Raw genomic sequence first — 220,860 nt, 5'->3', positions numbered from 1 at the left:
TATCCTGCGCGGCGAGATGTCCTTCATCGGGCCACGGCCGCATGCCCCTGGCACCCGCGCCGGCGGGCGCCCCTTCGAGGAGGTTGTGGCGCATTACGCCGCCCGGCACCGGGTGAAGCCCGGCCTCACCGGCCTCGCGCAGGTGCGCGGCTGGCGCGGCCCGACCCAGACGGAGGAGAAGCTCATCCGTCGCGTCGAGAGCGATCTGGAGTATATCGAGAATTGGTCGCTCTGGCTTGACGTGGTGATCCTGGTCCGCACCCTGGTGGCCGTGGCCCGCATGCGCAACGCCTGCTGAGCCGCCGGCCACCATCGCCCAGACCGGTCGGAGCACGCCCGATGTCCCATACCCTTCTTCCGGCCCGCCCGGGCGCCGGTTCCGCAGCCACGGGTCCCGCACCGGAGAGCCGTGCCGCGGCCCCGCGCATCGCCGTGCTGATCCCCTGCTACAACGAGGAAGTCGCGATTCCCGGCGTCGTCGCCGCCTTCCGGGCCGCGCTGCCGCTGGCCACCATCCACGTCTACGACAATAACTCGGGGGACCGGACGCGGCAGGTGGCGGCCGCGGCCGGTGCCGTGGTGCGGACCGAGACGCTGCAGGGCAAGGGCCATGTGGTCAGGCGCATGTTCGCCGATATCGAGGCGGATGTTTACCTGCTGGTCGATGGCGACGGCACCTATGATGCGGCCGTGGCGCCGGAACTGGTGCGGCTGCTGCTGGAACAGCAGCTCGACATGGTGACCGGGGTGCGCGTCACCGACGCCACCGCCGCCTATCGCCCCGGCCACCGCTTCGGCAATGCGCTGCTCACCGGCATGGTGCGGCAGATCTTCGGCAACCGCATCACCGACATGCTGTCGGGCTACCGCGCCTTCTCCCGTCGCTTCGTGAAGAGCTTCCCGGCGCTCGCCGAGGGGTTCGAGACCGAGACCGAGTTCACCGTCCACGCGCTGGAGTTGATGCTGCCGGTCGGCGAGTTGCTGACGCCCTATCGCGAGCGGCCGCAGGGCTCGGTCAGCAAGCTGCGCACCTATAGCGACGGGTTCCGCATCCTTCGCACCATCCTCCTGCTGGTGCAGCGCGAGCGGCCGCTGGCCTTCTTCGCGAGCGCCGGCGCGCTGCTGCTGCTGCTGGGGGTCGGGCTCTCGGTGCCGGTGGTGCTGGAATTCCTGCGCAGCGGGCTGGTACCGCGGCTGCCGACGGCGGTGCTCTCGACCGGCCTGGTGCTGCTCTCCTTCCTCGCCTTCGCCTGCGGGCTGATCCTGGATACCGTGACGCGCGGCCGGAAGGAGGCGAAGCGGATCGCCTATCTCGCCATCCCGGCCCCGGATTTCAGCACGGCGGGGCTGGAAGGCGGGACGCCGGCGTGAACTGGCCCGCCTACCCGCAGCCCCGCCACCTGGCCGGCGCCGAGGCGCCGCCCGCGCCGGGCTATGCCGCCGATGTCATCATCCTGGCGCTCGACCGGGCCGAGGATACCATCGCCGCCATCGCCTCCGCCCGGGCGCAGGCCGGGGTGGCGAAGCATGTCTGGATCGCCGATCAGGGCAGCCGGCCGGAGAACCTCGCCATGCTGGCCGCCGCCGTGGAGGGCGCGGCGGATGCGACACTGGTGCAGCTCGACCGCAATTGGGGCGTGGCCGGCGGCCGCAACCGCGCAACCGCGCTAGGGCAAGGGCGGGTGGTCTTCGCCCTCGACAATGATGCGGAATTCGCCACCCCGGACACGCTCGCCCGCGCCGTGCAGGCGCTCGAGGCGGAGCCGGATCTCGCCGCCATCGGCTGCCGCATCCTGGTGCATGCGACCGGCGCCGAGGATCTCTCCTCCTGGGGCTACCCGGCCTCGCTGCTGCCACGCGCGGCGGAGAGCTTCGACACCGTAACCTTCGTAGGTGCCGGCCATGCCATCCGCCGCGCCGATTTCGCGGCGGCGGGCGGCTATGACGACGCGCTGTTCTTCGCCTGGGAGGAGTTCGACTTCGCGCTTCGCGCCATCAATCTCGGCCGCCGCATCCGCTATCGCGGCGACATCGCGGTGCGGCACAAGGTCAGCGGCGAGCGGCGCTTTGCCTGGTCCGGCACGCGCTGGTTCCACTTCGTCCGCAACCGGCTCTACATCGCGCTGAAATCCGGCACCCCTGCGGCGACGCTGCTGCCGCGCTTCCTGGCCTATCAGGTGAAGGGTGCACGGAACGGGGTGCTGTGGCAGGGGCTGCGGGCCGGCGCGGCGGCGCTCCGCCTCGCCCGCGAATTCCACCCGGACCCGGGGCAGGAGGCGCTGTACCGGCTGACGCCGGCGGCGCGGGAATACCTGGCGCGGAACGACGCCGCGCATCGTGGTAGCTGGCTCAGCCGGGCCAGGGCGGAGGTGCTGGCGGCGTTGCCGGGCGTGCCGGCCGCCCGCTGACCAGGGGGCACAAGGCCCGGATCAGCCATCGCGGCTCAGGTGCCGCGCCGCTGCCTTGCCTCCCGCCACAACAGGCCGAGGATCGCCGGGTCGTCCACGAGGTAGCGCCGGGCCAGGCGGCGCGGGTCCTGCGCCAGCCGCCAGGCCCATTCCAGCCCGGCCCGCTGCACCGGAAGCGGTGCACGGCGCTCCGCCCCGGTCAGGAACAGCAGGCTCGCACCAATGCAAAGCCCGATGCCGCGTGCCCGACCGCGTTCCACCAGGGCCCGCGCCACCACCTCCTGCCGCGGCGAGCCGACGGCAAGGAAGGTGAAGCGGGCGGGATTGGCCTCCAGGAAGCCGATCGCCGCCTCCAGCGCCGCCGGGTCCCGGTCGAATCCCATCGGCGGGTCGTGATGGGCAAGGCGCCGGAGGCCGAACCGCGCCGCCAGCGCCGCCGCCGTCCCGATGGAGCCGCCCAGGATCGCCACCGGGTCCTCGGGCCGGATCACCCTTTCGAAGAGCGCCGCCGTCAGGTCGCTGCCCGGCACCACGGCGGGTGCCGGCAGGCCGAGCAGTCGCGCCAGCCGCGCGACCACCCGGCTGTCCAGCAGCCGCATGGCGGCCCCGGCATAGAGCGGCGCGAGCCCCGGCTCCCGCGCCAGCCGGATCAGGTGGTCGGCATTGGGCGTGACCAGGAAGGCGAAAGGCGCCTCCGCCGGCCGCGCCGCCAGCCGCCCCAGCACGGCCTCCAGCGTCAGGTCGGCGAAATCGAGGCCAAGCAGGCGGATTGCGGGGGCGGGTCCGATCAGAGGGCGATCCGCAGCCGGAGCTGGAGCAGGTTGCGGTCATATTCGGGGACGCCGCCGCTCGACTCCAGGCGCTTGTAGAAGGAATAGGAGCCCAACACCGCCATGTTGCGGTTCAGCAGGTAACGGGCGCTGAGCGTGGCGACGCCGTCGGTCGCGGTCTGGTTCGGGCTGCTGTATTCGCGGCGATCGGCCCGCAATCGGCGCCGAGGATGACATTGCGGAGATATTCGTGGTCCACCCGGGCCGCTGCCGTGGTGCGCTGGTAGCTCACCGCATCGAGCCGGATGGATTCCTCGATGGTGCGCGCCACATTGAAGCTGACGGTGGTGAGCAGGCTCGGCGACCAGGTGAGCTGCCCTTCCACCGCCGGCCCTTCCAGCGTCTTGATGGTTGGGCTGCGGTAGTCGCGCTGGCGCCAGCCAAAGGCAAGCCGCCCCTGCCATACCCCGTCGAAATCATACTGGAAGCCGACCAGCGCCTCCCAGGTGAAGCTGTCCCGGCCGTTCGAGACGCTTTTGGTGTAGTTGATATCCTGCACCCGGACGACGCCGGTGATGTGGCGGCCGGGCGCGAAGGCATAGGTGGTGCCCACCGCGCCGATGACGGTGTCGAAATCATTGTTCGAAACCGGCTGCGGAACACCGGCCAGGGTCGTGTCCTGGAAGCGGTAGGTGCGGTAGGTTCCGGTGCCGAGCAGGCCGACCCGGTTGAACCGGGTGACGCCGGTGACCTGCACCTCATCGGAATCATAGGGCACGGGCTGCGAGATGCCGGCGGTCTGCACGTCGAAGTTGTAGACGTCCAGGTGCTGCCTGTAGTGCCGGTAGCGGGCATCGACATTGGTATCGGCCGAGAAGTCGTAGCGGCCGAAGCCGCCTACATTCCAATCCGTCCAATCCAGGCTGCTTTCGCGGAAATATTGCCGGGCATCGACATTGCCGGAGACACCGACCGCATGCGTGCTCCAGTCGCTATCCAGCGAAAGGCTGCCACTTTGGGTCGCGAAGCCATCGGACCTGATGTTGCGCTCACGGCCGAACAGGTTGCTGTCCCAGCCGAGTCCCGCCTCCGCCGCAGCATCCAGCCGGAAGCCGCCGAGTCGCACGCCCAGGGGGTCGTAGTCGCGCCGCGGCCGCGATTCGACCGTGACCCCCCGTTCGACGTCACGTGGCACGACGCTCTGCGCCGATGCCCCCACCACCGGCACCCAACCAAGAACCAGTGCCCAGGCAACATGTCCCGGCAACCGCATCGCCATGTTTCACCCGCTATTCACCCGCCCGGGGTTTGCTACCACGGGCCAGGATGGGTCGGTCAATGTGCAACATTCACGATCCGTCATTTCCGCGGCGATATGCCGGCAGGTGTGTTGCATGCCGCTCGCGATAATGTTTCGGGCGCGAAAGACTCTTGATGGATGACGGCTGGAGGTACTTAGGAACAAGATGTCGGTTGAGTATCGATTTCTGCGACTTGTCGAAAGAGCTTGCAATTGAGTGCCATGCGAGGACGTATTCCAACCATAGGGTGCATCTGCGCCGCTCGCACAGCCTCGGGCGCCCCGGGGTGCGGCAGCAGGGCCCATTCCTTGCAGCGGATCACCGGCCGCGACGGTTCGGCGGGCGGCGGGCGGAAGCGTCGCTGGCCGGCCATCCAGGCGGCGGCGCAGCCCTGAGTTCGAAACCGGAGCCAAAGAATGGCAACCATCGAGACGATCAGACCAGACCTTGGCCGACCAGAGCTTGGCAAAACGGAAGCCGGCAGCCCCCGTACGATGACCGATAGCCCACTCGACTTCGCAGCCTTCCGGCAGGGCCGCGGCGAGGCGGAGCGGACGACCGACCTGCTGGCCTTCGGCCTTGCTGCCGAGCGGCAGGAGCCCGTGACGCCGGAGGCAATCGCCCGGCTCCGGCAGGAAGCCACGGCCGCGCTGAGCGATTTCTCGTTCCGCTACCTGCACAATACGGTGGAGCAGGTGCGGCGCGACGCGGTTACGGAACATCTCGGCCGTCTGCGGCCCCCGCCGGGCTTCCTGCGGCTGGTCCTGGCCAATCTGGTCGCCCTGGCGCTGGCCGCGGCGGCCGGCTGGTGGCTGATGCAGCACCCCGAAACCCTGGCCGGAATTTCCGGCCTCTTGGCAGGCTGACGCATGTCCGGAACCCGCCTTGCCCTTTCGGGCCTCGATCCCGCAACGGAAACCCCGCTGCGCCGGGCATTGCGCGCCTGCCGCAAGCAGTTCCTGTTGGTGGGCGTGTTCAGCGGGGTGGTGAACCTGCTGCAACTGACCACCTCGATCTACATGATGCAGGTCTTCGACCGGGTGCTGGCCACCCGTGTCCTGGATACCCTGCTCTATCTCTCCCTCATCGCCGGCGCCGCGGTCTTCGTGCTGGCGCTGCTCGAAGCGGTGCGCGGCCAAGTCATGCAGCGGCTCGGCACCTGGGTCGAGCATCGGGTGGCGCCGGAGAGCTTCGTCCGGGCCATCGAGAGCACGCTGCGCGGCCGGCCCTACCGGATGGAGGCGCTGCGCGACCTGGCGGTCTGCCGCGGCTATCTCGGCTCGCCCGGGGCGCTCTCGCTCTATGACGTGCCCTGGGTGCCGATCTATATCGCCGTGATCTTCCTGCTGCACCCGGTGATGGGCTGGATCGCCCTGGGCGGTGCCTTCCTCCTGTTCGGGCTGACCCTCACCAGCGAGCTTTCGACCTCGAAGCTGCTGAAGGAAGCGAATACCGCGGCGATGTCCTCGCAGCGCCGGGCCGATGCCATCTCCCGCAATGCCGAGGTGATCGACAGCATGGGCATGCTGCCCTCGGTCATCGGCCGCTGGCGGGAATCCGTCGCCGCGATGACCGAGCCGCAGCAGCGCGCCGCGGACCGCGCCGCCATGCTGGTCGCCGCCACCAAATTCTTCCGCCTCGCCGTCCAGATCGCGATCCTGGGCGTCGGCGCCTATCTGGTGCTGCTGCAGGAGCTGACCTCGGGCGCCTCCATCGCCGGCTCCATCATCATGGGCCGGGCGCTGGCGCCGGTGGAGCAGATGATCGGCGGCTGGAAGCAGTTGGTGCAGGCGCGCCAGTCCTTCCGCCGCCTGCAGTCCTTCCTGGCCCTGCCCCGGCTGCGGCCGCCCGGCCTGCCACTGCCCGAACCCACTGGCCAGCTTTCGGTGGAGCGCGTCTCCTATGCCTTCCCGGGCCAGGGCGTGGCGATGATCAAGGGGGTGAATTTCAGCCTCTCCGCCGGCGAGAGCCTGGCGATCATCGGTCCTTCCGCCGCCGGCAAGACCACGCTGATCCGGCTGCTGATCGGCACCCTGCCGGCCTCGGCGGGCACGGTCCGGCTGGACGGCGCCGATGTCTACCAGTGGCTGCGCGAGGATTTCGGCCGCCATGTCGGCTACCTGCCGCAGGACGTGGAACTCTTCGACGGCACCGTCTTCGGCAATATCGCCCGCATGGCCGAGGCGACGCCGGACAATGTCTATGAGGCCGCCATGCTCGCCGGCTGCCATGAGATGATCCTGCGCCTGCCGAATGGTTACGAGACCGAGATCGGCGATGGCGGCCAGTATCTCTCGGGCGGCCAGCGGCAGTTGATCGGCCTGGCCCGCGCCATGTTCGGCCGGCCGAAATTCGTGGTGCTGGACGAGCCGAACAGCAACCTGGACGGCGATTCCGAGGCGCAATTGCTGCGTGCCCTGGAACGGCTGAAGGAACAGGGCACCACCGTCGTGCTGGTGTCCCACCGGCCGACCCTGGTGCAGGGCGTGGACAAGATCCTGCTACTGAAGGACGGCGCCATGGAAATGTTCGGCCCGCGCGCCGAGGTGCTGAAGCGCCTGATGACCCAATCGCGCCCGGCGGAGGTGCCAGCGGCCCCCGCCAGCGTTCGCCTGGAAGGAGCCGGCGCCGCCCGATGAGCACCGAATCCCCCACCCTCGTTCCCGTCGCCAGGACCTCCGCTGTGGTCCCGGCGCCCTCCTCCCGGGCGCTCGTGCCACTTGGCCGGAGGGAGCTTGGCTCCGTCCTGCCGCCCTATCCGCCCAACCTGCTGCTGGATGCGCCGGCGCCCCGCACCCGCATGCCGCTGATCTTCGGCCTGGTTGTCTTCCTCATCTTCGTCGTGGGTTTCGGCGCCTGGGCCGTGCTGGCTCCTCTGGCCGAGGCCGCCATCGCCCCTGGCGTCATCAAGGTGGAGGGCAATCGCCGCACCATCCAGCACCTGGAAGGCGGCATCGTCCGCGAGATCCTGGTCCGCGATGGCACCAGGGTCGAGGCCGGCCAGGTGCTGATGCGGCTCGATGACATCCAGTCCGATGCCACTCTGGAGACTCAGCGGGCACAGCGCTGGGCCCTGCTGGCGCAGGATGCGCGGCTTTCCGCCGAGATGGCGCGGGCGCAGGAGATCAGCTTCCCCGCCGACCTGCTGGGCAGCCCGTTGCCGCGGGCGATGGATGCCGTGACCGGCCAGCGGGCGCTGTTCGAGGCGCGGACCGCCAGCCTGAACAGCCAGGTGCAGGTGCTCCAGGCGCGGATCGACCAGCAGCAGGCGGTGATCGCCGGCGCCCGCGGCCAATTGGCCGCCACGCGCCAGCAACTCACATTCATCCGGCAGGAGGAGACCATGCGGCGCGGCCTGGTGCAGCAGGGCCTCGGCCGGCTGCCGGAATTGCTGGCGGTGCAGCGTGCCCGGGCCGGGCTGGAGGGCTCCATCGAGGACCTGAACGGCCAGGTGGAGCGCGCCAACGCCAGCATCGCGGAAGCCGAGAAGCAGATACAGCAACTGGTCGACCAGCGGATGCAGGAAGTCTCGACCGAGTTGCGGGACGTCCGCGGCAAACTGGCTGAAACCGAGGAGCGGCTGCGGGCCGCGAGCGACGTGCAGTCCCGGCGGGATATCCTGGCGCCGGAGGCCGGCACCGTGCTCAACCTCCGCATCTTCACCTTGGGTGCGGTGTTGAAGCCCGGCGACCCCGTCATGGATCTGGTGCCGGAGAATGACCGCCTGGTCGCCGAGGTGAATGTCCAGCCCATGGACATCGACGTGGTCTATCCCGGCCTGCGGACCGAGATCCGGCTCCCCGCCTTCAAGCAGCGCCTGGTGCCCTTCCTGCACGGGCATGTGACCTGGGTCGCCGCCGATGTGACCACCAATGACCAGACGCGGCAGCAATACTATCGGGCCTATGTCCTGATCGATCGGGACCAGCTGGAGCGCCTGCCCAATATCTTCCTCACCCCCGGCATGCCGGTGGAGGCGCATGTCCAGATCGGCGAGCGGACCTTCTTCCGCTACATAACCCAGCCGATCCGCGACAGCTTCCATCGCGCCTTCCGCGAGCAATAGGCGGCCGGACAGCCGGAGCGGCCGCCTTCGAGGGGGGGCGGTCGCCTCCGGAGGGTGGTAGGCTCCGTTCCGTTCAACCGGACAGATCAGGAGAGAATCATACCATGGCCGATGCGCGCACGATCTTCGCCGATGGCATCCTCGATGCCAGCGTCACCCACGGCGTCGCCCGCCTGACCCTGGCCCAGACCGGGCCGGACGGAAAGCCGGTCGCCGCCGGCCAGCTCGTCATGCCGCTGGTGCAGCTGCCGGCGCTGGCCAATGGCATCATGGGCCTGCTCAAGCAGATCGAGAGCCGGATGAAGGAGGCGCAGGCACAGGCGCAGCAGCCCGGCAATGCCGCCGCGGAGGCTCCGGCTTCGATCCCCGGCGCCTTCCGCTTCGGCTGAGCCGCGCATGCCGGCGCCAAACCTTGTCCCATCGGCGGCGCCGGTGCTCAGCGTGATCCTCTGCACCCATGCGCGGCCGGATTACCTCGGCGCCTGCCTGGCCGGCCTCGCCGCCCAGTCCCGCCGCGATTTCGAGCTGCTGGTGGTGGACAGCGCCTCGCCACCCGCTGCCGCGACGGCGATCGCCGGCCTCGCCGCCCGGCATGGGGCGCGGCTGCTGCGGGCGGAGGCGCCGGGGCTCAGTCTCGCCCGCAACCTCGGCCTCGCCGCCGCCCGCGCGCCCTGGGTGGCCTATCTGGATGACGATGCGGTGGCGGAGCCCGGCTGGGCCGCCGCCCTGCTCGCCCGCATCGCCATCCTGCCCGAAGCGGGAGCCGCGCTGGGGGGGGCGTATCCTGCCGGCCTGGGAAGCGCCGCTGCCGGACTGGTGGCCGCCGGCGCTGCGCGGCGTGCTCACCATCGTGGAATGGGCAGGCTTCGGGGAGGTCGGGCAGGACCTGCCGGCGGGGGTGGATATCTACGGCGCCAATATGGCTTTCGCCGCGGCACCGCTGCGCGAGATCGGCGGCTTCCCGGAGGCGCTTGGCCGCATCGGCAACCGGCTGCTCTCGGGCGAGGAGGTGGAGGTGGTGGGCCAACTCCGCGCCCGCGGCCACCGCGCCTTCTATGATGGTGCCGCCACGGTGCGGCACAGCATCCAGCGGGAGCGGCTGCGGCCGGCCTGGCTGCTCAGCCGCCTGCTCTGGCAAGGCGCGACCGATGCATTGCGCGACCGCCGCGGCGGCGGGCTCGGCCGGGCGCCGGGCGCCGCGCTGCGGCTGGCGGTGCAGGCGCCGCTGCTGCTCTGGCCCAGCGGCTCGCCGGCCCTGCTGCGGGCGCGCTGCGGCGCCGCCTATAACCTCGGCTACCTGCGGGGCCGGCTCTCGCCCGGCCTGCTCGGAAGCGCAACATGACCCTGCCGCGCCGCGCCCTGCTGGCCAGCCCCCTGCTCCTGCCCGGCCTTGCCGCGGCGCAGCCGGCTGATCTTCGCAGCCGGCTCGCCGGGCTGCGGCTCGGCGCCAATCTGGAGCGTTGGTTCACCATCGCCCGCGACAGCCAGCCACGCCGGCTTGGCCCCGCCTGGTGGCGAGGCTTCCGCGCGGCCGGCTTCGACCATGCCCGCATGTTCCTGCCGGAGGCGGCGCAGACCGGCGATTCGCGCGGGATTCTGGCCATGTATCGCCAGGCGGTGCAGGACGCGGTGGCGGCGGGTTTGCCGGTGCTGCTCGGCCTGGCCGACAGCTTCCACCACAGCAATCCCTGGGGGGGAGCGGGACTGGGCGGCACTCGCCACCCGCGCGGCCTATTTCGGCGCCGAGACCGACCCGGCGCAGGTGGTGCTGGCCCCGCTGAACGAACCCGCCTTCCCCGATACCGCCACCTGGCTGCCGATGCGCGACCGGCTGCTGGCCGCGCTCCGCCGCGCCGCGCCGCGCCACACGCTGATGTGGGGCGGTCACGAATGGTGCAGCGCCGCCTCCCTGCTGGAGGCCACGCCACCCGCCGACCGCAATACCATTGCCGAAGTGCATGACTATGCCGGCGGCGATGCGGGTGCGGTGCAGGCCCGCTTCGCCGATATGGCGGCGTGGCGGGACCGGCACCGGCTGCCGGTGCTGGTGACCGAACTCGGCGGCCCGCAGGCGCATGCCGAGGACCGCGCCGCCCTGGCCGCCGATCTCCGCGCCAGCCTGCCGGTGCTGCGTCGGCTCCGGCTGCCGGCGACGCTCTGGACCTATACGCATGGCGGCTGGTGGCGGCTGCAGCCGGGTGAGGATTCGGCGCCCTATCCCGAACTGCGCGCCGCGCTGGGCTGACCGCGGCGCTATTCCGCCGCGCTACGTGCCAGCCTGCCGCTTGGCGCCGGTGCCGCCCGCTGCAGGATCCAGCGATGCGCCGGCGTTTCCACGAAGCGGCAGGCCAGCCAGCCGGCCAGGAGATTCGCCAGGAAGCCGCCTGCCATCAGCAGAATGCGACCGGCGAGGCCCGGGTCGATCTGCCGCAGCAGCCCGACCAGCGCCGCCTCGATGAAGACCCAGCAGAGATAGACCCCGAAGGAGGCGTCGCCGAGCCGCAGCAGCAGGTCCGGCCGCGCCGGCTCCGCCTGCCAGGCGGCATGCTGCCAGATCCCCAGCATCAGCGCGGCAAGCCCCGCCACGGTCAGCGCGTCCTGGCGGAGCGCCAGCCCCAAGGGCAGCGCCAGCCCCGCGGCCAATACCAGGCTTGGCCGAAGCCGCCCCTCGGTCGCGAGCCGCCCCAGTGCGAGTCCACCACAGAATTCCAGACCGAAGCGCAACAGGCCAAGATGCACGGTGTGGTTCAGCCCGATCTGCGGCACCGCATTGGCCAGGGCCCAGAGGCCCGCAAACGCCAGCAGCGGCACCGCCGGCACCAGCCGCCGCGGCAGCCGCAGCAGCGCCGCAAGCACCAGCGGAAAGGCCAGGTATCCGGCCCATTCCACCGATAGCGCCCAGGACGGGTAATTCCAGGAATGCCGGCTGGTGGTTTCCCAGGCATTCACCAGCAGGAGTTGCAGCAGGAAGTCGCCGAGTCCGAACCGTTCCGGGTCGCGGATCGCCACCCCCAAGGCCATGGCCAACCCGACCAGCGCCGCCAGGGCCACCAGCGCCAGCAGGTGCAGCGGCAGGATCTTGGCCATGCGCCGCAGCAGGAAGCGCCGGGTCCCCGCCAGGCCCACAGGCGGCCGCGCCCCATAGCCCAGCCAGAGCGCGAAGCCGGAGAGCAGGAAGAAGCCATCCACCCCAAGATAGCCCACCCCCAGCACCGGCCGCAGCCAGGGCAGGCCCTGCGTCACGCCCAATGTCAGGTCCAGGTGATACAGGATCACCCAGCCGATCAGCAGCAGCCGCAGCCGGGTCAATCCGGCATGGCGCGGTGCGACGGCCGGCGCGGCCCCCCCTCGCCGCGTGGCTCCCTGACCCCAATCCCATTCCCCCTCCTGACAAATCGCTGATTTGGTTGTCCCGCAGCCCTGTGGGACAACGTGGCCGCATGAACATTGTTGCGTCACCAGCCGCCCAGCGGATCGCCGCACTCTCTGGCGCCACGCTACTGTTGCTTACCGCAGTGCTGCTGCCTGAATACATGATGGTGGCGATGCCGCTACTGGTCATGCTTCTGGCGGTGCTCGCGCTGTATCAATTCCCCATCGCCTTCGTGGCGGCGATGGTCCTGGTCTATGGGCTGGGCCTCGATATCCAATTGGATGTGCTGACTGCAACCGGTGGTGGCGGTGCCAGCGCGGCCCTGGGCGCGGCGGTGGTAAAGGTGGTTCCCTTTGCGCTCATGGGTTCGCTGATACTCCGCTACGGGTTGAACAGCGTGATCAATTGGCCGTTCCTGGCCTTCACCGCCATCGCAGCGCTCAGCATCGCGATCCTGCCGATCGGGCGCGTGGTGGGCATGGGCGAGATGATCCGCAGCCTGATCGGCTCCACCGCGCCCTTCGCGCTCGGCCTGGCGCTGGCGCCGCGCCGGGTCTGGACCGCGCTGATCCGCGGCGCGGCGCTGGTGCCGGTGATCAGCGCGCTGGCTGGGCTGCTCTCCGGTGTGGTCGGCTTCTATCCGCCGCTCGACCAGTTCGGTCGCTTCCAGGGGCTGCATTCCCCGCCCTTCCTGGCAGGGTTCTGCGTCACCGCCATCTTCGCCGCCATGCTGGAATACCTGCGCGGCTTCCGGCTGCGCTGGCTGCTGGTCGGCGGGGTCGACCTCGCCATCCTGCTGGCGACCCAGGCGCGGGCGCCGCTGGCCGCGGTTGTGCTGTTCCTGGCCCTGGTCTTCCTGTTCTCCGGCCCGCGCACCTTCCCGCTGAAACGCAAGGTGGACCTGGTGATGGGCGGGATGGTGCCGGGGCTGCTGCTGCTCGGCCCGATGGTGCTCTATGCGATGCAGCGCTTCACCGGGGATGGCGAATTCAACTATTCCGGGCGCGATATCATATGGCCCTATTTCCTTGAGGCGATCGAGGCCCGGCCCCTGTTCGGCTTCGGGCTCGGCGCCGGCAAGCTGATCGTCAATCCGGAAGACCCGATGATCCGGCTGCTCGGCAGCAGCGCCGCGCACAACGAATACCTGCGGCTTTCGGTGGATGCCGGCGTCATCGGCTGCGCGGCGATCTTCTGCGCCATCATCGCCTGGATCTGGGGCGGCACCCGCAACGCCCAGCTGACCGACCGGCTGGTGCTGCGCTGCGCCCTGGCTGCGGCGCTGCTGCATAGCGGCTTCGACAACACGCTCATCGCCAGCACGGCGGTGATGCAGTTCACCTTCTTCGCCGCCGCGCTCGCCCGGGTGCGGCAGGAAGCGCCAGCGCCACGCCACCGGCTCCGCCGCGCCGTCGCCTGACCATGCCCGAAGCACCCCTCTCCCCCGTGGCCAGCCGTGCCCGGCGGCTCGATCTCGACCGCGCCAAGGGCCTGGCCATCCTGCTGGTGGTCTTCGGCCATATCGTGGCGCGGGAGGTGCCGCCGGGGGTGGAGTGGTACGAGCCCCTGCGCTTCGCGATCTACCGCTTCCACATGCCCTTCTTCCTCTATCTCAGCGGCACGGTCGTGGTGCTGAGCGGCCTGCCCGCGGCAGTGCCCGCCGCCTGGCCTCGGCTGCTGCGGCGCCGCGCCGCCCGGCTACTGGTGCCCTTCTTCGGGATCGGCCTGCTGATCCTGGCCGCCAAGCTCCTGGCGGCACAGGTTGTGCACGTGGACAACCGGCCGGATGGCCTGCTGGGCGGGCTGGAGGATCTGTTCTGGACCACGGCGCATAGCCCTGCGACCTCGGTCTGGTACCTATTGGTGCTGTTCCTTTCCACCGTGGTGGCGCTGCCGCTGCTGCGGGCGGGGCTTGGCACCACCGGCCTGGTGCTGCTGGGCCTCGCGCTGCAATTCGCCGACCTGCCAGCGATCGCCTATCTCGACCGTTTCGCCAGCCACTTCCTGTTCTTCGCGGCCGGCATCTGGGTGGCGGCGCGGCAGGACCGGCTGCTGCCGGCCTTCGAACGCTGGCAATTCCTCTGGTGGCCGGTCTTCGGCGCGGCGATCGGCCTAGCGCTCGCGGGATGGCTGGATGAGCGCTGGTCCATGCTGGTCTGTGGCCTGCTCGCCGTCCCGGCCCTGCACGGCGCGGTGCGTTTGCCGCCGCTCTCGGGCCTGTCCTGGCCGCTGTTCTTCGGCCGCTACGCCATGGCGATCTACCTGTTCAACACCCTGGCGATCGGCTTGGCCAAGGCGCTGCTGATCGCCGTCGGCATCGGCTGGACAGCGCAGCACTTCCCGATTCATGCCATGGTGCTGATGCTGGCCGGGGTGGTGCTGCCGATCCTGCTGAAGGCGCTGCTGCTGCGCCGGGTCCCGGCATTGGATCGGATGACGGATTAGAGCGTGATCGCTTGAGGTGCTCGCACCGAAAAGCGTGAATCACGCGATCAAACAAAGGCATGGAGCATGATGCGTGAACGAAGGTGAACGCATCATGCTCTAGGATACGACCGCAGCCGCCTGCCTCAGGCCCCTGATGCGGCGCCGCGCCGCGATGCCACCGCCGCCCGAGCCACCTCCGACGAGGCCAGCACCGCCGCCGGGGTGAAGGCAAAGAGCCAGGCCAGCCGCGCCTGGTAACGATGCGCCGGGCCGGACAACCCGCCGGTGATCGCCGCATTGCCCAGCGCCGCCGCCAGAACGAAGAGACCGAGCGCGAGCCCGGGCAGGCCGATCCCGAGCCGTCGGCGGAGCAGCGGCAGCGCCAGCAGGGCCAGCAATCCCAGGAAATCAACCGTCCGGTAGAGCGGGGTGATGGTCCGGGCATCCTGCAGCAGCAGTCCCCTGTGCTGCCGGCTGGACTGGAACCGCGGGAGTTCATGCGCGAAGAATTGCGCAATCACCGGCTCCGGTCCCGGCGTGCCCACCCAAGGCTCCAGCCCATCCCCGGTATCGATCATCCGCAGCTGCTCGGCGGTATTGCCGAGCAACGCCAGCGCCACGCCCAGCGGCGCCGTCCGCAAGGTCTCGGCAATGATCGCATTGGCCTCCGGCGTCCAGGCCTTGGGGCCACCGAGATAGCCATAGAGGGTGCCGTCCGGCTCCCAGAGGAAGTGGTTGTGCCAGGGGCTCAGCCGGTCGAGCAGCGGGCAGATCCGATAGCCTGCCTCCGGGCAGGCTTGCCGCAGCATCGCCAGCCCGGGCCCATCATAGATCAGCCGCGTCGCGACGAAGACAGCGCCATAGGGCGAGAGCGCAGCACGTCCATGCCCGGCCAGGTTCACCGCAACCAGCGCCACCGCGGCGAGCAGCGGCGGCACCGCCATCCGCACCATGCCGCTGAGCGCCGGCCGCCAGCCCCGCCATACCAGCAGCACCGCACCTCCCAGTAGCGCAAGGCCAAGCGTCAGCGGCAGATGGCTCTGATGGACCACGACCGTAATGGTGGTCAGCAGCAGCAGCCACAGCCGCTCCGGCACCGAAAGCACGGTCATCCGGAAGCCCAGCAGCCAGAGACAGAGCACGAGCATGCCGGTGAAGAGATCCGGGATCAGCTGCGCCGCCACCCAGGGCAGCCCGGTCAGCAGCGCCAGCCCAAGGGCGGCCAGCACCAGCGCCAGCGGCTCCGGCCGCCCCAGCGCCCGGAGCGTCAGGCCAAGCAGATGCGCCAGGATCAGCCCCTGGACCAGCATCGGCAGCCAAAGGGTCAGGCGCCAATGTGTCGCCAGCAGGAATACGCTGTAGAAGGGCGGCCGATCCCAGCCGACGTAACGCTGCAGCGCCTGGCCGAGATAGGTCCCGGTATCGGCGAAGACCAGCGGATAGCCGTTCCAGAAGCCGGGCCAGACCAGCAGCAGCGCCGCCACCGCCAGGGCAAGCAGGCGCTGCACCGGATGCGGCCGCGCCGCCCGGTCCGCCGCGCCGTCGCCCGGAGATCCGCCGGTGTCGCGGGGAAGCAGCGTCTTCGGTGCCTCGACAACCTGCGCCAGCCCCGTATCCATCTCAGTTCGGGCGGCGATCATCGAAGCCGCGGGGATGCGCGGCGTGCCAGGCCCAGGCGGTGCGGACGATGTCGTCCAGGGCGCCGAGCCGGGGCGACCAGCCGGTATCCCGCCGCAACGCTTCGGAGGAGGCGACCAGTACCGCCGGGTCGCCGGCCCGGCGGGGGCCGAAGCCGTGCGGCACCGGCCGGCCGCCGATCCGCTCCACGGATTCGATCACCTGCTTCACGGAATAGCCGGTGCCGCTGCCGACATTGTACCGGCAACTGCCCGCTTCCAGCCGCTCCAGCACGCGGATATGCGCGTCCGCGAGATCGGCCACGTGCACATAGTCGCGGATGCAGGTGCCGTCCGGCGTCGGGTAGTCGGTGCCGAAGACCGTCAGCGGCGGCCTGGTGCCGAGCGCCGCGCCGATGGCCAGCGGAATGAGATGCGTCTCCGGCTCGTGGTCCTCGCCGATCCGGCCCGCGGGGTCGGCGCCGGCGGCGTTGAAGTAGCGCAGGCAGGCCGAGCGCAGCCCATGCACCTGGTCGGCCCAGTGCAGTCCGCGCTCCACCATCAGCTTGCTCTCGCCATAGGCGGAGGCGGGCGCCACCTCCGCCGCCTCGTCGATCGGCGTGTGCTTGGGGAAGCCGAAAAGCGCCGCGGTGGAGGAGAGCACGAAGCGCCGGCAGCCGGCCTGCACCGCGGCTTCCGCCAGGGTGAGGCTGTTCGAGAGGTTCTCCACGCAGTAGCGCAGCGGCTCCCGCATGCTCTCGCCGACCAGGGAAAGGGCGGCGAAGTGGAAGACCGCATCGAAGCGGCGGCTGGCGAAGACCTCCGCCAGCCGGGCACGGTCCGAGAGGCTGGCTACCACGAGCTCGGCCTCCGACGGCACGGCGGCGCGATGGCCCTGGCGCAAGTCGTCGAAGACCACCACCTGGTCGCCCCGCGCCAGCAGCGCCTGGACCAGGTGACTGCCGACATAGCCGGCGCCGCCAGTGACAAGAAAGCAGGCTCCGCTCATTCGCTCCCGCACCTATTCCCGGAAATAGCCACCGTAGCGCGGATGGTAGACTTCCGCATCGGCATAGCCGGAACGACCATGGACCTTGGCATCCACCTGGGTGAGCGCGGCACCGACCACGCGGGCATGCGCCTCCTCCAGCAGGCCGAGCGAGTTGCGCACCACGGAACGCGGCGTATCCCGCCACTTCACGCAGAGCAGCGTGGCATCGGCCAGCCGCGCCACGACCCGCGCATCCGCCATCGCGAGGGCCGGCGGCGCATCCAGCACGATCAGGTCGTAGTCGCGCCGCACCCGGTCGAGCAGCCCGGCCATCGCCTCCGACATGAAGAGTCCGAGGGAATGGATCTCCGCCGCCCCGGCCGGAATGTAGTCCAGGCTGGAGAGGTGGTCGCGGCGGATGATCCGCTCCAGCACCGCCTGGCCCAGCAGCAGGTCGGTGACGCCTGCCGCGCCCTCCGCCCGGAAGATCCGGCCGAGCGAGGGCTGCCGCACGTCGCAATCGATCAGCAGCACCCGCTCGCCATTCATGGCGGCGGAACGGGCCAGGGCGACCGAGGTGGTGGTCTTGCCCTCGCCCGGCCGCGCCGCGGTGATCACCACCACCCGCGGCGGCTCCGCCCCCAGCCAGAGCGCGGCACGGAGCGTCCGCATGCTCTCGGAGAAGGGGCTGAGCGGCTTCCGGACCACGTAGTCCTCGACCCGGTGCCGCCCGAGCAGGCCGCGCCGCAGCATCGGCACCAGCGCCAGGCAGGGCAGGCCGAGCGAGGCGCGCACCTCGTCGCCCGAGCGCATCGTGCTGTCCGCCTGTTCCAGGAACCAGATGACCAGCAGGCCAAACAGCACGCCCAGGATCACCGCGGCGGCAACGAAGAGCGTCACTTTCGGGAAGCTCGGCGAGCCCGGGACGGTGGCCGGCGACAGCACCCGCGCATCCGCCTTCTCGATCGCGGTCTGCGACACGGTCTGCTGCGAGCGTTCCAGCACCGCGCGCAGCAGGCTGCGCGACGCCTCGGCATCGCGTTCCAGCGCCGCCACCTGGATCTCGGAGGTCTGGCTCTGGTTGACCTTGGCTTCCTGTTGCCGGAGCGCATCCTCCAGGCTGCGGACCCGGGCGCGGGCGGCCCGCGCCTCGGCATCCAGCGCCTGCACCACGCGGCCGGTCTCGGAACCCACCGCGCGCTGCGCGTCATTGACCTTGGACCGGGCGGCGCGGACATCGGGATGGTTCGAGCCGAGCGTCGCCGACAGCCGCTCAAGCTCCGCCCGCGCGGCATCCAGCGCCGCGCGCTGGGAGATGAGGTTGGAGGCGCCGAGCGCCGTCAGGTCGGCGCCGCCGCCGCCGCGTGCCGCGGCCAACCGGGCGTCGGCGGTCGCCATCAGGTTGCGCGCCTCGATCAGGTCGGTGTTGATGCGGCTGACCTGTTCGGTGGCCAGCCCTGCGTTCACGCCACGGGTCAGGCCGGAGGAGGCGCGCAGCGTGGCGATGCGGCTCTCGGTCTGCTGCAGCTCCTGGCGGAGCTGCGCGACCCGGCTGTCGAGCCAGTCATTGGCCCGCCGCACCGCGTTGAACTTGGCTTCGAGCTGGTCGGCGATATAGAGGTCGGCGGCCTGGTTCGCGATATCCGTCGCCAGCCTGCGGTCCTCGGAGGTGAACTGGATCTGCAGCACGCGCGAATTCCGCACCACCTGCACCAGCAGCCGGTCGCGGACCGCCTCGGCGGCGGAAATCTCCGCCGTCTCCTCGGGTGGGACGGCTGCCGGCGGTTCCGGCGCCACCAGCGCGGCGAGATCCGGCGAGATCGTGGTGATTCGCTGCGCCAGCCCGTCCCGCAGCCGGTACCAGGGGGTGGCCTCGCGCTTCGCATCCTCCAGCCACCAGGCGAATTCCGGGCGGTCCGTCAGGCTGAATTGCCGCACGATTCGGCGCGCGAGCGACAGGCTGCGGATCACCTCGATCTGGCTGGCCAGCACCGCATCGGTGGTGTTCTCGTCGCGCAGGATGCTCTGGAGCTCCCGCGCCGCGTATTCGGTCGGCTCGAACATCACCGTGGTCACGGCGGTGTAGCGAGGCGTCAATTGCTTCGCCGCGATGAAGGCGGCTATGGGGAACAGGGCCGCGCACAGAATGAGCACCCAGCGCCGCCGGCGCAGCGCCGCAAGCAGCGCCGTGACAGTTACGCCCTCCGGCTCTATCTGCGCGGCCATGGGCACGGGGGTCCTGAGCGGCGGCCGGCGTTCGGCCGGCTCGCGGGACTCAACCGGTCTGTCGAGCATTCGCGGCTAATCTTCCCTTCACTGCTGCACTGCGGTAGCGGTGCGAGGTTGGATTACGCATCGCCTCCCGCACCGGTCAATGAAAGGCCGAGAGAACCGCGCCGATCCGCGCAAACATCAGCGTGATGAACCACATCTGCAAGGAAACGCGAATGCACAGCCGGGGCTTGCTCTGGCAAAGAGGTCATACGGCACTGCTCTCCGCGACGCGGCCGAAACGCGCACCTGATAGGGAATGTTCGACGATGCCAGGACGCCGACTGCTCAGCCTCATGCTGCTCACCGCACTTGCCGCCTGCGCGGTGCCCGGCGCCAACCTGCCGCCGCTGCCGGATGCGACCCGCACCGCCTATCGCCTGGGTTCCGACGATCAGATCCGCGTGACAGCATTCAATGATCCGCGACTGACCGGTGAGTTCCGCGTCTCGGATGCCGGCACCATTGCGCTGCCGCTGGTCGGCACCGTCCGCGCCGCCGGCCTCACCACCGACGAGGCGGAGCGCGCAATCGAGGCGGAGATGCGGCGGAAGAACCTGTTCCGCGACCCGAGCGTCGCCGTGCAGGTGCTCACCTACCGGCCGGTCTTCGTGCTGGGCATGGTGGAACGTGGCGGCCAGTTCCCCTACCAGCCCGGCATGACCGCGCTGACCGCGGTGGCGGTGGCCGGCGGCTTCAACTACCGCGCGATCCGCGACTATGTCTCCATCACCCGCATCGGGACTGATGGCCGGCCTGTGGAATATCGCGCGCCGCGCGAAGCGCTGGTCGAGCCTGGTGATGTGGTGACCGTCTTCGAGCGGCGCTTCTGATCCGGGCGGCTGCCCTTCTGCTGCTGCTCGCCGCCGGCCCGCTGCCGGCGGCGGCGCAACCGGCAAGGACCTGGGCCGCCGTTCCCGGCCCGGCACCGGGTCCGGCCCGCATCATCGGCGGCACCGGGCTCGGTTGCATCGGCGGCGCGCAGGCCTTGCCGCCGGATGGGCCTGGCTGGCAGGCGGTGCGGCTCTCCCGCAACCGCAACTGGGGACACCCGCTCCTCATCAGCACGCTCCGCGATTTCACGGCGCGGGCGCAGGCCCAGGGTTTCCCCCTGCTCTGGATCGGCGACATGGCGCAACCGCGCGGCGGGCCGATGCCCTTCGGGCATGCCAGCCACCAGACCGGAATCGATGCCGATATCTGGCTGGATCTCTCACCGAAGCCGAAGCTCTCCGCCGCCGCCCGGGAAAGCGTGGAGGTCGCCTCCCTGGTGCTGCCGAATGAAAGCGGCGTCGACCCGGGCCGCTGGCGGCCGCAGCACGCGGCGCTGATCCGGCTGGCGGTGGAACTGCCGGGGGTTGATCGCGTCCTCGTGAACCACGCCATCAAGCGGGAGCTTTGCCGCAGCCATGCCGGCGAAACCTGGCTACGCCGGGTGCGGCCCTGGCGCGGCCATGACCAGCACATGCATCTCAGGCTGCGCTGCCCGCCAGGCCAGGCGGAATGCCGAGACCAGCCGCCGCCACCGGCCGGCGATGGCTGCGACGCCTCGCTCGACTGGTGGCTGACGCCCGAGGCGCGCCGGCCGCCGCCCCGCCCGCCGGGACCGCCGCCATCCTTGCCGGCGGCCTGCGCCGCGATCCTCTCCGCGCGATAGGCCGGCCTACCAGCGCCGCGCCGGCCCGCAATCCAGGTGCACGAAGCCATCGCGCCGGTAGAGCCCGACGCCGCCGATCTGCATCTCCGCCGCCAGCCGCGCCATACCCATGGAATCCCGCCCGGGCAGCCGCACATCCGCCGCCATGCCCGACATGTGCAGGCTGACGCGGGAGACGCGGCGGGAGGTCTGGGCCCGCGCCGCATTGGTCTCCGGCGCCCGGTAGCCGCTGATGACCTGGAAGGATTCGCTGGCGTCGAGCCGCTGCGCCACGCTGTGCAGCAGGTCGAAGAGCCGCGGGTCCATGGGCGTCGCCTCCTCCATGGAGGGATCGCGGAACAGCCAGTCGAGCTGGCGCAGCGCCTCCCGGTCGTAGCGGCCTTCGTTCCAGTAGGTGCCGTTAAAGCTCTCGCCGGTCTGCACCCGCTGGATGAAGAGCCGACGGGCGGCGCCGCCATTGGCCTGGGCCAGGGCGGCGGGCGAGGCCGCCAGGCAGGCGAGGCCGCCGGCCGCCAGGCCCAGCGCCGCCCGGATCACCTCCCGCCGTCCCGATGTCGCGCCATCGCAGCAGGGGCAGACCAGCCGTGCCCGCCGCATCTCAGCGGCCCCCGGCCGCGAGCTGGGCACGCGGGGCCTCGGCGGCGACCCGGTTGCGCGGCGCGTCAAGCGCCCGCGCATAGGCCTCGTCCAGCCCATAGATATCGGGCCGGATGCGGAGCTGCCCGTCCTCGACCGTCACGGTTGTATAGTGCAGCCGCACCGGAATGGATCGGGCGACGCTCATGCTGCTGGTGGCGCGGCTTTCGAGGACGCGCGAAACCCGGGGCCGGTCCCAGCCACCCACACCCTCCAATGCGATGTCCAGCAGCTCCATCGGCTTCTCCAGGCGGATGCACCCGGAGGAGAAGGCGCGGTCGGGGCGGCGGAACAAATGCCGGTCGGGCGTGTCGTGCATGAATATGTCCTCGGAATTCGGAATGATGAATTTGATCCGGCCGAGCGCATTCGCCTCGCCGGCGTCCTGGCGGATAAGGTAGGGAAAGCGCTCCGGGTTCACGCCGCGCCAGTCGATCGTAGTGGGGTCGATCTCCACCCGCTGTCCCTCCGCGAAGCCATAGACGCGGAAGCCCTTCTCCATCATGGCGCGCGGGTCTCGTCGGAAGCGGGGCAGCAGGTCCTCCCGGGCATTGCGTTCGGGCACGCCCCAGGGCGGGTTGAATTGCACCGCGGCCAGCCGCACGCGCAGCGTCGGCGTGGGCCGCGCCGGCTTGCCGACGATCACCGCCATCTCCAGCAGCGCCCGGCCACGGTCGGCCACGACCAGCCGCTGATGCGGGATGTTCACCTCGATATGCCGCTCGGCCGGCGGCGGCGCGGCGGCGCGGCGCATGTCGAGCGCGACCCGCAATTGCCGCACCAGGGCCTCGGCCGGCCGGTTCAGGGCGGCAAGGGTCAGGCGGCCGACGCGGCCATCCGCCTCCAGCCCTTCCTCCGCCTGGAAGCGGCGGAGCACCGCGACCAGCGTTTCGTCATAGACATCGCCAACGCCAGGGGCGGCCGCCAGGATGCGGTCGGTCGCCGCGAGCCGGGCGCGCAACGCCGGCACCCGGACCGGATCGGCCATGCCGGGCTCCAGCGTCTCCGCCCCGCTGCCCGGCACGGTCGGGAAACCGCCGGCCGCCACCCGGGCGCGGGCCGCCGCCAGCGCCGATTTCAGCGCCGCGGCGCCAGCCGGAAGCAGGGCCGCCCGGTCCAGCACGGTGGCGGGGTCCGGGGCGGTGGAAAGCTCGGCCAGCCAGGGGCCGAGGGGAATCGCGGCAGTGTCGCGGCGGAGATCGGCCCGCCCGGGCAGGTCCCGCACCCGGCCATGCAGCAGGTCGGTCAGGGCCAGCACCGCGGCGCGCAGGGTCGCAGCCTGGAATGCGGCGGGGTCGGCCTCCGCCAGGGCGGCGGGCGGGATCGCATAGGCGCGGGGATCGAGCCCATCCTCCCCCAGTCGCCGCAGCCTTTCGGCCAGGCGCTGCGCTGCCATGGCGGGCGCGGCCCGTGTCGCGGCCGGAGCCTCCCTTTGGGCTTCCCTTTGGGGTTCCCCTTGGACGAGGTTCGGCGGAGTGGCGCCAGCGTGGCCCGGCAGGGCGGCGAGGGCACCAAGGAGGGTCAGGGAAAGGATCGGGCGCACGGTCCGGTGATACAGCCCCTCCCGGGATGCCGCCAAGGATTTGTGCCGAAGCCGGTCCCGATTTCGGCGGGATTCGCGGCGAGCCGGGCCTCCCTGCCCGGAGATGCAGTTGACGCGGCCGGCCGGCGCGCGCGAGCCTCGCCGCAACCATCCGGGAGGTTGCGCCATGAGCCTGCTTGAAGCCACGGAGTCCCCACCGCGCAACAGCGATCTCGACACCGCCCTGGCGGAAGCGCGGGAGGCCTATGCCGCGCGCCGGCCACGCAGCGCCGCCATCCATGCCAGGGCGCGGGAGGTGATGCCGGGCGGCAATACCCGCAGCGTGCTGTTCTACACCCCCTTCCCTACCGCCATGCTGCGCGGCGAGGGCTGCTCCCTCTGGGATGCGGATGGCAACCGCTATCTCGACCTGCTCGGCGAATATACCGCCGGCCTCTTCGGCCATTCCGAGCGGCGCATCCTGGACGCCGTGCAGGCGGCGATGGCGCATGGCGTCAATCTCGCCGCGGTGGGCGAGAACGAGCAGAAGCTCGCCGCGCTGCTCTGCGGCCGCTTTCCCTCGATCGAGCTGGTGCGCTTTACCAATAGCGGCACCGAGGCCAATCTCATGGCCCTGGCCGCGGCGCGCGGCTTCACCGGCCGCACCACGACGATGGTGATGCGCGGCGGCTACCATGGCGGCGTGCTAACCTTCGCCAGCGAGCGCAACCCGGTGAACGTGCCGATCCCGCTGGCCTTCACCGACTACAACGACCTGGAAGCCGCGCGGCGCGACATCCTGGCGGCCGGCGACAGCCTGGCGGCGGTGCTGGTGGAACCGATGCTCGGCTCCGGCGGCTGCATCCCGGCGACGCGCGAATTCCTGATGGCGCTGCGCGAGGCGACGCAGCAGGTGGGCGCGGTGCTGATCTTCGACGAGGTGATGACCAGCCGCCATTCCGCCGGCGGCTTGCAGGCGCGGCTCGGGATCACGCCGGACCTCACGACCCTGGGCAAATACATGGCCGGCGGCATGAGCTTCGGCGCCTTCGGCGGGCGGCGCGAGGTAATGGAGGTCTTCGACGGCCACCGCCCCGGCACCCTGGCGCATGCCGGCACCTTCAACAACAACGTGCTCTCCATGGCGGCGGGCTGCGTCGCCATGGGGGAGATCTTCGACGGCGCGGCGGCCGAGGCGCTGTTCGACCGCGGCGAGGCGCTGCGCCTGGCGCTGAATGGCGCCTGCACGCGGGCCGGCGTGGCGATGCAGTTCACCGGCGCCGGCTCGATGGTGAACGTGCATTTCCGCGGCGGCGCCATCACCGGCCCCTATGCCGCGACGGATGCCGAGAATAAGCTGAGGGAACTGTTCTTCTTCGACATGCTGGCCGCCGGCATCTACCTCGCCCGTCGTGGCATGGCGGCCCTCAGCCTGCCGGTGACGGGGGCGGATTGCGCCCGCTACGTGGCGGCAGTGGAGGAGTTCATCAGCGCGAGGCGGCCGCTGCTTGGCGCGGCTTAGCGCCCACCCCCAACCGGCAGGCAGGCGCCGCTGACATAGGCGGCGGCGTCGGAGAGCAGCCAGAGCACCGCCTCCGCCACCTCTTCCGCGGTGCCGCCGCGGCCCATCGGCACGCCGGCGGCGCCGCGCTGCACCCGGTCCGGCATGCCGGCGGCGGCGTGGATCTCGGTGTCGATCAGGCCGGGGTTCACGGCATTCACCCGGATGCCCTCGGCCCCCACCTCCTTCGCCAGGCCGATGGTGAGCGTATCCACCGCGCCCTTGCTGGCGGCGTAATGGACCCACTCGCCGGGCCCGCCAAGCTGCGAGGCGCGCGAGGAGATGTTCACGATGACTCCGCCCTTGTGCTCCCCGGGTCCACCAAGCGCCGTGGACATCCGCCGCACCGCCTCGCGCGAACAGGCGGCCAGCCCCACCACATTGGTCCGCAGCACCTGTTCCCAGACCGCGTCGGGCGTCTCCGCCAGGCGGCCGGCGGGGCCGGTGATGCCGGCATTGTTCACCAGCGCATCCAGCCGGCCGAAGCGCGCATCCAGCGCGGCGAAGCAGCGGGCGCGCGCCCCGGCCTCCGCCACATCGGCCTGCAGCGCCAGCACCGTGGCGCCCGCTTCCCGCGCCGCCGCGGCGGTTGCCTCGGCCCGCGCCACATCGCCCCGGAAGGTGAGGCAGATGTCGTAGCCGCGCGCCGCGGCCAGCCGCACCACGGCGGCGCCGATGCCCCGGCCGCCGCCCGTCACCAGCATCACCGGCCTCGCCGCCGCATTGGCCATGTCCATCCGTCCCCGCCTGCCGCACCCAGCCTGCCCGCCCGGCGCGCTGCTGTCATCCTGCTGGCGCGCGGCGCGCCGCGGGAGCACCATTCTCCACAACAGCGAGGCGGAGGGGAGGAACCATGTTCAGGGACGATCTTTTCGCCGGCAGCCGGGTGCTGGTCACCGGCGGCGGCACCGGCCTCGGCCGGATGATGGCGGAACGGCTGCTCGGCCTCGGCGCCGCGGTGGAGATTTGGGGTCGGCGGGGGCCGGTGGTGGAGGAAACCGCGGCCGCCATGAACGCGGCGCATCCCGGCATGGCCAGCGGGCGTGCCGTGGATATCAAGGATGCAGCGGCGGTGGAGGCGGCCATCGGCGCCGCCTGGGACGAAGGGAAGCCCTTCACCCATCTCATCAACAACGCCGCCGGCAATTTCGTGAGCCGCACGGAGGATCTGTCGCCCCGCGCCTTCCGTGCCATCGCCGATATCGTCTTCCACGGCACCTTCCACGTGACCCAGGCAATGGGCAAGCAATGGATCAAATCCGGCAGCGGCGGCGCGGTGGTCTCCATCGTCGTCACCTGGGTCCGCACCGGCAGCCCCTTCGTGGTGCCCTCCGCCATGTCGAAGGCGGGGATCGATGCCATGACCAAGTCGCTGGCGGTGGAATGGGGCCGCTATGGCATCCGGCTCAACGCCATCGCCCCCGGCACCATCCCGACCGAGGGGATGTATGCGCGGCTGCGGCCAGGCGATACCGATCCCACGGCCAAGGCTGCCGCCGCCAATCCGCTCGGCCGCGTCGGCAATGCCGAGGATATCGGCAACCTGGCCGCCTTCCTGCTGGCGCCGGGCTGGGTGAATGGCGAGACCATCGCACTGGATGGCGGCGGCTGGATGGCCTCGGCGAATTTCCGCGACCTCTTCGCCTGGGGCGATGCCGAATGGCAGGAGGCGCGCGACGCCATCCGCGCCCGCAACAAGGCGGACCAGGCGCAGCGCGGCTGAGCCGCCCGATCGTCTGGAGGCGACGCCGGAGGACGTGAATCGGCCGGCAGGACAATGAGCGCGCATGGACACAGCGGCGCACCGGGCGTTACTCCTGGCCCGAAGCGCGCCATGCGCCAAAAACCGGGGAAACGCCAATATGACCATGACCCGCCGCAGCATCCTCGGCGCCGCCGGCGCGCTTGCCGTAGCTGCGCCGGCGCTGGCCCAGACCGCCTGGCCCGCGGCGCGGCCGATCCGCCTGGTGGTGGGCTTCCCGCCTGGCGGCTCCGGCGATTTCCTCGCGCGCGCCCTGGGCGAGCCGCTGGGGCGGGAACTCGGCCAGACGGTGGTGATCGACAACCGGCCGGGCGCGGGATCGAACATCGCCAGCGAGAATGTCGCGCGCTCGGAGCCGGATGGCTACACGGTGCTGCTGGGCGGTAATTTCAGTCATGCGGTGAACCCGGCCATGTATCGCCGCATCCCCTTCGACCCGATCGCCGACTTCACCCCTATCACCCGGCTCACCGACCTGCCGACCATCATCGCCGTCGCGCCGCAATCGGGCATCACCAGCCTGGCGCAGTTGCTGGCGCGCATCCGAGCGGAGCCGGGGCGCTGGAACTACGCCACCCCCGGCAATGGCACCCCCTCGCATCTCGCCGGCGCCATGCTGGCGAAGGTGGCGGGGCTGGAGCTGACGCATGTTCCCTTCCGCGGCGGCGCGCCCTCGCTGCAAGCCGTGCTGGCGGGAGATGTGCAGATCATCATCGGCACGCCGCCGGTGGTGTTGCCGCAGTCGCGCGCCGGGCGGCTCACGGCGCTGTCGCTGACCACGCGGCTGCCCTCGCCCGTCATCCCGGAGGTGCCAGGAGCAGAGGCGGCGGGGCTGCCGGAGCTGGATATCGGCGGCTGGTGGGGGCTCTGGGGGCCAGCCAGGCTGCCGGCACCGATCCGGGCGCGGCTCATGGAGGCAATGCTGCGAGTGATGGCGCAGCCCGCCCTTCAGGAAAAACTGGCGACCGAGGGGCTGCAAGTCACGACCTCCGCCTCGCCCGAGGAATTCGAAGCCTTCATCCGCCGCGAGATTCCCTTCTGGGCGGAAGTGGTGCGGCAGGCCGGAGCGGTGATCGATTGACGCTGGCGTGATCTCCCTCCCGCGAGGCTTGCGCCGGACCCGCAACCGGCGCGAGCATGGCAGCAAGCGCGGCAGAAGCCCGCGCATCGGAGGACGCCATGGAATTCGGCTATTTCGCCATGCCCTCGCACCCGCCGGAGCGCGGCCTCAAAGCCGGGCATGACTGGGATCTCCAGGTCCTGCGCTGGCTCGATGAGCTTGGTTACACGGAAGCCTGGATCGGCGAGCACCACACCGCGCCCTGGGAGCCGCACCCTTCGCCCGACCTGCTGATCGCCCAGGCGCTGCTGCAGACCAGCCGCATCCGGCTTGGCCCCGGCGGCTTCCTGCTGCCCTACCACCACCCGGCGGAGCTGGCGAACCGGGTGGCGATGCTGGACCACCTCTCCGGCGGGCGGCTGAATTTCGGCGTCGCGGCGAGCGGGCTGCCGAGCGACTGGGCGATGTTCAATGTGGACGGCATGTCCGGCGCCAATCGCGACATGACGCGGGAGGCGCTGGAGATCATCCTCCGCCTCTGGACCGAGGACGCGCCCTTCCACCATGAGGGCAAATTCTGGAAGGTGGACAAGCCGGAGACGATGTTCGGCTTCCTCAAGCCGCACATCAAGCCCGTGCAGGCGCCGCATCCGCCGATCGGCGTCGCCGGGCTTTCGAAGAATTCCGACACGCTGAAACTGGCGGGCGAGCGCGGCTTCCTGCCGATGAGCCTGAACCTCAACCCGGGCTATGTCACCAGCCATTGGGACAGCGTGGAGGCCGGCGCCCGCCGCACCGGCCGCACGCCGAGCCGCCGCGACTGGCGCCTGGTGCGCGAGGTCTTCGTGGCCGATACGGATGAGGAAGCCTGGCGGCTTTCCGTCGGCTCCATGATGGGCCGGATGATGGGCGAGTATTTCCTGCCGCTGCTGGCGAATTTCGGCTTCAAGGACTACCTGAAGCACAGCCCGGAGGTGCCGGACAGCGACGTGACGGTGGAATACTGCGCGCGGCACAATTGGCTGATCGGCTCCCCCACAACGGTGGCCGAGAAGCTGGAGCGCATCTACAACGAGGTCGGCGGCTTCGGCCAGCTTCTGGTCTTCGGCTTTGACTATGCCGAGAACCCCGGCGCCTGGCACAACTCGCTGCGCCTGTTACAGCAGGAGGTCCTGCCGCGAATCCGGCACCTGACGCCCGCCGACCCCGCGGCGCTGGCGGCGCAATAGCGAGATTGAGGGAGAGACCCCGATGGTGATCGTGCAGATCAACTACCGCCGCCCGGAGATGCCCAAGGCGGAATGGGAAGCGCGCTACACGGATGCCCGCGCCGCGCAATTCCTGGAGGTCCCCGGCCTGCTCTGGAAGATCTGGCTCGATGGCGCGGAGGAACGCCGCGCCGGCGGTATCTACCTGTTCGAAAGCCGCGCGGCGGCGGAAGCCTACGCCAATGGCCCCATCGCCGCGCGGATGCGCGCCAACCCGGATATCAGCGAACTCGACATCCGGATCTTCGATGTGCGGGAGCGCATGAGCGAGATCACCCGCGCGCCGCTGCCGCATCTCCGCGCCGCGGCCGAATAGCGCTCAGCCGAAGCGCTCCACCGCGAAAGGCGCCAGGTCGAGGTTGGGCTGCGGCCCCAGCATCGCACGCGCCAGCACCGCCCCGGTGGGGGCGGAGCCGGTGAGGCCGAGATGCCCGTGGCCGAAGGCGCACCACAGCCCGGGCCAGCGCGCCACCGGGCCGATCACCGGCAGGCTGTCCGGCAGGCAGGGGCGATGGCCCATCCAGAAACCCTCGGCGCCCCCGGTCCGCGCCTGGGGGAAGGCGCGGCGGAGATCCTCCAGCAGCAATTCGGCGCGCCGCGGCGTCGGCGGCGCCTCCAACCCGCCGAATTCCACCGTGCCGGCGATGCGCAAGCCGCCCTCCATGGGCGAGATGAAAGCCTTGCGATCGGCCGGCACCACCGGGCGTTGCAGGCTGATTCCGGCATCCGGCAGCATCACGTGGTAGCCGCGCTGCGTCTCCAGCGGCACCTGGATGCCGAGCGGTTGCAGCAGCCGCGCCGACCAGGCGCCGGCCGCCAGCACCACCTGGTCCGCAGGGAGCACGCCCGAGGCGGTGGCAACGCCGGTCACACGCCCGGCCTCGGTGGTGAGCGCCCGCACCGCCTCCTGCCGGATCGTGCCGCCCAGCCGCTCCACCCCGCGCGCCACCACCTGCGCCAGCCGCAGCGGGTTCACGCAACTGCCCTGTTCCGGGACGAAGAGGCCGAGCTGATAGTCGCCCTGCATATCCGGCTCCAGCGCCCGGATCGCCTCGGCGCCTTCCAGGAATTCCAGCCGCATGCCGTGTTGCTGGCGCAGCGCCCAACCACCCGCATCCTTCGCGTAATGCGCGCGGTCGCGATAGAGGTAGAGTTGCCCGGTCTCGCGGATGAGGTCGAGCGCGCCTTCCTCGGCCAGGATCTCCCGGTGCCGCTCCATGGCGCCAAACAGCAGGCCGGACAGCGCCTCGGCGATGGCGGCGACGCGGGCCGGCCGGGCGCTGGCCACGAAGCGCAACAGCCAGGGGGCGGCGCGCGGCCAGTACCGCGCCGGCACATGCAGCGCGCCATCGCGGTCCAGCAGCATCCCCGGCACCTGGCGCAGCACGCCGGGCATGGCCAGGGGCGCGACCGAGCCGGCGCTGATCGCCCCGGCATTGCCAGCGGAGGCGCCGCTGCCTGGCGCCTCGCCATCCAGCACCGTGACCTGTGCGCCGCCCCGCGCCAGGTGCCAGGCCACGCAGAGCCCGACAATGCCGGCGCCCGCCACGATGATGCCTGGCCGGCCCTCCACCTGGCCGCTCATGCCGCTGGTGTTCCGGCCAGTCGCCGCTGCCTGATTTCGCCCCTGATTCCCATGCTGCCCTCCCCTGTCCCGCCGATGCTTCCCCGCCGACCGCATTGACGCAAGCCGCCGCTTGGCGGAGTTTCCGGCAGGCGGGGCCTGGACGGGAGGAAGACGCCATGCGCATCACGCCGAACAATGCCGGGCTTGGCGCGCGGGTCGAGGGGATCAATCTTGCCCGGCCGCTGTCGCAGCCGGATTTCCGCACCATCCTGCGGGCGCTCGGGCAGTATGGCGTGCTGTGCTTCCCCGGCCAGGACCTGGATGCGCCGCAGCTTGCCGCCTATGGCAGCCGCTTCGGCGACCTGGAGGTGAATGTCGCCAACCTCTTCCATGCCCCCGGACACCCGGAGGTGATGATCCTCTCGAACCGGAAGGATGCGGAGGGGAAGCCGCTCGGCCTGCATGATGCGGGCCAGGGCTGGCACACCGACATGTCCTATTCGCGGGAAATTGCCCTGGCCAATGCGCTGCACGCGAAAGAGGTGCCGATGCGCGACGGCAGGCCGCTCGGCGATACCCAGTTCCGCAACATGCACGCCGCCTGTGACGACCTGCCGGCCGAGGTGGTGCAGCGGCTGGAGGGCCGCGTGGCGATCCATGACTTCGAGAAATCTGGGATGTCATGCGCATGCGCCCCGGCAGCATCCGCGGCCCGCTGACCCCGGAGCAGCGCGCCAAGAAGCCGCCGGTGCCGCAGCCGATCTTCCGCACCCATCCGATCACCGGCCGCCGCGTGCTCTATTGCAATCCTGGCTACGCCATGCGGATCGAGGGGCTGGAGCCGGCGGAGTCGGATGCCATGCTGGAATACCTGTTCCGCCACCAGGCCCAGGAAAAATACCTCTACAGCCATGGCTGGACGCCGGGGGACCTGCTGATGTGGGACAATATCGGCACAGTCCACAATGCGTTGGCGGATTACGGGCCAGGGGAGCACCGTTACATACTGCGGGTGCAGGTGATGGCGACACTCGACTACGCCGCGCTGGCCGCCTGAGATGAAGCTTGCCACGTTCCACGCCGAGGACGCGGACCAGATCGGCGCCGTGCTGGGCGATTCGATGGTGCCGCTGCGCCCGGCCCTGGCCGCCGCGCAGCGCGCCGCGGGCGAGGCCGAGGCCCCCGCCATTCCCGCCGACATGGTCGCGCTTCTGGCGGCGGGCGATGCCGCGCTGGTGGCGGCGGCCCGTGCCCTCGCCTTCGCGGCACGGCCTGAGAATGCGGCGCTGCGGCGGCCGCTGGCCTCGGTGCGGCTGCTGGCGCCGCTTCGGCCCGGCAAGATCCTCGGCGTCGGCCGCAATTATGGGGAGCATGCGAAGGAGGTCGGCGGACCGAAACCGACGGCGCCGCGCATCTTCCTGAAACCTGCCTCCTCGGTCTGCGGCCCAGGCAGCACCGTGCGCATTCCGGCCACCGTGACCAAGCCGGATTGGGAGGTCGAGCTTGCGGTGGTGATCGGCAAGCCGGCCTGGCAGGTGGCGGAGGGCACGGCGCTCGACCATGTCGCGGGCTATGCCGTACTGAACGATATCAGCGCACGCGAATTCCAGTTCGACCAGCCGCTGCCCATGACCAGCTTCGCCAAGAGTATGGACGGGTTCTGCCCGCTCGGCCCCTTCCTGGTCACCGCGGATGAGGTGGGGGAGCCCTGGCGGCTTGACCTCCGCTGCTGGTTGAATGGGGAACTGGTGCAGCAGGGCAATACGCAGGACCTGATCTTCAGCGTCGCCGCGCTCATCAGCCATCTCAGCCGCTACCTGGAATTGCAGCCGGGCGATGTGATCGCCACCGGCACGCCCGCCGGATGCGGCCATTTCCGCGACCCGCCGCGCTACCTGCAATCCGGTGACCAGCTCCGGCTGGAGGTGGAGCGGGTCGGCGTGCTGGAACATTCGATCGGCTGAAATGCGAGGCGGGGAGGAAGGCAATGAACAGGATCGCAGGGCTGGGGGTAGCGCTGCTCGCCCTTGCCGGCGTGGCCCAGGCGCAGCCGCGCGCGCCGGGCACGGACTACCCGAACCGGCCGGTGCGGGTGGTGGTGGCGCTGGCGCCAGGCGGCAACGCGGACCTCAATGCGCGGCTGGTGGCAGGCGCGCTCTCCAGCCAGCTTGGCCAGCAATTCGTGGTGGAGAACCGGCCGAGCGGCGGCGGCACCGTGGCCTTCGAGACCGTGGCGCAGACCGCGCCGGATGGCTACACGCTGCTGGTCGGCGCGCTCGGCTCGCATACGCTGAATGTAGGGCTCTATGGCGAGCGGCTGCGGGTGCATCCGCTGACCGGCGTGGACCACATCACCATCAGCAGCCATTCGGCGATCGCGCTGGCGGTGCATCCCTCGCTGAATGTCCACACCCTGGCGGAGTTCCGCGAGCTGCTGCTGCGCAACCCCGGCAAATACGATTACGGCTCCTCCGGCAATGGCACCACCGGGCATATCGCCGGCGCCATGCTGGTGCAGTTGCTCGGCGTGCAGGCGCAGCATGTGCCCTATCGCGGCTCGGCGGCGGCCTTCGCCGACCTTTCCGCCGGGCGCACCGCCTTCCAGGCCGATACCATCTCCTTCCTGAGCGAGCATTTCCGCGCCGGCACGGTGCGCGGCCTGATCATCGCCACGCCGGAACGCTCGCCCATGGCGCCGGATGTGCCGACCAGCGCCGAGGCTGGGCTGCCCGCCTACCAGGCCACCACCTGGACGCCCTGGTCCGCCACGCTTGGCACGCCGCTGCCGATCCGGCAGTTCCTTTATGAGCAGATCGCCGAAGCCCTGAAGACGCCGGCGGTGCACGACCGGCTGATCCAGCTCGGCAATACCATCCCGGAAGGCATGACGCCGGAGCGCACCCGCGCCTTCATTGCATCCGAGATCGAGAAATGGGTGCCCATCGTACGCGCCACGGGCGCGCGCGTGGACTGAACCCTGCGCGCCGCAGGCGCATGCGGGGACTGGGATGTTGCGGATGACTGGAGCAAGAGTGGACTGATCATGGCGAATATCACACAGGGCGCGCTTGTTGCCGCCGACAGCATCCGCGCCCAGATCCTGGCCATCCTGCGCGCCTGGGGCATGCCGGAGGACACCGCCGCCACCACCGCGCAGATCATGGTGGAAACCGATCTGCTCGGCGTCGATTCCCACGGCGTCTCGATGCTGATGTCCTATGAGGAAATGATCGGCAAGGGCCAGATCGAGGTGGCCGCGCGGCCGCGTGTGGTGCGGGACAGCGGCCCCACCGCGCTGCTGGATGGTGGCGCCGGGCTTGGCCACCCCGTCTCCGTCCAGGGTATGGAAATGGCCGTGGAGAAGGCGTTGCAGTACGGCGTCGGCGTGGTGGGCGTGGTGAACAGCCACCATTTCGGCGCGGCCGGCGCCTATGCGCGCATCGCCTCCGAGCGCGGCGTGATCGGCATGGTGACCAGTTCCACCCGCGGCGTGCTGATGCTGCCGACGCGCGGCTCGGTGCCCGTGCTCGGCACCAACCCGATCGCCTTTGCCGCACCGGCGCAGCGCAACAAGCCCTTCGTGCTGGACATGGCGACCACCACCGTCGCCGGCAACAAGGTGAAGGTCTATCACCTGAACGACAAGGAGATGCCGGCCGGCTGGATGATGGATGACAAGGGCCAAACCTTCACCGATCCGCATCTCGGCATGGACACCATGGCGAAGCGCAAGCCCGGCGGGATAACGCCGCTCGGCGGCACGCCTGACATGGGCAGCCACAAGGGCTATGGGCTGGCGATGCTGGCGCATATCCTGGGCGGCACCCTGGTCGGCGCCAGCTTCTCGCCGATCCGCAACCGCAGCCAGAAGCCGGATGAGCCGAACAATATCGGGCATTACTTCATGGCGCTGGACCCGAAGGCCTTCCGCGAGGAAGGCGCCTTCGAGGCCGATCTCGACGACGCCATCGATGTGCTGCACGCGACCCCGCGCGCCAATCCGGATGAACCGGTGCTGGTCGCCGGCGAGCCGGAGGAGGCGATGCGCGAGGCGAGGCTGCGGGACGGCGTGCCGATCCCGACGATGCTCGACCGCCATATCCGCGACCTCGCCGAACGCTGCGGCGCGCCCTACCTGCTGCGCCCGAATGCCTGAGTCGTCCGATGGCCGGAGGGCGCTTGCGCCCGGAGGGCTGAATCAGCCGGCGCTAGATCCAAGCCCAAGGGCTGTGATGGAGCAGCGGGTCAGCCTCATCACGCTTGGTGTTGCCGATCTCGACCGCAGCCGGACCTTCTATGAGCGGCTCGGCTGGCGGCGGTCGATGCCGCAGGCCGAGGGCGTGGTCTTCTTCCAGGCCGGCGGCATGGTCGTGGCGCTGTTCCCGCGGGCCGATCTGGCACGGAGCGCCGGCCTCGCACCGGAAGGCCAGGGATTCGGCGGGATCATGCTCGCCCACAACACGCGCAGCCGCGAGGCCGTTGACACGGTGCTGGCCGAGGCGGTGACGGCCGGTGCCACCTTGCTGCAGCCGGGGCAGGTTGCGGCCTGGGGCGGGTACTGCGGCTATTTCGCCGATCCCGATGGGCATCCCTGGGAGGTCGCCTGGAACCCGGACTTCCCTATCGCCGAGGACGGCGGCATCCGGGTTCCAGACTGACAGGGGTAGCGGGGTCAGCCCTCGCGGTGGTCCGCGCGATAGACCTTGCTGACGATCCGCCACCCCTCGCCGGTGCGGTTCAGCACGAGGTAGTCGGTGAAGTAGCGCGGCGGGATCTGGCAGGCGACCTTCACGAAAGCGGTCTCCGGCCCGCTGATATCGAGCATCAGGATGCGGTCATCGCGCCTGAGGCCCCTGGAGGCCGCCGAAGGCCGGTTCCGCACCATCTCGAACCAGGCTTCGCGCGGCACATCCGCCACGCCACCGTCCTTTTCGGAATAGAGATGGCTGACGGGGTGGAAGGCGGCGGCGAGCTTCTCGACATTGCCTTCATGGAGGCCGTCGAAATAGGTCTGGATCACCGCTTCGATCTCGGCCACCGCGCTGGCGGTGCTGGGCTTGCCGCTGGCATCGGGCATGGGACTCTCCTCCTCTCCTGGGGTTCCGGGCATCCTGGCACGGATCGGGCAGGTGGCGCATCCGCCCCCTTTCGGGCCGGCGGGCAGCGGCCGATACTCCGGCGCAATTCACGGAAGGGATGATCCATGCACCTTGGTCGCCGCCTCCTGCTGGCCATGTCCGCGGCCGCCATTGCCGGCCCGAGCCGCGCCCAGACGCTGGCGCCCCCCCTGGCCGACGCGCCCGGTCCGCATCATGGTCCCCTACCCCGCCGGCGGTGGCACCGACATCCTGGCCCGCGCGGTGGTGGAGGCGGTGCGCCCCTCGCTCGACCAGCCAATCGTGGTGGAGAACCGGCCGGGCGCGCAGGGCGCCATCGGCTCCGAACAGGTGGCGCGGGCCGAGCCGGACGGGCACACCCTGCTGGTCGTGACCTCCACCCACAATCTCAACAAATACCAGTTGCAGCAGATCTCCTACGACCCGCTGCGCGACTTCACGCCCGTTGCGGTGATGTCACGGCAGATCCTGGTGCTGGTCGCCGGCACCACCCAACCCTTCCATGACGTGCCCGGCCTGGTGGCGCATGCCCGCGCCAATCCGGGCGCGGTCGGCTTCGGCGCGACCGAGGCCGTTACCGCCTGGGCCGGCCATGAGTTCAACCGCCGCGCCGGCGTGCGGACGGAGGAGGTGCAGTATCGCGGCGGCGGGCTGCTGATGAACGACATCGTCGCCGGCCACCTGCCGATCGGCTGGACCAGCACCGCCAGCGCCATCCCGCATCTGCAGACCGGGCGGGTGCGCATCCTGGCGGTCTCCACCTCGCAGCGCACGCCGCTGCTGCCGGATGTGCCGACGGTGCAGGAAGGCGGCGTCGCGGGCTATGATGTCTCCGGTTGGGTCGCCATGCTCGGCCCCGCCGGGCTGCCGCCGGCGCTGGCGGGGCGCATCCATGCGGTGCTCGCCGCCGCCTATGCCGAGCCGGCGCTGCGGCAGCGCTTCCAGACCCTGGGGCTGGAGCCCGACCTGCGCGACCCCGCCGCCAGCGCCGAATTCCTGAAAGCCGACGATGCCCGCTGGGCCGCCGCCGCGGCGGCCGGGCAGATCGTCAAGGCGCAATAGAGAAGGAACCCGCCATGGCCGACCCCTCCCTCCGCCGCGCGCTCGCCGAGCGGCGTTTCATCGTCGCCCCCGGCATCTTCGACATGATCAGCGCCAAGGTGGCGGATGGCATGGGCTTCACCGCCCTCTACGTCACCGGCTTCGGCACCGTGGCGAGCCATCTCGGCGTGCCGGATGCCGGCATCGCCACCTATACCGACATGGTCGGCCGGGTCGGGCGCTTCGCCCGGGGCTGCCGCACGCCGGTGATCGCCGATGCCGATACCGGCTATGGCGGGCTGCTGAACGTGCGCCACACCGTCATGGGCTATGAGGCGGCGGGGGTCTCGGGCATCCAGCTCGAAGACCAGGAGATGCCGAAGAAATGCGGCCATACCCCCGGCCGTCGCGTCATCCCGGCCGAGGAGATGGTGCTGAAGATCCGCGTCGCTGCCGAGGCGCGGCGCGACCCGGACTTCCTCATCGTCGCCCGCACCGATGCCCGCACCACCCTCGGGTTGGAGGAGGCGATCCGCCGCGGCCGGATGTATGGGGAGGCCGGCGCCGATATCGTCTTCATCGAGAGCCCGGAATCCGAGGCCGAGATGGCGGAGATCGGCCGCTCCATCGGCAAGCCCCTGCTGGCCAACAACGTGGAGGGCGGCCGCACGCCGATCCTGCCGGCGAAGCGCCTGGAGGAACTCGGCTATGCGATCGCGATCTATCCCGCGGTCGGCTTCCTCGCCGCCGCTGCCGCGCTGGAACGTGCCTTCGCGCATCTGAAGCAGCATGGCGACAGCAATGGCCTGCCCGCCGCGGAAAGCTATGGCTTCGGCCGTATCTGCGAGTTGATGGGATTCCCCGAGGTCTGGGAATTCGAGAAGCAATGGGCCCAAGGGGAGAAAGGCTGATGGCATCCTTCGATGCGGTGCGCGCACTGGTCTTCGACGTCTTCGGCACGGTGGTGGACTGGCGCGAGGGCATCGCCCGCGACGCCGCCCCCTTCCTCGCCCGTCATGGCCGCGGCGAGATCGACCCGCGCGGCTTCGCCGATGCCTGGCGGAAACGCTACCAGCCGGCGATGGAGGAATGCCGCACCGGCCGCCGCGGCTTCACCCGCCTCGACGTGCTGCACCGGGAGAATCTGGAACTCATCCTCCGCGACCACGGCATGGACCCGGCCGCGATCGGCGAGGCGGAACTGGAGGCGCTGAACCGCGCCTGGCACCGGCTCGATCCCTGGCCGGAGGCGGTGGCGGGGCTGACGCGCCTCAAGCGCCGTTTCATCATCGCGCCGCTGTCCAATGGCAATATCGCGCTGATGCTGAACATGGCGAAGCGCGCCGGCATCCCCTGGGACGCCATTCTCGGCGCCGAGGTGGCGCAGGCCTACAAGCCGCAGCCGGAAGCCTATCTCCGCACCGCCGAAGTGCTCGGCATCCGCCCGGCCGAGCTCTGCCTGGTGGCGGCGCATAACGGCGACCTCCGGGCGGCCCGGTCATGCGGCCTGGCCACCGCCTTCGTCACCCGCCCGACGGAGCACGGGCCGAGCCAGGCTACCGATCTCAGGGCCGAAGATCCTTGGGATATCGTCGCGCGGGACTTCCAGGACCTGGCTGAAAAGCTCGGCTGCTAGCCCCGCCGCTTCCGCTCCCTGAGCGCCGCCCAGCGTTCCAGGCGCTCCCTGACCGCCGCCTCCGCCCCGCGATCCGTGGGGCGGTAGAACTGGCGGCGGCGCATGCCTTCGGGGAAGTAGTCCTGGCCGGAGAAACCCTCCTCGGCGTCATGGTCATAGGCGTAGTCGCGGCCATAGCCGAGGTCCCGCATCAGCCCGGTCGGTGCGTTCAGGATGTGCTTCGGCGGCATCAGGCTGCCGGTCTCCCGCGCCGCCCGCTGCGCCTCGCCCCAGGCGACATAAACGGCATTCGATTTCGGCGCGGTGCCGAGATGCACCACGAGTTGCGCCAGCGCCAGCTCCCCTTCCGGCGAGCCGAGGCGTTCATAGGTTTCCCAGGCGGCAATCGCCAGCGGCAGGGCGCGGGGGTCGGCCATGCCGACATCCTCGGCGGCGAAGCGGGTCAGGCGGCGGGCGATGTAGCGCGGGTCCTCGCCGCCGCCGAGCATCCGCGCAAACCAATAGAGCGCCGCATCCGGGTCCGAGCCGCGCAGCGATTTGTGCAGGGCGGAGATGAGGTTGTAGTGCTCCTCCCGGTCCTTGTCGTAGAGTGCCGCCCGCCGCGCCAGCAGCGCCGCCAGCCCCGGCGGGTCGAGTGCCGACTGCTCTTCCGGCAGCGCCAGCAATTGCTCCGCCAGGTTCAGCAGGTAGCGCCCATCGCCATCCGCCATGGCCCGCAGGGTGGCACGCGCCGCCTCATCGAGTGGCAGAGCGCGGCCGGCCTCCGCCTCGGCGCGCGTCAGCAGCAATTCCAGCGCGGCATCCTCGAGCCGGCGCAGCACCATCACCTGGCAGCGCGACAGCAACGCGCCGACCAGGGCGAAGGAGGGGTTTTCCGTTGTCGCGCCGATAAGCGTGACGGTGCCGTCCTCCACCACCGGCAGGAATCCGTCCTGCTGGGCACGGTTGAAACGGTGGATCTCGTCCACGAAAAGCAGCGTGCCCTGGCCTGCGCGGCGGCGCTGCCGCGCCTCATCGAAGACCCGCTTGAGGTCGGCGACCCCCGAGAACACCGCGGAAAGCGAGACGAAGACCAGCCCCGCCCGCTCCGCCAGCAGCCGCGCGATGGTGGTCTTCCCCACCCCCGGCGGCCCCCAAAGTATCAGGGAGGCAAGCCGGCCCCGTGCCAGCATGCCGCTCAGCGCGCCCTCCGGCCCCAGCAGGTGGTCCTGGCCCACCACCTCCTCCAGCGCCCGCGGGCGCAGCCGGTCGGCGAGTGGACGCGGCCCCTCCGGCACGGTGGTGGGCAGGGGTTCGGGCGGGGCCGTATTGCCGAACAGGTCGGAGGGGGCGGCGGGATCATCCCGCTGGCGACGTGAAGCCATCCTGGCACTATATCGCGGAACCGCGGGAGATGACGCATGACACGGCAACCAGGACTCTTCCGGCGGGGCCTGCTCGCCGCGCTGACCGCGCCGGCCCTGGCTAAAGCCCAAAGCCCGGCCCCCGCCTGGCCGAGCCGGCCGGTGCGGATCGTCGTGGCCTGGACGCCGGGCGGCGGCGTCGATGTGCCGGTGCGGCTGCTGCTGCCGAAGATGCAGGAAGTGCTGGGCCAGCCGGTGGTGGTCGAGAACCGTGGCGGCGCCAGCGGCTCGATCGGTGCCGCGGCGGTCGCCCAGGCGGCGCCGGATGGCTATACCGTGCTGGCCGATGCCGCGGCGCATGCCAGCAATCCCAGCCTGATGCACAGCCTGCCCTTCGACTACGCCACGGCTTTCGCGCCGGTGACGCAGATCTCGGTGCTGCCGCATCTCCTGGTGGTGCGGCCGGACCATCCGGCGCGCAGCCTGGCCGATCTGATCGCCATGGCCAAGGCGCGGCCCGGCGAACTCACCTATGCCTCCTCCGGCATCGCCGCCGGGCCGCATCTCGCCTCGGCGCTGCTGCTGCGCCAGGCGGGCGTCACGGCAACGCATGTGCCCTATCGCGGCAGCGCCGCCGCCATGGCGGATGTGCTGGCGGGCAATGTCGGCTTCACCTTCTCCACCATCCCCCAGGCCTCGCCGCTGGTGCGCGAGGGCAGGCTGCGGGCGCTGGCGGTCTCGACCGCGGCGCGGCTGCCGGCGCTGCCCGATGTGCCGACGGTGGCGGAACAGGGCTTCCCGGGCTTCGAGCTGAATGAATGGGTGGCGCTCTGGGTGCCCGCCGGCACCCCCTCCCCCATCATCGCCCGGCTGCATGAGGCGGCCGCAGCGGCACTGGCCGAGCCCGCGGTGCGCGCCCGCTATGCCGAGATCGGCATCATCCCGGTAGGCAGCAGCCCGGCCGAACTCGGCGCCTTCGAGGCGCAGCAGCGCACCCGCCTGACCGAGCTGATCCGGGCGGAGAATATCCGGCTGGAGTGAGGCGTGCGGCAGTGCGGTGCTCCCATCGCGACAACAAGGCGTTGCGGTACGGCGCCGTTCGGGGGAGCATCGGCCGGCGGAACGCCAAAGCCTGAGACAAGGCGGATACGGGAGGAGCGGAAGATGCGACGTCGTCACCTGCTGGCCGGCAGCGCGGCCCTTGCCGCGGCTCATGCGACACTGGCCCGGCCGGCCCTCGGCAACCAGGCAAAGACCCTCATCCATGTGCCGCAGGCCAACCTGACCAGCCTGGACCCGGTCTGGACCACCGCGGTCGTCACGCGCAATTCGGCGCATCTGCTCTTCGAGACTCTCTACGGGCGCGACGAGAACCTCAACCCGAAGCCGCAGATGGTCGAGGGCCATCTGGTGGAGGATGGCGGCAAGCGCTGGACCATGCGGCTCCGCGAAGGGCTGCTGTTCCACGACGGGGAGCGGGTGCTGGCGCGCGATTGCGTCGCCTCGCTCCGCCGCTGGATGGTGCGCGACCCGATCGGCCAGACCATCGCGGCGCGGCTGGATGCACTGGAAGCACCGGATGACCGCACCATCGTCTTCCGGCTGAACAAGCCCTTCGCCTCGCTGCCCTATGCCCTGGCCAAGACCCAGCCAAGCCCGGTCATCATGCCGGAGCGGCTGGCCACGACGGACCCCTACAAGCAGGTGCAGGAGATCGTCGGCAGCGGCCCCTTCCAGTGGGTGGCCAATGAATATGTGCCCGGCAGCCGCGCCGTTTATGCGAAATTCGAGCGCTACAGCCCGCGCGACGAACCCGCGAGCTATGCCGCCGGCGGCTACCGCGTGCTGGTGGACCGGGTGGAGTGGAACATCATCCCCGATGCCGCCACCGCGGCCAGCGCGCTGATCAATGGCGAGGTGGACTGGGTGGACCAGCCGCTGCCGGACCTCCTGCCGCGGCTGCGCCGGGCGCGCGGCGTCACGGTCGGGCAGATCGATCTCTTCGGCACCTTCGGCGCGCTGCGGCCGAACCAGTTGCACGGCCCGACCGCCAATCCCGGCATCCGCCGCGCCATGATGGCCGCCATCGACCAGGTGGAGGTGATGACCGCGGTGATGGGCGAGGACCGTTCGCTATGGCGCGCCCCGGTCGGCTATTTCCTGCCCGGCACGCCCTCGGCCAACGACGCTGGCATGGAGAACCTCCGCCGCCGCAGCACGGACGAGATCAAGGCGATGCTCGCCGAGGCCGGCTACAATGGCGAGCGCGTGGTCTTCATGCACCCGACCGACCAGACCTTCTACGATGCCATGGCAAGCGTCGCGACCGCGGCCTTCCGCAAGGTCGGCATCAATGTGGACGACCAGTCCATGGATTGGGGCACGGTGGTGCAGCGGCGGACCAGCATGGAGCCCCTGGAGAAGGGTGGCTGGTCCATCTTCCCGGCCGGCTACCCGGCAGCGGAATACCGCGATCCCGTCTTCGCCTCCAACCTCCGCGGCAACGGCAGGCGCGCCTGGTTCGGTTGGCCGGAGGACCCGGAGATGGAGGCGATGCGCGACCGCTGGATGGAGAGCACCGACGAAGCGGAGTTGCAACGGCTGAACCGACAGGTCCAGGCCCGCGCCTTCGAGACGGTGCCGTTCATCCCGCTCGGCCAGTACCTGCCTTCCGCCGCCTGGCGGAGCAACCTGGACGGCATCCTGAAGGGGCCGGTTCCGGTCTTCTGGAACGTGACCAAGGGCTGAAGGCGGCAGGCACTCGAGGGAGAAAGCGACATGGCGCTGAAGCGCATGGTGCTGCAGATCGGCATGGGCACCGATATCCGCGGCACGGACTATACCAAGGCGGCGGTCAGGGCGCTGCGCGACGCGCTGTGGCACAACTCGCTGACCGTCACCCATGCGCTCGGCATCGATGTCGATGCAATGCAGGTGGAGGTCACCATCGGCGTCCCTCGGCCGGAGCAGGTGGACCGCGAGGCGGTGCTGGCGGTGCTGCCGCATGGCACCGGCACGGTGGAGGTAGTCGAGGGCGGGCTGGAAATCCCGAACGAGGCGGGCACCGGCTCCACCGTCATCGCCAATGCGGCGGCGGTGGTCCGGCTTGATATCGGCGAGCGGCGGGGGGGCGTCGGCATGACCGCGCGGCGCGTCATCCTGGAGATGGGCAGCGGCAACGACCTGCATGGCGCGGATTATACCAAGGCCGCGATCCGCGCCGTGCAGGATGCGCTGCACCACTCTTCCCTCTCGATGCTGCGCTCCCTGGCGATCGACCCCGCCACCATGCTGGTCGATGTCACGATCGGCGTGCAGCAGCCCGGCAAGGTGGATGCCGACAGGGTGAAGGCCACCCTGCCGCATGGGAAGGTCACAGTGACCGTGGTGAAGGGCGGGCTCGATGTTCCGGACCCGGAGCGCGACGACGTGGCGGTGATCGCCAGCGCCGCCGTTGCGGTGCGGCTCGACCTGCCCTGAGGCGATCCGATGATCGCAGGGCGGCGGCGCTGGTGATAGGCGCCTTCCCCTGGCAGGGTCATCGCCATTCCGCCCGAACCGGCCCTGTGGCGACGCAAACATAGCGGCAACAAAGCGGCCAGGAGGCGCACGGCAAAGGCCCGGAATGCCAAACCGGGCCTTGCCTTCCTGCTCCAAGCCGCCCTGCGGTGGTTCGGAACTCCGGTTGCGGCTTGTTCTGTATACGATCAGGCGTCGAGCCGCTCCCGCCAGGTGGAGGGCGTCAGTTCCTTCACCTGCCGCGCCCGCTTCTCCAGCCAATAGGCCTGGGGCGGCGGTACCAGCGCGAATTGCGGGTCGACGCCGAGTTTCTGCGCCGCATCCATCGGCCAATTCGGGTTGTAGAGCAGCTCCCGCGCCAGGGCGATGAGGTCCGCCTCGCCGCGCTGCAGGATGCCCTCCGCCTGGTCGGCATGCACGATCAGCCCGACCGCCATGGTCATGATGTCGGCCTCGCGGCGGATCTTGGTGGCATAGGGCACCTGGTAGCTATAGGTGATCGGCCCGGCGCTCACCACCGGCGCGCCGCGCATGCCGCCGGAGGAGCAGTCGATCACATCGACGCCCTTCGGCCGCACCAGCGCCGCGAGGCGCGAGGACTGGTCGGGATCCCAACCCGCGTCGTCATCCACCGAAAGCCGCAGGAATAGCGGCTTCCCTGCCGGCCAATGGGCGCGCACGCTCTCCACCACTTCCATGCAGAAGCGCATGCGGTTCAGCTCGGAACCGCCATAGTCGTCGTTGCGGCGATTGGAGAAGGGCGAGAGGAATTCATGCATGAGGTAGCCATGCGCGCCATGGATCTCCAGCACCTCGAACCCCGCCTCATGCGCCCGCCGTGCCGCCTGGCCCCAGCGTTCCACCAGCGCCGGGATCTCCTCGCGTGAGAGGGCGCGCGGCAGCGGGTCACTCTCGGGCGCCGCGAGGGCGGAGGGCGCCACCAACTCCCAGGCATCCCAGTCCTCGATCTCGGGGGTGCGCTGCAGCGGCGCGCCGCCTTCCCAGGGGCGGAAGCGCCGCGCCTTGCGGCCGGAATGGCCAAGCTGGATGCCGGCCACCGCGCCATGCTGGCGGATGAACTCGACGCAGCGCGCCAGGCCCGGGATGAAGGCGTCATCCCAGAGGCCGAGATCACCCAGCGTGCCGCAGCCGCGCCGCTCCACCTTGGTGCTTTCCATGATGACCAGGCCGGCGCCGCCGGCGGCATAGCGGCCGGCATTCATCAGGTGCCAGTCGGTGGCGAAGCCCCGCACCGCGGAATACTGGTGCATCGGCGCCACCACCGCGCGGTTCTTCAGCGTGACCTCGCGCAGCCGGATCGGCGTGAACAGCAGTGGTGCGGGCATCCGCATTCCTCCCTCTTTCGCCCCCATGCTACAGGGGATGGCGCGGCCGGGAACCCCGCCCCGGCGTCAGGGCTTTGGCCCGGCAGGCAGTGCAAGGGACCAGCCGCATGACCGAACAGCGCCGCGTGGCCCTGGTAACCGGCGCCGCGCGCGGCATCGGCCAGGCCATCGCCACCCGCCTGGCCGGGGATGGCTGGCGGGTGGTGATCGCCGACCGCGACCATTCCCCTGCCCTTGGGCCGCCCGGCTCCGGCCTCCGCCGCGTCCAGGCCGATGTGGCGGAGGAAGCCGTGGTCGAGGCCCTGCTGGCTGGGGTGCAGGCCGAGGAGGGCCGGCTGGACGCGCTGGTCTGCAATGCCGGCTTCATGGTGCGGAAGCCGCTGCGGGAGTTGACCTTGGCGGAATGGCAGGCGGTGCTCGGCACCAATCTCACCAGCACCTTCCTGCTGGCCCGGGCCTCCGAGGCGCTGCTGCGCGCCTCCGGCGGCGCCATCGTCACCATCGCCTCCACCCGCGCCCGGCAGTCGGAGCCGGATACCGAGAGCTATGCCGCCTCCAAGGGCGGGCTGGTGGCGCTGACCCATGCCCTTGCGATGAGCCTGGGACCGGAGGTGCGGGTGAATTGCGTGAGCCCCGGCTGGATTGACACCAAGGGCGAGGCTCTTCGCCCGGAGGACCATGCCCAGCATCCGGCAGGCCGGGTCGGGCGGCCGGAGGATGTGGCGGCGCTGGTCGCCTGGCTGGTCGGGCCGGAGAGCGGCTTCGTCACCGGGGCCGAGTTCGTCACCGATGGCGGCATGACGCGGAAGATGATCTACGCCGAGTAGCTTGGCGCCTCCCTCCCGCCGCGCGACACTCGCGGCAACCGCCAGGGAGGCGCCGCCATGCTCGACAATCCACCGCTGCTCACCGTCCATCGCGGCTTCCGCCGCGCCCCGCCGGCGCTGCTGGAACGCTTCCGCGGCGCCCAGACCTCGCATCTGGTGGATGCCATGGAGGGGCGCGGCGGGCTCGACTGGCGGATCAAGCCACTCGATCCGGCGCGGGCGGAATTCGTCGGCCCGGCGCTGACCGCCTTCGCCTACCCGGCCGATGTGGTGGGGGTGATGGGCGCGCTGGCCGAGGCGCAGCCGGGCGATGTGATCCTGGTGGCCAATGACGGCTACATGGGCACCGCGGTGGTGGGCGACCTGGTCATCGGCATGATGCGGAACAAGGGCGTCGCCGCTTTCGTCACGGAAGGGCTGGCGCGCGACAAGGCCGGCATCCTCGCCACCGGCCTGCCGGTCTTCTGCGCCGGCATCGTGCCGACCTCGCCGGCCAGCAACGGCCCCGGCACGGTGGGCGCGCCGATCACTTGCGGCGGCATCCATGTGCGCCCCGGCGATATCGTGGTGGGCGATGCGGATGGCGTGGTGGTGGTGCCGCTGGACCGGGCGGAGGCGGTGCTGGAAAGCCTCGCTGCCGTCCGCACCGCCGAGGCGAAGGCGGTGGCGGCGGTGGAGGGTGGCGCCACGGAATCCGAGAAGGTGCGGCGCCTCATGGCCAGCGCCCGGATCGTGACGTCAGGCTGAGGCCGCGCCTCAGGCCCGGCGCAGGATGAAGAGGGCGCCGGCCACCGGGGCGCCCCGTTCCTGCCGCAGCACCGCATCCTGCCGCGCGAGTGGGGCAAGCCCGGCACCGGCGGCCAGCGCCGCCACATGTCCGGGGGCATGGCGGTAGCGCATGGCCTCGCCCAGCGCGAAGGGTGCCCCCTCCCCGGCCTCCACCGAGAAGGCGGCCACCCCGCCAGGCGCCAGCGCCGCATGGATGGCGGCCAGGGCCGGGCCGAGGTCGCCGAGGTAATTCAGCACATCCACCGCAGCGATGAGATCGAAAGCGGCATCATGGCCGGGCAGCCAGTCCAGCAGATCGGCCTCGTGCAGCGCGTGATACAGGCCGCGCCGACGCGCCTCGCCCAGCATGCGGGGCGAGAGGTCCAGCCCCTCTAGCCGCCGCGCGAAGGGCGCCAGGGCGACGCCGGAGAGCCCGGTGCCGCAGCCGAGATCGAGCACCCGCAATCCCCACGCTGCCGGCACCCCCGCCTGCCGCAACAGCGCTGCCAGCAGCTCGGGGGTGCGGTAGTCCAGCCGGCCGGTCAGCTCCGCCTCGAAACGGGGGGGGCGAATTGGTCGAAGAGGCTGCGCACATAGGCGGCCGGGGCGCGGTCCGGCGCCGCCGCGCGGCCGAGCGCCGCCAGCAGGAATCGGGCCTGCGCCGCCAATTCCGGCTCTGTCCCGGCACGCTCCAGCGCCGCCGCCGCGGCGCCCGTCGCCCCCACCGCATCCCCCGCCTCCCGCCGGGCATGCGCCAGGGCCAGCAGCGGTTCCGCGGCCTCTGGCAGCAGGGCGGCGGCGCGTTCCAGCGGTTCCAGCGCCCCCTTGGCGTCGCCCAGCCCGCAGAGGGCCTGGCCGAGATTGCGGAGCGTCACCGGGTCCGCCGGCCGCCGGACCAGCGCGGCGCGAAGGGTCAGCACTGCATCGGTGAGCCGGCCGGCCTCGGCCAGGGCGCCGCCATGATTGGCCAGGAAGACCGGCGCCTCCGGCTGCAGGGCCAGCGCCCGGCCGGTATGCCGCAGCGCCTCCGTGGCATCGCCGCGCTGCCGTGCCAGCACACCCAGCAGGTTATGGGCATTCGCCTCCCGCGGATCGAGCTTGAGGGTCTGGCGATAGAGGCGCTCGGCGGCGGCAAGGTCGCCCGCCGCGTGCAGTGCAGCGCCCTGGCGCAGCAGCGCGGGCGGATCGTGAGGAGGCATGGGCGCAATCTGCTTGGGCCGGCCATGCGGCGCAACGGCCACGAATCAGCCGGCATCACGAAATTGTGCTTGCAGTTGTGAAACGCTTTACCTAGTATTAAACATGCTCATGCATGGACTTCCGGCGGCAGGACTCTCCGGACCCCTGCGAGCATCCTTGTCGCAGCCATCTTCCGGAACCGATATGCCGAGCCAATCCGAGCCCGACTTGCCGGAAGCGGTGGAACCACGGGGCAGCCGGGACATTGGAACGGCAATGCAGACCGCAATCCATTCCCTACCGCTGTCGGCGGGTCCTGCCCCGCCGGACAACCGGGATTTCGACCGCTGGCTGCGGCGGGAGTTGGGGCGCTTGCACAACGATGTCCTGCACGAACCGATCCCGGATCGGCTGCTCCGCATCATCGAAGCCAGCGACTCCGCGCGCCGGGGCTAGGACCTTGCCCGGCAGCCGAGGGTCGAGCAGCCCGCCAGTCTGAATTGGGCGGTGCAGAAGATCTGGCGCCTGTGCTGGGAAACCTGTCGCGATGGCTCACTTCCCCTCATCCGCAGTGCCGGCCGATGTCCCCTGGGATTGCGTGGGGAGCATCGGCTCCATCCCGATGCTCAGCCGCAGCGCCTCCCTTGCCCGCGAGAGCCGGGATCGCAGGGTGCCGGGGGGGGACGCCCAGGATGCGTGAGGCGGCCGCATAATCGAGCCCCTCCACCACCACCAGCCATAGTGCCTCGCGCTGGATCGCGGGCAGGCGGCGGAAGGCGACGGAGAGGTCGCGCATCGCCTGGCGTTCCTCCTGCCCGCCCGAGACGGCAGCTTCCGGCATGGTATCCTGCACGAGGAAGGGGCTGCGCGCGTCGCGCCGCACCGCAGCAGCGCGGGCATGGCGTAGGATGGTGAAGAGCCAGGCGCGAAGATTGGTCCCTTCCGTGAATTGCTCCCGCGCCGCTATGGCGCGCAGCAATGTCTCCTGCACCAGGTCGTCAGCACCATCGGTGTATTTCGCCAAGACGCGCGCGAACCTCCGCAGCCGGGGAATCTCGGCCGAAAGGGCGGTTGCGAAGGCGTCCGCCTTGGGCGCCCTGTCCTGCTCCATGCGCTGTCAGCAACCTTCTGGATATGTGCCGTCCGATGCGGCGAACACTATCCGAAGCGCGGCATGCGGTGAGGCGCAAGCCGGACACCCTTGCGTGTATGTCGGGTGCGCTGCCTGCACGCTTGCGTGCAAATCGGCGGTGGCATCCATTCGCACCACCGCGGCATGTATTTCGCGTTATGCAGGCTGGCCGGTCCACGCTTCCGGCCCGTCCGCCAGGCCGATCAGAACAGGCCTTCGATATTCCCTTCGGCATCCAACCCGATCGTCTCCGCCGCCGGGCGGCGCGGCAGGCCGGGCATCGTCATGATCTCACCGCAGACCGCAACGACGAAGCCGGCGCCTGCGGAAAGCCGCACCTCGCGCACCGGCAGGACATGCCCCTCCGGCGCGCCGAGCAGGCTCGGGTCGGCGCTGAAACTGTACTGAGTCTTGGCGATGCAGACCGGGACATGGCCGAATCCCTGGTCTTCGAAGCGCTTGAGCCGGGCCATGACCGATGCCGGGATCGCCACATCGGCGGCGCGATAGATCTCGCGCGCGATGCTGCGAAGCTTCTCCGCCAATGGCAGCGCATCGGGATAGAGCGGGTGGAAACGCGCCTCGCCCGCCGCCAGCCGTGCCAGCACGGCGCGTGCGAGATCGGCGGCGCCGGCCGCGCCATCCGCCCAATGCGTGCAGAGCACCGCCTCGGTGCCGAGCCTTGCCATCGCAGCTTGCACCGCATCGAATTCCTCTGCGGTGTCAGTTGCAAAACGATTTATCGCCACAACCACCGGCAGTCCGAATTTCTGCATGTTCTCGACATGCCGCGCGAGGTTCACCACGCCGCGCCGCACCGCCGCCGCATCCTCCCGCCCGAGATCGGCCTTCGCGACGCCGCCATGCATCTTCAACGCGCGGATGGTCGCCACCACAACGCAGGCGGCGGGGGCAAGGCCGGCGCTGCGGCATTTGATGTCGAGGAATTTCTCGGCCCCGAGATCGGCGCCGAACCCGGCTTCCGTCACCACCACATCGGCCAGCGACAGGCCAAGCCTGGTCGCGATGACGCTGTTGCAGCCATGCGCGATATTGGCGAAGGGCCCGCCATGCACCAGCGCCGGGGAGCCCTCCAGGGTCTGCACCAGGTTCGGGGCAAGCGCGTCGCGCAGCAGCGCCGCCATGGCGCCATCCGCCTTGAGGTCGCGCGCGGTCACGGCGCGACCCTCCCGTGTCGCGCCCACAATGATCCGCCCGAGCCGGTCCTGGAGGTCGGCGAGGTCCCGCGCCAGGCAGAAGATCGCCATGACCTCGGAGGCCACGGTGATGTCGAAGCCATCCTCGCGCGGGAAGCCGTTGGCGACGCCGCCGAGCCCCGCGACGATGCCGCGCAGCGCCCGGTCGTTCATGTCCATGGCGCGCTGCCAGGTGATGCGCCGCGCATCGAGGCCGAGTTCGTTGCCCCAGTACATGTGGTTGTCGAGCATCGCCGCCAGCAGGTTGTTGGCACTGGTGATGGCGTGGAAATCGCCGGTGAAATGGAGGTTGATGTCCTCCATCGGTGCCACCTGCGCCCGGCCGCCGCCGGTGGCGCCCCCCTTCATTCCGAAACAGGGGCCGAGCGAGGGCTCCCGCAGGCAGATCATGGTGCGCGTCCCCAGCGCGTTCAGCGCGTCGCCGAGACCGACGGTGGTGGTGGTCTTGCCCTCTCCGGCCGGGGTCGGGCTGATGCCGGTGACCAGCACCAGCCGACCCGGCGGGCGCGCCGCCTGGGCGTTCAGGAAGCCGAAATCGACCTTGGCCTTGTGGCGCCCAAAGGGGATCAGCGCCGCGTCGGGGATGCCGGCGCGGGCGGCGATCTCCGCAATGGGCCACAGCCTGGCGGCGCGCGCGATGTCGAGGTCGGTGGCCATGCGGCGGAATCCTCCCGGGGAATGCCCCCGCGCTTATCGCCCCGGCCGGCTGCCGGCAAGCGCCGCCGGGAATACCCGCCGGAACCCACTGCCGCGCTGGCGCTTCGGGTTGCATGGCAAGTCCCTGCATCGATGTCTGCCGCTACGACCCGGAGACCGGCTGGTGCTTCGGCTGCGGCATGACCAGGCCGGAGAAGAAGGGCTGGAAGAAGGCCAAGGACAAGGATGCCCGGAAGGCGATCCGGGCGGCCTTGCCCGCCCGCCTGGCCGCGCTGGAGGCGGCCGGGCACCGGGTCGGCAAGGCGGCGAAGCGGAAGGCGTAGCCGCGCCTTCCAGGCGGAGATCGCGCGCTGACACCGCGTGGCGCAGGCAGCGGGGATCAAGCCGGAATGATGCGGCGGGCCGTATCGATGCCGCCGCAGCCCCGTCAGGCCGCCTCGCGCCGCCTGACGCCCAATGCATCGAGAGCCTCGCCCATTGCCCGGACGGCGCGGCGCATATCCTCCGGCGTGACCGCACCGATGCAGCCCACCCGGAAGGTGGGTGCCTTGGTGTTGTGGAAATTGCTGATCAGCACGCCGCGGGCCTTCAGCGCATCCACGAAGCGCTGCAATTCGAAACCCGCATCGGCAGGCTGGTGGACGGTGACGATCACCGGCCCCTGGTGCCGCGCCTCCAGATAGGGCGTGAGGCCGAGGGCCTGCACACCCTCATACAGCACGCGCATGTTCTCGGTGTAGCGCGCCAGCCGCGCCGGCTGCCCGCCCTCCGCCGCATGCAGGTCGAGCGCGACGGCGAAGGCGGCCAGCGCCTGCACCGGCGGGGTGAAGCGGAAGCTGCCCCAGCCAGCCCGCAGCGCATGCCGGTAGACATCCGCCAGGTCGAAGGCCCAGGAGCCGGCATTGCCCGCAGCCGCCTCCACCCGGTCGATCCGCGCCACGGCGAAGCCGATGCCGGGCATCCCCTCCAGGCATTTGCCTGACGTGAAGACCACCGCATCGCATTCCGGATGGTCGGCCAGGGAGAAGGGCAGCGCGCCGAAGCCGGAGACGGAATCCAGGATCAGCCGCCGCCCCGCCGCCCGCACCACCGGCCCGATCGCCGCCGGGTCGTTGACGATGCCGCTGCCCGTCTCGTTGTGGATCATCGCGACATGGGAGATGCCGGGGTCGGCGGCCAGCGCCGCGGCCACTTCCACAGGCGTTACCGGCCGCGTGTCGGGGCCGCGCAAGGCCACCACCTGGCGCCCCGCCTCGCGCGCCAGCCGCGCCGCGCGTTCCGCATAGCTGCCGTTCAGCGGGATCAGCACTTTGCCACCTGCCGGGATGAAGCTGCGGAGCGTCGCCTCCATGATGAAATGCCCGCAGCCCTGCAGCGGCAGGGTGGCATGGACACCCTCGTCACCGCCGGCGAGGTCCCGGACCCTTTCGCGGATGCCGGAATAGACCGGGCGGAAATCATGGTCCCAGGGGGCGATATCCGCGGCCATGGCGGCGCGGGTCTCTGGGCGGGTCTGCACCGGGCCGGGAATGAGCAGCAGCATGGGGGTTCGGCACACCTTCAGGAGGACAGCGCAGATAGCCCATCCCGGCGCGCAAGGAGAAGGCCGGTGATCTCGCGCCGCAGCTTCTCGCGGATGGCGTCGGCGAAGGCCGCATAGTCCGGGCAGGCCATGGCGAAACTGCCGGGGCCGCCGATCACCTCCGCCCGGTAGTGCTCCAGCAGGTCCGGCTCCTCGTTCAGCACCGCCAGCGCGTTGAGGGTGACGCCGGCGGCGACGCCGATATCCCGCACCGGGCCGGGCGGGCGGCCCTGGTTGTGCCGGCCATCGCCGGAGACATCCAGCACCAGCCGCGTGGCCTCGGCCGGGCAGCGGGCCAGCAGGGCGAGGCCGGCGGCCATCCCCTCCCCCAGCGCCGTGGCGCCGGGCAGCGGCTGGCGCGGAGCGGCATCGATGGCATCGGCAAAGCCGGCGGCGGTGGCCGGGCCGTCCAGCCGCAGCCAGGGCACGGCGAGTTCCGGGCCCGGCGTCATGCCCGACCAGAACAGCATCGCCACGGCCACGGCCCCATGCGGCCCGGCGGCGCAGAGGGCGCCGATCCCGGTATCCCGGAAGGCGGCGGCATAGCCGCCGGCCATCAGGCCGAATTCGTCGAAATCCACGCTGGCCGAAACATCGACGGCCAGGCAGAGGGCAAGATCGACAGGGTCCATGCGGCGGCGGGATAGCGCATTTCGGGGGCGGCGTGCGCGTCCTGCGGCAGATCAAGGCCGGGCGCTGCGGCCGCAAGCTTGCGGCCCCGGCCATGCAGCCGCCACACTCGGAGGCGCTGCCAGGGCTTCCCCCTGAACCGGAGGAAACACCATGCCGAAGCGGAACATCGTCTCCGACCGCCTGCCGAAGCCCAGCGGCCATTTCGCCCAGGCCACCATGGTGGAGGCGAAGGGGCGGCTGGTCTTCATCTCCGGCATGCTGGCCAAGGGGCCGGATGGCCGCATGGTGGGGCCGGGCGATATCGAGGCGCAGACCCGCCAGGTCTGCGAGAACCTCAAATCCGCGGTGGAGGCGGCCGGCGGCACGCTCGACGACATCTGCCGGGTCGATGTCTATATCCGCAACATGGAGCACTTCCCGGAGATCCATAAGGTGCGGCGGGAATACTTCACCGGCGAGGCACCGGCCTCCACCATGGTGGAGGTGAGCAAATTCACCACCCCCGATGCGCTGATCGAGATCAACGCCATCGCCGTCCTGGCCTGAGCCAAGGCGCATGGGCCGGGCCAGTTCCGGTCGCGGAGCGGTGATCGCACCGCCCTCCCCGCCTGGTCCAGTCTGCCCGCGCCAGGATCGCGGGACCGCCGTGCCGGCGCAACCCGTGTCGCCCGTCCGGCGGCCTGCCCGGGACATCCCTGCCCGGCCCCTTGCCGCCACAGGCCTGGCAAGTCGAGGGAGAGCCGATGTCCATGCTGCACCGCCGTTCATTCCTGGCTGGAACCGCCTTCGCCACCCTGGCAAGGCCGGCCATCCTGCGCGCCGCCGAGACGCCGGGCGTCACCGCCGATGAGATCAAGATCGGCAATACCATGCCCTATAGCGGCCCCGCCTCCGCCTATGGGGTGATCGGCCGCTGCGAGCAGGCCTTCTTCAGGATGGTCAACGAGCAGGGCGGCGTCGCCGGGCGGCGCATCAATTTCATCAGCTACGATGATGGCTACAGCCCACCCAAGACCGTGGAGCAGGTGCGCCGCCTGATCGAGCAGGACCGCGTCGCCTTCCTGTTCAACACGCTCGGCACGCCGAGCAACTCGGCGATCGTGCGCTATGTCAACCAGCGCAAGGTGCCGCATCTGTTCCTGGCGACCGGCGCCGACAAATGGGGTGACTACCAGGAGCATCCCTGGACCATCGGCTATCAGCCGAGCTACCGGACCGAGGCGCGGATCTACGCCCGCCACATGCTGGAGCAGCGGCCGGGCGCCAGGATCGCGGTGCTCTATCAGAACGACGATTTCGGCAAGGACTACCTGGCCGGCCTCCGCGACGTGCTGGGTGAGCGCTTCGACAGCCTGGCCACCACCGCTTCCTTCGAAGTCACCGATCCGACCATCGATTCCCAGATCGTGACGCTTAAGGCGAGCGGGGCGGAGGTTCTGGTCACCGCGGCCACGCCCAAGTCCGCCGCCCAGTCCATCCGGAAGGTGCATGATGTCGGCTGGCAGCCACTGCACTACCTGACCAACGTCTCGATCTCGATCGGCAGCGTCATCAATCCGGCCGGGCCGGAGAAGGCGCTCGGCATCATCACCTCGGCCTATCTCAAGGTGGCCAATGACGCCGCCTGGCGCGAGGACCCCGGCATGCAGCAATGGCATGCCTTCCTGGACAAGTACCTGCCGGATGCCGACCGCGAGGATTCCAGCTATGTCACCGCCTATGGCGTCAGCACCGCGATGCTCCATGTGCTGAAGCAATGCGGTGGCGATTTCTCGCGCGAGAACGTCATGAAGCAGGCGACGAACATCCGGGATCTGGAGGTTCCGGTCCTGCTGCCCGGCATTCGGGTCAATACCAGCCCGACCAACTACCACCCGATCCGCCAGATGCAGTTGCAGAAATGGACGGGGCAGACCTGGCAGCGCTTCGGCAGCATCCTTGAAGGAGCGGCAAGCGCCTGAGGGTCTCCTGCGGCCCCGCCGGCTGGCGACTCGGCCCCGAGGAAAAACGCCTTTACGAACAACCTGCTAGAGCGGGACCCCTGAGCAAGGGCCAGACGGAACCGCTCTAGCCCTCCGGGCGGGCCCGCCCTAGTCTGCGGCCCGACGGAGGATTGTCCGATGCCAGAAAGCCCCACCGACCCGAAACTCATGCAGGAGGCGCGCCTGCCGCTCGCGGGCCTGCGCGTGCTCGACCTGACCCTCGCCCGCGCCGGCCCCACCTGCGTGCGGCACCTGGCGGATTGGGGCGCCGACATCATCCGGGTGGAGCCGCCGGGCACCAATGACGGCCTCGGCGGCCCGCGCGATGGCTTCGACAGCGTCAACCTGCACCGCAACAAGCGCGCCATCGCGCTCGACCTGAAGAATCCGGACGGCCACGCCGCCTTCCTAAAGCTGGCCGCGACCGCCGATATCCTGGTCGAGAACATGCGGATGCAGGTGAAGCACCGCCTGAAGATCGCCTATGACGACCTGAAGGAACTCAACCCGCGGCTCATCTACGCCTCGATCTCCGGCTTCGGCCAGACCGGGCCCTATTCCAAGCGCGGCGGCGTCGACCAGATCGCCCAGGGCATGGGCGGCCTGATGAGCATCACCGGTGAGCCCGGCCGCGGCCCGATGCGCGTCGGCATCCCGATCGACGACCTCACCGCCGGCAACCTGCTGGCGCTCGGCGTCATGATGAAGCTCTATGACCGCGAGCGGACCGGCAAGGGCGGCTATGTCCATACCTCCCTGCTGGAGGCCCAGGTCTTCATGCTGGACTTCCAGGCCAGCCGCTACCTGATGGATGGCGAGGTCGCGGGCCAGGCGGGCAACGACCACCCCGTGAACATCCCGATGGGCGTCTTCCCGACCGCCGACAAGCCGATCAACATCGCCGCCTCCTCCGCGAAATTGTGGGAAATCTTCTGCAAGGCGGCGGGCAAGGAGGAATGGTTGCAGGTGCCGGAGTGGAAGACCGCTTCCGGCCGCAGCAAGGACCGCGCCCGGGTCAATGCCGCGGTGGCGGAAGTGACGCGGACACAGCCCTCCGAATGGTGGATCGCCAAGCTGGAGGAGGTGGGCATCCCCTGCGGCCCGGTGAACAACATCGCCGAGGTCTTCGCCGATCCGCAGGTGCAGCACCTCGGGATGGCGATGCCGATGCGGCACCGGAAGCGGGGCGACATCAAGGTGGTCGCCAGCCCGCTGAACATCGAGGGGTTGGAGACCGGCGTCTATCGCGACGTGCCGGAACTCGGCGAGCACGGCGCGGAGATCCTGGCGGAAGCCGGGCTGTCCGAGGGTGAGATCAGGAACCTCAAGGCCAAGGGAGCGCTCGGCTGACCATGAGCAGGATGGGATTCGCAGCCGGCAAGATCCTGGCGAGCATCGAGGGCGGCGTCGGCCGGGTGGTGTTCAACCAGCCGGAAAAGCGCAACGCCATGTCGGTGGACATGTGGGGCGGCATGGGCAGCGCGCTCGACCTCTTCGCCGAGGACCCCTCCGTGCGCTGCGTGGTGCTGCAGGGCGCGGGCGACAAGGCCTTCGTCTCCGGCGCCGATATCAGCCAGTTCGAGAAGAACCGCGCCAATGCCGACGCGCAGGCCGAATACGACCGCCTCACCAGCGCCGGTCGCGCCAAGCTCGCCGCCTTCCGCAAGCCGGTGATCGCCCAGATCCGCGGCTTCTGCATGGGTGGCGGGCTTGGCATCGCGATGTCGACCGATATCCGCATCGCCTCCGATGACAGCCAATTCGGCATCCCGGCAGCCAGGCTCGGCATCGCCTATGGCTTCGACATGGTGCGCGCGCTGGTCGATCTGGTCGGGCCCGCGCATGCCAACATGATCCTGATGACCGGCGACCGCTTCGCCGCCGCCGAGGCCGAGCGCTTCGGCCTGGTCAACAAGGTGGTGCCGGTGGCCGAGCTCGATGCCGTGGTGGCGAAGCTGGCCGCCACCATGGCGGCCAATGCGCCGCTCTCCCTCACCACCAACAAGCTCACGGTGAAATCCGTGCTGCAGGACCGGGCGGACCGCGACATGGGTGCGCTCCGCGCCGCCATGGCCGCCTGCTTCGATAGCGCCGATTACCGGGAGGGCCGCCGTGCCTTCATGGAAAAGCGCAAGCCTGCCTTCACCGGCGGTTGAGGCCCGGGGCCGGCCGGCGATTTGCCCGGCCGGCCACCCTTGCCAGCGCCAGAATTGCAGTGCATCGACAGCCGCTTCCGCATAATCTCTGGCCCGCCGTCTCGATCCCGGAAAGAGGTTGCGGGCGGCAAGGCTTACGCGGTGGCCTCCTTGTCCGGGGCGCCACCCTCTGGGACGAAGGGTCAGAAACCGGGAATGGACGGAAACGTCGAGGCCCCACTCGTCGTGGCGTTGCCGCAGGGCTGCCATGACGGTGAAGGAGCGCCAATTTCGCGCATCGTGGCGGAGGTGGCGGCTCGTTGCCCGGGCGAGCGCATCACGCTAGGCGAGATGGCGGAGGCTTTCGGCGACCGTGCCTTCGGCCTGCTGATCCTGCTGCTCTGCCTGCCCTCGCTGCTGCCCGGCATGGCCTCGGTCTTCGGCCTGCCGATGCTGGTGCTCGGCGTGCAGATGGGGTTCGGCCGGCGGACGCCGAAGCTGCCACGCTTCATCGCGAAGCAGAGCATCAAGCGGGCGGATCTGCTGCGACTCACCGGCGCCTCCACCAAGTGGCTGCGCAAGGTGGAGCAGTATGTGAAGCCGCGGCCGGGCATCTTCACCTCGCCGCTGGGCGACCGGTTCTTCGGCTGGCTCACCGCCTATGTGGCGATCATGCTGATCCTGCCGGGGCCGGGCACCAATGGCCCGCCGGCCTTCGGCAATATCATCATGGCGCTTGGCCTCGTGGAGCACGACAACCGCACCACCGGCTGGGGCATGGCGATCACCCTGGCGGGCTGCGCCTTCGCCACCGCGGTGCTGGGCACGCTCTGCTTCTTCGGCGTGAAGGCCCTGGGCTGGCTCTTCTGACTCTGCTAAAGCCGCCGCATGCGCCGGTGGCCCGCAAGGGCTGAAACGGGAACGCGGAACGGCACGGCGGAAGCCGGGTCCAGGCCGCGGCTGCCCCCGCAACTGTAGGCGGTGAGCGGGTTCCAGCATGCCATTGCGCGCCCAGGGGCTTCACCTGGGGCGTGAGAAGGCGGAACCCCCCTTCGCCGCTGCGACCACCCAATCGCCCTCCGGGGCGAGGCCAGGCCGCAGCGGCAACACCGCGAGCCAGGAGACCGGCCGGCGCAGAGCCGTCTCGCGCGTGCCGGGCGGGGTAGACCGGCGCAACGGAAGGGCCATGCGGCTGCGGCGCGCTCCACAGGGGCTCGCCGCATCGCATCGCCAAGGGACCGCATCGCCCCCTGGCGATGCGTCCTCCGCATGCGGGAACGACGTTCCTTGTCCCGTTCCGGGTTCCCGGGACGGGGCGTGTCGTCATGTCCGCACGGAGGAACCGATGCGACGCCTTCTGCCCCTCGCCCTCGCCCTGGGCTTCACCCCCCCTGCCCATGCGCAGCAGGCCATCCCCGATACCATCGTCACCGCCACCCGCGTGCCGACGCCGCAGGAACGGGTGCCGGCCGCGATCACCGTCATCACCCGCCAGCAGATCGAGGAACGTGGCTACCAGAGCCTGCCGGAGGCGCTGGCTGCGGTGCCGGGCTTCCGCATTGCCCAGACCGGCGGGCTGGGGCAGCAGGCCAGCGGCTTCCTGCGTGGCAACAGCAGCCGCAGCGTCCTGGTGCTGCTGGATGGCGTGCCGGTCAACGACCCCGCGGAGCCGAACGGCGCCTTCAATTTCGGCAATGACCTGCTTTTCGACGTGGAGCGGATCGAGGTGGTGCGCGGCCCCGCCTCGGCCCTCTATGGCTCCGCCGCGATCGGCGGCGTGGTCAATCTGGTGACGCGGCGCGCTCCGCCCGACCGCGCCTTCGCCCCCTATGGCGAGCTGGCCGGCGGCACGCAGCGGACGCTGCGCGGCGGGCTCGGCGCCACCGGCACGCTGGGCGCCTTCGACTACCTGCTTTCGGGCCAATCCGTCAGCACCCAGGGCTTCAACACCATCGCGCCGCGCCTGCCGAACATCGGCGAGCGCGACGGCTTCCGCGGCGCCGCCAGCACCGCCCGGCTCGGCTGGACGCCGCAGCCCGGCACCCGCGTCGAGGGGTTGCTGCGCTGGCGGCAGAACAACCTCGGCCTCGACAGCGTGCCGCGCGACGATCCGAACTATTCCGGCGAGGACCGCCGGTATTTCGGCCAGATCCGCGGCGAGACCCGGCTTTTCGACGGCGCCTGGACCACCGGGCTGCGCCTGGCCGCCACCGAGGACCGCCGCCGCTACACGAACCTGCCGGACAGCGTGAGCAGCTCGACCGCAGATGACCTCTATCGCGGCAGCCGCACCACCCTCGACTGGGGCAATACGCTGCGGCTGCCGGGCCTTGGCGCGCTGCGCGATGGTACGCTCGGCTTCGGCATCACCCATGCGCTGGAATCCGCCCGCAGCGCCAATGGCACCCCCCTTCCGCACCACGGTGGATGCGCAGCAGCACAGCACCGGCGGCTATGCGACGCTGCAATACCGCCTCTTCGAGCGGCTGGACCTGACGGCGGGGCTGCGGCACGACGCCACCACCGGCTTCACCGATGCCACCACCTGGCGGCTCGGCGCCGTGCTGGCCGTGCCGGAACTGGCGTCGCGGTTGCGTGCCTCGGCCGGCACTGGCTTCGCCGCGCCCTCCCTGTTCCAGCGCTTCGGCGTGATCCCGGGCTTTTTCCAGGGCAATCCGGATCTGCGCCCGGAACGCTCCTTCGGCTGGGAGGTGGGGGCGGAGACCGATATCGCGGCATTCGGCCGGCCCGATTTCGCCATGCCCTCCTTCACCTTCTTCCAGAGCCGGGTGCGCGACCTCATCAACTTCAATGCCGGCTTCGATACCCTCGCCAATGTCGACCGGGCCAATATCCACGGCGCCGAGCTTGGCCTGACCTTGCGCCCCGCCGCCTGGCTGGAGGCCACGGCCACCTGGACCATCACCGAGGCTTTCGACGCCAATACCGACCAGCGCCTGCCGCGCCGCCCGGAACATGTGGTGAGCCTCACCGCGCGGCTGGCGCCGCTGCCGCGGGTGGTGATCGCGCCGACCCTGCTCTTCACCGGCCCCAGCCCGGAGGGCGCCTTCGCCAGCTACGACAATACCGGGCAGGCCAATCCCACGCCTCGCAACAACCCGGCCGGCACGGTGCTGCACCTCACCGCCACCTGGCAGGCCTGGGACCAGGTCGGCTTGTTCCTGGAGGCGCGCAACCTCGGCAACAGCCGCTTCGAGCCGGTGAACGGCTTCGTCACCCCGGGCCGCAGCGTGCTGGTCGGCACGCGTTTCGCGCTGTGACGAAGGCAGGCTACGGGCAGGGATGAGCGCCCTGCCTGCCTATGCCGGCGCGGCTTTGGCCGAGATCGCCGGCTGCTTCGCCTTCTGGGCCTGGCTGCGGCAGGGTGCCTCGGCCTGGTGGCTGCTGCCGGGCCTGGCCTGCCTCGCCGGTTTCGCCTGGCTGCTGACACTGGTGGAGAGCGATGCGGCGGGCCGGGCCTATGCCGCCTATGGCGGGGTCTATATCGCCGCCTCGCTGCTCTGGCTCTGGGCAGTGGAGCGGCAGGTGCCCACCGCCTGGGATCTCGCCGGGGCGGCGGTCTGCCTGCTCGGCGCCGGCATCATCCTGCTCGGGGCGGCCCGCTGATGCCTGCCATCTCCGCCGGGGCATCCTCGGGCACGAAGACCTGCACCGCGCCGCGCAGCAGGCGGAAGCGGACCGGGGTGCGGGTGGTGATCTCGCCATCGGTATTGACGGCGCGGCGGCGCCGGGTGCGGATTTCCAGCTCCTGCCCCGCGGCGGTCATCACCTCCTGCCAGCGCCCATGGTCGCCGCGGCGGAGCGAGGGCAGCAGCAGCAGCAGGCGCCAGAAGCTGGCGACCTCCAGGCTGAAGACCTGCAGCCTGCCGTCATCGATCCGCGCATCCTCGCCGACCGTCATGCCGCCGCCATAGTGGCGGCCATTGCCGACCGCGATATGCACGGTGCGGCTGCGCAGCACCCGCCCGCCACAACTGACCTCGGCGGTGAAGGGCCTGAGCCGTGCCAGCACGCGCAGCGCCGCCACCAGGTAGCCGAGCTTGCCCCAGCGCCGCTTGGCATCCCGCGTCAGCGCCTGTGTCAGGTCGACGCCGAAGCCGATGCTGGCCACGTTGAAGAAGGGCACGTCATTGGCCAGGCCGAGATCGATGGCATGCAGCCGCCCGCCCGCGGCGATCCGCGCCGCCGCCGCCGGGTCTTCCGGAATCCCCAGGGTGCGCGCCAGGTCGTTGGCGGTGCCCATCGGGATGATGCCAAAGGGCAGGCCGCTCTCCAGCAGGGCGGGGGCGGCGGCATTCATGGTGCCGTCGCCGCCGGCCAGCACCACCCGGTCCACCTGGCCGGCATGGGCGCGGATCAGCGCGACGGCCCCCCTGGCCCGCCACCTCCGCCGGGCAGATCGGGTCGAGCCCGGCATCGCGCAGCAGGCCAAGGAGCATGGCCGCATCGCCGCCCTTCCGGCTCCGCGGATTGGCGAGGAGCAGGGTGCGCGGGCCCGGCGGCATCCCGGCTAGCGCGAGCCGCCCGGCACCCAGAGCACATCCCCCGCGCCATTGCCGTTCAGCCGGCGCGACAGGACGAAGAGATGGTCGGAAAGCCGGTTGAGGTAGCGCACCGCATCCGGGTTCAGCGCCTCCGCCGCCGCGAGGCGCACCACCAGGCGCTCGGCCCGGCGGGTGACGGTGCGGGCGAGATGCGCCGCCGCCGCCCCCGGCGTGCCGCCCGGCAGGACGAAGCTGGTGAGCGCCGGCAGCGAGGCATTCATGGCGGCGATCTCCGCCTCCAGCCGGGCGCATTGCGCGGCGGCGACGCGCAGGCGGTCGCCGCCCAGGCCTGGCACGCAGAGATCGGCGCCGAGGTCGAAGAGGTCATGCGCGATGCGGACCAGCATCGCATCCTCCTCGCCGGCCACATGCAGGCGGAGCAGGCCGATCGTGGCATTGGCCTCGTCCACCGCGCCGATCGCCTCGATCCGGAGCGCGTCCTTGCGCAGCCGCGTGCCGTCGCCGAGCGAGGTCTCCCCGCCATCGCCGCCGCGGGTGGTAATCACGTTGAGCTTGACCATGCTGCGCGCCCTATTGCCGCAAGCGGAAATGGATCGCGGTGCGGATACTGCCAGGGACCGGCGTGCCGTCCCGCTGCGCCGGGCGGAAGCGCCAGCGCAGCGCGGCGCGTTGCGCCGCCTCGTCCAGCGCCGGATGGCCGGAGGTCTGCACCACCTCGACCCCCGTGACCTGGCCGGCCTCCGAGATGCGCAGCAGCACCGTGACCACGCCCTGCTCGCCGCGGCTGCGGCTGGCGAAGGGGTATTCGGGTTCCGGGTTGCGGAATCCCGGAATCTGCGAAGGCGGCGTGACCGCGCCGACCACCCGGCTGCCACCCAGCGCCACGGGCGGCGGGCCTGCCCCCCAGGGCGAGGGTGCCGCCTGCTGGGGCGGGGGTTGGGCCTGAGGCGGCGCCTGCCGGGCCGGCGCAGGGCGCGGCGGCGGCGGCATGGGTGGTGGTGGCAGGGGCAGTGGCGGCTCCTGCAGTGCCTCCTCCTCGGGCGGCGGAGTTTCCGGCATGGCCGGCGCCGGTGGGGGCGGCAGCGTCACCGCGGGGATGGGCGCTGGCAGCGGGGGTGGCAAGAGGGCGGCCAAGGCCGGCGGCGGAACGGCTGGCGCTTCCGGGGGTGGCGGTGCCTGGACTGGATCAGGGGCGGTGGCCTGTGCCGGGGGCGGCAGCGGCGGCGGTGGTGCCATGGCGGCAGGCGCTGGCGGCGGCACGCTGGGGGGCGGGCCCGGCTCGGGCGGGGCCGCCGCCTCCGCCGGTGCGGGCGGCGCAGGGACTTCGCCCGTCACCAGCGAATCCTCGGCCGCCTCCTGCTGCCAGATGATCTCCACTGCCTGCTCCGGCGCCGGCGCCTGGGGGGGCGGCCGGTGCAGCAGCAGCAGGATCGCGGCCAGCGCCGCGCCATGCAGCAGCAGCGAGAACGCCGGGGCCCAGGCCGATAGCCGCGCGGCGGGCCGCTCGGTTGGGCCAGGCAGGGGCCGGTCCGCCTCCTGCAACCGCCATCCTGCCGCCCCGCCCGCCAGCACGTTCACAGCACCAGCACGCCGTGATGCTTCGCCTTGCCCTCCGGCTCAACATGGATGGTGATGATGGCGTCCTCGACCTCGGCCTTCAGCGCCGCCTCGATCCGGTCGCAGATGGCATGAGCCTCCTCGACCCGCATCTCGCCGGGGACGACGAGGTGGAATTCGATGAAGGTCAGCCGCCCGGCATGGCGGGTGCGGAGGTCATGCGCCTCGATCGCCCCCTCCGCATTGGTCGAGACGCCGTTGCGGATGCGGGCCATCAGGCCGGGCTCCACCGCCTCATCCATCAAGCCGCCGACCGATTCCCGCACCAGCCGCCCGCCCGACCACAGGATATTCGCCGCGGTCAGCGCTGCCAGCAATGGGTCGAGCCAGAGCAGCCCCGTCAGCGCCACCATGCCGACCCCCACCAGCACGCCGGCCGAGGTGACGACATCCGCCACCAGATGCCGCGCATCGGCCAGCAGCGCCGGCGACCGGGCGGCGCGGCCGCGGCGGAACAGCACCGCGGCCCAGGCGGCATTGATGGCGGTGGCAATACCGGAAACCAGCAGGCCCAGCGCCGGCTGGTCCGGGGCGTGCGGCACGAAGAAGGCGCCCAAGGCCTGGTGCAGGATGGCGACCGCGGCGATGACGATCAGCGCCCCCTCCAGCACGGCTGAGAAATATTCCGCCTTGGTATGCCCGTAGGGGTGGTTGGCATCCGGCGGCATCGCCGCGTAGCGCACCGCCGCCAACGCGGCGAGCGCGGCGGCCACATTCACCACGCTCTCCATCGCATCGGCCAGCAGCGCGACGCTGCCGGTCAGCGCCCAGGCGCCAAGCTTGAGCGCCAGCACGAGGCAGGCAATGAGGACGCTGCCGGCCGCGGTTCGAACGGCCCGGCTCATGCGCGGCAAGGGGCCCGGCCGTGCGGGGCGGGTGGGGAGGCTGCGGCTTGCACCTGGCGAAACGGCTCCGGAGGGCGGGGTGGTTCATGCCCCGAGCGGCTCCCCGGGGGCAACCCCCGGCGGGACGGAACGCAAGGGGCTGCGGCCCGTTCGGGGCGGAGTGGCAGATGGGAGGCCAGCATGGAAGAGGATTCCGGAGCCGATGGGGCCGGGCCAGCCGCATCCACCGACCGCCGCAACCCCGGCGACCAAGCCAGGCCGGGCTCGAAACAGACCGGGATGGTGTCCTGCCCGGAGTGCCATGGCAGCGGCAGGCAGGCGAACCGGCCCTGCCCGAATTGCGGCGGCACCGGCGAGGTGGTTCAGATCGTCGGCGACGCCTGAACCGGCACCCAAGCCGGGCCCGCCCGGTCAGACCGAGAAGTATTTCGCCCTGGGGTGGTGCAGGACGATGGCGCTGGTGGATTGCTCCGGGTGCAATTGCCATTCATCCGAGAGCGACACGCCGATCCGCTCGGCCTGGAGCAGGCGCATCAGGGGCTCCTGGTCCTCAAGCCGCGGGCAGGCCGGGTAGCCGAAGGAATAGCGACCGCCGCGGTAGCCCTGGCTCAGCATCCTGTCCATGTCGCGGTCGTCCTCGGCCGCGAAGCCCCATTCGGCGCGGATGCGCTTGTGGACGTATTCGGCCATCGCCTCCGCCATCTCCACCGACAGCCCGTGCAGGTAGAGGTAGTCCTGGTAGCGGTTCTCCTCGAACCAAGCCCGCGCTACTTCGCTCGCCTTCTGGCCCACCGTGACCACCTGCAGGCCAATCACGTCGCGCGCCAGCGGGCCATCGCCGATGTCGCGCACAAGATCGGCGATGCATTCGCCATCCGGCTTCGGCTGGCGCGGCAGGGTGAAGCGCGCGGCTTCGGTGATGCCATCCTGCTCGAACAGGACCAGGTCGTTGCCCTGGCCGGCGCATTTCCAGTAGCCGTAGATCGCCTGCGGCCGGAGGATGTTGTCCGCCTCGGCGATCGCCAGCATGCGTTTCAGCACCGGGCGCAGTTCCTGCTTCGCCCAGCCGAGGAAATCATCCAGCGACCGCCCCTGCTTCCGGAAACCCCATTGGGATTGATAGAGGCTGCGCTCATTGATGAAGGGGATCACCGCCTTGGGCGAGGCCTCTATCGCGCGCGGCCCCCAGAAGGGCGGGTCGGGCACCGGCTCGCCGGCGGTGAGGCGGCGGCGGCGCTCCTGCGCATAGCCGATCTCGACCGGGGCGAAGCCGCGCGGATCGGCTGTGCCGAGCACGCGCTTCTCGTTCTTCGGCTTGCCGACACGCTTCGCCTGCAAGGCGGCCAGGTAGTCGTCGAAGCCATTGCCCATCACCCGGTCCATCAGGTGCAGGCCGTCGAAGGCGTCGCGCGCATAGGCGACGCGGCCCAGCCGGTCGCTCTGGGCATAGGCGCGGACGCAATCATCCTCGACATAGTTGCGGGTCAACGCGGCGCCACCGAGCATCACCGGGATGTTGAGGCCCTGGCGCGACATCTCCTCCAGGTTCTCGCGCATCACCACGGTGGATTTCACCAGCAGGCCGGACATGCCGATGGCATGCGCGCGGTGCTCCTTGGCCGCCGTGAGGATATCGGCCAGCGGCACCTTGATGCCGAGATTGACCACCTTGTAGCCGTTGTTGGTCAGGATGATGTCGACCAGGTTCTTGCCGATGTCGTGCACGTCGCCCTTGACGGTGCCGAGCACGATGGTGCCCTTCTCCTGGCCCTCGACCCGCTCCATATGCGGCTCCAGCCAGGCGACGGCGGCCTTCATCGTCTCGGCGGATTGCAGCACGAAGGGAAGCTGCATCTTGCCGGCGCCGAAGAGCTCGCCCACCACCTTCATGCCGTCCAGCAGGATGTCGTTGATGATGGCGAGCGGCGTATGGCCCTGCGCCATCGCATCCGCCAGCTCCTGCTCCAACCCCTTGCGGTCGCCATCCACGATGCGGTCCTTGAGGCGGCCCTCCACCGTCTCGGACTTCTGGCGCACCGCCGTATCCGCGGCCTTGCGCCCGGAGAACATCTCCAGAAGCCGCTGCAAGGGGTCGTAGCCCTCGCGGCGGCGGTCGAAGATCAGGTCCTCGACCACCTGCACCTCTTCCGCGGGGATCAGGTGCAGCGGCTTGATCTTGCTGACATGCACGATGGCGCCGGTCATGCCGGCGCGCACGGCATGGTCCAGGAAGACGCTGTTCAGCACGTGCCGCGCCGCCGGGTTGAGGCCGAAGGAGATGTTCGACAGGCCAAGGATGATCTGGATGTCCGGGAATTCCTCCCGGATCATGCGGATCCCCTCCAGCGTCCACTGGCCGAGCTTGCGGTCGTCCTCGTTGCCGGTGGCGATGGTGAAGGTCAGCGGGTCGATCAGCAGGTCGCTCTGCGGCAGGCCATGCTTCGTGCAGGCGAATTCCACCAGGCGGCGGGCGATGCGGAGCTTGTCCTCTGCGGTCTTCGCCATGCCCACCTCATCGATGGTCAGGGCGATGACGGCGGTGCCGAATTTCTTGGCCAGCACCAGCCGGTCCGTGGCTGCCTTCTCGCCATCCTCGAAATTGATCGAGTTGATGATCGGCTTGCCGCCATGCAGCTTCAGCGCGGATTCGATCACCGGCGTCTCGGTGCTGTCGATCACCAGCGGGCTGTTGACGCTGCTGGTGAAGCGCCGGATCACCTCGTTCATCTCGGCCACCTCGTCGCGGCCGACGAAGGCGGTGCAGATGTCGAGGCTGTTGGACCCCTCCCCTACCTGCTCGCGCCCGATCGCGACGCAGCCATCCCAGTCATGCGACGCCTGGCGTTCCCGCCAGGCCTTGCTGCCATTGGCGTTGCAGCGCTCGCCGATGGAGAAATAGGCGTTCTCCTGCCTGAGCGCTGTCGCACCATAGAGGCTGGCGACCGAGGGCACCCAGTAGGATTTCCGCGCCACCGGCGCCGGCCGGGGCTCGCCGATGCGGCGCAGCATCGCGTCCAGCGCCTGGATATGCGGCACCGAGGTGCCGCAGCAGCCGCCGATCAGGTTCAGCCCGTCCTCGCGGACGAAGCGCTCCATCCAGCCGGCCATGTCCTCGGCGCCGAGCGGGTAATGGGTCTGGCCGTCCACCAGTTCCGGCAGCCCGGCATTGGGCTGGGCGGAGAGCAGGCCGGGCCAGTTCTGGCTGAGCCAGCGGATATGCTCGGCCATCTCCTGCGGCCCGGTGGCGCAGTTGAGGCCGATCAGCGGCACGTCCAGCGCATGCACCACCGTGGCCGCGGCGGCGATGTCGGGGCCGACCAGCAGGGTGCCGGTGGTCTCGACCGTCACCTGCACGAAGATCGGCGTATCGGTGCCCGCCGCGTGCCGCGCCGCCTTGGCGCCGTTCACCGCGGCCTTGATCTGCAGGGTGTCCTGGCAGGTCTCGATCAGGATGCAATCGACGCCGCCGGCGATCAGCCCGCGACACTGTTCCGTCAGCGCCGCCTCCAGCGGGTCATAGGCGATGTTGCCGAGGCTCGGCAGCTTGGTGCCGGGGCCCACCGAGCCCACCACCCAGCGGTGGCGGCCATCGGCGAAGCTCTCCGCCGCTTCGCGCGCCAATTCGGCGGCAACCTTGTTGATCTCGAAGGCGCGCTCGCCCAGCTCGAATTCACCTAAGGTCACGGCGCTGCCGCCGAAACTGTTGGTCTCCACCATATCGGCACCGGCGGCGAAATAGCCGCGGTGGATGTCCCGCACCAGATCGGGGCGGGAGAGGTTCAGCACCTCGGTGCAATTCTCCTTGCCCCAGTAGTCGCGGTCGATATCCAGCGTCAGCGCCTGGACGCGGCTGCCCATGCCGCCGTCGCAGAGCAACACGCGGTCCTTCAGGGCGTCGAGCAGATGCGGTCGGGCCATGGGGCGTTCTTTCAAAGATCAGGTGTCAAAAAGTCAGGGCGGGAGCCGGCGCGGCGGCCATGCCGGGAACGCGCCGTGCCGGCCAGAGCCGCACAGCGAGCGGCCCCGGCACCGTCACCGGCGGTAGCGCGGCGCAGCCGGCGGCGCCGAGCCAGCCGGCCAGCGCCGCATCGTCGAAGCCGGGCCAGCGATGTGCCTGGCGCTCCAGCAGCCCGGCGCGGTCATGCGGCGCGAGATCGGCCACCAGCAGCAGCCCGTCCGGGCGCAGCACCCGGGCCGCCTCGGCCAGCGCGGCGGCGGGGTCCTCGGCGTAGTGCAGCACCATCTGGAGGGCCACCACGTCGAAGGAGGCATCGGGCAGCGGCAGGCGGTACATATCGGCCTGGCGCACGGCACAGCGGCCGGCGAGGCCATGCTCCGCCAGCCGCGCCCGGGCCAGGGCCAGCATGTCGCGGCTGGCATCGATGCCTAGTGCCCGCCCGGCCCGCTCCGCCACCAGTTCCAGCAGCCTTCCGGTGCCGGTGCCGATATCGAGGAAGGCGGGGATGGCGGGCGGCAGCAGGGCCAGCAGCGCCGCCTCGATCGCCGCGGCGGGCAGGCCGAGGGCGCGTAACTCATCCCAGTCGGCGCCATCGCGGCGGAAGGCGGCGGAGGCCTCGCGCGCCCTTTCGGCGGCAAGGCGGGCGGCCTGGCGGCGGTCGGCGGCAAGCTGCGGGTCGTCCTCCGGCAGGTGGGCCAGGATCAGCCGGGCAAGCTCGGCCCCGGCGGGCAGGTGGAAATAGACATTGGCGCCCTCCGGCACCCGCTCCAGCAACCCCGCCTCGACCAGCAGCTTCAGGTGGCGCGAGAGGCGCGGCTGGGACTGGCCCAGCAGCTCGCAGAGATCCGAGACGCAGAAGGCGCCGCGGGCACAGAGCGCGAGCAGCCTGAGCCGGGTGGGCTCGGCGGCGGCGCGCAATTGGAGCAGGAGGTCGTCCATGGGCTTGTCAATGACATAAAGATATCCTTATGTCTAGCTCACAAGACGGAGCGCCCCTTGGCCTGGACCCTCGATGCCCGCCTGCCGGTGGTAGTGGTGACGAATCCGGCGGCGCTGGCGGCGGCACTGGCGGCCGGGCCGCCGGCCGCGATCCTGGCCGAGATGCCGGTCCCTCCCCTGCCCAGCGGGTTTCCGCCAAGGGAGGATTTCGAGCCCTCGCTGCCCCATGCCGCCGCCTGCGGTTGCTGCAGCGGCCGCCCGCCGGCCGCCGTGGCGCTGGATCGGCTGTTCCAGGCCCGGGTGCGCGGGCAGTGCCCCTGGTTCGAGCGGGTGGTGGCACTGGCCCCGACGCCGGCGGGGCGAACCGCGGTCGAGGCGGCGCTGACCTGTGATGCGGTGACGGAAGCACGCTTCCGCGCCGCCGCCTGATCTTCCGCTACTCCACGATGGCCGAATGCACGAGTTGCTGGATCAGCCGCCGATAGGCGGCCCGGTCCACGCTCGGCGCCGCGGTCATGTAGACCGCGACGAGTTCCGCCCGCGGGTCCACCCAGAAATGCGTGCCGCCATAGCCCGCCCACATGTATTGCCCGGCATTGCCATGCACGCCGGCGATGCCGTCCTGCAGCCGCACCGCGAAGCCAAGGCCGAACCCGTAGCCCGGCGTGCCGAGCACCCCCACCGGCGTCGGCTGCGCCATGCCGGCCAGGTGGTCGGCGGTCATCAGCCGCACGGATTCCGGCGACAGGATGCGCACCCCGTCCAGCACCCCGCCATTCGCCAGCATCTGGGCGAAGCGGAGATAATCCGCCGCAGTGGCAAGTCCGCCGCCGCCCCCAGAGGCGTTGCCCGGTGGCCACGCGGGATCGAACATCGAGATCGGCCGGTTGCCCTGCGCCGGATCGACGCCGAGATGCCTGGCCAGCCGCCCGATCTGCTCCGGCGGCGACCAGAAGCCGCTATCGGTCATGCGCAGCGGCCGGAACAGGCGCTCCTCCAGGAAGGCTTCCAGCCGCTGGCCGGAGACAACCTCCACCACCCGGCCGAGCACATCGGTGGAGAGGCCGTATTCGAAGGTGGTACCGGGCTGGTGCACCAGCGGTGCCTGGGTGACACGGCGGGTGAACTCTTCCGGGCTGTGCTTCATGTATTCATTGAGGCCGAGATTGGCATAGGCCTCCCGGACCGGCTGGTTCTGAGTCCTTGTGCCATAGGTCAGGCCCGAGGTGTGGCGCAGCAGGTCCTGCAGCGTCATCTGCCGGGCCTGCGGCACCAGGGCATAGCCCATGCGGGCAAGGGTCGCGTTCGGCTGCGCCACGCTCACCTGCAACCGATCGAAGCCAGGCAGGTGGCGACTGACCGGGTCGGTGAGCTGCAGCCGCCCCTCCTCCGCCAGCATCAGGGCGGCAACCGAGGTCATGGGCTTGGTCATGGAGTAGATACGGAACACCGCATCCAGCGGCATGGGCGCGCCTTCCGCCTTGTCGCGGAAGCCGATCGCCTCGGCATAGGCCAGCCGGCCGCGGCGCGCGATCATAATCACGGCGCCGGGCAGGCGGCTTTCCGCCACCTCGCGCTCGATGAAGGGGCGGATGCGGGCCAGGCGCTGCGGGTCGAGCCCCACCTCCTCGGGCTTCGCGCCGGGCAGCGGCTGGGCAGCAAGCGGCAGGGCGAGGGCAAGGGCCAGCAGCCCCGGCATGGCCAGGACGGCACGTCTCAACATGGTGTTTCCTCCAGTTTGGGGCGGCGCTCGGCCACCGCCAAGGAGGAATGTAGCGGCAGCGGCGCCATCCGCGCGGGAAATCCGCCTGCTGATCGCCTCAGCCAGGGCGGACTCAGCCCGGCTTCGCAGGCGCCTGCGGCACGTCGCGATCCCCACCGCCGATCGCCCGCTGCATGAACACCACGTCGAGCCAGCGGCCGAATTTCACCCCCGCTGCCCGCAGCACCCCGGCCTGCCGGAAGCCGAGCGAGACATGCAGGCCGATCGAGCCGACATTGTCGGAATCCCCGATCACCGCGAAGATCTGCCGGAAGCCCGCTGCCTCGGCGCGTTCCAGCAGCGCCGCCACCAGCGCCTTGCCGACGCCCTGGCCGCGGATGTCATCGCGGACATAGACGGAATCCTCGCCGGCGAAGCGATAGGCGGAGCGCGGCCGGAACTGGGCGAAATAGGCGAAGCCGAGGATCTCCCCCGCCTCCTCGGCCACCAGCCAGGCCCAGCCCTGCCGCTGCACATTGGCGATGCGCCCCGCCATCTCGGCCTCGGGCGGCGGCTCCTCCTCGAAGGTGCCGGTGCCATGCAGCACATGATGCGCGTAGATGGCAGTGATCGCCGGAAGGTCGGCCGGCAGGGCGTCGCGGATCTGCATCCCTTGTGCCTAGCGTTCCATGTCCAGTCGGACAAGGTGGCGCGGCAGCATCTAGACCGGCAACCCGATCTCGCCCGCCAGCGCCTCGGCCAATGCCAGCAGTGCCCGGTCGCGGCCCGGCGCGGCCACGAGGGAAAACCCTACCGGCGCGCCCTCCGTCCGCCCGGCCGGCAGCGTCACCTCGCATAGCCCGGCCAGGCCGGCGATGGCGGTCACGCCCATGCTGCGCTCCCGCACCGCATTCTGGTCCGCGAGCGGGATGCCGAGGCGTGGTGCCGGCACCGGCGAGGTCGGATAGGCCAGGACAGCGCCGCCAGCCAGCAGCGCTAGCATCCGGGCCTGGAAATGCCGGCGGAAGGCGCGGCCGGCGGCGGCCTTGGCCGGATCCATCGTGCGGGCGGCGGCGAATCGCTCGGCCACGCCCGGGCCGAAGGCTGGCCGCGTCGCCTCGATCCAACTGCCGAGCGTGGCCCAGGCCTCCTCCGCCTGGGCGCAGCGGAAATGCTCATAGAGGGCATCGAGCCCCTCCGGCGCCACCTCCACCCGCAGCGCCGGGCCGAGCAGCCGCTCGGCGCCCCGCAGCGCCTCGGCCAGCGCCGCGGCGGTGGCGGGTTCGGCATTCATCCAGGCCTGGTCCAGCTTCAGCAGCGGGCCGAGCCCGCCCGTCCCGGCCGACTCCGGCAGCAACACCTCGCCCACCCGCGCCAGCACGCCAGCACGGGCGGCGAACCAGCCGGCGGTGTCGAAGCTCGGGCCAAGGCCGCAGGCGCCGGTGAGATTCACTGCACCCCAGCTCGGCCGGATGCCGAAGGTGCCGCAATAGCTGGCCGGGATGCGGACCGAGCCGCCGGTATCCGAGCCCAGCGCGAAATCCACCAGCCCCGCCGCCACTGCCGCCGCCGAGCCGCAGGAGGAGCCGCCGGGGAAGCGGCCCGGCGCCGCCGGGTTCAGCGGCGTGCCGTGCCAGACATTCTCGCCGGTGAGGCCATAGGCAAGTTCGACCGTTCTGGTCTTGCCACGCAGGGTCGCGCCCGCCATCAGTAGCGCGGTGATGCAGGGCGCGGTGGCGGCGGCGGGCGGATGGGTGCGGCCCCAGTCCGGGTTGCCATAGGTGGTGGGGTGGCCGGCGACGTCGTAGAGGTCCTTCACCGCGAAGCCGAGCCCGGCCAGACCCCCTGCCGGCGCGCCGGGCACCTCCACCCGTGGCCCAGGCACGAAGGCTCCGACGCTGTCGGCCACGGCATCCGCCATCCCAGCTACTCCACCAGGGTTCCAGGGCAGGAAGGTGGCGTATCCGGCCCGGCGCCGCAACAGGACGCCCGCCGTCGCCGTTCCATCATGGGTCGCGGGCTCTGCGAGCCTCCCGGCACACAGCAGGCCTGGCCTGCAAGGCAGGAAAAGCCCGTGCCGATGCCGTTTTCGGTCAACCCCCGGATGTGGCGGACTGGAAGGCCGAAGCCTGGCGGCACAGCCGCGGAAAGCGGCTGGAATGTCGTGGCCGAGGGGATTGCGGTGAATGGTCGGCAAGCACCGGTCGAATCACCGCTTCGGCTGGTCCAGACCAGGGTAGTCGCGGCCAGGCCGCAGAACTGCGCGACGCGTCGCGTCCTCTGGAAGGGCCAAGCGCCCGTGTCGTGATGGGCGCTTGGCGGCTCCATGTCGTTCCGGCGATGTCGCGCGCCTGGCCTGCCTTGGATTCGGCGCCTGTCAGGTGAGGCCCAACAGGGCCGTCTTGGTGGCCACTGCGGCCAACCCCGCCGCCACTGCTGCGATCGAGGCGCCGCGAGATGCCAGCGCGCCATAGGCAATCGCACCGATGATCAGTGCCCAGGCCGCAATTTCAGTCGCTTCGAGAACGAGCATCCGGGCCTCCCTGGGTTTGGATTACCTGAACGCAATGTAGGATTTAATTTTCTTTCATGAAAGGGCCTCGCGAAAGATTTCGCCGAGGGATCGCTTTGCCTGCCCATCCGGCCCGAAATTCGCATCATCCAGCCATGATGCGAGGGCGGCGCCCCGCGCCGGCCATTCCTCCGCCAGGATGGAGAACATGGCGGTGTCGCGCCGCCTGCCCTTGACCACCATATGCGCCCGGAGCGTACCCTCATAGGTGAAGCCCAGCCGTTCCGCGGCCCGGCGGGATGGTGCGTTCAAGGCGTTGCATTTCCAGAGCAGGCGCCGGTAGCCGAGATCGTCCATGGCATGGCGCATCAGCAGGGCCATCGCCTCGGTCGCCGCGCGGCTGCGCTGCATCCTTGGCCCGAACCAGATATTCCCGATCTCGATGGCGGCATTGCCGGGCTGGATGTCCATCAGCGTCAGCCAGCCATCGGCGGTGCCGCTGCGGTGCGGCCGCACCGCCCAGGCCATGGGGTCATGGGCGGTGGCGAAACCGCCGACGAAGCCGCGCAGCGCCGCCTCGGAGGCGAAGGGGCCGTAACCCAGATAGGCCCAGCTTGGATCGCCCGCCGGCGTCCCTGCCGCCGTCGCCTGCCAGAGTTCCGGCACATGGCGCGGATGCAGCGGTTCCAGATCCACCGACCGGCCGCGATGCGGCACCCGGGCCGGCAATGGGCGGGGGGTCGGATCGACCACCGGACCCAGCGGGAGGGTCTCGGCGGAGGCGGGATCGGGCATCATTCTGCTCCTGGCGCTGAAACGGCGGGGGCATCCTGCCCGGCCCCGGCGCCAGCGCAAACCGGGGTTGCGCAGAGTGATATTGCACTTTCCGCCGCGCCGCAGCATGTAGCCGGGCGCATGGACACCCTCGCCCCCGCTGCCGCCCCTGGCCCCGCCGGACCTGGCACCAGGCCCGCCATCCCCGCCGCCTTCTTTGGCGAGACGGTGACCTGGGTGCATCACTGGACCGAGTACCTGTTCTCCTTCCGCTGCACCCGGAGCGAGCAGTTCCGCTTCGTGGCCGGGCAATTTGCCATGATCGGGCTGATGGTCGAGGGCAAGCCGCTGGTCCGGGCCTATTCCCTGGTCAGCGCGCCCTGGGAGGAGGAACTGGAATTCCTCTCCATCAAGGTGCAGCACGGCCCCCCTCACCTCCCGGCTGCAGCATATCCGGCCGGGCGACACGGTGCTGATCGGCCGCAAGCCCACCGGCACGCTGCTGATCGAGAACCTGCTGCCGGGCAAGACCTTGTGGCTGCTGGCCACCGGCACCGGCCTCGCCCCCTTCATGAGCCTGATCCGCGAACCCGAGGTCTATGACCGCTTCGAGCGGGTGGTGGTGGCGCATACGGTGCGCGAGGCGCGGGAATTGGCCTACCGGGAGGTGATCTCGAAGGACCTGCCGGCGCATGAATTCCTGGGCGAGATGGTCGCGGGCAAGCTGCTCTACTACCCCAGCGTGACGCGCGAGCCCTTCCCGACCCAGGGTCGCATCACGACGCTGATCGAGAGCGGCCGCATCTTCGCCGATCTCGGCCTGCCGCCCCTCTCGGCCGAGCATGACCGGGTGATGCTCTGCGGTTCCGAGGCGATGAATGCCGATGTCGGGGCGCTACTGGAAGCCCGCGGCTTCCAGGAGGGGTCCAACAGCGCCCCGGGCACCTATGTCGTCGAGAAAGCCTTCGTGACCAAGTAACCGCGCCGGTTTCTTTCCGCACTTCTTGCGCCGCCGGCATAATTGGGCGTTGCCATTCATCGCGCCGGTCGTTTATTTCGGACTGTGGTGAAGCCACGGCGGCGGGTTGGCTGCAACGCCGCGCAATCCTTGTCTGGGAGAAACGAATGTCGCAGGAAACCAACCCGGCCTCGGGCCGTCGTGGCCTGCTGAAGGCTGCCGCGGTGGGCGGTGCCGGTGCGGCGGTGCTGGCAACCCCGAATGTCAGCCGCGCCCAGACGGCGGTCCTCCGCTTCCAGTCCACCTGGCCGCAGCGCGACATCTTCCATGAATATGCCCAGGATTATGTCAGCCGGGTGAATGCCATGGCGGGCGGCCGCCTGCGGCTGGAACTGCTCGCCGCCGGGGCGGTGGTCGGCGCTTTCCAGCTTCTGGATGCGGTCTCCGCCGGCACGCTGGATGGCGGCCATGGCGTCTCCGCCTATTGGTTCGGCAAGAACAAGGCATTCAGCCTGTTCGGCACCACGCCCCCCCTGGTTCGGCGACGCCAACCAGTTGCTCGGCTGGTTCTACTACGGCGGCGGCGAGGCCCTGTACAAGGAGTTGCTGGGCGACGTCCTGAAGGTGAATGCGGTGGGCTTCCTGACCGGCCCGATGCCGACCCAGCCGCTTGGCTGGTTCAAGCAGGCGATCGAGCGGCCGGAGCAGATCCGCGGCCTGAAATACCGCACCGTGGGCCTTGCGACGGACCTGTTCCAGGAGATGGGAGCCGCCGTCGTCTCGCTGCCGGGCGGCGAAATCGTGCCGGCGCTGGAGCGCGGCGTGATCGATGGCGCCGAGTTCAACAACCCCTCCTCCGACCGCATCCTCGGCTTTCCCGACGTTGCCAAGACCTACATGATCCAGAGTTACCACCAGCGGGTGGAGTGCTTCGAGATCCTGTTCAACAAGGGCAAGTACGAAGGGCTGCCGGCCGAGCTGCAGGCGCTGCTCCGCCACACCTCCGAAGCCTGTTCCGCCGATATGAGCTGGAAGCTGCAGGACCGCTACTCGAAGGACCTGCTGGCCATGGCGCAGCAGCAGGGCGTGAATGTCCGCTCCACGCCGCGACCGGTGCTGGATGCCCAGTTGCAGGCCTGGGACCGGGTGATCGCGCGGCTGGAGGGTGACAATTCCTCCCCCGTCAATGGCCCCTTCTTCAAGAAGATCTGCGACAGCCAGCGCGACTGGTGCCGGCGCGTCGGCAATTTCTTCCTGCGCTATGAGGCAAGCCCGGTCGTTTCCTACAACCACTTCTTCGCCCGGCAGGGCTGAGTCCAGCCGACGCGGCCCCGCCGCCCATGAGCGGGCGGCGGGGTTTGCGTATCCGGGCAACGGGGGAACCTCGCATGCAGCGCCTGCTGCTCGGCATCGACCGGCTCAGCACGATCGTCGGCCAGACCTTCGCATGGTGCATCCTGCTGCTGACCGGCGTCGTGGTCTATGAAGTCGTCGCCCGCTACGTCTTCCGGGCACCGACCGATTGGGGATACGACGTCTCCTATATCCTCTACGGCACGCTGTTCATGATGGCCGGGGCCTATACGCTGGCGCGCAATGGCCATGTCCGGGGAGATTTCCTGTACCGCAACTTCCCGCCCAGGCGACAGGCTTGGTTCGACCTGGTCCTTTATATCCTGTTCTTCTTCCCGGGAATCTTCGCCTTCATGATCTCGGGCTGGCACTTCTTCGCCGATAGCTTCCGGCAGAACGAGCGCAGCATGTTCAGCCCCTCCGGACCGGTGATCTGGCCCTTCAAATTCCTGATCCCCGTGGTCGGTGTCCTGCTGCTGCTGCAGGGCCTGGCCGAGGTGGTGCGCTGCATCCGTTGCATCCGCGAAGGCACCTGGCCGCAGCGGCTCTCGGATGTCGAGGAGCTGGAACAGCAGATCCTCTCGGCGGCCGCCGAGAAGGACCCCGAGGAACTGGCGCGGGAGATCGCGCGGAGCGGCCATATCCCCGGCGAGCGCGCCGGCGACGAACACACCGGACGGTAGGACCCCGATGAGCGACGGCGCACTGGGGCTCACCCAGCTTTTTCTCTTCCTCTTCTTCATCATGCTGGGCTTCCCCATCGCCTTCACCCTCATGGCGATGGGTCTGTTCTTCGGCTATCTCGGCATGGGCGACCGCATCTTCGACCTGCTGGTGCAGCGCACCTATGCCATCATGGCAAACGACGTGCTGATCAGCGTGCCGCTCTTCGTCTTCATGGGCTACATCATAGAGCGGGCGAATATCCTGGACCGGCTGTTCCGCAGCCTCCAGATGGCGAGCGGCAATATCCCCGGCAGCCTCGCCGTTGCCACCCTCGCCACCTGCGCGCTCTTCGCGACCGCCACGGGCATCGTCGGCGCGGTGGTGACGCTGATGGGGCTGCTGGCCCTGCCGCCCATGCTGCGCGCGGGCTATGACGTGAAGCTGGCCACCGGGGTGATCGCCGCGGGCGGCTGCCTCGGCATCCTGATCCCGCCCTCGATCATGCTGATCCTCTATGGGGCGACCGCAGGCGTATCGGTGGTGCAGCTCTATGCCGCGGCCTTCATCCCGGGCGTGATGCTGGCCGGCCTCTATATCGTCTATGCCATGGGCATCGCGCTGGTGAAGCCCTCGGTCGCGCCGCGCCTGCCGCCGGAGGAGGTGAACATCCCCTTCGCCGCCATCCTGTTCTCGCTCGTCACCTCCTTCATCCCGCTCGCGGCGCTGATCGGCCTGGTGCTCGGCGCGATCCTGATGGGGCTGGCGACGCCTTCGGAAGCGGCGGCCATGGGCTCGCTCGGCTCCATCCTGCTGGCCATCGCCTATCGCAGCTTCACCTTCGGCAAGCTGCGGGAGAGCGTGTTCCTCACCGCCCGCACCAGCGCCATGGTGTGCTGGCTCTTCGTGGGTTCGGCGATCTTCTCCTCGGTCTTCGGCTATCTCGGCGGCCAGGCGCTGGTGGAGGAATTCTTCAAGTCCCTGCCGCTCAACAGCTTCACCTTCATGGTGCTGGCCCAGGCGCTGATCTTCGTGCTCGGCTGGCCGCTGGAATGGACCGAGATCATCGTGATCTTCGTGCCGATCTTCCTGCCGCTGCTGGATGATTTCGGCGTGGACCCGCTGTTCTTCGGGGTGATGATCGCGCTGAACCTGCAGACCAGCTTCCTCTCGCCCCCCGTGGCCATGGCCGCCTTCTACCTGAAGGGGGTGGCGCCGAAGCATGTGCGGCTGGAGCAGATCTTTGCGGGCTGCATGCCCTTCATCTACATCGTCCTGTTCTGCATGGCCTGCGTCTATGTCTTCCCCGGCCTCGTCACCTGGTTGCCGGACCAGCTCTATGGTGGTGCCGGTGGCGAGCCGACCTTGCAGATGGACGCTCCACCGGCCGGCGGCTTCCAGGAGGAAGAGGTCATGCTGCCACCGCTGAACTAGGTGCCGCGCATGGATGCCTCGCTCTGCGACACCGTGGCGGGCTGGCTGGCGGAGGCGCTGGAAACCGGCAACCCGCTCGCCCCGCTGCCGGCGGCCGCCATGCCGCCGAGCCTGCGGGATGGCCAGCGCATCGCGGCACAGGTGCTGGAGGCGCTGGGCCTGGTCCCCTGCGGATTCCGCCTCACCCCCGGGCCGGCCGGCGCGATGGTGCCGGGCCCAGTGCTGGAAGGGCGGCTGCTGCCGGACGGCGCCAGCATCGCCCTCGCCGCGCTGCGCCACCCCGCCGTGGCGCCGGCGGTCCTTGGTGTCCTGGCCAAGGATCTGGCGCCCGAGGAAGAGGCACCACCCGTCTTCGCCAGCCTGCACCCGGCGCTCGACATCGCAGCCTGGCGGCTGCGCGACCAGCCGCTGAGCGCCCCGCTGGCAGCGGCCGATCTCGGCGGCCATGGGCTGCTGGTCGCCGGGCGGGGAAAGCGGCTGGAACCGGTACCGCTGCGGGTTGGCTTCGGACCGGCCACGCTGCGCCGGCGTGGTGTCGAGACCGACATTCCGGCCGCCCTCGGGAAGGCAGCGGAGGTGGCGCGGGAGGCCGGCGGGCTGCCCAGCGGCGCGGTACTGGTCGCCGTGCTGGCTCCGGCCCTGACACCGGAGGCTGGGTTGGAGATCTCCGCCTCCTTCGGGGCGCTCGGCCGGGTGCGGGCGCGCTTCGCCTGAGCCTGCGGTCGACCCTGCCCGCGGGATGTTGCTGCGCAGCAAAATCCGATACGGCGCAAAAATGACGGATTCGGGTTCCGCAGCAGCAACAATGGGATTGACGATACTGTGCCGTTTTAACGAGTGTGGTGTTGCCGCGATCGTGCCGGATTCCCTCCGGGAAGTTGGTGCAGCGTGGCCAGGCTGCCGCACCGGTCCGCCGGGCGGCCAAGGACCGGCACCCGGAATTCCGGCGACAGGGGCGAGGAATGGCGACGCAAAGCGCGATACCAACGTCAGACAAGCAGGTTCGCTCGATGACCCGCGAGGAGAGGAAGGTCATTGTCGCCTCCTCGCTCGGCACAGTCTTCGAATGGTATGATTTCTACCTCTATGGCTCGCTGGCCACGATCATCGGTGCGAAATTCTTCGGCCAATACCCGGAGGCCACGCGCAACATCTTCGCCTTGCTTGCCTTCGCAGCGGGCTTCCTGGTGCGGCCCTTCGGGGCACTGGTCTTCGGCCGCCTCGGCGACCTGGTGGGCCGGAAATACACCTTCCTCATCACCATCATGATCATGGGCAGTTCGACCTTCCTGGTCGGTGTCCTGCCCACCTCGGACCAGATCGGCATCGCCGCGGCCGTCATCCTGATCGCGCTCCGCCTGCTGCAGGGCTTGGCGCTGGGAGGCGAGTATGGCGGAGCCGCGACCTATGTGGCCGAGCATGCGCCACAGGGCCGCCGCGGCTTCTACACCTCCTGGATCCAGACCACCGCGACCATGGGCCTGTTCCTGTCACTGCTGGTGATCCTGTTCACGCAGGAGGCCATCGGCCGCGAGGCCTTCGCCGATTGGGGCTGGCGCATTCCCTTTCTGGTCTCGATCGTCCTGCTCGGCATCTCGGTCTGGATCCGGCTGCAGTTGCAGGAAAGCCCGGCCTTCAAGAAGATGAAGGCGGAAGGCACCGGCTCCAAGGCCCCGCTGTCGGAAGCCTTCGGCCAGTGGAAGAATGCGAAGATCGCGCTGATCGCCCTGCTCGGCCTCGTCGCCGGGCAGGGTGTGGTCTGGTACACTGGCCAGTTCTATGCGCTGTTCTTCCTCCAGTCACTGCTCAAGGTGGACAGCTACACCGCCAACCTGCTGATCGCCTGGTCCCTGGTCATCGGCACCGGTGGCTTCGTCCTGTTCGGCTGGCTGTCGGACAAGATCGGCCGCAAGCCGATCATCCTGGCCGGCTGCCTGATTGCGGCCGCGACCTACTTCCCGCTGTTCAAGGGACTGACGGCCACCGCCAACCCGGCCCTGCACCAGGCGCAGCAGAGCGTGCAGGTGTTGGTGAGCGCGCATCCGGAGAACTGCTCCTTCCAGTTCAACCCGACTGGCACGGCGCAATTCACCTCCGCCTGCGACATCGCCAAGGCCACCCTCGCCCGCCTCTCGGTCAACTACGAGCAGCAGGAGGCGCCGCCCGGCGCCGTCGCCTCGGTGCGCGTCGGCGATCGCGTGGTGCAGGCCTTCGAGGCCAGCGAGATCAGCGCGCAGGAGCGCAGGGCGGAAACCGCGCGCTTCAACCGCGAGCTGGGCGAGGCCATCACCGCCGCGGGCTACCCGCCGGCCGCCAATCCGTCGGTCGTGAAGATGTCGCACCCCTTCGACATCTTCCGGGGCCAGCCCTTCTCGGTCATCATGATCCTGACGCTGCTGGTGGTCTACGTGACCATGGTCTACGGCCCGATCGCAGCGGCGCTGGTCGAGCTCTTCCCGACACGCATCCGCTACAGCGCGATGTCGCTGCCCTATCATATCGGCAATGGCTGGTTCGGTGGCCTGCTGCCCGCGACCTCCTTCGCCATCGTGGCGCAGACCGGCAACATCTACTCCGGCCTCTGGTACCCCATCGTGATCGCGCTGATGACGGTCGTCATCGGCCTGATCTTCGTGCCGGAAACCAAGGACCGCGACATCTTCGCCGAGGACATGGCGGAGGCGCCGCGGGAACGGCCGGCCAGCGCCTCCATCTGAGGCACCGGCCCGGAATGGCGCCGGAGGGGCAACCCTCCGGCGCTTTTTCTTGGATGCCCATGGCTGCTACCCACCCGTCGGTGGTGGCAGCCCCTGCCCCTCTCGCTCGCGGCGGATGCGGGCGCCGCGTTCCTTCATGTCCCGCAATCCCAGATACATCATGGCCGCCATGACCGCGTCGTTCAGCGCATCATGCTGCTCCAGCGGCGGGATGCCGAGATCACGAAGAATGGCGGCAAAGCTCAGGTCGAAACTCGTGCCTGGTGGCGCATTGCCGTATTTGCGGTCGTAGTAGAGCTTGGAGACCTCGATCTGGCGGTTGGGGAGCCTGGTCTGGATCAGGTCCATCGCGTATTTGTCGAGCATCCGTACATCGAAGCCGATGTAGTAGCCGACCAGCGGCCGGCCACCGATGAAGCGCAGCAATTCGGGCAGGACCCGGCGCATGGGGCTGGCGCCCTGCACATCCCGCTCCCGCAACCGGTGCACCTTGATGCTGTCCGAACGCGGCGCGGCCTCCGGCCGGATCAGCGCCTCGAAACGCTCGCTGGTCAGGATGCGGCGCCCCTGGATCCGCACCGCCGCCACCGCCACGATCTCGTCGCTGCGCGGGTTGAGGCCGGTGGTCTCGCAATCGAGCGATACCGCCTCATCCGGGGGGCTGGGGCGGAAAAGGAATTTGTAGGAATGGTCGGCGAGCGTCGCGCGGTAGAACAGCCGCCACAACGCGCCGCGCATCGCTCAGAAAGCCCCGAGATTGTAGCGGTTGCGGATGATCTCGCGGAACTGCCGCACGATCCGCAGCGCATCCCGCAGGATGTCACGGTCGGCCGAAGACATGCGGCTCGGCCGCACCATCGCCTCGCGCTCCACATTGCCGCGCCTGACCGCTTCCACTGGGAGCGCAGGCGATAGGCCATGAAGACGCGGAGCGCGCTGATCAGTTCCTGGCCGAATTCCGGCGCGAAGGCTCCCGCCTCGACCAGCGCCTGGATGCGCCCGGCGGTGGAGGTGGCCAGGACACCACGGTCCATCGCCATGGTGCGGATACCATGCACGATCGGAAAGATGCCGGCCTTCTTGATGTCGATCTCGTCGGTGCCCACGCCCACCGTCACCATCAGCGTGCTCAGCACGCCGAGATCGGGCGTATCGAAGGTTTCGATCAGATGCGCGAAGCGGGCCAGGAGCGCCTGCTCGCCCCGCATCATCTCGATGAGCGCGACTTTCGCGCGCGCCAGCAATGCCGCCTGCCCTGCCACCGCGACGGCATCGAAGAAGATGGCGAGGTTCATCGCCCCTTCCGGCTGGCGCTCCAGCACCCAGCGGCGGAGTTGCCGGATCATCCCCTCCACCGGCTGCGACCAGATGGGATTGCGGACCATGACCTTGCCGGGACAGGGCGGAAAGCCGAACCGCTCCAACGCGGCGGAGAAGGCTTCGCGGAAGGCGCCGATCTCCGCCTCCGGCACCGGCTGCGCCAGCAACAGCGCGTTGTCCTGGTCGGTGCGGACGGTCTGTTCGCCGCGCCCTTCGCTGCCCATCAGCAGCAGGCAGCCATGCTCCCGGATGGAGGGCGGCGCCAGCAGGCCGAACAGCTTCACGAAGAGGCGGCGGTTGAGGTCGGAGGTGATCTCGGCGATCGCCTCCACCTTCACGCCCTGGCGGTGCAGCCGCTCCACCTGGGCCTGGATCGCCCGGGCCGGGGCGGCCAGTTCCTCCAGGTCGCGGGCGCGGTCGATCCGGCCGGGGATAAGCTGGGAATTGCCGGCGACCAGGCCAAGGATGTCGATATCCTCCAGAAAGCCGGCGAATTCCCCATTCCGCCGCACCGCGACACGGCGCTTGTCGTGCCGGGTCATCTGCAGCAGCGCCTCGAAGATGAAGTCCTCGGCATCGACCGAGATCACGTCGAAATGGCACACCTCCCGCACCGGGGTTTCCAGCGGCAGGCGCCGCAGCACCGCGGCCTTGGAGAGGTTCATGCCGGTGATCACGCCGGTGCGGGCACCGTCCCGGACGAAGAGCACATTGCAGCCGCTCTCGGCCATGCGGTGGCCGGCCTGCTCCATCGTTGCATCGGCATCGATGAAGACGGCGGCACCGTGATTGGCCTCGCGCACCCGGGCCCGCAGCACGCTCTCCACGCCCTCCAGCCGGTGCGCACTGGCGAAGGCATCCAGCTTCTCGGAGATCTCGGAATAGAAGAAGGCGGCGAAGGCAGGGTTGCGGGCAATCAGGCCGAGGATGAGCGGCTTCGGAATGAGGTAGCAGAGCGTCTCCTCGCCGGCGGTGAAGACCTCGCCGGCGGCGCCATGCACCAGGGCGCGGCTGTCGAAACTGTCCTTCGGGCCGAGCACGGCATTCAGGACGCCGCCATCCCGCGCCTCGACCGAGCCCTTGATAATGACATGCAGTTGCTCGGACTGGCTGCCATGCGCCAGGATGATCTCCCCTGGGCTGAAGTAACCGATATCGAGGGCGGCGCGGACCTCCTCGATCTCCTGCTGGGTCAGCCGGTCGAAGGGCGGGTTATGCGCGTCGAAGCCGCTCGGCATGGCGAAAAATTGCAGGCGGGCGGAGCTGGAGACGGCCCCGCCCGCAGGCCCTTCAGTGCAGGTGGGCGGAGGCGGCGCCGATGCCGGTCTCCGATCGCACGTATTGCGCGTCGTAGGAGGCGATTTCGGCGCGCGCCCGCTGGCTGGCATCGGCCTTGGAGACCAGCCAGATGCCGGCGAAGGCGAGGGTCATGGAGAAGAGCGCCGGGTTGTCATAGGGGAACAGCGCCTGCGGAAACCCGAAGGTCTGCACCCAGACCGCCTTGGACAGCACCACCATCACCACCGCGCTGATCAGCCCGAGGAAGCCGCCCCACATCGCGCCGCGCGTGGTGCAGCCCTTCCACATCGTGCTCATCAGCAGGACGGGAAAGTTACAGCTCGCCGCCACCGCGAAGGCGAGGCCCACCATGAAGGCGACGTTCTGGTTCTCGAAGACATAGCCGAGCACGATGGCGACGATGCCGATGAAAACGGCGGTGGTCTTCGAGATATTGACCTCCTTGCGTTCATTGGCGCGGCCGCGGGCGATCACCTCGGCATAGAGGTCATGGCTCACCGCCGAGGCGCCCGAGAGCGTCAGCCCGGCCACCACGGCGAGGATGGTCGCGAAGGCCACTGCCGAGATGAAGCCCAGGAAAAGGCTGCCGCCCACCGCATTGGCCAGGTGGATCGCCGCCATGTTGGTGCCGCCTATCAGGCCGCCCACCTTGTTGATCACGCCGCCCACCCCCGCCGTGTAGTAGGCCGGATCGGTCATCAGGAAGGTGATGGCGCCAAAGCCGATGATGAAGGTGAGGATGTAGAAATAGGCGATGAAGCCGGTGGCGTAGAAGACCGATTTACGTGCCGCCCGCGCATCCGAGACCGTGAAGAAGCGCATCAGGATATGCGGCAGCCCGGCCGTCCCGAACATCAGCGCCAGGCCCAGCGAGATGGTGGAGATCGGATCGGCCACCAGCCCGCCCGGCGCCATGATGGCATCGCCCTTGGGATGGACCGCCACCGCCTCGGCGAACATCCGCTCGGGATTGAAGCCGAACTGCCAGAGCACCGCGAGCGCCATGAAGGTGGCGCCGGCCAGCAGCAGGCAGGCCTTGATGATCTGCACCCAGGTCGTGGCCTTCATGCCGCCGAAGGCGACATAGACGATCATCAGCGCGCCGACGATCACCACGGCATAGAGGTAGTCGAGTCCGAACAGGAGCTGGATCAGCTTCCCCGCGCCGACCATCTGCGCGATCAGGTAGAAGGCCACCACCACCAGGGTGCCGGTCGCCGACAGGATGCGGATCTGCGTCTGGTCCAGCCGGAAGGAGGCGACATCGGCAAAGGTGAATTTGCCGAGGTTCCGCAGCCGCTCGGCAATCAGGAACAGCACGATCGGCCAGCCCACCAGGAAGCCGATGGAATAGATCAGCCCGTCGAAGCCGCTGGCAAAGACCAGGCCGGAAATGCCGAGGAAGCTCGCAGCCGACATGTAGTCGCCGGCGATCGCCAGGCCGTTCTGGAAGCCGGTGATGCCACCGCCGGCCGCGTAAAAATCCGCGGCTGACTTGCTAGAGGCTGCGGCCCTGTAGGTGATGACCAGGGTGCCGGCGACGAAGAGCAGGAACATGACGATGGCCGCCAGGTTCAGCCCCTGCTTCTCCACCGCGCCTTCGATGGCACCGGCCGCGAGTGCCGTGCCGAGCGCTCCCGCCCCGCCAAGCATGGCGGCGGCGAGCGGCAGCGTGAATCGCCCGCGCATCAGGAAAGCTCCTTCGTCAGGTCGCGGGTCAGGTCGTCGAAGCGGGTATTGGCCCGATGGACATAGATGCCGGTCAGCAGGAAGGCCGAAACGATCACCACCAGTCCCAGCACGATGCCGAGCGAGGTGACGCCGCCGCCGATCTTCATCGCCATCAGGTCATGCGCGAAGGCGACCAGCAGGATGAAGCCGAGATAGATGACCAGCATGATCACCGCCAGCGTCCAGGCGAAGCCTGACCGGGTGCGGACGAGTTCCTGGAATTTCGGGTTGCCCAGAACTCTGCGGTAGGCACCATCTGCCATAAGCGAGCCTTCCCTTGCAGCGGCCAAGCCTTGCCGGCCTGGCCTGGTGACGCGGTGGAGGGCCGCTGCGGGCCTCGGCCCACCCTTGCTACCACCAGGGTGACGCCGCATTGATCATGCGCAAAGCAGCTTACGTTCACGGGTTGTTTACTGTTCCCCGTCGGGGCTGATGCGCCGCTACAGCCCGCTTGTGGCGGCCGGACGGGCTTGCCACGCTAAGGAACGAGGGATCGGGGAGAGCCATCATGGAGGGCCGCACCGGCGCAAGCCGCTACGACGAAACCTATGCCGCCTGGCAACGCGACCCGAATGCCTTCTGGGCGGAGGCGGCGCGCGGCATCGACTGGGAAACCCCGCCGGCCCGGGTCTTTGACCCCGGGCTCGGCGTCTATGGCCTGTGGTTTCCGGGCGGCCGGTTGAATACCTGCCACAATGCGGTGGACCGCCATGTCGCGGCCGGGCGCGGCGAGCAGGCCGCGATCATCTATGACAGCCCAATGGCCGGGCGGGTCGAGCGCATCAGCTACGGCCAATTGCTGCAGCGCGTGGCGAAGCTGGCGGGGGCGCTTGCGGCGCTCGGCGTGGGCGCCGGCGACCGGGTGGTGATCTACCTGCCGATGGTGCCGGAGGCGCCGATCGCCATGCTGGCCTGCGCCAGGCTGGGCGCGGTGCATTCCGTGGTCTTCGGTGGCTTCGCGGCGGCCGAGCTTGCGGCCCGCATCGCGGATGCGAAGCCGAGAGTGGTGGTCTCGGCCTCCTGCGGATTGGAGCCGGGACGCGTCGTGGCCTACAAGCCGCTGCTGGATGCGGCGATCGACCTCTCGCCACACAAGCCGGACGCCTGCCTGATCCTGCAACGCCCCGAGGCCACGGCGGCACTGAAGCCCGGCCGCGACCACGACCTGCTGGAGGCCGAGGCTGCCGCCGCACCGCATCCCTGCGTGCCGGTGGCGGCGACCGATCCGCTCTATATCCTCTATACCAGCGGCACGACGGGAAAGCCCAAGGGCATCCTCCGCGACAATGGCGGCCATGCGGTGGCGCTGTGGAACTCCATGCGCATGGTCTATGGCGTCGGCGCCGGCGATGTCTTCTGGGCGGCTTCCGATGTCGGCTGGGTGGTGGGGCACAGCTACATCGTCTATGCGCCGCTGCTCGCCGGCTGCACCACCGTGCTCTATGAGGGCAAGCCGGTCGGCACGCCGGATGCCGGTGCCTATTGGCGGGTCTGCGCCGAGCATGGGGTGAAGGTGCTGTTCACCGCGCCCACCGCCATCCGCGCCATCAAGAAGGAAGACCCGCAGGGCAGGCTGCTGGCGCGATACGACCTCTCGGCACTGGAGGCGCTGTTCCTCGCGGGCGAGCGCTGCGACCCCGCCACCGCCCTCTGGTCCGCCGAATTGCTGGGCAAGCCGGTGGTGGACCATTGGTGGCAGACCGAGACGGGCTGGACCATCACCGGCGGCTTCCGTGGCCTCGGCCTCTTCCCGATGCGCCCGGGCTCCGGCGGCAAGGCGGCGCCTGGCTATGAGGTGGTGGCACTGGACGAGGCCGGGCAGCCGGCGCCGCCCGGGCAGATCGGCAGCCTCGCGGTGCGGCTGCCCCTGCCGCCCTCCTGCCTGCCGACGCTCTGGCATGCCGATGGCCGGTTCCGCGAAAGCTATCTCGATGCCTTCCCCGGCTACTACAACAGCGGCGATGCCGGGATGGTGGATGCGGAGGGCTATGTCTGGGTCATGTCCCGCACCGACGACATCATCAACGTCGCCGGCCACCGCCTGAGCACCGGCGCCATGGAGGAAGTGCTGGCGAGCCACCCGGATGTGGCGGAATGCGCCGTGGTGGGCGTGAAGGACAGCCTGAAGGGCCAGGTGCCGCTCGGCCTGGTGGTGCTGAAAGCCGGCGTGACCCGGAGCGAGGCGGAGATCACCCAAGACCTCATTGGCATGGTGCGCGACCGCATCGGCCCGGTGGCAGCCTTCAAGGATGCGCAGGTGGTGTCGCGGCTGCCCAAGACCCGCAGCGGCAAGATCCTGCGCGGCACTCTGCGCAAGATCGCGGATGGCGAGGAGTATGTGGTGCCACCCACCATCGACGACCCGGCCATCCTCGACGAGATGGAGGGCACGCTGCGCGCCGCGATGCGCTGAACGGAGTCATGCCTTGACGATACTGGCGCCCGTCAGGCCCAGCCGGGCGCAGACATTGCGGGTGTCCACCACCAGCCGAGACTCCGCCACCAGCATGGCGTAGTCCACCGCGTCATGGTCGGTGGCGATCAGCGCCGCGTCATGTGCCCGGAGCGCCGCCGCCGACCAGCCGATGGAGCTGCGGCCGGCCAAGCCCGGATGCTCCGGCAGGTTCGGGACGCAGGGCACCAGCGGGTCGAAGTAGCTGGCCGTGGCACCGCGTGCTTCCAGCAATTCCATCAGCCGCAGCGCCGGGCTTTCCCGCACATCATCCAGGTTCCGCTTGTAGCCGAGCCCCAGCACAAGGATGCGGCTTCCCTTGAGGCCGCGCTGCTGCCCCGCATCCAGCGCTTGCACCAGCCGGTCCAGCACGTAATGCGGCATGGCGGTATTGATCTCGCCCGCCAGTTCCACGAATCGGGTGGAGACGCCATGCGCCCGTGCCTTCCAGGTCAGGTAGAAGGGGTCGATCGGGATGCAGTGGCCGCCCAGGCCCGGGCCAGGCCAGAAGGGCATGTAGCCGAAGGGCTTGGTGCCCGCCGCCTCGATCACCTTCCACACATCGATGCCCATGGCGCCGTAGACCAGCTTCAGCTCATTCACCAGGGCGATGTTGACGGCGCGGAAGACGTTTTCGGTGAGCTTCACCGCCTCCGCCGTCTCCAGGCTGTCCACCGGCACGGTGCGGTCCACCACGGCGCCGTAGAGCGCAAGCGCCACATGGAGGGATGCCGCATCCGCGCCGCCCACCACCTTCGGGATGCCGGCGGTGCGGAACTCGGCATTGCCGGGGTCCTCACGCTCCGGCGAATAGGCGAAGAAGAAGTCGCGGCCGCAGGTAAGGCCGGTGGCCTCCAGGATCGGCAGCACCACCTCACGGCTGGTGCCCGGATAGGTGGTGGATTCCAGCACGATCAACTGGCTCGGCCGAAGATGCCGGGCGATCTGCCGTGCCGCCGCCTCCACACAGGCAAGGTCCGGCTCGCGGTGCCGGCCGAGCGGGGTTGGCACGCAGATCAGGATCGCATCGGCCGCCGCCAAGCCGGCGCAATCCACCGCCACCTCGAAACGGCCGAGGCGCTGCACGACCCGCAGCGCTTCCCCCGATATCTGGCGCATCGGACTTTCGCCGACGGCGAGGCGGCCGATCTTCTCCGCATCGGTATCGAGGCCGATCGTGGCGAAGCCGGCGCCAGCCACAGCCAGCGCGAGCGGCAGGCCGACATGGCCGAGCCCCATCACTGCAACCTTCGCCGTCCGGTTCTGGAAACCTCGCGCCAGGGCGTCGCAGTCGGATGGCGCCCCGGCGAGGGCCGTGAAACCACCGGGCCGTTCCATCGCATCCAGCATGCAAGGATAATCGCGTGAGCCTGCCCGCGAATCAATCCTCAATAGAATATCATGCGGATTTCTCGCGCCGAGGCTGCCATCCGGCCACCCGCCCGCTCTGGACAGCATGTCAGGCCGGACTTAGGACAGAACCCGTTCATGAGGCTTCCGGGCGGCCGCACAATGAAGGTTCTGGTCACCGGCAGCGCCGGGTTCATCGGCTTCCATATCGCCCGGCGGCTGCTGCAGGATGGCCATGCCGTTGCCGGCATCGACTCGATGGTGCCCTATTACGACCTGCGCCTGAAGGAAGCGCGGCACGCCATCCTTGCGCAATACCCTGCATTCCGGGCGCATCCCCTCGACCTCGCCGACGTGGCGCCGCTGGAGCGGCTGCTGGCCGCCGAGGCGCCGGAAGTGGTGGTGCATCTCGCCGCCCAGGCCGGGGTCCGCTACGCGCTGGAGCATCCGGCAAGTTACATCCATAGCAACATCCTCGGAACCTACAGCCTTTTCGAGGCGTGCCGGCAGCATCCGGTGCGCCACCTGCTGATGGCCTCCACCAGCTCCGCCTATGGCGCGAATACGGAGATGCCGTTCCGCGAAACCGATGCTGTCGCCACGCCGCTCAACATCTACGCCGCAAGCAAGCTGGCGACGGAGCATGTCGGGCATAGTTATGCGCATCTCTGGAACCAGCCGGTCACGGCCTTCCGCTTTTTCACCGTCTATGGCCCATGGGGCCGGCCGGACATGGCGCCCTTCAAATTCACCGATGCCATCCTGCACGGGCGCCCCATCAACATCCACAATCACGGCCTGATGGAGCGTGATTTCACCCATATCGACGACCTGGTCGAGTCCATCATCCGCCTGGTGGACGTGGTGCCGGAGCGCGGGCGAAGGCTGGCGGAGTGCGATTCGGTCAGCCCGGCGGCACCCTTCCGCGTGGTGAATATCGGCAATGCGCAGCCGGTGCAGTTGCTGGATTTCATCGCCGCGATCGAAGGCGCCACGGGCCGCGAGGCGATCCGCAACCTGGTGGAGATGCAGCCCGGCGAGGTGCTGAAGACCTGGGCGGACACGACGTTGCTGCATGCCCTGACCGGCTATCGCCCCGGCACGGATATCGTGACCGGCATCGCCAGCTTCGTCGCTTGGTTCCGGGAATACTACGGAATCTGACACCACGGCCGGCGCAGCACCTCGGGTATTTGGAGCATAGCATGAGCAGCCAGTTCCGCTACCTGCTGACCTATGAGCAGATGGTCAGCGGCCTTCTCAATTCGCTTCCCGAGGATGAGGCCGCGGCCCGTGCCGTGGGTGGCGATTATGAACGCTTCGGCGTGCTCGAACATGCCCTGCTGCGCGGCAACGGGTTGGCGCCGGACTCCTGCGTGGTGGATGCGGGCTGCGGTTCCGGCCGCCTCGCCACCCAACTCGCGCGGTATCCGGGGCTGCGCTATATCGGCACGGATGTGGTGCCGGCGCTGCTCGACTATGCGCGCCGCAAGGTCGGGCGGGCGGATTTCCGATTCGAGCCGGTGGATAGAATTATCCTGCCGGTGCCCGACGGAGAGGCCGATTTCGTCGTGTTCTTCTCGGTCTTCACGCATCTGCTGGCCGAGGAATCCTATGTCTACCTTGCCGAATCGCTCCGGGCGCTGCGGCCGGGCGGCAAGGTGATCTTCTCCTTCCTGGAATTCGCCGTCGCGCAGACCTGGCCGGTCTTCGAGGGCAATGTCGAATGGGTCCGCAGCCGGAGCATGGCGGGCCACCTCAATGTCTTTCTGCACCGTGCGGATCTGCGGCTCTGGGCCAGGCGCCTCGGCTTCAGCGTGGTCGGTTTCCACGACGGCGATGCACGCTTTATCACCGTCGATGAAGAGGCGGCCACCGCAGCCATGCCCATGGGGAACTATGCGCTGGGCCAATCCGTCTGCGTGCTGCAGAAGCCGCTGCCAGGGGAGAGCACGGCGGAGGAAGCACCACCGCGCCAGCGGGGCCGAGCCGCGATGGAGACGCAGCGGGCACGGGACCGGGCCGAGCGCCAGGCTGCGCGGGCGGCGCGCCGACGGAAACCTGCCGAATAGATTGCCTTCAGCGTAGCCGGCCGGACAGGGCCGGGCCGCAAAAAGGGGCAGGCACGCCAGGCGCCTGCCCCGTTGCCGGCCAGCCGGATGACCGGAAGACCGGAAGACCGGAAGACGCCTCAGATCAGGACGAGATCGGTAGCTAGGTTGAACCCGCCCGGCCCCACGCCCACGAGGTAGAGCCGGTCGCCGCCACCGAAATCGACAACCGTGTCGGTCCCGCTGCCGGCAAGGAACACGTTCGGCAGGCTGCCGAAATCTGTGGCCGCGACCTCGATCCGATCGAGCCCGGACTGGAAATCCCGGATCACGTCCACGCCCGAGCCGAAGCCGAACTGGAATGTATCGGCACCGGCGCCGCCGACCAGCGTGTCATTGCCGGCACCGCCGCTGAGCGTGTCCTCGCCGGCACCGCCCGTCAGCCAGTTGGCGGCCCCGTCGCCCAGGATCAGGTCGTTGAAAGCACTGCCGACCACGATCTCAATGGAGATGAGTTGCGTGCCACTGAACACCTCGCTCCCGAACTGCAGGTCCACGAAAATCCCGGAGGCCGCCTGAGAGAAATCCGCCGTATCGCGGCCCAGGCCGCCATCCAGCGTATCCTGCCCCTGGCCGCTCACCAGGGTATCGTTGCCGGCGCCGCCGGACAGGAAGTCAGCACCGCCGCGGCCAACCAGGTAGTTGTCAGCGCCGTTGCCCATGATGGTGTCGTCGAAATTCGTGCCGATAACCTGCTCGACCGAGATCAGCACATCCGCCTCGGCGATCTCGGTGCCGGCGGCGTTCCAGACGAAGGCGAAGCCGGCATCGGCACCATCGGCAAGCTCGACATGGAGCTTGCCGGCCGAGCCGGCGTAGCTGGCGAGATCCTTGCCCTCTCCACCATCCAGGATGTCGCTGCCGATGCCCCCGACCAGGGTGTCGTTGCCGCCCCCGCCGAAGAGAAAGTCGTCACCGGCCCCGCCAACGAAATAGTTGGCGTTCCCGTCGCCCTGGATGACATCACCAAAGGCGGTGCCGATCACCCCTTCGATCGAGATCAGGGAGATATTGTAGTTGTTCTCCCGGTTCTGCGCGAGATCGACGGCGATCCCTGCTGCTTGCAGGTGGAAATCGGCGAAGTCGCGGCCTGCGCCGCCATCCAGCGTATCCTGACCGCTTTCGCCGTAGCCGATCAGCGTGTCATTGCCGTTGCCGCCCGATAGCAGGTTCCGGCTTTCGCTGCCCACCAGGTAGTCGTTGAAAGCAGTGCCAATGGCGTTCTCGATCGAGCCGAGTGCATCATTGCCTTCACCGGTGCCCATGCCGGCGTCCAGGTTCACCACGACCGAATGGGTCGCGGCCGCATAGCTGACAGTATCGTTGCCTGCGCCGCCCTGCAGCACGTCATTGCCAGAGCCGCCGATCAGCAGGTCATCGCCGTCCAGGCCGGAAAGGAAATTGTCGCCGTCGTTACCGATAAGGGTGTCGTTGAAGGCGCTGCCCACAGCCTGCTCGATCGAGACCAGGATATCCGAATCGACCATGGCGGTGCCGGCCGCGTTCCAGACGGAGGCCGAACCGAACCCTACTCCGTTTGCAAGCTGCACCAGCACTTTGCCGGTCGAGACGGCATAGGTGACGAGATCCCTGCCCTCGCCGCCATCCAGGTAATCCGAGCCAGGTCCGCCGGCCAGCGTGTCATTCCCGCCCACTCCGAAGACGACGTCGTCGCCCTCGCCGCCCTGGAAGAAATTGCCATTGCCATCGCCGATGAGCGTATCGCCGAAAGCAGTGCCGATCGCGGATTCGATTGAGATGAGGCTGATATTGTAGTTGTTTTCCTTGCCCTGCCCGAGGTCAACCGCCACGGGCCCTGCATACAGGTGGAAATCGGCCAGGTCGGTCCCTGCGCCGCCATCCAGCGTGTCCTGCCCGCTTTCGCCGTAGCCGATCAGCGTATCGCTGCCGAGTCCACCGGAAAGAAGATTCCGGCCGTCATTGCCCACCAGGTAATCCGCAAAGCCACTGCCGATGACGTTCTCAATCGCGATCAGCGTGTCGGTGCCCTCACCGGTGCCGCTGCCGGCATCCAGATTGACCACGACGCCGCTGGCCGAGGCCGCATAGCTGACCGTGTCGTTGCCAAGGCCGCCATCCAGCGTATCGTCGCCGAGGCCGCCTTCCAGCAGGTCGTTGCCGAGACCGCCCGCCAGATGGTTGTCGGCGCCATTGCCGGCGATGCTGTCATCGAAGGCGGTGCCGATCACCCGCTCGATCGAGGTCAGCACGTCGACCTCGAGCAGGTCGCCGGTGACGGCATCCAGCACCTGCGCCATGCCGGGATCGGCACCATCGGCCAGTTGCAGCGCGAGCTTGCCGGCCGCATCGGCGTAGCTGACCAGGTCGCTGCCCGTGCCGCCATCGATGATGTCGCTTCCGGCGCCGCCGATCAGCGTGTCGTCGCCGCCGCCGCCTGCGATGAAATCATCGCCGGCGCCGCCGGAGAGCAGGTTCGCGGCGGCATCGCCGGTCAGCACATCGCCGAAGGCGGAGCCGATCACCGCCTCGATCCCGATCAGCGTGCCGCCGCTGTTGTTCTCGCGGCCCTGCTCAAGGTCGACCGACACGCCCGAAGCCGCACCGGAATAATCAGCGGTGTCGAACCCGGCGCCGCCATCCAGCGTGTCCCTCCCGGCGCCACCCACCAGCGTGTCGTCGCCGAGGCCGCCTTCCAGCAGGTCGTTGCCGAGGCCGCCCGCCAGATGGTTGTCGGCGCCATTGCCGGCGATGCTGTCATCGAAGGCAGTGCCGATCACCCGCTCGATCGAGGTCAGCACGTCGATCTCAAGCAGGTCGCCGGTGACGACATCCAGCACCTGCGCCATGCCGGGATCGGCACCATCGGCCAGTTGCAGCGCGAGCTTGCCGGCCGCATCGACGTAGCTGACCAGGTCGCTGCCCGCGCCACCATCGATGACATCGTTGCCGGCGCCACCGATCAGCGTGTCGTCGCCGCCGCCGCCCGCGATGAAATCATCGCCGGCGCCGCCGGAGAGCAGGTTCGCGGCAGCATCGCCGGTCAGCACATCGCCGAGGGCGGAGCCGATCACCGCCTCGATCCCGATCAGCGTGCCGTTGCTGTTGTTCTCGCGGCCCTGCTCGAGATCGACCGACACGCCCGAAGCCGCGCCGGAATAATCAGCGGTGTCGAACCCGGCGCCGCCATCCAGCATTCCCGGGACATTGAAGCCGTAGATGACATCGTCGCCACCAAGGCCAAGGACCGTATCGCCCGCGCCGGCCCCGGACAGGGTGTTGGGACCATCATCACCAGTGATAACGGGCATGGGCGACGCCTCCATAAGTTGCAAAAGGGGGCGGCTCACGAACCGCAACGGCTCGAAACCTTCCCACCTGTTTCACCACCGGTTATAGAAGCTTAACAACCAGAGGTGAAGAAGGCAGGTCGTCTCAATTTGTTGCAATGCTTACCGGCCGATTGCCGCAAGCCACGTGACCGGTCTTTGCAATTGATCGCCGTAGGCAGGTGAAGCGATGGCTCAGGGAGGCCCGGCATGAAATCGTGGCACTTTCCCAGGCTCCAGCTACCTTGGTGATTGCATTGCCCCTTAGTCGGGTCGTTCTCAAATGATGTATTTTTTAGACAAACCTCACCTTCGGTGTAACGAGTTGTCGCCGAAGCCCGGCTCGCATTGACGCCCCAGCAACCTGTGGTTAAAGAAACGACATCCGAACGGGGCTCCACGGCCCCCTACCCTTTTTCGAGGTGCTGGCCATGGGTGATTTCGCGTCTGTAATCGGTGGCAGTGCCACCGTCGGCCTGGATCAGATCCCGAATGGGGCCGATTCGTACTATCACATTGATACAGCCGGAATTTTCCTGGACCGTTCGGAGGCGACCGGCAATAGCACCGTCGATGCCCAGAACAATGCTGGCGATCTCCGCGTTGAGATGGGCAGCGGCAACGACACCATCATCTCCGGCAATGGCAATGACAGCGCCTTCGGCGGTGCCGGCAACGACGCCATCGATGCCGGCAGTGGCAACAACACCGTCTCCGGCGGCGCGGGTGACGACAATGTCAAGTCGGGCAGCGGTGACGACAAGCTGTATGGCGGCACCGGCAGCGACACGATCGATGCCGGCGAGGGCAATAATTTCGCCGATGGCGGCAGCGGGAATGACGTGATCTTCGGCGCCGAGGGCGCCGACACGTTGCTCGGCGGCGACGGCGATGATTTCCTGAACGGCTATCGCGGCAACGACTTCCTGATGGGCGGCGCCGGCAACGACACCCTCATCGGCGGCGCCGGCAACGACACCCTAATCGGCGGCAGCGGCAACGACGCCTTCTACTTCGACAGCAACTTCGGCAACGACGTCATCATGGACTTCGGGAAGACGGGCGACGAGCTCTGGCTCTCGAAGAACATCAATGGCAGCGGCATCCACGACGCCACTGACCTACAGAACCTGGGCATGGTCTCCGGCACCAGCAGCTACACCATGATCACCATCGGCTCCGACACCATCAAGATCATGGGCGTCTCCAAGGACGACTTCCTGGCCAACATCTCCACTTGGGTTAAGATTGTCTAAAGGGATGTCTGGTACCTGTCCGGTGTGACGGCAGGAGCTGGCCCTGAACATGCTGAAGAAGCCACCGGCGGCGTCCCTGGATGCCGCCGGTTCCGTTTCGGTGGGTATGGTGGCCTTGTCGGTCGGCATCGTGATGCTCGGCTTCGGCGGCGCCCTCGCCGAACTCGATATCGCCACCGCCAGCATTGGCGGGACCGAGGACCTCATCCGGCCCCCCCTTGTCCTGGCACCGGCTGCCTGGCCGCCGTGGCGGCTCGCAGCTCCTCCTGCTGGCCCGGACGCAGCCGGGCCTCGCCCCCGGCAGCCTGCTGCGCGTGCGGGATGAGGCCGGGCTCGCCAGGCCGGCGCAGATCATCGACCTGCCTGATATCGCCGACCTGATCGGCACCACCGATCCCGCCAGCACCCTCGCCGTGCTCCGCTTCATTGCCGCCAAGGCCACCGGGCTCCTGCGGCACGGCGACGATGGCGGCCTGGCGGAAACCTGCCACCGCCTTGCCGAATCGGTGCTCTCGCCGGAGCGGACCGCGCTGCCGGTGGCGCTTTGCGGCCATGACATGATGATGTGGGCCCTGCCCGCCGGCACGGATGAGGGCAGCGGCACCCATTACGCACTCAGCCGCCGCCGCCTGCGGCGGGTGCCGGTGGCCGGCGGCACGGTTATCCTGCGCGACCGCCGATTCGAGGATGGCTACCTGCTTCCCGCCGAGGGCGACGGGCCGATCCACCTGGCGCCCGCCCAGGGCAGGTTGCCGACCCTGGCCGAACTCGGCCGGCGCAAGGACCAGCGGAGCCTCTCGCTCTACCGCAGCGGGCTGACGGAACTCGGCCGGCGCGCGGGCGGCGACGAGGAAGCGCGGCGCCTGCTGCGCGATTTCCAGCTTCTCGCGCCGACCGAGCGGCCGCACCACTATGCTGCGCCGGAACGGCCCTTCGGCGCGGCACTCGAGATGGCGCTATGCGACCACGCCGGCGGCGTCTTCCTGCGTGGCTGGATGCGGGATCCCCTGGAACTCATCGCCGGCGTCACGCTGCGTGGCCCGCATGGCGAGCGGCCGCTTCCCCTGGCGGAGCTCGGGCGCTTTCCACGCCCGGACCTGGCGAAGAAATATGCCGAGGCCCCGCATGGCGGTGCCGGGCTGCGGCCGGGCTTCACCATCCACCTGCCCGATGCCGCCACCCGCCCGGTGGCGCAGTGGTCGATGCGGCTGGAACTCACCACCGGCGACCTCATCGACCTGGTCGCCCCACCCGCCATCACCCATGCGCAGGGGGCCCGCGATGCAGTGCTCGGCTCGATCGCGCCGCAGCATATCACCTCTGAGCTGATGACGCGGTGCATCGCCCCGGCGGTGGAGCGGCTGCACCGGGTAGTCATGGCCGGGCGCGGCGCGCCGGCGCTGGTCCGGTTCGGCGAGCGGGTGCCCTCGCCCGCAGTGTCGCTCGTCGTGCCCTTGTACCGGAACCTTCGCTTCCTCCGGCACCAGATGGCCGCCCTGGCGCGCGACCCGGCGCTGCGCGAGGCGGAGCTGATCTATGTGCTGGATTCGCCGGAGCAGCGCGAGGAGGTCGAGCACCTTCTGCGCGGCCTGCACGGCATCTACCGGCTGCCGCTGACACTGGTGGTCCAGGCCGCCAATTACGGCTATTCCAGCGCCTGCAATGCCGGTGCCGCGGAGGCCCGGGCGCCGGTCCTGCTGTTGCTGAATCCGGATGTGGTGCCGGCCGGCCGTGGCTGGCTGCAGCCGCTGCTCGGCACCTTGGCGCGGCAGAAGCGGGTCGCCGCGGTCGGGCCGAAGCTCCTCTTCGAGGACGGCTCGCTGCAGCATGCGGGCTTGTTCTTCGAGGTCGGGCCCGGCGAGGAGTGGTTCAACAACCACTACCACAAGGGCTATCCCCGGCATTATCCGCCGGCCGAGGAAGCCCGGCTGGTGCCCGGCATCACCGGCGCCGCCTTCTGCGTCCGCCGCAAGGCCTTCGAGGCGGTGGGCGGCATCTGCACCGACTATGTGGTGGGCGACTACGAGGATTCGGATCTCTGCCTGCGGCTGCGCGCGGCGGGTGGCGAGATCGCCTATGTCCCACGCTCGGAGCTCTACCACTTCGAGCGGCAATCGATCAGGGACCACAACGGCTACGCCCGGACACTCGCCGCCAACTACAACCGCCGCCTGCACCACGGGCGCTGGGGCGCCGCGATCGAGCAACTGATGGCGCGCTCCGGCCGCCGTACCCAGGCGCGGGCACGCTGACGCAATGCGAATCCTCCATCTCTGCCACAACCACCCGGATCTGCAGCCCGGCGGTACCGAAGTCCTGGCGCGGACCCTGTTCCGCGAATTACGCGACCGCCATGGAGTCGAAGGGCTGTTCCTCGCCGCCGTCACCGGCGCGCATCGCGAACGCCGCCCTGGGACCATGCTGCAATCCATCGGCGGCGCGCCGGATGAGATGCTGGTCTGGCTCGGCCATTTCGACCGCTTCTTCTTGAGCCAGCCGGATACCTACGGCCTGGCCAGCCTGGCGCCGCTGATCGAATCCGTGAATCCGCAGCTGGTGCACATCCACCACCCCCTGCTCTTCGGGGTGGAGACCATCGACCTGATCCGGCGGGCGGCGCCACGCGCGAGGCTGATCTTCACTGCGCATGACTTCTTTGCCATCTGCGCCCAGGAAGGCCAGCTCCTCACCACCGAGGGACGGCTCTGCCCGGGCCCCTCGCTCGATGCCTGCCAGCGCTGCTTCCCTGGTCGCGCCGGCGCGGATTTCGTGATGCGCGACCTCCAGATGCGCGATGCCTTCCAGGATTTCGACCGCATCCTGGTGCCCAGCGCCTTCGCTCGGGATCGCTTCGTGGCCGCGGGCTGGCCGGCGGCGCGCTTCACCGTCATGCCGAATGGCATCGCGGAGTCCGTGCCCGCGCCGCACCGCCCCGCGCCAGGTGGACGGCGTGACCGCTTCGGCTTCTTCGGCCATATCAGCCGCTTCAAGGGCGGCCTCGTGCTGCTCGGTGCATCGCAGCAGTTGAGCGCGGCCGGCATCGACCACCGGGTGGCGCTGAACGGCGCTGCGGCCTACCAGTCCGACACCTTCATGGAGGAGTTCCGCGGCGCCCTGGCCGGCGCACCGGCGGCCCGGCACAATGGCGCCTATACCAGCGCCGAACTCGGCCGGCTGATGGCCGAGGTCGACTGGGTGGTGGTGCCTTCCGTCTGGTGGGAGAACGCGCCACTGGTGATCCTGGAAGCCTTCCGCCACCGGCGGCCGGTGATCTCAGGCAATGTCGGCGGCATGGCGGAGATGGTGCGCAACGGGGTGGACGGCCTGCACGCACCGGTCAACGACCCCGCCGGCCTGGCGCAGGTGCTGCGCCGGGCGATTGAGACGGAGGGGCTTTGGGAGTCCCTCGTCGCCGGCATCCAGCGGCCGCCCGGCATCGCCGAGATCGCCGACCGGCACCTCAAACTCTATCAAGATGCATTAGGCCTGGTGCCGGCCTAGATGGCCGAGCACGCTCAAGGGAATTCAGAATCATGAAGCTGCGGCCGCTCCCTTCGGCACGTCGGGCCATGCGGGAACAGGGGGAAGTCTCCACGCCCCCCCGCACCGCCAATCCCGTCATCCTCGTCGGTCATCCCGGCCTCCGACACGCTCGGGGCGGCCTCCGATGTGCGTGGATTGATCGACAACGCCACCTCCGACCGCCTGTTCGGCTGGGCCTGGGATGCCGCGCATCCGGGGCGGCGACTGAAGGTGGAGCTGCGCCTCGCCGGGGAGGTCGTGGCGAATACCATCGCGGATTTCGTCCGGCCCGACCTCTCCAAGAACGGCGTGGGCGACGGCTGCCATGCCTTCGAATTCCCCCCTGATCGCGGATTGGGTGGAGCGTCGCGCGGAACTGACGGCCATCGCCTTCGGCGCGGATGGTTCGGAATTCCCCATCGCGGTGCGAATCCGCCGGCCCGACGATTCGCAGGTCTCGACCCATCTGCAGCGCATGGTCGATGGCGTGCTCGACGAGCAGCAGCAGATCCGCCGGGAACTCGCCGATTTCCGCGAGAAGGCGGCGCAACTGCCGGAGGCCGCGGCAGTCGATGCCATCGCCCAGGCAGGGCATGAATTGCAGCAGCGTCTGGGCTCGCTAGAATTGTGGATCGCGCGGCTCGATGGCAAGCTGGGCGAGATCATGCTCCCCGGCGAAGGCCGATCCGCGGGCGGGCTCGATCCATGGCAGGCGGTGCTGCTCGCCGTCCTGGCGAGCGCGGTCAGCGCCGCCCTGGCGCTGGCGGCCGCGAAGTATCTGGCCTAGCCGGCCATGGCGCGCAAACCCGCGAACCGGGGCACCGACGCACTCCTGCAGGAGGCGATCGAGGACGTCCTGCGGGCCACGAGCAGCTGGCTCTGGCTGATGCTCGGGGTCGGCGTCTTCAGCGCCCTGCTGGCCTTCGGGCTGGTGATGAACAAGATGTTCATCGTCATGAACGTCACCACCACGCATAGCTGGGACACACTGCTTTCGGCCGCCATCCTCTGGGCGATCCTCGTCGCGCTCACGATCGGCTTCAAATACCTCCAGGACATCGCGGTCTCCTCGATCTCCGGCTTCGCGGCGCGGCGCCTGGCGGTACCGGCGGTCCTCGCCACCGCGCAGCGCGCCGGGCGACCCGAGACCCTGGCGAATGGCGCCATCAGCGATATCGAGGTGATGCGGACCTCGCTCGCCGGCCCGGTCGGCGGGCTGGCGGTGGATATCGTCCTGACCCCGCTCAGCGTCGTGCTGGTCTTCATGCTGCACTGGGCCTATGGCGTGCTCGCCCTGACCTACTGCGTGCTGGCAGGCATCCTCGGCATTCTCGTCACGCGGGCGGCCAGCCGCGCCTCGCGCATCAGCAGCGGCGCCAATGGCCGTGCCTTCGGCCTGGCGGCGGATGCCATGCGTTCGGGCGAAGCGGTGCTGGCCATGGGCATGCTGCCGCGCCTGACCCGGCAATGGATCGATGCCAGCACCGAGGCAGCCGGCGAGGCCTGGCTGGCGGAGCGGCGCGCCGCGCGGCTGAAAGCCCTGTTGGAACTCATGCTCGGCAGCTTCCGCGGCTCGGTCCTGATGACCGGCGCCGTGCTGGCCTTGAGCGGCGAGAGCATCAACGCGGCCCTCTTCGGCGCCATCTTCCTGATGAGCCGCGTCACCGGCCCCTTCATCGGCATCGGCCGCAGCGCCCGCGACATCGCGGACGGGCTGGCGGCCTGGCGGCGCCTCCGGGCGCTGATCGATGGCAGCCCGATGCCACCGGAAGGCATCGCCTTCCCCTGCCCCGAAGGCCGCCTCGTGGTCGAGCATATGGGCTTCACCTTCCGCGGGCCGCAGCCAACCCTGCTGCGCAATATCGAGTTGACGGTCGAGCCGGGCGAGATCGTCGCCATCATCGGTGCCTCGGGCAGCGGCAAGTCCACCCTGCTCCGGCTGCTGGTCGGCATGTACCGGCCCGGCTCCGGCGGCATCTATCTCGACGGGCACGCCACGCATCAATGGGACCGCCGCGACCTGGCCCGGCATGTCGGCTTCCTGCCGCAGGAATCCCTGCTGTCCCGCGGCACTGCGGCCGAGGTCATCGCCCGGCTGGAGACGCCGGACATGACCCTGGTCCTGGATGCCGCCAGGCGGGCCGGCGCGCATGACACCATCATCGGCCTGCCGCTCGGCTACGCCACCCCGATCTCCGGTGGCTTCCAGCTTTCCATGGGCCAGCGCCAGCGCATCGCCCTGGCGCGGGCCCTCTATGGCCGGCCGAAGCTGCTGCTGCTGGATGAGCTTGCCGGCTCCATGGATGCCGAGGGCGAGGCCCATGTCGCCATGCTCCTGGCGGCGCTCCGGGAGGAAGGCACCTCGGTGATCTTCACCACGCACCGGCCGAGCCTGCTGGCGGCTGCCGACCGGATCTTCGCGCTGCGGAACGGCACGCTGGTGCCGGCCGGCGAGGACCAGCCGAAGCTGCCTCGCCGCACGCTGCGCCTGACCCGGCAGCGACAGGCGGAGCGGGAGATCGCCGCATGAGCGCCGCCAGGACCTCCCCACCAATGGGGCTGCGGCTCCGTGACTTCGGGGTGACTCCGGTTTTCGCTTCGACCGTGGTGGCGCTGACCGTCGCGGGGCAGCTCAGCATGTTCGGCTTCATCCTGCTCCTGATGCATATCTCGGACGGCGTGGTGGATACCCGCAACTCGGATACGCTGATCGCCTTCGCCATGCTGTTCACGCTGGTGGTGGTCTTTTCCGCGGCCTATGACCACCTGCGCTCGGCCATGCTCGGCGCGGTCGCCGAGCGGTTCGGGATGCGCCTGCAGGCGCAGGCGCTGCAGGCCGCCATCCGCAACGCCGTGCGGACGGATTCCGGCGAGGGGCTGTCGGTCCTCGAGGACATCAACCAGTTCCGCCGCTTCCTCGGCGGCAGCGCCATCACCGCCTTCCTGGATCTGATCACCGCCGGCATGGCGCTCGGCATGCTGTTCTACATCGACACCGGCCTCGGCCTCATCGGGTTGGCCGGCATCGTGCTGGCGACGCTGCTCGGGCTTGTCATGTACCGGGCGACGCGGGAGCTGGTGCAGACCTCCCGGGCGAAATCCCGCGACACCTCCGGCGAGCTGAGCGGCCAGCTCGTGCATCCCGACCTGGTGCGCGGCATCGGCCTGCTGCCGGCCACGATGTTCCGCTGGCAGGCCCGCTATGGGAATTCGCTGGACAGCCTCGATGCCACGCACCGGCGCGTGAACGCCATCCAGGGGTTGGAGTCGGTCATCACCGAAGCCTTCGGCCTCGCCGTTAAGGTCTATGCCTGCTACCTGATCTTCATCCATGTCGGGTCGCTCGGCATGATGCTCGCCGCCTATATGTTCTCCAATAGCGCCGTGCATCCCTTCTCGACCCTGTTCCGCACCTGGGACAGTTGGGCCTTCGCTCTCCAGGCCTGGCGACGGCTGCAGCAGGTGCTGCGGCAGGATGGCGCGCCACGGGTGCTGCCCCCGGATCCCGAGGCGCCGCGCAGCCTGCTGCTGGAGGATGTCACCTTCTGGCCCACGGGCCGCGAGAAGCCTGTTGTCGCCGGCGTGACGCTGCGGCTGCCGCCAGGCACTGCGGTCGTGATCCAGGGGCCGAACGGGGTCGGCAAGAGCACGCTGCTCCGCCTGACCCTTGGCCTGCTCGCGCCGACCTCCGGGCGGGTGCTGCTGGATGGCCAGGACACCCATTTCTGCGACCGCGCGGAGCTCGGCGCCCGGATCGGCTACCTGCCGCAGGACGTGCAGATGCTGGACGGCACCGTCTTCGACAATATCGGCCGCGGGCCGGATGCCGCCGCCGCGGATGTGGTCGCCGCCGCCCGCATGGCGGGGGCGCATGAACTGATCGGCCGCCTGCCGCTCGGCTACCAGACGCCGGCCGGCGCGACCTCCGGCCTCTCGGCCGGGCAGCGCCGGATGATCGGCCTGGCCCGGGCCCTCTATCGCGAGCCGGGCCTGCTGATCCTGGACGAGCCCGAGGTCGGGCTCGATGGCATGGCACGGGCGGCGATGCGCGGTGCCGTGCAGACGACCCGGGCGCGCGGCGGCGTGGTGCTCGTGGTCACGCATGAGCCGCGGACCTGGCTCGATGTCACCGATCTCTGCCTGCTGCTGGGCCCGGGCGGCACCTGGCAGGTGCAACCGGTCGACCCGCAGGCCGAGCAAACAGGAGGCCGCCTTGCAGCAGTTGGTTGAGCAGAACAAGGCGCTGGGCCTGCCATCACAGGTGCAGACCCAGGTCGAATCGCTGGAAGCGCAGCTCGAAGCCTCGATCAGGACGCCGCCGGTCGGGCGCGTGGTGCGGCTCGCGCTGCTGACACTCGGGATCAGCCTGCTGCCTCTGGTCGGCTGGGCCACCATGACGACCATGGAGCGGGCGGTCCTGGCCGGCGGGCAATTGGTGCCGGAGGGACGGCGCAAATCGGTCAACCTGATGGAATCCGGCATCCTGCGCCGGCTGGAGGTGCGTGAGGGCGACATCGTGCGCGAGGGGCAGACCCTGTTGCAGCTCGATGTCACCCAGGCGGAGTCCCAGGCCGACCAGGCGCGCGCGCAATTCTGGAGCGGCCGGGCACGGCTTGCCCGGCTTCGCGCCGAACAGGCCGAGGAACGCAGGCTGCACTTCGCCGAGGACCTCTCCCAGGCGGCAGCGGCCGACCATGCCATCATGGTTTTCCTGGAAGCGGAGCAACACCTCTTCCAGGCCCGCTGGCGCGCCTATGACGGCCAGGTCACGGTGCAGGAGCGGCAGATCTCGCAATTGCAGGAACAGGTGGCGGGGGCCCGCTCCCAGCGCGAGGCCGCGCAGAGCCAGCTCCGCTCCACCCGCGACCAGATCGCCAGCCTGAGGGAGCTGCTGGCGCAAGGCTTCGCGGCCCGGTTCCGGGTGCTGGAGATGCAGCGCGCCGAATCCGGCTATGCGGCCTCCATCGGCCAGTTCGCGGCGCAGGAGGCGCAGTTGCGCGAGAGCATCGCCGGTGCGCGCAGCCAGCTTTCGGCACTCCGGCTGAACCGCCTCTCCGAGATCGCGAACGACCTCCAGACCACCGAGGCCGCGGTGGCGACGGCGACGCAGCAGTTGCGCGCCACCCAGGACATCTTGCAGCGGCGCGAGGTCGTTTCCCCGGAAGCCGGCAAGGTCACGAATATCCGCGCCTTCACTCCGGGCAGCAGCATTGCCGCCGGCGAGGTCATCCTCGACCTCGTGCCCATCCGCGACCGCTTCGTGGTCGAGGCGCAGGTGATGCCGGTGGATATCGAGCAGATCGAGGTCGGACAGCGGACCAATGTGAGGCTCACCTCCTACCGCATGCGCCAGACGCCGCTCATTGCCGGGCGGGTGATCCAGGTCGGCGCCGATGTCCAGACACCGACGACGGGCGCGCCCTTCTACCTCATGCGCGTGGAACTCGACACGGAGGTGCTGGAGAAGGTGCCGGAAGTGACGCTCACCGCCGGCATGCCCTGCGAGATCTATGTGCTGGGCGAGAAGCGCACCCCGCTGGATTACCTATGGGCGCCGATCCGCAACTCCGCCCGCCGGGCCTTCCGCGACTGATGCGGGCGGGCCGCACTCCCCTGCTCGATGCTGGCATGCCGGACGGCGCCAATATCCCTGTCGAGGACAGCATGACCCAGTCTCCGAAGCTTCTGGTCGGCGCGTCCATCCCGCGTTCCGGCCATCATTTCCTGCAGAACATGCTGGCCAAATTCTTCGGGCCGGAGCTGCGCTACTGCGAATTCTACTCGCCAAAGGACTGCTGCCGGCAGATCCCCTGCACGAAGCGCGGCGACTTCGCCTTCCTCTACCAGAAAAGCCATGACCGGCAGATGGAAGTGCCGAAGTCGATCGACCAGGCCGTCTATGTCATCCAGTATCGCCACCCCGTGCCGGAAGCTCTTTCGGATCGCGAGCTTGATGTCGCCGATGGCATCGGCCGGGCCAGCCTGAATTACCGGCTGAGCCGCGAGCACTACTCCTTCTGGCTCGCCGCCAAGGCGGTCTACTACCGGCGCTTCCATGACAAGTGGCTGGCCGAACGGGTCGCGAACGGGGTCTATCTCGATTACGCCGAACTCACCGCCGACCCGGCGGGGGCGCTGGAACGGCTCCTGCTGGCCGCCACCGGACAGGCCGACCGCGCCCGAATCGAGGCGGTGGTCGAGGCGGCGAGGCCGGTGCGGGTCAGCACCGGCGCCAGGGACGCCACCGGCTTCCGCCCCCGCGTGGTGCAGGACAGCCCGCATTTCGACGCCGACCTGCTTGGCGCCTTCGAGGATTACGTCATCGGCCACACCCCGCATTTCGGCTATGCACGGATGCTGGAGGGCCGCATCGAGGGCCATCCGTTGCAGGGGCTGATCCTTGCCATCGACGAGGCCGAGCCGCTGCTACCAGGCCAGCAGGACCGGCTTCTGGCCGCCATCGCGCTGGCCGGCGAACACCCGGAGCTGATGATCCGCCTGGCCCAGCGCGAGCTGCAATCCGGCCAGGCCGAGGCCGCGGCCGAGCGGCTGCGCCAGGTGTTGCAGCAGCACCCCTATTGCGGCCATGCCTATGCGCCGCTGCTGCAGGCCTACAAGGCGCTCGGCCTGCCGCCGCCGGCCGAGCTGTTCAGCGGCAATTCGCTGCTCGGCCTGAGCGGCCGGCCGGAGGTGCTGATGGAAGTGGGCCGAATCCTGCTCGATGCCGGGCAGGTGGTGAATGCGGTCGCCGCCCTCGCCATGGCGGCGGCCCTGGCCCCCGGCAATGCCAAGGCGCACCATCTGCTGGGCAGCGCATTGCTCAAGGCCGGCAAGCCCGGCCAGGCCCTGCCCCATGCCGAACTGGCGCTGGAGATGAATCCGGACAACGCGGCGGCAGCGAATCTGCTCACCGCCGCCCGCCGGCGCCTGGCCGGCTCCCGCGCCGCCTGAAAGGGTTCAGCGGCGGGCGGCGACCTGCGCCAGGTAGCTGTCGAAGGACAATTCGGCCACCCGGAACCAGGCCCGCATGTCGTCACGGGACTTCGCCCAGGCTTCGTGGATGCGGTGGAATTCCGGGCTGCGCCCGGCCAGCTCCTGCTCCAGCGCCATGGCTTCCCGGTAGCAGGCATCCATCACCTCCCGCGGGAAAGCGCGGAGCTGGGTGCCGGCAGCGATGAGGCGGCGCAGCGCATCCGGGCTGCGGGTGTCGTAGCGGGCGACCATCCAATGCGTCGCCTCGGCCGCCGCGGTGCGGATGGCGGCCTTGTAGCTGGCCGGCAGCCCGTTCCACTGGTCGAGATTGACCATCAGATGGGTATTCGCCGCCCCCTCCCACCAGGCCGGGTAGTAATAAAAAGGCGCGACGCGGTGGAAGCCGAGCTTCTCATCGTCATAGGGGCCGAGCCATTCGACGGCGTCGATGGTGCCGCGCTCCAGCGCCGGGTAGAGGTCGCCGCCGGCGAGTTGCTGCGGCACGCCGCCCACCCGCTGCAGCACCGTGCCGCCGAGGCCAGCGATGCGCATCTTCAGCCCCTGCAGATCCGCGGTGGTGCGGATTTCCTTGCGGAACCAGCCGCCCATCTGCGCGCCGGTGGTACCGAGCGGCAGGCCATAGGTGTTGAACCGGCTGAACAGCCCGTTCAACAGCTCGATGCCGCCGCCCTCATACATCCAGGCATTCTGCTGCCGCGTGTTGAGGCCGAAGGGCAGGCCGGTGGCAAAGGCGAAGGCCGGGTTCTTGCCGATGTAGAAGGAATTGGTGGTATGGGCGCATTCCACCGTGCTGGCCTGCACCGCATCCAGCGCCTGCAAGGCAGGCACCAGCTCGCCCGGGCCGAAGACGCGGATCTGGAACCGGTCATCGGTGAGCTCGGCGACGGTGCGGGCAAAGACGCCGGCGGCACCATGGATGGCATCGAGGGTGGTGGGATAGCTGCTGGTCAGCCGCCAGCGCAGCGCCGGCTGGGTCTGCGCGATGGCCGGTGCGGCCAGGGGGACGGCGGCTGCGGCGGTGCCGGCGGCCAATGCGCCACGGCCGAGAAATGCACGACGGTCCATCTGCGGTATCCCTCCCTGAGGCCCTGGGAGCGGCAGGAACCACGGAACCGACCGCAGCGGAAGGGGGCGCCGTGTCACCCCAGGAGGCGCGTCCGGTCCGGCACATCAGCACGCCGCGGCGCGAGGCGGATCAGCTCCTGCGCCTCCATCGCATTGAGCGCGCGCGACAGGGTTTCCGGCGTCATCCCAAGCCGCGCGGCGATGGCGCTCCGCGGTTCCGGCAGTTCGGCCGGCCCCGCGCCCGGCTCCTCCGGCACGCGACGGGCGAGGAAGCGGGCGACGCGGCGCTCGGCGGGGCGCAGCTTCAGGTCCACCACCTGTTCCACCAGCATCCGCCAGTGGCGCGAGAGCAATTCGATGGTGGCGCGGGACAGCGCCAGGTCCTGGGCGATGCCCTCCCGGAAGGTCTCGGCCGGGATCATCAGCACGCGGATATCGGTCAGCGCGGTGCCGGAGGCGAGGTAGGGCAGGCTGAGGATGGCGGCCGGCACCAGGAACAACTCCCCGGCGCCGAAGATCTCCACGACCGTCTCGGCCTCGTTCTCGTCCCGGGCGCGCAGCCCGACCGAGCCGGCCAGCAGCAGATGCAGGAAACCTGGCAGTTCATGCTGGTCGAACAGCGTGGCGCCGCGCGGCAATTGCTGGGTGAAGGAGGGGCGCAGCAGCCGCGCCATCGCTGCCTCTCCGGCCGCGGCGAAGAAGGGGCTGCGACGCAGCAGGTCCATGTTCAGCGATCGTGCGGAGTCCGGCATCGGCTCGCTCCCTCCAGTGCGGCCTCCTCGTGCCACGGCGGATGGGGCGGCTCCTTGATGTGGATCAAGTTCTGATTCGAAATGTCCCGGCATCGGCCTTGCCGCACCTCGCACGGCACGGAAGATCGCTGGCGCTTTCCCGCTCAACTTGATGTGAATCAAGCAGCCGGCCCGCTCCCCCCGTCAGGTTCCGCGCAGATCGAGCAGCCCGGAGGGGGGTCGATGAGCGCGATATCAGGCATGGCAGTGGATAGCGGGGACCGTTCCCGCGCCCTGTGGTCCAGCACGGCGGCCTTCACGATCTGCTTCGCCGCATGGACCATCTTTTCGATCCTCGGCGTGCAGATAAAGCGCGACCTCGGCCTGAACGATTTCCAATTCGGGCTGCTAGTCGGCACGCCGATCCTGACCGGCAGCCTGGTGCGGCTGATGCTCGGCATCTGGGCCGACCAGTATGGCGGCCGCACCGTCTTCACCGGCGTGATGCTGGCGGCCTCCGTCGCCACCTTCCTGCTCTCCTACGCCTATGACTATCCGACCTTCCTGTTGGCGGCGCTGGGCGTCGGCCTGGCCGGCGGGTCCTTCTCGGTCGGCATCGCCTATGTCTCGAAATGGTATCCGAAGGAGAGCCAGGGCACCGCGCTCGGCATCTTCGGCGCCGGCAATGTCGGCGCGGCGGTGACGAAATTCCTGGCCCCCGCGGTGATGGTGGCCTTTGGCTGGCAGATGGTGGCGCAGCTCTGGGCGCTTGGCCTGCTGGTGGCGGCGGTGCTGTTCTGGGTCACCACCAAGGACGACCCGGATCTCGCGGCGCGCCGTGCCCGTGGCGTGCAGCCGGAGAGCTTCGCCGCCATGATGGCGCCGCTGGCCAACCTGCAGGTCTGGCGCTTTTCGCTCTACTACTTCTTCGTCTTCGGCGGCTTCGTCGCCCTGGCGCTGTGGCTGCCGCGTTATTACGTGGGCGTCTACGGCCTCGATATCGTCACCGCCGGCATGCTGGGCGCGGCCTATTCCATCCCCGGCTCGCTGTTCCGCATCCTCGGCGGCACGCTGTCCGACCGCTTCGGCGCGCGGGTGGTGATGTACTGGACCTTCCTCGGCTCGCTGGTCTGCACCTTCCTGCTGAGCTATCCGGCGACGCAATACGTGGTGCAGGGCATCCGCGGCCCGATCGAGTTCAGCCTCGCCATCGGCTTCCTGCCCTTCATGCTGCTGACCATGGCGCTCGGCTTCTTCATGAGCCTGGGCAAGGCCGCGGTCTACAAGCACATCCCGGTCTACTACCCCGGCCGCGTCGGCGCCGTGGGCGGCGTGGTGGGACTGATCGGCGGGCTCGGCGGCTTCATCCTGCCGATGGCCTTCGGGGCGATGAACGACCTGGTCGGCGTCTGGACCAGTTGCTTCATGCTGCTGTTCCTGATCGTGGCGGTGAGCCTGGTCTGGATGCATGGCGCCATCCGCGTGATGGAGAAGCAGGAGCATCCGGCACTGCGCGCCCCGCGCGACCTGCCCGAGGCCGCGCTGCTCGGCGCCGCCGCCCCCACCGCAACCCCCGCTGCGCCCCTGTCGGGCGGCCGTCTGGCCGCCGGCGACTAGCGCAGCCGTATCCCTGCAAGGACAAACAGCATGTCCACCACCGTAACCCCGGTCGGCGCCGCAAGGCCCGGCACACCCGGCGGCACCTGGCTCGATCACTGGGAGCCCGAGAACCCCGCCTTCTGGGCGGCACGCGGCAGCAAGGTCGCCTGGCGCAGCCTCGGCATCACCACCTTCAACCTGACGCTGGCCTTCATCATCTGGTTCGTCGTCAGCGCGCTGGTGGTGCGGCTGCCGGGGCTTGGCTTCAAGCTCACCACCTCGCAGCTCTTCTGGCTGGCGGCGATGCCGGGCCTGGCCGGCGGCACGCTGCGCATCCTCCACACCTTCCTCACGCCGATGCTCGGCGCGCGGCATGTGGTGACGCTCTCCACCCTGTCGCTGCTGGTGCCGGCGCTGGGCTGGTTCTACGCGGTGCAGGACCCGACGACGCCCTATTGGGTGCTGATACTGCTGGCCTTCCTGGCCGGCCTCGGCGGCGGCAACTTCAGCAGCTTCATGCCCGCCACCAGCCTGTTCTTCCCGAAGCGGCTGGCCGGCACCGCGCTGGCGATCCAGGCCGGCATCGGCAATTTCGGCGTCAGCGTCGTGCAATTCGTGACGCCCTGGGTGATCGGCTTCGCCCTGGCCGATGGGCTGCTGGGCGAGGGCCAGAGCTTCAACGCGCAGGGCGGCGCGACGCGGACGCTGTGGCTGCAGAACGCCACTGCCATCTATGTGCCGCTGATCCTGCTCGGCGTCGCCGCCGCCTGGTTCGCGCTTCGCTCGGTGCCGGTGCGGGCGAATTTCCGGGAGCAGCTCGATATCTTCAGCCTGAAGCACGGGCTCATCATGACCGTGCTCTACATCATGACCTTCGGCATCTTCTCGGGCATGGCCGCGGTGTTTCCGCTGCTCATCAAGCAGTGCTACGGCGCGCTGCCCGGGGCGCCCGATCCGCTGACCTACGCCTTCCTCGGCCCGCTGGTCGGCTCGGTGGCGCGCATCGCGGGCGGTCCGATCGCCGATCGCTTCGGCGGCGCGCGGGTCACGCAGGTGGCGGGGATCGGCATGCTGGCCTGCACGCTGGCAGTACCCTTCTACACCAGCCCCGACTCGATGGCGGATTTCTCCGGCTTCCTCGCCAGCATGCTTGGCCTGTTCTTCTTCTCCGGCATCGGCAATGCCAGCACCTTCAAGCAGATGCCGATGCTCTTCCCGCCGCGCCAGGCCGGCGGGGTGATCGGCTGGACCGGTGCCATGGCCGCCTATGGCCCCTTCGCCTGCGGCATGCTGATCGGCCAGTCCATCGCCTTCTTCGGAACGCCGAACGCCTTCTTCTGGTGGTGCGCCGTCTACTTCACCGTCTGCATCGGCCTGAACTGGTGGTTCTACGCCCGGCGCAACGCCCCCAATCCGTGCTGATTACGGAGAAGCACGCAATGTCCCACTTCCTCGACCGTCTCGCCTTCTTCAATCGCCATGTCGAAGGCTTCTCCGGCGACCACGGCCGCGTCACCAATGAGCCGCGCGCCTGGGAAGACGCCTACCGGCAGCGCTGGGCGCATGACCGGATCGTCCGCTCCACCCATGGCGTGAACTGCACCGGCAGTTGCTCCTGGAAGATCTACGTCAAGGGCGGCGTCGTCACCTGGGAGACGCAGCAGACCGACTATCCCCGCACCCGCCCCGGCCTGCCGAACCATGAGCCGCGCGGCTGCGCCCGCGGCGCCAGCTATTCCTGGTATCTCTACAGCGCCAACCGGGTGAAGCACCCGATGATGCGCAAGCGGCTGCTCCAGCTTTGGCGTACCGCGCGGGCCGAGCACGCGGATCCGGTGGAAGCCTGGGCGAGCATCCAGGCCGATGAGCTGAAGCGGCGCGAATACCAGCGCGTGCGCGGCCTCGGCGGCTTCGTGCGGGTGGAGTGGGAGGAGGCGGAGGAATTGATCGCCGCCGCCAATGTCCATACCGCCAAGACGCATGGGCCGGACCGTACCATCGGCTTCAGCCCGATCCCCGCCATGTCCATGGTCAGCTACGCCGCCGGCAGCCGCTACCTGTCGCTGATCGGCGGCGTCTGCATGTCCTTCTACGACTGGTATTGCGACCTGCCCCCCTCCTCGCCGCAGACCTGGGGCGAGCAGACCGACGTGCCTGAAAGCGCCGACTGGTACAATGCCGGCTTCATCATGATGTGGGGCTCGAACGTGCCGCAGACGCGCACGCCGGACGCCCATTTCATGACCGAGGCACGCTACCGCGGCGCCAAGACCGTGGTCGTGACGCCCGACTATTCCGAGGCGTCGAAATTCGCCGATCTTTGGCTGCACCCGAAGCAGGGCACCGATGCCGCGCTCGCCATGGCGATGGGCCATGTGATCCTGAACGAGTGGCATGCGGGCGCGAAAAGCGCATATTTCGACGATTATTGCCGCCGCTACACCGACATGCCGCTGCTGGTGCTGCTGGAGGAAAAGGACGGCCGCCTGGTGCCCGGCCGCCAGCTCCGCGCCGCCGACCTGCCGGAGGATCTGGGTGAGGCGAACAACCCGGACTGGAAGACGGTGGCGGTGGATGACGCCACCGGCCGGCTCTACGCCCCCACCGGCTCCATCGGCTTCCGCTGGGGGGGAGCAGGGCAAGTGGAACCTGGAGGGCCGCGACAGCCGGACTCTGGAGACCACCACGCCGCGCCTGACGCTGCTCGGCAGCGATACGGTGGCCGAGGTGGGCTTCCCCTATTTCGGCGGCCGGGCGCCAGAGTTCTTCAACCCGACCACACATGAGGAGGTCCTCACCCGCCGCATGCCGGCGCAGCGCGTGACCCTGAAGGATGGCAGCACCCGCCTGGCGGTCACGGTCTTCGACCTGTTCCTGGCGAATTACGGCGTGGAGCGCGGCTTCGGCGATGCCGCCGCGAGCTACGATGCCGACGCACCCTACACGCCCGCCTGGGCGGAGAAGGTCTGCGGCGTGCCGCGCGGCCAGATCATCACCACGGCGCGGGAATTCGCCGCCAATGCCGACAAGACCCGCGGCAAGTCCATGGTCATCCTCGGCGCCGCGGTGAACCACTGGTACCACGGCGACATGATCTACCGCGGCATCATCAACCTGCTGGTGATGTGCGGCTGCATCGGCCAGTCCGGCGGCGGCTGGAGCCATTATGTCGGCCAGGAGAAGCTGCGGCCGCAGACCGGCTGGGTGCCGCTCGCCTTCGCTACGGACTGGTCGCGCCCATCGCGGCAGATGAACTCGACCAGCTTCTTCTATGGCCATAGCGGCCAGTACCGGTACGAGAAGCTGGGGGTGCGCGACCTGCTCTCGCCCACCGCACCGGAGGATCTGCAAGGCGCACTGATCGACTTCAACGTGCGCGCCGAGCGCATGGGCTGGCTGCCCTCGGCGCCGCAGTTGCAGGTGAACCCGCTTCGCATCGTCGAGGCCGCCGCGGCCATGGGCGAGGCGCCGGCCGCCTATGTGGCGAACCGGCTGGCCGACGGTACGCTGCGGATGTCCTGCGAGGACCCGGAGAACCCGGCCAATTGGCCGCGCAACATGTTCATCTGGCGCTCCAACCTGCTGGGCTCCTCCGGCAAGGGGCACGAATACTTCCTGAAGCACCTGCTGGGCACGACGCATGGCGTGCAGGGCAAGGACCTCGGCGAGGAAGGCGGCGCCATGCCGGAGGAGATCGTTTGGCGGGAGGCGCCGGACGGCAAGCTCGACCTGCTGGTGACGCTCGATTTCCGCATGAGCACCACCTGCGTCTACAGCGACATCGTGCTGCCGACGGCCACCTGGTACGAGAAGCACGACCTCAACACCTCCGACATGCATCCCTTCATCCATCCGCTCTCGGCCGCGGTGGACCCGGCCTGGGAGGCGCGCAGCGACTGGGCGATCTTCAAGGGGATCGCGCGCCGCTTCTCCGAACTCTGCCCCGGGCATCTGGAGCAGGAGACGGATGTCGTGCTGTCGCCGCTGATGCACGACACGCCGCAGGAGCTGGCGCAGGGCGTGGTGCGGGACTGGAAGCGTGGCGAATGCGCCCCCATCCCCGGCAAGACCATGCCGGCGGTGGCGGTGGTGACGCGCGACTACCCGCGCACCTATGCCCGCTTCACCGCGCTCGGCCCGCTGCTCGATACCTTGGGCAATGGCGGCAAGGGCATCGGCTGGAAGACCGGGCACGAGGTGGAGTTCCTCGCCAAGCTCAACGGCAGCGTCACGGTGCCTGGCACCGAGGGCAAGCGGCCGCGGATCGAGAGCGATATCGACGCGGCCGAGGTGATCCTGAGCCTGGCGCCCGAGACCAATGGTCATGTCGCCGTCAAGGCCTGGGAGGCGCTCGGCAAGGTCACCGGCCGCGACCACACGCATCTCGCCCGCGGCAAGGAGCATGAGGCGATCCGCTTCCGCGACGTGCAGGCGCAGCCACGCAAGATCATCTCCTCCCCCACCTGGTCGGGGATCGAGAGCGAGGAGGTCTGCTACAATGCAGGCTATACCAACGTCCATGAGCTGATCCCCTGGCGGACGCTGACCGGACGGCAGCAGCTCTACCAGGACCATCCCTGGATGCTGGCCTTCGGCGAGGGGCTTTGCGTCTACAAGCCGCCGGTGGACCTCAAGGCGCATATGGCCATGGTCGGGCGCCAGCCGAACGGCCACAGGGAGCTGACGCTCAACTTCATTACGCCGCACCAGAAATGGGGCATCCACAGCACCTACAGCGACAATCTGCTGATGCTGACGCTCAACCGCGGCGGCCCCGTGGTGTGGCTGAGCGAGATCGATGCCGCGAAGGCAGGCCTCGAGGACAATGACTGGGTGGAAGCCTTCAACCTGAACGGCGCGCTCACCGCCCGCGCGGTGGTCAGCCAGCGCATCCCGGAAGGGATGATCATGATGTACCACGCGCAGGAAAAGATCGTGAACACGCCAGGCAGCGAGGTGATGAAGACCCGCGGCGGCATCCACAACAGCGTCACGCGCACCACGCCGAAGCCCACGCATATGGTCGGCGGCTATGCGCAGCTTTCCTACGGCTTCAACTACCACGGCACCATCGGCACCAACCGCGACGAATTCGTGGTGGTGCGCAAGATGGCCAAGGTGGACTGGATGGATGAGCCAGGACCCACCGCCATGCCCGTGGCCGCGGAATAAGGAGCGATTGCCATGAAGGTCCGCGCCCAGATCGCGATGGTGCTCAACCTCGACAAATGCATCGGCTGCCATACCTGCTCCGTCACCTGCAAGCAGGTCTGGACCAGCCGCGAGGGTGTCGAATACGCCTGGTTCAACAATGTCGAGACCAAGCCCGGCATCGGCTACCCCAAGGACTGGGAGAACCAGGACAAGTGGAAGGGGGGCTGGAAGCGCAAGCGGAACGGCAAGCTGGAGCCCCGGATCGGCAACCGCCTGCGGGTGCTGGCGAAAATCTTCGCCAACCCCGACATGCCGCAGATCGACGATTACTACGAGCCCTTCACCTTCGACTACGGCCATCTCCAGACCGCCGGCGAGAGCAAGGCGATGCCGACCGCGCGGCCGGTCTCGCTCATCACCGGCGAGCGGATGGAGAAGATCGAATGGGGGCCGAACTGGGAGGAGATTCTCGGCACGGAATTCCGCAAGCGGTCCAAGGACCGCAACTTCGAGGCCGTACAGAAGGACATCTACGGCCAGTTCGAGAATACCTTCATGATGTACCTGCCGCGGCTCTGCGAGCATTGCCTCAACCCGGCCTGCGTCGCGGCCTGCCCCTCCGGCTCCATCTACAAGCGGGAGGAGGATGGCATCGTCCTGGTGGACCAGGACAAGTGCCGGGGCTGGCGCATGTGCGTCTCCGCCTGCCCTTACAAGAAAATTTACTACAACTGGCAGTCCGGCAAGGCCGAGAAATGCACCTTCTGCTTCCCGCGCATCGAGGCGGGCGAGCCGACCGTGTGTTCGGAAACCTGCGTCGGCCGCATCCGCTACCTCGGTGTCATGCTCTATGACGCGGACCGGATCGAGGCGGCGGCGAGCGTCGAGAACGAGCAGCACCTGTATCGCTCGCAACTCGATGTCTTCCTCGATCCCTCGGACCCCGAGGTGATCGCGGCGGCGCGGCGGGATGGCGTGCCGGAACTCTGGCTGGAAGCGGCGCGCAAGTCGCCGGTCTACAAGATGGCGATCGAATGGGGCGTCGCCTTCCCGTTGCATCCGGAATACCGCACCCTGCCGATGGTCTGGTACGTGCCGCCCCTCTCGCCGGTGCAGAGCGCGCATGAGGCCGGCCATGTCGGCTGGGATCAGGCGCTGCCCGATGTGAAATCGCTGCGCATCCCGGTGCGCTACCTGGCCAACCTGCTGACCGCCGGGGCGGAGGCGCCGGTGGTGCTGGCGCTGCAGCGGATGATGGCGATGCGGATGCACATGCGCGGCCGCACCGTGGAGAACCGCATCGACACCGACGTGCTGGAACAGGTCGGCCTCAGCCTGGAACAGGTCGAGGAGATGTACCGGGTGATGGCGATCGCGGATTACGAGGACCGCTTCGTCATCCCCAGCACGCATCGCGAATATGCGGAGAACACCTTCGACCTGAAATCCGCCTGCGGTTTCAGCTTCGGCAATGGCTGCTCCACCAGCGGCTCCACCGGCGCCAACCTGTTCTCGGCCAAGCCAACCTCGGCCGGGCGGCAGTCGCCGCGCGTGGAGATCCGCCGCGTCCCGGCGAAGCAGCCGGAGGAGGCATGAGCATGCGCCTTTCCCTTCGCGCCCTGGCGGCGCTGCTCGCCTATCCCAGCGCCGCGCTCCAGCCGGCGCTGCCGGAGGTCCGGGCGGCGCTGGCCGCGGACCCCGCCTTCGCGCCGATGCTGCCGGACCTCGATCGCCTCATCGCGCATCTCGGCGGCGATCTGCTCGATACGCAGGAGGAGTATGTCGGCCTCTTCGACCGCACCCGCAGCCTGTCGCTGCATCTCTTCGAGCATGTGCATGGCGACAGCCGGGAACGCGGCCCGGCCATGGTGGAGCTGAATGGCATCTACGCCGCGGCAGGGCTGGAACCCCGCCCCGGCGAGTTGCCGGACTACCTGCCGATGCTGCTGGAATACGCCGCCGTGGCGCCGGAAAGCGGCGCGGAATTGCTCGCCAATGCGGTCCCGGTGCTGGACCTGCTGCATGCGAGGCTGACCTCGCGCGGCAGCCCCTATGCCGCCGTGCTGGGCGCCGCCCTGCTTTTCGCGGGTGCGAGGCCCGGGACCGTCGCCGTCCCGGAGGAGCCGGACCCGACGCCGGAGGAACTCGACGCCGCCTATGAGGAAGCGCCGGTCACCTTCGGCCCGGGCGCCGATCCGGCCGCCGAATGCGGCACCGACGTCATCGCCGCGAAGCTGCGCGCCGCGACCAGGCGTGCGCCCGGCGTCCCCCTCCCCACTCCGCGCCGCCCCGTGGTTCGCCACGTCGCGTCGCTCGGCCAAGGCTGAACTGCCATGTCTGACTTCCTGCACAACCTCGCCTTCGGTATCTACCCCTATATTGCCGTGGCGATCTTCCTGCTCGGCAGCCTGGTGCGCTTCGAGCGGGAGCAGTATTCCTGGCGCAGTGGCTCCTCGCAGCTGTTGCGGGCGCGGCAATTGCGCATCGGCAGCAACTGCTTCCATATCGGCATCCTGTTCCTCATGTTCGGCCATACCGTGGGCCTGCTGACGCCGCATGAGGTCTATGGGCTCTTCATCACCGCGCCGCAGAAGCAGATGATGGCGATCATCTCCGGCGGCGCGGCGGGTGTGTTGTGCTTCCTCGGGCTGAGCCTGCTGCTGCATCGCCGGCTCTTCGACAGCCGCATCCGCAAGACCTCCGCGGTGGCGGATATCGCGATCCTGGCGATGCTCTGGGTGCAACTCGTGCTGGGCCTGCTGACCCTACCCTTCTCGCTCGCGCATAGCGACGGGCATGTGATGATGCAGCTCTCGCACTGGGCGCAGCACATCGTGACCTTCCGGTTGGATGCGGCGAGCTATCTCCAGGGCGTGGACTGGGTCTTCAAGGCGCATATCCTGCTCGGCATCACGCTCTTCGTGGCCTTCCCCTTCTCCCGCCTGGTGCATATCTGGTCGGCGCCGCTCGGCTATGTGTTCCGTCCCTACCAACTCGTGCGCCGCCGCAATCGCGGCACCCGCGCGGCCTGATGGTGAGCGCCATGATCCGCGTGGATGACATCGAGATCCCCGAGCGGGCGATCGCCGCCGAGATGCAGCACCATCCGGCCGCGACGCAGGCGCAGGCCTGGCAGCAGGCCGCGGAGGCCCTGGTGGTGCGGCAGTTGCTCACCGCCGAGGCCGCGCGCCGCGGCTTCACCGAAGCGGACGACGAGGAAGCGGCGGTGGGCCGCCTCCTCGATGCCGAACTCACCCTGCCGGAGGCCGATGAGGCCACCTGCCGACGCTGGTACGAGGCGAACCGCGCCCGGGTCCGCAGCCCGGAACACTGGCAGGCCGCGCATATCCTGATCGCGGCCGACCCGGAGGAGCCGGAGGCCCGCCGCGCCGCCGAAGCCACGGCCAGCACGCTGCTCGCCGAGTTGCAGGCCGACCCCTCGCGCCTGCCGGCGCTGGCCCGGGCGCATTCCGCCTGCCCCTCGCGCGGGCAGGGCGGCGATCTCGGGCTGATCGAGCCGGGCAGCACCGTGCCGGGATTCGAGGCGGCGCTGCGCAGCCTCCAGCCGCAGCAACTGCACCCCACGCCGGTTGCCACCCGCTTCGGCCTGCATGTGCTGCAATTGCTCCGGCACGAACCGGGCCGCGACCTGCCCTTCGAGGCGGTGCGGGAGCGCATCGCCACCTGGCTGCGCGAGGCGAGCTGGCGGCGCGCGGTGCATCAATATATCGCGGTGCTGGCCGGCCGCGCCCGGATCGAGGGCTTCACCCTCGCCGGCGCCGATGGGACCCTGGTGCAGTAGGAACCCACCATGCCGGACGGCACGCTGATTCCACCCACCTGCTGCGACACCGAGCCCGGCCTGTTGCCGCTCGCCGAGGCTCGCGCCCGACTGCTGCGCGGCGTGATGCCGGTGGCCGGGACGGAACTGCTGCCGCTTGGCGCCGCCGCCGGCCGGCTGCTGGCCGATGCCCCGCGCGCCGCCATTGCCCTGCCGCCCTTCGACCAGTCCGCCATGGATGGCTATGGCCTGACCGTCATCGATCTCGCCACCGGTGCCGCGCCGCTGCTGGTGCGGCGCATCGCGGCGGGGGATGCGCCGGGGCCGGCGCTGCAACCAGGCCGGGCGGTGCGGCTGCTGACCGGCGCGCCGGTTCCCGAGGGCGTCGCCGCGGTGGTGATGCAGGAGCATGTCACCCTGGAACAGGGTCGCGTCCTGCCCCACCGCCCGGCACGTCCGGGCGACAACCTCCGCCGCCGGGGCGAGGATGTCGCCGAGGGCGAATGCCTGGCCGAACCCGGCACGCGGCTCGATGCCAGGCATGTCGCCCTGCTGGCGGCCGCAGGGCTGGAGCGGGTCCTGGTGCGGCGGCGCCTGCGGGTGGCCCTGCTCTCCAACGGCAATGAACTGCGCGGCATCGGCGCGGCACGGGACGTGGCCGCGGTGCATGACAGCAACCGGCCCATGCTGCGCGCCCTGCTGGCCGGGCCGGAGGTCGATTGCACCGATCTCGGCCTGCTGCCCGATGACCCGGTGGCGCTCGCCGCCGCCCTGGCGGGGGCCGCGGCGGGGCATGACCTGATCCTGGCCTCGGGCGGCATCTCGGGCGGCGATGCGGACCACCTGCCGCGCGCCCTCGCGGCCGCGGGCGGCGCGGTGGCGGTGCTGCGGCTGGCGCTGAAACCGGGCAAGCCGTTGGCACATGGGCGGCTGGGGGACGCGCTCTGCCTCTTCCTGCCCGGCAATCCACTGGCGGCGCTGGTGACGATGCTGGTGCTGGGGCGGCCGCTGCTGACGCGGCTCGCGGGCGGCACGGTCCCGGCCGGGGCACCACCATTGGCCGCGGTTTCGGCCGAGGCATTCTCCCGCCGTCCCGGGCGCGAGGAATTCCTGCCCGCCCGCATCCTCGGCCATGACGCGGCTGGCCTGCCCCTGCTGGCCCGGGCCGGCGAGGCGGGCTCCGGCCGGCTGCTGCCGCTCTCCCGAGCCGATGGGCTGCTCTGGCTGCCCGCGGCGGCCGAGCGGGTGGCGCCTGGCGACCCGCTTCGCTTCCACCCCTTCAGCGCCGCTTTCGGCCTGGGCTGAGGATCGACGCCCATGGACATGCCCATCCCCGGCGGCGCCACCGGCGCCCTCGCCCGGCTGCTGACCGGCTTCGAGCGCTTTCGCCAGCAGCATTTCGATACCGACCACGACCTCTATGACAGCCTGCTCGACGGGCAACGGCCGGAGGTGATGGTGGTGGCCTGTTCCGACAGCCGCACCGACCCCGCGATCATCTGCGGCGCGTTGCCGGGCGACCTCTTCGTGGTGCGGAACGTGGCGGCGCTGGTGCCGCCGCCCGTGGCGGACGGCCATCCGCACGGCACCGCCTCCGCCATCGAATTCGGGGTGAAGGCGCTGGGGGTGCGGCATATCGTGGTGCTCGGCCATTCCTTCTGCGCCGGCGTGCGCTGCCTGCTGGAGCACGACCACGGCAGCCGGCCCTTCGATTATGTCTCCGACTGGGTCGAGGTGGCGCGCGAGGTGCGCGAGGAAATGGACGGGCTGGTGACCGAGGCCGAGCGCGCCCTGGTCGCCCGCCTGGCGGAACAGGCGGCGGTGCTGACCAGCCTTCGCCACTTGGCCGCCTATCCCTTCATCGCCGAGCGGGTGGCGGCGGGCAGCCTGGCGCTGCATGGCTGGTATTTCCACTTCGGCTGGGGCGTCCTGCAGGCGGCCGCAGGGCCCCGCGGCCCCTTCCGCCAGGTGGATGCCGCGGCGCCACTGATGCCGGCGATCGGCATGATGGTGCCCGAAGGTTGCGCCTCCCCTGCCCTTCCCCTATAGCCCCGTCTCCCGCGGCCGGTCGGCATCGGCCGCACCTTGATCGCGAGCGCGCCCCATGAAGCCCGACATCCACCCCGAATACCACGAGATCAACATCGTCATGACCGACGGGACCGCCTTCACGACGCGGTCCTGCTACGGGAAGGCGGGCGACACGATCCGCCTCGATATCGACCCGAAGTCGCACCCGGCCTGGACCGGCGTGCAGCGCGTGATGGATACCGGCGGCCAAGTGGCGAAGTTCAACAAGAAATTCGCCGGCATCGGCGCCCGCAAGAAGTAGCGCCGGGCCACCAATTTTGGCTGCGTGACGCAGCGCCGCCCCCCCTTGAACCGGGGGGCGGCGCTTTCCAATTCTATGCCTGTCAGGGATGCCCCACGGGGTTCCTGGCGCGGCAATGTCCGACAGGCGCCCTATCGGGGCCGGACGGGACAGGCCGCTGGCATCAATGGACCTTGCTTCCTCAAGGAGGTTCCGAGCAATGAACACCCTCGACTTCTCTCCCCTGTTCCGCACCGCCATCGGCTTCGACCGGATGGCAGGCATGCTGGAGACGGCCCGCCGCACGGCGGACGCCCCTTCCTATCCGCCCTACAATATCGAGAAGACCGGTGAGGACAGCTATGTCCTGACCATGGCCGTCGCCGGCTTCGGCCCGAACGACCTCGAAATCGTGGCGCGGGAGAATACCCTCACCGTCACCGGCCGGGCGCCGCAGGCCGAGGAAGGCCGCGCCTATCTGCATCGCGGCATCGCCGGCCGCGCCTTCGAGCGCCGCTTCGCGCTCGCCGACCACATCGTGGTGGAGGGCGCGAACCTGGAGAACGGGCTGCTGCAGCTCAGCCTGAAGCGCGTGGTGCCGGAGGCCCTGAAGCCCCGCCGCATCGCCGTGCAGCCCGGCCAGCCGGAGCGGCCCGCGATCGCCAACCAGCAGGAGCCGCAGGCCCAGGCGGCGTAACGCTTCGGCCTGGAGACGGGGCCGGCGGAATCCCGCCGGCCCTTTCCTTTATCTGCTCAGAGCAGGAAATCCCCCGCGGTCAGGGTCATGGTGCCGCGCAGTAGGATCTCCGCATCCACCACCCCGTCGGCCAATTGCCAGGGCAGGTCCAGGTCGAGCTGTATCAGGGTGTTGCCGCCGCGGATTTCCCAGCGGACCGCGCCGTGCGGCGTGGCCGCCATCGGCCCGCTCCCCAGGTATTCCAACGCCTCCTGCGGCGTGCGGAGATCGCCGCGATAGCCGGTGAGGTCGATCAGATCCTCGCCCGGCTGGAAGTCGTTGATGGTATCGCGCTGCCCAGCGGCCCGGCCGGTATCGAGGCCAAGCGGCATCAGGCCGAAGACGAAGCGGTCCAGTCCGGCACCGCCCGCCAATACATCCACGCCCTGTCCGCCGATCAGCGTGTCGTCGCCGGTGCCGCCGCGCAGCGTATCGTTGCCCGCGCCGCCATCCAGCAGGTCGTGGCCGCCCTCTCCGCAAAGCAGGTCGGCACCGTCCGCAGCATTGGCCATGGCCATCTGGCCGCGCACCAGGCTGCTGCCGGTCCCGCCATAGAGGACATCATCGCCACCGCCGCCGAAAACGCTGTCGGCGCCCAGGCCAGCAAGGATCTGGTCCGCAAGGGCGCTGCCCCACAACCCTTCATCGGCCGGCGTACCGGCCAGCAGCCGGTAGCCCGGCAATAACGGCGTGGAGGTCCCATAGGGCAGGTTGGCGTTCATCACTATGCTCCGCTGCTACCGGAGATTGTATTCACTATCCCCAGATGGGCGAGAAACGGGGCCGTGATATCGCGTGTTCGTTATTGGTCGGCTTGGCCGGGCCGCGGCGGGCGGAAGAACGCCTCGGCGGCATGGCGCTGCGATTCGCGGGCGGCGATGCCGGCCTCGGCGCGGGCGATCTCCGCCCGGAGCGCTTCGATATAGTCGCGCAGATCCGCCACATCCCAGCCATCCAGGGGCATGGGTGTGAACCGTGCGGCCCGCCGCGGGCGTTCCTCTTCCTCGGCCATGCGCGAAATCCTTTCCGTTGCGGGCTTTGACCCCGCCCGGCCCCGCCTCTATATGCCAGCCACGCCGCGGCGAGGGTGCCTTCCGTCCGATGTCATCCCTTTGGCACTCCTCTGGCACCGCTTAAAAGGTTCTTTCCATGACGCAGCCGCTGATGCCCAAGGCCACCGCCGTGTGGCTGATCGACAAGACCTCGCTTTCCTTCGAGCAGATCGCCGATTTCGTCGGCATGCACCCGCTGGAGGTGCAGGCCATCGCCGATGGGGAGGTGGCACAGGGGATCATCGGCTATGATCCGGTCTTGAACGGCCAACTCACGCGGGAGGAGATCGCCCGCTGCGAGGCCGATCCCGCCGCCCGGTTGCGGATGGTGGAAACCACCCTGCCCCTGCCCAAGCCACGCGGCAAGGGCGCCCGCTATACTCCGGTCTCCAAGCGGAACGATCGGCCGGATGCCATCGCCTGGCTGATCCGCCACCACCCGCTGCTGAGCGATGTGCAGGTCGGCAAGCTGGTCGGCACCACCAAGGAAACCATCGCCAAGGTGCGCGACCGGACCCATTGGAACAGCGCCAATATCAAGCCGCGCGACCCGGTGATCCTCGGCCTTTGCACCCAGTCCGACCTGAATGCGGCGCTGCTGGCCGCCGGCGATCGCTCGCATCTCAATCCGCCGGCACCGCTGCCGGAAGCGTCGGAGGAGAGCGCGGCCTGACCGCGCCCTCCCGGCTGGGCCGGTTGCTGCCCGGTCAGTCCTCCCGGCGCAGCCGTTCCATTTCCTCTTTGAGCCTGAGCTTCTCGCGTTTCAAACGGCTGAGTTCCGTCTCGTCGGGGCGTGGCCGGGTATCTTCCTGGGTGATCTGCCGCTCCAGGGTCGCGTGACGCTCCTCGAGTGCCCGGAGCCTCGGCGAATGGTTCATGCGGTACTCTCCTTTGTGCCCTGTGGCACATTCAATGTGCGTGGGCGATCCTGGCCCGCAAGGCCCCGCTGTTGCGCCCGCACCGGGGCATGGTAATGCCCCTGGCGACCCGGTTGCATCCTTATCCTTCATACCCCGAGCCCCCCCGCACCCATGCTGGACGACCGCGACTCCCTGCTGCGCCGCCTGCATGAATTGCGGAGCGAGCATCGCGACCTCGATACCGTCATCGCGCGGCTTGAAGGGCAGCTTGCCGACCAGTTGCAGGTCCAGCGGCTGAAGAAGCGCAAGCTGAAGCTGAAGGACGAGATCGCCTGGCTGGAGAGCCACCTTGTCCCAGACATCATCGCCTGAGCCCGCCCCAGGTGGGGCGCCCGAGGCCGCGCCCCCCCTGGTTGGCATCATCATGGGCAGCCGGTCCGATTGGGACACCATGCGGCATGCGGCGGAGACGCTGGAGCGCCTCGGCGTCGCGCATGAAACCCGCGTGGTGTCGGCCCACCGCACCCCGGAGCGGCTCTTCGCCTATGCCGCCGGCGCCCGCGGGCGGGGGCTGAAGGTGATCGTCGCCGGGGCGGGCGGCTCAGCGCACCTGCCGGGCATGGCGGCTTCCATGACCGCCCTGCCGGTACTCGGCGTCCCGGTGGAAAGCCACGCGCTGAAGGGCATGGACAGCCTGCTCTCGATCGTCCAGATGCCGGGCGGGGTGCCGGTGGGGACGCTCGCCATCGGCCGCGCCGGCGCGATCAATGCGGCGCTGCTGGCCGCCGCCATCCTGGCGCTGTCCGACCCCGCCTTGGCTGGCCGGGTCGATGCCTGGCGGGCCGCCCAGACCGCGAGCGTGCCGGAATTGCCGGCGTGACCAGCTCCCCCCCCCGGTCATTTCCCGTTGCCGCCCGGCGCGACTATAGGGATCCTCGGTGGCGGCCAGCTTGGCCGCATGTCGACCCTGGCCGCGGCCCAGCTCGGCTATCGCTGCCACGTCTTCGCCCCGGAGGCGGACAGCCCGGGCATGCAGGTGGCGGCCGCCGCCACCGTCGCCGCCTATGAGGACGAGGCCGCGCTAACCGCCTTCGCCGCCGCGGTCGATGTCGTGACCTTCGAATTCGAGAATGTCCCGGCGGCGACGCTGGAGGTCCTCGCCCCGCTCGCCCCCTGCCGGCCCGGTGTGGAGGTCCTGCGCATCTGCCAGGACCGGCTGCAGGAGAAGGCCTTCCTGGAACGCGCCGGGGTGCCGGTGGCGCCCTGGCGGGCGGTGCGGTCGGAGCCGGAGCTTGCCGCCGCCATCGCCGAGATCGGCCTGCCGGCGGTGCTGAAGACCACCCGGCTCGGCTATGACGGCCGCGGCCAGGCGGTATTGCGGCAGCCCGAGGATGCCGCCCCGGCCTTCGCGCGGCTCTCGCCGCATCCGCTGATCCTGGAGGGCTTCGTCCCCTTCGTGGCCGAGCTTTCCGCCATCGCGGCGCGCGGCGCGGATGGCGCGCTCGCGGTCTATGACGCGGTGGAGAACCGGCACCGCGACCACATCCTCGACCTCAGCTTCGCACCGGCCCGGGTGCCGCGCCCGGTCGCCGCCGCGGCACGCGGCCATGCCGGCCGGGTGGCCGAGGCGCTGGACCTGGTCGGGGTGCTGGCGCTGGAGATGTTCCTGCTGCCCGATGGCCGGCTGCTTGGCAACGAGATCGCGCCGCGGCCGCATAATTCCCGGGCACTGGACCATGGATGCCTGCCTCGCCAGCCAGTTCGAGCAGCATGTCCGGGCGGTGGCCGGCCTGCCGCTGGCTGACCCCAGCCGACATCACGACAGCGTGATGAAAAACCTGGTCGGGCCGGAAGGCTTGGCACGCTGGCCGGATTTCCTCGCCCGGCCGGGCGTTGCGGTGCATCTCTATGGCAAGACCGAGGCGCGACCGGGCCGCAAGATCGGCCATGTCACCCGTCTTTTGCCTCTCGGCGGCCTGGCCTCCCTCAGGGAATCCGAGGCCCTTTCCGGCCTGTGACGGATTTGCCATGCCGCCCTGTGGCTTCCTGGCCACATTGATGCGGAAATGGTCGCATCCCCGGTGCCACCAGCGCCGGGTGATGTTACGGTGCTTGCACGCGGCGCCGGAGTCGTGGGTTTCACCAACGGTTCGACGCGGCGACTGAAGAATTTGACGGATCGAGGAGAAATGAGGATGAGCCTCAGAAAGGCCCTTCTGGCCGCTACGGTGCTGGCGCTGCCGATGGCCGCGCAGGCGCAGCCCGTGACGGGTCTGTATGTCGGCGCCGGCGCCGGCCTGAACTTCCGGCAGGACGCCTCCGACAGTGGCATCAAGGTCCGCAGCGAAGATGTGGGCGCCGCCGTCGTCGGCTCCATCGGCTGGGGCTTCGGCAACGGCCTCCGCGCCGAGGTCGAGGGCAACTACCGCGATAATTCGGTCGACAACTGGACCGTCAATGGCGTGCGGGCCGGTAGCGCCGGCTACCTGCGCACCTATGGTGTGATGGGCAACGTCCTGTACGACTTCAACCTGCCCGGCCTGCCGATCGTGCCCTATCTCGGTGTCGGCGCTGGCTATGCGTGGAGCGAGATCCACAATGGCCGCTTCAATCGCGGCACCAGCTCCTATCGCGTGGACGACTCCGAAGGCCAGTTCGCCTATCAGGGCATCGCCGGTATCGGCTACAACCTGGGCGCCATGGTGCCCGGCCTGACGCTGACCGCCGAGTACCGCTTCCTCGGCACGCTGGAGCCGAGCCTCAGCGTTACCCGTACGGCCGGCCCGGCACGGGTCGACGTTCCGGGCAGCTTCAAGCCGGACAACTTCAACCACAGCGTCCTGCTCGGCCTGCGCTACGCCTTCAATGCGCCGCGTCCGGCCCCCGTCGCCGTCGCGGCGCCGGTCCCGCAGGAGCCGGCGGTCGCCCGCACCTACCTGGTCTTCTTCGACTGGGATCGCGCCGACCTGACCGACCGCGCCCGGCAGATCATCGCCGAGGCCGCCGGTGCCGCCCGCCGGGTGCAGTCCACCCGCATCGAAGTGGCCGGCCATGCCGACCGCTCGGGCACCCCGCAGTACAACCAGCGCCTCTCCGAGCGCCGCGCCCAGACCGTGGCGGCCGAACTGGTCCGCCAGGGCGTGAGCCGCAACGAGATCGCCATCACTGCCTTCGGCGAGAGCCGTCCGCTGGTGCCGACTGCGGACGGTGTGCGGGAGCCGCAGAACCGCCGCGTCGAGATCGTTCTGCGCTAGGCAGATCGATCCGGACCGGGCTGAATGGAAGGGGCGCCGAAAGGCGCCCCTTCTGCAATCCCGGGCCTCTTCCGGCAGCCCCGCGCATCAGGTGTTGCAATTCTGCCACGGTTGGATCGCTTGCCAACGGGTTGTTGAACCGCAGCGCCAATTTTCCTTCTAGAATTCGTGTGCATCTCGCGGGCGAACCGAGACTTCCTCGGCGAGCGATGCGTCACCTGGAGTGGAGAAGACCGCATGAGTATCCGACAGGCGCTGCTGGCAGCGACCATGCTTTCCCTACCCGCGATGGCCAGCGCCCAACCGGTCACCGGGCTCTATCTCGGCGCCGGCGCCGGCGTGAATTGGAGGGAGAACCCTTCTGACATCAACCTCAGCGGAGGCACCTTCGGCCTGCCGCAGAACGTCACTGTGACCAATGCCGGTAATACCAGCGCCAAGACCGGCTGGGGCGGCGTGCTGAGCCTCGGCTGGGGTTTCGGCAATGGCGTTCGGGCCGAAATCGAGGGCAACTACCGCGAGAACGAGATCGACAAGATCCGTGGTTTCGGCCTTGCGCCCTTCAATGGGGTCGGCGGGTTCCAGCGCAGCTACGGCGTGATGGCGAACGTCTTCTATGATTTCGACCTCGCCAATTTCGGCCTCGGGACGAGCATCATCCAGCCTTACATCGGCGGTGGCGTCGGTTATGTCTGGACCGATTGGCACAATGTCCGCGGCAACAGCTCGCCGACGGGGGCACGTTTCTTCGCTGACGACTCCGATGGCCAGTTCGCCTATCAGGCCATTGCCGGCGTCGCCGCCCCGCTGACCTGGCTTGGCGTCACCGGCCTGAGCCTCACCGCCGAGTACCGCTTCTTCGGCACGGTGGAGCCCAGCATCAACGCGCAGATCCGCAACGCGGCCAATGTCGTGGTCAGCAGCGGCAAGGTCGAGCCGGATAACTTCCACCACTCCATCATGCTCGGCCTGCGCTACGCCTTCAACCAGCCGGCCCCGCCGCCGCCGCCGATGGCCGCCGCGCCGCCGCCTGCGGCCGCACCGGCACCGGCACGCACCTACCTGGTCTTCTTCGACTGGGACCGCGCCGACCTGACTGCGCGGGCACGTGAGATCATCGCCGAGGCGGCGCAGAATGCCCGCCGCGTGCAATCCACGCGCATCGAAGTGGCGGGCCATGCCGACCGTTCCGGCACGCCGCAATACAACCAGCGCCTGTCGCAGCGTCGCGCCGAGGCGGTTGCCGCGGAACTCGTTGCCCGGGGCATCAGCCGGAACGAGATCGCGGTGACGGCCTTCGGCGAAAGCCGGCCGCTGGTCCCGACCGCGGACGGGGTGCGGGAGCCGCAGAACCGCCGCGTCGAGATCGTTCTGCGCTGAGGTCGGTGGTCCCCGGCGGTGGCAACCCCACCGCCGGGGCATCGGCCTCTTCGCCGGGGCGGGACAGCAAAAAAGGCCCTGGGCGGATCACTGCCCCGGGCCTTTTCCTTGCGTGGCGTGTGGACCCTTGGCCGAAGAAGCCGGCATCCGGGCCCCAGGGCGGCGGATGCAAGCCAGAGGTCCGTCGCCTGACGAAAATCTCGATGCGTTCCGCGCCCTGCCGCAAAACATCCCGGCCGCGGTGAAATCAGGCCCTGGAGCCCCGCGGATCCAATATCGCGTCGTCAGAGGACATTGAAAAGGTAAAGCAGAATAAGGATCGGGATGGGGATGCCGAGCAGCCAGAGGAGAATGCCGCGCATGAGAACCTTCCGTTGTGTTCCGATCCGATTCGAACGCGAGCCTGGCTCGGCCGCTCCCGGCCGCGGCGGGAATAACCACCTCGTGAAGCCCGGCCGCGCCCATGTCCGGCAGGTATCCCTCCTGGCCGGGTTGCTGTTGCTTCTGCTGGCCCCAGGCTGTGCCCGGGATCCAAGCGCGAATTACCTGGGCGGCATCGGCGACCCGGTGCGCGGCGCCGCCCTCTATGCTCCGCGCAACCTCGGCGATACCAGCCGCTGGGCCGGGCAGCCGGCGGAGGCCGCGGTCGCGGCGGAGCAACTGGAATTCCTGACGAACGAGTTGCAGACCAACCCGCGTTACGCTCCGGAGGTGAATCCGGCGGTGACGCAGCAATTGGCGGCGGCCCGGGCGGAAATGCGGGGCTTCCTCGGCATCGCTCCCACCGCCCCGCCTGAGCCGGTGATCGAGGGGCTGCGCCGCGCCGCCGCGGCCTTGCGCGCCGGCAATCGCGCCGGGGCGGAGGCGGCACTCTCGGGTCCCAGCTTCACCGCCGGGCCACTGGTAACGCTGGCTCGCCTCAACGCGATGCCACGCCTGCCCCGCACCGCCGAAGCGGCCGGCGCCGTGGCAGCCGAGCTGGATCGGCTCGATAGGCGCCGTTAGAGCCGATCGCGGCCTGGCGTGAACCTCCGGGAGCGGGCCTCTGCTCTGCAAAAACAAGGAGCTGCGGCAGATGGCGTTCATCCCTGGACGCCAGAAGCCCTGGGTGATCCCCTCCAGCCGCAAGCGGATAGAGGCCCTCGATGAAATCCAGGTCGCTGTGGCAGGGACCGGCGAAGGCGGTGCGCACCGGCACCTCCCGCCGCTTCGGCCTGGCGAGCGCGACTTCCTCGACCGTCAGCGGCTGGTTCACCTGATGCGGGACGGCTGCCTTCTCGGCGTCTCTCCCCAGGGATGGGGTTGAGCCTGACACGCGGCCCCGGTGTAGACTCCAGCCCGGACAACCCGGGGGGGGAGACACCATGGAACCCGAATTGCTGACCGAGCGCCTGGATGGCGTGCTGCTGCTGACGATGAACCGGCCGGATGCGCTGAACGCGCTTGGCGGCACCATGATGTGGGACATGCTGCAGGCCATGCAGACCGCCGCCACCGACCCCGCGATCGGCTGCGTGGTGCTGACCGGCGCCGGCCGCGGCTTCTCGGCCGGCGGCGACATGAAGGCGCGCGCCACCGGGGCGAAGCCGCCGCCGGCCACCCCGGAACAGGGCGCCGACGAGTTGCGCGCCCGCATGGAATGCTCCCGCCTGCTGCATGAGATGCCGAAGCCCACCATCGCCATGGTGAATGGCGTGGCCGCAGGCGCCGGCATGTCGCTGGCCCTGGCCTGCGACATGCGGATCGCCGGCGAGAGCGCGCGCATGACCACGGCCTTCGCGAAGATGGGCTTCTCCGGCGATTTCGGCGGCCACTATTTCCTGGCGCGGCTGGTCGGGCCGGCCCGGGCGCGGGAGCTGTATTTCACCTCCGAGGTGCTGGATGCCGCGAAGCTGGAGCGCCTCGGCCTGGTGAACCGGGTGGTGCCGGATGCGGCGCTCAGGGAGGAAACCATGGTGCTGGCCCGCCAACTCGGCCAGGGGCCGCGCGTCGCCTGGCGCTACATGAAGCGCAACATGAAGGCGGCCGAGGAAGGCACGCTCAGCGAGGCGCTGGATGCCGAGGCGATCGGCATGATGCGCTGCCGCGACACCGAGGACCATGCCGAGGCGCTGCGCGCCTTCATGGAGAAGCGCCCGCCGGTCTTCAGCGGACGCTGATCCTGCGCGCCGAGGCCGGAGCGGCCTCGGCGCCGGCTCTGTCAGAAGGCCAGCGGCGTCGCCTGCACCACCAGCGGCAGGCGCCGCACCTCGGCCAGCACCACCTCCGGCATCGGCCCGTCCAAGCCGACCAGGCAGATGGCATCGCCGCCAGGCGCCGAGCGGCCGAGATGGAAAGTGGCGATGTTGATCCCCGCCTGTGCCAGGATCATGCCGAACTGGCCGATGAAGCCCGGCCGGTCCTGGTTCGTCACATAGAGCATGTGCGGCGCGAAATCCGCCTCCACCGCGATGCCCTTGATATTCACCAGCCGCGGCTTGTCGCCCGCCACCAGCGTGCCCGCGACGGAGCGCTCGAAGCGGTCGGAGACGACGGTCAGGCGGAGCAGGGTCTGGTACTCGCCGGACCGTTCATGGGTGGTTTCGGCCACCTCGATCCCGCGTTCCTTCGCCACGACAGGCGCATTCACCATGTTCACCGCGCCGAGCAGCGGGCCGAGCACGCCGGCAAGGGCCGCCGCGGTCAACGGGCGGCGGTTCAGCTCACCGGCATGGCCCTCGTATTCCACGCGGATGGCGCGGATGGCGCCGTCGGTCGCGGCGGTGAGCTGCCCGGCCATGCTGCCCAGCAACCGCGCCAGTTCCATATAGGGCTTGAGGCGCGGCGCCTCCTCGGCGGTGACGGAGGGCATGTTGATGGCATTGGAGACGGCGCCGGTCAGCAGGTAGTCGGCCATCTGGTCGGCCACCTGCAGCGCGACGTTCTCCTGCGCCTCCGCCGTGGCGGCGCCGAGATGCGGCGTGCAGACCACGTTCTCCAGCGTGAAGAGCGGGCTGTCGGTGGCGGGCTCCGTCTCGAAGACATCGAGCGCGGCACCGGCCAGGTGGCCCTGCTTCAGCGCGTCATAAAGCGCCGCCTCGTCCACCAGGCCGCCGCGGGCGCAGTTGATGAGGCGCGCGCCCTTCTTCAGCCGGAACAGGTTCTCGCGCGAGAGGATGTTGCGGGTCTGCTCGGTCAGCGGTGCGTGCAGGCTCACGAAATCCGCGCGCTCCAGCAGTTCCGCCAGTTCCACCTTCTCGACGCCGAGTTCCAGGGCGCGCTTCTCGGAGAGGAAGGGATCGAAGGCGATGACCTTCATCCTGAGCCCCACCGCGCGGTCAGCGACGATGGAGCCGATATTGCCGCAGCCGACCAGGCCGAGCGTCTTGCTGAAGAGCTCGACGCCCATGAAGCGGTTCTTCTCCCACTTGCCCGCCTTGGTGGAGGCGCTGGCCTCCGGCAATTGGCGCGCGAGGGCGAACATCATGGCAATGGCATGTTCGGCCGTCGTGATGGCATTGCCATAGGGCGTGTTCATCACCACCACGCCGCGATGGGTGGCGCTGGTGACATCCACATTATCGACGCCGATGCCGGCGCGGCCCACCACCTTGAGGTGCGGCGCGGCCTCCATCACCTCCCGCGTCACCTTGGTGGCGCTGCGCACCGCCAGCCCGTCGTAGTCGCCGATGATGGCGCGCAACTCCGCCGGCGGCAGGCCAGGCTTGAAGTCCACCGCGATGCCGCGCCGCTTGAAGATCTCGATGGCGGCGGGGGAGAGCTTGTCCGAGATGAGAACCCGGGGCGCCATCAGACGGCCTCCTTCGTGAAGTCAGCTTCCACCTGGGCGAAGGCCCAATCGAGCCAGGGCAGCAACGCCTCGATGTCGCTGGTCTCCACGGTGGCGCCGCCCCAGATGCGCAGGCCCGGCGGGGCGTCGCGATAGGCGCCGGCGTCCAGCGCCACGCCCTCCTTCTCCAGCAGCGAGGCCAGCTTCTTGGCTGCCGCCGCCTGCTGTTCCGCGGCCAGGGCGGTGAACCAGGGGGCCACCAGCTTCAGGCAGATGGAGGTGCAGGAGCGGGTCGCCGGCACCTCTGCCAGGAACTCCACCCAGGGGGTCTTCGCCACCCAGCCGGCGATGGCGGCCAGATTCTCCTCGGACCGCGCCACCAGGCCCTTGAGGCCGCCAAGTTGTTCCGCCCAGCGCAACCCGTCCAGCGCGTCCTCGACGCAGAGCATGGAGGGGGTGTTGATCGTCTCGCCCTTGAAGATGCCCTCGTTCAGCTTGCCGGACTTGGTCATGCGGAAGATCTTCGGCATCGGCCAGGCGGGCGTGTGGGCTTCGAGGCGCGCCACGGCACGGGGCGAGAGCGCCAGCATCCCATGCGCCGCCTCGCCGCCCAGCACCTTCTGCCAGGACCAGGTGACGACATCCAGCTTGTCCCAGGGCAGGTCCATGGCGAAGGCGGCGGAGGTGGCATCGCAGATCGCCAGCCCCTCGCGCTCCGCCGGAATCCAACCCGCATCGGCCAACCGCACGCCCGAGGTGGTGCCGTTCCAGACGAAGACCACGTCGCGCGACCAGTCGGCGGCGGCGAGGTCGGGCAGGCGTCCATAGGGCGCCTCGATCACCCGCGCATCCTTCAGCCTGAGTTGCTTCAGGACATCGGTGGCCCAGTCCTTGGAGAAGCTCTCCCAGGCCAGCACATCGACCCCGCGGGCGCCGAGCAGCGACCACAGCGCCATCTCGACCGCCCCGGTATCGGAGGCCGGCACGATGCCGAGCCGCCAGCCCGCCGGCATGCCGAGGATGGATTTGGACCGCTCGATCACCTCCGCCAGCCTTGCCTTGGGCTGCGCGGCGCGGTGGCTGCGGCCGGTCATGGCGCCGGAAAGCGCCTCCAGCGTCCAGCCGGGGCGCTTGGTGCAGGGACCGGAGGAGAATTGCGGATTCGCCGGACGTGATCCGGGCTTGGAGGCGGATTGCGCCATGTTGCGCTCCCTTCCAGAAGCAGATGCGCCCCGGTGGGGGGCGTGGCCCGCCGGAAGGGTTACGCCTGGCGAGGCCCGGGATCAAGCCTCCGGCAGCGCCACTCGCTTCATCCGAGCGCCGCCAGCCGTGCCGGGTCCAGGGTTACGCCATGGTCCAGCGGTCCATGCCCCTGCCCGATCCCCGGCGCCGCCGCGATGGCTGCCCGCACATAGGCCCGCGCCCGCGCCACCGCATCATGCAGCGCCATTCCCTGCGCCAGCCCGGCGGCGATCGCCGAGGCCAGGGTGCAGCCGGTGCCATGGGTGTGCCGGGTCTCGATCCGCGGGCTCTCGAAGCGGTGGATGCCGGCCTCGGTCGCCAGCAGGTCCACCACCAGCGCCCCCTCCAGATGCCCGCCCTTCAGCAGCACGGCGGGCACGCCGAGCGTCAGCAGCGCCTCCGCCGCATGGTGCATATCCGCCTCATCGCGGATCGCCATGCCGGACAGCACCTCGGCCTCCGGCAGATTCGGCGTGATGAGGGTGGCGAGCGGCAGCAGGCGGCGCTTCAGGGTCTCCACCGCATCCGGCTGCAACAGCCGGTGGCCACCCTTGGCCACCATCACTGGGTCGGCCACCAGCGGCACGCCAGGGGCATGCACGGCCAATTCGGCACAGACCGCCTCGATCGTCGGGCTGTCGTGCAGCATGCCGGTCTTCAGCGCATCGGCGCCGATATCGGTGAGCACCACGCGGATCTGCTGGCGGATGAACTCCACCGGCACCGGCAGCACGCCCTGCACGCCGAGCGTGTTCTGCGCCGTCAGGGCGGTGATGGCGGTGGCCGCGAAGCCGCCAAGCGCGGTCACCGCCTTCAGATCCGCCTGGATGCCGGCGCCGCCGCCGGAATCCGACCCGGCGACGATCAGCACCCGGCCATGCATCAGCAGGCTCCCGGGCCGGTCATGCCGGCACCTTGGTGCAGAACGGTGCCGGTCATGCCGGCACCTTGGCGCAGAGCGGTGCCGGTCATGCCGGCACCTTGGCGCGGGCGCGGATGGCATCCGCCAGAGTCTCCACGGTGTGGTTCACCAGGGCCTCGTCCTCCGCCTCCGCCATGACGCGGATCACCGGTTCCGTGCCGCTCGGGCGGATCAGGATGCGGCCGCGGTCGCCGAGCTTCTCCTCATGCGCGGCGATCTCCCGCTGCACCGCCGCGTCCTTCAGGGGCGAGGCGCCGGCAAAGCGGACATTCACCAGGCGCTGCGGCAGGGGCGTGAAGCGGCGGCAGACCTCGCTGGCCGGGCGGCGTTCCTCGACCAGCACGGCCAGCACCTGCAGCGCCGCGATCAGCCCGTCGCCGGTGGTGCCGAAATCGGTCATGATCATATGGCCGGACTGCTCGCCGCCGAGGTTGCAGCCGACCTCGCGCATCCGCTCGCCGACATAGCGGTCGCCCACCGCGGTGCGGAGCAGGGCCAGGCCGAGGCCCTTCAGGTGGCGCTCCAGCCCCATATTCGACATGACGGTCGCCACCACCGCCTCGCCACGCAGCCGCCCCTCAGCCTTCCAGGAGCCGGCGATCAGCGCCAGGATCTGGTCGCCATCGATCAGCCTGCCAGCCTCATCCACGAGGACCAGCCGGTCGGCATCGCCATCCAGCGCGATCCCGAGATCGGCGCGGCGCTCTCGCACCAGCTCGGCCAGTTCCCCCGGGGCGGTGGAGCCGCAGCCGCGGTTGATGTTGAAGCCGTCCGGCGCGACGCCGATCGGCACCACCTCCGCGCCCAGTTCCCAGAGCACGGTGGGCGCCACCTTGTAGGCCGCGCCATGCGCGCAATCGACCACGATGCGCAGCCCATCCAGGGTCAGGCGCCGGGGGAAGCTCTGCTTCACCGCCTCGATGTAGCGGCCGGGCGCATCCTCCATGCGGGAAGCGCGGCCGAGCCGGGCGGGGGCAACCAGCGCCGCGGCCAGGTCGCCCGCCATCAGTGCCTCGATCGCCACCTCCTGCGCATCGGAGAGCTTGAGGCCGTCCGGGCCGAACAGCTTGATGCCGTTGTCCTCATAGGGGTTGTGGGAAGCGCTGATCATCACCCCGAGATCGGCGCGCAGGCTGCGGGTCAGCAGCGCGATGGCCGGCGTCGGCAGCGGTCCGACCAGCACCACATCCATGCCCATGCCGATGAAGCCCGCGGTCAGCGCCGGCTCCAGCATGTAGCCGGAAAGCCGCGTATCCTTGCCGATCACCACGCGGTGGCGATGCGTGCCGCGGTTGAAGATGCGCCCGGCCGCCTGGCCGAGGCGGAGCGCGGTGGCGGCATCCATCGGCGCCCGGTTGGCGGTGCCACGAATGCCATCGGTGCCGAAAAGCCGGCGTACGGAGGAGGACATGCGGACGACCCTATAGGCGGCTTGGACCTTGCCCAATAGAGCATTTCCAGCCGGGCCGCGCCCAGCCGGTCACTGGGGACCGGCTACCGGAAAACGATCATTTGCAGCGGGCTGGCCGGCCAGGCGGCGGCCTCACCCCGGCGGGGCGGGGGCAGCCTCGCCGCTGGCGCAGGCCCCCCAGACCCGCAATGCCTGCACCGTTTCGGCCACGTCATGCACCCGCAGGATGGCGGCACCCCGGGCGGTGGCAGCCAGGGCCGCGGCGATGCTGGCGGGCACCCGCTGCTCCGCCGCCGGCTCGCCCGAGATGCGACCGAGGAAGCCCTTGCGGGAGGCACCGACCAGGATGCGGCAGCCGAGCCCGGCCAGCAGGGGCAGCCGGTCCAGCAGCGCCAGGTTGTGCGTCAGGGTCTTGCCGAAGCCGATGCCGGGGTCGATGGTGATGCGGCTGCGCGGGATGCCGAGGCGTTCCGCGGTTTCCACCCGGTCGCGCAGGAAGCGCGCCACCTCCAGCGCCACGTCGCGGTATTGCGGGTCGCGCTGCATGGTGCGGGGGTCGGTGCCCAGCATATGCATCAGCACCACCGGCGCCCGGTGGCGGGCGATGACGCCCAGCGCCGTGCCATCGTGCCGCAGCGCCGAGATGTCATTGACGATCTCCGCCCCCGCCTCCAGCGCCGCCTCCATGGTGGCGGCGTTGCGGGTATCGACGGAGACGGGCGCGGCGCGGGCGAGTTCCCGCACCACCGGCAGGATGCGCCGGGCCTCCTCCTCCGGGCCGACCGGGGTGGCGCCCGGGCGGGTGGATTCTGCCGCCGATATCCAGGATGTCGGCCCCGGCCTCCAGCATGGCATGGCCGCGGGCGATGGCGGCGGCCGCATCCACCCCCAGCCCGTCGCCCGAGAAACTGTCCGGCGTGACATTGACGATACCCATGACCAGCGGCCGCCCGGCTGGCTCGCCGAGGCCGGCAAAGGGCGCGGGGCGGCGGGTCAGGGGGTCCAGCAGGTCCTGCCAGGGCTCGGGGATGGCATCGACCGGCAGCACGCCCTGGTCGGCGCCGTCCTCGATCAGCCGGACGAGCAGGAAGGCGGATGGCCCACCGAGAAGCGGCAGGCCGGCACCACGGCGCACCGCATGGAAAGCCGCCGGGCCCGATACCAGGCCCAGCGGCTCGATCCAACGCTCAGTCATGGATGACGCCGGGGCGGGTCAGGCCCCCGGCGCCGGCGCCGGGTTGAGCCCGCCCGGATTCGGCCCGGGGCGCGGCGCCCGGCCGGAGCTCGGCACGCTGCCGCGACCGGCCGGGGTCGGCTCGTCCGGCCGGTCGCGGACGATCGGCTCGCCGCGCATCACCAGCCGGATCTCGTCGCCCGAGAGGGTCTCATGCTCCAGCAGGCCCTTGGCCAGCAGGTGCAGCTCGTCGATGTTCTCGGAGAGCAGTTGCTTCGCCTTGGCATAGGCCTCGTCGATGATCCGGCGGATCTCGGCGTCGATCTGCCGCGCGGTTTCCTCCGAGAGATTCTTCGACTGGGTGACGGAATGGCCCAGGAACACCTCCTGGCTGTTCTCGCCATAGGCGATCATGCCGAGCTTGTCGCTCATGCCCCATTCCGTGACCATCCGGCGGGCCTGGTCGGTCGCCATCTTGATGTCGCCGGCGGCGCCGTTGGAGACCTTGTCGGGGCCGAAGATCAGCTCCTCCGCCACGCGCCCGCCCATCGCCATCGCCAGTTCCGACAGCAGCTTGGACTTGTGCTTGGAGTAGCGGTCGCCCTCCGGCAGGGACATCACCAGGCCCAGCGCCCGACCGCGCGGGATGATGGTGGCCTTGTGCACCGGGTCGCATTCCGGGAGCTTCATGGCCGCCAGGGCATGGCCCGCCTCGTGATAGGCGGTCATCCGCTTCTCGTCCTCGGACATCACGAGCGACCGCCGCTCGGCGCCCATCAGCACCTTGTCCTTGGCCTGCTCGAACTCGAACATGCCGACGGTGCGGCGGCCGGTGCGGGCGGCCAGCAGCGCCGCCTCGTTCACCAGGTTCGCCAGGTCCGCGCCCGAGAAGCCCGGTGTGCCGCGGGCGATCACCTTGGGATCGACATCGGAGGCCAGCGGCACCTTCCGCATATGCACCCGGAGGATCTTCTCCCGCCCCATCACATCCGGGTTGGGCACCACCACCTGGCGGTCGAAGCGGCCCGGGCGCAGCAGCGCCGGGTCCAGCACGTCCGGCCGGTTGGTGGCAGCGATGAGGATCACGCCCTCATTCGATTCGAAGCCGTCCATCTCCACGAGCATCTGGTTGAGCGTCTGCTCGCGCTCGTCATTGCCACCGCCGAGGCCGGCGCCGCGATGCCGGCCGACCGCATCGATCTCGTCGATGAAGATGATGCAGGGGGCGTTCTTCTTGCCCTGCTCGAACATGTCGCGCACGCGCGACGCGCCCACGCCCACGAACATCTCGACGAAATCGGAGCCGGAGATGGTGAAGAAGGGCACATTCGCCTCGCCGGCGATGGCGCGGGCCAGCAGGGTCTTGCCGGTGCCGGGCGGGCCGACCAGCAGGCATCCCTTCGGGATCTTGCCGCCGAGCCGCTGGAATTTCTGCGGATCGCGCAGGAATTCCACGATCTCCTCAAGCTCGCCCTTGGCCTCGTCGATCCCGGCCACGTCCTCGAAGGTGACGCGGCCCTGCTTCTCGGTCAGCAGCCGGGCGCGGGACTTGCCGAAGCCCATGGCGCGGCCGCCGCCCGACTGCATCTGGCGCATGAAGAAGACCCAGACGCCGATCAGCAGCAGCATCGGGAACCAGGAGAGCAGGTAATGGAACAGCGGGTTGACGTCGCTTTCCTCGGGCCGCGCCACGACGCGGACGCCCTTCTCGGTCAGCTTGCCGACCAGCGCCGGGTCTTCCGGGGTATAGGTCTGGAAGCTGCGGCCATCCGAGAGCTGCCCGGTGACGGTGCGGCCCTGGATCACGACATCGCGCACATGCCCGGCGCCGACCTCGTTCAGGAAGTCGCTGTAAGCCACCTGCTGCGCGCCCCGCTGGGCCGTGCCACTTGGCTGGAACAAGTTGAAAAGCGCCACCAGCAGCAGCGCAACGATCACCCAGAGCGCCAGATTCCGGCCGAAATTATTCACCGATGCATATCCCGTTCCCGCCAGGGTCCCAGTTCGGGCGAAGCCAATCCGGGCACCGTGCCCTTGACCCCCGCCTCCCCAAGATGGGGTCGAAGGTCCCAGCATTGAATGGCTGCGCCCCGCGCGCTTTCAACAGTCGTCCTGCCTAGCCGGCGACGGGACCCGTCGCCGGGGCGAAGAAGGTCCTGAAGGCCTCGCAACTCGCCGCATCAGGATAGAGCAAGCCCGGCACCGCGACCAGCACGCCGTCGCGCCGAATGGCCGGCAGGGTCGAGAGAATCGTGGCCGGCAGGCCCCGCCCGGCCCGGCGCAGCCCCGTCGCAGGCCCCAGCGCGCCGATCGTGCAGCCTGCCCTGCCGGGGCCGGCCAGCCGGAAGCGCCTGTCCCAGACCGCCCCGAAGCTGGCGGCGACCGGCGGCGCCACCGCAGCGGGTTCCCGCAACAGGCGCCAGATGGCCCCCCGCAGGGCGAAGCCAGGCCCCCGAAAGCGTGCCGCCGCCCTGCCGGCGCAGTGCCGCCACCGCAGCCCGTGGCGGTGCGAAGCCGGCGCCGCCCACCACCCGGACTAGCGCCGCCAGTGCCGCATCGGCCACCGCATCGCCGCCCAGCGCCGCCGGGTCGATCTCCGCGAAGCCTTCCGGGAAAAGGCAGGCGGCGATGGCAAGGCGGGAGGCCAGGCGCCGCTCAAGGCCGGACCGCCGCCGCCCGAAGGCCGCGGCCGCCTCGGCCAGCGCCGCCACGGCCGGCCCCTCCCCTGTGGAATCGCCCAGCGCCTCCCGCAGCCGGATGCGGGCGAAGCGGGGGTCGGCATTGCTCGGGTCGCGCACCGGGGCCAGGCCGGCGGCGGCCACCACCGCCTCCAGCCGCGCCGGCGCCATGCCCAGCAACGGCCGCAGGATCAGCACGGCCGCCTCCGTCCGCACCGGCGCCATGGCGGCGAGCCCGGCCCCGCCGCTGCCCCGCAGGGCCCGGAACAGCAGCGTCTCCGCCTGATCGGCGCGATGGTGGCCGAGCAGCAGCCAGGGCCGGCCCGCGGCCCGGCAGGCTTCCAGCAGCACGGCGCGGCGTCCCAACCGGGCGCGCTCCTGCAATCCCGGCCCGGGGGGGAGCCGCAGCCGCAGCAGCCGTGCCGGGATGCCGTGGGCGGTCAGTTGTGCCACCACGCCCGCCGCCTCGGCGCCACTTTCGGGCCGCAGCCCGTGGTCCACCACCAGGGCGAGCAGGCTGCCGCCCCGGGTCCGCGCCCAGGCATCGGCCAGCAGCGCCAGGGCCAGGCTATGCGGCCCGCCGGAGACGCCGGCCGCCAGCGCCGGTGCCGGCCCGAAGGGTCCGAGCGGCGCCATCAGCGCCGCGAATTCCGCCGCCCCGGGCGGCGCTGCGCCCTGCGTCAGCGGCAGCCGGCCCGGCGGCGGGCCTCGGCGGCGCGCTCGGCCTGCGGGCCGCGGAGATTAGGGAAATTGCTGCGGAGGTCATCCAGCGTGTCGCAGGCCTCACGCCGGTTGTTGAGGCCGGAGAAGGCATTGGCCAGGCCGATCAGCGCCTCCGGCGCGCGGGGGCCGGTGCGGCCGCGGGTATAGGCATCGTTGAAGGCCAGCGCGGCGCCGGCGAAGTCGCGCTTGCCGGCCAGCGCATCACCCAGCAGCAACTGCGCATCCGTGGCGCGCGGGCTGTTCCGCGCCGCCAGCGCCTCGCGGGCCGCGGCCTCGGCGGCGGCGAAGTCGCGCCGGCCCAGCGCCGCCTGGCCCTCGGCAATGGCGCGCTCGGGTGGCCGTGCCGCCGCGGTGGCGGGTGGAGGGGGCGCGGCGGCGCGCGGTGCGGGGGCGGGCGCAGCGGTGGGACGACCGCCCCCCCTGGCCTTCCAATTGCTGCAGCCGGTAGTCCACGTCGCCCTGCAGCTTCTCGACCGTCTGGGAAAGCTGGCGGTCGCGGAATTCGCTTTCCTCCAGCCTGCCGCGCAGCCGCCGCACCTCCTCCTCAAGCCCGGAGACGCGGTCCAGCAATTGGCCCAGCAACTCCCCCTGCGGCGCGGCGCCGCCGCGCGGCGCCACCACGACCGGCGGCGCGCCCAGCGAGGAACCGCCGCGACGAAGCTGGTCCAGTTCCTGCCGCAGTTGCAGGATCTGGTTCTGCAGATAGATGCCCTCACGGCTCTCCGCCTGGGCGAAGGCCGGCTGCGGCAGCAGGAGGGGCGTGGCGAGGAGCAGGGCGGCGAGCGCGCGTCGCATCACAGGCCTCCGGTCGGGCTCAAGCCCAGATGGGCTCCAGCCGGGTCGTCAGGGTGCCACATGCCGGCACCCACCGGGATTCGCCAGGAGCCGATTCGCCCCTGGCGCAGTTCAGGGCGCGGCCAGGCTCAGCGCACCACCGTCACGGCGCGGCGGTTCTGCGCCCAGGCATCCTCGTTGGAGCCGAGCGCCGCCGGGCGGTCCTTGCCATAGGAGATGGTGTTGATGCGCGAGCCGCCGACACCGCCGGCCACCAGCACGTCGCGCGCCGCATTGGCGCGGCGCTGGCCAAGGGCCAGGTTGTATTCGCGCGTGCCGCGCTCATCGGCATGGCCTTCGACCGTCACCGTGACCTGCGGATATTGCCTGAGCCAGGTGGCCTGGCGGTCCAGCACCGGGCGCTGGTCGGCGGCGATGGTGGAGCGGTCGGTGGCGAAGAACACACGGTCGCCGACATTGGCCACCAGATCCTCCTGGCTGCCCGGACGCACGGCGCCGCTGCCGAGCCCGGTGCCGAGGCCGCCAGCCGCCCCGCCGGCCCCAGCGCCGGTCGCGGCGGCGTTCTGGTCGGTGCTCGATTCGCAGGCCGCGAGCAGCGCGAGCGCGGCAACCGCGCCGAGAAGCTTCGGGTTCATCATGGTTTCGTCCTTCCGATCACAGCCGGCCATACCGACCGTTGAATTCCACTCGGGCCGTTACCGCCGCCCCAACAGGGGGTCAAGAAGAACGGACCGCATCATGGCAATATTACGGTCGTGACGCGGATCATGACAGCAGCGGCGACCAGGCGGGGTCGGAGGCATCGGTCGGGGTGGCGATCTGCCGCTCGTTGAAGCCGGCGATGTCGATGGAGGCGAGGCGCGAGGAATAGCCGCTGCCCCGCGAATCCCGCGCCGGGCTCTCGCGGAAATACATCATCACCCGGCCATTGGGAGCGAAGGTCGGCCCCTCCATGCCCCAGCCCTCGGACAGGATGCGCTCGCCCGAGCCATCCGGCCGCATGACGCCGATGGCGAATTGCCCGGAGGCGATGCGGGTGAAGGCGATCAGGTCGCCGCGCGGCGACCAGACCGGCGTCGCGTAGCGGCCGCGGCCAAAGGAGATGCGCCGGGCGCCACCGCCATCCGCCGACATGACATAGAGCTGCTGGTCGCCGCCGCGGTCGGAATTGAAGACGATCTGCGAACCGTCCGGCGAGAAGCAGGGCGAGACATCCAGGCCGCCGCCCGAGGTCAATTGCCGCTCGCGCCGCGAGCCCAGGTCGACGATGTAGATATTGGCGTCGTTGCCGCGGGTCGAGGAGAGGATCACGCTCCGCCCATCCGGGCTGAAGCGCGGGCTCAGCGTCATGCCGGGGAAATTGCCCAGCACCTCCTGCCGGCCGCTGTCGAGGTTGAACAGGAAGACCCGCGGCTGGTTCTGGTTGTAGGACATGAAGGCGATCTGCTGCGCATTCGGGTGGAAGCGCGGCGTCAGCGCGGCAAAGGTGCCATCGGTCAGGAAGCGGTGGTTCTCGCCGTCCTGGTCCATGATGGCCAGGCGCCGGTTGCGGCGGTCGCGCGGGCCGCTTTCCGCCACGTAGCAGACGCGGGTATCGAAATAGCCCTTCTCGCCGAGCAGCCGCTCATAGATCACATCCGAGATCAGATGCGCGATGCGGCGCCAATTGCCCAGCGGCGCGGTGAAGGCGGTGCCCTGGATCTGCTGCTCCGGCAGCACGTCCCAGAGGCGGAATTCCACGCGGATGCGGTCTCCCGCGATCTCCGCCCGCCCGGTCGTGAGCGCCTGCGCGCCGATCACCCGCCAGTCCTGGAAGCGGGGCGCCTGCGCCGCGGCCTCGGCGGTCTGGATGAAGGCGGCGCGCTCCACCGGCCGGAACAGGCCGGAGCCGCGGAGATTGTTCAGGATGACGCGGGCGATGTCGCGCCCGACCCGCCCGGCATCGCCGGCCCCGGCGAAATCCGGCACCGCGATCGGGATCGGGTCGGTGCGGGCACGGGTGATGTCGATCACCGCGCCCTGGGTCTGCTGCGCCCGCGCCGGCAGCGGCCAGGACCAGATGCCGGGCGCGACCAGGGTTGCGGCGGCGCCCAATGCGGCGCGGCGGCTGATCGCCGGGGAACGGATCATCGTTGCACCAAACCTCTCGGGTTGAAGCGGAAGGTGGAGGATTGCAGGGTGGCCAGCTTCTCGCGCGGCACCTTCAGCGGATTGCAGGCGGGCGACAACAGCGCCCGCCGGGCGGATCCGTAAACAGCGCGCGCGCGCGGGTCGCCGGGCACGGCGCCGTCCGGCCGCACGTTGCGGACGGTGCCGGCGCCGTCAAGCTCGACACGGAGGGAGACCACGATCTCCGAGATATTGGGGGCACCGGCATCGACATTCCAGCATTCGCTGATCTGGTCGGCGATGCCGCGGATCTCGCCGGCCGTCAGCAGCGCGGCGCCGGTCGGCGTACCGCCGCCGGTGCGCGGTGCGCCGGCCTGCGGATTGGCGCGCGCGGTCGGCGCCTGCTGCTGCTGCTGCTGGCGCAGCCGCTCCAGCGTGTTCTGCACGCTCGCGCTCCGCTCCTGTGGCCGCGCCACGGGCGGGGTCTGGCCGGTGCCGGGCTGCTGGCTCGGCGTGGGCGGCGGCGGCACCGGGGGCGGCGGCAGCGGCAGCGGCGGTTCCGGGCGCGGCGGCGCGGGGCTCGGTGGCTCCGGCCGGGGCGGCGGCGGCGTCACCTGCGCCTGCTGCTGCGGCCGCGGCGGAGTCGGCACCGGGGTGGGTTCCGGGGTCGGCGCCGGGGCGGGCGGGGTCGGGCGCGGCTGGACCTGGGTCTGCGGCACGGGCGGCGGGGCCGGCGCCGGGGGGGGTGGCGGCGGCGGTGGCGGTGGGCTGGGCGGGGCGGGCTTCGGCGGCTCGGGCGCGGGCGGCTCCGGGCGGGGCGGCTGCGGCACCGGCTCGGGCGCCGGGGCGGGCGTGGGCGCTGCGGTTTCGCCCTGCGCCTGCTGCGCCGGCAGTTGCGCGACCAGTTCGACCGCGATGGCCTGTTCCTGCGGCTCCTCGAATTTGCGGGTCGCCAGGTCGATCAGGATCACCAGCAGGATGGCCGCATGCAGCCCCGCCGAGACCAGCCCCCAGGATTTAAGCCCCCCGTATCTGCATCCTCGCGCCCCCGCGCGTCCCCCTTGTGCGGCAGGCTTCAGCCCCGTGGCGCCACGCCGTTCTGGCTGCGCGGCGCCGGCTGCGGCGCCTGCGGCCTGGCGCCGGCGGGCGCCGGCCGGGCGGCCGGGGTGGCGGGGCGGCCGGCGGGCTGCTCGGCCAGCAGCGCCACGCGCGAGAAGCCGCCGGCACTGATCGTGCCCATCACCTCCATGACGCGGCCATAGCTGATGGCGCGGTCGCCGCGGACGAAGATGCGGCGAGGCTCGGCCCCGGCCGCGGCCCCTTGGGCCTGCTCCCCGGCGATGGCCTGGAGCTGCGCCACCAGCCCCTCCAGCGGCACCTCGGTCTCCTGGAGGAAGATCCTGCCTTCCGGGTCCACCGTGATGGTGATCGGCTCATTGTTCTGGTTGAGCGCACTGGCCTGGGTCTTGGGCAGGTCCACCGGCACGCCGACGGTCATCAGCGGCGCCGCCACCATGAAGATGATGAGCAGCACCAGCATCACGTCCACCATGGGCGTGACGTTGATCTCGGCCATCGGCTTGTAGCGGCCGCGCGCCTTGCCGCGGCCGGCCAGGGACACCGCCATCGTGCTACTCCGCCACCGGGGCCGGCACCTGCGCGGCATCCGCCGCGCCCATCGCCGTCTCGGTCTGGCGCGACAGGATGGCGCCGAATCCCGCGGCGAATGCCTCCAGCCGCGCGGCGAAGCGCGCCAGGTCGGAGCTGATCTTGTTGTAGGCCAGCACCGCCGGAATGGCCGCGACCAGGCCGATGGCGGTGGCGAAGAGCGCCTCCGCGATGCCGGGCGCCACCACCGCCAGGTTGGTGTTCTGCATGCCGGCAATCGCCGCGAAACTGTTCATGATGCCCCAGACCGTGCCGAAGAGGCCGATGAAGGGCGCCACCGAGCCGACCGAGGCCAGGAACACCATCCAGCGCTCCAGCCGGTCCATCTCCCGCTGCACCGTCACCGCCATGGCGCGATCCACACGCTCCCGCAGGCCGGCCGCCATCCATTCCCCGCCGGCCAGGCGCTGGGCGCTGCGGCGCCATTCGCGCATGGCGGCCACGAAGACCGCGGCCATCGGGTGGGTGGGCTGCTCGCCCTCCCGGCGATAGAGCTCGTCCAGGCTGCCGCCCGACCAGAAGCTGTCCTCGAAGACATCGGCCTCGCGGTTGGCGCGGCGGATGCTCGTCACCTTCTCGAAGACGATGGCCCAGACCCAGATGCTGGCCAGCAGCAGCCCGATCATCACCAGCTTCACGACCCAATCGGCCTGCAGGAACAAGCCCCAGAGCGAAAGGTCGTGCATCGCCCCACCCAGATCCGTCGCGCTCACGCTGCGATCCACCGCCACTCTCCTCTACTGCTCCGCCGCCGGCACGGACCCGGACGCCGAAGCGCCGCCAAGGGCCCGCCGCCAGGGTTCGGGAATTCGCCTCGGGCGCAGCGTGGTACGGTCCAGGCAGGCCAGTTCCACGCCGAGCGCCGCCAGCACCGTCCCATCCATCCGCATCCGCTGGTCGAGGCTGATGGTGACGCCCTTCACGGCCAGAACCCGGGTCTCGACCACGATTGCGTCATCAAGCCGGGCGGGCCGCCAATACTCCACTTTGATGCGGCGCACCACGAGTATTGAATTGTACCGCTCCATCATCGCCTGGTGCGGCATGCCCATGTCGCGCAAGGCTTCGGTGCGCGCCCGTTCCGCCCAGCGGAGATAGGTCGCGTGGTAGGCCATGCCGCCGGCATCCGTATCCTCGAAATAGACGCGGATGGGGAATGAATGCGCCGGCGCATCAGGCGTTTCGATCATGGCTCGGAAGACCCCGGCGAGAGCAGGTCCGGCTGGATCGCCAGCCCCGCCGGCGGCGCCATGCCGAGATGCCGCCAGCCCGGCTCGCCCAGCACCCGGCCGCGCGGGGTGCGCATCACCAGCCCCTCCTGGATCAGGTAGGGCTCGATGACGTCCTCCAGCGTGTCGCGCGCTTCCGCCAGCGCCGCCGCCAGGGTCTCGACCCCGACCGGTCCGCCATTGTGGGATTCCCGCGATGCGCCGGAGATAGCGCCGGTCCATGGCATCGAGGCCGAGCCGGTCCACCTCCAGCCGCGCCAGCGCGCCATCCGCCATGGCGCGATCGGCCACCTTGCCGGAGACCAGCGCGAAATCCCGCACCCGCCGCAGGAGCCGCCCGGCGATGCGCGGCGTGCCGCGGGAGCGCCTGGAGATCTCCCGCGCGCCATCCTCGGACAGCGCGAAGCCCAGCTTCTGCGCGCCGCGCCGGACGATCTGGAACAGTTCCTCCGGCGTGTAGAATTGCAGCCGCAGCGGAATCCCGAAACGGTCCCGCAAGGGCGTGGCCAGCAGCCCGGCGCGGGTGGTGGCGCCGACCAGGGTGAAGGGCGGCAGGTCGATCCGCACGGTCCGCGCCGCCGGCCCCTCGCCGATGATGAGGTCGAGCTGGAAATCCTCCATCGCGGGATAGAGGGTTTCCTCCAGCGCCGGCTGCAGCCGGTGGATCTCATCCACGAAGAGCACGTCGCGCGGCTGCAGATTGGTCAGGATGGCAGCAAGGTCGCCGGCCCGTTGCAGGATCGGGCCGGAGGTGGCGCGGAAGCCGACGCCAAGCTCGCGCGCCACGATCTGCGCCAGGGTGGTCTTGCCGAGGCCTGGCGGGCCATGCAGCAGCACATGGTCCAGCGCCTCGCCGCGCACCCTTGCCGCCTGAATGAAAACGGCGAGATTCTCACGCAGCGTCTGCTGGCCGGTGAAATCGGCAAGGGTCTGCGGCCGCAGGGTCGCCTCGGCGGCATCCTCCTCGGTGCGGATCGGCGTGGTGATCCGGTCGTCACTCATTGGCGCGCTTCCAGCACGACACTCATCGGCGCGCTTCCCGCACGACACTCATATCCGCGCCAATTCCTTCAGGCTGTCGCGGATCAGCCCCTCAAGCCCGGCGCCCTCGCCGAGCCTGGCCCGGGCGCGGTTCACCGCCGCCTGCGCCTCGGGCCGCTTCCAGCCGAGATTGACCAGCGCCGAGACCGCATCCGCCTCCGCCCCCGCTTCCGGCGCCAATGCTACGGCGGCCGGCAGCGCCACGCCCGAGGCCGGCGCGATGCCGCCCGCCCAGTCGCGCAGTTCCGTCACCAGCCGGTCCGCCAGCTTGGCGCCGACACCATTCGCCTGGCGCAGCGCGGCGCGGTCGGCGGCGCGCACCGCCGCGGCCAGATCCTCCGGCCCGAAGGCCGAGAGGATGTCGAGCGCCAGCTTCGGCCCGACTCCCTGGATCGAGGTGAGCTTGCGGAAACTGTCGCGCTCCTGCGCCAGCGCGAAGCCATAGAGCAGGATGGCGTCCTGCCGCACATGCGTCTCGACCAGCACCTTCACGCTGCCCTCGACGCCCTGCAACCGGTCCAGCGTCTTCTGCGAACAGGCGAGCAGATAGCCCACGCCATTCACGTCGAGGATGCAGCCGCCCTCGAAGGTGCCATCCAGCCGGCCGGTAAGCTTGCCGATCATGCCGGCACATATCCGCGCGCAAGGGCCAGCCTGGTCCCCCGGTGATGCGCGTGGCAGATCGCCACCGCCAGCGCATCCGCGGCGTCGGCGCGGCGGATGGTGGCGCCGGGCAGCAGGCGCCGCACCATCGCCTCCACCTGCGGCTTCTCGGCATGGCCGGTGCCGACCACGGCGCGCTTCACCTCCATCGCCTGGTATTCGGCGACCGGGATGCCAAACAGCGCCGGCGCCAGCAGCACCACGCCGCGCGCCTGGCCGAGCTTCAGCGCCGCGCCGGGGTTCTTGTTGACATAGGTATGCTCCACCGCCGCCTCATCCGGCTGCCATTGCTCCAGCAGCGCATGCAGCGCCCGGTAGAGGCAGGAAAGCCGCTCCGCCAGCGCCTGCGCCGCATCGGTGGAGATGACGCCATCGCCGAGATGCCTGAGCCGGCTGCCGGCGCTCTCCACCATGCCCCAGCCGGTATGCTGCAGGCCGGGATCGAGCCCCAGCAGGCGAATGCCGCCCTGCACCATGTCAGGCCGCCGAGAGCCGCTGCATCACCGCCTCGGAAACCTCGAAATTGGCATAGACATTCTGCACGTCGTCGTTGTCGTCCAGCACATCCACCAGCTTCAGCACGTCCCGTGCGCGGTCCTCGTCGAGATCGACGGTGGTGGAGGGCAGCCATTCCAGCTTCGCCGAATCCGCCGTGCCGAACCGCCCTTCCAGCGCGTCGCGCACGGTGAAGAAATCCTCGACCGAGGTGGTCACCTCATGCTCCTCGGCGTCGCTTTCCGCATCCTCGGCGCCGGCCTCGATGGCGGCTTCCAGCATGGCATCGGCCGTGGCAGCGCCGGCCGGGTAGCGGATCACGCCCTTCCGCTCGAACTGGAAGGCCACCGAATTGGTCTCGCCGAGCGCGCCCCCAGCCTTGGCGAAGGCCGAGCGCAGTTCACCGGCGGTGCGGTTGCGGTTGTCGGTCAGCGCCTCGACGATCAGGGCGACGCCGTTCGGGCCGTAGCCCTCATAGCGCACCTCCTGCCAGTCCTCACCCTGGCCGCTGGTGGCGGCGCGCTTGATGGCGCGATCGATGGTCTCGCGCGTCATGTTCGCCGTCAGCGCCGCCTTCACCGCCGCGCGCAGCCGCGGATTGGCCGCCGGGTCGGGCAGGCCGAGCTTCGCCGAGACCGAAATCTCGCGGATCAGCTTGCCGAAGGCGCGCGCCTTCTTGGCGCCCTGCGCCGCCTTGCGATGCATGATGTTCTTGGCATGCGAATGGCCGGCCATGGCCGCACTTCCCTGTCCTGCGCCGCCCGAGCCGAAGCCGCGGGCCCCCATGCCCCGCCTGCATCGAGCGGCATCCCCGCCTGCCGCCGACCGATGGCGCACCCCGGGGCCTTTCCGCCCCGCGACTATCGGCCGGCATCGCTCCTGAGATTCCGGTTGAGGACAGGCTTATAGCGCCCCGATCCGCCGAGCGCCACAGGCTGGCTGGACCTCCCGGCCAGGATCGGGGCAGGATGCCGTCCCGCAGCCCCGGGAGCCGGCCCCATGGACAGCCTCACCGCCACCGACCCCTTCGCCGTTGCTTCCCTGGAGCAACTGGCCGCGCTCTACGACCCGCCGCGGGAGTTGGTGCTGCGGAAGGTCACGGACCGGCTGGAGGCAAGCACGCTGGGCTTCATCGCCGCCGCCCCCTTCTGCCTGCTCTCCACAGCGGGGTCGAATGGCGTGCATGGCACCCCGCGGGGCGATGCGCCGGGCTTCGTCACCGCGCTGGACGACCGGACCCTGGCCCTGCCGGACCGCCGCGGCAACAACCGGCTGGATGGGCTGCGGGACATCATCGAGAACCCGGCCGTGGCCCTGCTCTTCCTGGTGCCCGGCATCGGCGAGGCCCTGCGGGTCAACGGCACCGCCCGGATCACCGCCGACCCGGCGCTCCGGGAGCGTTTCGCGGTGCGCGGCAAGCTGCCCGCGACCGTGGTGCTGGTGACGGTGCGCGAGATCTACATGCAATGCGCCAAGGCCGTGACCCGGGCGGGGCTTTGGTCCGGCCGGGCCCGGCCGGCGGGCGTGCCGAGCATGGGCCAGTTGCTCGCCGCCCATAGCGGCGGGCTGGTGGACCCGGCAGGCTATGACGCCGAGGCGCCGGGCCGGCTCGCCGAGACGCTGTACTGAAGCCGGGCTGTTACGCTGCCGGTTTCCGCCGCTCCGGCTCACGCCGGCGCGGCTGGGCCTGCGGCGCTTCCCGCCGACGGCCGGCCTCACGGCGGCGGTCCCGCTCCTCGACGGCCAGGGCGTCGCGCAGCGCGCCCTCATAGCTCAAGCCACCCGCGGCACCGCCGAGCACCGAGCTTCCGGCCGGAAAGCGGAACGGTGTACCGTCCATCACCCTCTCCCCGAGTTACTACCGGGGATTGTGCACCAGGCAGGCGGCGCGCCGTGATGACATCCGGGTGAAGAACAGAACCAATACGCCCCGACGCTGGCGCTTGTGCCGAGGCCGCCGCCGGGGATGGCCCCCTTGTATCCTGCGGGCCGGTTCACGCCCTCCGGCTTCGCCTCCGGATGATCGGACCGCTCACGCCGCCGGCATGGCCTGGGAAAGCCGGCCGCCCAGCCGCAGCGGCTCGATCCGCAGGGCCAGGCCGGTGGTGTCATCGGTTTCGACCAGCACGCCGCAGAGCGTCGCCGCGCCCTCCGCCGGGGTAAGGCGCTCGCCCGGCACCTTGCGCCAGAAGCGGAGCGAGGCGCCGGCCTTCTGCATGCCGATGACGCTGTCGTAGTCGCCGCACATGCCGGCATCGGTCATGTAGCCGGTCCCACCGGGCAGGATCTGGTGGTCGGCCGAGGGCGTGTGGGTATGGGTGCCGACCACCAGGCTCACCAGCCCGTCGAAGCTGTGGCCGAAGGCTGCCTTCTCGCTGCTCGCCTCGGCATGAACGTCGATCACCGCGGCCTGGATGCTGCCGCCCGCGCCCAGCCGGTATTTCTGGATCTCCGCCTGGACGGTGCGGAAGGGATCGTCCAGCGGGTCCATGAAGAGCCGGCCCATGACATTCACCACCAGGGCGCGGCGCCCGTTGGCCACTTCGGCCACATAGGCGCCGCGGCCCGGCGTGCCGGGCGGGGAAATTGATCGGGCGAATCACCCGCGGCTCGGTTTCCAGATAGGGAATGATCTCCCGCCGGTCCCAGGTGTGGTTGCCGAGAGTGATCACATCGGCGCCCGCCTCCAGCAGCGCCCGCGCCATGTCGGGTGCCAGGCCGAAGCCGTGACTGGCATTCTCCCCGTTCACCACCACCAGGTCGGTGCCGAGCTGTGCCCGGAGCCCCGGCAGGGCGGCCGTTACCGCGTCCCGGCCGGAACGGCCGACCACATCGCCGAGGAACAGGATTCTCAAGGTCTTATGCTCCGCATCGGATCACCCCCGCCTCGGTCGCCACGGCAGGCAGCCGGACATCCTCCGGCCCCGCCGGCACTGCTGGCACCTCCTGCGCGGCATGGGCGCAGCCGAGCGCCATGGCGCCGGGCAGCGCCGCCAGGGTGCGGTCGTAATAGCCGCCGCCATAGCCGAGCCGCCGCCCAGCCCGGTCGAAGGCCAGCAGAGGCACCAGCAGCCAGTCCGGCCGCAGCGCCTCCCCAGAGGCCGGCTGGCGGGTGCCGAGCGGGCCGCGGGCCAGGGGCTCGCCCCAGCGCCAGCGACGGAAGCCGAGCGGCTGGCCACGCCGGGGCGTGACCGGCAGCGCGATGGCATGGCCGCGCCCGACCAGGGCCAGCAGTAGCGGGCGGATGTCGATCTCGGGGCCCATCGGCCAGAAGCCGGCGACCACGGCGCCGGGGGGTGGCGGGCAGGCGGCAAGCACATGCCCCGCCAGCCGGATGCCGGCGCGGGGGTCGCAGCCGGCGCGGCGGGCGAAAGCCGCCTGGCGCGCCTCTGCCTTCAGGTCCCGCAGCAGCACGGGACACCAGAGGCCGCCGGAATCGGCCGGCGCCTGGGCTGCGGGGGAAAGGGTCAAGTGCGGAGCCGCCATGGCCGTTGGCGTCTCATCCTCCCAAGGCCTGCGTGAGCAGGTGGGCACCGGATACCCGGACCAAGATCCGGACAGAGCCAGTTCCCGGAGGATGCTTATTGGCCCTGGGGATGAATTGCCTGACGCGCCGGGCAGCTCCGCCCATGATAATTAGGGACGGTCGAGCGTCTGGGCAATGCCCTCGATCCGCTCGGCGATGCGGGCCAGCCGTTCCGCCAATTGTGGGTCGGGCGAAGCAGCCGGGGCGGTGGTTGGGCCGGCGGCTGCATGGGTGCCCGGCCGGCGCATCTCGCCCCGCAGATCGCCGACCTCGTCGGCCAGCAGCAGCGCCACATGCAGCAGCATGCGGGATTCCGAGAACTGGCCGCCCATGGCGCGGATCAGCCGGACCTTGTCCTCGATCTGCGCGACCAGATCGAGGACGTGGCCCTCCTCGCCATCCTTGCAGCCGATGGTATGGCTGTAGCCGTTCACCCGGACCGAGACCTGCCCCACGCCCTAGTCCTCCTCGCCCGGCTCGTCGGCCTGGCGCAGCTCGTCCTGCATGGCGGCCCGCAGCCGCAGGATGGTGGCATCGAGCCGCGCGGCCAGGGCGGCGACCTCGGCGCGCGGCACGCTATCCGCGTCGCCGCCGGGCTGCCCGGCCGGGCGGGGCCGGGCCAGGGCGGCCGGCAGGGCCGCCGCCAAGCGCTCCACCGCCGCTTCCAGCCGTGCCGCCGCCTGCATGGTCGGATCCCCAGATGGGCTGCTGCCGCCTTCGCTCATCCCGTTCCCGCAGACCCCGCAGACGAAGATTGAATCAGACCGGATCGGCCGGCGCGCCACGCTGGACGCGGGCCTTCCGGCATGCTGGAAGCCTTCGCATGGGCGCCGGGACGGGTCAACGCCAGGAGGGGGCGGCACCGGCTGTCACGGTGCATTCGGTGGCGCAGGCCGCGGCGGCGCTGGCGGCGGCGGGCCAGGGGGGAGTCCCGGGCGGCGTGCTGCTGCTCTCGGCACCGGGGGCGGCGGGGAGCCTCGGGGCGCCGTGGTTCCTCGCCATGATCGCTGACGCCGCCACGGCGCAGCCGGGGGTGCCGCACCGGGCGGCGCTGGATTGCGGCGATGCGCCGGGCCAGGCGCTGGCGGCGCTGCGGGCCGGGGCCAGGCTGCTGATCCTCGATCCCGCCTGCCCAGGCTTCGCTGCGGTCGCCGCCGCGGCGGCGGAAACCGGGGCGAAGGTCTGGCCGGCGCGGCCCGCTTCGCTCGACCTCGGGCGGTCCGATCCGGGGCGGCCGGGCGGGCGGCGGAGGCTCGCGGCATGGTTGGCCGGGGGGGGCCGGTGACAATCCGGCAACCCTCGGCTAAATCCAATCAACGGTGGCCTTGCGCCCAAGGAAAGGGATGTTCCGATGCAGCTCACGCCCAAGGTGAAAGAGATCCTCTCCTGGTATGAGAGCGACAATCCCGGCACCAAGGCGAATCTCGCCCGCATCCTGATGGAAGGACGGCTCGGCGGCACCGGCCGCATGGTGATCCTGCCGGTCGACCAGGGTTTCGAGCATGGCCCGGCCCGCAGCTTCGCGCCGAATCCGGCGGCCTATGACCCGCGCTACCATTTCGAGCTGGCGATCGAGGCGGGGCTGAACGCCTATGCCGCGCCGCTCGGCATGATCGAGGCCGGCGCCGCCAGCTATGCCGGCGCCATCCCGACCATCCTGAAGGTGAACAGCAGCAACAGCCTCTCCACCACCAAGGACCAGGCGGTGACGGGTTCGGTGTCGGATGCGCTGCGGCTCGGCTGTTCCGCCATCGGCTTCACCATCTACCCCTCCAGTGAATACCAGTTCGAGATGATGGAGGAGCTGCGGGAACTGGCCGAGGAGGCCAAGTCGGTCGGCCTCGCCGTGGTGGTCTGGAGCTATCCGCGCGGCCCGATGCTGGACAAGACCGGCGAGACCGCCCTCGATATCTGCGCCTATGCCGCGCATATGGCGGCGCTGCTGGGCGCCCATATCATCAAGGTGAAGCCGCCGACCGAGGCGATCTTCCTCGATGCCGCCAAGAAGACCTATGAGAAGAGCCCGGTGCCCGAGATCGGCAGCCTCTCCGGCCGGATCGCGCATGTGGTGCAGGCCTGCTTCGGCGGCCGGCGCCTGGTGGTCTTCTCGGGCGGCGAGGCCGGCACCGCCGACAGCATCCAGGACATGGCCCGCGGCATCCACAAGGGCGGCGGCAACGGCTCCATCATCGGCCGCAACACCTTCCAGCGGCCGAAGCCGGAGGCGCTGCGGCTGCTGGCCGACATCATCGACATCTACAAGTCTCCGGTCGGCTGATGCCGGGCGGCCCGTCCGGGTCGGCGAACGGCAGCGCGGAGACCCCGCGCTGCCGTTTGTATTTGGTCACCCCGCCCGCCTTCGAGCCCGCCCGCTTCGCCGGGGATCTCGCCCGGGCGCTCGATGCCGGCGATGTCGCGGCGCTGCAGATCCGGCTGAAGGCGGCGGATGACGACGCCATCCGCCGCGCCACGGATGCACTGCTGCCGGTGGCGCGGTCCCGCGACGTGGCGGTGATCATGAACGACCGTGCCGATCTCGCGGTGGCGACGGGCTGCGACGGCGCGCATCTCGGGCAGGAGGACGGCAACCATGCGGAGGGGCGGCGCCTGCTGGGGCCGGACCGGATGCTCGGCATCACCTGCCACGCCTCCCGCCACCTGGCCATGGAGGCGGGCGAGGTGGGTGCGGACTACGTCGCCTTCGGCGCCTTCTTCCCCACCGATACCAAGCAGGTCCAGCACCACGCCGCCCCGGACATCCTGGAATGGTGGAGCGAGATGTTCGAACTGCCCTCGGTGGCCATCGGCGGCATCACCGCGGCGAATTGCGCGCCGCTGGTCCGGGCCGGGGCGGATTTCCTGGCGGTGATCGGCGCGGTCTGGAACCACCCGGAAGGCCCGGCGGCCGGCGTGCGCGCCATGAATGCGGCGATCTCGGCCGCCGTGCCATGACCGCCTTCGCTATCGGCCCCTGGACCGAGGCGCCCACCGATACCCGGGGCGAGACCGTCTTCGCGGTCGGCGACGTGCATGGCTGCACGCCGCTGCTCGCCGCCGGACTCGGGACGCCGAAACGCCTGGTCTTCCTCGGCGATCTCATCGACCGCGGTCCGGACAGCATCGGCGCGCTCCGCCGCTGGGCGACGGTGGAGCCCGCACCGGGCATCGCCCGGGTCGAGCGGCTGATGGGTAATCATGAGCAGCTTCTGCTGCTCGCCTGCGGCGAGGCGGGGCCAGAGGCAGCAGCGGCAGCACGCGATCTGTGGCTGTCGCTGGATGGCGGCACGATGCTGGCGGAGATGCGGGCCGAGGCCGGCCGATCGGCAGCGATGCCCGATGCCACGCTGCTGCGCGATGCCTTTGGCGAGGCGGTGGTGGCGCGGCTGCGGGCGCTCCGCTCCCATCTCGCGCTCGGCAACCTGGTCTTCGTGCATGGCGGGCTGGACCCGGCGCAGGACAGCGCGGCCTTCCTCGCCCTGCCCTGGAAGACCCTCGCGGCCAAGCCGCGCCACTGGGCCTGGATCACGGGCGGCTTCCTCGACTGGAAGGGCGGGTTCGGCGGGCGCCTGGTGGTGCATGGCCATACCCCGCCGGCCAAGCAGCGCCCCTTCACCGGCCTCGAGGATCCGCATGTGCTGGCGGAGGGCCGGCTCAATCTCGATGGCGGCAGCGCCGTCACCGGCCTTGTCACCGGGGCGCAGATCGAGACCGGGCGCTACCGCGTGCTGCGGGCGAAACAGGGCTGATGGACGAACTCGCTTTCCACCGCACCCTCCACCGCCCCGGCACGCTGCTGGATGTCGGCGCGCATGACGGCGCCTTCACCCTGCCCTTCGCCGCCCTCCCCGCCTCCCGCGTATTGGCCTTCGAGCCGCTGCCCAGCGCCTTCGTCCGTCTTCGCGCGGCGGTCGGCACGGCGGCGAATGTGGGATTGCGGCAGGAGGCGCTGGGCGACCATCGCGGCGAGATCACCCTGACCCTGCCGGTGCTGGATGGCGTGCCGCAGGAGCAATGGGCCTCCACCACCAAGGGCTATGCCGGCCTCCAGGATGCGCGGGTGACGGAGCAGCGCCATACCGTGCCGCTGCGCCGCCTCGACGAATTCGGCCTCATCGACCTCACCGCCGTGAAGCTGGATGCCGAGGGCGGGGAATACGAGGTGCTGCGTGGCGGGCGGGAGACGCTGCTGCGCTGCCGCCCCATCCTCTCCATCGAGATCGAGGAGCGGCACCGGCCGGGCTCCACCTGGGCGGTGCCGGCCTGGCTGGACGCGCTGGGCTATGAGGGCTTCTGGGAATTCTGGGGCGACTGGCGGCCCATGGCGGCTTTCGACCGCGCCGCCATGCAGCGCGCCAGCCCGAATCCGGCGGTCTTCGAAGCCTCTGATCCCTATGTCTTCACCTTCTACTTCCTGCCGCGTGAGGCGGCGGCGCCGATGCTGGCGCGGCTGCGGGCGGCGGAGGCGGGCTGACAAGATTCCTCCGCTCCTGCATCCCATCGGGCCTGGCGCCGTTCTGGAGGGACCCCGGCGGCAGGAGGAACAGCATGGCCGATGCAGCACGGATCGCCCGCGGCGAGATCCGGGACCACATGCCCGTCACCGGCAGCGACGGAAGGCCGCTCGGCACGGTGGACCGGGTGGAGGGCGATTTCATCAAGCTGATGCGGAACGACCCCGGCGCCGGCGGTGGCCATCACTGGCTGCCGCTCTCCACCGTCGCCGGGCTGGATGGCGGCGTGGTCCGGCTCTCGATGCCGGCGGCGCAGGCGGAATCGGCCTGGCTCGATGAGGTGGAGGTGGCACGGCGCCTCACCCTGGACCCCGATGCAGGGGCCGCCTTCGGCCGGCCCGATGACGGGGCGCCGCATGGCAGCCGCGCCCATGCCCATGGCGGCCCGAAGGGCGAGCGGGAACACGGGCAGAGCGGCCAGGCGCCCGGTCCGGCGGGGCAGACCTCCTTCGGCGTGAACCGGCGGGTCTGAAGCGGGCCTCTGCCGCACAGTGGCATGACGCGTCGGCTGCGGCGGATGGCGCTTCCGCCGCCCTTGCGATTCCCGATGCGGTTGTGCTGCGCCACCGGTATGAAGGCCGCGGCCCATCGCCAGGATGCGGCCACCAACCGCCCATGTGGAAGGCCGGACCCGCCCGATGCTGTCGCTCTCGCTGCTCGATTGGGCCGCCTTCCTGGTCTTCGTCGGCTGCTGGTCCGGCTATGCGCTGCTGGTCGACCGCATCCCACGCATCCACCACCGCAGCGTCATCGCCGCAATGGACGAGCATCGCCGCCGCTGGATGCGGACCATGACGACGCGGGACAACCGCATCATGGATACGAACATCATCGGCAACCTGATGAACAGCACCTCCTTCCTGGCCAATACCGCCATCTTCATCCTGGGCGGGCTGGTGGCGATGCTCGGCAGCCCGGAACTCGGCGCGCGCGTGTTCGGCGCCCTGCCCTTCGCGGCGGTGCCGGATGCCGCCGCCTGGGAGGTGAAGGTGGCGCTGCTGATCCTGATCTTCGTCCGCGCCTTCTTCGAGCTCACCTGGGCGCTGCGGCAGTTCAACTACTGCTCCATCGTGATCGGCGGCATCGGCGCCGGCCCGGAAGGGGCGGGAGCGCTGCTGCATGCGGAGATGGCGGCGAAGGTCGCCAACCGCGGCGCCCGCCATTTCAACACCGGGCTGCGGGCCTATTACTTCGGCCTGGCCGCCCTGGCCTGGCTGCTGCACCCGCTGGCCCTGATGGCCGCGACCTTCTGGGTGGTGCAGGAACTGCACCGCAGGGAATTCCGCTCGGTGGTGCGGGAGGCCTTGCAGGAAAGATAGCATCCGGCTCAGCCGCGCTCGATCCGTCGCAGCTCGGCCCAGAACTCCTGGAAGATCGCCCGGCGCAGGGCCCGCTCGGGGCCGGAGGCGGCGAAACGGTCGGGGTGGAAGCGCAGCGCGAAGGCGCGTTTGGCGCGGCGGAACCGGTCATTCGCCATGGCCTCGTTCCCCCGCCTCCGGTCGGCCTCCGCCAGCCGCAGAGCAAGGCGGGTGCGTTCCAGTTCCGCCGTCAGCAGAGCGATACGCGCAGCTTGGGAACGGCCGAGCGCCCGCGCCGTGCCGAGCCGCCCCGTCCGACGCCATGCTTCGCAGCGGGGCGTCCCGCCACGCCGCAGCCAAGCCAAGCGCCGCCGCAGCGCGCGCAGCAGGCGGAGCCCCAGCGAAGCCAGCCCGGCCAGCAGCAACGCCAGGAGGATGCCAAGCAATTCCACCATGCCGGCAAGGCTTCTGCACCGGCAGGGATGAAGAATGCCTTGCCGGCGGATCAGGCGGCGGTCAGCAGGTCCCGCACCGCCGCCAGCGCCGCATCGGCCTTCTCCGCCTCCGGTCCGCCGGCCTGCGCCATGTCCGGCCGGCCGCCGCCGCCCTTGCCGCCGACCGCGGCACTGGCGGCCCGCACCAGGGCCACGGCATCGGCCCGGCCGCGCGCCGCCTCGCCCACTGCGACGACGATGCTGGCCTTGCCCTCGGCGGTCGAGACTAGCGCCGCCAGGTCGGCGGTGCCGCCCTTCAGGATGGCCTCGGCCACACCCTTCAGATCACGCGCCGGAATCTCGCCGAGGTTCCTGAGCGCCACGCGCAGCCCGGCCAGTTGCTCAACCTCGGCCGCGCCGCCGCCGGTGGCGAGCTTCTTGCGAAGCTCCGCCACCTCGCGCTCCAGCTTGCGGCGATCCTCCAGCAGCGCGGCGACGCGGGCCGGCACCTCGGCCGGTGGGACCCGCAGCGCCGCCGCGGTGTCCTGCAGCCGCTGCTCGGCCGCCTCCACCAGTGCCAGCGCGGCCTCGCCCGTCACCGCCTCGACCCGGCGGACCCCTGCGGCGACGGCGCCCTCGGAGACGATCTTGAATAGGCCGATATCGCCGGTGCGCCGCACATGCGTGCCACCGCAAAGCTCCAGCGAATAGACGCCGTGCTTCTCGGCGGCAGCCGGATCATGGCCCATGCCGACGACGCGGACCTCCTCGCCGTATTTCTCGCCGAAGAGCGCCATGGCACCGGCCTCGACCGCCGCCTCCGGCGTCATCAGCCGGGTGACGACCTCGGCATTCTCGCGGATGCGGGTATTCACCTCCGCCTCCACCCAGGCGAGGTCGGTGGCGGCCATCGGCGTCGGCTGCGAGACATCGAAGCGCAGCCGGTCCGGCGCGTTCAGGCTGCCCTTCTGCGAGACATGCGGGCCGAGGCGGCGGCGCAGCGCCTCATGCAGCAGATGCGTCGCGGAATGATGCGCGCGGATGCTGCCACGGCGCCTGTGGTCCACCTCCGCCTGCACCGCCAGGCCCGGCCGGGCCTCGCCATGGGCGACGGTGCCGAGATGCACGAAGACATCGCCCAGCTTCTTTTGGGTGTCGCGCACCACGATCCGGCAGGCCTCGCCGGCCGAGATCAGCCCGGCATCGCCGACCTGGCCGCCGCTTTCGGCATAGAAGGGCGTCTGGTTCAGCACCACCGCCACCTCGGCCCCGACCGGCGCGCTCTCCACCAGCTTGCCGTCCATCACCAGGGCCAGGATCTCGGCCTCGGCCGTCTCCGTCGTGTAGCCGAGGAATTCGGTGGCGCCGACCTGCTCCTTCACGTCGAACCAGAGGCTCTCGGTCGCCGCCTCGCCGCTGCCGGCCCAGGCCGCGCGGGCGCGCCTGCGCTGCTCGGCCATGGCCGCCTCGAAGCCGGCGACATCCACGGCGCGGCCCTCGCTCCGCAGCGCATCCTGCGTCAGGTCGAGCGGGAAGCCATAGGTGTCGTAGAGGCGGAAGGCCACATCGCCGGGCAGGGTGCCGCCCTCGCCGAGCCGCGCGGTTTCGTCGCCGAGCAGGTGCAACCCGCGTTCCAGCAGCGAGCGGAAGCGGGTTTCCTCCAGCTTCAGCGTCTCGGTGATGAGCGGCTCGGCGCGGACCAGTTCGGGATAGGCGGCGCCCATCTGGCGGACCAGCGCCGGGACCAGCCGGTGCAGCAGGGGCTCGCGCGAGCCCATCATATGCGCATGCCGCATGGCGCGGCGAAGGATGCGGCGCAGCACATAGCCGCGGCCCTCGTTCGAGGGCAGGACGCCATCGGCGATCAGGAAGGCGCCGGCCCGGAGGTGGTCGGCCACCACGCGATGGCTGATCCGCCAGCGGCCATCGGGGTCCGTCCCGGTGGCCTCGGCGGAGGCGAGGATCAGGGCGCGCAGCGTGTCCGTATCATAGTTGTCGTGCTTGCCCTGGAGGATGGCGGCGAAGCGCTCCAGCCCCATGCCGGTATCGATCGAGGGGCGCGGCAGCGGCACGCGGGTGCCGGGCGGGCCTTCCTCGAACTGCATGAAGACCAGGTTCCAGATCTCGACGAAGCGGTCGCCATCCTCATCCGCGCTGCCAGGCGGGCCGCCGGGGATCGTCTCCCCGTGGTCGAAGAAGATCTCGGAACAGGGGCCGCAGGGGCCGGTATCGCCCATGCGCCAGAAATTGTCGGAGGTCGGGATGCGGATGATGCGGCTGTCCGGCAGGCCGGCGACCCGCTTCCAGTAGGCGGCGGCGTCCTCATCCTCGGAGAAGACCGTGACCAGCAGACGGTCCTTCGGCAGGGTGAAGTCCTTTGTGAGCAGCTCCCAGGCATAGGCGATGGCCTGTTCCTTGAAGTAGTCGCCGAAGCTGAAATTGCCCAGCATCTCGAAGAAGGTGTGGTGCCGGGCGGTGTAGCCGACATTGTCGAGGTCGTTGTGCTTGCCGCCGGCGCGGACGCATTTCTGCGCCGTGGTGGCCCGCACATAAGGGCGCCGCTCCTGCCCCGTGAAGACATTCTTGAACTGCACCATGCCGCTATTGGCGAACATCAGCGTGGGGTCGTTGCGCGGCACCAGTGGCGAGCTCTCGACCACCGCATGGCCGTTGCGGGCGAAATAATCGAGGAAGGTCGCGCGGATATCGTTGCTGCTGGTCATCGCCGGTCGCTCTTCGCCCCTTGGGGTCCCGTCCTTGGCCCCACCGCAGTCTCGGCGATGGGGGCACCCTGCCTCTAGCCTGCGGCGCCGGGGGCGTCGAGGGGCGCCGCCCGTTCAGGCCGGGGCCGCCGGCGCGTGACGTTCCGCCGGGCGCCGCAACCCCCCGCGGCGCGGCCCGTTCCACCCCGGGCGGGGGCAGGGCTCCCGGTCAGGCCGGCGCCCTTGCCCTGTCGCATCCCAAAGAGCCTGGATAGGAGATCGCCCGTGGCCGACACGATCAAGGACCTGCTGACCATGGAGTTGCAGGATACCTACAGCGCCGAAACACAGATCCTGGAGGCCCTGCCGCAGATGGAGGAGGCGGCCTCGACCCCAAGCCTGAAACAGGCTTTCCAGAAGCACCTGCAACAAACCCAGAAGCAGGTCGAGCGGCTGGAAGAAGCCTGCAAGATCCTCGGGATCGAGCCCGAGGGGGAAACCTGCGAGGCCATGGAGGGCCTGGTGGAGGAAGGCGAGGAGATCATCGACGATCGACGAGGGCCCGGTGCTCGACGCCGCGCTGATCGCCGCCGCGCAGAAGGTGGAGCATTACGAGATCGCCGCCTATGGCACGCTCTGCGCCATGCTGAAGGCCATGGGCGAGACCAAGGCTGCCGAGCTGCTGGGGCAGACCCTGCAGGAGGAGAAGGACACCGACGAGTTGCTGACAGGCTTGGCCGAGCGGGAGGTCAACCCGGCTGCGATGGGCAAGAAAGCGGCAAACGACCCGTCCGGCCGCAGCCGCGGAGCGGCGTGAGGCCAGGTCGCGGGGCGGCGTGAATTCGGAACGGGCGCCCTTGGGCGCCCGTTCGCTTCGGCGGAGCTTCCGCGGCCCGGCTACTCGGCGGCCGCGGCCTCGTCGCTCTCCTCATTCTCGCCGACCAGCATGGCATTGGCCACGATCCCGGCCTGGGCCCGGATACGGGCCTCGATGGATTGCGCCACTTCCGGGTTGTCCCGCAGGAACTGCTTGGGATTCTCCCGCCCCTGGCCGATCCGCTGCCCGTCGCAGCTGAACCAGGCGCCGGACTTCTCCACCACGCCTGCCTTGACGCCAAGATCGATCAGCTCGCCGAGCTTGGAGATGCCCTCGCCGAACATGATGTCGAATTCCACCTGCCGGAAAGGCGGCGCCATCTTGTTCTTGGCCACCTTCACCCGGGTGGAATTGCCGACCACGTTGTCGCGGTCCTTGATGGAGCCGGTGCGGCGGATCTCCATGCGGATCGAGGCGTAGAATTTCAACGCATTGCCGCCCGTGGTGGTCTCCGGGTTGCCGAACATCACGCCGATCTTCAGGCGGATCTGGTTCAGAAAGATCAGCAGCGTGTTGGAACGCGAGACCGAGCCGGTGAGCTTGCGCAGCGCCTGGCTCATCAGCCGGGCATGCAGGCCGACATGGCTGTCGCCCATCTCGCCCTCGAGCTCGGCGCGGGGCACCAGGGCGGCGACGCTGTCCACCACCAGCACATCCACCGCGCCCGAGCGCACCAGCGTGTCGGCGATCTCCAGCGCCTGCTCGCCAGCATCGGGCTGGCTGATGAGCAGATTGTCCACATCGACGCCGAGCTTCTTCGCATAGCCCGGGTCGAGCGCATGCTCGGCATCGATGAAGGCGCAGGTGCCGCCCTTCTTCTGCGCCTCCGAGATCACATGCAGCGCGAGCGTGGTCTTGCCTGAGCTTTCCGGCCCGTAGATCTCGATGATGCGGCCCCTGGGCACGCCACCGATGCCGAGCGCGATGTCAAGGCCGAGCGAACCGGTCGAGATCACCTCGATCTCGCCATCCTGCGCCTGCCGCGCGCCCATGCGCATGATCGAGCCCTTGCCGAAGGCCCGTTCGATCTGGCCGAGCGCGGCGTCGAGCGCCTTTCCCTTGTCCATTCTGGATATCCCGCCTCTGGGGTCGCCCCTGTCCCAACCGCCGCACGCCTCAACCATTACGCGAAAGGATCAGGGTTGCATTACCCATCACCTTAGCACGCCGACGCGTGGTGCTGGAACAGGGGCAGGCCCGAATCCCGCATGCCCAATCTCAGGCAAGACCAGGAATATGCCCCCATCGCCGCCCGAAAACAAGAACATTTAGGAAACACGAAGCCTCTCGCCGCAGCCTCATGCGGCCGCTGCCGAGGCTGGTCGGAGCACCGATGCCAGGGCCGCCAGAAGCTCCGCCGGGGCATAGGGCTTGTGCAGGAACCGCATCCCCTCACCCTCCGGATCATGGCCCAGTGCGGATTCGGCATAGCCCGACAGCAGCACCACCGGCAGCCCCGGCCAGCGGGAGCGGAGGTCGCGGGCAAGCTCCAGCCCATCCTGGCCCGGCATCGCCACATCGCTGACCAGCGCATCGGGCGGTGGCGAATCCGCCAGCAATCCCAAGGCGGCCTCGGCACTCTCGGCCGCCAGCACCTCATGCCCCGCCCGCTGCAGCAGCAGCGCCGCCAGTCGCCGGAGCGGCGCCTCATCCTCGACCAGCAGGATGCGCCCGCCACCGCTGCCAGCGAGAGGGGTGGCCGGCGCCGGCGCCACCGGTGCCGTCACGGCCTCCTGGCGCGGCAGATGGATACGGAAGGTGCTGCCCTCGCCCGGCCGGCTCTCGACCGTGATATGGCCGCCGGACTGCGCGACGATTCCCTGCACCGTGGCCAGGCCAAGGCCGGTGCCGCCTTTGTCCGGCCGGGTCGTGAAGAAGGGCTCGAAGAGGCGCGGCAGCGTCTCCGGCGGAATGCCGCAGCCGGTATCCGAAACCTCCAGCACCGCATAGCGCCCCGGCGGCAGGCCGGCCGGCCCCTCGCCCTCCAGGCGCAGAACCACGGCACGACCCGTGGCGATGCGGAGCCGCCCGCCCCCCGGCATCGCTTCCCGCGCATTCACCGCCAGATTCAGGATCACCTGGTCGAGTTGCGCGGGATCGACGCGCACGCAGCGCCCCGGCACCTCCAGCGCCAGGTCGAGTTGCACGCCCTCGCCCAGCAGCCGGCGCAACAAGGGCGCCAGGCCCGAGACCGCCGCGTTCAGGTCGAGGATGCGGGGCTGCAGCCGCTGCTGCCGGGCGAAGGCCAGCAATTGCCGGACCAGCCCCGCGCCGCGCTGCGCTGCATCCTCGATCCGGCCGAGTTCCGCGGCGGCGGCGGCGGGCAGGCCGGCGGCCCGCATCGCCTCGGCACTGCCCAGGATGGCGGCCAGAAGGTTGTTGAAATCATGCGCGATCCCGCCGGCCAGCCGGCCCACCGTCTCCAGCCGTGCCGCACCGGCGAGCCGCGCCTCCGCCCGGCGCTGCGGGGTCCGGTCGGTGACGCGCAGCAGCAGGGCGGGGCCGTCGCCATCGAGCGCCGGCAGGGCCTCGCAATGCAGTGCCCATTCCGTATCCTCGGGCGCCGCCGAGTCGGCCGGCACCACCAGCAGCGGCGCCGCTTCGGGCATTCCGGCAGCGGCGATCCGGGCGGCCAGCGCCTGGCGCTGCGGCAGGGCGACCAACTGCACCGCAGGCAGCCCCGGCCGCAAAGCCACTGTCGGCCCAACCAGGCGGCCGAGCGCCGGGTTGGCCATGCGGATGCGGCCCTCTGGGTCCAGCAGCGCCATGCCCTCCGGCGCGGCCTCGAACAACAGCCGGAAGGCTCCGGCGGCGGCAGGCGGCGAGCGGCGGCGGAACAGGCGGTGCTCAGCCACCGGCACGAATCCCGGCCTGGCCCCGCAGGCGCCAGACATAGGCGATGATTTCCGCCACCGCCTGCCAGTGTTCCGGCGGGATCTCGGTATCCGTCTCCAGCCGGTACAGGGCCCGGGCCAGTGGCGGGCTGGCGACGATCGGCACCCCATGCTCCTCGGCCGCCGCGCGGATACGTGCCGCCATCGCATCAACCCCCTTGGCCACCAGCCGCGGCGCCGCCGCCTGCGCCTGGTCATAGGCCAGGGCGACAGCGTAATGGGTCGGATTCGTTATGACCACTGCCGCCTTCGGCACCGCCGCCAGCATCCGGCGCCGCGCCCGGCTTTCGCGCAGCCGCCGGAGCCGGCCCTTCACCTGCGGGTCGCCCTCGCTCTCGCGCATCTCCTCCCGCATGTCCTGCCGGCTCATGCGCATTTGCCGATGGTGCTGCCAGCGCACCCAGCCCAGATCGAGCGCGGCGATCAATGCGAAGGCGCCGAGCATGGCCACCAGCAGCCGCAGGGCGCCACGCCCCGCTTCCTCCAGCAGCGCCCCGGCGGGCAGATGCAGCGCCGCCTGCAACCCCCGCAGGTCCACCGCCCGCCAGAGCACCAACCCAACCAAGCCCAGCTTCATCAGGGTCTTCAGCAATTCGGCCAGCCCCTTGGGGCCGAATAGCCGCTTCAGTGCCGCAATCGGGTTCAGCCGCGAGGCATCCGGCACCAGTGCCTTGCCCCGGACCAATCCGCCGGTCTGCGCCATGGTGGCCAGGATGGCCGCCAGCGCGGTGGCCGCCAGCACCGGCAGCAGAGCCAGTGCCGCGGCCCGCAGCAGGTTGAGCGCCACTGCCGCGGTCCCGCCCGGATCGGCCACGCTCAGCAGGTCCCGCATGGTCCGCAGCCAGTGCATCCCGAGCAGCGGCAGCGCAAAGGCGGCCGCCAATGTGGCGCCGAGCAGGGTGGCGAAGCCCACCGCCTCCCGCGACAGCGGCACCTGCCCCTGCTCCCGCGCCCGTTCCAGGCGCTTCGGGGTTGCGGCTTCCGTGCGGTCCTCGCCTTCCTGCGCGCCGCCTTCCGCCATGGTTCAGTGCAGTCCCGGCAGGGCCAGGAAACCCTCGCGCGTCGCCGTCGCCCAGGTGGAGAGCAAGGCCGGCAACACCAGGACCAGGAGCAGCAACCCCGCCAGAAGCTGCCCCGGCGCCGCGACGGCGAAGATCTGTACCTGCGGCGCCAGCCGTGCCAGCAGGCCAAGCGCCAATTGCCCGAGCACCGCCGCCAGCACCAGCGGCGCCGCCAGCCGCAGGGCGAGGCCGAAACTCTCCGCCACTCCCAGCGCGACCGATTCGGCCCCGGCGCCCAACGGCAAGTCCCCACCGGGCGGCAGCAGGGCATAGCTGCCGGCAAGGGCGCGCAGCGGCAGCGCATAGAGCCCACTGCCGAGCACCAGCGCTGCGGCCAGAAGCCCAAAGAGCCGGCCGGTCGCCGTGGATTGGGCGCCCAGCAGCGGATCGGTCTGCAAGGGGCTGGCCAGGCCGATCATCAGCGCCGCCATCTGCCCCGCCTGCGCCATGGCCAGTGCCAGCAGCCGCGCCAGCAGGCCGAGCCAAAGCCCTATCCCAGTTTCGATCAGCACCAGGCGCAGCAACTCCGGCACCGTGCCCGGCACCGGCGGCAGCGCCGGCGACAGGCCGGGCAACAGCAGCGCGACCAGGGCCAGGACCAGGCTGAGCCGGATGGTGGCCGGCACATCCGCCTCGCCCAGCCCCGGCAGCAGCAGCATGGCGCCCCCGACGCGCGCGAAGACCAGCGCCGCATGGAAGGCCAATAGGGGCAGTTCCACCGGGCTCACGGCAGGCCGCCAACCGCGACCACGCGGTCGAACAGCCCCTCCGCATAGCCGCGCAGGGAGCCCGCCATGGCGGGGCCGAGCAGCAGCAGCACGAGCCCCATCGCCACCAGCTTGGGCAGGAAGGCCAGCGTTGGTTCCTGGATCTGGGTTAGTGCCTGGAGCACGGATACCACCAGGCCGATCGCCAGCATGGCGAGCAGCGGCGGGCCGGCAAGCTGCATCGCCATCCACAGCGCTTCCTGCGCCGCGAAGGCCACCGGATCCTCGGTCATCGCCCGCCTCCTGCGGACAGCGCCACGGAACAGCCGCCGCGGGCTAGATCGGCATGCGCATCACGTCCTGATAGGCGGAGACGACACGGTCGCGCACCGCCACCGCGGTTTGCAGCGTGAGCTCGGCGCGGGAGACCGCCATCACCACATCGGCGACACTGCCCTGGCCGAGCAGCGCCTGGGTGGTCGCGGCATCGGCGCTGCGGCCGACCTCCACGGCGCCCTCCACGGCGCGTTGCAGGGTGGCGCCGAAGCCGCTCCCCGGCACCACGGAAACCGCACCGCCCACGGCCGGAGCGGAAGTGGTGCGATAGGCCGCCGCCACCTGGGCGGGCGCAACAAGCAGGGCCATCAGCGCAGCGCCTCGATGGTGCGGGTGAGCATGCCCCGCGTGGTTTCCAGGACGGAGAGATTGGCGCTGTAGCTGCGCTGCGCCTCCCGCATGTCCATCATCTCGATCAGGCTGTCGACATTCGGCCGCTTGACATAGCCCCGCGCATCCGCCGCCGGATGCGCGGGATCATGCACCTGCGGGAACTCCCCGGGTGCAGTGCCGATACGCGAGACCCGCACCGTTTGCGTGCCCAGCGCGCGGTCGAGCCGATTGCCGAAGGTGACTGTCTTCCGCCGGTAGGGATCGGCACCGGGTGATTCGCCGGTGCTGTCGCGGTTCGCCAGATTCTCCGCCACCACCCGGAGCCGCGCCGACTGCGCCTCCATGCCAGCGGCCGAGATGCGCAGCGCATGATCGAGATCCATTGCCTGCCTTCCCCCTCTACTGTGAACGGCCGAGCGCCGTGCGGAACAGGCCGAGATAGCGGCGGTGCAGCCCGGTCGCCAGCGCATGGGCCGTGTCGGTGTCCGCGACCCGCAGCGCCTCGCGATCGAGCGTCACGCCATTGCCGTTCGGCGCCCGCTCCGTGAGCAGGCGGTCCGGCCGCGCGCGGGGGTCGCCGCCGCGGGTCGGGGCGAGGTGCCCGGCATTCGTGCTCACCATCGCCATGCCCCCGGCGCCGGCCAGCACCTGCGCAAAGGGGCGCAGGTCGCGCGGCTGGTAGCCGGGCGTATCGGCATTGGAAATGTTCTGCGCCAGCACGCGCTGCCGCGCCTCAAGCCAGGCGAGGCGGCGTTCGGCTAGGGTAACGGGGGTGGTGCGCGTCGGGTCCATGACCTCCTCAATGCCCGTGCGGCGCTGAAGATTCGGTTAAGCGGTGGGGCGATGCGGCCGGAACCGGACCGTAAGCCCCTGTTAACCTTCCCGATGCGACGCTTCGGGTATGACCCGAGGCACCCCAGCCAGCCCACAGACCATGCCGGCCCTCGCCGCGGTCGAGGCGCTGCACGACACCATCCGCATGGCGCGCGCGCTGGTGGATAGCGGCCGCCGAATCGACCTCGCCGGACTGGATGCCGAGGCCGCGACGCTTTGCACCGTGGTGGCATTGCTGCCGGCGGGCGCAGCGCGGCCGCTCCGCCCGGCGCTCGAAGCCCTGGCGCGGGAGGTGGACGGGCTTGCCGCTGCCTTGCCCTCGCCGCCCGGCACCACCTGAACTCCCGCAACGCAGGCAAAAGGCCGCGTGATGACCCTCGATTCCCCGATCTGGTTGCAGGCAGGCAGTGCGCTCGCCGGTGTGCTGCTGCTGGCCTGGCTCGCCGCGCGCGGCCTCCGTGCTTCCGGCCTGGCGGCGCGGGAGGGCCGCCGGCTGGCGGTGCAGGAGGTGCTGGCGATCGATGCGCGCCGGCGCCTGCTGCTGCTCCGCTGCGATGGGCGGGAGGTGCTGCTGCTGACCGGCGGCAGCCAGGACCAGATGCTGGGCTGGCTGCCCGGGCAGGACGCGCCATGAAGACGATGGCGGGATGCGCCACGAAGGCGTTGGCGACGGCCCTGCTCCTGACGCTCGCGGCATTGCCGGCGGTGGCGCAGAGCGTCAGCATCGATCTCGGCGCCGCCGGGGAGGCTGGCGCTACCTCGCGCCTGGTGCAGTTGACGGCGCTGATCGGCGTGCTCTCCCTGGCACCCTCGCTGCTGGTGATGGCCACCGCCTTCACCCGCATCGCCATCGTGCTGTCGCTGCTCCGCACCGCCATCGGCGCCCAGGGCGTGCCGCCCAACCCGGTGCTGATCGGGCTCGCGCTGTTCCTGTCCCTGTTCGTGATGCAGCCGGTTCTCGAACAAAGCTGGCAGGCGGGGCTGGCGCCGCTGATGGAAGGCCGGATCGGCGAGCTGCAAGGGCTTTCCGCCGCGGCCGAACCCTTTCGGACCTTCATGGCGGCGCAGGTGCGCGAATCCGATCTGGCGCTGTTCCTCGACCTGGCGGGATTGCCGCAGGCGGTGATGGAGCAGGCGCGGCCGGAGCAACTGCCCTGGCGTGCCCTGCTGCCCGCCTTCCTGGTCGGCGAGCTGAAACGTGCCTTCGAGATCGGCTTCCTGCTGTTCCTGCCCTTCCTGGTGATCGACATGGTGGTGGCGAGCCTGCTCATGTCCCTCGGCATGATGATGCTGCCGCCCAGCGTGGTCTCCCTGCCGTTCAAGCTGATCTTCTTTGTGCTGGTGGACGGCTGGCGGCTGGTGGCGGGCAGCCTGGTGCAGGGCTTCGCCAGCGGTTGAGCGCGCTGGACTTCCGCCCCGCACGCGTGGCACCGTTCCACCATCGCACCTCCGGTGGTTGCCATGCTGCGCGGAATGCTCGCCCTGCTGCTGCTCCTGACCTCCGGCGAAATCGCCCTGGCGCAGCGGGCAAGCCCGGCCGAGGGTGCCTGTTTCCTGCCGCAAGGTGCCGAGAAGGCGCTGGCCGAATGGGTCCGCAGCAATCCCATGGACGGCCTGATCGTCCTGAGTCCGAAGCAGACCTCCCATGCCCGCGCCACCCTCTCCTTCGAGATCCGGAAGCCGGACGGGATTGAGGAGGAGGAGTGGCGCAGGACCTCCTTCGCCGCGATCGCCTATCGCGCGGCGATGCGTCAACGCCCCCCCGATGATGCCCGGGTCTTCCTTGGCTATGTCATGCCGCCCTCCCCCGGCGCCGATGTCACGCCGATCCGGGCCGAATTCACGCTGCCCGACGGATACGCGCCCACCGCCTGGCAGGTGGCCATCATCGGCTGCCGGGACGGCACGCCGGAACGTTTCGGGCTGACCGAGGTCACGGTCTCCAGCTACAGCCTCTCGGTCGCGGCAGGCCTCGGCAGCGTGATCCTGCTCTATGTCCTGATCGCCTTCACCGCGCGTGGCGTGCATGCCCGGCAGTTGGAGCTCGTGGCGCAGGAGGCGGCCAGCGACGAGCGCCGCCCGAAACCCGCCCTGCTGCGCGCCTTCAGCCCGGTGATCATCTGCCAGGACGCCTTCGGCGCCGCGAGCCTGTCCCGCTTCCAGGTGCTGCTCTTCACGCTGGCCGTCGTCGGTGTCTACGCCTATGTGCTGGTGCGCACGGGGCAGCTCTCGGCCCTGTCCGAGGATGTGCTGGTGCTGCTCGGGATCACCCTGACCGGCTCCACCCTCGCGAATGTCGCCGATAGCCAGGTCCTCAGCGCGCCGAACCGCTTGTGGCTCCTGGCCACGGGCGTGCTGGACAACCGCCCGCGCCGGCCGCGCTGGCAGGACCTGCTCAGCGCCGAGGGCGAGATCGACGTGACGCGGGTGCAGGCGCTCGCCTTCAGCGCCTTCGCCGCCATCGCCCTGGTCTGGTATGGCGCCACCGACCTTGAGCAGTTCCGCATCCCGCCCCAGCTCAATGCGCTCATCGGCATCAGCCAGATCGTCTATGTGGCCGGCAAGGCCCTGCCGCGCGAGGCCGCCAAGCGCCTGAACGAGGAGGTGCGCCTGCTGCGGGAGGCGGAGCGCGATACCCTGGCCAAGCCGGAAGACCCGGCAGCGCGGCTGGGTTTCGACCGCGCGCGCACCGCACTCCAGACCTCGCTCTATGACGTCTTCGGGGAACGCTTCCGGCCGGAACGGCTGCGCAGCCTGACCCCTGGCCAGGCGAGCATCGCCGCGGCCGTGCCGGCGGCCTGAGCCCGGATCTCAGCGGCCGGAAAGCTGCTCGGCGATGTAGGGCGGCAGGTTGAAGGCGCCCTGGTGGATCTCCGGCGTCCAGTAGCGCGTGGTGCCGAGGATGCCCGCGGCCATGGCCCGGCGCCGGATCTCCTCCACCCCGACCTCCCGCAGCCCGGCATCCTTCGCGGCCCAGCCGAGCGTCATGAAGCCGCCGACATAGGTCGGCACGGCGGCCACATAGGCGAAGACATCGGGGAAGGACTTGGCGCGCCGCCGGCTGGTCTCGCGCAGCTCGTCCGCCTGCATGAAGGGCACGCCGCACTGGTTCACCACCAGGCCGCGCCCGGTCAGCAGCCGCGCGCAATTGGCGTAGAACTCGTCGGTGAACAGCACCTCGCCGACGCCGATCGGGTCGGTGCTGTCGACGATGACCGCATCGAAGCTGGCGGCGGGTGCCTGACGGACGTAGTCGATGCCATCGCCGACGATGACCTCGGCGCGCGGGTCGGTCCAGGCATCACCACCGATGCCGGGCATGAACTCCCGGGCCAGGCGGATGACCTCGCCATCGATCTCGACCATGACGGCACGCTCGGTGGTGCCGTGCTGCAGCACGCGCCGCAACACACCACCATCGCCGGCACCGATGATCAGCACCCGCTTCGCCGCGCCATGCGCCAGCAGCGGCACATGCGCCAGCATCTCCTGGTAGACGAACTCATCCGCCTCGGTGATCTGCACCACGCCGTCGAGCAGCAGCACCCGGCCATGCGAGTGGCTCTCGAACACCATGATGTCCTGGAAAGCGCTTTTCACCCGGGCGAGCTCCCGCTTCACCAGGAAGCGCTGGCCCCATCCGGCATAGAGCGTCTCATGCACCCAGGAATCGATTGCCATGGCAGGCTCCACATAGCGAAAGGGCGGGATCCTTGGGATCCCGCCCCTGGTTCCGTCACATTCGGCGCCGCGTCAGCCGACCATGCCGCGCTTGTGCTCCGCCAGCTGCACCCGTCCCGGAAGGAAGCCCTTCTTGAGAACGGGGATGGCGAGATAGGGGTTGCAGTCGCCACAGACAAAGATGTCGAGCGCCGCATAATCCCGCTCCGGCCAGGTGTGGATGGAGACATGGCTCTCCGCCAGCACCAGCACGCCGGAAACGCCACTGTTCGGGCCGAAATGGTGAAAGTGCCCGTGCAGGATGGTGGCGCCCGTGGCGATGGCCGCCTCGCGCAATACCGCATCGACATGTTCCGGGTCCGCCAGGTTGGTGGCGTCCCAGAGATCGATGATCAGATGCGTGCCGGCGAAACGGACGCCGTCACGGGTAACGAAATAATCCTTGGCCTCGCTCTCCGAGGTTGCAGAATTCTGGGCTTCGCTCGGGAGCAATTCCGAGACCATCCCCAGTTGGACGAGAGCTTCCATTGCGGGCTCCTTCCCACCAGCAGATGACCAGGGTGATCGGGGATCGATCAGGTCAATGGCCGGCGCATATGGGGCACGCGGACCAGCAAGGCAAGCGAATTCTCCCCCCCTTTTGCCGAAATTTTTTGCCGCTGCCCCCCCGATCCCGGCGCTGGACTCAGCGTGTAACCGGCCCACCCGCCCGCAATGCCTCCAGCCGCACGGGGAAGTTGCGGAAGAGTTGCAGTTCGCGCTGGAGGCGCGGCAGATCGCCCATGCCACGCAGCGGATCGGCGGTGAGCAGCGTGAAAGCCTCGGCCAGCGCGCCGCCCTGCATCCGCGCCGCATGCTCGGCATGCAGCGCCGCCAGCGCCGCGTCCTCCCCGGCCAGGGCCAGGATCGCGGCCTGGCGCAGCACCAAGCGACGATGCTGTTCCAAAAGCGGCGCTGGCACCGCTGGCAGGGCCGTGCGGAGATGCCGGCGGAGCGCCGCCGCGGCGCCGGACCAGTCCTGCGCCTCGACCAGCAATTCCGAAAGCGGCTCCGCACCCGCCGGGCCAAGTGCCTGTAACGCGGCCACCGCCCGTGGCAAGCGCCCGCGCCGCGCCTCCACCCGTGCCTCTAGGATCGCACGCTCCTGCGCGAGCACGGGCGGCAGGTTCGGCGCCATGCTGGCGGCGAGCGCGGCCTGGGCGCCGGCAGCATCGCCTTCGGCCAGGTGCAGCGCTGCCAGCCGCAGCCCGAGTCCCGCCCGTGCCGCACCCGCGGCACGCGATGCCGCCTGGCCGAGCAGCGCCGCGGCACGCTCCGTCAGGTCAAGCGCGATCAGCCGGTCGGCCAGCAGCACCGCGGTTGCCTCGCCACGCGAATCGGCAGGCAGCAATTCGGGATGTGCATCGTATAGCGTGACTGCGGCCAGCGGTGGATCGTGCTCCAGTGCCGCCAGGAAAGCTCCGATGAGCTCTGGACGGAGTTGCGCGGCGCGGTCCGGCACCATCGCCTCCGTCTCGTGCAGCAGCGCCAAGGCGCCGCGTGGATCGCCGGCGGCGCTTTTCAGTTGCGCGAGGCGGAGCCGCGCCGCCACCTCCCCCTCATCGCCGCGCCAGGCGAATAGCGCAGCCTCCAGTGCCCGCGCCGCGGCCGGGGCATTCAGGAGGCCGGTGGCAAGGCGCAGTTCCACCGCGCGGCGCAGCGCCTGCGCCCGCTCCAGCCGGTTCCGCCCCTGCGCCACCGTGTCATAGCCGGCGAGCGCCGCTTCGACCCGGCCCTCGGCTTCGGCCAGCATGGCGCGCGGCAGGGCCAGGTCGGACCCCGACGGGGCGGCGGCCAGTAGATGACGCAGCGCCTCCCGCTCATCGGCCTCGGCCAGGGCCCGCGCGGCCAGGGGCAACAGGCGGGAACGCAGGCCCTCAGGATAGGCGAGCAGCAGGGGCAGGGTGGCGGCCAGGCCGGGCGCGGCGGTGCGTGGCTCGCCCCGCGCCGCGGCCAGGGCGGCACGCCAGAGGGTGATTTCGTCATTCTCCGGCAGATCGGGGTGGCCAAGCCCGGCCGTTTCCTGAAGTCGTCCGGCGAGCAGGGCGGCGGCGGCGGCCAGCGCGGCGAGGCGCGGGTGCTGGGGCGCGCGTGGGTCCTCGGCCAGGGCAAGGGCGAGCATTGCCTGCGCCTCCTGTGGCAGGCCGAGGGCGAGCAGGCTTTCCGCCGCCGCCTGGCGCTGCGCCAGCCGTGCCAGCGGCGGCGCCCCGACGATGCCGCCCTGCTGCGATCGCAGCCGCTCCAGAAGCTGTGCTGCCGGCAGGTCCGGCAGGTCGAAGAGGCGGGTCATCGCCGGCCCGGCTGCCGCCTGGGCTGCGGCGGGATCCAGCGCAAGCCGAGCGCTACCCGCCGCCGTGACGGTGAAGCGGTCGATGCCGCCCTGCATGGTGACGCTGTCCGCCCGGGCCAGCACGGCGGTGCCGAGCAGGGTGGCCGGCAGGTCGAGTTCCGGCAGGCGGCGCCCGACCGGCATCGCCTGCCCGGCCTCCCGCACCGTGCCGAGCAGCAGCGGCAGGCCGCTTTCAGGGTCGGTCATCGGCACCACGCGGCCGGGCTGCGCAGCGCGGAGCAGGAGCCGCGGGGCTGCCCCCGCCTCGGCTTCCAATGCAATGGTGCGATCCTCGGGCGCCAGCCGGCCCTCCCGGGATTCTGCGGGCCCCGAGACTTCCAGCAGCCAGGCACTCCCCTCCCGCCGGGCCCGCAGCGTGGCGGGCGGTGCCAGCGGCAGCCGGAGCAGCGTCGCGCCGGGCAGGGCGACGGCCTCGGCGCCCGCAAGGACCGGGTCACGGCGAAGCGCCGTCAGATCGAGCGGCAGGGCGGCATCGAAGACCGCGAGCATGGCATCGCCACGGCGCAGCAGCGCGGCACCGGTGCCAGCAGGGAAAGGCATGAGCAGGGCGCGCGGCCGGCCCGGTGCGACCACCAGCCGAACCGGCAGGGCGGCGGGGCTGGGTGCCGATGGCTCGAGGGCGCTGGCCGCCACCGATCCGCGCACCGTCGCTGCCATGGGGGAACCCCGGACAGGCTGCGCCGCCGGCTGGACGGCATCCTGCGGCAATGGCGCTGCCGCAGCCGGGCGTCGCGCCTTTGGTTCGTCGGGCGTGAGCGCCTGGGGTGGGCTGGGCATGGGCACCGGAGGCGCATCGGGCGCAAGCGCTGCTGGCGCAGCGGGTGCGGTCACCGGTGGCGCCCTGGATACGGGTGCCGCCGCCGTTCGGACTGCCGGCGGCGCGGCGGCCGGCCTGTCCGGGGCCGGGTCGAGCAGATCCACCACCACTCGCGGTCCAAGCCGGAAATGCCGGACCCGCGCCCCCGGACGCATCGCGACCTCGGCGCCCTCGCTGCCCATGGCCAGGCCGGTGACGTTGCGTGGCAGCCGGCGCAGGCCGGAGAGATCCAGCTCGGTCCCCGGCGGGAAGCGGAGCAGCACCTGGTTGCCCTGCTGTTCCAGGCTGTAGTCCAGCGGGCTGCGCCAATCGAAGACCAGTCGGCCGTGGTTCGGATGTTCGCCGGCACGCACCCCGACACGCTCCTGCGCCAGCGCCGGGCGCAGCATCGCCAGCCCGAGCAGTGCCGCCATCGTGCAGCGGAATGCGCCCCGCATCAGTCGAAGCTCGCCAGCAGCCGGTCGATCTCCGCCTGGGACGCGGCGGCCGCCGGAAGCTGCGGCCCATTTGCCAGGGCCTGCCCCTCGGTCTGTGCGACGGTGGCGGGTTCGGGCAGCGGCGATGGGCCGGCACCACGGCCGAAGGCGGCGGTGACGGCGGCGACGCGGCCCTCGATCGCCTTCAGGGCCGACACCACCTTGCCGATGCGCTGGCCGGTAATGTCCTGGAAGCTGCAGGCTTCGTAGATGCGGGTCACGGCATTCGACAGCGCCTCCGCATCCGGGCCGGAGAGGCGCGGCTGCAGCGCCTCCAGCGTCTCGCAACTGTCGAGGATCTCATTGGTCGCGGTTGCGGTGTGGTGGACCACCGCGTCCAGCTCGTCCGTGGCGGCGGGGATATGGCTGGCGTTGATGTCGTCCACCCGCAGCGCGGCGATCTCGGATTTGGCGCGCATCACCTCCCGCCCCAGCGCCTCCAGCTCGGCGAGCAGCGCGGCCTCGGTGACCGTCATGTCGCCGGAAAGGCTGCCGAGGACGGCGCGCACCGCGGCCTCGATCGGATCGCCGCCATGCGGCGGTGGGTGCAGCCTGCCGGGCATGGGTGCCCGGAAGCCGCCGGAGTCCTGGCTCCCGTCAGGCATGCGCCATCACCTTCTCGATCTTGTCGCGCAGCGTCTCGGCGTTGAAGGGCTTCACGATGTAGTTGGAGACCCCGGCTTGCTTCGCGGCCACGACGTTCTCGGTCTTGCTTTCAGCCGTGATCATGATGAAGGGGGTATCGCGCAGCCGGGCATCCGCCCGCACCTCCTTCAGCAGGTCGAGCCCGGTCATGGGCGCCATGTTCCAGTCGCTGATCACCAGGCCGAACTGGCCGGCGCGCAGCTTGGCCAGCGCCTCCTGACCATCGGTCGCCTCCTCGACATTGTCGAATTCGAGCTGTTTGAGCAGGTTGCGGATGATCCTGAGCATCGTCTTGTAGTCGTCCACGATCAGAACGTTGGTCGTCTTGTCCATTGCCATGCTGCGGCCTCCTTCGTGCAGATCTCCGGCCGGGCCTTCCAGGGCGCTGGGCGGAATATCCTCGGTTGTTTCAATCGGCGGGGCGGGCGCGGTGCCGGGCAAGTTCCGCCGTCAGCAGCCGTGCCCGTTCCGGACGCATGGCGCCGAGAACCGGCGCCGCCTTCGCCTCCCGCATCCGGTCCACGAGTTGCACCAGGACCGGCATGTCGAGATCGTCGAAGATGGCCGCGGCATCGCGCGGCCGCATGCCCTCATAGAGCTTCACCATCTGGCGCCAGCCCGCCTCCTCCCGCTCCGTGCGGGCCTGGTCGGCGGCGGCGAGCCGTTGCTGCAGCACGGTCAATTCCTCGATCCGTTGGCCAAGCCGGCGCTCGGTGGCCGCCAGCACCATCTCCCGTGCCGCGACCGCCTGTTCGCGCGTATCAAGTTCGATGCGGCGGGCGCGCAGCCCTTCCAGCACCGCCCGCTCTGCCTGCTGTTCCGGTGGCGGCGGATCGGGCGCTGCCGCTGGTGCCGTGGGGGGTGGCATGGCGCCGGCGGGGCGCGTCTCGGTGCTGACCGCATGAGCCGTGCCGACCAGCCCGACCTGCGGCGCCGTCGCAGGCAAGCCCAGAACCAACCCGTGCAGCTTGGCGGCCAGCAGCAGGGCCATAGCGGCCAGCGAGGCTGGCAGAAGGCGGGGGCGCGGCATCATCGGGCGAGGCGCAGCGCGCGCAGCAGGTCGCGCTCGGCCTGGCTGCCGGCCGGTTGCGGTGCAGGCGGGGCCTCGGCGGCGGCCGGCCGGGCCATGCGCACCAGCCCTTCGAGCCGGTCCGCCAGCGCCTCCGCCCGTTCCACCAGATAGCGCAGGTCGTCACGCAGCGGCTCCGCCACGGCGAGCTTCTCCGCCACCTGCCGCCCCGCCGTCTCGGCCGCGGCACGCAGACGGAAGGAAGCAGCCTCGGCCAGGCGGGTGGCTTCGTTGAGGTCGGTGGCGCCGCCCTCCAGCGCGCCGCGGTCCCGGCGCAGCGCTCGCAATTCGCGCTCCAGCCGCAGCACGAAGGGCATTGCACCGGCCAGCAGCCCAGCCAGGGCGAGTTGCAGCGTCCATTCCAGCCAGGTCATCGCCTCATGCCTCCTGCTGCCGTCGCAATTCCCGTTCGATGCGCACCGCCAGGCGGTTCTCCCGCCGGCCCAATTCGCCCTCGTAGAGCGACACGTCGCCGCAGCGGAGCCGCACCGGCGCGCCAGGCGCGACGTTGAGCGTGATCCGGTCGCCACGCCGCAGCGACAGCACCGAGGCAAGTGGCATGGTCTGCTCGTCCAGCACGACATCGAGGGTGAGTTCGGTGTGCCGGAGCTCCTCGGCCAGATGCGTCTCCCAGATGGAGTCGCGGCCGAATTTCTCGCCCATGAATTGCTGCAGCAGCAGCTCCCGCACCGGCTCCAGCGTGGCATAGGGCAGCAGCAGCTCGATCTTGCCGCCGCGATCCTCCATGTCCACCCGCAGCCGGGACAGGATGCAGGCATTGGACAGGCGGGAGATGGCGGCGAAGCGGGGGTTCACCTCCAGCCGCTCGAAGCGGAACTGCACGGGGGAGAGCGGCCCAAAGGCATCCGAGAGATCCTGCAGCACCACGGTGATCAGGCGCTCCACCAGGGTGCGCTCGATGGTGGTGTAGGGTCGCCCTTCGATGCGCATGGCGGCGGTGCCGCGGCGGCCGCCGAGCAGCACGTCCACGATCGAGTAGATCAGCGCCGAATCCACCACCAGCAGACCGTAATTGTCCCACTCCTCCACCTTGAATACCGCCAGCATGGCCGGCAGCGGCACCGAGTTCAGGTAATCCCCGAAGCGCAGCGAGACGATGCTGTCGATCGAGACCTCGACATTGTCGCTGGTGAAGTTGCGCAGGCTGGTGGACATGATGCGGACCAGCCGGTCGAAGACGATCTCCAGCATCGGCAGGCGCTCATAGGAGACGAGGCCGGCGCTGACGATGCGCTGGATGCCGGATTGGTCGCCCTCCTCCTCCGGCGAGTCGCCGAAGCCGAGCAGGCTGTCGATTTCCGCCTGGTTCAGCACCCGGGTCGAATCCGGGGCCGGCGCGGCGGGGGCCGCGGTTTCCTGGGCAAGGGCATCGCCCCAGGCGGCAGCGAGGTCCTCCTCGCTTTCCCCCGGCGCTGTCATTGCAGCAGGATCTCCACGAACAGGACGTCGGCGATGCGGGTGGGCGGCTGATCCGCGCGCGCTGCCGGCGCGACCGCCATGTTGGCACGGGCGATCAGCTCCTCCCGCAGGCGGTGGGTGCCGATGCTGCCGCGCAACTCCTCCGGCCGCATCTCCCGCAGATAGGTGGTGAAGAGATCCAGCAACCGTGGCATCGCCGCCTGGATCACGGCGGCATCCTCGGGGCGCGCCAATTCCCAGCTTGCTGCGCAGCTTGATGTAGCTGCTGCGGCGCCCCGGCGCGTTCAGATTGGCCACGATCTCCGGCATGTCGAGGAAGACCGGCGGGCGCGGTGCCGGTGCGGCGGCGGCTTCCGCAGGATGGCCGCCGAGCAGGCCGGAAGCCACGCCGCTGAACCAGAGCCCCGTCCCGGCGGCGCCGAGCAGCAAGGGCAGGGCCATCAGCAGCAGCTTGCCGCATCCCCTGCCCTTCACCTCCTTCGCCTGTTCCGCCATGGCTCCCCCCGGATGCCCGATGCCGGCAGTGTCCCAGCCATGGATTAAGGAAGCCTTGCGCGGCAGACCTCGCCGGCCTGCCCGGCAGATCCTGCCCCCTGCGGCAATCCGGGCCGCCCTTTGGGCCGGTTTCGCCAGGCTTTCGGCCGGAATCCGTTGGCACGGGGGTTGCTTGGTTCCCTACGTTCCAGGCGCCAGGACGGCGCAAGAACGTCAGACCGCCCGAAGGGGAGCCCCATGGATTCGCCCGGCTATGTCATCCTCTCCCGCCTCGGCGCGCAGCTTCGCGCAACCCAGGTCCTGGCCAACAACCTGGCCAATGCCGAGACCCCGGGCTATCGCGCGACGCGGGCGGTCTTCGCCCAGCATCTGCAGTCCCAGCGCGACGTCGCCAAGGGCCAGACCAGCGTCGCCTATGCGACCGACCGCGCAACCTGGCGGGACACCGCCCAGGGGCCGGTGAGCAGCACCGGCAACCCGCTGGATGTGGCGATTCGCGGCGAGGGGTATTTCGCGGTCGAGACGCCGGAGGGCGAGCGCTATACCCGCGCCGGCCGCTTCACCCTGGACCAGGATGGCCGCCTCACGGATATGGAAGGCCATCCCGTGCTGGATGCCCGCGGCACGCCGCTGGCCTTCGCCGCGAATGACAGCCGCATCGAGATCCAGGGTGACGGCACCATCCGCAGCGAGAATGGCGTGATCGGCCGCCTGCGGGTGGTCCGCTTCGATGACCCGCAGCGCCTGCGCGCCGAGGGTGACCGGCTGTTCGCCAGCGACGACGCAGCGCAGCCGGTGGAGCGGCCGAACCTGGTGCAGGGCGCGGTGGAGGGCAGCAATGTCCGCCCGGTCCTGGAACTCACCCAGCTCACCGCCGAACTGCGGGAATCCCAGTTCGCCGCGCAATTCGCCGAGCGAGAGGGGGAACGGCTGCAGACCGCCGTGGACCGCATCCTCCGCCGCCGCTCCTGATCCATGGACAAGGGATAGACGCATGCGCGCCCTGCAGATCGCCGGCTCGGGAATGCTGGCGCAGCAGACCAATGTCGAGGTGATCTCGAACAACATCGCCAATATGAGCACCACCGGCTACAAGCGCCGGCGGGCGGAGTTCCAGGACCTGCTCTACCAGAACATGCGCCGCGTCGGTTCGCAGTCCTCCGATACCGGCAGCATCCTGCCCTCCGGCGCGCAGATCGGGCTTGGCGTGAAGACCTCCGCCATCTACCGCATCGGCGAGCAGGGCAGCCTGTCCCAGACCGAGAACCGCTTCGACCTGGCGGTGCGCGGCAATGGCTTCTTCCAGGTGCAGCTCCCCTCGGGCGAGATCGCCTATACGCGGGATGGCACCTTCGGCCTCTCGCCGGAGGGTGTCATCGTCACCGCGGAGGGCTTCGTGGTGCAGCCCGGCATCACCATCCCGGCGGCGGCGCGGGACGTCACCATCAATGCCACGGGCGAAGTGCTGGCCAAGCTCGACGGTCAGGTGGCGCCGCAGAATGTCGGCCAGATCCAGACCGCCATCTTCGCCAATGAGGGCGGGCTGGAGGCGGTGGGCGACAACCTGCTGCTGGCCACCCCCGCCTCCGGCCAGGCCCAGCTCTCGGCGCCGGGGCAGCCGGGCCATGGCCAGGTGATGCAGGGCTTCATCGAGACCAGCAACGTGAACGTGGTGCAGGAGATCACCAACCTCATCACCGCGCAGCGTGCCTATGAGATGAACAGCAAGGTCATCACCGCGGGCGACGAGATGCTCTCCACCCTGTCGAGGATGCGGTGATGCGCCCTTTGCTGCATTGCGCGGTGCTGCTGCTTGCCGCCCTGCCCTGCCCCGCGCCAGCGCAGGAGCTTGCCGCGCTGCGGCCGCTGGCAGTGGTGGAGGAGCCGATGCTCCGGCTCGGCGACCTCTTCGAGGGCGCGGGCGCCCGCGCCGGCCAGCCGATCGGTGCCGCCCCGGCGCCGGGGCGCCGCCTGGTGCTGGAGGCGCCGCAGCTTTTCGCCCTCGCCCGCGCTCATGGCCTCATTTGGCGGCCGCTTTCGGCGCATGAGCGGGTGGTGGTGGAACGCCCCGGCCGCGCCGTGCCGCGGGACGAGATCGAGGCCATGCTTCGCGCCGAATTGCTGCGCCTCGGCCTCGACCCGGAGGCGGAGCTCGATCTCGGCACGCTGCCGCCACCCATGGTGCCGCCCACTGCCGCCCTGCAACTGGCGATCGAGGCGGCGAGCTTCGATCCCACCAGCAACCGCTTCGCCGCCATCCTGGTGGTGATGGCGGAGGGCATGCCCACCGCCCGCCTCCGTCTGGCCGGGCGTGCGCTGGCGACCCAGCCCGTGGTGCTCGCCACCCGCCGCCTTGCGCTTGGCGAGGTGATCGGCCCCGGCGACCTGCGGCTGGTGCGGCTGCGGGCGGAGCGGGTGCGGCCGGGCGCCGCGCAGCACCCGGGCGAGGTCGTCGGGCGGCAATTGCGGCGGCCGATGGCGGGCGACATGCCCTTCATGGCGGCCGACCTCGCAGCGCCCTCGCTGGTGGAGAAGAACGCCCTGGTCACCATGCTGCTGGAGGCGCCGGGGCTTTCGCTCAGCGCCCAGGGCCGGGCGCTGGAGGCGGCGCCGCGCGGCGGGCTGGTGCCGGTGATGAATCTCGCCAGCCGCAGCATCGTGGAAGGCCAGGTGATCGGCCCGAACCGGGTGCGCGTCGCCATGGGCGCCACGCCCATCAGCCGTTGAGAGGGTCCCGGATCATGCGCCTTGCACCTGTCCTGCTGCTGCTGCCCCTCGCGCTCGCCGGCTGCGGCACCGCCGAACGCCTCTCCCGGATCGGCCGGCCGCCGGAGATGTCGGCGGTGACGGATCCCACCGCCGACCCGGCCTGGCGGCCCGTGGCCATGCCGATGCCGGCGGCACAGGACCCGCCGATGGTAGCGAACAGCCTGTGGCGCCCCGGCAGCCGCACCTTCCTGCGCGACCAGCGGGCGGCGCAGGTGGGCGACCTCATCACGGTGCTGGTCAGCATCCAGGACGAGGCGCAGTTGCAGAACCGCACCCAGCGCACGCGCCAGGGCAGCGACTCGCTCGGCATGCCGCAGCTCTTCGGCATGCAGACACGCTGGCTGCCGCGTGCCGCGAGCCCGGAGACGCTGCTCAGCACCTCCGGCAACCAGGTCTCGGATGGCAATGGCAGCGTCCGCCGCAACGAGACCGTCACGCTGCGCCTGGCCGCGACCGTCACCCAGTTGCTGCCCAATGGCAACCTCGTGGTCTCCGGCCGGCAGGAGGTGCGGGTGAGCGCGGAGTTGCGGGAACTGGCGGTGCAGGGGGTGATCCGGCCGCAGGATATCGCCAGCGACAACACCATCCGGCACGACCGGCTGGCGGAAGCGCGCATCGCCTATGGCGGGCGCGGCACGCTGTCGGACCTGCAGCAGCCCCGCTATGGCCAGCAGGTGCTGGATGCGCTGCTGCCCTTTTAGACAGGGATTCCGCCAAATGTGTACACCTTGGGCGGTGTTCCCCAGGAGCGACTTGGTATTCCGGGTTTGTGAATTTTGGCGGCTGCCTGCCAGGCCCCTGGAAACACTGACGATCTCTTACGGTTGACGTCCGCGTTCCGCCTAACCCCTGTCAGTTCCTGCCGGGCGGCGCGCCCTCGGCGGGGCCTGCCATCGGCGCATCGTCCGTGCCCGCCTGGAGCCTTGCCAGGACGTCCCGCCGCAGCGGTTCCGGCACGGAATGCAGCACCCCACTCAGCCGGCGCAGCGCATGGCGGAGCCCATGCATCTGGTCGAGGAGGTCGAGCACGACGGCGATGCCCTCGTCATTCACGCCCATGGCGTCGCGCAGGTCGCGAATCAGGCAGGCGCGGGCGAGATCGATCTCCGAAAAGGCGGGCTCCGGCCCGGCCCGGCCCGGCGCCAGCCAGCCTGCCTCGATCCAGGCTTCCAGCGAAGCGGCGTCGAGCCGCGCCCGCAGCAGGAATTCGCCACCCTCGAACATTCACCCCTCCATTCCCGAGCGCGGATTGTGGGCCTTGCCGGCGTCCCAGCCCGTGACGAATTCCTCCAGCGCCGGGTCCGGCCGGTCGGGCAGCACGACCCGGAGCGTGGCATAGGCATCGCCATGGGAGCCGTCCGGCCGCCGCACGCCCCTTCCCTTCAGCCGCAGCACCGTGCCGGTGTTCGAGCCCTTGGGCACCGTCAGCGCAACCGTCCCGGCGGGCGTCGGCACCTGGACACGGCCGCCGAGCACGGCTTCGGGCAGGCTGATGGGCAGATCGAAATGGATGTCGTCGCCCTTGCGGGTGAAGTGGCGATGCTCGCCCACCTCGACCTCCACCAGCAGGTCGCCCGGTGGCCCACCCCCGATCCCGGCACCGCCCTTGCCCCGCAGGCGGAGCACCTGCCCGTCGCGCGTCCCGGGCGGCACCGTGACGTCCACGGTCGAACCGTCCGGCAGGGTCAGCCGCTTGGTCGTGCCGTTGATCGCCTCCAGGAATTCCAGCGCCAGGCGGCCACGCAGATCGCCGCCACGCATCCGGAATTGGGCACCGCCCCGTCCACTGGCGCGCCCGCCGGCTCCACGGCCGAACAATTCGGCCAGCAGATCATCCGCATCCGCCATGTCGGCGAAGCCGGCATCGCTCGCATAGGGGTGCGGGCCGCCGGCGGCGCCCTCTGCGAAATCGCGGTAGAAATGCGGCTGCGGTGGCCGCTCGGCACCCGAGGCGTCGATTTCGCCACGGTCGAAACGCGCACGCTTCTCTGCGTCGCCGAGCAGGTCGTAGGCCGCCGACACCTCCTTGAACCGCTCCTCGGATGTCTTGTCACCCGGATTGAGATCCGGGTGCAGCTTCCGGGCCAGACCGCGATATGCGCTGCGGACCTGGTCCTGCGAAGCATCGGGCTTCACGCCCAGGATCTCGTAGGGGTTCTTCATGACCGCCTCACGGGACAGGCCCGCCCATGCTGGGGATTGGTGCGTCGCCGGGGGCGAGGCACCGCGACGTGGCAATGGCCAGGAGCGCGACAGTCAGGGCTGAAGCCATGGTGGCCGGTTACATCTCGGCCAGGTGAACGGGGCCTGGACACAGGCCGTCCATTAGTCCGCGGATCGCAGTTCTGCATCGCTTCAGGTGCCGCCCGCCGCGCGGGATGCCCAGTCGATGATCTGGCGGGCCGGCATGGCGCCCGCGCGGCGCGCCACCTCCCGTCCGCCCGCGAAGAGCGCCAGGGTCGGGATGCTGGCGATCCGCAACTCGGCCGCCAGCCCTGGAGCCTCCTCGGTGGAGACCTTCGCCAGGCGCAGCCGCGGTTCGAGGGCGCCTGCCGCGGCTTCGAAGTCGGGTGCCATGGCGCGGCAGGGGCCGCACCAGGAGGCCCAGAAATCAACCAGGATCGGGATGCCGCTATGGCCGAGATGGCGGCGGAAGCGCGCTTCAGACAAGGCGGCGGGGCGGCCCTCGAAGAGCGGCGCATGGCATTCGCCGCATCGCGGCGCATCGGCCAGACGCTCGGCTGGAACGCGATTGGTCGTATCGCAATGCGGACATACGACCTGAACCGGATCGCGCATGCTTCTGATCCTTGCCTCTGGGCACTCATATCGGCAGGCACAGCCGCCGCAACAACCAGCGCCGGACCATGGGGGCGGTTCCACCACGGGGGGGGCGTGGAGCGTTGCGCCGGGCACCGGTGCACCGACGCAGGGCGATGTGCCGATCGTCGGTGCCGCTGGCGTGATCCCTGCATGGGCCAAGCCGCGCGGGAGCGATGCCGAATAAAGGCGAGGCTTCGCCAGCCCGCCAGGAAGCCCGGCGACCTGGCGGACATCCTGCGCTGGAGGCGCCCGGCTCTCAGCGACCGTGCCGACGGCTCCAGAGTTCGGCCGCATGGGCATCCGCCTGCCCTGCCGCAGCGGCGCCCAGGGCAAGCAGGCCGAGGGCAATGGTCGCCTTGACCACGGCCGCCTCCGCCTCGGCGCCACGGTCATCCCGCCAGACCCGGAGAAGATCGGTGCCATCCGGCCGAGCGGCCGAGATGGCCGGCAGGTCGAGTTCCGCCTGCCCCGTCGCCCGGTCGAAGATATGCACCGCCACCGGCTTCAGGGGATTCCGCTCCACCTCGCCGCCACCGCCCTTCACCACCAGGAGCCGCGGCCGGCCAAGCCGTTCCGCCGCGCCCAGATGCAGAGCGATATAGGGTGGATGGAAGACCCCATCCACGCCGGCCCGCGCATCGCAGGGGTCGAGCAGCCGCGCCACCGTGTTCATGGGCGAGCGCAGGCCGAGCAGGGCCCGCAGCCCCAGCAGCCGGTCGAGGCCGGGACTCATCGCCGCCAGCGGCAGATAGGCGAAGCCGCTGGCCTCCAACTGCCGCAGCGCATCGGCGCGGTCCTGGGCCGGGCGCAGGCCGAGCGCCGCCATCGCCTCGGGCACCGGCGTGCCGTGCGAGAATTCATTGGAGCCATGCATCAGCACCCGATACCCCCCCTGCCCGCGCCAGGGTCAGGGCGGCGAGCAGGAACCAGGGGGCGCCCCGCGTCCGCCCGGCCCCGTAGGAGGGCCAGTCGAGATCCACCGGGGCCATGCCCGCCGGCACCGGGCCGGCGCCGGCGGCCTCGCGCGCCGCCTCGGTGAGGCCGGCGACCTCCTCCGCATCCTCGCCGCGGAAGCGCAGCAGCATGAGGAAGGCGCCGACCTGATACGGGTCCGCCTCGCCGCGCAGCACCATGCGCAGCGCCTCGCGCGCCTCCTGCCGCGTCAGGGCCCGGGAACGGCCGGGCCCGCGGCCGAGGGTACGGACATAGGTAGCGAAGGGGTGCTCCCCCTCCGTCGCGGCGATATCGGCATCAGGCTGCGCCCGCATCACGCCGCGCCCCCGCCGGTTTCCAGGGCCGCTGCCGCGGCGGCACCGATCACCCCCGCCACCGCGGGATCGGCGCCGATCGCGCCGGTATAGAGGGTCCGCCGCTCGCCCCGGTAGGGATCGGCGGCCAGCGCCGCTGGCACATCCCCCGCCGCATGGCCGCCGGGCGCCGCGAAGAGGCCCACCACCACCATGTCGCCGGCTTGCGCCGCGAGCCGGTCGGGGAGCATCGGTTCCTCCTCCAGGAAGGCGGTGTCGATCCAGCGGAAACGCCCTGTCTCGGCCAGGGTCCCGGCATGGAAACCCGCCGCCTCGCGCGAGGCGGCGCTGCCGGTGAAGCCATGCGCCACGAGCAGCAGCCCGCAGCGCCCGGGCACCAGCCCGGCCTCGGCGCAGGCCCGCAGGGCACGCTGTTCGATCACCTCGGTGAGGCCCGGCATCAGGCCGATGGGCTTGGCTTGGCAGACGTGCCGGCCATCCCGCGCGCCATCCGCTGCCAGCGCGCGCCCCAGGGCGACCCGCACGAAATAGCCGTCGCTCATGAATAGCGGCACGATGCAGACCGGGTCGCCGCGCAGCGCCGCGAGCGCCTCGGCCGGCGAGGGCGGCATGGAGAGGAAGGCGCAGGCCACCGCCTCGAAGGCGCCGCCGCGGCGCAGCGCCAGGGCCTGGGCCTCCACCGCCGCCTGCGCCTCCGGCAGGCGCGGCGCGCCATGGCCGACCAGCAGGAGACCCGGCCGCGCGGCGGGGGCGGGCCTAATGGCTGGTCCCCTCGGAGAGCGAGATCTTGTTGAAGACGTTGTACTTGCCGGAGGGGCGGCGCATCGGCAGCCGCGCCACCTCCTCGAAGCTTTCGGTGTCATAGACCACCACCGCACCGTCATCCTCCCAGATGCTGACCAGGGCATGGCGGCCGTCGCGGGTGAACTCCACATGCGCCGCGGTGCGGCCCGGTGCGGGGCGGAGCCGGCGCACCACCTCCAGGCTGCGCTTGTCGATGATCTGGATCGTATCCCGCGCGCCGGGGCCGCCCATCATGGAATCGGTCCAGGCATAGGGCGTGCGCTCATGGCTGCGCAGGAAGAAGCCGGGTCCATCCGTCGGGATGCGGGCCACCACGCTCCAGTCCGCGGTGTCGATCACGCTGAGCTGCGGCCGGTTAAGGTGCGGCGTCGCCAGCAGCCGCCGCCCCTCCCGCATCCAGGTGATGCCGGAGCCGAGATGCGGCAACCCTTCCAGCGGCACGGTCGCCACCGGCCGGCCGACATTGAGGTTCACCACCACCGTTCGCCCGCCCTCCCGCGTCGAGCCGAGCAGGCTGCGATAGGGCGGGTCGAACATGAAATCGTCCAGCGGCTCCTCCAGCGCGATCCGGCGCAGTGCGAAAAGCCCGGCGCTGGCGGCCAGCCCCTCCTCCATGCCTCGCTCATGGCTATGGACCAAGCCGGTGAAGACCGGCGGCGCGTTGTCGTCATAGGAGACTTCCCAGATCTCCGGGATGTCCTTCATGGCCACGATGAAGCTGCGCCGCGGCCGTGCGTCGTAGACGGCGCTGACGCGTGAGGTCGCGCCGCCACGCAGCGCCACTGCCGGGATTACGCGGCGCACCGAGAGGTCGCCGGCATCCAGCAGCACCAGGCTGTGCGGCAGGTAGTTGGCGACGGCGACGAAGCGTCCGTCGCTGGAGAGCGCGATGTTGCGGCTGTTCACCCCGGCCCGCACCTCGGCCACGGGCTGCAGGCTGTAGAGATCGTATTTCGTCACCCAGCCATCGCGCGACATCAGGTAGACGAAGCGGCCATCGGGCGAGAATTTCGGCCCGCCATGCAGCGCCGGACGGGTCGGGAAGCGGTGGATCGGCGTGAAGCGGTCGCCATCCAGCACCGTGGCGTGGTGGTCCCCGGTCTCCACCACGACGAAGAGATTGAGCGGGTCGGCATCGAAGACCGGCCGGGCAGGCAACTGGCCGGGCGGCACCAGCACGCTGCGCGTCGCCTCGATCTCGGCCGCGCCCCAGCGCAGGTCGGCGGGAGCGGGCTGGAAGATATGGGCGGCCAGCGCCTCGATCTCGGCCGGCGAGAGTGTCTCCGCGAAGCCGGGCATCTGCGTCGCCGGCCGGCCGCGGGCGATCACCGCAGCGGCCTGGGGCTGGCGCAGGCGGCCCATATTGTCGGGCAGCAGCGCCGGGCCACGGCCGCCGAGCCGCGCCTCGCCATGGCAGGAGGCGCAATGCTCCGAATAGAGCGCCGCCGCATCTTCCGCTGCCGCGGCGGGGCCGGCCAGCAGCAGCAACCCCAGCAGCAATGCCCAAGCGTCAGGCCAGCGCCAGCGCATCCCTGCCCTCCGCCGGCTCCAGCCCGATCTCCGCATCGGTGAGGTAGCAGCCCGGGTCTTCGGCCCAGACATCACCCGTGGCACGGAAGGGGCGCACGCGACTGCTGCCGTTGCAGATGCCAAGGTAACGGCAGGCGCCGCAGCGCCCCGTTACCAGGCGCGGGCGGGCGCGCAGCCCGGCGAGCAGCGGCTCCGACAGGTCGGACCAGATCTCCGAGAAGGGCCGCTCCTTCACATTACCCAGGCTGTGGTGCCACCACATCGTGTCCGGATGGGCATGGCCGAGATTGTCGATGTTGGCGATGTTCACGCCGCAGGAATTGCCGCCCCAGCGCCGCAGCGCCGCCTCCAGCCGCGCCGCCCGCTCCGGCACGCGCCGGCGCGCCCAGTGCAGCAGGTAGACACCATCCGCGTCGTTGTTGCCGGTCGTCACCTCCCGCTCCACCCCGCGCCGGGCCTGGTCCCAGCAGCGGTCGAAGAGCAGGTCCATGGCCTTGCGCGTCATGGCGTGCTCGGCATCGTCGCCGCGGTTTCGGTTGCCGCGGCCGGCATAATTGAGGTGGGAGAGGTAGAGCCTATGCACCTCCTCCGCCTCGGCGAGGTCGAGCAGCGCCGGCAATTCGGCGGCATTGTCCCGCGTGACGGTGAAGCGCAGCCCCACCTTCAGCCCGCGGTCGCGGCAATGGCGAACCCCGGCGAGCGAGGCGACGAAGGCGCCCTTCTGCCGCCGGAAGCGGTCATGCGTGGCCTCCAGCCCATCGAGGCTGATGCCGACGTAATCGTAGCCGATGCCGGCGATGCGGTCGGCCATCACGGCATCGATCGCGGTGCCGTTCGAGGACAGCCCGACATAGAAGCCCATCGCCTTCGCCCGGGCCGAGATCTCGAAGATGTCCGGCCGCAGCAGCGGCTCCCCGCCCGAAAGGATGAGCGCCGGCACGCCGAAGGCTCGCAGGTCGTCCATCACCGTGAAGATCTCGGCGGTGGAGAGCTCGCCCGGGAAGTCCACATCGGCGGAGATGGAGTAGCAGTGCCGGCAATTCAGGTTGCAGCGGCGGATCAGGTTCCAGATCACCACCGGGCGCGGCGGCCCCGGCCGGGCCACGGGCCGGGCGCGCGATGGCGCGACGGGCGCTGCCCCCTCCGGCGCGGCCAGGTCTCGCATGAACTGGGACAGTCGCAGCATCGCCTTCTCCTCTCGCGCCCTGGCCCTAGCCGGCCAGGCGCAGCCCGGTTTTCTTCAGGATCTGGGTGCTGAACAGCACCTCATGCGCCCGCGCCGCCGGGCCGAGCACCGCGGCGATCGCCTCCACCGCCCGCATCGCCTCGGCACGCTCGCGCCCATGCACCATGGTGAAGAGGTTGTAGGGCCAGTGCGGCGGGTGGCGCGGCCGCCTGTAGCAATGGCTGGAGAGGCCAAGCGCGGCGATGCGCGCGCCAAGCGCATCCACCACCTCATCCGCCACGTCCCATACTACCATGCCATTGGCGCGGTAGCCGAGCGCGTAGTGGTTCGGCACCGCGCCGATGCGCCTGATGGCGTCCTCGGCGAGCATGCGCTCCATCCGCTGCATCACCTCGGCCGGCGGCAGGCCCGTGGCCTCGGCGATAGCATGGTAGGGGCGCGGCTCCAGCGGCAGCCCCGCCTGGGTTGCCTGGACGATGCGGCGATCTGCGGCGTCCATCCGGCTCATGCCTCCAGCCGCAGGCCGACATGGTATTCGGCGAGCCGCGGCATGTTCAGCACCGCAAGCCCGGTCTCCGCCTCGATGGCGCGGATTGTGGCGGCGATGCGGGCCTCGTCCTCCGTCGCCAGCACGAACCACATGTTGAGCTGGTGGTCGCGCGCGTAGTTGTGCGCCACCTCCGGATGCGCGTTCACCAGCGCGACGACCTCCTCGAAGCGGTCCTCCGGCACCGCCATGGCGGCCAGGGTAACGGCGCCGCCCAGCCCCTCGGCCTTGTAGAGCGGGCCGAAGCGGGAGAGCACACCCTCCGCCCGCAGCGCGGCGATACGCGCGATCAGCGTCGTCTCATCCATGCCGAGCCCCTCGGCGGCGACGGCGAAGGGCCGCTCGCAGACCGGGAAGCCGCCCTGCAGCGCGTTCACGATGCGGCGGTCGAGATCGTCCATGCCGCTTCTCCTGAAGGTGTCGGGCCGAAGACCGCGCCGCGCTGCTTGAACCGCCGGCCGCTGAAAAGCACGGCGCGCGGCATATCCTCCAGCCCTGCCAGTTCCGCCGCCCGCTCCACAGCGCACAGCACGGCCTCCCGGTCGCGGCCATGGATCATGCAGAACAGGTTGTAAGGCCAGTCCGGCGGACGGCGCGGCCGCCGGTAGCAAAGCGTGACGCCAGGCGCGGTGGCCAGGGTCCGGCCGGTGGCGTCCACCCTGTCATCCGGTACGTCCCAGACAACCATGGCATTGGCGCGGTAGCCCAATTCATGGTGCCGCACGACCACCCCGAAACGGCGGACCACGCCGCGCTCGCCGAGGGTGCGCAGCGCCTCCAGCACCTCTGCCTCCGTCATCCCCAGCCTCTCGCCGAGCGCCGCGAAGGGGCGCGGTTCCAGCGGCAGCCCGTCCGCGAGCGCGGCCAGCAGCGCGCGTTCCTGCGCCATCACGTCCATCGCAGGGGGAATCCCAGGTCGATGCGGTACTCGGCCTCCAGCGGCAGGTCGAGCACGGGCAGGCCGGTCGATGCCGCCACCCGCGCCAGCGTCGCCGCGACTCCTGCCGCATCGGCGGCGGTGACGACGAACCACAGGTTCAGCCGGTGTTCGCGTTCGTAGCAGTGATTCACCTCCGGCTGCGCGGCCACCAGGCTGCCCACCTCCTCCAGCCGTCCCGCCGGCACCGCCATCGCCGCCAGGGTGCTGCGCCCGGCGGTATTCGGTCGCACCACGGCGCCGACGCGCGATACAGCGCCCGCCTTCTGCAAGGCGGCGAGGCGCGCGATCACCTCGTCCTCCGTCAGGTCGAGGTCGCGCGCGATGGCGGCAAAGGGCCGCGGCTCCAGCGGCAGATCGCGCTGGAAGCCGTCGAGCAGCAGGCGGTCGATCCCGTCGAGCGGCAGCACGGCTAGAATCCGATCCGCTGCGCGCGGGCGGTGAGGAAGATGCCGCTCGGGCTCTCGGCCGGAAGCGAGGCGATCCGCGCCAGGCTCTGCGTGTCGAAGACCTCCACCCGGTTCGTGTCGCGCACCGAGATCCAGACCTGCTCGCCGCGCGGGGTGAATTCCAGGTGCATCACGCCGCGCCCGAGGGTGAAGGCATGGATGACCGAAAGGCTCTGGGTATCCACCACCTGCACCACATCGTTGCGCGGATGCGCGAAATTCACCCAGACCTGCCGCCCGCCGGGCCGGGCCACGGCAAAGACCGGCTGGCCATGCGTCGCGACCCGTCCGCGTTCCGTCCAGTCGCGCCGATCCACCACCAGCAATTCGTGGCGGCCGATCGCAGGGAGGAAGAGCAGTTCGCCGGCCGCCGCCCAGCCGCGCAGATGCGGCATCTTGAACACCGGCAGCGGCTCCTCGCCACGGCCATAGCCGTCCAGCACGCGCCGCACGCCGAGTTCCGGCTGCCAGAGATCGATGCGCGCGAGCCCGTCCTCGCCGAAGAGTCCTGCGATGTAGTGCCGGCCGTCCGGCGTGACGAAGCCGTCATAGGGTTGCCGACCGACATCGCGGAAGCGCCGCACCTCCGGCGCCCCCTCCCGCGGGATGGTGGCGATCCAGATCTCGCCGGCGTCGAAGAGGCTGAAGGCGAAGCCGCGCCCCGGCAGGTCCGCGAGCCCCACCACCTTGGAGCGGGCCGCTCCGTCGGGGCCATGGGCGGCCGGGATCTCCGCCACCGGCGCCAGGGTCTCGGCGTCGAAGATCCGCACGCCGCCGGGCTCGTAATTGCCGACCGCGACCAGCCGCCCGTCATCGGAGATCGCGCCGCCGATCGAATTGCCGGCCTGCATGATGCGCTGGGCCAGCACGCCGCGCAGCAGGTCGAGCTTGCTCAACCCCCCATCGCGGCCGAAGACGAAAGCGTAGCGCCCGTCGCGCGAGAACACCGCCGAGGCGTGCGACAGATCGCCGAGGCCGGTGATGCGGCCGAGCGCGCTTCGCCCCGTCGTCTCCACGATCTGCACGCTGCCGGAGGCGCGCTCGACGACAATGCCGAGATCGCCGGTGCCGCGCTCCACCACCGCGGCCGGCGCCGCGCCGCCTGTCAGCGTGCCTGCGGCAAGCAGCCCGCCCAGGACGTCCCGCCTAGTGCTCATGCACGTCTCCCCTGCGCAATCGCGCACCATCCAGAGCGCCTCCCCGGCGGTCAGCTCGTCGCGCCAGGGCGGCATGGCAGTGCCGCGGATGCCCTGCAGGATCACCTCCGCCAGCGCATCGTCGCTGCGGCCGGCCAGCGTTTCGGGCAGCAGCGGCCGGCCGAGGCCGCCGCGCATCGTCAGCCCGTGGCAGGAGCCGCAGTCGTGCAGCAGCAGGTGCCGCAGCTCGTCCTGTCGTGCCTTCGGGATTCCGGCGTCGGCGGCGGCCGGCAGCGGCGCGGCAAGGGCGGCCAGCAGGGCGGCCAGCCTAGGCCGGGGCCAGTGCATGGCATTCCGCCTGCGCCGGGGCGAGCGCCACCACCCGGCCGATGATGAACAGTACGGGGCCGCCGGCCAGCGCCGCCGTCTCTCCGATGCTGCCAAGGGTAGCGAGCATGTGGCGCTGCCGCGGCGTCGTGCCGCTCTGCACCGCCGCCACCGGTGTCGTCTCCGGGAGCCCCGCCGCGACCAGCCGCTCGGCGATCCCGCCGATCTGCGCGAAGCCCATATAGACGATGAGCGTGGTGTCGGGATCGGCCAGCCCCGCCCAGTCGAGGTCGAGCGCGCCGCCATCCTGGCAATGCCCCGTCACGTAGCGCACGCCATGCGCCAGTCCGCGATGTGTCAGCGGCACGCCGATCGCGGCGGCGCAGCCGGCCGCCGAGGTGACACCGGGCACCACCTCAACCGTGATGCCGTGGCGGCGGAGATACTCCGCCTCCTCGCCGCCGCGCCCGAAGGTGAAGGGGTCGCCGCCCTTCAGCCGCACCACGCTGAGGCCGCTGCGGGCGAGGTCCACCAGCAGCGCGTTGATCTCCGGCTGCGTCATCCGGTGCTGGCCCGGCGCCTTGCCCACATCCAGGCGCAGCGCGTCCGGCGGCACCAGGGCCAGGATCTCCTCGGCCACGAGGCGGTCGAAGACCACCGCCTCGGCCGTCTCGACCAACCGGCGCGCCCGGACCGTCAGCAGATCCGGGTCGCCGGGCCCGGCACCCACGAGGTGGACCGGGCCGGTGGCGCCCATCTTCATCGTGCCCTCCGGCATGGCCATACCTCGTCGCGCGGGTTGGTTGCTCGATGGCGCCGGGTCGTGCCGCGGCCGCTGGTGGTGCGAATCCGCACCACCAACCCTGGTTCGGTGGACCGATCCACCTGCCGCCTGGGGACCAGGCGTCAGGATCGGACCGTCAGTACACGTCGCGCTGCGTGTTGTAGACGTTGAACTTGCCCGTCGGCGTCACCAGGCGCCGGTCGCGGATCACCCGGATGGGGCGCCTGGTGCGGTCGTCCACGACCACGATGGCCGATTCCTGCGCCTGGGAATTCCAGACCGAGAACCAGACCTCGGTGCCATCGCGGTTGAACTCGGGCTGCACGACCCGGCGCTGGCCCTCGGTCAGGCCGGACCACTCGCCGATCGGCAGCACCTCATAGGGCTTGTCCAGGTTGTCGATGTCGAAGACCGCGACGGAGGAGGCGATCTCCGCCTCGGGGTTCAGCGTCGTGTCCACATAGAGGTTACGCGAGCGCGGATGGGTCTTGATGAAGAGCGACCCGCCGCCCTGGCCATTTAGTTCCTGCACCACGCGCCAGGCCTGCTGCGGGTGCCCCTCCGGGTCGGTGCCAATCAGCGATACCACGTCGCTGCCGAGATGGCTGGTGGCCCAGACCGGCCCGAAGCGCGGGTGGTCGAAATTCGCCCCGCGGCCGGGATGCGGCGTCGTGCTCACATCGATCAGGGATACCAATCGCCCCTCGCGCGTGTCCACGACGCCGATCTTGTTGCGGGCATTCGCGGCCACCATGAAGTAGCGGCCGCTCCGGTCGAGGCCGCCGTCATGCAGGAAGCGCTCGGCATTGATGCTGGTGACGCGGAGGTTGCGCAGATCCTCGTAGTTGACCAGCAGGATCTTTCCCGTCTCCTTGACATTCACGACCCACTCCGGCCGGTAGTGCGAGGCGACGATGGCGGCCACGCGCGGCTCCGGATGGAACTCCTGCGTGTCGACGGTGTAGCCGCGGGTCGATTCCACACGCAGCGGCTCCAGCGTCGCGCCATCCATGATGACGTATTGCGGCGGCCAGTAGCCGCCGGCGATGACGAAGCGGTCCTCGTAGCCCTGCGCCTTGGAGGTTTCGACCGAACGCGCCTCGAGCCCGATCCGCACCTCGGCCACCGAATCGGGAACCGGCATCCAGAGGTCGATCAGGTTCACCTTGCCGTCGCGCCCGACCACGTAGAGGTAGCGGCCCGAGGCGGAGGAGCGCGAGATATGCACCGCATAGCCGGTGGTGATGACGGTCACGATCTCCTTCGTGTCGCCATCGATCAGGGCGATCTGCCCGGCATCGCGCAGCGTCACCGAGAACAGGTTCTCGATGTTGATGTTGTTCTGCTTGCTGGTGGGCCGCTGCTCGACCGGCACGTTCACGCGCCAGGTCTCGCGGATCTCCGCCATGCCGAATTCCGGCGGCTGCGGCGGCTCGTTCAGCAGGTAGCGGGCCATCATGTCGACCTGACGGTCGGTCAGGTCGCCCGAGGTGCCCCAGTTCGGCATGCCGGCCGGCGAGCCGAAATTGATGAAGTCGCGCAGCGCCTCCAGGCCGCGCTCGCGCGTGATGTCGGTGGTCAGCGCCTTGCCGGTGGCGCCGCGGCGCAGCACGCCGTGGCAGCCGGCGCAGCGCTGGAAGTAGATCTGCCGCGCCTCGTTGAATTCCTCGGCGGTCAGGGTCGGGACGCCCGGCACCACCCCGGGCTGCCGCGCCGGCGACTGCTCGAGCACATCCATGCTCGGCTGGTACTGCCCCCCGGGCGTCGTGACATGGGTTTCACGCGGGTTCGGCACGGGCCCGGCCGCCGTGTCCGGCTGCAGGGGGTCGGCGCGAAGCTCGGCTGGCTGGCGGGTGCCGCCTGCTGCGGCGGCGGCGAGGCCTGCTGCGGCGGTGGCGCCGCCTGCTGCTGCTGCGAGGCCGGGGGTTGCTGCCCCTGCGGGGCTGCTGCGGCGGGCCGGGGCGGCACCGGCACGCCGGCGCCGGGCTGGGTCGGCGGCATGCCCGGCAACAGGACCGGACCCTGCGGCATCGCCTGGCGTGGCTGCTGCTGAGCCCAGGGCTCTGACAGGGTGAACCCGGCCGACAGCGCAATGGCCGCCGCAGTCAAATAGAGCGTTTGGCGCAGGCGCATCGTGTCTTCGTCCCCCGCTTTTCGAGCCACAGAGCGAACCCTACGCAGGAAACTTGCCATCCCCCTTTGATCCAGCGCAAGTATTTGAAACCTTGCCTTCGTTAAAATCGACATCAGCCACTTTGGCAACGAACCCGGAATGCACCCTAGGCCGGTAAAGCGCTGGATGTGGAACCACCGGGCCTGGAAATCGGCCAGGGTTCTCTTTCTCGTGTTGTTGCTCGTCCTGGCCGGCGGGGCCGGGGCGCCGGGCGATGCCGTGCTGCGCCAGGTTTTCCCGGCGGCAGATCGCTTCGGCGCGCCCGAGGATACGCCGCCCGCCATGCCGGCCTATGACGGCGACAGGTTGCTCGGTTACGTCCTCTCGACGAAGGAGGTGACGGGCGGGGGCGGCTACGGCACGCGGCCGCTGGATGTGCTGGTGGGGCTGGGGCTCGATTGCCGCATCACCGGCGCCGAGTTGCTGGAGCAGCACGAGCCCATCCTGATGCTCGGCCTCGGGCCCGGGGCACTTGCCGGTTTCGTGCGCCAATATGCCGGGCTCGATGTCGCCCGCCGCATCCGCATCGGTGCCGCCGCGGAGGGCCAATCGGTGCAGGCCATCAGCCGCGCCACGATCAGTTCCTTCGCGTTGCATGACGCGATTCTCGGCGCCGCGCGGGCGGTGGCGCGCGGGCGTGGCCTGCCCTGCGCCCTCGGAGGCGGGGGCGGCACGGCGCGGATCGAGCTCGATGCCTTCCAGCCGGAGGGGTGGGAGGCGCTGCGCGAGGACGGCTCCATCGCGCGGCTGCGGATCACCGCAGCGGAGGCCGCGGCGGCGCTCCGCCGGGCGGGGGCACCCAACCCAGCGGCGGCACTGCTGCCACCCGCGGCGAATTACGCCACGCTCTACACCGCCCTAGCCACGCCGGCGCAGATCGGCGCCAACCTGCTCGGCCAGGCGGAGCATGCCCGGCTGCTCGCCGACGCGGCACCGGGGTCGAACCTGGTCTTCATCGGCGGCGAGGGCGCCTATTCCTTCAAGGGCACCGCCTGGGTCCGGAGCGGCGTCTTCGACCGGGTGCAGATCGTGCAGGGCGAGCGCACCATCGGGCTGGTCGCCGCGCAGCACCACCAGGTCGAACGCCTGCGCGCCGCCGGCGCACCGGAGCTGCGCGAGGCCGCCATCTTCGTGCTGTCGCCCGAAAGCGGCCTCGACCCGGCCGCGCCCTGGCGCCTGGAACTCGCCATCACCGAGCGGCGGCCGGAGGGCGGCCCCGCCATGGCCATCTTCGCCCTGCCCTATACCCTGCCGGAGCGCCACTTCCGCCCGGCGCCGCCCGCCGAGGCCATGCCGGAGGAGAGCGAGGGGGGCCACGCCGTCATGGCACCGCGCCTGGGAGGCGCAATCCGGGCGGCTTACCGTCCTTGCCCTGGCGCTGCTGGCGCTCTTCGCCACGCTGATGCTGCAGGACCCGGTGTCGCGGCGGCCGCGCTTGTGGCGGGGGCTCCGCTTCGCGGGGCTGGTCTTCACCCTGGCCTGGCTCGGCTGGCATGCGGGGGGCGCAGCTCTCGATCGTCAATCTCCTTTCCTTCACCGCGGCGCTGCGCATGGATTTCAGCTGGGAGCCCTTCCTGCTCGACCCGCTGGGCTTCGTGCTCTGGGGCTTCGTTGCCGTGGCGTTGCTGTTCTGGGGGCGCGGCGTGTTCTGCGGCTGGCTCTGCCCCTTCGGCGCGTTGCAGGAACTGCTGAACCTGCTCGCGCGCCGGCTCCGCCTGCCGCAGGTGACGGTGCCCTTCGCGCTGCATGAGCGGCTCTGGCCGGTGAAATACATCATCTTCCTCGGCCTGCTCGGGCTTTCCCTCGGCCCGATCGAACTGGCCTTCGCCGCAGCGGAGGTCGAGCCTTTCAAGACCGCCATCATCCTGCATTTCCTGCGGGCCTGGCCCTTCGTGGCCTATGCGCTGGCGCTGCTGGTGGGCGGGCTGTTCATCGAGCGCATGTTCTGCCGCTACCTCTGCCCGCTCGGCGCCGCACTGGCCCTGCCGGCCCGCATCCGGATCTTCGAGTGGCTGAAGCGGCACAAGCAGTGCGGCAAGCCCTGCCAGATCTGCGCGCGGGCCTGCCCGGTCCAGGCGATCCATCCGGAGGGCCGGATCAACCCGAATGAATGCATCAACTGCCTGAAATGCCAGACCCTCTACTACGATGAGCATACCTGCCCGGCCCTCGCCATCCAGCGCAAGCAGCGCGAGCGGGCCGCGATGGGCACCGGAGGCCGGACATGATCGGGCAGCGACCGGCAGGCCACCTCCGCCGCATGCCACGGCGCCGGGCGCTGCGCATCCTCGCCGGCGCCGCCGCCCTCGGCGGCGTGGCGGCACTGCTGCGCGGCGGGGCGCGGCAGGCATCGGCCGCGACCGTGGAATGGCGCGGCGCCGCGCTCGGCGCCGAGGCGCGCATCCTGTTGCGGCACCGCGATCCGATGGCGGCCCGCGCCACGCTCGCTGCCGTGGTTGCCGAGATCGACAGGCTGGAGGAGGAGTTCAGCCTGTTCCGTCCCTGGTCGGCACTGTCCCGTCTCAATCGCGACGGAAGGCTGGAGCGGCCCTCGCTCGACCTGCGGCGCCTGCTGGCGGAGGCGCAGCGCCTGGGCGACCTCACCGGTGGCGCCTTCGACGTGACGATCCAGCCGCTCTGGCGCCTGCATGCGGATTGCGCCGGCGACCCGCCGGAGGCCGCCATCGCCGCCGCACGCGCCCTCGTGGATTATCGTGGGATCGAGATCGGCACCGCGGCCCTGCGCCTGGCCCGGCCAGGGATGGCGGTGACGCTGAACGGCATCGCCCAGGGCTACATCACGGACCGGGTCACCGGCCTGCTCCGCGAGGCGGGCATGGCGGATGTGCTCGTCGATATCGGCGAGTTGCGCGGCTCCGGCACCGGGCCCGATGGCGGGCCCTGGCGCGTCGGACTGGAACATCCCGCCATGCCCGGCGGCGGCCCGACGATCACGCTGGAGGATGCGGGCCTTGCCACCTCCGCCGGCCGCGGCAGCCCCTTCACGGTGGATGCGCGGCGCCACCACATCATCGATCCCCGCAGCGGCGGGTTCCCGCCGGCCGATCGTGCCGCTTCGGTGGTCGCGCCGGGCGCTGCACTTGCCGATGCGCTGGCCACGGCCATGACGTTGCTTGCGCATGAGCAAAGGGTGGAGTTGCTGCGGCGGGCCGGGGCGACGCGGGCCATCGTCTCGGAACCCGGCCTGGCGCCGCGGTTGCTTACCTGAGCAGCCGGCCGCCGCCTTTTCCTGCATCGTGGCAGAGCAGCGGAAGCCCTGAATCGGGGCGGCCTTCGCCCTGCCACGCCATGGAGGAGGCAAGGGGGCGTGTTGCGTGCGGCTCGGAGCGGAAGGCCTGTTCGAAGAGGGAGCATTCCTCGCCGGTGGGTGCGTAGTAGGGGATGGCGGGCGCCATTCCCTCGCCCGCCTCCTGGCCCGTCCCCTGGCTCCTCTCCTGGCCCGTCCCCTGGCCCGTCCCCTGGCCCGTCCCCTGGGCGGTGCGGCTCATTCGGCGGGCTGCGGTTCGGCGGCCATGTGCGCCGGCCGTTCCTCATGCACCGGGCCGAGCACCGACCAGACATAGAGCAGCACGGCAACCGCCACGACGGCGCCGGCGCCGAGCCGCATCCAGTAGAACAGCAGCAGTTGCTCCTGCACCTCCATGTACATCATGCCCATCACCCGCTGCAGGTGCACCTGCACCACGCCGGCGAAGGTCAGCACGATGGTCATGAAGAACATTGCCGAGACCATGATCCAGAAGCTCCACATGTTGAGCACCTGGTTGTAGGGCTGGCGGCCGCGCAGATAGGGCATGGCATAGGTGATGATGGCCAGGTTCAGCATCACATAGGCGCCGAAGAAGGCGAGGTGGCCGTGGGCTGCGGTGATCTGGGTGCCGTGGCTGTAGTAGTTCACCCCGTGCAGGGTGTGCATGAAGCCCCAGACCCCGGCGCCGAAGAAGGCGCCGACCGTGCAGCCCAGCGCCCAGAGCATCGCCGCCTTGTTCGGGTGGTCGCGCCGGCCGCGCCAGACCATGCTGAAGGTGAAGATCACCATGGCAAAGAAGGGCGCGACCTCGAAGGTCGAGAAGATGCTGCCGACCCACTGCCAGTAGCCCGGCGCGCCGATCCAGTAGTAGTGGTGGCCGGTGCCGAGCAGGCCGGAGAACAGCGCCAGGCCGACGATGGCATAGAGCCACTTCTCCACCACCTCGCGGTCGACGCCGGTCATCTTGAGGACCAGGAAGGCCAGGATGGAGGCCATCACCAGCTCCCACACCCCCTCGACCCAGAGATGGATCACATACCACCAGTAGAGCTTGTCGACCGCGATGTTCGCCGGGTTCCAGATGGCAAAGAGCCAGAACACCGCGATCCCGACCATGCCGAGCAGCAGCACGTTGGTGATCGCGGTGCGGCGCCCCTTCAGCACCGTCATGCCGATATTGTAGAGGAAGAGGCCGGCGACCACGACGATCGCCCATTTGATCCAGAGCGGCTGCTCCAGGAACTCCCGCCCCTCATGGATGCCCATGAGGTAGCCGCCCACCGCGGCCAGCGCGCCGACCAGCAGCAGCGCGAACTGGACATAGGCGAGCAGCGGGCTCTCCAGCTCGCGCTCCGCCTCCTCCGGGACCAGGTAGTAGGCGGCGCCGAAGAAGCCCATCAGCAGCCACACCACCAGCGCATTGGTGTGGATCATGCGAATGATGTTGAAGGGCAGCAGTTCGGCGAGGAAATTCGGCAGGGCATAGACCGTGCCGGCGAGCAGGCCGAACAGGATCTGCACCACGAACAGGCCGAGGGCGCCGAGGAAATAGACATGGGCGACCTTCTGGCTGGCATACTTCATGACACTCGTGTCCCCTCAGCCCGCGTCGTTGGGCGGCCAGCCCTGGGTGTTGATCCGGCTGACGAATCCCAGGAAATCGGCGAGGTCGCTGACCTCCTGCTCGGTCAGGTGGAACTGCGGCATCTGCCGCCGGCCCGGCACCCCGCTCGGCTGCGAGGCCATCCAGGCGGCGAAGACCGCGCGCGCCCCCTCCGGGTCCTCGTGCCCGCCATAGCGCTTCCAGACATTGCCGAGCTCGGGCGCGAAATAGGCGCCCTCGCCGAGCAGCGTGTGGCAGTTGATGCAGGAGTGGCGCTCCCAGACATGCTTGCCGCGCACCACCCCCTCGCTCATCGTCGAGACCGGCGCGCTCGTGCTGTTCATGTAGAGATGGCTGTGCACCGTCAGCGCGACGAAGACCACGAGGAAGAAGGCCGATCCCCCGTAGAAGATGTTGCGCGTGGCGGCTTTCGTCAGGCGCTCGGCCATGGTGCGGGTCCCCCACCCTCTATCCTGCGATTGCGGAAGCCGACCGGCCAAGGCCAGGACCGCGCAGGGCGAATCAACAATACGCGCAAAACGAGTATTGCAATTGAGTGTTTGCCGCACGAGCCGGCAAGGGGGATTCTCAGCCCAATGTGAAGATCACAGGCCCAAAGGCCAACACCGCCGCCAAAACAGCCCACGGCAGCCCGCACTCAGCCGCGCCGCGCCGCCGCGCGCCGCCGCGGCACCGGACCGGCCGGGCCAAGGTCGAGCCGCCGCTGCCGGGCAGTCCAGGCGTATTTCGCATCGCCCTCCAGCAGGTGCAGGTGGTCGGCGATGCGGTTGCGCTCCAGCCAGGCCAGCGTGGCCTCCAGCTCAGCCAGCGACATCTCCGCGCGGCCCCGCCCCATCACCCGCTTGAGGGCGGCCGAATAGGCATGATGCGCCCCGGCGCCGCGCGGGATGTGCAGCGCGCCCTCATCCTCCACCACCTGCGCCGCCACCATGCGACCCACCCGCAGCCGCAACTCGCGCTCGCGCCGCGAGGGGATATCCAGCAGGTCGGGCTGCCGGGTCAGCACCTGCTCGCTGCGCGCGGCGGCGAAATCGGGGCCGGGGGCGAGGCGCGCCCAGCGCAGCGCGGTGGCATTGGAGGCCAGCGGCACGATCGGGTCGAAGCGTTCCCGGCCATCGTCCATCGGCAGTTCGCCCTGCCGGCGCGGCTTGCGGGCGCGGGCGAGCGTGCCCTGCTCGCGCTCGATCCGCTCGCGGAAGCGCTGGAACAGGAAGTCGTCGGGGTGCAGCACCAGCGCCGACTGTTCCTGATAGGGGCCGGCGGCCGGGTCCACCCGGGTGGCGCGGGCGATCATCTGCTCCAGCCAGGCGCGGGAGCGGATATGGGTCAGCGCGGCGCAGACCGAGACCGAGGGCGCGTCCAGCCCCTCATAGGCCATGGCGCAGGTGACCAGGATGGAGGGCTCGGGCCGCAGCCGGAAGGCGGCGAGGGTCTCCTGCGCGTCGCGCTCGTCCGAGGTGGCGATGCGGACGGCCTGCTCCGCCTGCACCCGCGGCACCCAGCCGCGCAGCCAGCCGAGATACTTGCGGGCATTCTCCTGGTCCGGCGCCACCACCAGCAGCTTGCCGAGCCCCATGGCGGCCTCGCGCGGCGGGATGCCGAGTCGCTCCCGCCGGCCGGTGCGGAGGTCGCGGGTGGCCTCGAAGGCGCGGCGCAGCAGGTCGCGGGCGAATCCGGTCCGCAGCGCTGTGAAGAGCGCCGGCCTGGCGACCTCGGGGCTGCCGGAGATGCGGTGCGGCCCGAGCCGGCGGCGCTCCTCGTCCAGCCATTCCGCCTCGCCATCGAGCGCGCCGAAATCCACCGGCAGCACCGCCTTCTCGGCCAAGGCCTGGGCGCGACTGTAGCCCACCACGGCCCAGCCGGGCGCCTCCAGCGCCACCTCCCGCGTCCGGGCGGCCTGGCCGCGGCGATAGGGCAGCCAGAGAATCGCCCTGCCATCCGCCCGCTCCAGCGTGCCGGAGAGCAGCAGCCGCACCCGCGCCACCTCCAGCAGCGGCAGGATGGCGCGGGACCAGGCAGCCTCGTCATCCGGCGCCAGGGGGGTCGATCTCGGCCAATGAGGGCAGGTGATGCACCTCGTCCACCACGAGCAGGTAGCGGTGGCGGCGGTGCTCGGCGAGGTGGAGGTCGGGCTGCGCCGCGATGCCCTGATAGGTGGTGATGTAGCCCTGCAGCCCGCGGCAGAGGTCGGGCGCATTCTCGGCGGCGCGGAGCGAGACGCCATGCGCCAGCGCGGCGCGCCAGGCCGGGTCGGCGAAGGCTTCCTCGGCCTGGAGGCGCAGGCTGTCGCGCGGCACGATCCAGCAGACCCGGTCCACCACGCCCGCCTCGATCAGCCGTGCCGCGGCGATCACCGGCAGCAGCGACTTGCCGCCGCCCGGCGTCACCGCGGCGAGGATATCGACCAGGTCGGTCTGCCCGCTGGCGATCGCCGCCACGATGCCGGCGACCAGGCGCTGATGCTTGCGCAGCGGGCGGTGCATGGCGGGCGGGGGCGTCCGTCACCGGGGAAGGAGCCGCAGGGTAGCCCCACGCGGATTCCGCTGTGAATCCCCCTGACGGCGCAAATCCGGCCCCCACGGGCTGCCGCCGCGGCGGCCAGGCCCGTCGTTCCGGGTGATGCCGCCTTTATCCTGCGGGCCGGGTCACGGCGCCGGGCGCCGCGGCCCGCCGCCGGGCAAGGCCGTCCTATGCGGAGCGCGCCAGGGCGCGGAGATCCCGCAGCATGGAGCGCAGCAGGGCCGCTTCGCCGCTGCACAGCTCCGCATCGGTGCCGTCGCCGGTGAGCCGCGCCACCAGAATTTCCGCCTTGCTGGCGAGATCGCCGATGCTGCGGGCGCGCAGGGCAGCAAGCGATAGCAGGATTTGCGCCTCCGCCTCGCAGACCGCGTCCAGGTCGTGCTCGCTGGTGCATTCCCCGGCCAGGACCGGAATCTGCTCCAGCCTCTGGCAAAGGCCCGCCAGGTCGTCGAAGCGGAACAAGGGGCCCGGAGCCGGAGCCCTGGCCGGGGATGAGCGCCGCGGCGCTCAAATGGTCCACCCGGCGGCATCGCGGCCGGCCCCGTTCTGGATGGACATGGCATGCGCCGGCCGGCAGGCGGTGATCTGCGCGCCGCGCGCGACGAAGGCGGCGACCATGGCCGCCACCTCGGCCTCGGTGGGGCGGCCCAGGGCGCGGCAGCGCTGCATATGGGCCAGCATGGTGCGGCGGCCATCGGCGGCGGCACGGAAGGCGGCGCCGGGAGCGTTCTTGGCGGCAGGAGTATCGGCTTGAGTGGTGCTGCCTTGGTTTTGGCTGCGGCTAACAGGCATTGTCCTGTCCTCACGTTTCCGTGAAGGGACATTACGCTGTATACGCATCACGTGAAAATGCTTGGAATGTTAATTATTCTTCATGTTCTGGGCCGCCGGGGCCAGGGCGCGGAGGACCATGTCGATATGCGCCTCCCGCATCGCGCCGAGATCCGGTGCCCGGTCCTCGCCCAGCATCATCCGCCAGACCGAACCCATGATGGCCGGCGCCAGGACCACATGGACCAATCCCGGCTGGTCCACCGCATCGGCCCGGAATTCGCCGGTCTCGATCCCGGCGCGGAGCGCGGCGCGGACGATCTCCGTGGCGCGGGCCAGCACCTCCCGGCTGTAGAAATCCGCCAGTTCCGGGAAACGGTCGGCTTCCGCGATGATGAGCTTGCACAGCACCTGCTCGCGCGGATTCTCCGCCATCCGGGCATAGCCGGTGGTGATCAGGCGGCGCAGCATCTCCCGCCGCGGGCCCTGGAAGCCGGCGATCAGCCGCGCCGCCTCGTCGAGCTTCGGCGCCACGCAGCCGCGCACCGCGGCCATGAAGAGGTCGGCCTTGCCGCCCGGGAAATAGTGGTAGAGCAGCCCCTTGGCGACGCCGGCCCGGCTGGCCACGGCCGCCATCCCGGCGCCGGCATAGCCACGCTCGGCGAATTCCTCGATCGCCGCCGCCAGGATCAGCGGCATCCGCTCGGCCGGCGCCAGACGCTGCCGCCGCTGCCGCCCCTCCGCCCCTACCACCGCCACCTGCCCAGGCTTTCCCATCGCCTGCGTCATGCTCCCTTATTGACCGAACGGCCAGTAAGGGACCATATAGGCATCCGCTACTGACCGTCCAGTCGGTAGTCTCGCGGAGTGCCGGCAAGGCCCATGCTCGACAATCCCAACCCCACGCCCTTCGGCGAAACCACCGCCCCGACCCCGCGGACCGCCCCGCCGGCTGGCCGCCGGTGGCGCGGCTGGCTGCTGGCCGGTGCGGCGGTGCTGGCCCTCGGGGCCGGGGCCGGGCTGCTGCATTTCCGCGGCGCCACCGCGCCAACCCCCGCCGCGCCGCCCCGGGAGGCCATGGTCGCCCCGCCGGCGCTGACGGTCGCGGTGGCGCCGGTCGAGAGCCGGCCCATGCTGCGGGTGGTCATCGGCGATGGTTCGGTGGTGGCTTGGCAGGAATTGGTGATCGGCGCCGAGCTTGGCGGGCTCCGCGTCGTCGAGGTTGCCGTCGAGGAGGGCGAGAGCGTCCGCCGCGGCCAGCTCCTGGCCCGATTCGACGATGCGGTGCTGGCCGCCCAGTTCGCCCAGGCCGAGGCCGCCGTGACCGAGGCGGAGGCGGCCCTCGAGATCGCGCAACTGGACCTTGAGCGGGCCCGGCAGCTCTCCCGCAGCGCCATCGCCACGCGGCAGACGTTGGAGCAGCGGCAATCGGCGGCGCGCCAGGCGGAGGCACGGCTGCTCGCCGCGCGGGCCCGCCGCGACGAGACCGCCGCCAGGTTGGCCCAGACCCGCGTGGTGGCGCCGACCGATGGGACCGTCTCGCGCCGGAGCGCCCTGCTCGGCGCCGTCGTCCCGGCCGGGCAGGAGATGTTCCGCCTGATCCGCGACAACCGGCTGGAACTGGATGCGCGGGTGCCGGAACTCGACCTCGCCGGCGTCAGCCCCGGCCAGGCGGTGCGCGTGCTGCATGGCGAGCGGATGATCGAGGCCAGGGTCCGCATGGTGGCGCCGATTGTCGCGGCGGAGACGCGGCTCGGCCTGGTGCATGTCGCCCTGCCGGAGGGCTCCGGCCTTCGCCCTGGCATGTTCGCCCGGGCCGAGATCCGGTCGGAGGCGCCGCGCGCCATCGCCGTACCGCAGCAGGCCGTGGTGTTCCGCGAGGGCGCCCCCGCCGTCTTCGTGCTGCCGGAGGGGAGCGAGCGCGTCGCGCTCAGGCGCATCGAGACCGGCGCCCGCCAGGAGGGCATGGTCGAGGTCGCATCGGGCCTGCGTCCAGGCGAGCGGATCGTGCTCACCGGCGCCGGCTTCCTCAGCGATGGCGACCGCGTGGCCCTCGCCCCGCCCGCTGAGCGTCAGGCGGCGGCCCCATGAGCAGCAGCGCGCCCGAATACCGCAACATCTCCGCCTGGGCCATCCGCAACCCGGTGGCCACCATGGTGCTGTTCCTGCTGCTGACCGTGGCGGGGCTGGTCGCCTTCCCCTGGCTCCGCATCAACAATACCCCTGATCTCGACCTGCCGGCGGTGGTGGTGACCATCGCCCAGCCCGGCGCCGCCCCGGCCGAGCTGGAGACGCAGGTGACGCGGCGGGTCGAGGATGCGGTGGCGGGGCTCGGCGATGTCAAGCACATCACCTCCACCGTGGTGGATGGCGCCTCCACCACGGTGATCGAATTCGTGCTCGGCAAGGATATCGACCGCGCCACCAATGATGTGCGGGACAAGGTCGCGCAGATCCGCACCTTCCTGCCGGCCGGCGTGCGCGAACCCGTGGTGACGCGGGTGGAGGCCACCGGCGGCGCCATCGTCACCTATACCGTCGCCTCGCCCCGGATGTCGGACGAGCAGCTAAGCTGGTTCGTGGACGATACCGTGGCCAAGGCGCTGCTCTCGGTGCCCGGCGTCGCGCTGGTGAACCGGGTGGGCGGGGTGGATCGCGAGATCCGCATCGCGCTCAGGCCGGACCGGCTGCTGGCGCTCGGCATCACCGCCAACCAGGTGAATGCGCAGCTCCGCGACCTGAACGTCAACCTGCCGGGCGGCCGCGGCACGGTCGGCGCCGGCGAGCAGGCCATCCGCACGCTCGGCTCCGCGCCTTCGGTCGAGGCGCTGCGCGCCCGCAGCATCATTTTGCCCGGCGGCCGCACCGCCCGGCTCGGCGAGCTGGCCGAGGTGGCCGATGCCACCGCCGAGATCCGCACCGCCGCAAGGCTGGACGGCCGGCCGGTGGTGGGTTTCGAGGTGATGCGCACGCGCGGCTCCTCCGAGGTGCGGGTCGCCGGGCAGGTGGCGGAACGCGCCCGGCTGCTGGCGGCGGAGCATCCCGGCCTCGAGATCCACCAGGTCACCTCCACCGTGAGCTTCGTGCTGGCCGGCTACCATGCCGCCCTCGAGGCCCTGGCCGTCGGCGCCGTGCTGGCGATGGTGGTGGTCTGGCTGTTCCTGCGGGACTGGCGGGCCACCGCCATGGTCTCGGTGGCCATGCCGCTCTCGCTGGTGCCGACCTTCTTCGTGATGCACTGGCTCGGCTTCTCGTTGAACAACGTGACGCTGCTGGGGCTGACCCTGGTGGTCGGCGTGCTGGTGGATGACGCCATCGTCGAGATCGAGAACATCGTCCGCCACATGCGCGCCAATCCCGGCGCCGGCGCCTATCGGGCGGCGCTGGATGCCTCGGCGGAGATCGGCCTGGCGGTGGTCGCCACCACCGCGGCGATTCTCGCCGTCTTCGTGCCGGTGGCCTTCATGCCGGGCATCCCGGGGCAGTTCTTCCGCCAGTTCGGCCTGACGGTCGCGGCCGCCGTGGCCTTCTCCCTGGTGGTGGCGCGGCTGCTGACGCCGCTGCTCGGCGCCTATTTCCTGAAGGATGGGGGCAAGGACCACGCCGAGGAGGTCGGCGATGGCGCGGTGGGCCGCCGCTACCTGCGGCTGCTGCGCTGGTGCCTGCGGCACCGCCTGGTCACGCTGTTCGGGGGCCTCGGCTTCTTCGCCGTCTCGGTGGCGCTGGTGCCCTTCATCCCGCAGGATTTCGTCCCCGGCGCCGATCGCGGCCGCTCCGCGCTCTCCATCGAGCTGGCGCCCGGCGCCACCCTTTCCCAGACCGAGGCGGTGGTGCAGCAGGCCACCCGCATCCTGCGGCAGCGGCCGGAGGTGGAATCGGTCTTCGCCTCGCTCGGCACCGCCAATAGCGGCGCGGCGGGCGGCCCGGCGCTGGGCAATACCACCAAGGCCGGCGACCCGCGCACCGCGAACCTCATCGTCACCCTGGTGCCACGGGCCGAGCGCGGCATCAGCCAGCAGCGTTTCGAGGCGCTGGTGCGGCCGGATCTGGAACGCCTGCCCGGTGCGCGCGTCAAGTTCGGTGCCGATGGCCAGAGCGGCTCGCGCCTGCAGGTGACGCTGGTGGGCGATGACGCCGAGGCCCTGGCCCAGGCGGCCCGCGAGCTGGAGAGCCAGATGCGCGGCCTGCCCCGCCTGGCCGGTGCCCGCTCCACCGCCAGCCTGGTGCGGCCGGAGCTGCAGATCATCCCGCGCGAGGCGCGGGCGGCGGAGCTGGGTGTCTCGGTCGCGGCCATCAGCACCACCGCGCGCATCGCCACCATCGGCGACATCGATCAGAGCCTGGCGCGGTTCAACCTGCCGGACCGGCAGATCCCGATCCGGGTGATGCTGGACGAGCGCGCGCGCGGCGACCTCGACCAGTTGCGGATGCTGCGGGTCGAGGGCCGCGCCGGGCTGGCGGTGCCGCTGGATGCGGTGGCGGAGATCCGGCACGGCGCCGGCCCGGCGCAGATCGACCGGCTCGACCGCGTGCGCAAGGCCATGGTGGAGGCGGAGCTGAACGGCCTGCCGCTGGGCGAGGCGACGAAGCTGGTGGCGGCGCTGCCGATCATGCAGCACCTGCCGGAGGGCGTGCGGCAGCGCGCCACCGGCGATACCGAGATCATGGCGGAGCTCTTCGGCGGCTTCGCGGTGGCGCTCGGCTCCGGGGTGCTGTTGATCTATCTGGTGCTGGTGCTGCTGTTCGGCGGCTTCCTGCAGCCGCTGACGATCATGTCGGCGCTGCCGCTCTCGCTCGGCGGCGCGCTGCTGGCGCTGCTGCTGGCGCAGAAGGCGCTTGGCGTCTCGGCGGTGATCGGCGTGCTGATGCTGATGGGGATCGTGGCGAAGAACTCGATCCTGCTGGTGGAATACGCGGTGCTGGCGCGGCGCGAGCAGGGCCTTTCCGGCGAGGCGGCAATCGTTGAGGCGGCGCGCAAGCGCGCCCGGCCGATCGTGATGACCACCATCGCGATGTGCGCCGGCATGGCGCATATCGCGGCCGGCATCGGCACGGACAGCGAGTTCCGCTCGCCCATGGCGCTGGTGGTGATCGGCGGGCTGGTGACCTCGACCCTGCTCAGCCTGGTCTTCGTGCCGGCGGCCTATAGCTATGTGGACCAGTTCGAGGGGTGGCTGCTGCGGCGCGGCAGGCGGGGTGCGGGGGCGGTGCGGGTTCCGGGGTGAGAGGGTAGCCCCTTTTCGATGGCGCCGCAGAGGACGTGCGAATGTTATGTTCTTTTTTGTCTATCCTTCGGAGAGCCGACTCCGTTTCAGTTCGTCACGAAGGCCGTTCACCCATTTTGCGGCTTCCGTAGCAGCTTCAGAATTGCCGTGCTTGTCTGGATGGAGCAGGAATAGCAGTGCTTTGAGTCGAGCATCGTCTAATCCAAGCTGCGCCATCGCACTTGTGGATGTTTGGTTTTTTCTGATTCTCTTTAACTCAGTCTTTAGCCGAAAGATTTCCTCCAAAATTGCGTTATTTTCTGCCAATACTGCGTCATGCTTAGCTAATGCTAAATCGCGTTCAGCTCGAATGCTATCCACCTCAATTTGATTGGGATAAAATTCGGACTGCGGTCTGGTATTATATTCCGAGATCGCATCAAAATCTGAAGTGGAGTTTGGCCTGCTTGCTGGCTTGCGCTGCTTCCGAATTGGCTCCGGCTGTAGCATACGGAGGGGCATATTTGGCTGAGCATTTAGGACATTCGCAGTTATTTTCTTTTCTTCTTTGTGCCAGAATAGAAGATTGATTGCTTGGTCGCCAACGTCGAGCACACAAGCAAGCATTTTGGATGCTCTGGCTTTTCTACGGACTTGATTCGCTCGCCGAATGCCCAATGCATCTCTGGGCAATTGGACAAAAAGAAGGATGGGGGGATCTGGCCAAAAAATCACTCGGCGCCTAAGTGCATGAAATTTTGTAACCGGCGCGGCCGCAGCCAAATCAATCCACCAACCCGGCAAGCAAAAATTATCCCTACTTACCGCTTTAACGGCATCCTCAAGCCCAGCCCTACTACAACAGAAGCCGAATGGGCTATCCGTTATAACTTCGTTAAAGCAATGCTCAATTGATTTTACATCTTTTGCGATGGAAATCGGACACCAAGCCGAGCGACTCCAACCTCCAAACGCTCTGAATGTGTCGCACACCGTGCTATCTTCAGCAACACTCTCGGGAAATTGATCTTTCGCCGCCAATGAACGTTTCTCCAAAGCGCGCCGCATCCAAGTTGACCTTTACCCAATACCCAAACGGAGGGACTGCCGCGCCCAGGTTCCGGGCAACTGAATATCATTCTTACTAACAAATGAGATACACACAGTCCAGTTAATGCTGCAAGAAACGAATGTGTGCTGGATGATTTTGGAGGACGCAGTTATCCAACAGAGCCGCTGGTGTGAGGTGGCGCAGAAGGCAGCGGAGTCACACGGACCGCGGCGGAATGGCGACTCGAGCATCTGCCAATGCTTCTGGCCCTGGTCCGCGCGACAGGATATGCACCACAACCTTGCCGAGACGGACGCCGGCTTCAACGGAGCGCACCAGCGTATCGGATGGGCATCAGCGCGTGCCGCCGGCCATCCTGCCTGCCGCAGCACTGCCTTACGCTAGACGGCGAATAGCCGACCCGGCGCCGGATCGCCAGAGGGCGCCGCCTTTCCTATGCTTCCCAGATCTAATGGGAGAGGAATGCCATGCCCGAGACCACCACCGCCACCGGCCCCCTGCACGGCATCCGCGTGCTCGACCTCACCGGCGTGGTGCTCGGCCCCTTCGCCACCCAGACGCTCGGCGACTGGGGCGCCGAGGTCATCAAGCTGGAACCACCGCAGGGCGACCTGGTGCGGAATTCCGGGGTGTATCGCCATCCCGGCATGGCCTCGGTCTTCCTCGGCGTCAACCGCAACAAGCGCTCCCTCTGCCTCGACCTGAAGACGCCGGAGGGGGCCGAAATCCTGCGCCGACTGATCCCCTCGATGGATGTGCTGGTGAGCAATATCCGCCCCGCCGGCATGGCCCGCCTCGGCTTCGGCTATGCGGATTGCGCGGCGCTCAACCCGCGCCTCGTCTATGCGGTGGCGACCGGCTTCGGCCAGGACGGGCCGGACCGCGCCCGCCCGGCCTTCGACGAGATCATCCAGGCCGCCAGCGGCCTCGCCGCCGTGGTGGGGGAGGATGGGCCGCCCGCCTTCGTGCCCTCCCTCGTCGCCGACAAGATCACCGGCATGGCCCTGCTCTCCGCGACGCTCGCCGCGCTGCTGCACCGGGAACGCACTGGCGAGGGCCAATTGGTCGAGGTGCCGATGCTGGAGACGCTCACCGCCTTCGTCGCCGTCGAGCACCTGGGCGGCCTGACCTTCGACCCGCCGCAGGGCGAGCCGGGCTACAAGCGGCTGCTGCACCGCAAGCCGGTGCCGACCGCGGATGGGCATATCACCCTGCTGCCCTATACGGCGGCGCATTGGCGCGCCTTCCTCACCGCCGCCGGCAGGCCGGAGCTGATCGAGGAACTCGGCGTCGAGAACCCGGTGACGCGCAACGCCAATATCGACCGGATCTATGCCGCCTGCGCCGAGATCGCGCCGGGCCGCACCACCGCGGAATGGCTGGCGCTCTGCGACGAGCTCGACATCCCCGCCACCGCCTTCTCGCGGCTGGAGGATCTTCCGGAACACCCGCATCTGAAGGCGGTCGGCCTGTTCCAGGACATGGACCACCCGAGCGAGGGCCGGCTCCGCTACGCCCGCCCGCCGACCCGCTTCGCCAGGACCCCCGCCAGCGTGCGGCGCCCGATGCCGCGGCTCGGCGAGCATACGGCGGAAATCCTGGGCGAGCTTGGCTATGACCAGGCGGCGATCGAGGCGATGGCCGCGCGCGGCACCGTCAGGCTGGGCGGCGGCTGAAGCCGATGCTGCCCAGGCTCTCGCCCCGCATCGCGGCCACCGCCGCGCCGCCGATCCCCGCCGCCCGCGCCTGGGCGGCGCGCTATGCCGGCGGCGCCGGCCCTACCATCGACCTCACCCAGGCGGTGCCCGGCTATCCGCCGCCACCCAGCCTGCTGGAGCAACTCGCGCGCGCCGCCGGCAGCCCGGCCCATGCCGGCTATGGCCCGATCGACGGCGAGCCGCCGCTGCGCGAGGCGCTGGCCGCGGATATGGCCGCCTGCTACGGCGCGCCCATCGGCACCGCCGATATCGCCATCACTTCCGGCGGCAACCTGGCCTTCACCATGGCCATGACGGTGCTGGCCGGCACGGGCGATGCGGTGCTGCTGCCCGCGCCCTGGTATTTCAACCACCGCATGGCGCTGGAGATGCTGGGCATCCGCGCCATCCCCCTGCCCTGCCGCGCCGAGGACGGCTTCCTGCCGGACCCCGGCCGCGTGGCGGCGCTGCTGGCGCAGGGCGCCCGGGCGCTGGTGCTGGTCTCGCCCAACAACCCGACCGGCGCCACCTATCCGCCCGCCCTGATCGAAGCCTGCGCCGCGTCCTGCCGCGCGCAGGGCGCCTGGCTGGTGCTGGACGAGACCTATCGGGACTTCCTCGCGCCCGGTCAGGTGCCGCCGCATGGGCTGTTCCAGGACCCGTCCTGGCGGGACCATTTCGTGCACCTCTATTCCTTCTCCAAGGCCTATTGCGTGCCGGGGCACCGGGTCGGCGCCATCGCCGGCGGCAGCGCCTTCCGGGCCGGGCTGCTGAAGGCGCTCGACACCATGCAGATCTGCGCCCCGCGTCCCGCCCAGGCGGCGCTGGCCTGGGCGGTGCCGGCGCTGCGGGACTGGCGCGCCGGCAACCAGGCACTGATGGCGGAACGCGCCGCCGCTTTCCGCCGGGTGGCGGGGCAATTGCCGGGCTGGCGGCTGGACGCGCTCGGCGCCTATTTCGCCTATCTCCGGGTGCCAGAGGGCGGGCCGGATGCCCTGGAACTGGCGGAGCGAATGGCGGTGGAGCGCGGCCTGCTCGGCCTGCCCGGCCCCTTCTTCGGCCTCGGCCAGGAGCGGCATCTGCGGCTGGCCTTCGCCAATGCCGGGCTGGAGGCGATCGCGGCGGTGCCGGAGCGCCTCGCCGGGTTCTGAGCCAATTGCGCCCGGCGGCTTTCCCCGCAAGCATAGGCGTATCGAGAGGGAGAAGACACCATGGCCGAGGCCCGCACCCGCGCCGACCAATTCTGCCAGCGCTTCGGCCTGCGTGCGCCCATCCTGCAGGCCCCCATGGCCGGCGCCTGCCCGCCCCCGCTCGCCGCCGCCGTGGCCAATGCCGGCGGCCTCGGCGGCTTCGGCGCGCTGAACAGCACGCCCCAGGGCATCCGCGACTGGGCCGCCGACTTCCGCGCCCGCAGCAATGGCGGATTCCAGATCAACCTGTGGATCCCCGACCCGCCGCCCACCCGCGACGCGGCGCATGAGGCGCGGGTGCGCGAGGTGCTGTCGCGCCTCGCCGGGCTGGAGGTGCCCGATCCCGGCCCGGGTCCCTTCGTGGCGGATTTCGCCGGGCAATGCGCTGCGATGATCGAGGCGGCGCCGCCCATCGTCTCCTCCATCATGGGCCTCTTCCCGGCCGAGGTGGTGGCGCGGCTCAAGGCCCAGGGCATTGCCTGGATCGCCAATGCCACCACGGTGGCCGAGGCCCGCGCCGCCGAGGCCGCCGGCGCCGATGCGGTGGTGGCGCAGGGCGCCGAGGCCGGCGGCCACCGCGGCGGCTTCGACAATACGGAGGCCGAGCGCACGCTGAACGGTCTGTTCGCCCTGCTGCCGCAGGTGGCGGATGCGGTCTCGGTGCCGGTGATCGCGGCGGGCGGCATCATGGATGGGCGCGGCATCGCGGCGGCGCTGACGCTGGGCGCCAGCGCGGTGCAGATGGGCACCGCCTTCCTCCGCTGCCCGGAGGCCGCCATCCACCCCGCCTGGGCCGCGGCGATCGGCCAGGCGAAGCCGGAGGATACGGTGCTGACCCGCGGCTTCTCCGGCCGCCTGGCGCGCGGCATCCGCAACCAGGTGACGGAGGCTTTCGCGGGGGACCTCACCCCCGCCCCCCCTATCCGGTGCAGCGGGCGATGATGGTGAAGGTCCGGGCGGCGGCCGAGGCGGCGGGCGATGCCAGCCGCATGCAGGCCTGGGCCGGCCAGGGCGCGGCGATGACCCGCGCCGAGCCGGCGGCGGAACTGGTGCAGCGGCTCTGGAGCGAGGCGGCGGCGCTGCTGCCGTGAGGCGCGCGCCCTACCCGGCCGTGATCCCCGCCGCCTGCACCACCTCCCGCTGCCGCGCCAATCGGCGCGGTTATGCGCGGCCAGCGCCTCCGGCGTGCCGCCCATGGTCTCCAGCCCCTGCCGGCGCAATTCCGCCAGGGTCGCGGGGTCCGCCAGGGCGCCGTTCACCAGTGCGTTCAGCCGGGCGATGATCGGGGCCGGCGTGCCGGCCGGCGCGTAGATCGCCCACCAGCCCTCGACCAGCACGCCGGGCAGCCCGGCCTCGGCCATGGTCGGCACCTCGGGCAGAATGAAGTGGCGCGCCTCGCCGGTGACGGCCAGCGGGCGAATGGCGCCGGACTGGATATGCGGCAGGAAGCCGAGCGGGTGGTAGACCATGGCATCCACCGTGCCGTTCAGCAGGTCGGCGATGGCGCGGCCGCCCTCCCGGTAGGGCACATGGGTGGTGGTGACGCCGCTGCGGAGGTCGATCAGCGCCTGGGTCAGATGCCCGGTGGTTCCGGTGCCGGCCGAGGCGATGCTGAGCCTGCGCCGCCGCGCCAGCGCCAGGAACTCCGCCACCGAGGCCACGCCGAGCTGCGGCCGCACGCCCAGCACCACGGAAGTCCGGGCGAAGCTGGCGATGGGGGCAAAATCGCGCAGCGGGTCATAGGCCAGGCCGGGCATCAGGATCGGGTTGGTGGCCATGGCGCCGGAGGTGCCGAAGAGCAGCACATGCCCATCCGGTGCCGCCTGCGCCACGGCCAGCGCGCCGACCGTGCCGCCGGCGCCGCTGCGGTTGTCCACCACCACCGGCTGGCCGATGTCGCGGGCGATGAAGGCGGCGGCCAGGCGGCCGAGGATATCGGTGGTGGTGCCGCCGGCGAAGGGCACGACCAGCCGCACCGGGCGGTCCGGCCAGGCGGATTGGGCGGCGGCAGGCAAGGCGGGCAGCGCCAGCGCGGCGCCGAGCAGGGTGCGGCGGTTCATGGACTGGACTCCTCCGAGAAGATGGGGCGCGTCGCCCCTCATTGCAGCGCGAATTTCACCACCGAGAGTGCCGCGATCAGCCAGACCGCGCCACTCACCTGCCGCGCCCGCCCCGCCGCCGCCTTCAGCACCGCATGGGTGATGAAGCCGAGCCCGATGCCCGTCGCGATGGAGAAGGTGAAGGGCATCGCCAGCGCGGTAATCACCGCCGGCACGTAATCCGTCGCATCATCCCAATCCAGGCCGCGCAGCGCCTGCGCCATCAGGCAGGCAACGAAGACCAGGGCCGGCGCCGTGGCGAAGCCGGGGATGGAGGCGGCGAGCGGCGCCAGGAACAGCGCCAGCAGGAACAGCGCGGCGACGGTCAGCGCCGTCAGCCCGGTGCGCCCGCCGGCCTGGATGCCCGCCGCGCTCTCGATGTAGCTGACCGTGGTGGAGGTGCCGAGCGAGGCGCCGATGATGGCGCCGCCGCTATCCGCCAGCAGCGCCCGGCCAAGCTCGGGCACCGTGCCATCCGGCCGCATCAGCCCGGCGCGATGCGTGGTGGCGATCAGGGTGCCGGCATTGTCCAGCAGGTCCACCAGGAAGAAGGTGAAGACGATGCCGGTCAGGCCGAGGCTGAGCGCGCCCCCGATGTCCATCTGCAGGAAGGTCGGCGCCAATGAGGGCGGCAGGCTCACCACGCCCTGGAATTGCGTGAGGCCGAAGGGGATGCCTGATGCGGCCGTCACCAGGATGCCGATGACCATCGCCCCCGGCACCCGCCGCACCGAAAGCCCAGCGATCAGCAGGAAGCCCGCGCAGGCGAGCAGGGTCGCGGGCTCGCCGAGCCGGCCCAGCCCCACCAGCGTCGCCGGGTGGTCCACCACCAGCCCCATGGTCTTCAGCCCGATCAGCCCGAGGAAGAAGCCGATCCCGGCGGCGATGCCGAATTTCAGCGACAGCGGGATGCCATTGATGAGCCATTCCCGCAGCCGCAGCAGCGACACCGCCAGGAAGACCAAGCCGGAGACGAAGACCGCGCCCAGCGCCACCTGCCAGGGGATGCCCAGGCCGAGCACCACGGAGAAGGCGAAATAGGCGTTCAGCCCCATGCCCGGCGCCAGGGCGATCGGGTAATCCGCAAGCAGCCCCATCAGCGCCGAGCCGATCGCGGCGGCGAGGCAGGTGGCGACGAAAGCGGCGCCCGGATCGATCCCCGCCTGCGCCAGGATCGAGGGATTGACCACGATGATATAGGCCATGGTCAGGAAGGTGGTGGCGCCGGCCAGCACCTCCCGCCGCACCGTCGTCCCGCGCGCCGCCAAGCCGAAGAACCGCTCCATCAGCCGAATCGCCCCTCTCGCCGCCGCGAGACTAGGCTGCGTGGCGCGGCCCGGGCAAAGCCGCGCAGGCCCCGGCTACAGCCCGTGCCGCCGCAACTCGGCGCCCAGCTGCCCGGTCACCGCCAGCCAAGCCAGGCGCAGGTCGCCGCGCAGCGACCAGAGCGGGTGGCTGAAGGTCGCCGGCCGGTTGCGCTCGAGCGTCAGGTGGGAGATCCAGGCACAGCCATAGCCGACCACCGGCGCCAGCAGCAGCAGCCACCACTCCCCGGTGGCAAGCCCGAGCAGCAGCAGCGCCGCGGCCGCCAGGGTGCCGGCGACATGCACCACCCTGGTGGCCGGCCGCGCGTGTTCGCGCAGGTAATGCGGCCAGAAGCCCTCGAAGCTGGCGAAGCGGCTGGTCATGGCACCGATCCTGGGGCGGCGCCACGCCGATTTCCAGTGCCGCATCCGGGTCCGGCCAATCGCGCGGCTTTCGCTTTCGGCCGGCAGGGCAGGCTGGCAGGGTGGCCGCATGCCCCTGTCCCGCTCCCTTCCCCTCCCGCGTGCCTTCGCGCCGTTGCGGCACGCCACCTTCCGCACCCTCTGGCTGGCGACGCTTGCCAGCAATATCGGCATGTGGGTGCAGAACACCGGCGCCGGCTGGCTGATGACCAGCCTCGACCCCTCGCCCTTCATGGTGAGCCTGGTGCAGGCGGCCTCCATGCTGCCGGTCTTCCTGCTCGCCCTGCCCTCCGGGGCGCTGGCCGATATCGTGGACCGGCGGCGCTTCCTGATCGGCGCCCAGGCCTGGATCCTGGCCATGGCGCTCATCCTCTCGGCGCTGACCTCGGCCGATGCGCTCGGCCCCTGGGGGCTGCTGGCGCTGACCTTCGCCATCGGCGCCGGCAGCGCCATGAATTTCCCGGCCTGGGCGGCCACCACGCCGGAACTGGTCCCGCGCGAGGACCTGGTGCAGGCCATCGCGCTGAACGGCATCGGCTTCAACCTGGCGCGCGCCGTGGGCCCGGCCATCGGCGGCTTCGCCATCGCCGCGGCCGGGCCGGAGACCGCCTTCGCCCTCAATGCCGTGGCCTTCCTGGTGCTGATCCTGGCGCTCTTCGCCTGGCGCCGCCCCGGCATCGGCGGGAGGCTGCCGAAGGAGCACCTGGTTTCCGCCATGCGGGCGGGGCTGCGCTTCGTCTCGGCCAGCCCGGCGATGCAGGCGACGATCCTGCGCGCCTGCACCTTCTTCCTCTTCACCGCCGCGGTCTGGGGCCTGCTGCCGCTCTTCGTGCGGCAACAATTGGGCCTGGGGCCAGAAGCCTTCGGCCTGATGCTGGGCGTGATGGGGTTCAGCGCGGTGGCCTCCGGCTTCGCCCTGCCGGCGCTGCGCGGCAGGCTGGATGCCAGCGGGATGGTGTTCTGGGCCTCGGTCCTGGCCTCGGTGGCGATGGCGATCCTGGCGGTGTCGCGCCACTGGCTGCCGGCGGCGCTCGGGATGCTGCTCTATGGCGCGGCCTGGATCACCGCCGGCAGCACGCTGGCGGCCGCCGCCCAATTGGCCGCGCCGGCCTGGGTGCGGGCGCGGGCGATCGCGATCTACCAGTTGAGCTTCTTCGGCATGATGGCGCTCGGCGCGGCGCTGGCGGGCTGGCTCGGCGGGCGCTTCGGGGTGGGGCCGGCACTGGGCGCGGCCGCGGCGGCGGGGGCGGTGGCGGCGGTGCTGGTGCGGCCCTGGCGACTGGATACGGTGGTGCAGCAGCAGCGCGCCGCCACTCCGACGCCGCAGCCGGAGGCGCCGTCCGCGGAGCTGGTGGAGTTGCTCGGCGAGCGGTCCGGCCGGGTGCTGGAGGCGGTGCGCTACCGCATCGACCCCGCCGAGCGGCCGGACTTCCTGGCGGTGATGCAGGAAGTGCGGCGGGTGCGGCTGCGCTCCGGCGCCATGACCTGGCGGCTCTATGAGGATGTGGCGCATCCCGAACGCTGGGTCGAGCTCTGGGCGGTGGCAAGCTGGACCGAGCATCTGCGCGAGGAACAGCGGCTGACCGAGGAGGACCGGGCCACGCTCTCCCGCGCCGTCGCGCTGCACCGGGGCGAGGCCCTGCCCGAGACCGCGCGCTACCTGAACGTGCAGCCCTGAGCCGCCCGGTCGCCCGAAGGCGCAGCCGGAGGGCGTGAACCGACCGGCAGGAGAAAAGCCGCCCGGCGACCCGCGCACGCGTTTGTCATGCGGCGCAAGGCCGCCTCGGGCGCTGCCGCAATGCACCCTTTGGCGCCGTGGGGCTGGCCACCCATGCCCGGCGCCCTACATTCCAGGCCGCAACGATACGAGGAGAAGCACCATGGCGAAATCCGCCGACAAGGCCGGCAAGACCATGCAGACCCGCAACGATGTCGCGGACAATGCGAAACAGGTTTCGATCAACGTGTTGCAGGGCTGCCTCGTGGACGCGGTGGACCTCTACAATGCAACCCGTCAGGCGCATTGGAACGTGAAGGGCCCGCATTTCGGTGCGCTGCATGTGCTGTTCGAGGGTTTCTACAACATTCTCCACACCGGCTCGGACGACCTGGCGGAGCGGATCGTGCAGCTTGGCGGCACCGCCAACGGCACCACTCAGACCCTGGCCAGCCAGACCCGCCTGCCGCCCTATCCGACCGACCTCTATGCCGGCATGGACCATGTGCGGCAGTTGGCGGACCGCTACGCCATGGTCGCCAAGACCCTGCGCGAGGGCATCGACCAGACCGACGAGGCAGGCGATGCCGATACCGCCGACCTGCTGACCGAACAGTCCCGCGCGGTCGACAAGATGCTCTGGATGCTGGAGGCGCATCTGACACCCGATACGGCGCGCTGACACCGCAACCGCGGATTGAATGACACGGCCGGCGGTCGGTTCGAGTCCGACTCGCCGGACCGTGTTGTATCCGCCTTCCCCGGAGGCTATCTTGGCGGCATCAGGGGAACAAGACATGAACGACCTGTTCGGCGGGCGGCGCCCGCAGAAGGGCGCCGCCTCGGTCACGCCCGCTGCCGCGGCCAGCTACTCCGCCAAGGACATCGAGGTGCTGGAGGGGCTGGAGCCGGTGCGGCGCCGGCCCGGCATGTATATCGGCGGCACCGACGAGAACGCGCTGCACCACCTGGCCGCCGAGGTCCTGGACAATGCCATGGACGAGGCGGTGGCCGGCCATGCCGACCGCATTGAGGTGACGCTGGAGGCCGGCAATTGGCTGACCGTGCGGGACAATGGCCGCGGCATCCCGACCGACCCGCATCCGCGCTTCCCCAAGCTCTCGGCGCTGGAGGTGATTCTCACCACCCTGCATTCGGGGGGGCAAGTTCTCCGGCAAGGCCTATGACACCTCGGGCGGCCTGCATGGCGTGGGCAGTTCCGTGGTGAATGCACTGAGCGAGCGGCTGGAGGTGGAGGTGGCGCGCGACCGCACCCTCTGGACCCAGGCCTATTCGCGCGGCAAGCCGCTGGGCAAGCTGAAGAACGCGGGCTCCATCCACAACCGCCGCGGCACCACCATCCGCTTCCGGCCGGACCCCGAGATCTTCGGCAAGCTGGAATTCTCGGCCGCCCGGCTGCACCGGCTCTGCCGCTCCAAGGCCTACCTGTTCCGCGGCGTCGAGATCCGCTGGTCCTGCGACCCCGCTTTGGCCCAGGGCGATACGCCGGCCAGCGCGGTGCTGCATTTCCCGGGCGGGCTTTCCGACTACCTGGCCGCCGCCATCGAGGGCCGCGCCGGGGTGGTACCGGCGCCCTTCGCGGGCGAGACCGGCTTCCCGGACAATGCCGGCCGCTGCGAATGGGCCATCACCTGGCTCGACCAGGGCGAGGGCTTCCTCTCCACCTATGCCAATACAATCCCGACCTCCCAGGGCGGCACGCATGAGGCCGGGCTGCGCGCCGCGCTGGTCAAGGGGCTGCGCGCCTGGGGCGAGCTGAAGAAGGAGAAGCGCGCCGCCACCGTCACCGCCGAGGACCTGTTTGGCGGCATGGCCGGGATGCTCTCGGTATTTGTCCGGGACCCGCAATTCCAGGGCCAAACCAAGGAAAAACTCACCAGCCCGGAGGCCGCCCGCCTAGTGGAGGCGGCGCTCCGCGACCAGTTCGACCATTGGCTGGCCGGCGACCCCGGCACCGCGGACAACCTCCTGGCCTGGGCGATCGAGCGTGCCGAGGACCGCATCCGCCGGCGCGAGCAGAAGGACACGCCGCGCAAATCCGCCACCCGCAAGCTGCGCCTGCCCGGCAAGCTCGCCGATTGCGCGCGCGCGACCGCCGAGGGCACCGAACTCTTCCTGGTGGAGGGCGATTCGGCCGGCGGCTCCGCCAAGCAGGCGCGGGACCGCGAAACCCAGGCGGTGCTGCCGCTGCGCGGCAAGATCCTGAACGTGGCCAGCGCCTCCGCCGACAAGCTGCGGCAGAACCAGGAACTCAAGGACCTGATCGAGGCGCTGGGCTGCGGCGCCGGCGACCGCTTCGACCTGGCCCGGCTGCGCTATGGCCGCGTCGTCATCATGACCGATGCCGACGTGGACGGCGCCCATATCGCCGCGCTGCTGATGACCTTCTTCTACAAGGAATTGCCGGTGCTGGTGCGGGAGGGCCGGGTCTTCCTGGCCCAGCCGCCGCTCTACCGGCTGCAGGCCGGCGGCAAGAGCCTCTATGCCCGGGATGATGCCGACCGGGAGCGGCTGCTTAAGCGGGAGTTCAAGCCGAACCAGAAGGTGGAGGTCAGCCGCTTCAAGGGCCTGGGCGAGATGCCGCCGGCCTCATTGAAGGAAACCACCATGGACCCGAAGCGCCGCACCCTGCTGAAGGTGGTGCTGCCCAAGGAGGAACGCGCCCGGACCGCCGAGCTGATGGAGGCGCTGATGGGCCGCAGGCCCGAATTGCGCTTCAAATTCATCCAGGACAACGCGGCGAAGATGGACGCGGAGGAAGTGGACGTCTGACGCCCGCTCAGCGGGCGGGCAACCCGGCTTCCGCCAGCGCCTCGGCGACGACCGCATTGTCGGCGGTTGCGGCGAAGCCCGGCCTGCGGCGGATGGCGCCCGCGGAAAGCATCGCCGTCTCCAGCCGGATGAAGGCTTCCTCGGGGTAGAAGGGATCGGCGGTCCAGAGGCCGACCGATGTGTACCGGGCGAGGCAGGCGGCCAGCAGCGACTGCGGCATCTCCGGGAAGAAGGGCGCGATGGTCTCGGCCAGCGCGGCGGGCGGGGTCGCCGCCACCCAGGTGAGGGTCTTCGCCAGGCCGCGCAGCATCGCCTTGAACTCCGCGCGGCGGGCCTGCAACCGCTCCGTGGTGCTGATGAAGGTG

At 70.2% G+C, this 220,860-nt stretch carries 214 protein-coding genes, 1 other RNA gene, 11 pseudogenes and 1 riboswitch (2 of these 227 cut by a window edge); of the genes and pseudogenes, 112 read left to right on the top strand and 114 right to left on the bottom strand.

Features of this window, described 5'->3' with window-relative positions:
* The 3 genes in view from KSF81_RS14280 to KSF81_RS14270 are tightly spaced (at most 41 nt apart) and all read left to right on the top strand, a layout consistent with a single transcriptional unit that may run on beyond the window.
* Positions 1–298: the end of an exopolysaccharide biosynthesis polyprenyl glycosylphosphotransferase gene (locus tag KSF81_RS14280; protein ID WP_217379563.1), read on the top strand. Its footprint begins 1,226 nt before the window's first position; 298 of the gene's 1,524 nt are visible here — the last part of the coding sequence; its start codon lies beyond the left edge, outside the window; its stop codon occupies positions 296–298.
* A gap of 41 nt (positions 299–339) precedes the next feature.
* Positions 340–1,371 (top strand): glycosyltransferase, encoded by a 1,032-nt coding sequence (locus KSF81_RS14275; RefSeq protein WP_217379562.1) that lies wholly within the window; start codon positions 340–342, stop codon positions 1,369–1,371.
* Positions 1,368–2,408 carry a glycosyltransferase gene (locus KSF81_RS14270; protein WP_217379561.1) on the top strand — a complete coding sequence of 347 codons (1,041 nt, stop codon included), beginning with the start codon at positions 1,368–1,370 and terminating at the stop codon, positions 2,406–2,408. Before KSF81_RS14275 ends, KSF81_RS14270 begins: the two co-directional genes overlap by 4 nt.
* A 35-nt stretch (positions 2,409–2,443) precedes the next feature.
* Here the strand turns inward: KSF81_RS14270 and KSF81_RS14265 are convergent, their stop codons facing one another.
* Together KSF81_RS14265 and KSF81_RS14260 are read right to left on the bottom strand one after the other, a co-directional pair.
* Positions 2,444–3,133 carry a WecB/TagA/CpsF family glycosyltransferase gene (locus tag KSF81_RS14265; protein WP_309139561.1) on the bottom strand — a complete coding sequence of 230 codons (690 nt, stop codon included), beginning with the start codon at positions 3,131–3,133 and terminating at the stop codon, positions 2,444–2,446.
* A 178-nt stretch (positions 3,134–3,311) separates the two neighbouring features.
* A complete protein-coding gene (locus KSF81_RS14260) occupies positions 3,312–4,373 on the bottom strand; it encodes an outer membrane beta-barrel protein (protein WP_217379560.1) in 1,062 nt (353 codons plus the stop codon).
* A gap of 600 nt (positions 4,374–4,973) precedes the next feature.
* Here KSF81_RS14260 and KSF81_RS14255 point away from each other — a divergent pair.
* From KSF81_RS14255 to KSF81_RS14225, 7 genes are all read left to right on the top strand, one after another.
* The gene (locus tag KSF81_RS14255; protein ID WP_217379559.1) at positions 4,974–5,345 is read left to right on the top strand and encodes a hypothetical protein; all 372 of its coding nucleotides are present in this window, start codon (positions 4,974–4,976) and stop codon (positions 5,343–5,345) included.
* 3 nt (positions 5,346–5,348) lie between these two features.
* On the top strand, positions 5,349–7,118 hold the full coding sequence (locus tag KSF81_RS14250) for a type I secretion system permease/ATPase (protein WP_217379558.1): 1,770 nt from the start codon (positions 5,349–5,351) through the stop codon (positions 7,116–7,118).
* Positions 7,115–8,545, top strand: coding sequence for an HlyD family type I secretion periplasmic adaptor subunit (locus tag KSF81_RS14245; RefSeq protein ID WP_217379557.1), 1,431 nt, complete (start codon positions 7,115–7,117; stop codon positions 8,543–8,545). Before KSF81_RS14250 ends, KSF81_RS14245 begins: the two co-directional genes overlap by 4 nt.
* A gap of 104 nt (positions 8,546–8,649) precedes the next feature.
* Positions 8,650–8,934: a hypothetical protein gene (locus KSF81_RS14240; protein ID WP_217379556.1), complete on the top strand. Its 285-nt coding sequence runs from the start codon at positions 8,650–8,652 to the stop codon at positions 8,932–8,934.
* Positions 8,882–9,604: a glycosyltransferase family 2 protein gene (locus tag KSF81_RS32150; protein WP_375293329.1), complete on the top strand. Its 723-nt coding sequence runs from the start codon at positions 8,882–8,884 to the stop codon at positions 9,602–9,604. The genes KSF81_RS14240 and KSF81_RS32150 overlap by 53 nt, the downstream gene beginning before the upstream one ends.
* Positions 9,561–9,887: a hypothetical protein gene (locus tag KSF81_RS32145; protein WP_217379554.1), complete on the top strand. Its 327-nt coding sequence runs from the start codon at positions 9,561–9,563 to the stop codon at positions 9,885–9,887. The genes KSF81_RS32150 and KSF81_RS32145 overlap by 44 nt, the downstream gene beginning before the upstream one ends.
* Before the next feature lie 423 nt (positions 9,888–10,310).
* Positions 10,311–10,790 carry a cellulase family glycosylhydrolase gene (locus KSF81_RS14225; protein ID WP_217379553.1) on the top strand — a complete coding sequence of 160 codons (480 nt, stop codon included), beginning with the start codon at positions 10,311–10,313 and terminating at the stop codon, positions 10,788–10,790.
* Positions 10,791–10,798: 8 nt separating this feature from the next.
* On the opposite strand, the gene KSF81_RS14220 is transcribed toward KSF81_RS14225, so the two are convergent.
* Positions 10,799–11,854, bottom strand: a complete 1,056-nt coding sequence (locus KSF81_RS14220) for an acyltransferase (protein ID WP_217379552.1) — start codon at positions 11,852–11,854, stop codon at positions 10,799–10,801.
* A gap of 131 nt (positions 11,855–11,985) precedes the next feature.
* Between KSF81_RS14220 and KSF81_RS14215 the strand changes: the two genes are divergently transcribed.
* Together KSF81_RS14215 and KSF81_RS14210 are read left to right on the top strand one after the other, a co-directional pair.
* Entirely contained in the window at positions 11,986–13,338 is a 1,353-nt protein-coding gene (locus KSF81_RS14215) for an O-antigen ligase (RefSeq protein WP_217379551.1), read from the top strand.
* Between the two features lie 2 nt (positions 13,339–13,340).
* The gene (locus KSF81_RS14210; protein ID WP_217379550.1) at positions 13,341–14,363 is read left to right on the top strand and encodes an acyltransferase; all 1,023 of its coding nucleotides are present in this window, start codon (positions 13,341–13,343) and stop codon (positions 14,361–14,363) included.
* Positions 14,364–14,488: 125 nt separating this feature from the next.
* Here KSF81_RS14210 and KSF81_RS14205 read toward each other — a convergent pair whose 3' ends face one another.
* From KSF81_RS14205 to KSF81_RS14195, 3 genes are read right to left on the bottom strand one after another with little or no spacing between them, the layout of a single operon-like run.
* On the bottom strand, positions 14,489–15,985 hold the full coding sequence (locus tag KSF81_RS14205; protein ID WP_217379549.1) for a hypothetical protein: 1,497 nt from the start codon (positions 15,983–15,985) through the stop codon (positions 14,489–14,491).
* On the bottom strand, positions 15,966–16,970 hold the full coding sequence (gene galE / locus KSF81_RS14200; RefSeq protein ID WP_217379548.1) for a UDP-glucose 4-epimerase GalE: 1,005 nt from the start codon (positions 16,968–16,970) through the stop codon (positions 15,966–15,968). The genes KSF81_RS14205 and galE overlap by 20 nt, the downstream gene beginning before the upstream one ends.
* Before the next feature lie 12 nt (positions 16,971–16,982).
* The gene (locus KSF81_RS14195) at positions 16,983–19,178 is read right to left on the bottom strand and encodes a polysaccharide biosynthesis tyrosine autokinase (protein WP_217379547.1); all 2,196 of its coding nucleotides are present in this window, start codon (positions 19,176–19,178) and stop codon (positions 16,983–16,985) included.
* 314 nt (positions 19,179–19,492) lie between these two features.
* Here KSF81_RS14195 and KSF81_RS14190 point away from each other — a divergent pair, with 314 nt between their 5' ends.
* Both KSF81_RS14190 and mepA read left to right on the top strand, forming a co-directional pair.
* Positions 19,493–20,056: a polysaccharide biosynthesis/export family protein gene (locus KSF81_RS14190; protein ID WP_217379546.1), complete on the top strand. Its 564-nt coding sequence runs from the start codon at positions 19,493–19,495 to the stop codon at positions 20,054–20,056.
* Positions 20,053–20,880, top strand: a complete 828-nt coding sequence (gene mepA, locus KSF81_RS14185; protein ID WP_217381696.1) for a penicillin-insensitive murein endopeptidase — start codon at positions 20,053–20,055, stop codon at positions 20,878–20,880. Before KSF81_RS14190 ends, mepA begins: the two co-directional genes overlap by 4 nt.
* 6 nt (positions 20,881–20,886) lie before the next feature.
* Here mepA and KSF81_RS14180 read toward each other — a convergent pair whose 3' ends face one another.
* Together KSF81_RS14180 and KSF81_RS14175 are read right to left on the bottom strand one after the other, a co-directional pair.
* Positions 20,887–21,477 (bottom strand): DUF882 domain-containing protein, encoded by a 591-nt coding sequence (locus KSF81_RS14180; RefSeq protein WP_217379545.1) that lies wholly within the window; start codon positions 21,475–21,477, stop codon positions 20,887–20,889.
* Position 21,478: 1 nt separating this feature from the next.
* On the bottom strand, positions 21,479–22,912 hold the full coding sequence (locus KSF81_RS14175; RefSeq protein WP_217379544.1) for a murein L,D-transpeptidase: 1,434 nt from the start codon (positions 22,910–22,912) through the stop codon (positions 21,479–21,481).
* A 313-nt stretch (positions 22,913–23,225) separates the two neighbouring features.
* Between KSF81_RS14175 and KSF81_RS14170 the strand changes: the two genes are divergently transcribed.
* Complete coding sequence (locus tag KSF81_RS14170) at positions 23,226–24,560, top strand: aspartate aminotransferase family protein (protein WP_217379543.1); 1,335 nt, start codon at positions 23,226–23,228, stop codon at positions 24,558–24,560.
* Here KSF81_RS14170 and KSF81_RS14165 read toward each other — a convergent pair.
* A complete protein-coding gene (locus KSF81_RS14165; RefSeq protein ID WP_254453522.1) occupies positions 24,557–25,336 on the bottom strand; it encodes an SDR family oxidoreductase in 780 nt (259 codons plus the stop codon). The genes KSF81_RS14170 and KSF81_RS14165 overlap by 4 nt on opposite strands.
* Before the next feature lie 116 nt (positions 25,337–25,452).
* Between KSF81_RS14165 and KSF81_RS14160 the strand changes: the two genes are divergently transcribed.
* The 4 genes from KSF81_RS14160 (at position 25,453) to KSF81_RS14145 (ending at position 29,005) form a co-directional block, all read left to right on the top strand.
* The gene (locus KSF81_RS14160; protein WP_217379542.1) at positions 25,453–26,322 is read left to right on the top strand and encodes an SDR family oxidoreductase; all 870 of its coding nucleotides are present in this window, start codon (positions 25,453–25,455) and stop codon (positions 26,320–26,322) included.
* A 139-nt stretch (positions 26,323–26,461) separates the two neighbouring features.
* Positions 26,462–27,442, top strand: coding sequence for a tripartite tricarboxylate transporter substrate binding protein (locus KSF81_RS14155; protein WP_217379541.1), 981 nt, complete (start codon positions 26,462–26,464; stop codon positions 27,440–27,442).
* A 98-nt stretch (positions 27,443–27,540) separates the two neighbouring features.
* Positions 27,541–28,650, top strand: coding sequence for an LLM class flavin-dependent oxidoreductase (locus KSF81_RS14150; RefSeq protein ID WP_217379540.1), 1,110 nt, complete (start codon positions 27,541–27,543; stop codon positions 28,648–28,650).
* A 22-nt stretch (positions 28,651–28,672) separates the two neighbouring features.
* Positions 28,673–29,005, top strand: coding sequence for a YdhR family protein (locus KSF81_RS14145; protein ID WP_217379539.1), 333 nt, complete (start codon positions 28,673–28,675; stop codon positions 29,003–29,005).
* Between the two features lie 3 nt (positions 29,006–29,008).
* Here the strand turns inward: KSF81_RS14145 and KSF81_RS14140 are convergent, their stop codons facing one another.
* Positions 29,009–30,274 carry an FAD-binding oxidoreductase gene (locus KSF81_RS14140; RefSeq protein ID WP_217379538.1) on the bottom strand — a complete coding sequence of 422 codons (1,266 nt, stop codon included), beginning with the start codon at positions 30,272–30,274 and terminating at the stop codon, positions 29,009–29,011.
* A gap of 158 nt (positions 30,275–30,432) precedes the next feature.
* On the opposite strand from KSF81_RS14140, the gene KSF81_RS14135 reads away from it, so the two are divergent.
* The 6 genes from KSF81_RS14135 (at position 30,433) to KSF81_RS14110 (ending at position 34,914) form a co-directional block, all read left to right on the top strand.
* Entirely contained in the window at positions 30,433–30,975 is a 543-nt protein-coding gene (locus tag KSF81_RS14135) for a TauD/TfdA family dioxygenase (protein ID WP_217379537.1), read from the top strand.
* Positions 30,945–31,313 carry a TauD/TfdA family dioxygenase gene (locus KSF81_RS14130; RefSeq protein ID WP_217379536.1) on the top strand — a complete coding sequence of 123 codons (369 nt, stop codon included), beginning with the start codon at positions 30,945–30,947 and terminating at the stop codon, positions 31,311–31,313. Before KSF81_RS14135 ends, KSF81_RS14130 begins: the two co-directional genes overlap by 31 nt.
* Position 31,314: 1 nt before the next feature.
* Positions 31,315–32,220 carry a fumarylacetoacetate hydrolase family protein gene (locus KSF81_RS14125; RefSeq protein WP_217379535.1) on the top strand — a complete coding sequence of 302 codons (906 nt, stop codon included), beginning with the start codon at positions 31,315–31,317 and terminating at the stop codon, positions 32,218–32,220.
* A gap of 23 nt (positions 32,221–32,243) precedes the next feature.
* Complete coding sequence (locus KSF81_RS14120; protein ID WP_217379534.1) at positions 32,244–33,230, top strand: tripartite tricarboxylate transporter substrate binding protein; 987 nt, start codon at positions 32,244–32,246, stop codon at positions 33,228–33,230.
* Positions 33,231–33,299: 69 nt separating this feature from the next.
* Positions 33,300–34,412: an Ldh family oxidoreductase gene (locus KSF81_RS14115; RefSeq protein ID WP_217379533.1), complete on the top strand. Its 1,113-nt coding sequence runs from the start codon at positions 33,300–33,302 to the stop codon at positions 34,410–34,412.
* Between the two features lie 76 nt (positions 34,413–34,488).
* Positions 34,489–34,914 carry a VOC family protein gene (locus KSF81_RS14110; protein ID WP_217379532.1) on the top strand — a complete coding sequence of 142 codons (426 nt, stop codon included), beginning with the start codon at positions 34,489–34,491 and terminating at the stop codon, positions 34,912–34,914.
* 14 nt (positions 34,915–34,928) lie between these two features.
* Here the strand turns inward: KSF81_RS14110 and KSF81_RS14105 are convergent, their stop codons facing one another.
* Complete coding sequence (locus KSF81_RS14105; protein WP_217379531.1) at positions 34,929–35,333, bottom strand: nuclear transport factor 2 family protein; 405 nt, start codon at positions 35,331–35,333, stop codon at positions 34,929–34,931.
* Between the two features lie 235 nt (positions 35,334–35,568).
* On the opposite strand from KSF81_RS14105, the gene KSF81_RS14100 reads away from it, so the two are divergent.
* Genes KSF81_RS14100 through KSF81_RS14090 form a run of 3 tightly spaced genes read left to right on the top strand, consistent with a single transcriptional unit; the run spans position 35,569 to position 38,050 of the window.
* Complete coding sequence (locus tag KSF81_RS14100) at positions 35,569–36,435, top strand: tripartite tricarboxylate transporter substrate binding protein (RefSeq protein ID WP_217379530.1); 867 nt, start codon at positions 35,569–35,571, stop codon at positions 36,433–36,435.
* Between the two features lie 14 nt (positions 36,436–36,449).
* The gene (locus KSF81_RS14095; RefSeq protein WP_217379529.1) at positions 36,450–37,325 is read left to right on the top strand and encodes an oxaloacetate decarboxylase; all 876 of its coding nucleotides are present in this window, start codon (positions 36,450–36,452) and stop codon (positions 37,323–37,325) included.
* Complete coding sequence (locus tag KSF81_RS14090) at positions 37,325–38,050, top strand: haloacid dehalogenase type II (RefSeq protein ID WP_217379528.1); 726 nt, start codon at positions 37,325–37,327, stop codon at positions 38,048–38,050. The genes KSF81_RS14095 and KSF81_RS14090 overlap by 1 nt, the downstream gene beginning before the upstream one ends.
* On the opposite strand, the gene KSF81_RS14085 is transcribed toward KSF81_RS14090, so the two are convergent.
* On the bottom strand, positions 38,047–39,414 hold the full coding sequence (locus KSF81_RS14085) for a replication-associated recombination protein A (RefSeq protein ID WP_217379527.1): 1,368 nt from the start codon (positions 39,412–39,414) through the stop codon (positions 38,047–38,049). The two genes, KSF81_RS14090 and KSF81_RS14085, sit on opposite strands and share 4 nt — an antisense overlap.
* 36 nt (positions 39,415–39,450) lie before the next feature.
* Here KSF81_RS14085 and KSF81_RS14080 point away from each other — a divergent pair, with 36 nt between their 5' ends.
* The 3 genes from KSF81_RS14080 to KSF81_RS14070 all read left to right on the top strand — a co-directional run bounded on the left by KSF81_RS14080 (position 39,451) and on the right by KSF81_RS14070 (position 42,873).
* Positions 39,451–40,434: a tripartite tricarboxylate transporter substrate binding protein gene (locus KSF81_RS14080; protein WP_217379526.1), complete on the top strand. Its 984-nt coding sequence runs from the start codon at positions 39,451–39,453 to the stop codon at positions 40,432–40,434.
* A gap of 123 nt (positions 40,435–40,557) precedes the next feature.
* On the top strand, positions 40,558–42,141 hold the full coding sequence (locus tag KSF81_RS14075) for an ABC transporter substrate-binding protein (protein WP_217379525.1): 1,584 nt from the start codon (positions 40,558–40,560) through the stop codon (positions 42,139–42,141).
* A gap of 30 nt (positions 42,142–42,171) precedes the next feature.
* Positions 42,172–42,873 (top strand): Lin0512 family protein, encoded by a 702-nt coding sequence (locus tag KSF81_RS14070; RefSeq protein WP_217379524.1) that lies wholly within the window; start codon positions 42,172–42,174, stop codon positions 42,871–42,873.
* Between the two features lie 227 nt (positions 42,874–43,100).
* On the opposite strand, the gene KSF81_RS14065 is transcribed toward KSF81_RS14070, so the two are convergent.
* Positions 43,101–44,258, bottom strand: a complete 1,158-nt coding sequence (locus KSF81_RS14065) for an NADH:flavin oxidoreductase/NADH oxidase (RefSeq protein WP_217379523.1) — start codon at positions 44,256–44,258, stop codon at positions 43,101–43,103.
* Between the two features lie 107 nt (positions 44,259–44,365).
* On the opposite strand from KSF81_RS14065, the gene KSF81_RS14060 reads away from it, so the two are divergent.
* Both KSF81_RS14060 and KSF81_RS14055 read left to right on the top strand, forming a co-directional pair.
* Positions 44,366–45,085, top strand: a complete 720-nt coding sequence (locus tag KSF81_RS14060; RefSeq protein ID WP_217379522.1) for an SDR family oxidoreductase — start codon at positions 44,366–44,368, stop codon at positions 45,083–45,085.
* Between the two features lie 57 nt (positions 45,086–45,142).
* Positions 45,143–45,832, top strand: a complete 690-nt coding sequence (locus KSF81_RS14055; protein WP_217379521.1) for an RraA family protein — start codon at positions 45,143–45,145, stop codon at positions 45,830–45,832.
* A gap of 9 nt (positions 45,833–45,841) precedes the next feature.
* Here KSF81_RS14055 and KSF81_RS29710 read toward each other — a convergent pair whose 3' ends face one another.
* Both KSF81_RS29710 and KSF81_RS29705 read right to left on the bottom strand, forming a co-directional pair.
* The gene (locus tag KSF81_RS29710; protein ID WP_309139560.1) at positions 45,842–46,336 is read right to left on the bottom strand and encodes a methyltransferase domain-containing protein; all 495 of its coding nucleotides are present in this window, start codon (positions 46,334–46,336) and stop codon (positions 45,842–45,844) included.
* A gap of 59 nt (positions 46,337–46,395) precedes the next feature.
* Entirely contained in the window at positions 46,396–47,052 is a 657-nt protein-coding gene (locus tag KSF81_RS29705; protein WP_254453521.1) for a tetratricopeptide repeat protein, read from the bottom strand.
* Between the two features lie 256 nt (positions 47,053–47,308).
* On the opposite strand from KSF81_RS29705, the gene KSF81_RS14045 reads away from it, so the two are divergent.
* Positions 47,309–47,488: a hypothetical protein gene (locus KSF81_RS14045; protein WP_217379520.1), complete on the top strand. Its 180-nt coding sequence runs from the start codon at positions 47,309–47,311 to the stop codon at positions 47,486–47,488.
* A 106-nt stretch (positions 47,489–47,594) separates the two neighbouring features.
* On the opposite strand, the gene KSF81_RS14040 is transcribed toward KSF81_RS14045, so the two are convergent.
* Positions 47,595–48,143 carry an RNA polymerase sigma factor gene (locus tag KSF81_RS14040; RefSeq protein WP_217379519.1) on the bottom strand — a complete coding sequence of 183 codons (549 nt, stop codon included), beginning with the start codon at positions 48,141–48,143 and terminating at the stop codon, positions 47,595–47,597.
* 224 nt (positions 48,144–48,367) lie between these two features.
* On the bottom strand, positions 48,368–50,038 hold the full coding sequence (locus KSF81_RS14035) for a formate--tetrahydrofolate ligase (protein ID WP_217379518.1): 1,671 nt from the start codon (positions 50,036–50,038) through the stop codon (positions 48,368–48,370).
* A 113-nt stretch (positions 50,039–50,151) separates the two neighbouring features.
* On the opposite strand from KSF81_RS14035, the gene KSF81_RS14030 reads away from it, so the two are divergent.
* Positions 50,152–50,361 (top strand): DUF1289 domain-containing protein, encoded by a 210-nt coding sequence (locus KSF81_RS14030; RefSeq protein WP_217379517.1) that lies wholly within the window; start codon positions 50,152–50,154, stop codon positions 50,359–50,361.
* 104 nt (positions 50,362–50,465) lie between these two features.
* Here KSF81_RS14030 and KSF81_RS14025 read toward each other — a convergent pair whose 3' ends face one another.
* Together KSF81_RS14025 and KSF81_RS14020 are read right to left on the bottom strand one after the other, a co-directional pair.
* Entirely contained in the window at positions 50,466–51,581 is a 1,116-nt protein-coding gene (locus tag KSF81_RS14025) for a 2-aminoethylphosphonate--pyruvate transaminase (protein ID WP_217379516.1), read from the bottom strand.
* 17 nt (positions 51,582–51,598) lie between these two features.
* Positions 51,599–52,252: a DUF1194 domain-containing protein gene (locus KSF81_RS14020; RefSeq protein ID WP_217379515.1), complete on the bottom strand. Its 654-nt coding sequence runs from the start codon at positions 52,250–52,252 to the stop codon at positions 51,599–51,601.
* Between the two features lie 151 nt (positions 52,253–52,403).
* Here KSF81_RS14020 and KSF81_RS14015 point away from each other — a divergent pair, with 151 nt between their 5' ends.
* From KSF81_RS14015 to KSF81_RS32140, 6 genes and pseudogenes are all read left to right on the top strand, one after another.
* On the top strand, positions 52,404–52,799 hold the full coding sequence (locus KSF81_RS14015) for a RidA family protein (protein WP_217379514.1): 396 nt from the start codon (positions 52,404–52,406) through the stop codon (positions 52,797–52,799).
* A 203-nt stretch (positions 52,800–53,002) separates the two neighbouring features.
* On the top strand, positions 53,003–54,214 hold the full coding sequence (locus tag KSF81_RS14010) for an ABC transporter substrate-binding protein (protein ID WP_217379513.1): 1,212 nt from the start codon (positions 53,003–53,005) through the stop codon (positions 54,212–54,214).
* A 159-nt stretch (positions 54,215–54,373) separates the two neighbouring features.
* A complete protein-coding gene (locus KSF81_RS14005) occupies positions 54,374–55,585 on the top strand; it encodes a CaiB/BaiF CoA-transferase family protein (protein ID WP_254453520.1) in 1,212 nt (403 codons plus the stop codon).
* A gap of 2 nt (positions 55,586–55,587) precedes the next feature.
* Positions 55,588–56,391 (top strand): enoyl-CoA hydratase, encoded by an 804-nt coding sequence (locus KSF81_RS14000; protein ID WP_217379512.1) that lies wholly within the window; start codon positions 55,588–55,590, stop codon positions 56,389–56,391.
* 195 nt (positions 56,392–56,586) lie between these two features.
* Positions 56,587–57,240, top strand: coding sequence for an exopolysaccharide biosynthesis protein (locus tag KSF81_RS13995; RefSeq protein ID WP_217379511.1), 654 nt, complete (start codon positions 56,587–56,589; stop codon positions 57,238–57,240).
* Positions 57,241–57,247: 7 nt separating this feature from the next.
* Positions 57,248–57,518, top strand: a riboswitch (cobalamin riboswitch).
* A gap of 38 nt (positions 57,519–57,556) precedes the next feature.
* Positions 57,557–58,138, top strand: a pseudogene (locus KSF81_RS32140) (TonB-dependent receptor); the annotation flags it as partial.
* A 137-nt stretch (positions 58,139–58,275) separates the two neighbouring features.
* Here the strand turns inward: KSF81_RS32140 and KSF81_RS13985 are convergent.
* Positions 58,276–58,449: a hypothetical protein gene (locus KSF81_RS13985; protein WP_217379510.1), complete on the bottom strand. Its 174-nt coding sequence runs from the start codon at positions 58,447–58,449 to the stop codon at positions 58,276–58,278.
* A 320-nt stretch (positions 58,450–58,769) separates the two neighbouring features.
* On the opposite strand from KSF81_RS13985, the gene KSF81_RS13980 reads away from it, so the two are divergent.
* Entirely contained in the window at positions 58,770–59,651 is an 882-nt protein-coding gene (locus KSF81_RS13980; protein ID WP_217379509.1) for a TonB-dependent siderophore receptor, read from the top strand.
* Positions 59,652–59,673: 22 nt separating this feature from the next.
* The gene (locus KSF81_RS13975; protein WP_217379508.1) at positions 59,674–59,997 is read left to right on the top strand and encodes a YnfA family protein; all 324 of its coding nucleotides are present in this window, start codon (positions 59,674–59,676) and stop codon (positions 59,995–59,997) included.
* Here the strand turns inward: KSF81_RS13975 and KSF81_RS13970 are convergent.
* The 4 genes from KSF81_RS13970 to KSF81_RS13955 form a co-directional block, all read right to left on the bottom strand.
* Entirely contained in the window at positions 59,972–60,808 is an 837-nt protein-coding gene (locus tag KSF81_RS13970; protein ID WP_254453519.1) for a lipid kinase, read from the bottom strand. The two genes, KSF81_RS13975 and KSF81_RS13970, sit on opposite strands and share 26 nt — an antisense overlap.
* A gap of 93 nt (positions 60,809–60,901) precedes the next feature.
* Entirely contained in the window at positions 60,902–61,456 is a 555-nt protein-coding gene (locus KSF81_RS13965) for a cob(I)yrinic acid a,c-diamide adenosyltransferase (protein ID WP_217379506.1), read from the bottom strand.
* Between the two features lie 10 nt (positions 61,457–61,466).
* Positions 61,467–62,438, bottom strand: coding sequence for an energy transducer TonB (locus KSF81_RS13960; protein WP_217379505.1), 972 nt, complete (start codon positions 62,436–62,438; stop codon positions 61,467–61,469).
* A 32-nt stretch (positions 62,439–62,470) separates the two neighbouring features.
* Positions 62,471–63,358 carry a cation diffusion facilitator family transporter gene (locus KSF81_RS13955; protein WP_217379504.1) on the bottom strand — a complete coding sequence of 296 codons (888 nt, stop codon included), beginning with the start codon at positions 63,356–63,358 and terminating at the stop codon, positions 62,471–62,473.
* A gap of 180 nt (positions 63,359–63,538) precedes the next feature.
* On the opposite strand from KSF81_RS13955, the gene KSF81_RS13950 reads away from it, so the two are divergent.
* Positions 63,539–63,742, top strand: a complete 204-nt coding sequence (locus KSF81_RS13950; protein ID WP_217379503.1) for a hypothetical protein — start codon at positions 63,539–63,541, stop codon at positions 63,740–63,742.
* Positions 63,743–63,769: 27 nt separating this feature from the next.
* Here the strand turns inward: KSF81_RS13950 and metH are convergent, their stop codons facing one another.
* Both metH and KSF81_RS13940 read right to left on the bottom strand, forming a co-directional pair.
* Positions 63,770–67,276: a methionine synthase gene (gene metH, locus KSF81_RS13945; RefSeq protein ID WP_217379502.1), complete on the bottom strand. Its 3,507-nt coding sequence runs from the start codon at positions 67,274–67,276 to the stop codon at positions 63,770–63,772.
* A 25-nt stretch (positions 67,277–67,301) separates the two neighbouring features.
* Positions 67,302–68,255, bottom strand: a complete 954-nt coding sequence (locus KSF81_RS13940; protein WP_217379501.1) for a metalloregulator ArsR/SmtB family transcription factor — start codon at positions 68,253–68,255, stop codon at positions 67,302–67,304.
* Positions 68,256–68,312: 57 nt separating this feature from the next.
* On the opposite strand from KSF81_RS13940, the gene KSF81_RS13935 reads away from it, so the two are divergent.
* Entirely contained in the window at positions 68,313–68,684 is a 372-nt protein-coding gene (locus KSF81_RS13935; RefSeq protein WP_254453518.1) for a hypothetical protein, read from the top strand.
* A gap of 7 nt (positions 68,685–68,691) precedes the next feature.
* Here KSF81_RS13935 and KSF81_RS13930 read toward each other — a convergent pair whose 3' ends face one another.
* The 5 genes from KSF81_RS13930 to KSF81_RS13910 all read right to left on the bottom strand — a co-directional run bounded on the left by KSF81_RS13930 (position 68,692) and on the right by KSF81_RS13910 (position 73,264).
* Entirely contained in the window at positions 68,692–69,978 is a 1,287-nt protein-coding gene (locus tag KSF81_RS13930; RefSeq protein ID WP_217379500.1) for a serine hydrolase, read from the bottom strand.
* 112 nt (positions 69,979–70,090) lie between these two features.
* On the bottom strand, positions 70,091–70,627 hold the full coding sequence (locus KSF81_RS13925; protein WP_217379499.1) for a GNAT family N-acetyltransferase: 537 nt from the start codon (positions 70,625–70,627) through the stop codon (positions 70,091–70,093).
* Between the two features lie 51 nt (positions 70,628–70,678).
* On the bottom strand, positions 70,679–71,878 hold the full coding sequence (locus tag KSF81_RS13920) for an amidase (protein WP_217379498.1): 1,200 nt from the start codon (positions 71,876–71,878) through the stop codon (positions 70,679–70,681).
* A 456-nt stretch (positions 71,879–72,334) separates the two neighbouring features.
* On the bottom strand, positions 72,335–72,490 hold the full coding sequence (locus KSF81_RS13915; RefSeq protein WP_217379497.1) for a hypothetical protein: 156 nt from the start codon (positions 72,488–72,490) through the stop codon (positions 72,335–72,337).
* A gap of 54 nt (positions 72,491–72,544) precedes the next feature.
* Complete coding sequence (locus tag KSF81_RS13910; protein ID WP_217379496.1) at positions 72,545–73,264, bottom strand: GNAT family N-acetyltransferase; 720 nt, start codon at positions 73,262–73,264, stop codon at positions 72,545–72,547.
* 120 nt (positions 73,265–73,384) lie between these two features.
* On the opposite strand from KSF81_RS13910, the pseudogene KSF81_RS13905 reads away from it, so the two are divergent.
* From KSF81_RS13905 to KSF81_RS13880, 7 genes and pseudogenes are all read left to right on the top strand, one after another.
* Positions 73,385–74,222: pseudogene (locus KSF81_RS13905) on the top strand (ferredoxin--NADP reductase).
* Positions 74,223–74,368: 146 nt separating this feature from the next.
* Positions 74,369–74,677: pseudogene (locus KSF81_RS29695) on the top strand (twin-arginine translocation signal domain-containing protein); the annotation flags it as partial.
* Positions 74,678–74,756: 79 nt separating this feature from the next.
* Positions 74,757–75,515 (top strand): TRAP transporter substrate-binding protein, encoded by a 759-nt coding sequence (locus KSF81_RS13900; RefSeq protein ID WP_254453517.1) that lies wholly within the window; start codon positions 74,757–74,759, stop codon positions 75,513–75,515.
* A 74-nt stretch (positions 75,516–75,589) separates the two neighbouring features.
* On the top strand, positions 75,590–76,237 hold the full coding sequence (locus KSF81_RS13895) for a TRAP transporter small permease subunit (protein WP_217379495.1): 648 nt from the start codon (positions 75,590–75,592) through the stop codon (positions 76,235–76,237).
* Between the two features lie 7 nt (positions 76,238–76,244).
* Positions 76,245–77,651: a TRAP transporter large permease subunit gene (locus tag KSF81_RS13890; protein ID WP_217379494.1), complete on the top strand. Its 1,407-nt coding sequence runs from the start codon at positions 76,245–76,247 to the stop codon at positions 77,649–77,651.
* A gap of 9 nt (positions 77,652–77,660) precedes the next feature.
* A complete protein-coding gene (locus KSF81_RS13885; RefSeq protein ID WP_217379493.1) occupies positions 77,661–78,365 on the top strand; it encodes a hypothetical protein in 705 nt (234 codons plus the stop codon).
* A 296-nt stretch (positions 78,366–78,661) separates the two neighbouring features.
* Positions 78,662–80,368 (top strand): MFS transporter, encoded by a 1,707-nt coding sequence (locus KSF81_RS13880; protein ID WP_217379492.1) that lies wholly within the window; start codon positions 78,662–78,664, stop codon positions 80,366–80,368.
* 66 nt (positions 80,369–80,434) lie between these two features.
* Here the strand turns inward: KSF81_RS13880 and KSF81_RS13875 are convergent, their stop codons facing one another.
* The 4 genes and pseudogenes from KSF81_RS13875 to KSF81_RS13860 form a co-directional block, all read right to left on the bottom strand.
* Entirely contained in the window at positions 80,435–81,106 is a 672-nt protein-coding gene (locus tag KSF81_RS13875; protein WP_254453516.1) for a 3'-5' exonuclease, read from the bottom strand.
* A gap of 158 nt (positions 81,107–81,264) precedes the next feature.
* Positions 81,265–82,926, bottom strand: a pseudogene (locus KSF81_RS13870) (DUF294 nucleotidyltransferase-like domain-containing protein); the annotation flags it as partial.
* Positions 82,927–82,978: 52 nt separating this feature from the next.
* Positions 82,979–84,676 (bottom strand): cation acetate symporter, encoded by a 1,698-nt coding sequence (locus KSF81_RS13865; protein WP_217379490.1) that lies wholly within the window; start codon positions 84,674–84,676, stop codon positions 82,979–82,981.
* On the bottom strand, positions 84,676–84,981 hold the full coding sequence (locus KSF81_RS13860) for a DUF485 domain-containing protein (protein WP_217379489.1): 306 nt from the start codon (positions 84,979–84,981) through the stop codon (positions 84,676–84,678). Before KSF81_RS13860 ends, KSF81_RS13865 begins: the two co-directional genes overlap by 1 nt.
* 245 nt (positions 84,982–85,226) lie before the next feature.
* Between KSF81_RS13860 and KSF81_RS13855 the strand changes: the two genes are divergently transcribed.
* Entirely contained in the window at positions 85,227–87,131 is a 1,905-nt protein-coding gene (locus KSF81_RS13855; RefSeq protein WP_217379488.1) for an AMP-binding protein, read from the top strand.
* Between the two features lie 6 nt (positions 87,132–87,137).
* On the opposite strand, the gene KSF81_RS13850 is transcribed toward KSF81_RS13855, so the two are convergent.
* On the bottom strand, positions 87,138–88,520 hold the full coding sequence (locus KSF81_RS13850; RefSeq protein WP_254453515.1) for a nucleotide sugar dehydrogenase: 1,383 nt from the start codon (positions 88,518–88,520) through the stop codon (positions 87,138–87,140).
* Between the two features lie 162 nt (positions 88,521–88,682).
* Between KSF81_RS13850 and KSF81_RS13845 the strand changes: the two genes are divergently transcribed.
* Both KSF81_RS13845 and KSF81_RS13840 read left to right on the top strand, forming a co-directional pair.
* The gene (locus tag KSF81_RS13845; protein ID WP_217379487.1) at positions 88,683–89,684 is read left to right on the top strand and encodes an NAD-dependent epimerase/dehydratase family protein; all 1,002 of its coding nucleotides are present in this window, start codon (positions 88,683–88,685) and stop codon (positions 89,682–89,684) included.
* Positions 89,685–89,725: 41 nt separating this feature from the next.
* Entirely contained in the window at positions 89,726–90,592 is an 867-nt protein-coding gene (locus KSF81_RS13840; RefSeq protein WP_217379486.1) for a class I SAM-dependent methyltransferase, read from the top strand.
* A 119-nt stretch (positions 90,593–90,711) separates the two neighbouring features.
* Here KSF81_RS13840 and KSF81_RS13835 read toward each other — a convergent pair whose 3' ends face one another.
* Positions 90,712–93,921, bottom strand: coding sequence for a calcium-binding protein (locus KSF81_RS13835; RefSeq protein WP_217379485.1), 3,210 nt, complete (start codon positions 93,919–93,921; stop codon positions 90,712–90,714).
* A gap of 449 nt (positions 93,922–94,370) precedes the next feature.
* On the opposite strand from KSF81_RS13835, the gene KSF81_RS13830 reads away from it, so the two are divergent.
* The 8 genes from KSF81_RS13830 (at position 94,371) to KSF81_RS13795 (ending at position 105,668) form a co-directional block, all read left to right on the top strand.
* A complete protein-coding gene (locus tag KSF81_RS13830; protein WP_217379484.1) occupies positions 94,371–95,195 on the top strand; it encodes a calcium-binding protein in 825 nt (274 codons plus the stop codon).
* Positions 95,196–95,413: 218 nt separating this feature from the next.
* Positions 95,414–97,447, top strand: coding sequence for a glycosyltransferase (locus tag KSF81_RS13825; RefSeq protein WP_217379483.1), 2,034 nt, complete (start codon positions 95,414–95,416; stop codon positions 97,445–97,447).
* A gap of 4 nt (positions 97,448–97,451) precedes the next feature.
* Positions 97,452–98,696, top strand: a complete 1,245-nt coding sequence (locus KSF81_RS13820) for a glycosyltransferase family 4 protein (RefSeq protein ID WP_217379482.1) — start codon at positions 97,452–97,454, stop codon at positions 98,694–98,696.
* A gap of 346 nt (positions 98,697–99,042) precedes the next feature.
* Entirely contained in the window at positions 99,043–99,504 is a 462-nt protein-coding gene (locus KSF81_RS13815) for a hypothetical protein (RefSeq protein ID WP_217379481.1), read from the top strand.
* Positions 99,505–99,510: 6 nt separating this feature from the next.
* Complete coding sequence (locus tag KSF81_RS13810) at positions 99,511–101,247, top strand: ATP-binding cassette domain-containing protein (RefSeq protein WP_217379480.1); 1,737 nt, start codon at positions 99,511–99,513, stop codon at positions 101,245–101,247.
* On the top strand, positions 101,244–102,947 hold the full coding sequence (locus tag KSF81_RS13805) for an ATP-binding cassette domain-containing protein (protein WP_217379479.1): 1,704 nt from the start codon (positions 101,244–101,246) through the stop codon (positions 102,945–102,947). Before KSF81_RS13810 ends, KSF81_RS13805 begins: the two co-directional genes overlap by 4 nt.
* Positions 102,931–104,310, top strand: a complete 1,380-nt coding sequence (locus tag KSF81_RS13800; protein WP_217379478.1) for an HlyD family type I secretion periplasmic adaptor subunit — start codon at positions 102,931–102,933, stop codon at positions 104,308–104,310. Before KSF81_RS13805 ends, KSF81_RS13800 begins: the two co-directional genes overlap by 17 nt.
* A gap of 35 nt (positions 104,311–104,345) precedes the next feature.
* Positions 104,346–105,668 (top strand): tetratricopeptide repeat protein, encoded by a 1,323-nt coding sequence (locus tag KSF81_RS13795; RefSeq protein WP_217379477.1) that lies wholly within the window; start codon positions 104,346–104,348, stop codon positions 105,666–105,668.
* A 6-nt stretch (positions 105,669–105,674) separates the two neighbouring features.
* Here KSF81_RS13795 and KSF81_RS13790 read toward each other — a convergent pair whose 3' ends face one another.
* The gene (locus KSF81_RS13790) at positions 105,675–106,775 is read right to left on the bottom strand and encodes a TRAP transporter substrate-binding protein (RefSeq protein WP_217379476.1); all 1,101 of its coding nucleotides are present in this window, start codon (positions 106,773–106,775) and stop codon (positions 105,675–105,677) included.
* Between the two features lie 74 nt (positions 106,776–106,849).
* On the bottom strand, positions 106,850–107,527 hold the full coding sequence (locus tag KSF81_RS13785) for a Crp/Fnr family transcriptional regulator (RefSeq protein WP_217379475.1): 678 nt from the start codon (positions 107,525–107,527) through the stop codon (positions 106,850–106,852).
* A gap of 222 nt (positions 107,528–107,749) precedes the next feature.
* Here KSF81_RS13785 and KSF81_RS13780 point away from each other — a divergent pair, with 222 nt between their 5' ends.
* From KSF81_RS13780 to KSF81_RS13730, 11 genes and pseudogenes are all read left to right on the top strand, one after another.
* A complete protein-coding gene (locus KSF81_RS13780; RefSeq protein ID WP_217379474.1) occupies positions 107,750–109,123 on the top strand; it encodes a nitrate/nitrite transporter in 1,374 nt (457 codons plus the stop codon).
* A gap of 30 nt (positions 109,124–109,153) precedes the next feature.
* Positions 109,154–110,527 carry a nitrate/nitrite transporter gene (locus tag KSF81_RS13775; protein ID WP_217379473.1) on the top strand — a complete coding sequence of 458 codons (1,374 nt, stop codon included), beginning with the start codon at positions 109,154–109,156 and terminating at the stop codon, positions 110,525–110,527.
* A 17-nt stretch (positions 110,528–110,544) separates the two neighbouring features.
* Positions 110,545–114,277 (top strand): annotated as a pseudogene (locus KSF81_RS13770) (nitrate reductase subunit alpha).
* A gap of 12 nt (positions 114,278–114,289) precedes the next feature.
* Positions 114,290–115,855 (top strand): nitrate reductase subunit beta, encoded by a 1,566-nt coding sequence (gene narH, locus KSF81_RS13765; protein WP_217379472.1) that lies wholly within the window; start codon positions 114,290–114,292, stop codon positions 115,853–115,855.
* Between the two features lie 2 nt (positions 115,856–115,857).
* Entirely contained in the window at positions 115,858–116,586 is a 729-nt protein-coding gene (gene narJ / locus KSF81_RS13760; RefSeq protein WP_217379471.1) for a nitrate reductase molybdenum cofactor assembly chaperone, read from the top strand.
* A 6-nt stretch (positions 116,587–116,592) separates the two neighbouring features.
* Positions 116,593–117,291: a respiratory nitrate reductase subunit gamma gene (narI, locus tag KSF81_RS13755; RefSeq protein ID WP_217379470.1), complete on the top strand. Its 699-nt coding sequence runs from the start codon at positions 116,593–116,595 to the stop codon at positions 117,289–117,291.
* Between the two features lie 11 nt (positions 117,292–117,302).
* A complete protein-coding gene (locus KSF81_RS13750) occupies positions 117,303–118,061 on the top strand; it encodes a peptidylprolyl isomerase (protein ID WP_217379469.1) in 759 nt (252 codons plus the stop codon).
* 9 nt (positions 118,062–118,070) lie between these two features.
* Positions 118,071–119,345: a gephyrin-like molybdotransferase Glp gene (glp, locus tag KSF81_RS13745; RefSeq protein WP_217379468.1), complete on the top strand. Its 1,275-nt coding sequence runs from the start codon at positions 118,071–118,073 to the stop codon at positions 119,343–119,345.
* Positions 119,346–119,357: 12 nt separating this feature from the next.
* Positions 119,358–120,089, top strand: a complete 732-nt coding sequence (locus KSF81_RS13740) for a carbonic anhydrase (protein ID WP_217379467.1) — start codon at positions 119,358–119,360, stop codon at positions 120,087–120,089.
* 55 nt (positions 120,090–120,144) lie between these two features.
* Positions 120,145–120,372 carry a 50S ribosomal protein L31 gene (gene rpmE / locus KSF81_RS13735; protein WP_217379466.1) on the top strand — a complete coding sequence of 76 codons (228 nt, stop codon included), beginning with the start codon at positions 120,145–120,147 and terminating at the stop codon, positions 120,370–120,372.
* A gap of 199 nt (positions 120,373–120,571) precedes the next feature.
* Positions 120,572–121,048, top strand: a complete 477-nt coding sequence (locus tag KSF81_RS13730; RefSeq protein ID WP_217379465.1) for an Hsp20 family protein — start codon at positions 120,572–120,574, stop codon at positions 121,046–121,048.
* Between the two features lie 56 nt (positions 121,049–121,104).
* Here KSF81_RS13730 and KSF81_RS13725 read toward each other — a convergent pair whose 3' ends face one another.
* Together KSF81_RS13725 and KSF81_RS13720 are read right to left on the bottom strand one after the other, a co-directional pair.
* Positions 121,105–121,809: a calcium-binding protein gene (locus KSF81_RS13725; RefSeq protein ID WP_217379464.1), complete on the bottom strand. Its 705-nt coding sequence runs from the start codon at positions 121,807–121,809 to the stop codon at positions 121,105–121,107.
* Between the two features lie 80 nt (positions 121,810–121,889).
* On the bottom strand, positions 121,890–122,099 hold the full coding sequence (locus KSF81_RS13720; RefSeq protein ID WP_217379463.1) for a DUF1192 domain-containing protein: 210 nt from the start codon (positions 122,097–122,099) through the stop codon (positions 121,890–121,892).
* Positions 122,100–122,236: 137 nt separating this feature from the next.
* Between KSF81_RS13720 and KSF81_RS13715 the strand changes: the two genes are divergently transcribed.
* Positions 122,237–122,812 (top strand): DUF1013 domain-containing protein, encoded by a 576-nt coding sequence (locus tag KSF81_RS13715; protein WP_217379462.1) that lies wholly within the window; start codon positions 122,237–122,239, stop codon positions 122,810–122,812.
* 34 nt (positions 122,813–122,846) lie between these two features.
* Here the strand turns inward: KSF81_RS13715 and KSF81_RS13710 are convergent, their stop codons facing one another.
* Entirely contained in the window at positions 122,847–123,017 is a 171-nt protein-coding gene (locus KSF81_RS13710) for a YdcH family protein (protein ID WP_217379461.1), read from the bottom strand.
* A 153-nt stretch (positions 123,018–123,170) separates the two neighbouring features.
* Here KSF81_RS13710 and KSF81_RS13705 point away from each other — a divergent pair, with 153 nt between their 5' ends.
* The 8 genes and pseudogenes from KSF81_RS13705 to KSF81_RS13670 all read left to right on the top strand — a co-directional run bounded on the left by KSF81_RS13705 (position 123,171) and on the right by KSF81_RS13670 (position 129,792).
* A complete protein-coding gene (locus tag KSF81_RS13705) occupies positions 123,171–123,371 on the top strand; it encodes a YdcH family protein (RefSeq protein WP_217379460.1) in 201 nt (66 codons plus the stop codon).
* A gap of 52 nt (positions 123,372–123,423) precedes the next feature.
* On the top strand, positions 123,424–123,879 hold the full coding sequence (gene purE, locus KSF81_RS13700; RefSeq protein ID WP_217379459.1) for a 5-(carboxyamino)imidazole ribonucleotide mutase: 456 nt from the start codon (positions 123,424–123,426) through the stop codon (positions 123,877–123,879).
* 78 nt (positions 123,880–123,957) lie between these two features.
* Positions 123,958–125,017, top strand: a pseudogene (locus tag KSF81_RS13695) (5-(carboxyamino)imidazole ribonucleotide synthase).
* Between the two features lie 114 nt (positions 125,018–125,131).
* The gene (locus tag KSF81_RS13690) at positions 125,132–126,253 is read left to right on the top strand and encodes an OmpA family protein (RefSeq protein ID WP_309139559.1); all 1,122 of its coding nucleotides are present in this window, start codon (positions 125,132–125,134) and stop codon (positions 126,251–126,253) included.
* A gap of 237 nt (positions 126,254–126,490) precedes the next feature.
* Positions 126,491–127,633 (top strand): OmpA family protein, encoded by a 1,143-nt coding sequence (locus tag KSF81_RS13685; protein WP_217379458.1) that lies wholly within the window; start codon positions 126,491–126,493, stop codon positions 127,631–127,633.
* Positions 127,634–128,077: 444 nt separating this feature from the next.
* Positions 128,078–128,638: a hypothetical protein gene (locus tag KSF81_RS13680; RefSeq protein WP_217379457.1), complete on the top strand. Its 561-nt coding sequence runs from the start codon at positions 128,078–128,080 to the stop codon at positions 128,636–128,638.
* A 70-nt stretch (positions 128,639–128,708) separates the two neighbouring features.
* A complete protein-coding gene (locus KSF81_RS13675) occupies positions 128,709–128,939 on the top strand; it encodes a hypothetical protein (RefSeq protein ID WP_217379456.1) in 231 nt (76 codons plus the stop codon).
* 58 nt (positions 128,940–128,997) lie between these two features.
* Positions 128,998–129,792: an enoyl-CoA hydratase gene (locus tag KSF81_RS13670; protein WP_217379455.1), complete on the top strand. Its 795-nt coding sequence runs from the start codon at positions 128,998–129,000 to the stop codon at positions 129,790–129,792.
* A 41-nt stretch (positions 129,793–129,833) separates the two neighbouring features.
* On the opposite strand, the gene serA is transcribed toward KSF81_RS13670, so the two are convergent.
* The 20 genes and pseudogenes from serA to KSF81_RS13580 form a co-directional block, all read right to left on the bottom strand.
* Positions 129,834–131,423: a phosphoglycerate dehydrogenase gene (gene serA / locus KSF81_RS13665; protein ID WP_217379454.1), complete on the bottom strand. Its 1,590-nt coding sequence runs from the start codon at positions 131,421–131,423 to the stop codon at positions 129,834–129,836.
* Positions 131,423–132,604 (bottom strand): phosphoserine transaminase, encoded by a 1,182-nt coding sequence (locus KSF81_RS13660; protein WP_217379453.1) that lies wholly within the window; start codon positions 132,602–132,604, stop codon positions 131,423–131,425. The genes serA and KSF81_RS13660 overlap by 1 nt, the downstream gene beginning before the upstream one ends.
* Positions 132,605–132,711: 107 nt before the next feature.
* A complete protein-coding gene (thiD, locus tag KSF81_RS13655; protein ID WP_217379452.1) occupies positions 132,712–133,527 on the bottom strand; it encodes a bifunctional hydroxymethylpyrimidine kinase/phosphomethylpyrimidine kinase in 816 nt (271 codons plus the stop codon).
* An 85-nt stretch (positions 133,528–133,612) separates the two neighbouring features.
* Positions 133,613–134,977 (bottom strand): phosphoglucosamine mutase, encoded by a 1,365-nt coding sequence (gene glmM / locus KSF81_RS13650; RefSeq protein WP_217379451.1) that lies wholly within the window; start codon positions 134,975–134,977, stop codon positions 133,613–133,615.
* A gap of 132 nt (positions 134,978–135,109) precedes the next feature.
* Complete coding sequence (gene folP / locus KSF81_RS31485; RefSeq protein WP_309139719.1) at positions 135,110–135,730, bottom strand: dihydropteroate synthase; 621 nt, start codon at positions 135,728–135,730, stop codon at positions 135,110–135,112.
* On the bottom strand, positions 135,624–136,172 hold the full coding sequence (locus KSF81_RS31480; RefSeq protein WP_309139558.1) for a dihydropteroate synthase: 549 nt from the start codon (positions 136,170–136,172) through the stop codon (positions 135,624–135,626). The genes folP and KSF81_RS31480 overlap by 107 nt, the downstream gene beginning before the upstream one ends.
* A gap of 18 nt (positions 136,173–136,190) precedes the next feature.
* Entirely contained in the window at positions 136,191–138,122 is a 1,932-nt protein-coding gene (gene ftsH, locus KSF81_RS13640; protein ID WP_309139557.1) for an ATP-dependent zinc metalloprotease FtsH, read from the bottom strand.
* Between the two features lie 209 nt (positions 138,123–138,331).
* Positions 138,332–139,465, bottom strand: a complete 1,134-nt coding sequence (gene tilS, locus KSF81_RS13635; protein WP_217379449.1) for a tRNA lysidine(34) synthetase TilS — start codon at positions 139,463–139,465, stop codon at positions 138,332–138,334.
* Between the two features lie 44 nt (positions 139,466–139,509).
* Complete coding sequence (locus KSF81_RS29690) at positions 139,510–139,854, bottom strand: hypothetical protein (RefSeq protein WP_375293371.1); 345 nt, start codon at positions 139,852–139,854, stop codon at positions 139,510–139,512.
* Entirely contained in the window at positions 139,754–140,347 is a 594-nt protein-coding gene (locus KSF81_RS13630; protein WP_254453513.1) for a hypothetical protein, read from the bottom strand. The genes KSF81_RS29690 and KSF81_RS13630 overlap by 101 nt, the downstream gene beginning before the upstream one ends.
* Before the next feature lie 128 nt (positions 140,348–140,475).
* The gene (pal, locus tag KSF81_RS13625; RefSeq protein WP_217381690.1) at positions 140,476–140,982 is read right to left on the bottom strand and encodes a peptidoglycan-associated lipoprotein Pal; all 507 of its coding nucleotides are present in this window, start codon (positions 140,980–140,982) and stop codon (positions 140,476–140,478) included.
* A 130-nt stretch (positions 140,983–141,112) separates the two neighbouring features.
* Positions 141,113–142,477 (bottom strand): Tol-Pal system beta propeller repeat protein TolB, encoded by a 1,365-nt coding sequence (gene tolB / locus KSF81_RS13620; protein WP_217379448.1) that lies wholly within the window; start codon positions 142,475–142,477, stop codon positions 141,113–141,115.
* A complete protein-coding gene (locus KSF81_RS13615; protein ID WP_217379447.1) occupies positions 142,474–143,427 on the bottom strand; it encodes a hypothetical protein in 954 nt (317 codons plus the stop codon). Before KSF81_RS13615 ends, tolB begins: the two co-directional genes overlap by 4 nt.
* Positions 143,428–143,531: 104 nt before the next feature.
* Positions 143,532–144,083 carry a protein TolR gene (gene tolR, locus KSF81_RS13610; protein WP_217379446.1) on the bottom strand — a complete coding sequence of 184 codons (552 nt, stop codon included), beginning with the start codon at positions 144,081–144,083 and terminating at the stop codon, positions 143,532–143,534.
* 4 nt (positions 144,084–144,087) lie between these two features.
* Positions 144,088–144,849 (bottom strand): protein TolQ, encoded by a 762-nt coding sequence (gene tolQ / locus KSF81_RS13605; RefSeq protein ID WP_217379445.1) that lies wholly within the window; start codon positions 144,847–144,849, stop codon positions 144,088–144,090.
* A gap of 12 nt (positions 144,850–144,861) precedes the next feature.
* Positions 144,862–145,314: a tol-pal system-associated acyl-CoA thioesterase gene (gene ybgC, locus KSF81_RS13600; protein WP_217379444.1), complete on the bottom strand. Its 453-nt coding sequence runs from the start codon at positions 145,312–145,314 to the stop codon at positions 144,862–144,864.
* A pseudogene (gene ruvB / locus KSF81_RS13595) lies at positions 145,311–146,355 on the bottom strand (Holliday junction branch migration DNA helicase RuvB). The gene ybgC and the pseudogene ruvB overlap by 4 nt, the downstream one beginning before the upstream one ends.
* Positions 146,356–146,403: 48 nt before the next feature.
* Positions 146,404–147,018 (bottom strand): Holliday junction branch migration protein RuvA, encoded by a 615-nt coding sequence (ruvA, locus tag KSF81_RS13590; protein WP_217379443.1) that lies wholly within the window; start codon positions 147,016–147,018, stop codon positions 146,404–146,406.
* A complete protein-coding gene (gene ruvC, locus KSF81_RS13585; protein WP_217379442.1) occupies positions 147,015–147,533 on the bottom strand; it encodes a crossover junction endodeoxyribonuclease RuvC in 519 nt (172 codons plus the stop codon). The genes ruvA and ruvC overlap by 4 nt, the downstream gene beginning before the upstream one ends.
* Before the next feature lies 1 nt (position 147,534).
* A complete protein-coding gene (locus tag KSF81_RS13580) occupies positions 147,535–148,287 on the bottom strand; it encodes a YebC/PmpR family DNA-binding transcriptional regulator (RefSeq protein ID WP_217379441.1) in 753 nt (250 codons plus the stop codon).
* A 264-nt stretch (positions 148,288–148,551) separates the two neighbouring features.
* Here KSF81_RS13580 and KSF81_RS13575 point away from each other — a divergent pair, with 264 nt between their 5' ends.
* On the top strand, positions 148,552–149,181 hold the full coding sequence (locus KSF81_RS13575) for a pyridoxamine 5'-phosphate oxidase family protein (protein ID WP_217379440.1): 630 nt from the start codon (positions 148,552–148,554) through the stop codon (positions 149,179–149,181).
* A 10-nt stretch (positions 149,182–149,191) separates the two neighbouring features.
* On the opposite strand, the gene KSF81_RS13570 is transcribed toward KSF81_RS13575, so the two are convergent.
* From KSF81_RS13570 to KSF81_RS13545, 6 genes and pseudogenes are all read right to left on the bottom strand, one after another.
* A complete protein-coding gene (locus KSF81_RS13570; RefSeq protein ID WP_217379439.1) occupies positions 149,192–149,392 on the bottom strand; it encodes a hypothetical protein in 201 nt (66 codons plus the stop codon).
* A 192-nt stretch (positions 149,393–149,584) separates the two neighbouring features.
* Positions 149,585–150,407, bottom strand: a pseudogene (locus tag KSF81_RS13565) (YmdB family metallophosphoesterase).
* A 4-nt stretch (positions 150,408–150,411) separates the two neighbouring features.
* Positions 150,412–151,038, bottom strand: a complete 627-nt coding sequence (locus KSF81_RS13560; RefSeq protein WP_217379438.1) for a 5-formyltetrahydrofolate cyclo-ligase — start codon at positions 151,036–151,038, stop codon at positions 150,412–150,414.
* Positions 151,025–151,179, bottom strand: a non-coding RNA gene (gene ssrS, locus KSF81_RS13555) — 6S RNA. Before ssrS ends, KSF81_RS13560 begins: the two co-directional genes overlap by 14 nt.
* A gap of 9 nt (positions 151,180–151,188) precedes the next feature.
* Positions 151,189–151,533, bottom strand: coding sequence for a cell division protein ZapA (locus KSF81_RS13550; protein ID WP_217379437.1), 345 nt, complete (start codon positions 151,531–151,533; stop codon positions 151,189–151,191).
* 3 nt (positions 151,534–151,536) lie between these two features.
* A complete protein-coding gene (locus KSF81_RS13545) occupies positions 151,537–151,764 on the bottom strand; it encodes a hypothetical protein (protein ID WP_217379436.1) in 228 nt (75 codons plus the stop codon).
* 137 nt (positions 151,765–151,901) lie between these two features.
* On the opposite strand from KSF81_RS13545, the gene KSF81_RS13540 reads away from it, so the two are divergent.
* From KSF81_RS13540 to KSF81_RS13510, 7 genes are all read left to right on the top strand, one after another.
* Positions 151,902–152,363 (top strand): hypothetical protein, encoded by a 462-nt coding sequence (locus KSF81_RS13540; protein ID WP_217379435.1) that lies wholly within the window; start codon positions 151,902–151,904, stop codon positions 152,361–152,363.
* Between the two features lie 66 nt (positions 152,364–152,429).
* Positions 152,430–153,356: a class I fructose-bisphosphate aldolase gene (locus KSF81_RS13535; protein ID WP_217379434.1), complete on the top strand. Its 927-nt coding sequence runs from the start codon at positions 152,430–152,432 to the stop codon at positions 153,354–153,356.
* On the top strand, positions 153,356–154,030 hold the full coding sequence (thiE, locus tag KSF81_RS13530; RefSeq protein ID WP_217379433.1) for a thiamine phosphate synthase: 675 nt from the start codon (positions 153,356–153,358) through the stop codon (positions 154,028–154,030). Before KSF81_RS13535 ends, thiE begins: the two co-directional genes overlap by 1 nt.
* Positions 154,027–154,824 carry a metallophosphoesterase gene (locus KSF81_RS13525; protein WP_217379432.1) on the top strand — a complete coding sequence of 266 codons (798 nt, stop codon included), beginning with the start codon at positions 154,027–154,029 and terminating at the stop codon, positions 154,822–154,824. Before thiE ends, KSF81_RS13525 begins: the two co-directional genes overlap by 4 nt.
* Positions 154,824–155,549: an FkbM family methyltransferase gene (locus KSF81_RS13520; protein ID WP_217379431.1), complete on the top strand. Its 726-nt coding sequence runs from the start codon at positions 154,824–154,826 to the stop codon at positions 155,547–155,549. Before KSF81_RS13525 ends, KSF81_RS13520 begins: the two co-directional genes overlap by 1 nt.
* 74 nt (positions 155,550–155,623) lie before the next feature.
* Positions 155,624–156,061, top strand: coding sequence for a DUF2171 domain-containing protein (locus tag KSF81_RS13515; protein WP_217379430.1), 438 nt, complete (start codon positions 155,624–155,626; stop codon positions 156,059–156,061).
* Positions 156,062–156,227: 166 nt separating this feature from the next.
* On the top strand, positions 156,228–156,908 hold the full coding sequence (locus KSF81_RS13510) for a DUF599 domain-containing protein (RefSeq protein ID WP_217379429.1): 681 nt from the start codon (positions 156,228–156,230) through the stop codon (positions 156,906–156,908).
* 8 nt (positions 156,909–156,916) lie between these two features.
* Here KSF81_RS13510 and KSF81_RS13505 read toward each other — a convergent pair whose 3' ends face one another.
* Both KSF81_RS13505 and alaS read right to left on the bottom strand, forming a co-directional pair.
* Positions 156,917–157,342 (bottom strand): hypothetical protein, encoded by a 426-nt coding sequence (locus KSF81_RS13505; RefSeq protein WP_217379428.1) that lies wholly within the window; start codon positions 157,340–157,342, stop codon positions 156,917–156,919.
* Between the two features lie 50 nt (positions 157,343–157,392).
* A complete protein-coding gene (alaS, locus tag KSF81_RS13500; protein ID WP_217379427.1) occupies positions 157,393–160,044 on the bottom strand; it encodes an alanine--tRNA ligase in 2,652 nt (883 codons plus the stop codon).
* 294 nt (positions 160,045–160,338) lie between these two features.
* Between alaS and KSF81_RS13495 the strand changes: the two are divergent.
* Positions 160,339–160,840: pseudogene (locus KSF81_RS13495) on the top strand (ferritin-like domain-containing protein).
* A gap of 80 nt (positions 160,841–160,920) precedes the next feature.
* On the opposite strand, the gene recA reads toward KSF81_RS13495, so the two are convergent.
* The 8 genes from recA to KSF81_RS13455 form a co-directional block, all read right to left on the bottom strand.
* Positions 160,921–161,967, bottom strand: coding sequence for a recombinase RecA (gene recA, locus KSF81_RS13490; RefSeq protein ID WP_217379426.1), 1,047 nt, complete (start codon positions 161,965–161,967; stop codon positions 160,921–160,923).
* Between the two features lie 231 nt (positions 161,968–162,198).
* A complete protein-coding gene (locus KSF81_RS13485; protein ID WP_217379425.1) occupies positions 162,199–163,755 on the bottom strand; it encodes an ATP-binding protein in 1,557 nt (518 codons plus the stop codon).
* Positions 163,748–164,815 carry a flagellar biosynthesis protein FlhB gene (locus KSF81_RS13480; RefSeq protein ID WP_217379424.1) on the bottom strand — a complete coding sequence of 356 codons (1,068 nt, stop codon included), beginning with the start codon at positions 164,813–164,815 and terminating at the stop codon, positions 163,748–163,750. Before KSF81_RS13480 ends, KSF81_RS13485 begins: the two co-directional genes overlap by 8 nt.
* A gap of 3 nt (positions 164,816–164,818) precedes the next feature.
* The gene (locus KSF81_RS13475; protein WP_309139556.1) at positions 164,819–165,583 is read right to left on the bottom strand and encodes a flagellar biosynthetic protein FliR; all 765 of its coding nucleotides are present in this window, start codon (positions 165,581–165,583) and stop codon (positions 164,819–164,821) included.
* The gene (locus KSF81_RS13470; protein ID WP_217379423.1) at positions 165,580–165,855 is read right to left on the bottom strand and encodes a flagellar biosynthetic protein FliQ; all 276 of its coding nucleotides are present in this window, start codon (positions 165,853–165,855) and stop codon (positions 165,580–165,582) included. The genes KSF81_RS13475 and KSF81_RS13470 overlap by 4 nt, the downstream gene beginning before the upstream one ends.
* Before the next feature lie 43 nt (positions 165,856–165,898).
* A complete protein-coding gene (locus KSF81_RS13465; protein ID WP_217379422.1) occupies positions 165,899–166,207 on the bottom strand; it encodes a flagellar hook-basal body complex protein FliE in 309 nt (102 codons plus the stop codon).
* Positions 166,207–166,614 (bottom strand): flagellar basal body rod protein FlgC, encoded by a 408-nt coding sequence (gene flgC, locus KSF81_RS13460; RefSeq protein ID WP_217379421.1) that lies wholly within the window; start codon positions 166,612–166,614, stop codon positions 166,207–166,209. Before flgC ends, KSF81_RS13465 begins: the two co-directional genes overlap by 1 nt.
* Before the next feature lie 16 nt (positions 166,615–166,630).
* Positions 166,631–167,023: a flagellar basal body protein gene (locus tag KSF81_RS13455; protein WP_217379420.1), complete on the bottom strand. Its 393-nt coding sequence runs from the start codon at positions 167,021–167,023 to the stop codon at positions 166,631–166,633.
* A 142-nt stretch (positions 167,024–167,165) separates the two neighbouring features.
* On the opposite strand from KSF81_RS13455, the gene KSF81_RS13450 reads away from it, so the two are divergent.
* The 4 genes from KSF81_RS13450 to KSF81_RS13435 all read left to right on the top strand — a co-directional run bounded on the left by KSF81_RS13450 (position 167,166) and on the right by KSF81_RS13435 (position 169,867).
* Entirely contained in the window at positions 167,166–167,405 is a 240-nt protein-coding gene (locus KSF81_RS13450) for a hypothetical protein (RefSeq protein WP_217379419.1), read from the top strand.
* A gap of 30 nt (positions 167,406–167,435) precedes the next feature.
* The gene (locus KSF81_RS13445; protein ID WP_217379418.1) at positions 167,436–167,699 is read left to right on the top strand and encodes a flagellar biosynthetic protein FliO; all 264 of its coding nucleotides are present in this window, start codon (positions 167,436–167,438) and stop codon (positions 167,697–167,699) included.
* Entirely contained in the window at positions 167,696–168,463 is a 768-nt protein-coding gene (gene fliP / locus KSF81_RS13440; protein WP_375293328.1) for a flagellar type III secretion system pore protein FliP, read from the top strand. The genes KSF81_RS13445 and fliP overlap by 4 nt, the downstream gene beginning before the upstream one ends.
* 63 nt (positions 168,464–168,526) lie before the next feature.
* The gene (locus KSF81_RS13435; protein ID WP_217379417.1) at positions 168,527–169,867 is read left to right on the top strand and encodes a hypothetical protein; all 1,341 of its coding nucleotides are present in this window, start codon (positions 168,527–168,529) and stop codon (positions 169,865–169,867) included.
* 9 nt (positions 169,868–169,876) lie between these two features.
* On the opposite strand, the gene speE is transcribed toward KSF81_RS13435, so the two are convergent.
* From speE to KSF81_RS13390, 9 genes are all read right to left on the bottom strand, one after another.
* On the bottom strand, positions 169,877–170,746 hold the full coding sequence (gene speE / locus KSF81_RS13430) for a polyamine aminopropyltransferase (RefSeq protein WP_217379416.1): 870 nt from the start codon (positions 170,744–170,746) through the stop codon (positions 169,877–169,879).
* Between the two features lie 72 nt (positions 170,747–170,818).
* Positions 170,819–171,274: an adenosylmethionine decarboxylase gene (speD, locus tag KSF81_RS13425; RefSeq protein WP_217379415.1), complete on the bottom strand. Its 456-nt coding sequence runs from the start codon at positions 171,272–171,274 to the stop codon at positions 170,819–170,821.
* A 157-nt stretch (positions 171,275–171,431) separates the two neighbouring features.
* Entirely contained in the window at positions 171,432–174,389 is a 2,958-nt protein-coding gene (locus KSF81_RS13420; protein ID WP_217379414.1) for a hypothetical protein, read from the bottom strand.
* Positions 174,389–175,033 (bottom strand): protein phosphatase CheZ, encoded by a 645-nt coding sequence (locus tag KSF81_RS13415; protein ID WP_254453512.1) that lies wholly within the window; start codon positions 175,031–175,033, stop codon positions 174,389–174,391. The genes KSF81_RS13420 and KSF81_RS13415 overlap by 1 nt, the downstream gene beginning before the upstream one ends.
* Complete coding sequence (locus KSF81_RS13410) at positions 175,026–175,412, bottom strand: response regulator (protein WP_217379413.1); 387 nt, start codon at positions 175,410–175,412, stop codon at positions 175,026–175,028. The genes KSF81_RS13415 and KSF81_RS13410 overlap by 8 nt, the downstream gene beginning before the upstream one ends.
* A 70-nt stretch (positions 175,413–175,482) precedes the next feature.
* Entirely contained in the window at positions 175,483–176,064 is a 582-nt protein-coding gene (locus KSF81_RS13405; protein WP_217379412.1) for a MotE family protein, read from the bottom strand.
* Between the two features lie 38 nt (positions 176,065–176,102).
* On the bottom strand, positions 176,103–176,516 hold the full coding sequence (locus KSF81_RS13400; RefSeq protein ID WP_217379411.1) for a DUF6468 domain-containing protein: 414 nt from the start codon (positions 176,514–176,516) through the stop codon (positions 176,103–176,105).
* 4 nt (positions 176,517–176,520) lie between these two features.
* Entirely contained in the window at positions 176,521–177,582 is a 1,062-nt protein-coding gene (gene fliM / locus KSF81_RS13395) for a flagellar motor switch protein FliM (protein WP_217379410.1), read from the bottom strand.
* The gene (locus KSF81_RS13390) at positions 177,579–177,815 is read right to left on the bottom strand and encodes a flagellar basal body-associated FliL family protein (RefSeq protein ID WP_217379409.1); all 237 of its coding nucleotides are present in this window, start codon (positions 177,813–177,815) and stop codon (positions 177,579–177,581) included. The genes fliM and KSF81_RS13390 overlap by 4 nt, the downstream gene beginning before the upstream one ends.
* A 499-nt stretch (positions 177,816–178,314) precedes the next feature.
* Here KSF81_RS13390 and flgF point away from each other — a divergent pair, with 499 nt between their 5' ends.
* Genes flgF through flgH form a run of 4 tightly spaced genes read left to right on the top strand, consistent with a single transcriptional unit; the run spans position 178,315 to position 181,547 of the window.
* Complete coding sequence (gene flgF / locus KSF81_RS13385; RefSeq protein ID WP_217379408.1) at positions 178,315–179,049, top strand: flagellar basal-body rod protein FlgF; 735 nt, start codon at positions 178,315–178,317, stop codon at positions 179,047–179,049.
* Positions 179,050–179,071: 22 nt separating this feature from the next.
* Positions 179,072–179,857: a flagellar basal-body rod protein FlgG gene (gene flgG / locus KSF81_RS13380; RefSeq protein WP_217379407.1), complete on the top strand. Its 786-nt coding sequence runs from the start codon at positions 179,072–179,074 to the stop codon at positions 179,855–179,857.
* Positions 179,857–180,804 (top strand): flagellar basal body P-ring formation chaperone FlgA, encoded by a 948-nt coding sequence (gene flgA / locus KSF81_RS13375; protein ID WP_217379406.1) that lies wholly within the window; start codon positions 179,857–179,859, stop codon positions 180,802–180,804. The genes flgG and flgA overlap by 1 nt, the downstream gene beginning before the upstream one ends.
* Before the next feature lie 14 nt (positions 180,805–180,818).
* A complete protein-coding gene (gene flgH, locus KSF81_RS13370; RefSeq protein ID WP_217379405.1) occupies positions 180,819–181,547 on the top strand; it encodes a flagellar basal body L-ring protein FlgH in 729 nt (242 codons plus the stop codon).
* A gap of 151 nt (positions 181,548–181,698) precedes the next feature.
* Here the strand turns inward: flgH and KSF81_RS13365 are convergent, their stop codons facing one another.
* From KSF81_RS13365 to KSF81_RS13290, 15 genes are all read right to left on the bottom strand, one after another.
* Complete coding sequence (locus KSF81_RS13365; RefSeq protein ID WP_217379404.1) at positions 181,699–182,070, bottom strand: chaperone modulator CbpM; 372 nt, start codon at positions 182,068–182,070, stop codon at positions 181,699–181,701.
* Positions 182,071–183,009 carry a DnaJ C-terminal domain-containing protein gene (locus tag KSF81_RS13360; protein ID WP_217379403.1) on the bottom strand — a complete coding sequence of 313 codons (939 nt, stop codon included), beginning with the start codon at positions 183,007–183,009 and terminating at the stop codon, positions 182,071–182,073.
* 192 nt (positions 183,010–183,201) lie between these two features.
* Complete coding sequence (trxC, locus tag KSF81_RS13355) at positions 183,202–183,645, bottom strand: thioredoxin TrxC (protein WP_217379402.1); 444 nt, start codon at positions 183,643–183,645, stop codon at positions 183,202–183,204.
* Positions 183,646–183,925: 280 nt separating this feature from the next.
* Positions 183,926–184,543, bottom strand: a complete 618-nt coding sequence (locus KSF81_RS13350; protein WP_217379401.1) for a hypothetical protein — start codon at positions 184,541–184,543, stop codon at positions 183,926–183,928.
* Entirely contained in the window at positions 184,527–184,937 is a 411-nt protein-coding gene (locus KSF81_RS13345; protein WP_217379400.1) for a hypothetical protein, read from the bottom strand. Before KSF81_RS13345 ends, KSF81_RS13350 begins: the two co-directional genes overlap by 17 nt.
* Positions 184,937–185,800, bottom strand: coding sequence for a CbiX/SirB N-terminal domain-containing protein (locus tag KSF81_RS13340; RefSeq protein WP_254453511.1), 864 nt, complete (start codon positions 185,798–185,800; stop codon positions 184,937–184,939). Before KSF81_RS13340 ends, KSF81_RS13345 begins: the two co-directional genes overlap by 1 nt.
* Entirely contained in the window at positions 185,694–187,271 is a 1,578-nt protein-coding gene (locus KSF81_RS13335; RefSeq protein ID WP_254453510.1) for a nitrite reductase, read from the bottom strand. Before KSF81_RS13335 ends, KSF81_RS13340 begins: the two co-directional genes overlap by 107 nt.
* On the bottom strand, positions 187,252–188,457 hold the full coding sequence (gene nirJ / locus KSF81_RS13330) for a heme d1 biosynthesis radical SAM protein NirJ (RefSeq protein ID WP_217379398.1): 1,206 nt from the start codon (positions 188,455–188,457) through the stop codon (positions 187,252–187,254). The genes KSF81_RS13335 and nirJ overlap by 20 nt, the downstream gene beginning before the upstream one ends.
* A 25-nt stretch (positions 188,458–188,482) precedes the next feature.
* Complete coding sequence (locus KSF81_RS13325; protein ID WP_254453509.1) at positions 188,483–188,956, bottom strand: AsnC family transcriptional regulator; 474 nt, start codon at positions 188,954–188,956, stop codon at positions 188,483–188,485.
* Positions 188,957–188,961: 5 nt separating this feature from the next.
* Positions 188,962–189,405 (bottom strand): Lrp/AsnC family transcriptional regulator, encoded by a 444-nt coding sequence (locus tag KSF81_RS13320; protein ID WP_217379396.1) that lies wholly within the window; start codon positions 189,403–189,405, stop codon positions 188,962–188,964.
* A complete protein-coding gene (locus KSF81_RS13315) occupies positions 189,378–189,902 on the bottom strand; it encodes an Lrp/AsnC family transcriptional regulator (protein ID WP_217379395.1) in 525 nt (174 codons plus the stop codon). The genes KSF81_RS13320 and KSF81_RS13315 overlap by 28 nt, the downstream gene beginning before the upstream one ends.
* Positions 189,893–190,351: an AsnC family transcriptional regulator gene (locus KSF81_RS13310; protein WP_309139555.1), complete on the bottom strand. Its 459-nt coding sequence runs from the start codon at positions 190,349–190,351 to the stop codon at positions 189,893–189,895. The genes KSF81_RS13315 and KSF81_RS13310 overlap by 10 nt, the downstream gene beginning before the upstream one ends.
* 2 nt (positions 190,352–190,353) lie before the next feature.
* A complete protein-coding gene (locus KSF81_RS13305; RefSeq protein WP_305801203.1) occupies positions 190,354–191,874 on the bottom strand; it encodes a nitrite reductase in 1,521 nt (506 codons plus the stop codon).
* Positions 191,855–192,631 (bottom strand): uroporphyrinogen-III C-methyltransferase, encoded by a 777-nt coding sequence (gene cobA / locus KSF81_RS13295; RefSeq protein ID WP_254453508.1) that lies wholly within the window; start codon positions 192,629–192,631, stop codon positions 191,855–191,857. The genes KSF81_RS13305 and cobA overlap by 20 nt, the downstream gene beginning before the upstream one ends.
* A gap of 142 nt (positions 192,632–192,773) precedes the next feature.
* Entirely contained in the window at positions 192,774–194,432 is a 1,659-nt protein-coding gene (locus KSF81_RS13290) for a cytochrome D1 domain-containing protein (RefSeq protein ID WP_309139554.1), read from the bottom strand.
* A 549-nt stretch (positions 194,433–194,981) separates the two neighbouring features.
* Here KSF81_RS13290 and KSF81_RS13285 point away from each other — a divergent pair.
* From KSF81_RS13285 to KSF81_RS13280, 3 genes are read left to right on the top strand one after another with little or no spacing between them, the layout of a single operon-like run.
* Positions 194,982–196,502 carry an FMN-binding protein gene (locus KSF81_RS13285; protein WP_217379394.1) on the top strand — a complete coding sequence of 507 codons (1,521 nt, stop codon included), beginning with the start codon at positions 194,982–194,984 and terminating at the stop codon, positions 196,500–196,502.
* Positions 196,406–197,038 carry a 4Fe-4S binding protein gene (locus tag KSF81_RS29680; RefSeq protein ID WP_309139718.1) on the top strand — a complete coding sequence of 211 codons (633 nt, stop codon included), beginning with the start codon at positions 196,406–196,408 and terminating at the stop codon, positions 197,036–197,038. Before KSF81_RS13285 ends, KSF81_RS29680 begins: the two co-directional genes overlap by 97 nt.
* A complete protein-coding gene (locus KSF81_RS13280; RefSeq protein WP_217379393.1) occupies positions 197,035–198,039 on the top strand; it encodes an FAD:protein FMN transferase in 1,005 nt (334 codons plus the stop codon). Before KSF81_RS29680 ends, KSF81_RS13280 begins: the two co-directional genes overlap by 4 nt.
* 276 nt (positions 198,040–198,315) lie before the next feature.
* Here KSF81_RS13280 and KSF81_RS13275 read toward each other — a convergent pair whose 3' ends face one another.
* The 7 genes from KSF81_RS13275 to KSF81_RS13250 form a co-directional block, all read right to left on the bottom strand.
* Positions 198,316–199,665 (bottom strand): cbb3-type cytochrome c oxidase subunit I, encoded by a 1,350-nt coding sequence (locus KSF81_RS13275; RefSeq protein ID WP_217379392.1) that lies wholly within the window; start codon positions 199,663–199,665, stop codon positions 198,316–198,318.
* 15 nt (positions 199,666–199,680) lie between these two features.
* On the bottom strand, positions 199,681–200,133 hold the full coding sequence (locus KSF81_RS13270) for a cytochrome c (protein ID WP_217379391.1): 453 nt from the start codon (positions 200,131–200,133) through the stop codon (positions 199,681–199,683).
* 209 nt (positions 200,134–200,342) lie between these two features.
* On the bottom strand, positions 200,343–201,680 hold the full coding sequence (locus KSF81_RS13265; RefSeq protein ID WP_254453507.1) for a restriction endonuclease subunit R: 1,338 nt from the start codon (positions 201,678–201,680) through the stop codon (positions 200,343–200,345).
* A gap of 49 nt (positions 201,681–201,729) precedes the next feature.
* Positions 201,730–202,188: a DEAD/DEAH box helicase family protein gene (locus tag KSF81_RS29675; RefSeq protein WP_254453506.1), complete on the bottom strand. Its 459-nt coding sequence runs from the start codon at positions 202,186–202,188 to the stop codon at positions 201,730–201,732.
* 205 nt (positions 202,189–202,393) lie between these two features.
* Positions 202,394–202,687, bottom strand: a complete 294-nt coding sequence (locus KSF81_RS13260) for a hypothetical protein (RefSeq protein WP_217379390.1) — start codon at positions 202,685–202,687, stop codon at positions 202,394–202,396.
* Positions 202,688–202,732: 45 nt separating this feature from the next.
* On the bottom strand, positions 202,733–203,017 hold the full coding sequence (locus KSF81_RS13255; protein WP_217379389.1) for a hypothetical protein: 285 nt from the start codon (positions 203,015–203,017) through the stop codon (positions 202,733–202,735).
* Between the two features lie 69 nt (positions 203,018–203,086).
* On the bottom strand, positions 203,087–203,785 hold the full coding sequence (locus KSF81_RS13250; RefSeq protein WP_217379388.1) for a TetR/AcrR family transcriptional regulator: 699 nt from the start codon (positions 203,783–203,785) through the stop codon (positions 203,087–203,089).
* 93 nt (positions 203,786–203,878) lie between these two features.
* Between KSF81_RS13250 and KSF81_RS13245 the strand changes: the two genes are divergently transcribed.
* Together KSF81_RS13245 and KSF81_RS13240 are read left to right on the top strand one after the other, a co-directional pair.
* Positions 203,879–205,087, top strand: a complete 1,209-nt coding sequence (locus tag KSF81_RS13245; RefSeq protein ID WP_217379387.1) for an efflux RND transporter periplasmic adaptor subunit — start codon at positions 203,879–203,881, stop codon at positions 205,085–205,087.
* Complete coding sequence (locus tag KSF81_RS13240; RefSeq protein WP_217379386.1) at positions 205,084–208,221, top strand: efflux RND transporter permease subunit; 3,138 nt, start codon at positions 205,084–205,086, stop codon at positions 208,219–208,221. The genes KSF81_RS13245 and KSF81_RS13240 overlap by 4 nt, the downstream gene beginning before the upstream one ends.
* A gap of 60 nt (positions 208,222–208,281) precedes the next feature.
* Here KSF81_RS13240 and KSF81_RS13235 read toward each other — a convergent pair whose 3' ends face one another.
* Positions 208,282–209,241 carry a hypothetical protein gene (locus KSF81_RS13235; RefSeq protein WP_217379385.1) on the bottom strand — a complete coding sequence of 320 codons (960 nt, stop codon included), beginning with the start codon at positions 209,239–209,241 and terminating at the stop codon, positions 208,282–208,284.
* 498 nt (positions 209,242–209,739) lie between these two features.
* Here KSF81_RS13235 and KSF81_RS13230 point away from each other — a divergent pair, with 498 nt between their 5' ends.
* The 4 genes from KSF81_RS13230 to KSF81_RS13215 are packed head-to-tail and all read left to right on the top strand — an operon-like array spanning position 209,740 to position 213,250.
* The gene (locus tag KSF81_RS13230) at positions 209,740–210,948 is read left to right on the top strand and encodes a CaiB/BaiF CoA-transferase family protein (protein ID WP_217379384.1); all 1,209 of its coding nucleotides are present in this window, start codon (positions 209,740–209,742) and stop codon (positions 210,946–210,948) included.
* Between the two features lie 5 nt (positions 210,949–210,953).
* The gene (locus KSF81_RS13225; RefSeq protein WP_217379383.1) at positions 210,954–212,120 is read left to right on the top strand and encodes an aminotransferase; all 1,167 of its coding nucleotides are present in this window, start codon (positions 210,954–210,956) and stop codon (positions 212,118–212,120) included.
* Positions 212,121–212,180: 60 nt separating this feature from the next.
* Positions 212,181–213,101: a nitronate monooxygenase family protein gene (locus KSF81_RS13220; protein ID WP_217379382.1), complete on the top strand. Its 921-nt coding sequence runs from the start codon at positions 212,181–212,183 to the stop codon at positions 213,099–213,101.
* Positions 213,098–213,250: a hypothetical protein gene (locus KSF81_RS13215; RefSeq protein ID WP_217379381.1), complete on the top strand. Its 153-nt coding sequence runs from the start codon at positions 213,098–213,100 to the stop codon at positions 213,248–213,250. Before KSF81_RS13220 ends, KSF81_RS13215 begins: the two co-directional genes overlap by 4 nt.
* 111 nt (positions 213,251–213,361) lie before the next feature.
* On the opposite strand, the pseudogene KSF81_RS32135 reads toward KSF81_RS13215, so the two are convergent.
* The 3 genes and pseudogenes from KSF81_RS32135 to KSF81_RS13200 all read right to left on the bottom strand — a co-directional run.
* Positions 213,362–214,219 (bottom strand): annotated as a pseudogene (locus tag KSF81_RS32135) (Bug family tripartite tricarboxylate transporter substrate binding protein); the annotation flags it as partial.
* A 38-nt stretch (positions 214,220–214,257) separates the two neighbouring features.
* A complete protein-coding gene (locus tag KSF81_RS13205) occupies positions 214,258–215,544 on the bottom strand; it encodes an NCS2 family permease (protein ID WP_217379380.1) in 1,287 nt (428 codons plus the stop codon).
* 75 nt (positions 215,545–215,619) lie between these two features.
* A complete protein-coding gene (locus KSF81_RS13200) occupies positions 215,620–215,946 on the bottom strand; it encodes a DUF962 domain-containing protein (RefSeq protein ID WP_217379379.1) in 327 nt (108 codons plus the stop codon).
* A gap of 109 nt (positions 215,947–216,055) precedes the next feature.
* On the opposite strand from KSF81_RS13200, the gene KSF81_RS13195 reads away from it, so the two are divergent.
* The 3 genes and pseudogenes from KSF81_RS13195 (at position 216,056) to parE (ending at position 220,495) form a co-directional block, all read left to right on the top strand.
* Positions 216,056–217,663: an MFS transporter gene (locus KSF81_RS13195; RefSeq protein ID WP_217379378.1), complete on the top strand. Its 1,608-nt coding sequence runs from the start codon at positions 216,056–216,058 to the stop codon at positions 217,661–217,663.
* A gap of 202 nt (positions 217,664–217,865) precedes the next feature.
* Positions 217,866–218,384 carry a DNA starvation/stationary phase protection protein Dps gene (gene dps / locus KSF81_RS13190; protein WP_217379377.1) on the top strand — a complete coding sequence of 173 codons (519 nt, stop codon included), beginning with the start codon at positions 217,866–217,868 and terminating at the stop codon, positions 218,382–218,384.
* 115 nt (positions 218,385–218,499) lie between these two features.
* Positions 218,500–220,495 (top strand): annotated as a pseudogene (gene parE, locus KSF81_RS13185) (DNA topoisomerase IV subunit B).
* 7 nt (positions 220,496–220,502) lie between these two features.
* On the opposite strand, the gene KSF81_RS13180 reads toward parE, so the two are convergent.
* Positions 220,503–220,860, bottom strand: partial view of an ABC transporter substrate-binding protein gene (locus KSF81_RS13180; protein ID WP_217379376.1) — the 3' portion only. 569 nt of this gene lie beyond the right edge of the window; the window shows 358 of its 927 coding nt (coding positions 570–927); its start codon lies off the right edge, out of view; it ends in the stop codon at positions 220,503–220,505.

Origin of the sequence: Siccirubricoccus sp. G192, from assembly GCF_019084075.1 — a bacterium.
GTDB lineage: Bacteria > Pseudomonadota > Alphaproteobacteria > Acetobacterales > Acetobacteraceae > G192.
The sequence above is the reverse complement of the archived record's forward strand: the minus strand, read 5'-3'. Positions and strand labels throughout refer to the sequence as shown.

What these genes read in the sequence shown, in the direction of transcription:
- KSF81_RS13410 (WP_217379413.1), bottom strand. Translation starts at nt 175,412, where the DNA reads ATGGCAATGGACAAGACGACCAACGTTCTGATCGTGGACGACTACAAG.
- KSF81_RS13865 (WP_217379490.1), bottom strand. Translation starts at nt 84,676, where the DNA reads ATGCGCGGGCGATTCACGCTGCCGCTCGCCGCCGCCATGCTTGGCGGG.
- KSF81_RS31480 (WP_309139558.1), bottom strand. Translation starts at nt 136,172, where the DNA reads ATGACTGAGCGTTGGATCGAGCCGCTGGGCCTGGTATCGGGCCCGGCG.
- KSF81_RS13350 (WP_217379401.1), bottom strand. Translation starts at nt 184,543, where the DNA reads ATGCATGGCTCCAATGAATTCTCGCACGGCACGCCGGTGCCCGAGGCG.
- KSF81_RS13980 (WP_217379509.1), top strand. Translation starts at nt 58,770, where the DNA reads ATGGCACCCCCCTTCCGCACCACGGTGGATGCGCAGCAGCACAGCACC.
- KSF81_RS13710 (WP_217379461.1), bottom strand. Translation starts at nt 123,017, where the DNA reads ATGAACCATTCGCCGAGGCTCCGGGCACTCGAGGAGCGTCACGCGACC.
- KSF81_RS14165 (WP_254453522.1), bottom strand. Translation starts at nt 25,336, where the DNA reads ATGGACATGGCCAATGCGGCGGCGAGGCCGGTGATGCTGGTGACGGGC.
- KSF81_RS29675 (WP_254453506.1), bottom strand. Translation starts at nt 202,188, where the DNA reads ATGCACCGCCCGCTGCGCAAGCATCAGCGCCTGGTCGCCGGCATCGTG.
- KSF81_RS14240 (WP_217379556.1), top strand. Translation starts at nt 8,650, where the DNA reads ATGGCCGATGCGCGCACGATCTTCGCCGATGGCATCCTCGATGCCAGC.
- KSF81_RS13670 (WP_217379455.1), top strand. Translation starts at nt 128,998, where the DNA reads ATGGAACCCGAATTGCTGACCGAGCGCCTGGATGGCGTGCTGCTGCTG.
- KSF81_RS14010 (WP_217379513.1), top strand. Translation starts at nt 53,003, where the DNA reads ATGCTGCACCGCCGTTCATTCCTGGCTGGAACCGCCTTCGCCACCCTG.
- KSF81_RS13815 (WP_217379481.1), top strand. Translation starts at nt 99,043, where the DNA reads ATGCCTTCGAATTCCCCCCTGATCGCGGATTGGGTGGAGCGTCGCGCG.
- KSF81_RS13320 (WP_217379396.1), bottom strand. Translation starts at nt 189,405, where the DNA reads ATGGACGATCTCGACCGCCGCATCGTGAACGCGCTGCAGGGCGGCTTC.
- KSF81_RS13835 (WP_217379485.1), bottom strand. Translation starts at nt 93,921, where the DNA reads ATGCCCGTTATCACTGGTGATGATGGTCCCAACACCCTGTCCGGGGCC.
- KSF81_RS14015 (WP_217379514.1), top strand. Translation starts at nt 52,404, where the DNA reads ATGCCGAAGCGGAACATCGTCTCCGACCGCCTGCCGAAGCCCAGCGGC.
- KSF81_RS14275 (WP_217379562.1), top strand. Translation starts at nt 340, where the DNA reads ATGTCCCATACCCTTCTTCCGGCCCGCCCGGGCGCCGGTTCCGCAGCC.
- KSF81_RS14210 (WP_217379550.1), top strand. Translation starts at nt 13,341, where the DNA reads ATGCCCGAAGCACCCCTCTCCCCCGTGGCCAGCCGTGCCCGGCGGCTC.
- KSF81_RS13445 (WP_217379418.1), top strand. Translation starts at nt 167,436, where the DNA reads ATGACCCTCGATTCCCCGATCTGGTTGCAGGCAGGCAGTGCGCTCGCC.
- KSF81_RS14180 (WP_217379545.1), bottom strand. Translation starts at nt 21,477, where the DNA reads ATGCGGCGGGCACGGCTGGTCTGCCCCTGCTGCGATGGCGCGACATCG.
- KSF81_RS13925 (WP_217379499.1), bottom strand. Translation starts at nt 70,627, where the DNA reads ATGCAGATCCGCGACGCCCTGCCGGCCGACCTTCCGGCGATCACTGCC.
- KSF81_RS14110 (WP_217379532.1), top strand. Translation starts at nt 34,489, where the DNA reads ATGGAGCAGCGGGTCAGCCTCATCACGCTTGGTGTTGCCGATCTCGAC.
- KSF81_RS14070 (WP_217379524.1), top strand. Translation starts at nt 42,172, where the DNA reads ATGGCGCTGAAGCGCATGGTGCTGCAGATCGGCATGGGCACCGATATC.
- KSF81_RS13915 (WP_217379497.1), bottom strand. Translation starts at nt 72,490, where the DNA reads ATGCTCGTTCTCGAAGCGACTGAAATTGCGGCCTGGGCACTGATCATC.
- KSF81_RS13560 (WP_217379438.1), bottom strand. Translation starts at nt 151,038, where the DNA reads ATGGCGGCTCCGCACTTGACCCTTTCCCCCGCAGCCCAGGCGCCGGCC.
- KSF81_RS13360 (WP_217379403.1), bottom strand. Translation starts at nt 183,009, where the DNA reads ATGAAGAACCCCTACGAGATCCTGGGCGTGAAGCCCGATGCTTCGCAG.
- KSF81_RS14060 (WP_217379522.1), top strand. Translation starts at nt 44,366, where the DNA reads ATGACCGAACAGCGCCGCGTGGCCCTGGTAACCGGCGCCGCGCGCGGC.
- KSF81_RS13795 (WP_217379477.1), top strand. Translation starts at nt 104,346, where the DNA reads ATGCCGGACGGCGCCAATATCCCTGTCGAGGACAGCATGACCCAGTCT.
- KSF81_RS13215 (WP_217379381.1), top strand. Translation starts at nt 213,098, where the DNA reads ATGATGGTGAAGGTCCGGGCGGCGGCCGAGGCGGCGGGCGATGCCAGC.
- KSF81_RS14135 (WP_217379537.1), top strand. Translation starts at nt 30,433, where the DNA reads ATGCGCATCACGCCGAACAATGCCGGGCTTGGCGCGCGGGTCGAGGGG.
- ybgC (WP_217379444.1), bottom strand. Translation starts at nt 145,314, where the DNA reads ATGATCGAAACGCCTGATGCGCCGGCGCATTCATTCCCCATCCGCGTC.
- KSF81_RS14115 (WP_217379533.1), top strand. Translation starts at nt 33,300, where the DNA reads ATGGCGAATATCACACAGGGCGCGCTTGTTGCCGCCGACAGCATCCGC.
- flgH (WP_217379405.1), top strand. Translation starts at nt 180,819, where the DNA reads ATGCGCCTTGCACCTGTCCTGCTGCTGCTGCCCCTCGCGCTCGCCGGC.
- KSF81_RS13675 (WP_217379456.1), top strand. Translation starts at nt 128,709, where the DNA reads ATGGCGTTCATCCCTGGACGCCAGAAGCCCTGGGTGATCCCCTCCAGC.
- KSF81_RS13810 (WP_217379480.1), top strand. Translation starts at nt 99,511, where the DNA reads ATGGCGCGCAAACCCGCGAACCGGGGCACCGACGCACTCCTGCAGGAG.
- KSF81_RS13335 (WP_254453510.1), bottom strand. Translation starts at nt 187,271, where the DNA reads ATGCGCTGGCGCTGGCCTGACGCTTGGGCATTGCTGCTGGGGTTGCTG.
- fliP (WP_375293328.1), top strand. Translation starts at nt 167,696, where the DNA reads ATGAAGACGATGGCGGGATGCGCCACGAAGGCGTTGGCGACGGCCCTG.
- KSF81_RS14055 (WP_217379521.1), top strand. Translation starts at nt 45,143, where the DNA reads ATGCTCGACAATCCACCGCTGCTCACCGTCCATCGCGGCTTCCGCCGC.
- KSF81_RS13280 (WP_217379393.1), top strand. Translation starts at nt 197,035, where the DNA reads ATGATCGGGCAGCGACCGGCAGGCCACCTCCGCCGCATGCCACGGCGC.
- KSF81_RS14080 (WP_217379526.1), top strand. Translation starts at nt 39,451, where the DNA reads ATGACACGGCAACCAGGACTCTTCCGGCGGGGCCTGCTCGCCGCGCTG.
- narI (WP_217379470.1), top strand. Translation starts at nt 116,593, where the DNA reads ATGTCTGACTTCCTGCACAACCTCGCCTTCGGTATCTACCCCTATATT.
- KSF81_RS13750 (WP_217379469.1), top strand. Translation starts at nt 117,303, where the DNA reads ATGATCCGCGTGGATGACATCGAGATCCCCGAGCGGGCGATCGCCGCC.
- ruvC (WP_217379442.1), bottom strand. Translation starts at nt 147,533, where the DNA reads ATGGTGCAGGGCGGCATTCGCCTGCTGGGGCTCGATCCCGGCCTGCAG.
- KSF81_RS14175 (WP_217379544.1), bottom strand. Translation starts at nt 22,912, where the DNA reads ATGGCAGCGCAGCGCCTGGCCGAAAGGCTGCGGCGACTGGGGGAGGAT.
- KSF81_RS14205 (WP_217379549.1), bottom strand. Translation starts at nt 15,985, where the DNA reads ATGATCGCCGCCCGAACTGAGATGGATACGGGGCTGGCGCAGGTTGTC.
- KSF81_RS13630 (WP_254453513.1), bottom strand. Translation starts at nt 140,347, where the DNA reads ATGCGACGCGCGCTCGCCGCCCTGCTCCTCGCCACGCCCCTCCTGCTG.
- KSF81_RS13340 (WP_254453511.1), bottom strand. Translation starts at nt 185,800, where the DNA reads ATGACACCGAAAGCTTCGAGGAGGTGGCGCGGCTGCCGATGCGCCGCC.
- KSF81_RS13975 (WP_217379508.1), top strand. Translation starts at nt 59,674, where the DNA reads ATGAGCGCCCTGCCTGCCTATGCCGGCGCGGCTTTGGCCGAGATCGCC.
- KSF81_RS14130 (WP_217379536.1), top strand. Translation starts at nt 30,945, where the DNA reads ATGCGCCCCGGCAGCATCCGCGGCCCGCTGACCCCGGAGCAGCGCGCC.
- KSF81_RS13275 (WP_217379392.1), bottom strand. Translation starts at nt 199,665, where the DNA reads ATGAAGTATGCCAGCCAGAAGGTCGCCCATGTCTATTTCCTCGGCGCC.
- KSF81_RS13465 (WP_217379422.1), bottom strand. Translation starts at nt 166,207, where the DNA reads ATGGCCCTGCTTGTTGCGCCCGCCCAGGTGGCGGCGGCCTATCGCACC.
- recA (WP_217379426.1), bottom strand. Translation starts at nt 161,967, where the DNA reads ATGGACAAGGGAAAGGCGCTCGACGCCGCGCTCGGCCAGATCGAACGG.
- KSF81_RS13965 (WP_217379506.1), bottom strand. Translation starts at nt 61,456, where the DNA reads ATGGTCAAGCTCAACGTGATTACCACCCGCGGCGGCGATGGCGGGGAG.
- rpmE (WP_217379466.1), top strand. Translation starts at nt 120,145, where the DNA reads ATGAAGCCCGACATCCACCCCGAATACCACGAGATCAACATCGTCATG.
- KSF81_RS13250 (WP_217379388.1), bottom strand. Translation starts at nt 203,785, where the DNA reads ATGACGCAGGCGATGGGAAAGCCTGGGCAGGTGGCGGTGGTAGGGGCG.
- nirJ (WP_217379398.1), bottom strand. Translation starts at nt 188,457, where the DNA reads ATGCTGCGACTGTCCCAGTTCATGCGAGACCTGGCCGCGCCGGAGGGG.
- flgG (WP_217379407.1), top strand. Translation starts at nt 179,072, where the DNA reads ATGCGCGCCCTGCAGATCGCCGGCTCGGGAATGCTGGCGCAGCAGACC.
- KSF81_RS13660 (WP_217379453.1), bottom strand. Translation starts at nt 132,604, where the DNA reads ATGGCGCAATCCGCCTCCAAGCCCGGATCACGTCCGGCGAATCCGCAA.
- KSF81_RS13715 (WP_217379462.1), top strand. Translation starts at nt 122,237, where the DNA reads ATGACGCAGCCGCTGATGCCCAAGGCCACCGCCGTGTGGCTGATCGAC.
- KSF81_RS13740 (WP_217379467.1), top strand. Translation starts at nt 119,358, where the DNA reads ATGGACATGCCCATCCCCGGCGGCGCCACCGGCGCCCTCGCCCGGCTG.
- KSF81_RS13470 (WP_217379423.1), bottom strand. Translation starts at nt 165,855, where the DNA reads ATGACCGAGGATCCGGTGGCCTTCGCGGCGCAGGAAGCGCTGTGGATG.
- KSF81_RS13510 (WP_217379429.1), top strand. Translation starts at nt 156,228, where the DNA reads ATGCTGTCGCTCTCGCTGCTCGATTGGGCCGCCTTCCTGGTCTTCGTC.
- KSF81_RS14035 (WP_217379518.1), bottom strand. Translation starts at nt 50,038, where the DNA reads ATGGCCACCGACCTCGACATCGCGCGCGCCGCCAGGCTGTGGCCCATT.
- KSF81_RS13345 (WP_217379400.1), bottom strand. Translation starts at nt 184,937, where the DNA reads ATGCGGGCGCAGCCTGATGCCGATATCGCCGCGACGGAGGGGGAGCAC.
- KSF81_RS13910 (WP_217379496.1), bottom strand. Translation starts at nt 73,264, where the DNA reads ATGCCCGATCCCGCCTCCGCCGAGACCCTCCCGCTGGGTCCGGTGGTC.
- KSF81_RS13365 (WP_217379404.1), bottom strand. Translation starts at nt 182,070, where the DNA reads ATGTTCGAGGGTGGCGAATTCCTGCTGCGGGCGCGGCTCGACGCCGCT.
- KSF81_RS13400 (WP_217379411.1), bottom strand. Translation starts at nt 176,516, where the DNA reads ATGACCTGGCTGGAATGGACGCTGCAACTCGCCCTGGCTGGGCTGCTG.
- KSF81_RS14160 (WP_217379542.1), top strand. Translation starts at nt 25,453, where the DNA reads ATGTTCAGGGACGATCTTTTCGCCGGCAGCCGGGTGCTGGTCACCGGC.
- KSF81_RS13790 (WP_217379476.1), bottom strand. Translation starts at nt 106,775, where the DNA reads ATGGACCGTCGTGCATTTCTCGGCCGTGGCGCATTGGCCGCCGGCACC.
- KSF81_RS13420 (WP_217379414.1), bottom strand. Translation starts at nt 174,389, where the DNA reads ATGCGGGGCGCATTCCGCTGCACGATGGCGGCACTGCTCGGGCTGGCG.
- KSF81_RS13820 (WP_217379482.1), top strand. Translation starts at nt 97,452, where the DNA reads ATGCGAATCCTCCATCTCTGCCACAACCACCCGGATCTGCAGCCCGGC.
- KSF81_RS14045 (WP_217379520.1), top strand. Translation starts at nt 47,309, where the DNA reads ATGCAGACCGCAATCCATTCCCTACCGCTGTCGGCGGGTCCTGCCCCG.
- flgF (WP_217379408.1), top strand. Translation starts at nt 178,315, where the DNA reads ATGGATTCGCCCGGCTATGTCATCCTCTCCCGCCTCGGCGCGCAGCTT.
- KSF81_RS14170 (WP_217379543.1), top strand. Translation starts at nt 23,226, where the DNA reads ATGAGCCTGCTTGAAGCCACGGAGTCCCCACCGCGCAACAGCGATCTC.
- narH (WP_217379472.1), top strand. Translation starts at nt 114,290, where the DNA reads ATGAAGGTCCGCGCCCAGATCGCGATGGTGCTCAACCTCGACAAATGC.
- KSF81_RS14195 (WP_217379547.1), bottom strand. Translation starts at nt 19,178, where the DNA reads ATGGCCGCGCAGATAGAGCCGGAGGGCGTAACTGTCACGGCGCTGCTT.
- KSF81_RS13240 (WP_217379386.1), top strand. Translation starts at nt 205,084, where the DNA reads ATGAGCAGCAGCGCGCCCGAATACCGCAACATCTCCGCCTGGGCCATC.
- KSF81_RS13845 (WP_217379487.1), top strand. Translation starts at nt 88,683, where the DNA reads ATGAAGGTTCTGGTCACCGGCAGCGCCGGGTTCATCGGCTTCCATATC.
- KSF81_RS13930 (WP_217379500.1), bottom strand. Translation starts at nt 69,978, where the DNA reads ATGTTGAGACGTGCCGTCCTGGCCATGCCGGGGCTGCTGGCCCTTGCC.
- KSF81_RS14245 (WP_217379557.1), top strand. Translation starts at nt 7,115, where the DNA reads ATGAGCACCGAATCCCCCACCCTCGTTCCCGTCGCCAGGACCTCCGCT.
- KSF81_RS13520 (WP_217379431.1), top strand. Translation starts at nt 154,824, where the DNA reads ATGGACGAACTCGCTTTCCACCGCACCCTCCACCGCCCCGGCACGCTG.
- KSF81_RS13405 (WP_217379412.1), bottom strand. Translation starts at nt 176,064, where the DNA reads ATGGCCCTGCTGCTGGCCGCCAAGCTGCACGGGTTGGTTCTGGGCTTG.
- KSF81_RS14025 (WP_217379516.1), bottom strand. Translation starts at nt 51,581, where the DNA reads ATGCTGCTGCTCATTCCCGGCCCGGTGCAGACCCGCCCAGAGACCCGC.
- KSF81_RS14105 (WP_217379531.1), bottom strand. Translation starts at nt 35,333, where the DNA reads ATGCCCGATGCCAGCGGCAAGCCCAGCACCGCCAGCGCGGTGGCCGAG.
- KSF81_RS13200 (WP_217379379.1), bottom strand. Translation starts at nt 215,946, where the DNA reads ATGACCAGCCGCTTCGCCAGCTTCGAGGGCTTCTGGCCGCATTACCTG.
- KSF81_RS13885 (WP_217379493.1), top strand. Translation starts at nt 77,661, where the DNA reads ATGGATGCCTCGCTCTGCGACACCGTGGCGGGCTGGCTGGCGGAGGCG.
- speD (WP_217379415.1), bottom strand. Translation starts at nt 171,274, where the DNA reads ATGGAAGCTCTCGTCCAACTGGGGATGGTCTCGGAATTGCTCCCGAGC.
- KSF81_RS13305 (WP_305801203.1), bottom strand. Translation starts at nt 191,874, where the DNA reads ATGCACTGGCCCCGGCCTAGGCTGGCCGCCCTGCTGGCCGCCCTTGCC.
- KSF81_RS14250 (WP_217379558.1), top strand. Translation starts at nt 5,349, where the DNA reads ATGTCCGGAACCCGCCTTGCCCTTTCGGGCCTCGATCCCGCAACGGAA.
- KSF81_RS13940 (WP_217379501.1), bottom strand. Translation starts at nt 68,255, where the DNA reads ATGGACGACCTCCTGCTCCAATTGCGCGCCGCCGCCGAGCCCACCCGG.
- flgC (WP_217379421.1), bottom strand. Translation starts at nt 166,614, where the DNA reads ATGGATCTCGATCATGCGCTGCGCATCTCGGCCGCTGGCATGGAGGCG.
- KSF81_RS13220 (WP_217379382.1), top strand. Translation starts at nt 212,181, where the DNA reads ATGGCCGAGGCCCGCACCCGCGCCGACCAATTCTGCCAGCGCTTCGGC.
- serA (WP_217379454.1), bottom strand. Translation starts at nt 131,423, where the DNA reads ATGGCGCCCCGGGTTCTCATCTCGGACAAGCTCTCCCCCGCCGCCATC.
- KSF81_RS13705 (WP_217379460.1), top strand. Translation starts at nt 123,171, where the DNA reads ATGCTGGACGACCGCGACTCCCTGCTGCGCCGCCTGCATGAATTGCGG.
- glmM (WP_217379451.1), bottom strand. Translation starts at nt 134,977, where the DNA reads ATGTCCTCCTCCGTACGCCGGCTTTTCGGCACCGATGGCATTCGTGGC.
- KSF81_RS13480 (WP_217379424.1), bottom strand. Translation starts at nt 164,815, where the DNA reads ATGGCGGAAGGCGGCGCGCAGGAAGGCGAGGACCGCACGGAAGCCGCA.
- KSF81_RS13570 (WP_217379439.1), bottom strand. Translation starts at nt 149,392, where the DNA reads ATGGACGGTACACCGTTCCGCTTTCCGGCCGGAAGCTCGGTGCTCGGC.
- KSF81_RS13685 (WP_217379458.1), top strand. Translation starts at nt 126,491, where the DNA reads ATGAGTATCCGACAGGCGCTGCTGGCAGCGACCATGCTTTCCCTACCC.
- KSF81_RS32150 (WP_375293329.1), top strand. Translation starts at nt 8,882, where the DNA reads ATGCCGCCGCGGAGGCTCCGGCTTCGATCCCCGGCGCCTTCCGCTTCG.
- KSF81_RS14255 (WP_217379559.1), top strand. Translation starts at nt 4,974, where the DNA reads ATGACCGATAGCCCACTCGACTTCGCAGCCTTCCGGCAGGGCCGCGGC.
- KSF81_RS13315 (WP_217379395.1), bottom strand. Translation starts at nt 189,902, where the DNA reads ATGGACGTGATGGCGCAGGAACGCGCGCTGCTGGCCGCGCTCGCGGAC.
- KSF81_RS14000 (WP_217379512.1), top strand. Translation starts at nt 55,588, where the DNA reads ATGAGCAGGATGGGATTCGCAGCCGGCAAGATCCTGGCGAGCATCGAG.
- KSF81_RS13435 (WP_217379417.1), top strand. Translation starts at nt 168,527, where the DNA reads ATGCTGCGCGGAATGCTCGCCCTGCTGCTGCTCCTGACCTCCGGCGAA.
- narJ (WP_217379471.1), top strand. Translation starts at nt 115,858, where the DNA reads ATGCGCCTTTCCCTTCGCGCCCTGGCGGCGCTGCTCGCCTATCCCAGC.
- purE (WP_217379459.1), top strand. Translation starts at nt 123,424, where the DNA reads ATGGGCAGCCGGTCCGATTGGGACACCATGCGGCATGCGGCGGAGACG.
- KSF81_RS13860 (WP_217379489.1), bottom strand. Translation starts at nt 84,981, where the DNA reads ATGGCAGATGGTGCCTACCGCAGAGTTCTGGGCAACCCGAAATTCCAG.
- KSF81_RS13785 (WP_217379475.1), bottom strand. Translation starts at nt 107,527, where the DNA reads ATGCCGGACTCCGCACGATCGCTGAACATGGACCTGCTGCGTCGCAGC.
- KSF81_RS14085 (WP_217379527.1), bottom strand. Translation starts at nt 39,414, where the DNA reads ATGGCTTCACGTCGCCAGCGGGATGATCCCGCCGCCCCCTCCGACCTG.
- KSF81_RS13325 (WP_254453509.1), bottom strand. Translation starts at nt 188,956, where the DNA reads ATGGACGCCGCAGATCGCCGCATCGTCCAGGCAACCCAGGCGGGGCTG.
- KSF81_RS14040 (WP_217379519.1), bottom strand. Translation starts at nt 48,143, where the DNA reads ATGGAGCAGGACAGGGCGCCCAAGGCGGACGCCTTCGCAACCGCCCTT.
- KSF81_RS13225 (WP_217379383.1), top strand. Translation starts at nt 210,954, where the DNA reads ATGCTGCCCAGGCTCTCGCCCCGCATCGCGGCCACCGCCGCGCCGCCG.
- KSF81_RS13890 (WP_217379494.1), top strand. Translation starts at nt 76,245, where the DNA reads ATGAGCGACGGCGCACTGGGGCTCACCCAGCTTTTTCTCTTCCTCTTC.
- tilS (WP_217379449.1), bottom strand. Translation starts at nt 139,465, where the DNA reads ATGGCGCCGCTCGGACCCTTCGGGCCGGCACCGGCGCTGGCGGCCGGC.
- KSF81_RS13730 (WP_217379465.1), top strand. Translation starts at nt 120,572, where the DNA reads ATGAACACCCTCGACTTCTCTCCCCTGTTCCGCACCGCCATCGGCTTC.
- KSF81_RS13995 (WP_217379511.1), top strand. Translation starts at nt 56,587, where the DNA reads ATGGACGGAAACGTCGAGGCCCCACTCGTCGTGGCGTTGCCGCAGGGC.
- ruvA (WP_217379443.1), bottom strand. Translation starts at nt 147,018, where the DNA reads ATGATCGGCAAGCTTACCGGCCGGCTGGATGGCACCTTCGAGGGCGGC.
- KSF81_RS13970 (WP_254453519.1), bottom strand. Translation starts at nt 60,808, where the DNA reads ATGCCGGGCTCGACCCGATCTGCCCGGCGGAGGTGGCGGGCCAGGGGG.
- KSF81_RS13855 (WP_217379488.1), top strand. Translation starts at nt 85,227, where the DNA reads ATGGAGGGCCGCACCGGCGCAAGCCGCTACGACGAAACCTATGCCGCC.
- KSF81_RS13830 (WP_217379484.1), top strand. Translation starts at nt 94,371, where the DNA reads ATGGGTGATTTCGCGTCTGTAATCGGTGGCAGTGCCACCGTCGGCCTG.
- KSF81_RS13580 (WP_217379441.1), bottom strand. Translation starts at nt 148,287, where the DNA reads ATGGCCGGCCATTCGCATGCCAAGAACATCATGCATCGCAAGGCGGCG.
- KSF81_RS13545 (WP_217379436.1), bottom strand. Translation starts at nt 151,764, where the DNA reads ATGCAGGCGGCGGCACGGCTGGAAGCGGCGGTGGAGCGCTTGGCGGCG.
- KSF81_RS14155 (WP_217379541.1), top strand. Translation starts at nt 26,462, where the DNA reads ATGACCATGACCCGCCGCAGCATCCTCGGCGCCGCCGGCGCGCTTGCC.
- KSF81_RS14090 (WP_217379528.1), top strand. Translation starts at nt 37,325, where the DNA reads ATGGCATCCTTCGATGCGGTGCGCGCACTGGTCTTCGACGTCTTCGGC.
- KSF81_RS14075 (WP_217379525.1), top strand. Translation starts at nt 40,558, where the DNA reads ATGCGACGTCGTCACCTGCTGGCCGGCAGCGCGGCCCTTGCCGCGGCT.
- KSF81_RS13515 (WP_217379430.1), top strand. Translation starts at nt 155,624, where the DNA reads ATGGCCGATGCAGCACGGATCGCCCGCGGCGAGATCCGGGACCACATG.
- KSF81_RS14100 (WP_217379530.1), top strand. Translation starts at nt 35,569, where the DNA reads ATGGTCCCCTACCCCGCCGGCGGTGGCACCGACATCCTGGCCCGCGCG.
- KSF81_RS13880 (WP_217379492.1), top strand. Translation starts at nt 78,662, where the DNA reads ATGACCCGCGAGGAGAGGAAGGTCATTGTCGCCTCCTCGCTCGGCACA.
- KSF81_RS13895 (WP_217379495.1), top strand. Translation starts at nt 75,590, where the DNA reads ATGCAGCGCCTGCTGCTCGGCATCGACCGGCTCAGCACGATCGTCGGC.
- KSF81_RS13850 (WP_254453515.1), bottom strand. Translation starts at nt 88,520, where the DNA reads ATGCTGGATGCGATGGAACGGCCCGGTGGTTTCACGGCCCTCGCCGGG.
- KSF81_RS13875 (WP_254453516.1), bottom strand. Translation starts at nt 81,106, where the DNA reads ATGCGCGGCGCGTTGTGGCGGCTGTTCTACCGCGCGACGCTCGCCGAC.
- KSF81_RS14030 (WP_217379517.1), top strand. Translation starts at nt 50,152, where the DNA reads ATGGCAAGTCCCTGCATCGATGTCTGCCGCTACGACCCGGAGACCGGC.
- flgA (WP_217379406.1), top strand. Translation starts at nt 179,857, where the DNA reads ATGCGCCCTTTGCTGCATTGCGCGGTGCTGCTGCTTGCCGCCCTGCCC.
- KSF81_RS13415 (WP_254453512.1), bottom strand. Translation starts at nt 175,033, where the DNA reads ATGCCTGACGGGAGCCAGGACTCCGGCGGCTTCCGGGCACCCATGCCC.
- KSF81_RS13245 (WP_217379387.1), top strand. Translation starts at nt 203,879, where the DNA reads ATGCTCGACAATCCCAACCCCACGCCCTTCGGCGAAACCACCGCCCCG.
- KSF81_RS13955 (WP_217379504.1), bottom strand. Translation starts at nt 63,358, where the DNA reads ATGAGCCGGGCCGTTCGAACCGCGGCCGGCAGCGTCCTCATTGCCTGC.
- thiE (WP_217379433.1), top strand. Translation starts at nt 153,356, where the DNA reads ATGCCGGGCGGCCCGTCCGGGTCGGCGAACGGCAGCGCGGAGACCCCG.
- KSF81_RS13725 (WP_217379464.1), bottom strand. Translation starts at nt 121,809, where the DNA reads ATGAACGCCAACCTGCCCTATGGGACCTCCACGCCGTTATTGCCGGGC.
- pal (WP_217381690.1), bottom strand. Translation starts at nt 140,982, where the DNA reads ATGAACCCGAAGCTTCTCGGCGCGGTTGCCGCGCTCGCGCTGCTCGCG.
- KSF81_RS14005 (WP_254453520.1), top strand. Translation starts at nt 54,374, where the DNA reads ATGCCAGAAAGCCCCACCGACCCGAAACTCATGCAGGAGGCGCGCCTG.
- KSF81_RS14140 (WP_217379538.1), bottom strand. Translation starts at nt 30,274, where the DNA reads ATGAGCGGCCAGGTGGAGGGCCGGCCAGGCATCATCGTGGCGGGCGCC.
- KSF81_RS13575 (WP_217379440.1), top strand. Translation starts at nt 148,552, where the DNA reads ATGGACAGCCTCACCGCCACCGACCCCTTCGCCGTTGCTTCCCTGGAG.
- metH (WP_217379502.1), bottom strand. Translation starts at nt 67,276, where the DNA reads ATGGCCCGACCGCATCTGCTCGACGCCCTGAAGGACCGCGTGTTGCTC.
- KSF81_RS14145 (WP_217379539.1), top strand. Translation starts at nt 28,673, where the DNA reads ATGGTGATCGTGCAGATCAACTACCGCCGCCCGGAGATGCCCAAGGCG.
- KSF81_RS13455 (WP_217379420.1), bottom strand. Translation starts at nt 167,023, where the DNA reads ATGGACCCGACGCGCACCACCCCCGTTACCCTAGCCGAACGCCGCCTC.
- thiD (WP_217379452.1), bottom strand. Translation starts at nt 133,527, where the DNA reads ATGCATGGCCGGGTGCTGATCGTCGCCGGGTCGGATTCCGGCGGCGGC.
- KSF81_RS29705 (WP_254453521.1), bottom strand. Translation starts at nt 47,052, where the DNA reads ATGCCTCCTCACGATCCGCCCGCGCTGCTGCGCCAGGGCGCTGCACTG.
- KSF81_RS13780 (WP_217379474.1), top strand. Translation starts at nt 107,750, where the DNA reads ATGAGCGCGATATCAGGCATGGCAGTGGATAGCGGGGACCGTTCCCGC.
- alaS (WP_217379427.1), bottom strand. Translation starts at nt 160,044, where the DNA reads ATGACCAGCAGCAACGATATCCGCGCGACCTTCCTCGATTATTTCGCC.
- KSF81_RS13535 (WP_217379434.1), top strand. Translation starts at nt 152,430, where the DNA reads ATGCAGCTCACGCCCAAGGTGAAAGAGATCCTCTCCTGGTATGAGAGC.
- KSF81_RS14065 (WP_217379523.1), bottom strand. Translation starts at nt 44,258, where the DNA reads ATGCCCGCACCACTGCTGTTCACGCCGATCCGGCTGCGCGAGGTCACG.
- glp (WP_217379468.1), top strand. Translation starts at nt 118,071, where the DNA reads ATGCCGGACGGCACGCTGATTCCACCCACCTGCTGCGACACCGAGCCC.
- KSF81_RS14150 (WP_217379540.1), top strand. Translation starts at nt 27,541, where the DNA reads ATGGAATTCGGCTATTTCGCCATGCCCTCGCACCCGCCGGAGCGCGGC.
- KSF81_RS14020 (WP_217379515.1), bottom strand. Translation starts at nt 52,252, where the DNA reads ATGGACCCTGTCGATCTTGCCCTCTGCCTGGCCGTCGATGTTTCGGCC.
- KSF81_RS13950 (WP_217379503.1), top strand. Translation starts at nt 63,539, where the DNA reads ATGGAAGAGGATTCCGGAGCCGATGGGGCCGGGCCAGCCGCATCCACC.
- galE (WP_217379548.1), bottom strand. Translation starts at nt 16,970, where the DNA reads ATGAGCGGAGCCTGCTTTCTTGTCACTGGCGGCGCCGGCTATGTCGGC.
- KSF81_RS13270 (WP_217379391.1), bottom strand. Translation starts at nt 200,133, where the DNA reads ATGGCCGAGCGCCTGACGAAAGCCGCCACGCGCAACATCTTCTACGGG.
- KSF81_RS14215 (WP_217379551.1), top strand. Translation starts at nt 11,986, where the DNA reads ATGAACATTGTTGCGTCACCAGCCGCCCAGCGGATCGCCGCACTCTCT.
- KSF81_RS13255 (WP_217379389.1), bottom strand. Translation starts at nt 203,017, where the DNA reads ATGCCTGTTAGCCGCAGCCAAAACCAAGGCAGCACCACTCAAGCCGAT.
- cobA (WP_254453508.1), bottom strand. Translation starts at nt 192,631, where the DNA reads ATGCCGGAGGGCACGATGAAGATGGGCGCCACCGGCCCGGTCCACCTC.
- KSF81_RS13525 (WP_217379432.1), top strand. Translation starts at nt 154,027, where the DNA reads ATGACCGCCTTCGCTATCGGCCCCTGGACCGAGGCGCCCACCGATACC.
- KSF81_RS13840 (WP_217379486.1), top strand. Translation starts at nt 89,726, where the DNA reads ATGAGCAGCCAGTTCCGCTACCTGCTGACCTATGAGCAGATGGTCAGC.
- fliM (WP_217379410.1), bottom strand. Translation starts at nt 177,582, where the DNA reads ATGACAGCGCCGGGGGAAAGCGAGGAGGACCTCGCTGCCGCCTGGGGC.
- KSF81_RS13505 (WP_217379428.1), bottom strand. Translation starts at nt 157,342, where the DNA reads ATGGTGGAATTGCTTGGCATCCTCCTGGCGTTGCTGCTGGCCGGGCTG.
- KSF81_RS14190 (WP_217379546.1), top strand. Translation starts at nt 19,493, where the DNA reads ATGCCAGGACGCCGACTGCTCAGCCTCATGCTGCTCACCGCACTTGCC.
- KSF81_RS13805 (WP_217379479.1), top strand. Translation starts at nt 101,244, where the DNA reads ATGAGCGCCGCCAGGACCTCCCCACCAATGGGGCTGCGGCTCCGTGAC.
- KSF81_RS13540 (WP_217379435.1), top strand. Translation starts at nt 151,902, where the DNA reads ATGGGCGCCGGGACGGGTCAACGCCAGGAGGGGGCGGCACCGGCTGTC.
- KSF81_RS13720 (WP_217379463.1), bottom strand. Translation starts at nt 122,099, where the DNA reads ATGGCCGAGGAAGAGGAACGCCCGCGGCGGGCCGCACGGTTCACACCC.
- KSF81_RS13205 (WP_217379380.1), bottom strand. Translation starts at nt 215,544, where the DNA reads ATGGAGCGGTTCTTCGGCTTGGCGGCGCGCGGGACGACGGTGCGGCGG.
- dps (WP_217379377.1), top strand. Translation starts at nt 217,866, where the DNA reads ATGGCGAAATCCGCCGACAAGGCCGGCAAGACCATGCAGACCCGCAAC.
- KSF81_RS13230 (WP_217379384.1), top strand. Translation starts at nt 209,740, where the DNA reads ATGCCCGAGACCACCACCGCCACCGGCCCCCTGCACGGCATCCGCGTG.
- KSF81_RS14120 (WP_217379534.1), top strand. Translation starts at nt 32,244, where the DNA reads ATGAACAGGATCGCAGGGCTGGGGGTAGCGCTGCTCGCCCTTGCCGGC.
- tolB (WP_217379448.1), bottom strand. Translation starts at nt 142,477, where the DNA reads ATGATCCGTTCCCCGGCGATCAGCCGCCGCGCCGCATTGGGCGCCGCC.
- KSF81_RS13775 (WP_217379473.1), top strand. Translation starts at nt 109,154, where the DNA reads ATGTCCACCACCGTAACCCCGGTCGGCGCCGCAAGGCCCGGCACACCC.
- KSF81_RS14095 (WP_217379529.1), top strand. Translation starts at nt 36,450, where the DNA reads ATGGCCGACCCCTCCCTCCGCCGCGCGCTCGCCGAGCGGCGTTTCATC.
- trxC (WP_217379402.1), bottom strand. Translation starts at nt 183,645, where the DNA reads ATGCGCGATCCGGTTCAGGTCGTATGTCCGCATTGCGATACGACCAAT.
- KSF81_RS13920 (WP_217379498.1), bottom strand. Translation starts at nt 71,878, where the DNA reads ATGGCGGATGCCGTGGCCGACAGCGTCGGAGCCTTCGTGCCTGGGCCA.
- speE (WP_217379416.1), bottom strand. Translation starts at nt 170,746, where the DNA reads ATGGCAATCGATTCCTGGGTGCATGAGACGCTCTATGCCGGATGGGGC.
- KSF81_RS13450 (WP_217379419.1), top strand. Translation starts at nt 167,166, where the DNA reads ATGCCGGCCCTCGCCGCGGTCGAGGCGCTGCACGACACCATCCGCATG.
- KSF81_RS13195 (WP_217379378.1), top strand. Translation starts at nt 216,056, where the DNA reads ATGCCCCTGTCCCGCTCCCTTCCCCTCCCGCGTGCCTTCGCGCCGTTG.
- tolR (WP_217379446.1), bottom strand. Translation starts at nt 144,083, where the DNA reads ATGGCGGTGTCCCTGGCCGGCCGCGGCAAGGCGCGCGGCCGCTACAAG.
- KSF81_RS14125 (WP_217379535.1), top strand. Translation starts at nt 31,315, where the DNA reads ATGAAGCTTGCCACGTTCCACGCCGAGGACGCGGACCAGATCGGCGCC.